The organism is Larkinella harenae, from assembly GCF_054780515.1.
Map to the genome: position 1 here is coordinate 2,189,980 of NZ_BAAGWE010000001.1, position 175,933 is coordinate 2,365,912.

The window sequence follows — 175,933 nt, forward strand, 5'->3', positions numbered from 1 at the left end:
GCCATTGCCGCTTACGAACGGACGCTGGTGGCCAATCAAACCCGGTTTGATCTGTACATGCGGGGCGATAGCAATGCCCTTTCGTACAGCGAAAAAGATGGTCTGAATCTGTTTTTGCGCACCGGCTGCGCCAAATGCCATAACGGACCGATGCTGTCTGATTACAAATTGCACGCGTTGGGGGTACCGGATACCCAAAACCGCAACGAATCCGACGCGGGAATCAACAACGATTACGCATTCCGGACGCCTTCACTGCGCAACCTGCGGTATACAGCGCCTTACATGCACAGCGGGAAATTCAAAACTTTGGATCAGGTGCTGATGTTTTACGAAGACATCGCGGGTGGGAAAATCGAGAATCCGCACGTTACCGCCAGTCAGATTGATCCACTGGTAACGGATCTGAGGCTGAAATTCAAGGACATATCCGGAATTGTTGAATTCCTGAACACCCTCAACGACGACTCCTTCGACAAAACCGTTCCGACCCGCGTTCCCAGCGGTTTGAAGGTAAAAGGGAATATGGATTAATGCCAGTTCCCTTTTTATCCCTTCGCTTTTCAACCCTGTTTCTCCGCCGTTACAACGTTTCTTTCAACCAGCCAAAAAACTCCCGCTGCCATACCAGGGCATTCTGGGCACTCAGGACCCAATGGTTTTCGTCGGGCAGATACAGCAATTTGCTTTTGATGCCCCGCAACTGGGCCGCCTGAAAAGCCTGCAAGCCCTGCTCAATCGGGACGCGGTAATCTTTGCCGCCTTGAATAATAAAAATGGGTGTATCCCACTGATCGACCAGGTTGCTCGGTGATTTATCGTACGTACGCTGTGCATCCTTATTCTTCTTGTCCCAGTAGGGGCCGCCAAAATCCCAGTTGACGAAAAATAACTCTTCCGTCGTGCCGTACATGCTGCGGAAATCAAAAACACCGTCGTGCGAAATAAACGTTTTAAAGCGTTTTTCGTGAATACCGGCCAGCGCATACACCGAATATCCACCGAAGCTGGGTCCAACGCAGCCCAGGCGATTTTTATCGACATACGGTTCTTTGGCCACCTCGTCGATGGCGCTCAGGTAATCCTTCAGAACCTGTCCGCCCCAATCTTTACTGACCTGTTCGTTCCATTCGGTGCCGTGGCCGGGCATACCCCGTCGGTTGGGAGCCACAACGATATAGCCCTGTGACGCCATCAGCTGGAAGTTCCAGCGGTAGGAATACATCTGAGTCAGCGCCGATTGCGGACCTCCCTGGCAGTAAAGCAGCGTCGGGTATTTTTTAGACGAATCGAAGCCCGGCGGATAAATTACCCAGACGAGCATTTGCTTGTTGTCGGTTGTTTTTACAAATCGACGCTCGGTTTTGCAGATACCGGTATTTTTCAAAACCGCATCATTGACGTGGGTCAGTTGGGTCAGCGAACCGTTCATCAACTCAACACCATACAATTCTGTAGGGTGGTTCATATCGGTTCGCGAAACGATCAGCGTGTTGCCGGATTGCCCCACGATGCCGGTGATATCGAAATCGCCCTTGGTGATCTGCGTAATGATGGGCATCATCTTGGTCAGGCCCGGATACGTCACCCGGAACAACTGAATGGTGCCGTTGACCGCCGAGGTGAAGAAAAGCGAAGCGCCGTCTTCGCTCCATTTAAAACCGTTGACGTGGATATCGTCGCGTTGTTGGGTCAGGTTTAGTTTGGTGACGCCGTTCGAGACTACAATGTCCTGCTTGTCGGCTTCGTAGCCGTCGCGCTTCATTTGCAGCCACGCCAGTTGTCCTTTGGCGTTGAACTCGGGGTTAACGTCGTAGCCTTTGTTCTCTTCCGTGAGGTTTTTGGTGGTGCCGGTGGCCAGGTCATATTCAAACAAATCGGTGTTGGTGCTGACGGCGTAGTCGGTTCCGTGCTTTTTCTTGGTGACGTACAGGATGCGTTTGCCGTCGGGGTGCCAGATGAAGTCCTCGTCGCCCCCAAACGGTTTTTGCGGACAGTCGAACTTCTCACCCGGCATAATATCCTTGGCTGCACCGGCTTTTCCGTTGGTCAGCGGAGCCACAAACACGTGATCGTATTTGCCATCTTCCCAGGTATCCCAATGGCGGTAGTTCAACGAGGTATAGATGTAAGCGTCTGATTTTTTCAGGTCAGGATATTTGTCGGCACTGGTAATGGATTCCAGCTTCACCGCTTCGCTGCTGATGATGTGTTTGCCGTCCGACGAAATACGGGAGTTGGGCAGTAAACCGTCCGTAGTCGCAATTTCTTCCGCCGATCCACCCTTCAGTGGTATTTTATACAGTTTGCGGGCACTCTTGTTGTCCTCCGCATTGGGTGTGCTGACGGCGTAGACGACAAATTTTTTGTCTTTCGACAGGCCCAGATCCGACACCCGGCCCCATTTCCAGAGTTGTTCGGGCGTAAGCGGATTCTGAGCCTGCGTTACCAGCGCTATCGCCAGCAGGCTACCAATCAATCCTAATTTTTTCATATGAATTGGGTAATGAGAAGAAGTGTTTCTGAACCAAACTTACGGATAATCCAGGATTATTAGGGTGCTTAATGCGTTCCGCCAATGGCCCGGGAAAGAAGGATGGGGTTCGTGCCGGAGCTGATTCCTCACCCGATGGCTGGCTGCCCGGTTTTATTCGTTGTCCGATTGGAGACAGTGAAGGGTGGGTACGGTATTTGTTATTTTTTGTGCACGCAACGGTGAATTTGCGGCCAGATTATACTGGGACAAGCGGGCTGAATGTTGTATTTTTGACATTGGAATTTGGTTTGGAAGGCCCCACAAATCAGATTCTGCGTTCTCTGTAACCGGAATGAAGCGGTTTTTTATAGCGATTTTTCTCGTCCTGACGAGGGTGAGTGGAGCCTGGGCACAAGGGTATCAACAAATGGAAGGACGCGTGCTCGATGAAGCAACGGGCCAGCCGGTCGAATTTGCGTATGTCAGTATTGCGGGTAAAGCCTGGGGAACGCTGGCAAATGCGGAAGGGTATTTCTTATTAAAATACCCCAAAATTGATGCGCAGAAAAAGTTGACGATCTCGGCAGTTGGGTACCGAAATGGCGAGCGGAATTTGACGGATTTGTCATCAACCGATACGGTTCAGATACGGCTGAAAACTGCGACGAAGACGCTGGTGAGCACGTCGTTGCGTGAGCCGGAGAAGGCGCGTTCGCTGGTTCTGTCGGCCTGGCAGTCGATTTCGGCAAACTTTCAGACCACGCCTACGGTGCTGAACGGTTTTTACCGGGAAATGCTTTCAGTCGATACAACTTGCTGGCAGGTTCGGGAAGCGGTTCTGAAGGTGGAAAAACTGCCCAATGCCAAAACTGAATGGCCGGAAAAAGTGAAGCTGATCAGAGGGCGCCAGCGCGCGCACCAGCCGTTGCCGAAGATGCTGGATGGGTACGCGTTTCCGAACGGAGCCGCCCTGGTGACCCGGAGCATGGAATTGGGCCCACCGGATTACCTGAGTGGTCAGCATCTGAACGATTATGAATTCAGGCTGGATTCCCTCCTGACCGAATTCGACAATCGACCCGCGTATCGGATGCAATTTGTTCCGGTAGCGGGTCGGCGGGTGCGGGCCGCCCGAACGGGCGAAATCCTGATTGATACGGCCAGCCGGGCCGTGGTGCGGCTGGCGTACGAGTTTACGCCCGAAGCCGCCGGAGAGGTATTGAAAACCAGTTTGAAATCGGTGTTCGATAACCTGACCGGGCGGTCAAAAAAAGAAGTAAAACGGGTAGCGAGCCACAGCCAGTACCGCCAGCTCAACGGCAAATGGTTTTTGCAGGATTCGCGCCTGGTGCTGGAAACGCAGTTTGTACAGGCTGCCAGTCAATCGGCACTGGCCTCGATTCAACTGCATTTTGTTACCACGGAATACGGTCGATCCAATGGACAGGCCGTTCGGGAAACCGAGCTGCTGACAACGACTGAAAACCTGCCCCGGCAACCGGGAACGTACGACGAACGGTTTTGGGGGCATTTCAATACGGTGTTCCCGACAAAAGCGGAACAGTTAAATTTGAAGAACTAGAAACAACGATAATGAACGAAACAGAGACGATGCAACCCGTTGATTTTCTGAAGCAATACTACGGCTACGACCGGTTTCGACCCATGCAGGAGTCGATCATCCGGACGTTGCTGGCCGGGCGTGATTCGTTGGTGCTCATGCCAACGGGGGGAGGAAAATCGGTTTGCTTTCAGATCCCGGCGCTGATGAAAGCGGGGGTCTGCGTGGTCATTTCACCCTTGATAGCCTTGATGAAAGATCAGGTTGAAGCGCTGTTGCAGAACGGTATTCCGGCGGCTTACCTGAACAGTACACAAGGCAATCGCGAGCAGCGGGAGATTGAACAGGATTGCCAGGCGGGTCGCTTAAAACTGCTCTACGTATCGCCCGAAAAAATGCTGTCGGAAGCATTTTTTGTTTTCCTGAATACCTTGCAAATCAACTTCTTTGCGGTCGATGAAGCCCACTGTATTTCGTCCTGGGGGCACGATTTTCGACCGGAATACACGCAACTGAATTTACTGAAGAATCACTTTCCGAATGTGCCTGTGGTGGCGTTGACGGCTACGGCTGACAAGTTGACCCGGCAGGACATCGTAAATCAGTTGAACCTGAGCGATCCGGCGGTTTTTGTGGCCTCTTTTAACCGGCCCAACCTGAGTTTGAAAGTACTGCCGGGGCTAAAACGAATCCAGCAGATTGAGCGGTTTTTGGCGCAACAGCCCGATCAGGCCGGCATCGTCTACTGTCAGAGCCGCAAATCAACGGAAAGTCTGGCGGCCAAATTGCAGGAAAAAGGCTACCGGGCTGGTTTTTACCACGCGGGCATGAGCGCCGAAAGCCGCGCGCAGGCGCAGGAAGAATTTGTGCGGGATGATGTCCGCATCATTTGCGCAACGATTGCCTTTGGAATGGGCATCGATAAATCCAACGTGCGCTGGGTGATTCACTACAACATGCCTAAAAACCTGGAAAGCTTTTATCAGGAAATCGGGCGGGCCGGGCGCGACGGGCTGGCGGCCGAAACGTTGTTGTTTTATAGCTTCGCCGACGTGGCCAACTGGAAGGAAATGCTGGCCGAAAACGCTCCCGCCAACCTGGGCTTGCAGATGGCCAAACTGGAGCGGATGCAGCAATACGCTGAGGCCCACTCGTGTCGGCGGCAGATTTTGCTGAGTTATTTTTCGGAAGACCTGGGCGAACCCTGCGGAAACTGTGATGTTTGCCAGAGCCCGCGGGTGATGTTCGACGGAACGGTATTGGCCCAGAAGGCGCTCTCGGCCCTGATTCGGCTGAAAGAGCAGGTACCCATGAACACGTTGATCGACGTGCTGCGGGGGTCGCGCAACCAGACGGTTTTACAAAACAACTACCACCTGATCAAAACCTACGGCGCCGGAAGCGATCTGAAGTTTGACGAATGGCGGAGTTACCTGCACCAGCTCATTAACGTTGGCGTGATCGAAATCGCTTACGACGATCACTATTGCCTGCGTCGGGGTATTCTGGCCAGTGCCGTGCTGTATGAAGGCCGGAAAATTGAACTGATCAAACCGGAAGAAGCCGCCCAGCTCAAAACCGAACAGAAGCCCAAAACCAAAACCGAAGCGGCACGCGACGGCCTGTTCGAGCGGTTACGGAGTTTGCGGAAACAGCTCGCCGATGAGCAGAATGTACCGCCGTACGTGATTTTCACGGATTCGACCCTGGAGGAGATGAGCCGCCTTCGCCCCACCACGCCCGACGCGTTCCGGAACGTCAGTGGGGTGGGAGAGCGGAAGCTCCAGGTATTCGGAAAGCCGTTTATGCAGGAAATTGCCGCCTTTCTGACCGGGCAGGCCCGCGAGGGAACTACCTTAAAGGGAGCGACACATTTGCTGACCTACGATCTTTATCAACAGGGCATGGCCATCAACGAAATTGCCGACGAACGGAAGCTCTCCGCATCCACCATCGGGATGCACCTGGTCTATCTGGCAAATAACGGTTATGACGTCGACCTGGCTGCGCTGGTAACTACGGCCGAACGCCTTGATATTGAGCGGGCAATTGAACGGGTTGGTATTGATAATAACGTTTTAAAACCCGTTTTTGAAGCGCTTCAGGGGCGCTATGATTACACCAAAATTCGAATCGTTGCGGCACTTTCAGGACGAATTCTCTGAGTGGTCTATGGCGTTAGTAGGTTGGCCGTTTAGTAATTTTAGAAGAACCAATAATTGGTAAAGTGCAGATAATCAACTATCTTCGTAGAATCGACTTTTTATTAAACCGTGACCGTCGTGTTGACGTAAACAACAAATAAGTCTGTTTTGATAAAAGAAGCTAGTGTATTTCTGCTGCTGTCGGCTCTCAAACCAATCGGTTTTGCGACAGCGAAGGACGTCCATTCAAGAGAGTTCACGTCCCACACCAATGGCACCGTCAGTGTAAGGCTGCCAGGAACCGCAACCATTCAAAGTTTACAGCCGGTCCAATTTTGCGGGGAGTATGTTCCCCTTAAACAATCTAAAGTTACCAGACGATGGGTAACGGTCTTATTACAACAATCCCGGCACCGGGATTATTTGCTTCGGCTCCGGAAACGGGCGGTAGTTTACTTCCCGGTTATTGAGCCTATTTTGGCTAAGTACAAGATTCCCAAGGATTTTAAGTATTTGCCGTTGGTGGAAAGTGATTTGTCCGGAACCAGTACCTCCCCTAAAGGAGCGGGTGGCTACTGGCAACTAATGCCCCAAACCGCCCGGAATTACGGCCTGATTGTTCGATCAGGACGTGATGAGCGCCGGGATCTGCAAAAATCGACCGTGGCTGCCTGCCGCTACCTGCGCGAGTTGCATCAGGAACTGGGTTCCTGGACGTTGGTGGCTGCGGCTTACAACAGTGGTGTAACCCACGTACAGCGTCGCATCGATCAGCAGGGTATCCGGAGCTATTACAACCTGCGGCTTTATCGGGAAACCAGCACGTACCTGTACCGGGTGCTGGCGTACAAAGAACTGCTGACGCGCCCGCGGATGTACAGCGATATGCTGAAACCCGCCGTGCTGGCTGATTTGACAAAACCGCTGCCAGGTGAGCATTTCCGACCTGATGTACTGCCCTTCGTACAGCCAAGTTCGGAGCCGGGGGTAGAACCCGAACCAACCTGGGGGCCGCGCAGCCGCAACTTGCTGGAGGAAACCCTGGCACAGATTGTGGGCGAAGCCGAGGGGCATGCCGATCCGGCTGATGGCGGTTCTGCGTCCATGACGGCATCGGCTACGCAGGCACCAATGGCCATGACGGCCCTGTTGGGCATCCGCGTGCTGCGATTCCGCCGTACGCGTTTGTATCAGGTTTTTCTGAAGGCCAAGCGTAAGATTCAGCCCCTGTTTGATTGGGACTGGGTATAGAACTGATTCGTCAGGAAAACAAAAAAGGGACGCTTGCGTCCCTTTTTTGTTTGGTAATCCGGCACTCCGCTAACACGCCAATTGATACTGGTTATAGTCGCGTGAGTCAAACCCGCACCAACTCCGCTACACCCACGCAATAATCCGCAGCCCCGTAGTAGACCAGAATCCGGCCATCGGGCAGCTGCACCCAGCCATTCGAAAAAACCACATTCGGGAAGAAACCCACCCGTTCCCAGTCGAGATCGGGCGTCAGCAGCGGGGCAGTCGAACGATCGAGTACCTTGGTCGGGTCATCACGGTCGAGCAGGGCCAGGGCCAGTGAATATTCGTGATTGATGCTCGCCCCGTGGTAACAAACCAGCCAGCCTTTGTCGGTCAGGATCGGCTCTGGACCGGCTCCAATTTTCAGGTGTTCCCAGGGTGTTCCGGCGGCTCCGAACAAAAACCGATTGTCGCCCCAGTGGATGCCATCCGGTGAACGGGCCAGCCAGACCGACGGTTTGCCGATATCCGAAACCATGGGGCGATGGAGCATGTAGTAAAAACCGTTTATTTTTTGCGGAAACAGGCAGGCATCCTTATTGGGTGGGGGCAGTACCATACCTTTTCGTTCGAAGGAAACGAAATCTTTGGTGACAATCAGGCCAACGCCGGGGCCATTTTCCGAAACGGCCGTGTACGTAATCCAGTATTGACCGTCCAGAAACGTAATCCGGGCGTCTTCCACCCCGAACGATTCGTCGGCCCGTTCCGGAAAAATGAACGGCTTTTCATCGACTGTGAAGTGAATGCCATCCTGGCTACGAGCCAGTCGCAGGTGACTCAGCGAAGTCAGGTAGGCCTGATCGCCGATCTGCACCACGCGTGGATCGTAGTCACCTTCTGGCTCAGGGAAGGTTTTGATAACCAGTTGGAACTGGCCACCGAGTTCCTGAACGATGGGTACCTGGATTGTTCCCGGGCGCGGTTCAACGGCTTCGGCCACACGCAGCAACAGCAGAGTTTCGTTCCCAAAACGGCAGGCTGCCGGGTTGAAGGCACCCAGAACCTGAAAGTGCGGATGCGACGGTTTGACATCGGCAGCGGATAAAATCGGTTGGTCGGACAAACGGCGGAGTTGGTGGTTTTTCATGGTCAATGGGCGGAAGTCATGTACTCTTTGGGCGAGGACTGGACCGGTTTATTGGAACGGGCGTAGGTATTGAGAATATTTACGATAATCTGGGTCATATATTCCCGCTTATTGAACACAATATCGTGACGGTTTTCGGGCAACAGAAACTCCTTGGATTCGGCATTGACGAGATGCGAACGGCCAAACGCCACATTGGTGGGGTATACCAGCTCGTCGCGCTGACCGTGCAGGAAGGTGACACCCGCTTTGATTTTCGACCAGTCGGGCAGAATTTCGGTCAGAGCCTGGCGGTGCGCCAGTTTTTCATCGTTGGCGAGCAGCAGCAGGGGCGGGATCAACCAGCGCAGGGGCGGCTTATCGATGAAGTAACTGATGGGATAGGTGCGCTCCAGTCCGGGTCCTAAAGCCGAGGACACAAAAACTACGTGGTCTACTTCATTCGGATTGTTCATCGCCAACCGGGCCGAAACTGAGCCGCCGTACGACGAACCGACAATCATTAGAAATGGCGCCTTGCGGTAGCGATCCATTAGGGGTTGAAGTAGCCTGGCCTGGTTGACAATCGAGGTTTCGACACGCCCAAAATCGGAATAGCCGTAACCCGGCCGATCCACGGCTACCAGATGAGCGCGATTGAGCAGGGTGGTGTCCCTGAAAAACTTCGAGAAAAAGGACGACGAACTGGGAGCGCCGTGTACGAACAAAACCACCGGTAGGGAGTCCTGGCCAGCTTCCTCGGTTTCCATGTACCGGATGGTGCGGTCATTAACCGTATAGCGATGAACGACCGGGTGAACGGGACCATCCCGAAACTTTTCGACAATCTCCTCATCGCTGTCGCGGGATTCTATCCAATGAGCTGCCGTCAGCAACCCGGCAAAAACAACAATAATGACAATGAAAGTCCATTGAAGGACGCGCAAAAATAACTTCATACTCCTTATAACGACCGATTCCGTGCTGAGGTTTGGATAACGATGGGTGGATGGTGCGTTGGACCGAAACCGTTCCGTAACCTTATCCATTTGGTATATAAACATAAAAACGGGGCAAACATTCCGGAAATGCCTCGGTTATTGAGTAAACACACCCTATACTACGTATGGAAAGCCGCCCGGAAAAAATTGATGAATCTGGACACGAAGACGCGATCGGACTGGAAACCAGACCGGAGTTGATGAATCCGCCCGATGCACCGCAGGAAGATACAAACGATACGCTTGAACCCGACGAAGGCACCGATGGGAATGATACCGAACCGGGAACCGGCGTATCCATCGGTTCTGCCGGTTCGCAGTCGGTGCCTGTGTAACCACCGTCACATTCTGACAAAAGGATTGGTTTTCTTCTCCCGCCCAATGGTGGTTGGATCCATGTGCCCGGCGTAAACCGTAAAGTCGTCGGGTAGGGTGTACAGCTGTGTTCGGATGCTGCGCAGCAGGGTTTCATGATCCGATAGTGGAAAATCGGTCCGGCCGATGCTACCCCGAAACAACACATCTCCTCCCACGACAAACCGGTCGGCATGGTTGACAAAAGCGACATGTCCCGGCGCGTGGCCCGGTACAAACCGAACTTCGAGTTCCGCATTCCCGAATGCAACCGTTTGGCCTGCTTTCAGAAAATGATCAACTTCGGTTTCTTCGTAGCCCGCTAAACCGTAGTGCGGAGCCAGAATTTTGGCCGACCGCAGAACAGGCAGGTCATCCTCGTGCAGGTACAGCTCAAGACTGTATTTTTGTTTGACAAACGCGTTGCCCAACACGTGGTCGATATGCGCGTGGGTGTTGAGAAGTTTGACGGGCTTAAGGCCGTTTTGCTCAATAAAACCCGCCAATTCATCTCTCTCGTATTGCTCGTAACAACCGGGATCGATGATGACGGCTTCGCGGGTTTCGTCGTATAGAATGTAGGTATTTTCGGCAAGTGGGCTGAAAACAAAGGATTTTACCTGGACCATAGGGCGGAAGGGAAAGCGTTACAAAAGAAGAAAAAGGCTGGGTTTTTTGTGTAAGTCCGGCGTTTGTGATTTCCATTCACGGATGCTGAGCGTCCGGACCAGTTCGTCGCTGGCGGTCAGGTTGCAGGCCACACACAACCGGGTTTCTGGATGACAGGTAGCCAAAATGTCGGCCAGCAACTGGTTGTTACGGTACGGCGTTTCCATAAAGATCTGGGTTTGCTGCCGCTTGCGGGCGTCTTGTTCCAACTGCCGGATTTGCTGAATCCGAGCCGGTTTTTCAACGGGTAAATAACCGTGAAAAGCGAATGATTGGCCACTCATGCCGGAGGCCATCAAGGCCAGTAGAATGGAAGACGGTCCGACCAGCGGGCGTACCTGCCAGCCCGATTGGTGAGCCAGCCGAACGGCTACCGCCCCCGGATCGGCCACACCGGGGCATCCCGCTTCGGACAAAATACCGGCGTCCTGGTGGTTTTGTTGCAGGAGTTGCAGTTGCTGCCGGGTATCGGTTTCGGGGGTGTCTTTGTGGAGATCGTAAAACGTCAGTTCGTCAATGACCACGCCCGTTTTCAGGCTGCTGATAAATCGCCGGGCCGTACGAACGTTTTCAACAAAAAACACCTTCGTGTGCCCGATCACCTCCCGAATTTGGGGGGATAAAACCTGGTCGACGGTATTTTCGGCCAAAACCGTTGGAATAAGATAAAGCGTAGGCATTTTCTTCGAGTTGTCACTGTGTGGACTGCAAACCTAAACAAGATGACGCATATAATTGAAATGGTGTTCAATCATTGGGTAGCTTTGCAGTATAATTATTCATCTCGTTCGTGAAGTACCATGCAAACTCCTTTTGAAACAATCAACGAAATTATTCGTACCCGTCGCAGCATTTTTCCGCCTGAATATAGTGACAAGCAAGTCCCCCGGGAAGTGGTGGAGGCCGTTGTCGCCAATGCCAATTTTGCGCCGACTCACCGGCTGACGCAACCCTGGCGGTTTACCATTTTTCGGGAAAAAGGCCTGCAAAAACTGGCTGATTTCATGGGCGATCTGTACCGCTCACAAACCCCACCCGCGTCTTTTTCGGAAGGAAAATATGAGGGTACTCGTTCCAAATTTCTGCGGTCTTCCTGCGTGATCGCGGTGAACATGCAACTGCATTCCGACAAAGTTCCGGAATGGGAGGAGCTGGCGGCTGTGGCCTGCGCCGTGCAAAACATGTGGTTGACGGCCACGGCGCTGAACGTGGGCGCTTACTGGAGCACACCGGGTAACCTGGACCTGCTGGGTGAATTTCTGAACCTGAGTCCATCGCAGAAGTGCGTTGGGTTGTTTTTCATGGGTTATCATGATGGCAAAGAAAAACCGGCTGTTCGGAAGCCCATCGAAGAAAAACTGACCTGGATTGAAGAGTAGTGAATTAGGAATGATCAACGGTGCGTTATGAATTAAAAATCAGAAAGCTGGTAGGTAATTCATAACGCACCGTTGATCATTCATGGCTATTTTCCCAGAAACCGCATCAAAACATCTACGAATTCATCCGGTTTTTCGGCCTGTACCCAGTGGCCGGCGTCTTCAATGGTTTCGAGGGTGCTATTGGGGAAAATCCGTTTGATTTCCGCTTCATCTTCATCCTTGATATACCGCGATTTAGCGCCCCGAATAAACAGCGTCGGTTCGGTCACCGAGCGGACGTGTTGCAGCTCATCACCAATCCCTTGTAATTCCTGCTCAATGACGGGCAGGTTCAGCCGCCAGTCGAATTGACCTTCTTCGGTCCGGTAGAGGTTTTTGAGCAGGAATTGACGCACATAGACCAGGGGCTCGTACTGACTCAGGATTTCGTCGGCTTCGTTCCGACTTTTCAGCGTGCTCAAATCAATGGCTTTTAAACCCCTGATCAGTTCAGCGTGGTGAATGGGGTAGGACTTGGGTGCAATATCGACCACCACCAGCCGACTGAATTGTCCGGGATAATTCATGGCAAACTGCATAACGGTTTTGCCGCCCATGGAATGACCGATAACGATCGGGTTTTCCAGCTGATGGTCGTTGATGAACTCCATTAAGTCAGCGGCCATGGCGCTGTAGTCAAATATTTCACTGCGCGGAGAGCGACCGTGGTTGCGCTGATCGACCAGAAAAACGCGGTGATTGTGCTCAGCGATGGTTTTCGAAATGGTCAGCCAGTTGTCGGACGAGCCGAAAACGCCGTGCAAAATGATAATAGGTGTCCCGGACTCGCCGGTCTGTCGATAATAAAGTTTCATGCCACGTACCCCCGGACCGTAGCCCGGGATTTATAGTTAAAACCCGGCGGAAACGGGTTCCGCTGCTTCGCAAAATAAGGCTTTTATTCGGGGAAACGTAGGAATGTTAGGCTGCGCACCATTTCCCACGTGTGATTTGTCGTACTTCTGACGGTATTTTCCGGCTTTGAAGTTGGAAGTAGTACGCTGCAACTTTTGCTGTCTCGGGTATCACTTTCCTTATATAGTCGACCGGGCAACCCTACTGACTCGTTTGTATATTTCCGTTTAGTAAAATACATTGGATAAGAAAAATAACCGCTAACTAATTTTCTCTTTTCTATTTTTTGGAGCTGAAAGGAATGGCTCTGGTCAATAAGAATTATCAGGTGCTGTGCCGGCGTAAGATCTAAATAAGTGGTTGATTAAAAGTGTGTTGTGTGTAGTTATTACAAAAAAGAGAAGGCATTGGATGATTTCTTAATAAAAAATTAACAGACCGAAATTGAACGATAAAAACAGATTTATGGAGTTTTTGGAGATTCCCGGTTTGAGTGCATAGGATTATAGTACTTTACTAAGAACGAAGGCTTGGGCCGCAAAAAAAAATATTGTTTCTTTGTAATGAGTTGGCTCCAGGCAACTGAGGGCTTTTCAGATCAGTTTAACCAAATTAACAGAAATTATGTGTAAAAGACTACTGTGGTTTCAGATGGTAGTGGTGGCTTTTGTGCTGATTTTCAGTGTGTTTGATAGTCACAAAGCATTAGCACAGGTTACAAATTCTTCAATCAACGGATTAATTACCGACGATAAAGGCGAGGGATTGCCCGGTGCGACGGTAAAAGCAACACACGTTCCTTCAGGAACGGTTTATGGTACAACTACCCAGAATACGGGCCGTTTTACCATCCCAGGGATGCGGACGGGCGGACCGTACACCGTAGAAATTACGTTTGTGGGTTTCGAACCCAAGGTCGTGCAAAACATTACGCTCGTATTGGGTGAACCGTATGTATTAAATCAGAAATTGGGCGAAAGCTCGCAACAACTGGCCGAAATTCAGGTCGTTGCCAGCAACTCGATTCTGAACAACGAACGGACGGGGGCTTCGACCAACATCAACGCCCGTCAATTGACGTCGCTGCCGACCATCAGCCGGAGCTTGACGGATTTTACGCGGCTGACTCCTCAGGCCAACGGAACGGGTTTTGCCGGTCGCGACCCGCGTCTGAACAACGTTCGGATTGACGGAGCGACGTTCTCCAACGGTTTTGGTCTGAGCAACGATCTGCTGCCGGGTGGTGATGCGCAACCTATTTCACTGGATGCTATCGAAGAGGTTCAGGTGAACGTTGCGCCGTATGACGTACGTCAGAGCAACTTTACGGGGGCTGGTATCAACGCCATTACCCGGAGCGGAACCAACCAGTTGACCGGTTCGGCCTACGGTTTTTACCGGGATCAGAGCTTCAACGGCACCAAAGTGGCCGGTGTAGCGCTGCCCGAGCAGTCGAAATCGTCCAACAAAGTGTATGGCGCCCGGCTGGGTGGAGCGTTGATCAAGAACAAGCTCTTCTTTTTCGCCAACTTTGAGCGCGAAAATTACGTCTTCCCGGGTAACGTATGGGTTGCCAACCGGGGTGATAACGCGGGTCGTCCCGGTGTTGCCCGGACTACGGTAGCTGACCTGGAAGCGGTGAGTGCTCACCTGAAAAGCAAATACGGTTACGATCCGGGTGCTTACGAAAATTACGCCAATCAATACGCCAACCTGAGCACCAAATTCCTGGGTCGTCTGGACTGGAACATCAGCAACAAGCATAAACTGACGCTGCGTTACAACCAGGTCGTGGGAACGAGCGATGCCGGTACGAACAACAACTCGGGACCTAACCCACGGTCGAGTGCCAACCGGATCAGCTCTGAGTCGATCTCGTTCGAAAATGCCAACTACGCGCTCAAAAACGTGGTTCGTTCGGTAACGGCCGAGTTGAACAGCAACTTTTCGTCGAAACTGTCAAACCAGTTCCTGGCCACGTACAGCTACATTGAGTCGACGCGCTCAACGCCCGGTTCGCTGTTCCCGTTTGTGGATATCTGGGAAGATGGCCGGAACTACATGTCGTTCGGAACGGAATTGTTCTCGTATAACAACGGACTGAAGAACAGTAACTTCTCGTTCATCGATAACCTGACCTACCAGGCTGGCAAACACACCATCACGGCGGGGGCCAGCTTCGAGATCATGAACTTCGACAATAGCTACGTACGGATGGGGACCTCATATTACCGGTTTAATTCGGTACAGGACTTCCTGAACGACCGCGCTCCTTCGGTATATGGGGTTACGTATCCATTCCAGAGCGATACGTGGGCAAAAGTTAAGTTCGGTCTGGCCGGGTTGTATGCGCAGGATCGGATTGCGATCAATGAGCGCCTGAATACGACCATCGGTTTGCGGGTAGACATGCCGCTGTTCCTGGATAAACCGTTGAACAACCCGGCTATTGACGCCCTGCGGTTGCTCGATCAGAACGGCAATGAGACAACCTTTAACACAACGAGATGGCCGAAATCGCGGCCCCTGTTCTCTCCACGCGTTGGGGTTAACTACGACGTGTTTGGGGATCGGACCCTGCAAGTGCGCGGAGGAACCGGTATTTTCACGGGTTTGATTCCGTTTGTATGGTTTACGAACATGCCAACCAACTCCGGCGTGTTGCAAAATACCTTCGAACCGGTGAACGCGGCTACGCTGGCCGAAATCACCAGTCTGAATGCTGATCCGTACTACTGGGTGAACCGCCTGCCCAACCGTTTCCCGAAAACCCCGGGTGCCAATGCCCCCGGAACGGTTGCTCTGGTTGATCCCGAGTTTCGGATGCCGCAGGTTTTCAGAACCAATATCGGTGCCGATTACAAAATCCCCGGTACTCCGCTCGTCGCCAGCTTCGACCTGATCTACACGAAAGATATCAACGCCACGTACCAGTACAATGCCAACCGGAAACGGGCTACGCAGACGCTGAATTACTCGGGTGACAATCGGGACTTCTGGAATGGTACGGCCAACGCAACCTACAATCCGGCTACCGGGCCAATCGTGCCAGTTCTGTCGAACACCAGCAAAGGACATTCTGTCGCTGCTACGTTGGGCGTATCGCTGCCCGCGCGGAGAGGTCTGTATGGTTCGTTCTTCTACAACTATACGGCAGCTAAAGATGTAACGGGTAACCCGGGATCGGCGGCTAACTCAGCCTGGTCGAACAACTACTCCATCAACGATCCCAACGAATTGCTGCTCGGTCAGTCGCAATACGCCCTGCCGCACCGTCTGGTGGGTAACCTGTCGTACCGTTTCGAGTACATCAAGCACCTGGCTACAACGGTTTCATTGTTCTATCAGGGAACCAGCGCGGGTCGATTTGCTTACACGTACAACGGCGATATCAACCGGGATGGGGTGAGCCTCGACCTGCTGTATGTGCCAAACAGCTCTTCTGAACTGAACTTTGTGGATATCGTGAGTGGCGGAACGGTTCGCTTCACGGCCCAGCAACAGCGCGAAGCCTACGACCGGTTCGTTGAGAATGTTCCGGCGCTGAAAGCCGCCAAAGGTGGTTATGTAGAGCGTAACTCCGGTATCCTGCCCTGGTTCCACCGCTTCGACTTCCGGTTGTTGCAGGATGTCTTCACCAACGTAGGTCCGAGACGCCATAGCCTGCAATTCAGTGTTGATATCACGAATGCGGGTAACCTGCTGAACTCCAACTGGGGGATTCGTCAGGAGCTGAACAGTGGTTCGCTTTACAACTACGCGCTGCTGAACGTAGCGGGTGTAACGGCGGCTGGTGTGCCAAGCTTCAACATGATCACAATCAATCAGAACAACCAGACCATTCTGCCAACTACTCCATATCGTAACTATTTCGATATTGCCAATACGTGGCGGATGCAGCTGGGCTTGCGGTACAACTTTTAAGCTCCGCTCAGAATAAATCAAGTACTCCCGGGTCCTGCAAAGGACCCGGTTTTTTTGTGGCCAACCGTTCAAAAAACATCCACGAATACATGATGCATTCAACGTATATTTCCAGTAATTAGGGGCGAAATCAAGCAACGCCCTGTTTCACTTCAATTATGAGAAATTCGATTACTGGTCGATTTACGATGCTGTTAAGCAACAGTATCCAATCGGTATTTCATGAAGAACGATGACCTATATAATTGAACAAGCCAGGCCAAATGACGCTCTGCCCTGGAACCTACTGTTGCTGGCAGATGAAAATCCGGACCTGATTCGGGCGTATTTGCCAACCAGTCTGATTTACCTGTTGAAACGCAAGGAGGAAGAGCCGGTGCTGGGAGTCTGTTTGTTGCAGATCGAAGACGATGCCGGTGAAATTGTGAACATTGCCGTAGAGCCAGCGTTTCAGGGAAAGGGCCTGGGTAAGGCGTTGCTGACGTATGCCACCGAAGCCGCCCGGCAGCAGGGATTATCACGGCTGATTATCAAAACCGGTAATTCCGGAATTAGTCAGATTGCGCTGTATCAGCAGCACGGTTTTGATTTAATCGACGTCAACTACAACCACTTTTTGCGGGCTTACCCTGCCCCGATCTGGGAAAACCGGATTCAGTGCAAACATCAACTAATTTTTGAGTTAATCCTTTGATCGCAGTCTAACTCGATCCGTAGGCTCCTAAAATTAAGTATATTTAGCACTTAAGGGCTTCCTTTCGTTAAAAGACGTTAACAAGGCTTTTCGCTAACGAAGCTGGGTATATCTTGCTTTTCAATCATTCAACAGTAAGACGATGAAACACTATTTGCTAGTGGCCGGACTTTTGTTGCCCTTGATTAGCCAAGCACAGGCGACTACGCAACCCGATTTAGCGCAGGGGCAGGTACAGGTTGGCCTGGGAGTTGGAGCGGGTTGGGGCAATTCGGTTGGCGGTTATTTGCGGGCTACGCCGTATGCGCAGTATTTTCTAAAAGAAGGCTGGGCTTTGCGCCTGGAAGGTCGGTATAATTACAACGGATCCGATGGTGATAACTATTTGGGGGCGGGTTTGATGACCCAGTACCATTTTCTGCGGACAAACCGTTTCTCCCTTTATGGCCAGGCGGGGTATTTCTACGGTCGAACGAATTACGGTTTGTATCGCTTCGTTGAAGAATCGCCCACCATTTCCCGCCTGGAGCGGTATCGCGCAGAACTCAATTACGGCATGGTGAATGTTGGGCTGGGGGGACAGTATCAATTAAGCCGACGCTGGTCGATTAATGCCCTGGCTGAGAAGCATTTTGGTCAGCAGGTAAACCGGTTTCCGGCCGACGGGTATAGCGTCAACCTGGGTGTTGGCTTCCGAATCAAGTAAAAGACAGTTTTAGGATAAAACCACGCTGGCATTGGCGTGGTTTTGTCATTTTTAACGGTTTTAATGAGGGTGAAAGTGGAGTATGAATACGGTATTTAGACTTTGCGTTCTACACCGGCGGCTCGCAGCACTTCCGTCGCATTTTGGTAGCCCTGGACAATGAGCCGCCCGATATCATCGGATGAAAACCGCATCAGATTAAGGTAAAGCGGTTCCTGCGGACGAATGACGGTCAGCTCCATATCGCGACCGTGCAGCTTTTCACGTTCAACACAACGTTCGGCCCAGGCAATGTCGTTATTAACAATCTGATTAACGGTAATGTCTTTGACCCGTTCTACCAGATTAAGCAGGCTGCGGTAGTTGAATTTTTCCGTGAAAATCCGCTTTGCGTGACAGGCCACGCAAATCAGTTCGGTCGCACCGTCGTCGATGGCTTCCCGCAGGGGAGCAACTTCTCGCAAACCGCCATCCAGAAACATCTTCTGCTGGTCACCGCCGATGCATACGGCGGGCATCAGAAACGGCAGTGAACTGCTGGCGATCACATAATCCAGAATGGCGTCGTCATTGTTACTGGCATACACCATATCGCCCTTGATGATATCGACGGCCCCCACTTTCAGTTTAACGGGACTATTGATTAAGGTGGGGAGTTTGATCGCCGTTCGGATCAGATTTTGAAGCGGAGCGTTGTCCAGCAAACCGTCAAAACGGCTCATTAGGGTGTTGTACCCCATCATCAGGCGCGAACGGATTTCGGCCACATCTTCGGGCTTTGTAATGTTTCGAATCCAGAACTCAATCAGCCGTCGGCCAGCCAGGGGCCAGTTGATGACTCCGTGTTCGGCAAATTGCTTACCCGCTTCGTGCGTCAGAAAAACCGCATTGAGGCTACCAACCGAAATACCGTAAATGGCTTCGGGCTCAAAACCGGTTTCCAAAATGGCCTGAATGGCACCGGCCTGAAAGGCGCCCTTGAGCGAACCGCCACCTAATACAAGTGCACGCATGAAGAGAATAATGAAGTATGGATGATGAATGCAAAGCTCAATTAACGGTTTTCTGGCCATCGTTCATACTTCATCATTCATAAATTTTTAAAGTTTTGCCCCGAAGTTCGCATTTCAGTGGTATACTTGCGGCCTGAATACGGTTCATCCAACCCGATGGACTGATTGCACTGATGCCACTATCGATCCGGGACATACAAGCGCCGATTGCTGCTGAAATGGAAACATTTGAGCTCAAATTTCGGCAATTTATGAAGAGCGAAGTCATGCTGCTGGATCAGATCATGAACTACATTGTACGCCGGAAAGGCAAGCAACTGCGGCCCATGTTTGTGTTTCTGATGGCGGGCGTCTGTGGTAAGATCAACGAATCGACCTACCGGGGAGCTGCCCTGATCGAGCTGATTCATACGGCAACCCTGGTGCACGACGACGTGGTAGACGACTCCAACTACCGCCGGGGTTTCTTTTCAGTCAATGCTTTGTGGAAAAATAAAATTGCGGTGCTGGTGGGCGATTACCTGCTTTCCCGCAGTCTTTTTCTGGCGGTTGATCACGAAGACTTTGAGTTTCTGCGATTGATCAACCGGGCCGTCAAGGAAATATCGGAGGGCGAGCTGTTGCAAATCGAAAAAGCCCGGCGGCTGGATATTACCGAAGCGATTTATTTTGACATCATCCGTCAGAAAACCGCCACCCTCATTGCCGCTTGCTGCGCCGTGGGGGCTCGCTCGGTGGGTGCTACGGCTGAAATCATCGAAAACGCCCGGCTTTTTGGGGAGAAAGTAGGCATTGCGTTTCAGATCAAAGATGATTTGTTTGACTACGGCGATGTTGAAGTGGGCAAGCCACTCGGGATCGACATCAAGGAGAAGAAAATGACCCTGCCGTTGATTTACGCCCTGAATCAAGCTAGCTGGAGCGTAAAACGCCGGATCATCAACATCGTTAAAAACGAAAGCGAAAACCCGAAAAAGGTGGCAGAAGTCATCGATTTTGTGAAGCAGTCGGGCGGCATTCAATACGCCACCGAAGTCATGACGCGTTACGTCGAAGAAGCCAAAAACCTGCTCTTCACGTTGCCCGATTCATCCTACCGCAATTCCCTCGAACAACTCGTTCAATACACCATCGAACGGAGCAAATAGAGTTAAATGTAAGAGCTTCGTCGGAGCACGCACAGAATGCGTCAGCCTTTTAATGCTTACTTTTTAACTCCAGCTCCCGCGCTTCCGGGAGTTTCCACCAGGGGAGGTACGGCCAGGTGTGGTGCTCGGCGTGGTAACCGAAAAAATAACAACTCAGAAAAGCCGCCACGTGGTTGGGTTGCTGGCTGCGGGCGTTGTGGGGCGGATTATGGTGCTCCCCACGGTGGGGCATGTAGGTTCCGAAATAGAAAAGCTGGAACGTGCTCAGAATGGCTGGCACCATCCAGAAAACAATCAGATTCTCGACCGGAAACCAGATTTGCAGGATGTTGTACGTAATGCCCATCAGGACAATCTGAACAACGGAAATATATTCCTTTAAAAAGCTGTAATACCACGCCACCAGGTTCGGATTGCCGTCGTGAAAATCAGGGTCGTTGCCGGTGGCTGCGTGCTGGTGGTGCAGGTGGTGCTTACGGCTGAGCCGGTTGTAGTTGTTAAACGCAAACAGCGTTGTGCACAGAAAACCGATCCAGTAATTCAACCGCTTGTTGTGGGGGGCAACCACGCCGTGGATGGCGTCGTGAGCCGTAATGAATACGCCGGTATACAAGTGCGTCTGGATCAGGACAAACAGATAAACCAGCGGGTTTTTCCAGTCAATCGGCAAGTTCAGCAGAAAAGCGAGCATACCAAACCAGCTCAGCAGAATGGCTGCGGCAGCATAAATTCCCCGATTCCCGATGTGTGCGGGTTTAAATGCAATAACTGACGCCATCTTTCATCTTCATTTCACCCTCTAACGGCACGTGTACCAGAAATGTTCACTACTTTTGGGGTGGTAACCCGACCTAACTTTAAACAGTTTTTAAATTTAGTATGAAATTACTACGTTTTGCGGCATTTCTGATCGCACCTTCCCTGGTATTTGCTCAAACTACCCCTAAAAAAGTCGCCGGTGCGCCAACGACGCTGAGTCGCCCGAAATTGGTGGTTGGCATTATCGTTGACCAGATGCGCTACGATTATCTGTATCGTTATTACAACAAATACAGTGAAGGAGGATTCAAGCGAATGATGCGCGACGGCTTCAATGCCCGCAACAATCATTATCATTACGCGGCCACGATTACGGCCCCGGGTCATACCCACGTATATACGGGTTCGGCCCCGGCTATTTCTGGTATGGTGGGCAATGACTGGTACGACCGGCGATTGGATCGCGACGTGTATTGCGTCGAAGATTCTACCGTTTCAGGTGTATCGGCCAGCGGAACAGCTACGTCGTCCGGAAAGATGTCACCGCGCAATTTGCTGGTTTCGACGGTTACGGATCAACTGAAAATTGCGACGCAGGGCCGTTCCAAAGTGATCGGAATTGCAATGAAAGACCGGGGTGCCATTCTGCCTGCCGGACATGCCGCCAATGCTGCGTACTGGTTCGATTCGAAAGATGGGAGCTGGATTTCGAGCACCTTTTACATGAAAGAGCAACCACAGTGGGCCAAGGACTTTAACGCCCGCAAGCTGGCCGACAAGTATTTGACGCAGGCTTGGGAAACGGTTTTGCCGATTGATCAGTACATTGAAAGCACCGTGGATGATACGCCGTTTGAAAACCCGCTGGCGGGCGAACAGAAATCCGTATTTCCGCACCAGGCCGTGGCATCGCTGGGGAGCAAGTACGAAGCACTCCGCACCAGCCCGTTTGGCGACGTATTAACGAAAGAAGTAGCCCTGGCCGCGTTAAAAGGGGAAAACATGGGAAAGGGCACAGAAACCGATTTCCTTTGCGTCAGTTTTTCATCGCCCGATGCCATTGGCCACCGGTTCAGCCCGTCATCCATCGAAATCGAGGATGAATACCTGCGATTGGATAAAATCATGGCCGAGCTGTTGACGGCGCTGGATGCTCAGGTTGGGAAAGGAAATTATTTCACGTTTTTGTCGGCCGACCACGGTGTTGTGGACAATCCGCTGTATTCGCAGAGCATGAACCTGCCGGGCGATTTTGTGGAGGGAAAACAGATCTCGGCCGCAACAACCAAGGCGCTGGTGGATGCTTTTGGACCCGGTAAATGGTTTGTCGGCAATTCGAACGGCCAGATTTACATGAATCATGACCTGATGCGCGAGAAGAAGGTGAAAATGGCGGAAGTGACCGAAGTGCTCCGGCTGGCGCTGCTGAAAGAACAGGGTATCCAGAACGTGGTCAACCTGCACGATGTGTCGTCCAATTCGGTGCCAACCTACTGGCTGCCGTTGCTGCGTAACGTTTACAACCCCAAGCGGAGCGGAGACGTGTTGCTGGTAACGGAGCCGGGCTGGCTGCAAGGTGCCCGTCGCGGTGGAACAACCCACGGAACCCTGTACAACTACGATACGCACGTGCCGCTGGTGTTTTATGGCTGGGGCATCAAACCCGGCGAAACCATGCGCCGGACGCATATATCGGATATTGCATCGACGGTTTCGGCGCTTCTGCACATTCTGGAACCCACCGGAAACATTGGTGATCCGGTGTTTGAAGCCATCAAATAAACCGTCTGGTACGGGCTTAAAGAAAGGCCAAAACCGTAGCACTACGGTTTTGGCCTTTTTGTTTGACTCTTTTTACAGTGTGCCTGCTTAAAAGAGTGCCGTACAATCGGTTTTCGGGCTTTTTTGCCTATTCAGGGTGTTACAGAAGTAGCAGTGGCGACGTGCCATCTGAACTATTCTACTAACAATTGGCCTACAAACGGTATGCAGAAGGGTTCGAACGACCATCTTTGGTGGCAGAAGGGAGTCATTTACCAGATTTATCCCCGGTCGTATCAGGATAGCAACGGCGATGGCATCGGTGATCTGCCGGGCATTCTTACTCGGCTGGATCACCTCCAGTGGCTGGGGGTTACGGCAGTCTGGCTTTCGCCCATTTATCCGTCTCCGATGGCCGATTTTGGCTACGATATCTCCGACTACCGGGGCATCCACCCTTTGTTTGGCACGCAGGACGATTTTGATACGCTGCTTCGGGAGGTTCACCAACGGGGTATGAAGCTGATTCTGGATCTGGTGCCGAATCATACATCCGATCAGCACCCCTGGTTTCTGGAGTCCCGCTCGTCCCGCGATAACCCGAAGCGCGACTGGTACATCTGGCACGATGCGCTCCCGGACGGTTCGGCCCCCAATAACTGGCTCAGCGTTTTTGGCGGTAGCGGTTGGGAGTGGGACGAAACCACCGGTCAGTTCTACTACCACGCTTTTCTGAAAGAACAACCCGACCTGAACTGGCGGAACCCGGAGGTTCAAAAAGCCATGTTTGATGTCATGCGGTTCTGGCTGAATAAAGGCGTCGACGGTTTTCGGGTGGATGTAATGTGGCACATGATCAAAGACGATCAGTTTCGCGACAATCCCGTAAATCCGGATTACCAGCCGCACATGGCTACTTATGAACAACGGCTGCCGGTTTATTCAACCGATCAGCCGGAAGTTCATGCGCTTGTGCTGGCGATGCGAAACGTGTTGGATGAGTACGACGAACGGCTCATGATCGGCGAGATTTACCTGCCGGTTCATCAGTTGGTAACCTACTACGGTATTGACGGAAAAGGTGCGCATCTTCCCTTTAATTTTCAACTGCTACTACTGCCCTGGGAGGCTCCTCAGATTGCCGCTGCCATTGATCAGTACGAAGGCGTTTTGCCCACGGGTGGCTGGCCTAACTGGGTACTTGGTAACCACGACCAACCCCGGATTACCAGCCGTGTCGGGCGTGAGCAGGCTCGGGTAGCGGCCATGTTGCTGCTGACGCTTCGTGGTACACCCACCATTTATTACGGCGAGGAAATTGGGATGCGGGATGTGCCCATACCGGTTGAAGAAGTGCAGGACCCACAGGGCTTGAACATGCCGGATAAGAATCTGAGCCGCGATCCGGCCCGAACGCCCATGCAGTGGGATGCCACTACAAATGCTGGTTTCACCACCGGCAAACCGTGGCTTCGGTTGGCCGGAAATTTTGCCCGCGAAAATGTAAATAGCCAAAAAGATGACCCCTATTCCATGCTTTCGCTGTATCGTCGGCTGCTTTTGCTGCGTCAGAAAGAGCCTTCATTGATGGTGGGCGATTATAAACCGGTGTACGCCGACACGCAGCTGATTGCCTACATTCGTCAGGCGGCCCACGCTGACCGGTTTCTGATTATCTTAAATTTAAGTCACCGGCCGGTGTACTTTAAAGCAAAAGATGCTTCGCTCAGCGGGGTGGTTGAGGTGGCAACGTATCCGGAACTGGAAGGGCAAACCGTTGGCGAAACCATCAATTTGGGCGGAGATGAAGGAATTATTGTTCGATTGAATAAGTAACACGAATGAAAACGATTGGTGCGAATTACATCGGCGAGGGCCGGTGTGTCTTTACGGTCTGGGCGCCGAAAAAAGAAACGATGAGCTTACACCTTCTGCAACCGAAGGAGCAGCAAATTCCGATGAAGCGAGCCGGGCAAGGCTATTTTCAGGTTGAAGTTGACCACGTAGAGCCGGGAACGCAGTATTATTTCAAGCCGAATGGAGGGCGCGAGTACCCCGATCCAGCGTCGCATTTTCAGCCCGAAGGGGTACACGGTCCGTCGGCCGTGGTTGATCATGCGGCCTATCAATGGCAGGACCAGACCTGGCGGGGGCTGCCGTTCCGGGATATGATTTTGTACGAGCTGCACGTCGGTACGTTCACGCCTGAAGGCACGTTTGAGGCCATTATTCCGCGGCTGGATGCGTTGGCCGAAACCGGTATTAATGCCCTGGAACTGCTGCCACTGGCCCAGTTTCCCGGCAACCGCAACTGGGGCTACGATGGCGTGTATCCGTATTCGGTGCAGAATAATTACGGTGGTCCTGAAGGACTGAAAAAACTGGTTGATGCCTGCCATGCGCGCGGCATAGCGGTTTTTCTGGATGTCGTCTATAACCACCTGGGACCGGAAGGCAATTACTTCGCTCTGTTTGGCCCATATTTTACGGATAAATACCACACGCCCTGGGGCAACGCCATCAACTTCGACGGTCCCTACGCCGACGGCGTTCGGGATTATTTCTCCAACAATGCCCTATTCTGGTTTGAACACTACCACATCGACGGGCTGCGGTTTGATGCTATTCATGAGGTGTTTGATATGGGGGCGGTTCCTATCTGGGAACTGATCCATTCACAGGTAAAATACCTGGAACATCAGCTGGGCCGCACGCTGCACCTGGTGGCCGAATCGGACTCAAACAACCCACGGGTGGTCAAAAAGCCGGATACGGGTGGGTACGGTTTCGATGCGCAATGGCTCGATGATTTTCACCATGCCCTGTATGTGTTACTGGACCAAGATGGCAGAAAACGCTACCCGGACTTCGGGCGGATGGAGCAGCTGGCCAAGGCTTATACCGACGGTTTTGTAATGAGTGGCGAATATGCATCTTTCCGGCAGCGGAAATTTGGCGCGTCAACGGCGGGTATACCGGGCGACCGCTTTGTGGTGTTTAACATCAATCACGATCAGGTCGGCAATCGGATTGGTGGAGAGCGACTTTCGCAACTGGTTGATTTTGAGCGCCAGAAGCTGGGAGCTGCGGCTGTCTTTTTATCACCCTATGTGCCAATGCTCTTTATGGGAGAAGAGTACGCCGATGAGACGCCGTTTTTCTATTTTGTCGACCATTCGGAAGAGTCCCTGATTCAGGCGGTAAAAGACGGGCGAAAGAAAGAGTTTGCGGCCTTCAATGCGGATGACGATCACCTGGACCCGTTCGACGAAAAATCGTTTACGGATTCGATCATTCAGTGGGAAAAGCGCACCGAAGGCAAACACCGCATCATGCAGGAGTGGCACAAAAAACTCATTCACCTGCGCCGATCCGAAATAGCCCTTAAAAATATCTCCAAAAATGACATTCGGGTGACGGTTTTGGATCAGGACGGTTTCGTACTACACCGGCAAAGTACCAGCGGTTCGAATCACGTGTATTGCCTGTTTAACCTCTCAGACAACGCCATTTCTTACACCCTGCCGACTTGGTTGTCAGGATGGAACAAGCTACTGGACTCGAAAGAAGCTCAGTGGTTTGAACGGGGCGTTGGAAGCCCGATGCCCCAGCAACCTGAGTCAGGTGAGCAACTAACGCTGGCACCTTGTAGCGTAACGGTTTATGGCAGTCGGTAAGCAAATGGGTGCCGGTTAACAAATTGCCTGCACCCATTTTTTTTGGCCACAGTTTGTACACGTTGCGTCGTCTTTGGCACCGGTAGTCTGTTGATTTCCGCAATGGTAACAGACTTTGTAATCCGGTACCGAAGGCTGTTGCGCGATAAAATCACTGTCCCATTCCGGCAGAATTGAAAGACCCGGCTGGGGTTCGGGATGCTTGATGAGGGTAAAAGCGCCGTTGGCTTCCATATACAGGCGTTTGACAGACCCCAAATTAGTCAACCCTTCGGAGCGAAGCTGGGCAAACAGCAACTCCCGGGAAATGCGGGAACCCTGCATATTGGTCAGCTGCATGACGGAATTTTCGACCAGCGTACTGGCAATATCCTGCGAAATACCTTCAAAGTCTTCGTTTCGCGCAGCCCAGTAAGAGATCATCCGCTGTACAAAAACAACGACCATCGCAATGATGACGGCGGGTAAAATGCCCCGGCTGGGATCCAGAATCGGTACCCCGATGGCGGCTGCCAGTGAAATCATGGCGGCCATTTCGTTGCGGCTGACCTGAGAGGCCATCCGGTGGCCCATGAGCCGCATGGAAACGACCAGAATCAGGTAAATGGCGGCCGCCCGAATAAGAATCTCTACGTAAAAAGTAACCGGCACTTCGCCCACCAGAATCCGGTACCAATCGGCCAGATGAATCGCTTCTTTATCCATGATTATATTATAAAACGGCTTTAACCCATTTATTGGCCTGGCAGCTCGGGCAAACATCCGGCGCTCCATCAGCTTCGACCGTATACCCACAATTTGTACAGGCCCGGGCGGGTTGCTGGGGGAATCGGTGAATCGAATGGATTTCGTCGTCGTCCGGCGGCAGAACCGATAATCCTGGCCGGTCATCTTTCTCCGAATAAATGGTAAACAACCCGTAGGCCTCGAGATACAACCGTTTCACCTTGCTCACGTTGTAGATATTTTCTTTCCGTAAGGCTGCATACACCTGCTGGTGTGAAAGCCGATTTTCGGCCATAACATCCAATTGAATAACGCCGTCTTTAATCAAAAGTGCTTCGGTTCCCTGAATGATTTGCTCTGCTTTACGGCTTTTGAAACCTATTAAATTCGTAGCGCGAAGAAAGAAAAGGGCGCATAATAGGGCCAAAACGCCCGAAAGGATTCCCCGGTCGGGGAGTTGCATGGCGGGCGACACAATGGCCCCTAATGTAAGCATGACGGCCATTTCCAGATTGGTCAATTGTCCGTTCATCCGCTTGCCCAAAAAACGGAGAATCACGATTAGGATAAGGTAAATTACTGTGGTGCGAATGAATACTTCCAGTAAAAATTCAGTAGGTGAATTACCAATCAGAATGCGGTGCAAATCGGCCAGGTGAATGTCTTCTTTTTTCATAACGGCTAAACCGCCTGTCTGACCGATTTGATTTGGAGTACCGCCTAAAAAATAGGATTAGTGAGCCAAAGATGCGTTTTAGACCGGTGAATCGGGAAATCGGAAAAAAGAAGAACCAAGTGCTTCAAAGCAGTTATTCAAAAATAGGCTGCTGTTTGAAAAAATGATCATCCGATTTATGAGGAAAACTATCCTTCTCTTCGCCATTGCGCTGATGACGGCGTGTCAGAGCAATCAACTGGAAACCAAAGAAAACAATACCCCACCGGCTCCGATCCCGACCGATTTTATTCAGGAATTATGGTACAAAAATAGCCTTGTTTATAACGTGGAAGTTGGCGTCTTCCAAGATTCTGATGGCGACGGTATTGGTGATTTCAAAGGTTTGACCCAGCAACTCGATTATTTGAAAGCCCTCGGGGTGGATGCCATTTGGCTGGCACCGTTCCAACCTTCCCCCAAAGGGGACGACGGGTATGATGTCAGCGATTATTACAGTGTTGACGCGCGGGTGGGCACCGAAGCCGATTTTGCGGCATTCATGCAGCAGGCCAATCAGCGGGGTATTCGGGTCATGATGGATCTGGTAATAAACCACACCTCCGATCAGCATCCGTGGTTTCAGGAGGCTTTGAAAAGCAAGTCGTCCCCATATCGTTCCTGGTACGTCTGGTCGGAGGAGCGGCCCAAAAAAGCGAATAGAGGAATGGTGTTCCCAGGGGTTCAAAAAGAAGTCTGGACGTTCAACAAACAGGCTGGCGAATATTATTACCACCGGTTTTACGATTTTCAACCGGATCTGAACGCCCAGAACCCGGCCGTGCAGCGGGAAATGCGCAAGATCATCAAACACTGGCTTGACCGTGGCATTGTCGGTTTTCGGCTCGATGCCGTCCCGTTTCTAATCGAAATTGCCAACCCCGACTTTGATCCGGAATCGCCCGAATACCAGTTCGATATGATTGCGCAGCTGCATCAATTTGTTCAATGGCATAAGAGCGACGCAATTCTGCTGGGCGAAGCCAACGTAGACCCGAAAGATCAGGAACCGTATTTTGGCAAAGATGGACAGGGAATGCAAACCATGTTCAATTTTTTTGCGAACCAACATCTATTTTATGCGTTGGCGACTGGCGAAACCCAACCGTTGGTGAAAGCCCTGAATGACACCAAAGACATTCCATCAACGGCTCAGTGGGCGCATTTTCTGCGCAACCACGACGAGATTGATCTGGGACGACTCAGCGATGCAGAACGTGACAAAGTGTACGCTAAAATGGGCCCCGACACCACCATGCAACTTTACGACCGGGGCATTCGGCGACGGCTGGCGCCGATGCTGGGCGACCGCCGGTTGATTGATCTGGCGTATAGCCTGTTGTTTTCATTGCCGGGAATGCCGGTTCTTCGGTACGGCGAAGAAATCGGTATGGGCGATGATTTGAGCTTAAAAGAGCGGGAGTCGGTCCGGACGCCCATGCAGTGGTCGGATGCGCCGAATGCCGGTTTCTCAACGGCGGCCAAAACCGTGCGTCCCGTTATTAGCCAGGGGCCTTACGGGTTTCCGCAGGTGAACGTCAAAAAACAACTCGCTGATTCAACCTCGCTGCTGACTACCATAAAATCCTTTGCCCGGCTGCGGAAATCTCACCCCGAAATTGGCTGGGGAGAATGGGAAGTGCTGGAGACGGGGTCGGCCAATCTGCTGGCGATCCGGTACGACTGGGAGGGAAGGTCCCTGTTGATGATCCACAATTTCAGTCCGGACCCGAAGCAGTTCAAACTGAACCCGAAAGCCAAAAAGGGCCGTACGCTGCTGAGTCTGATGGATCGTAGCAAAAACCGGGCAGAAAACGATGGCACGCATTCGGTTCAATTGCCCGGTTATGGCTATAATTGGTACGAGATCACGAACTAAACGTCCGACCCTTCGTGATCACTGTGCCGACCAGCCGCCGTCGATGGGCAGTGACGCACCGGTAAGCGTAGCCGCCTGCTCGGAAGCTAGAAATAAGCAGAGAGCTGCGACGGATTCCGCCGGAATAAATTGCTTGATGGACTGTTTGGCCAGCATTATTTTTTCGGCTACCTCGCGTTCGGAGAGCCGATGAGCCCGGGCCTGATCGCTAAGCTGTTGATCAACCAGGGGCGTGCGGACGTAGCCGGGGCAGATGGCGTTGGCCGTAATGCCGTGAGGTGCACCTTCCAGCGCAACGGTTTTGGTAAAACCAATGAGTCCGTGTTTGGCCGCTACGTAAGCACTTTTGAATTCGGAAGCCACTAAACCGTGGGCCGACGCTATATTGATGATGCGGCCAAACCGTTGCTTTTTCATGGCGGGCCAGACGGCTTTTGTCAGGTGAAAAGCCGAGGTGAGATTGATGCCGATAATGGCATCCCATTTGTCTTCCGGAAAATCTTCGATGGGGGCAACGTGTTGGATACCAGCATTGTTGATCAGGATGTCAATCTGGCCGAACCGTTGCTCAGCGCGAAGAACCAGCGTTCGCAAGGCTTCGGGATGCAGCATATTGGCCGGATCGAACAGGTAATCAATCTGGTAGTCGGCGGCCAACGCGGCTGCTGTTTGACCACCGTCCAGTTCCAATCCGTTAAAAATCAGATTGTGCCCCTGTTGGGCAAAGGCTTTGGCAATGGCCAGACCGATACCGCTGGTGCTGCCGGTGATCAGGACGGTTTTCTTATTCATGGAAACAGGAAGGAAAGGTTGTTTTGGTTACTGTGATTATAGTAACCAAAACAACGAAGCAATCAAGAACTACTTTTCCTACCAACGGTTGTAGAGGGTCGCCCACTCCCGGAGCTGACGTTCGGCGGTTTCGGTGAGCTGATCGGACAGCAGGCGCCAGAGCCAGTTTTTTTCCGTGGCCGCCGGGGTATTGACCCGGGCGGTTTCGTCCAGTCCCAGTACGTCCTGCACGGGCAGAATTACGGTTTGGGCCACCGAAGCGTAGATCAGTTGGCCCAATACCTGATGGACATTCTGCTCAGATACGGGTTTTTGGGCATATTGCCGAAGCTTCTTGCGATCACTTTCTGACAAATTTTGCCGGTACCAACCCCGCGTGGTGTTGTTATCATGCGTGCCGGTATAGGCAATGAAATTAGGCGTGTAATTATGCGGGCTGTGTGGAGAAACGGCCAGCTTCTCGTTGAAAGCAAATTGAATGACTTTCATTCCGGGCAACTGAAAGGCATCCCGAAGCTCGTAAACATCCTCGGTGATATCGCCCAGATCTTCCGCGATCAAGGCAAGGTTTCCCAGGGATTTTTGGAGGGCCTGAAAAAAAGCAACCCCGGGTCCGGGTCGCCAGTGACCCGGAATGGCCGTCGTTTCGTTCGCCGGAACCTCCCAATATGCCGACAGGGCGCGAAAGTGGTCAATGCGCACCAGGTCGAATAGTTCCGCATTTTTGTGGATGCGCTGAATCCACCAATCGTAGCCGCGCTCCTTCAGGCGGTCCCAGCGAAAAACCGGCATACCCCACAATTGCCCGTTGGCGTTGAAATAATCCGGCGGTACACCCGCCACCGTCACCAGGTTCCCCTCTTCGTCGATGCTAAAAATGTCGGGATGCGCCCATACATCGGCGGAATCGTAGCTGACGTAAAAAGGCAAGTCACCCAGCAACTGAATGTCACGGTCGTGGCAATACGTCTTGAGGTCCTGCCACTGCCGGTCAAACAGAAACTGCTCCCACCGTACTTTTTGGATAAGATCGGCCTGCCGTTCGGAGAACGCTTGCAGTGCTTCCGAATCGCGTAACTTGTACTTTGTGGGCCACTGGTACCAGGCCTGGCCGTTATGCGTTTGCTTTAGTGCCAGGTAGAGCGCAAAATCATCCAGCCAATACTGCTGTTTTTGACAAAACTGCTGAAAATGAGTGTGTAATTCCATTTCCTGCTTTTGGATGAACGCCTGATACGCCTTGTCGAAAAGCACGCGCCGGATGCGCTTAGCCTCGTCGTAATCGACCTGGTTCGTCGCGGGTAGTTGGTGATTGGCTATTTCTTCCGGTTCCAGCAAACCGTCCTGTACCAGCAATTCCGGACTGAGCAGGAGCGTATTTCCGGCCATACTCGAATAGGTGCTATACGGAGAATGACCGGCACCTGCTTCGGTAGGGTTGAGGGGCAGAATTTGCCAGTATTTTTGCCGGCTTCGATTCAGAAAATCAGCAAATTTCCGGGCTTCCGGTCCCAGATCGCCAATGCCAAATGCCGAGGGGAGCGATGAAACAGGCAGGAGCAATCCGGCGCTTCGGCTGGTGATCGGTTGCGCTAATCGCAAAACCGCTACTGGCAGATGGCTGAAAATATCGTTTACCAAAAGCTCCCCTTCGCCTTGCCCATCTGTTTTCAGGAAGATGTGTTGCCATTCGTCCGGTGCCTCAGCGGGCAGGATAATGCGGGTGTCTTTCCAGTCCAGCGCCGTTACGTTGCGTTTTTGCTGTTGACTCAGGGTAGCCAGGTGCAGAGGAACAGCAACAACCAGCCAGGTGCGTTTATACCGGCGCGCAAACGCCAGCACGTGGTCTTTGTAGCGGCCTTCCACCACCAGCGGGATATAGTGACCCCTGGCAAAAAGCTCGGGTTGTTGTCGGCGCTCGTTCAGCAGACTGTGCGTCAGCCAGAGCTTGATTCGGGCGTCGTACCGGTTCTGCCAGAGGTCGTCCAGTAGCGCATCGGATTGTGCCGGATCAGCCTCCAGGAGTTCGTCCAGCCACCGTTGCCGTTGGTCGTAGTCAACGGGTCGGCGGTTGTCGGGGTCAACCAGGCTCAGATCCCACAGTTCGCTGCCCTGGTACACATCCGGTACGCCGGGGCAGGTGCTTTTCAGCACGAGTTGCGCCAGGGAGTTGATAATGCCGAAATCCGCGATTTCCCGGTGGAATTTTTGAAAATGTTTCCAGAAAGATCGCTTTTTGTTCAGCAAGCCAACGGCAAAGGACTTGGCAGCGGCTTCGTACTCGGTATCCGGCGAACTCCAGTTGGAGTGCTGCTTGGCTTCCCGCAGGGCTTTCTCCAGGTATTCCTGAATACGGTTTTCAAAATCGTCCTCGTCCTGACCGGGCATGGGATAAGCGCCGATCAGCGTCTGGTAAATAAAGTATTCATCGTTTGCGTCGGGTGCGCCGTTTTGCTTCAGATCGGCATTCAATTGCTGCCATTCCTGCACGGTTTCCAGCCACCGATCGGGCCAGTCTGTCAGCACATTCAGCCGGGCGCGCACATCTTCGCCCCGTTTGGTGTCGTGCGTTGAGGTGGCATTAAGGGCCAGCGACCAGTGTTCCTGACGGTCCTGCATGATCTGATGGAAATCGGCAGGCGAAATTCCGAATGCTTCCGGCGCATCGCCCACTTCGTTGTGACCAATAAACCGGTTGTAGGTATACATCAGGGTGTCTTCCACGCCTTTTGCCATGAGTGGCCCCGTTACCTGCATGCACCGTTTGTAAAACCGGGCGACCCGTTGGTTATAGTCTTCGTCACCCTTCCGGGGAGCGTTTAGCAGTATTTCTTCGAGCAGATCGATGGCGGTTTTCAGTTTCGGTTGATCCTGGCGGATTTGTTCCAGAATATCCTGAATAGCCGAGGCTTCTTCCGATTCCAACGGAAAAACCGTACCGTAGTACCGGTAAACGGGGCAATAAATCAAAAAGGCACCGATGGCTTCCTGCAAAGTTTCGGGCGGGAGAGTCGGCAATGTGGTTTCGTCCGCCAGACTCAATTCGAGAAAGAGCTGGTATAGGTTTGTTAGCTCGCCCCGCATGTGTTCGTAAAGAATATACGCTTTCTTGTCGAGGATTTGCCGGGAAACCGGGGTGTTGTCGCCAACCAGCTGGCGGTAAAACGTGGTAAAGGGTTTTTCGCTGGCTTGTTGCGTAAACAGGTTGTTGACCAATGCCAGGTATTCATAACCCGACGCCCCCTGGATGGGCCAGCTTTTCGGCAGGGGTTCGCCAGCTTCCAGAATTTTTTCCACGATAATGGGCACTGAATCGCCCACCAGAGTTCGGAGTTGTTCCAGGTAGCGGCTGGGGTCATATAAACCATCGATGTGATCAATTCGCAAACCGCTGAAAACGCCATCGTCGAGCAGGGTTTTGATAAACTGATGGAAATGCTCAAACACCTGCTCATTCTGCATGTTCAGGCCAATCAGGCTCGTCACCGTAAAAAAGCGCCGGAAATTGATCCGCTGATCGGTTTCGGCGTAAAAGCTCAGTCGATACACCTGTTCGTCGCTGAGCTGGCGGATTCGGTCGGGCTGCTGGTTGATGGTTTTCAGGCAGGCATTGAGGTAAGCTTTGGTAGCCGGGTTTTTTCGTAAAGCCGTCAGTTGCTGTCGTAATTCGTTCATACCCAAGGCGTACGCTTCGGGTTCTTCGACTAGCTGAAGCGCCCGGAGCTGGTCCAGAAATCCCTGTAGTGAATCCGGCATGGGCTGATCTGAAGCCTGTAAAACCGTTGGGTAGGAACGGAGCCGGAGCGGATAGGCCGAATCATAGTACTTCAGCACCAGCCGACCATCCTCGAAGGCTACTTTGAGTTCCCGGTTTTCGATCACCTCGTCCAGCGGTGCTCCCAGGAACGGGACCGATAAACGTCCGTGAAAAAGCTGGCTGCTCCAAACGGTATCGAAGAAGGCGACGTACCGCGACAACGGCCCTTTTTCCAGCACATCCATCAACCAGGGATTGTTGGGGTGAAAGGCCATATGGTTCGGAACAATATCCTGTACCCAGCCAATATTTTGCTTTCGCAGGGCTTTGCTAAGCTTTCTCAGTTGTTGCTCGGTACCGATTTCGGGGTTGATCTGCAGGGGGTTAGTACCGTCGTAGCCATGCTGGCTACCCGGCACGGACTCAAAAATTGGGGAAGCGTACACTGCCCCGATACCCAGCTTTTGCAGATAGGGGAGAGCTTTCTCGAAATCGCTGAACGTAAATTGTTTATGAAACTGGATACGGTAAGTCGTAATGGGGTTATTCATAAAAATGGTAGAATGCCTTAAGGACAATGACGCCAAAAACAAATCAGGTCGGCGGTGAAGCTGTACAAATTTGTCAGTGCCAGCCGACATACACTAAGCACCGTTGAACCAGAAAAGTTTTGAGAAAACGGAAGGAGTGATTGAATGGCCTATAATCGGGGGCTAACTTCCTGATTCTGGTGATTCAGGGAGGGACTTTTGGGTTGGTTTACATGCCAAAAACCTGACAGGTCTTCAAGACCTGTCAGGTTTAAGCCGTCTCCGGTCAGCGTTAGACGGTTTTGAAGCGGTAGAAGAAAATTATTTATTGCTGGAAGCTTTTCACAGGTGGTTGCTCCACCACGGCGCGGCTGCCGTCCATCCGGCGGATAATGACCGATTGCCCGGCGATGATCGAGGCTGCGTTTTTCGAAACGGCTGCCCATTCCGTGCCCCGGTAAAAAATCCGGCCTTCGCCGTGGACGGGAATGGTTTCGATGACCGTTGCCTGATCGCCTACCGATTCGACGTATTCCTGCTTTTTGGTCCGTGCCTCAAACCAGCGACGCAGCGGTTTTCGGCCCGTAACTAGTGTTAGGATTGTGACGACGGCAAAACAGAATAGCTGCAGGCTCAGGTCGGGTGTTAGGCCCAAAACCGTCAGCAGGGCCGTTGTCAGTGCACCCACGCTTAAAAACGCAAAGACGAATGAAATGCTGAGTAATTCGGCAATCAGGAAAAGAAGGCCAAGAAGTACCCAAAGTTGGGGCCAGGTGATCAGTTCCATAGCTTACGATTTTTTGTCCTGTTGTTTGACAACCGTCATGGCGGTTGAAATGATGGAGGCCATGTCACCAAAGTTGGCGGGCAGAATCAGCGTGTTGTTGGTACGGGCCAGGTTCCCAAACTGATCCACCAGTTGCTCGGCCACGCGCAGTTGAACGGCGTTCATTCCTCCTTCCTCGTTGATGGCGCTGGCCACTTTCCGAAGGCTTTCGGCGGTGGCATCCGCGATGGATTTGATGGCCTCGGCTTCTCCGGCGGCTTCGTTGATCTGCCGCAGGCGTACCCCTTCCGATTCCAGCACCACTTTTTGTTTCTGGCCTTCGGCAATGTTGATGGCCGATTGCTTTTCTCCTTCCGACTGCAGAATCATGGCCCGTTTTTCGCGCTCAGCCTGCATTTGTTTTTCCATTGCATTCAGGACCGACTGCGGGGGTGTAATGTTTTTAATTTCGTAGCGAAGTACTTTCACTCCCCAGCCGATGGCGGCTTCGTCGATGGCCCGAACCACGGCCTGGTTGAGCGTTGTCCGTTCTTCAAACGTTTTATCCAGCTCGATTTTTCCCATTTCGCTCCGCATGGTGGTCTGCGACAGCTGAATAACCGAAAACCGGTAATCGGCAATTCCGTAGGACGCTTTTTGCGGATCGACGATCTGGATAAAAATGACGCCATCGACGCGAACCTGAACGTTGTCGCGTGTGATGCAGATTTGTTCGGGAATGTCCAGGGCGGTTTCTTTCAGGCTGTGTTTGTACGCAACCCGATCAAAAAAAGGAATAATGAAGGTGATACCCGGTTGAAGCACGGTCAGGAATTTGCCCAGCCGTTCCACGACGTAGGCGGTTTGCTGAGGAACAACCTTCACCGTCATGAAAACGATCATCAGGGCGAGAACAACAAAAGTCAGAAATACATATTGCATAGGAAGTACCAGGTTAAGATTGAATAAGATACGATAAATCTCGGATAATTGCCCCTACAACAACAAGATTTGTAGGGATGGGCAGAAAAAACTAACTATGAAAGGTTGACAGGGTGGATGAAGAATCGCACCGAAAGCTATTATTTTGCGGAAAAACCGGGCTTTGGGCGGAAAACCGTTGGAAGCCAGGCCGAAAACTACGGTTTAAACATGCTCCGTGTGTCGTACCCTGACAAAGCGGCCCGTCTGATTGGCGTTCCGGTTTGGTCCCTTTTGTTCCGCTTAATCGGTGATCCGGCTCCGTTGGGGGTGCTGTTTCAGAATGCATCGTTTTACCTCGATTTGGCAGTGGTGATGGGCGTTACTGTGTTGCTCTGGGAGTTGAACCGGTGGCTGATCCGGCGAATGGACGTCCGGTACTCCTGGGCTGCGCAGCCGCTTCAGCGGCTTTTGATTCAGAGTGGGTTGGCCTTTTCCCTGACAGCCACCATCATTGCATTTTTCAGTCTGATCTACAACAATCTGGTGTTGCACCGCCCGGCACCGTTCGACTTGTCGATTACGATTTCGAACGACGTACCGATTGGGCTGCTGTTTATTCTGATTCTGCACATGGGCTATACGATGTACTGGATGATTGTATACCACCGGCAAGCCGTAGCCGCCCTTCGCCAGCAACTTACCGACCTGCAAACCAGCGCGGGGTCGAACCGGGCGGAAACCGCAGAAAACCGCAATTCCACGCTGAAAACCCTGTTGGTCAATCAGGGGAAAGGCTTGGTTCCACTTTCGATGGAACAGATCGCCTATATTTTTATTGCGGGCGAAATCAGCCTTGTCAAAACCGTCGACAATCAGTCGTTTTCGGTGGATGCCACACTGGAGCAGCTCGGCGACCGGTTACCGGCCGAGGCTTTTTTTCGGCTCAACCGGCAGTTTATTGCCCATCGGCACGCCGTTCGTAAGGTCGAAAGCGACGGAACCGGGCGGTTGGTGCTCCATCTTCAGCCGGTCCACAGTGATGAAGTAACGGTCAGCCGCCGACGGGTCGCCGAATTTCGGCAATGGATGGGCGCCTGGCACCAGACTTGAATGCTGCCGGTTTGCCATTCAGCGTTTTGATTCAGCCACCCAGGCCGAATTCATGACCAGTGGGCGGTAAAAACCGCATCAGTGCCGTTTTTAGGGCCATTTTTGCAGCAACAACAAATGCTGAATCGCCCATGAAAATATTACTATCTTGTGTAGTTACCCTGCTGTTTCCGGTTGTTTCGACAAAGGCCCAAAAACCGCCTGCGATCCCAGCGGGCGTTCCCATCACCCTGAGCGTATTCTCGGAGTCCATTAGTCTGCCGACACTGAAGCGAATTCAGGCGGGTGGTCTGGGCATTAAAGTCGGAACGGAATTCTATTACCGAAACCGCCCCGGATCACAGCTGATCCAAACCCTTCACATTGGCTATTACCACCACCCTCGGGTGCAGTCGGGCTTGTTTGCTACCACAGAATTTGGTTTTCGAAAATACGCCGGGCCATTCTGGATCGATGCCTTGGTGGGCGGTGGGGCCTTGCTGATTCGTCCGGCCATGCCATTCTACGAGCGTAACGAAGGCACGGGCGAATACCGCAAAGCCGCTACTTTCCAACTCAAATTCATGCCAACGGTGAATCTGGGAATTGGTTATCAGCTTCCCAACCGCACAACCCTGTTTACACGGTACGAAGTTTTTGGTGAAGTGCCGTTTCGCGCATTGATTTTGCCCCATCAGGCCCTCCATCTGGGAACCCGTTTTTTGCTCAAGTAAAGCCCAACAACAAATACCATGAGAAACAAACTGCTTTGTAGTGCGCTGGTCGTGCTGCTGGCGGCCTGTGCAACCGAGTCCATACCGTTGCCATCAGTTCCGTCGAATTCACCCACGAACTACACCACACATCCCAATCAGGCGTTTTACCAACAGCAATTAGTGGAGTTCAGCCGGGCCTGGAATCGCCCCGGTGCAATCATGCTGCTGAAACGCACCGACGCACCGGTTTGGATCGGGGCGGTTGGAAAATCCAATCTGGAACACCAGACCGATCTTCGGATCAACGATGTATTTCGTACTGGCAGCATCACCAAAACGTTTGTGGCCACGATCGTGATGAAGTTAAAGGAAAGTAACCAGTTACGGCTGGACGACAACCTGGCAACGTTGCTGCCGGACGTAGATGGTCGTATTCCGGATGCGCAGACTATTACAGTGCGGCAGTTGCTGTCGCACACCAGCGGTATTTTTGATCCGACCAACAACGATCTTCAATACCAACTGGATATACTGAACAACCCCCAGCGACGGCTTCAGCAATCCACCGACGAGTTGTTGCAGCGGTACGTCTACGGTCGGGCTTTGGTTTTTCCGCCGGGCGATCGGTTTGGGTATTCCAATACCAACTATTGGCTATTGGGGAAAATTATCGAGAAAGTTCGGGGGCAAAATCTTCAGCTCGTGCTGGAAGAGTTGATTACCAAACCCCTGGGCCTTACCCAAACCTACCTGGAACGGCGTGATGATCGGAATGTGGTTCGGGGGTACACTGATTTTTATGCCAACGGAAAACTAATGGACGTGACGTTGCTGGATCGGGCCGATAGTGAAGGGCAAGCCAATGGCGGACTGATTTCGTCAGCGGAAGATTTACTGAAATTTAGCGAAGCCTTCTTTAGCGGTAAAATCGTCAGTCTGGCATCGGTCCGCGAAATGATGACGGTGCAACCCGTTCGGAACGGCACCAACGAATACGGTTTGGGGCTGGATTCGTACAACTCTCCAAAGCTAGGCATCGGCTGGGGACACAACGGTACGTTATTGGGCGTGGATGCCAACTGGTTTTACTTTCCGGATAAAAAAGCGGTTTATATCTTGTTTGGGAACAATGGCGTTGGGGCTGATAAGTCGTTCGTTGATAAGCTACTGGAGTAAGGAACTTTAATCTTATTTTAAATCCAGATTAACAGGGTTTTAATGCAGAGGTTTGACCTTTCTGACCGTAAACAGAATGAGGGTTGGAAAACGTTAAAACTGGTTCAGATGATGAAAACGTTCATGCTTGCTGCTGTATGCCTGGCCATAATGGCAGCACCTGCTGCTCTTGCGCAGGACAAACCGGCTAAATCCACGGCCACCCCGACCGCCGTAAAAGGTGAGAAAATGAATGGAAAGCAGGTAAAACACCATGCGGTGGTCAAAAAAACGGAAACGAAGAAAGTAGAGAAAAAGCGTGTTAATTGAGTAGCAGTAATCGGTTTAATAGCTTAGATTAATTGTAGGAAAGCAGAAAAGCGGGCAAAATTGCCCGCTTTTCCTTTTAAGAAAGCAGTAAGCGTGAAATAACCAATCGTTGAATTTCGCTGGTTCCTTCCCCGATGGTGCAAAGCTTGGCGTCGCGGTAAAATTTTTCAACCGGAAAATCTTTGGTGTATCCGTAGCCTCCAAAGATCTGCACGGCTTCATCAGCGGTTTTAACGGCCACTTCCGATGCGTATAACTTTGCCATCGCCGATTCTTTGGTCACAGGTTTGCGGGCATCTTTCAGGTCGGCGGCCTGGTAGGTCAGGAGCCGGGCAGCTTCGATGTTGGTGGCCAGATCAGCCAGTTTGAAACCGATAGCCTGAAACCGTCCGATGGGTTGGCCAAACTGTTGCCGTTCCTGCGCGTATTGCAGGGCGTGTTCGTAAGCGCCCACGGCAATGCCCAGGCTCAGGGCGGCAATGGAAATCCGGCCACCATCCAGAATTTTGAGTGCCTGCACAAAACCGTCGCCGATTTCGCCCAGTCGCTGGGAATCCGGAATCCGGCAATCCTGAAACAACATCTCGGCGGTTTCCGACGCCCGCATGCCTAATTTGTCTTCCTTCCGCCCACCCGAAAATCCGGCCGTGCCGCGCTCGATCACAAACGCGGTGGCATTGTGGGAGGTATTGGGTTCTCCGGTGCGGGCAATGACCACGGCCACGTGGCCGCTCTTCCCGTGCGTAATGAAGTTTTTGGAACCGTTGAGCACCCAGTCATCGCCATCCCGAACGGCTACGGTTCGCATATTGCCAGCGTCGGAACCGGTATTGGGCTCGGTTAATCCCCAGGCACCAATCCACTCGCCGGAGGCTAATTTGGGTAAATAGTGTTGTTTTTGCTCGGCAGTGCCGAATGCTAAAATATGGTTGGTGCACAGGGAATTATGGGCCGCTACAGACAGCGCAATGGCCCCGTCGACCCGGGCTAACTCGACAAGGACATTGACGTAAGTGCGATAGCCTAATCCGGCTCCGCCAAATTCTTCCGGAACCAGAACGCCCAGCAAACCCAGTTCGCCCAACTGACGCATGGTTTCCACCGGAAAATGCTGCGTTTCGTCCCAGTCCCGAACGTGGGGCAGAATTTGCCGGGCGGCAAAATCACGGACGGTTTGCGTAATCAGGCTTGAAAGCTCCTGTGCTTGGTTTTCTACAATTTCTGACGTCATAACAGTGTGGGGTTTGGACCGCGTTTTACGGCACTCGTAGCAATAATATACAACTTTAAATCGACAGACTCAAGCGAATGCCTTAATCGGGTTCGGTTGGCGCGAATAAATTTTCGTTCCGGGCAATACCGTCTTTCAATAGCGGTTTAACCAACGACCGCTCAAGAAGTTTACAGCCTGTAAATCACAAATTCCGCAACAGGCAACCAGAATTAAGTAAAAAAATCTATTTTTGTGACCTGCAAGTGAGGTATATAAAAAGTCCAAAATCAGTTGCCTTCCAACCATCTACTTAACATTTAAGCTACAAACACACCTATGAAATTAGCAGTTGTGGGAACCGGATATGTCGGGCTTGTGACGGGTACGTGCTTTGCCGAAACCGGCAATCAGGTCGTCTGCGTTGACATCGACGAACGGAAAGTCGAAAAGCTGAACAACGGTATCATCCCGATCTACGAGCCGGGTCTTGACGTGCTATTTAACCGGAACACCGCCGAGGGTCGTTTGAAATTTACGACCAATCTGGCCGAAGGGATTGAAGGGGCCGAAGTTATTTTCCTGGCGCTGCCTACCCCTCCGGGCGAAGATGGCTCCGCGGATTTGAAATACATTCTGAAAGTGGCCGATGACCTGGGGCCGCTGCTGAAACAATACGCGGTGGTGGTCGATAAAAGCACCGTTCCGGTGGGAACGGCCGAGAAGGTTTGGCTGCATATTTCCCGGGGGGCTAAAATTGATTTCGACGTCGTATCCAACCCGGAATTTCTGCGGGAAGGGGTGGCGGTTGACGATTTCATGAAGCCCGACCGCGTGGTGATTGGAACGAAATCCGAAAAAGCCAAGGCGGTTTTGAACAAGCTGTATGCTCCGCTCGTACGCCAGGGTAACCCCGTGATTTTTATGGACGAACGCTCGGCCGAGATGACCAAATACGCGGCTAACGCCTTCCTGGCTGTCAAAATCTCGTTCATGAACGAAATCGCGAACTTGTGCGAAAAAGCGGGTGCGAACGTTGACGACATCCGGCGGGGAATCGGCACGGACAGCCGGATTGGTAAGCGGTTTTTGTTTGCCGGAATTGGTTACGGCGGAAGCTGCTTCCCGAAAGATGTGCAGGCGCTGGCTAAAACCGCGCAGGAATACGAATACGATTTCAAGATTCTGAAGTCGGTGATGGACGTAAACGCCAAGCAGAAAAGCAAGCTGCTGCCGGTCATCAAAAACCATTTCGACGGCAACCTGAAAGGAAAAATCATTGCGATCTGGGGCCTGGCCTTCAAGCCATATACCGACGATATCCGGGAGGCACCGGCGCTGGAAAATATCAAGGAATTGCTGCAGGAAGGCGCGAAAGTGACGGTTTACGATCCCGAAGCGATGGACAATGTGCGGAATGTCCTGGGCAACCAGATTACCTACGCCCATACGTCGTACGCAGCCCTGGACGATGCCGACGCGCTGGTGATCATGACCGAATGGCCGCTGTTCCGGACTCCGGATTTTGGCAAGATGAACCTGTTGCTGAAAAATAAACTGATTTTCGACGGTCGGAATGTTTACGAACTCGATCAAATGCGGGAAGTTGGATACACCTACTACAGCATCGGACGGGAAACGGTGACGCCGGAAGTTCCCCAAAACGCCTAATTTCAACCTAATACCTATTTAAATTCAGTTTATGGTTTTAAGTTTATGGTTGATGAAACCGGTATTCTGTTAACTGTAAACTACGAACAAAACTGATCAACTGTTATATGAAACGCGTACTAATTACGGGCGGAGCCGGTTTTCTGGGGTCACACCTCTGCGATCGCTTTATTAAGGAAGGGCATCATGTCATTGCGATGGACAACCTTATTACGGGTGATATTCGCAACATCGAACACCTTTTCCACCTGCCCAACTTTGAGTTTTATCACCACGACGTATCGAAATTTATTCACGTTCCCGGCGAACTGGATTACATCCTTCATTTTGCGTCGCCGGCCAGCCCGATCGATTACCTGAAAATTCCGATTCAGACGTTGAAGGTCGGTTCGCTGGGCATTCATAATTGCCTGGGATTGGCGCGGGTCAAAAAGGCACGGGTGTTGATCGCTTCGACCTCTGAAGTGTACGGTGATCCGACGGTTCATCCGCAGAACGAAGATTATTGGGGAAATGTCAATCCGGTTGGTCCACGCGGGGTGTATGACGAAGCCAAGCGCTTTCAGGAAGCAATGACGATGGCGTATCACACCTATCACGGTGTGGAAACCCGGATCGTGCGGATCTTTAATACGTATGGCCCCCGGATGCGGCTCAACGATGGCCGGGTGCTGCCCGCGTTCATCGGTCAGGCGCTGCGGGGTGAGGATCTGACGGTTTTTGGGGATGGAAGTCAGACGCGCTCGTTCTGTTACGTCGATGACTTAATTGAGGGCATTTACCGCCTGTTGCTGAGCGATTACCCGTACCCGGTCAATATTGGTAATCCCGGCGAAATTACGATCAAGGAATTCGGCGAAGAAATCATCAAACTGACGGGTACTACGCAGAAGCTGGTTCTGAAGCCGTTGCCAACGGACGACCCGAAACAACGCCGTCCGGATATTACCCGGGCTCAGGAAATTTTGGGCTGGGAGCCGAAAGTATCCCGGGAGGAAGGGCTACGCATTACGTATGATTATTTCAAGAGCCTGCCACAAGAAGAATTGTACAAAGCCGCTTACCACCGCGAGTTTGCGAAAAAATAAGCAGACATAGGCCGGGCGTGGGTTTTCGGACCTGCTCAACCCTGCATTAGATTTTAGAATCGAAAAATTACGATTTCAAGTACGTGGATATGAATAGCCTGCGTGATCTTTCTGATTGCGCAGGTTTTTTTATGTTCGATTGGTATTATTCTTGATACAGAAGGGTTAGCAGACTTTAGATTGCCGATTCTAACCCACTCCAGGTATGATACGTCCACCGCTCATTCGGTGTTTCTCAACGTTACGAACAACGTCCAAAAAAACTTTCATCGCTTCCTGTTTTCTCGTTTCAACAACCTACCTATCCGCCCGGCCTGCCTTTCCAAGTCGGACCGATGATTCACTGGCCATTCGCAACGGACGATTGAGGGTTGCGCAGCACGTTAGTGCCACCGATACGGTTTCCAATACCAATCTTCAGCGGATTGTTACTGGCAACGTATTGCAGGCATTGCAAGGGCAGGTGGCTGGTTTGCTGGTTCGGTCCAATTCCGGTGAACCGGGCGGGGCCGCCACGCTGCAACTTCACGGGCCCGGACGGTTTGGAGACAGCACCCCCCTGGTGGTAGTGGATGGAATGATTGTCGGACAGTCGGATAATGTAAACTGGCTGAGTCCGGGTGATATCGAAACCGTAGAAGTGTTGAAAGATGCCAGTGCTACTGCCTTGTACGGTATGCGGGGGAGCAACGGGGTGCTGCTCATTACCACCCGAAAAGGAGTGACTGGCCGGCCCCGCGTAACCGCCGGTTTTTATACCGGTGTTCAACAGACAACCCAACGCCCCCAGCTACTCAACAACCGCCAATACATCAGTTTTATCAATGACAGCCGCTCGAACGGCGGATTGATTCCGGCGTTTAAGCTGACCAATCAGTCATCGCTCGATACGTTGCTGAAAACCAGTACCGACTGGCTCGGAGCCTTGCTGCGTCCGGCGCCGGTTCGGAACGCGTACGTTTCGGTTGCGGGCGGAAACGAGGCTGCGCGGTATTTGATCGGCGCCAATTATTTTAAACAGGATGGCGTCATTCTGGGCTCCGATTTTGAGCGGTTATCGGTCCGGCTCAACACTGATTTTGATCTGTCAGATAACCTGAAAATTGGCCAGAACCTCAGCGTGGGCCAGGCCGTGCAGCACGCAAACGATGGCGTGGGGGGGCGTTCACCCATCGAGCAGGCAATGAAAAGCGCGCCATACCTGTCGATTACCAACCCCAGGCTGTTGGGTGGCTACAACGGAACGACCTACCTCGATGCTGGCAACGACGCCTTGAACCCCATTGGTATGTCGAGACTGGCCAACGACCGGCATACCACCCTGAATTTGACGGGGGATCTGTTTGGGGAATGGACCATCATCGAGGGCTTGAAATACCGCGCGGGCTTCGGGTTCGATTTGCAGAATTTCGACCGGCTTTATTCGATGCCTGCGTTCAACATGGGCGAGTTCAACATTAATCCCACGGCTTCGCTGGCCCGGGGCAAGCAGTCGGTTTATAATACGTTACTTCACCACCAGCTGAGTTACCACTACACGCAGGATGTTCATACCCTAACGGTTTTAGCCGCCGGGAACCGCCAGACCTACCGGATTGATGATATTACGGCTTTTGCCGACGGGTTGCCCGGAAACGACATTCGCTCCCTGACCGCCGGGCAATCATCACCCAACCGCACAGTAGGCGGCACCTACGGTTTTTACCGGATTGTCAGCCTGCTGGGGCAGCTTTCGTATGACTTTGACAAAAAGTACTGGCTAACGGCAACGGTTCGGCGCGATGGTTCTTCACGGTTTGGACCGGGCCACCGTTTCGGTACCTTTCCGGCGGTGGGCGTGGCCTGGTATCTCAGCAAAGAGCAATTTTTTGAATCAGTACCGTATCTCAATACCGTTAAACTGCGGGCAAGCTGGGGAAGATCCGGCAACGATAATGTCGGTGATTTTCAGTACGCTTCGTTGATCGCGCAGAATTATAATTATCCTTTTGGGCCCACCAATTCGTATTTGGGCGTGGGGGCTTATCCCAACATCCTGCCCAATCCGGGGGTGCGCTGGGAAACCACGACGACGAGTACGGTTGGCCTGGATATCAGTGCGCTGGAAGAGGTTGTGAAAGTGCGGGCCGACTACTTCCGTCGGCGGACCACGGACCTGCTGGTGGAAGTGCCGTTACCGGCATCGGTAGGGGCGGCTGCCCCGCTTACCAACGCGGGGACTGTCGACAATTCGGGAATAGACCTGAGTCTAACGGCCGAGCAGCGCACGGGCTGGCTCACGTACCGGGTTGGCGGATTTGCCAGCTGGCAGAACAACAAGGTGGTGTCGCTGGGCGACCGGCCCGGCCCGGTTTTCGATGGCAAAGTGCAGGACGAAACCGTAACGGCTACGGCGGTTGGCCAGCCGGTGGGTAGTTACTACGGTTTTTTGCGGGAAGGTATTTTTCAGAACCGGAACGAGATTATTGGAAAGCCGCATTTGACGGGCACCGAGCCCGGCGATATTCGCTACCGCGACCTGAATAACGATGGTAAAATTACGGATGAGGATAAGGCCTTCCTGGGCAGCCCGATACCCACATTTTATTACGGTTTTTCGGCTTCTGTGAGTGCCGTGGGCTTTGATCTGTCGGTGCTGTTGCAGGGCGAGTCGGGGCGGCAGCTTTACAATGGTACGTCTTACTGGCTTTACGGGTATCAGGGGAAATACAACGCCGGAACCCAGGTGCTGTCTCGCTGGACCCGCGAAAAACCGTCGGCCACTGAACCCCGTGTCGATGCGTCCGGAACCCGTAACTTCCGCCCGTCGGACCGTTTCGTGGAAGAGGGCAGCTACTTCCGAATCAAATCGCTCCAACTGGGTTACACCTTACCCGAAACCTTGCTTTCCCGTTTTGGGGCCAGTACGCTGCGGGTCTACGTCGGAGCCCAGAACCTGTTTACGAAAACAAACTACTCCGGTTTCGATCCGGAATTTGCAAGCAACCAGGCCGTATCTGAAGGAATTGACCGGGGGCTGCAACCTCAGTCACGGATGTTTCTGGGGGGAATTCAAATCGGTTTTTAATGGGCGAATGAGCGATCAAAATCAGACGTACTTTCTCATTCCCACATACTCAATAAACGCATGAAAAAAATAAGTTTGCTGTTGCTGGTGGCCGGGCTGATGGTTGGATGCAGTGATAAAGACCTGGATTTTCAGAACGTCAACGTGCTGACTTCGGATAACTACTACAAAACCGAAGAAGATGCCCTGAAAGCCGTTAATGCAACGTACGCAACGCTGGCGTCGCCGGATTTGTATTCGCAGATGATGCACCTGACGCAGGAATTGATGTCGGACGAAACCGATGCAACAGTTTCGACCAGCCCGAGTCTGGTGACAATGCGGGAGGCCGAAGCCGATGCCTCAAACGGTGTTTATAGCGCCATTTGGTCGGGCTGTTATCAGGGTATCTATCGGGCGAATCTGGCACTTACGCGCATTCCGGGCATTCCTATGAATGAGGCTAAGAAAAGCCGTTTGCTGGGCGAAGCGCATTTTCTGCGGGCGATGTATTATTTCATTCTGGTAACGAATTTTGGGGATGTTCCACTGATTCTGAAAGTCGTGGATGTGAGCAATCCAGCCGAAAAACAGCCGACCCGAATTGCCGTTGCCAATGTGTACGAAGCCATTTTGAAAGACTTTGAAGAGGCCGAAAAACGGTTGCCGGTTTCGTACGAGGGCGACGAGATTGGGCGGGTTACGCGCGGAGCGGCCAAAGGGTTTCGGGCAAAAGCGTTTCTGTACCGCGCCAACCTGACGAACAATCAAGCGGATTACACGGCAGCGGCTCGCTTGTTTAAGGAAATTATCGACTCAAAGGTCTATGATCTGGTGCCCAATTACCGCGACAACCACACCAATACCAACGAAAACAACAAAGAATCGCTTTTTGAAGTGCAGTTTTCGACCACGGTTAATCCGGGTGCCGCCTGCGATGAGTGTGGAACGGGAGGTTTACGTCCTCTGGAAATGGGCGTTCGGGGCCGCGCCAACAACAATGTCATTCCATCGGAGTGGTATGTCAAACAGTTCGAAATTGGCGATACCCGTCTATTGGCGTCGGTTTTTGGGCCGCAAGGCAGTAAATTCGACGGGCTCGATTATTACAAAGTGCTGGAATACCGGGCCTGGTCGGATATTTTGCCGATTGACTTCGCCGTACGGAAATACCAGAAAGATGCTGGTAATGAGTTTGACTGGAATACGGGATCGGATGTCAACATTCGGTTGTTACGGTTTGCCGATGTGTTGCTGATGTATGCCGAAGCCGTCAATTCTTCGCAGGGACCCACCGCCGATGCTTATGCCGCCGTGGATCGGGTTCGCGCCCGGGCGGGGCTGGATCCGCTGGAACCGGGTATGTCGAAGACTGAATTTATGAACTGGCTGATGCATGAGCGGGTGGTTGAACTGGGGCTGGAAGGGCACCGCTGGCGTGATCTGGTTCGCTGGAAACGAGCCTATCTGGAGCTGACTTCCAAAGGGCGTCCGTTCGATGAGAAAAAGCATTACTTGTTTCCGATTCCCGCCAAAGAGCGCCAGCTGAACCCCAATCTGACGCAAAATCCGGGTTGGTAAGAGCCGCGTAAATGACATGAACCCCTTATTTTAGTACACCCACCAGGTCGGTTTTCGGGCGGTTCGAATGGCACTTTCGAGGCACTGATCGCAGGAAGCGGGTTGCGGGAGTGGGGGAGGAGACGGAACCAGGTCAGGATAAGACGGGGCTTTACTGCGATCAATATACAAGGGGCGAACGGTCATGGAGGAAGCGCCAAAATAGCCCAAGACCAGTTCGTTCGGATCACCGATTCGGTTTATATTCCCGATTAAGGTGGCTGGAGCGGCATCAAAAAGGCCGCCGGTATTTTGCACAATATCTTTGAGCGTGGACAGGTATTCATACGCTTCTTTTGTCAGTGATTGCTGCTCAATTTCTACGTAGTATGTTTGGTAACTGGTAAAAGGCGCGCGTAGAATGGGCCGCCGACTGATGCGGTTTCCGTTGATGGCCTGATCGCTGGAAATGTTAATTATATTCTGGTAGCGGACAATATCCCAACAGGGGCCGCAGCAGCTCATGCCAAATTCGAGATTGTCCTGGCACGATCCGCAGGCAGGAATTTTAACGGTTTTGCAAAAAGACGGTATTTCGTAATGCACCCAGCTCCAGCGGTAATAATCACCCGGCGTGGCCGGATCTTTCAAATCAAGGTAAACGTCAAAGCCTTTGTCGTAGGCATCAGTACCAAATTTTAGTTTTTGGGAATATTCGACGTACATCGAGTCAATGGAGGCAACGGGCCGTAATACTTCCGGTTTAGAAGCATACTCCCGCCCGTCGGCCAGCCGGACGTGTAGGGTGTAACTGCGGTTGGCAATGCCTCGCCAGCTTGTATCAGGTTGGTAATAGCCGGGCGAAACTTCACCAAAAACCGTTCGCTGCCCCGTGTTGTCGGCTACAAAAACCGTCGCTTGCTGAACCTGGTAATTGAGCGAGTTGGCGGTATATTCCGCCGTCAGACTCAGAAAGATTCGGCTTCGCCGGGGCTGGTCGGCCACTAATCCATCAACGACTAATGAAGGCGAGAGCGTCTGGACATCAGGGTTGATCGGCGTAATGCACTGGCAAAGGGATACCGCCAGCAGGAAAAAAAGAAGGATAGAGAAAGGCTTCATTCCGAACATCGTTACAGCTTGAAGTTATAGGTGAGTGACGGAATGGCCGCGCCAAAAATTGACAGTTTGTTGGCATCGCCCGCTGAATAACTGCTGAATCGGTAGAAGACCGAATAGGCATTTTTTCGGGCGTATAGATTATAAACCGAGAAGGTCCAGCTGTACCAATAACGGGTTTTTCGGGCCGGATTTTTCTCCCAGGTGAGCGAAATGTCCAGCCGGTGATAATCCGGAATCCGCTGCTGGTTGCGGTCGAGGTAAACCGGGAGCGTAATCAGGTTATTTACCCGGGCTTTGGCGTACGGAACCGTCAGCGGGCGCCCGGTACTGTAGGTGTAGTTGGCCGAAAACGTAAACGTGAGCGACGGGCGGTAGATGGCTAACGCGTTGACGGAATGCGGTTTGTCGAAGTTCGCCGGATACCATTTTCCGTTGTTGATGCGATCGCCGGCGTAGGGGCTATTGACCAGAAGATGGGTTCGGGTGAAGGCATAACTGGCCCAGCCAGTCAGAAAGCCGCGCTTTTTTTTCAGCATGAGCTCCAGGCCATACGCCCGCCCCCGGCCCTGAACCAGATCGGTTTCGGGAGTGGGGTTAAGCAGCAGTTTCGCCCCATCGCGGTAATCAATGGCGTTTTGGCTCTGTCGGTAGTACACTTCCGCCGAGGCTTCGTAACGATCATCCTCAAAATTTCGGAAATACCCCGCCGAAAGCTGATCGGCAATCTGGGGCCTGATGTGGTTGTCGCTCATTTTCCAGCGCGAAGTAGGCAGAGCGGCCGTGGTGTTGGTGATCAATTGCAGGTATTGCCGCGTTCGGGTATACGACACTTTGAGCGAGCGATCCGTTCCGAGCGCCCACCGAAAGGCCAGCCGCGGCTCCAGCCCGCCGTATTGCTGCGCCACCGATCCCTGGCCAACGGTTTCCTGCCGGGCAAGGGTTTCGGGACGGAGCGGACCGTCGGGGGCATACGTTCGGATTTCGGTTGGTCCCAGAAACAGAAAGTGGGAGTACCGTAACCCGGCAATGAGCGACAGGTTTTTGTTCAATTCGATTTCATCTTCGGCGTATAAAGCCGCTTCCAGTCCCTGTTCGGCCGGAATGTTGATCGGCAAGGTGTTGGAAACCGGTCCGGGCGTTAGGGTATTGGGTAACAGTTTGTAATGGGTGGCCTGAAGGCCAAATGCCCAGTGGTGCTGCCCAGTCTGATAATTAGCTTCTACCTTGCCAATTTTAGTCAGTAATTCTGATTGTAGCCGGAACTGATTACTGCTATCAGGAACGCTCGTGGCCGAACGATACCGGGAAATGATAGCAGACGCCGTCAGGTTCAACCGTTCACTGAACGTATGGATCCATTTTAGCGAACCATTGGCGGTCTGGTAGTCAATGCCCGTTTGAGATGCTGATACATCCACCGCCAACAGCGAATCAGAGGGTAGCACCATCCGGTCGTCGCTGAGGTAACCCGACACGTAAACCGTATTCCGTTCGTTGGGCAAAAATTTTAGTTTGGTGGTTACATCGTAAAAGTTTGCTTTTACATCCCGGATGGTAGCTGGTCCCAATTTAAATAAAAAGTCGTTGAGGGCCAGCCGGGCGTCGGCCAGAAACGTCAGTTTGCGTCCGGCAATCGGTCCTTCAACACCCAGCCGGTTTGATATCACGCCAACGCCACCACTGAGCCGTATTTTTTCGGGATCGGGTTCTTTCGTTCGGACATCAAGCACGGCGGAGGTCCGTCCTCCGTAGCGGGCGGGCATGCTACCTTTTTGCAGGGTAACATCGCGCACGGCATCGGGGTTGAATACCGAGAAAAAACCCATCAAATGCGATGAATTGTAGATCGGGGCATCATCGAGCAAAACCAGGTTCTGATCCACACTGCCGCCCCGGACATTGATACCGGTAGCGCCTTCGCCCACGGTTGTCACCCCCGGAAGCAACAGCAGACTGCGAACCACATCCACTTCCCCCATCAGAGCGGGCATTTTAATGATGCTTTGAATGGGCAACTGCGTCACGCCTAATTCCACTTTCTTGACATTACGGTCTGCCGATTCGGTCTTAACTGTTACTTCTTCGAGCAGTTGGGTGTCGGGTGCCAGGGAAATGTTGTTCAGGTTTCGACTGGGCGGAACGGTTACTTTTTGCTCAAGCCGCAGATAGCCAATGTGGGAAATCAGTAGGGTGTAAGTGCCGTCGGATACGGTCAGGTTATAAAAACCGTCGCGGTCCGTGGTGGTTCCCCGGCGGGTTTCCTGAATGAAGACAGACACTCCACTGATCGGTTTGTTGCTGCCCGTTTCGCGCACGTAGCCGGAAATGACGCGTGACGGCAGGGATTGGGCGTAAACGCTAACCCCACTGGCAATAAAATACAACCCGACCAGCACCCAGCGGTACAGGGAGAGTAAAACATTCACAGGTTAGTAGTGGTTTAGATCATGCGACAAGATACCAATTAATGATCAATTATCATTATTGTGAGATTATTTTGATTTATGTCGCTAATCATTGGACGTTACCAAGTTTCGTAATTTTCCAATATCTTTGCAGGAGCAAACCTATGAAGGTACTTCGTCAGCTTCCTTTACTGAACCGGATGTTCTGTTTGTTGATGGCCATTAACGTCATCAACTTCAGTATTGATGCGCCGGATCAACTCACCCAACCGCTTGTCAAAAATGTGGGTGCGGAAGATCTTTCCGTCAACAAAATGGAAAGCATTGGTGAGGTATTGCTGGAAAAAGTGCTTAAAATTCCGGACGCGGTTCCCGAACAAGATGATCCGGATCATCCGTTTGCCGTAAAGATCGTTAAATCGATTTGTGACTGGGCTACCCCGGCTAGTGCGGCCGCTCTGCAAAAAATAACCATCAGTTTTCCGTTGGTGCCCGAAAAGAAACAATTCTTCTACGCAGCTTATTATACGTCTCACTTCCCCGAGATTGACTCCCCTCCACCTCGACGGGGCTAGCTCCTGCTTTTTGCCGTGAAGTAACGATGCCCTTCTGCATTCGGCGGTTGGCTTGTTTCTTCTCTTTTCCCGTATTCGCTGTTCAGGCTGACAAATCGTTTTCTCCGGTCTCTTTACGGCTGGAGTAAGTCACGGTGCGCGGATTCTGCCCGGCTCGATACGCCATATCGTACCTGTCACTTTTCAAAAACTTATGATCAGATCGTTGACCTTGACGATCCTGCTACTCAGCGGGATGGTGAAGGCACAGGACACGCTGTCCATCCAGCTCCGGCAGGCAGATAGCCTGTTTGTAGGCCGAAATTTGCTCGCACTGGCCGGGCGTTACCAGATTGATGCCGCCCAGGCGCAGGTACTCCAGGCCGGTTTATTTGACAATCCTACCGTAACCGTTGAACTAAACGCGTTCAATCCCGGCCGTCGTCGCGTATTGGATGTTGGACGCGAAGGACAGAAATTCGTTTCCATTGAGCAATTGCTCTATACCGCCGGAAAGCGTAACAAACGGGTCGAACTGGCTAAAGAATCCGCCCGGTTGACCGAACTGGAGTTTCGTGATTTGCTGCGGGCGCTGCGTTTTGAGTTGCATAGCCGCTTTTACGAACTTTATTTCCAGCAAAATACCCTGGCGCGGTATGATCAGCAACTGGATGTGTTGCAGAATACCGTCAATGCATTTGAAGAGCAATTCCGGCGCAACAACGTTTCCCTCCGCGAACTACTTCGTTTAAAATCACTACTGTTTCAACTGGGCAAAGACCGCACGGAAATACTAGCCCAACTGGCGGATCAGCAGCAGTATCTACAAACGCTGCTTTCGACTGGTCAACCCATCCGGGCGTTGGTGAATGAAACGGCTTTGTCCCGCTTACGGCCATCGGCACAGTCACTGGACTCACTTCGCAGCCTGGCTCTGCAAAACCGTCCGGATGTTCAGATCAGCGAATCCCTAACCCGGCAAGCCCAGTTGAATTTCAACCTGCAGAAAGCACTGGCGAAACCGGATGTTCGGATTGGTGGTATTTACGATCAGGCTTCCAATTACATTCAGCATTACGTGGGCGTGTCGGCAGCGGTCGACCTGCCGCTGTTCAACCGCAATCAGGGCGCCATCCGGGCCGCCCGGAGTCAGATCGATTACCAGAAAGGGCTCCAGCAGCAAAAGACCATTCAGGTTGAAAATGAAGTAACAGCCGTGTGGCAGAAAGTCCGCAACGCCGAGCAGATGATCCGGTCGGTTGAAGGCCGATTTGAAGAACAATTTGAAGAACTGAACCAAGGCGTGGTACAAAACTTTCTGAAACGCAATATCTCCCTGCTGGAGTTTGTCGACCTCTTTGAAACCTACACTGAAAACATCCGGGATCTGAACCGTCTGAAGGCCGACCGCATGGCGGCTTACGAAGAATTTAACTACGTCGTTGGTACCGATTTATCGAATTAAATCATGAGCAAAATCATCATCCTATTTTTCTTTTTAACGACGGCGTTCGGGATACTGAGTTGTGATACCCCGAAAGAACAGGAAGAGGCTCAAGCCTTTATGCTGTCGGATACCATGCTGAAACGCATTCGGCTGGATTCAGTCGTGACGCAACCAGTTCGCAATGAGCTGACGCTCGTCGGGCGGGTTATGGCCGACGAAAACAAAGTAATTAAAGTTTTTCCGCTGGTGGGGGGCAATGTAGAAACCGTATCGGTCGAATTGGGCGATTACGTTCGAAAAGGACAGACGCTGGCCCTGATTCGTTCTGGCGAAGTGGCGGATCTGGAGCGGCAGATGATTCAGGCACAGTCGGCCCTGCTCGTGGCCCAAAAAAACCTGCGGGTGGCGCAAGACCTCAATGAAAGCAAACTGAATGCCCAGCGCGACGTAGTTCAGGCCCAGAATGAGGTTGATCAGGCGCAGGCCGAAGTAAACCGATTGCGGGAGGTTTTCCAGATTTACGGCTTGGGTAATTCTACCAATTACACGGTCAAAGCGCCCATTTCGGGCTTTATCATCGAGAAAAACGTAAATCCGGGTTTACAGCTCCGTTCTGATAACGCCGATAATCTTTTCACCATCGGCGAGATCAACGATGTCTGGGTCATGGCCAATGTCAATGAAAGCGACATTGCGCGGGTCCGCACGGGCATGGATGCCCAGATCGAGACGTTAAGTTACCCCGATGAAGTGTTTCGGGGGAAAGTGGATAAAATTTATAACGTCCTCGATCCGAACACCAAAGCGATGAGCGTGCGCATCCGGCTGGCGAACACAGACTATAAGCTGAAGCCGCAGATGCATGCCACGATCCGGCTGAGTCTGTCGACCGGGCAGCAACTGGCAACGGTTCCTACGGACGCTGTCATTTTCGATCGATCCAAAAACTATGTCGTTGTGTACCGCAATCGGAGTGATCTGGAAGTACGGGAAGTCGCCGTGCACAAAACGATGCGAACCACCACCTACCTCGATTCGGGGGTCAAACCCGGTGAAAAGGTCATATCCAAAAATCAGATTCTGGTCTACAACGCATTGAACGATTAATCGATGAACAAGTTTATCCAAAATATTGTCGGTTTTTCGCTCAAAAATCGATTCTTCATTTTTTTCATGACGGCGGCCCTGGTCATCGCCGGCGTGTTCAGCTACCTGAATACCCCTCTGGAGGCCTTCCCGGACGTCACCAACACGCAGATTATTGTCGTTACGGAATGGAACGGCCGGAGCGCCGAAGAAATTGAACGGTTTGTAACCGTACCGATTGAAGTCGCCATGAATTCGGTGCAGCGGAAAACCAACGTCCGATCTGTAACGATGTTCGGGCTGTCGGTGATCAAAATCATTTTTGAAGACGATGTCGAAGACTTTTTTGCCCGTCAGCAGGTCAATAATCAGCTTCGAAATGTTCCGTTACCTGAGGGGGTCGAACCCGATGTGCAGCCCCCTTACGGCCCAACGGGCGAGATCTACCGCTTTACGTTAAAAAGTGATAAACGGGATAGTCGGGAGCTGTTGACCATTCATAACTGGGTCATTGATAGGCAGTTGCGTAGCGTGCCGGGTGTCGCTGATGTGGTGGCGTTTGGGGGCCGGGAGAAAATTTATGAGTTGCGGGTTAATCCGACTCAACTGGCCAAATACGATCTGACACCGCTGGAAATTTACCAGGCCGTTACCCGCAGTAATATCAATGTTGGGGGCGATGTTATTGAACGAAGCGGACAGGCTTACGTGGTGCGCGGAATTGGCTTGTTAACCTCCATTCAGGATATCGAAAATATCATTATCGAGGAGCTGAACGGAAATCCCATTCTGGTTAAAAATGTCGCGGAAGTGGCTGAATCACAGCTGCCGAGGGTTGGCCAGGTTGGCTTGAATGAAAACGATGATGTGGTGGAAGGCATCGTTGTGATGCGGAAAGCCGAAAATCCCAGTGAAGTGCTGGAGCGTGTAAAGGCCAAGATTGAGCAATTGAACACCCGGGTATTGCCGGCCGACGTGAAAATGGTAACTTTTTACGACCGCGACAACCTGATCGAATATTGCACACGAACCGTTCTGCACAACCTGACCGAAGGAATTATTCTGGTAACGGTCATGGTATTCCTGTTCATGGCCGACTGGCGCACCACGCTCATCGTGTCCATTATCATTCCGTTGGCGCTGTTATTTGCTTTTATGTGCCTCAAAATGAGGGGGATGTCGGCGAATCTGCTGTCAATGGGGGCTGTTGATTTCGGGATTATTATCGACGGGGCCGTCGTCATGGTCGAGGGCATATTTGTCGCGCTCGACCATCGGGCGCATAAAGTTGGGATGGAACGGTTTAACAAACTGGCCAAACTGGGGTTAATTAAAAAGACGGGGGGTGAGCTGGGGAAAGCAGTCTTCTTTTCTAAGCTGATCATTATTACGGCTTTACTGCCAATTTTCTCTTTTCAGAAAGTAGAGGGAAAGATGTTTTCTCCGCTGGCCTGGACGTTGGGGTTTGCACTGCTGGGGGCCTTGTTGTTTACGTTGACACTGGTACCGGTAATGTGTTCCATTTTATTGAAAAAGAACGTTCGGGAGAAAAATAACCCCGTCGTCAACTTCTTCAATCGCATTGTCATGGCGGGTTTTGCGTGGTGTTACGCCCGCAAAAGGCTTAGTGTACTGGTTGCGTTTCTTTTTATGGGAGGGACATTTTTTTCGGCCCGTTTTCTGGGTACGGAGTTTTTACCCCAACTGAATGAAGGAGCGCTTTGGGTAACTGCCGAACTACCAATGAGTTTGTCGTTGCCCGAAAGCGTGGAGATGGCCGGGCAGATCCGGAGGGATCTCCAAACGTTTCCGGAAGTCAAACAGGTGCTTTCGCAGGTAGGTCGCTCCAACGATGGTACGGACCCGAACGGCTTTTATTTCTGTCAGTTTCAGGTGGATTTGCTGCCGAAAGAAGAGTGGAAACGCAAAATTTCGGTGGAAGCGTTGACCGACGAGATGGATAAAAAACTGCGGGACTATCCCGGAATCCTGTACAACTACTCGCAGCCGATTATCGACAACGTGGCTGAAGCCGTGGCTGGTTATAAAGCCAGCAACGGGGTGAAAATTTTTGGGCCGGACATTTACGAGCTGGAAAAATATGCCGATCAGGTCATGAAAGCGATGAAAGATGTGGAGGGGGTTCGTGATCTGGGTATCATCCGGAATGTGGGGCAACCGGAGGTAAGTGTGCTGTTTCACGATCATAAAATGGCCCTGTATGGGGTAACAACGGCCGATGCCCAGGCAGTAATTGAAATGGCGATTGGGGGGAAAACCGCTTCGGTACTCTACGAAGGCGAACGGCGATTTGACATTCGGGTACGGTATCAGGAGGAGTATCGGCAAACGGAAGAAGACATTATGCGGTTGATGGTGCCAACCCTGAAAGGTGGCCTGATTCCGTTGCGGGAAATTGCGACGGTTCGGAAGCAAACGGGTCCGGCTTTCATCTACCGTGATATTAACCAGCGGTTTATCGGGGTGAAGTTTTCGGTCAGGGGGCGCGATCTGGGCAGCACGATTGCCGAGGCTCAGCAAAAAGTAAATGCCGCCCTCAAGCCCGGCAAGGATTACTCCGTGGAATGGGTTGGCGAGTTCGAAAACCAGGTGCGGGCCACCGAACGGCTGACGCAGGTTGTGCCAATTAGCCTGGCGGCCATTTTTGTCATCCTTTTTATCACGTTCGGTAACACCAAGGATGCCGGTCTGGTGCTGCTGAATGTGCCTTTTGCCCTGATTGGTGGTATTCTGGCTTTGCACGTCACCAACATGAATTTTGGCATTTCGGCTGGAGTTGGATTTATCGCGCTTTTCGGCATCTGCGTACAAAACGGGGTGATTCTGATTTCGGTTTTTAATAAAAATCTACTGGCCAGAATGTCACTGGATGACGCCGTTCGTGACGGTGTTCAGTCGCGCATTCGGCCCGTAGTCATGACGGCGTTGATGGCAGCCATCGGTTTGTTTCCGGCGGCCATTTCAACCGGGATTGGTTCAGAAACGCAAAAACCGCTGGCGATTGTCGTCATCGGGGGGTTGGTTACGGCCACCATCCTGACGTTGCTGATCTTCCCGATTATTTATCGCTTCTTTTATCGGCACCGGGTTTACCGCCTTCGGGATCTGGATGAGTAAACCGGGCCTTCAAAGCAAGCGATTGGAGTCAATTAGTTCAATTCTTTTCTTTTCATTAACATCTCTAAACACATCGAATCATGAAAAAAAATCGAGTTAGTAACCAGTTGCGGACATGGATGGGTATTCTGGTTTTGAGCGTATTAGCATGGAGTTGTCAGGATAAGGCGGGGGCCGATTTTATTTACGAAGCTTCCAGCAGTCAGGTGGCGGTGGGTGCCTATGGCGGTTTCAAAACGGCCTTCCCGAATGTACAGACTGTGGAGTGGTCTAATTTTGAAGAACGTATCTGGGAGGCTCGCTTTACCCAGGATTCCGTCGATATGGCAGCATTGATTACGCCTACTGGCGTGGTTCTTGATCAGGGCGTACTGGTGGACCGGGCTACCATGCCCGAAAAGACCGAGGATTACATCAGCAAGCAGTACGCCGGTTACCGGGTTCATTCAGTGCTGACTGGCGCCAACGGCACCGACAATAGCCCGTATCGGGTCATTTTGGTGAATCCGTCGGCATCGCAGGCTTTGCGACTGCAGTTCAGTGCCGACGGTCAGTTTTTGTCGGCTACAGAACTCTATTCAATCAATATCCGAAAGGATGCATAAACAATACAGACAACAAAACGAGCGCAGCCAAAAGGCTGCGCTCGTTTTGTTATCTGGCAGTTGAATTTACACTACCATGATATCCTGTTCTTTCGCCACAAAAATCGTATCGATCCGGGCTATAAAACCATCGGTTAGCTTCTGAACGCGTTCTTCTCCTTTTTTTACATCGTCTTCCGAAACCCCTTCTTTGGTCAGTTTACGAATTCCGTCGTTGGTTTCTTTCCGGATGTTGCGCACGTTCACTTTGGCCACTTCAATTTCCTGCTTTACCTTTTTGACCAAATCCCGGCGACGTTCCTCGGTCAGAGGAGGAATGTTCAGACGAATATTTTCACCATCGTTGGTCGGCGACAGGCCCAGGTTGCTGTTGCGGATCGCTTTCTCAATCTCCCCAATCATTTTCTTTTCGAAGGGTTTGATGGCGATGGTCCGGGCATCGGGCGTTGTAATCGAAGCCACGTTGTTGATCGGCGAGTTCATGCCGTAATATTCCACCTGCAAGCCGTCCAACATGGCGGTCGACGCTTTCCCGGCCCGAATTTTAGCCAGTTCGATGTTGAGGTGTTTTAACGCCTTTTCCATGGTATCCCGGGCGTCTTCGAGATATAGCTCGATCTCTTCCATTGTTTTTAACTAATGATGCCTTACGAAGGATGGGCGATGAGTAACTGACGCAATAATTCACGGTTGATCATCGCACCGGTAACCCGTTCATAATTCATCGTCCATAATTCATCATTTTTAAAAATTAGCCCGTGATCAGCGTTCCGATGTCTTCACCTTCTACCAGACGAATCAGGTTGGTAGGGCGGTTCATATCGAAAACGATGATGGGGAGGTTATTTTCTTTGCACAACGTAAAGGCGGTGAGGTCCATTACGTTCAGTTTCTTTTCGTAAACGTCCTGAAACGAAATCGTGGTATACCGGGTCGCCGTTTTGTCCTTGAACGGGTCAGCGGTATATACACCGTCTACTTTGGTACCTTTCAGTACAACGTCGGCTTCGACTTCGATGGCCCGCAGACTGGCCGTGGTATCAGTAGTGAAATACGGGTTGCCCGTTCCGGCACCGAAGATCACGACGCGGCCTTTTTCGAGGTGACGAACGGCCCGGCGACGAACGTAGGGTTCGCAAACCTGCTCCATTTTGATGGCCGACATTACCCGCGTGTACAAACCGTGTTGTTCGAGCGAACTCTGAATGGCCATGGCGTTGATCACTGTCGCCAGCATACCCATATAATCGCCCTGAACCCGGTCCATACCGCTGCGTTCTCCCTGAATGCCCCGGAAAATGTTACCTCCACCGATGACGATGGCGATCTGAACACCCATTTCCGCAACCTGCTTGATTTCCAGGCTATACTGTTCCAGAATGGCCGGATCAATGCCGTACCCTTTGTCTCCGCTTAGAGCTTCTCCGCTAAGCTTAAGCAGAATGCGTTTATATTTTAGTTGAGCCATGAAGGAAAGTTTGGCGACAAATATAAAAGAAAAAGGAGAAGTGCGGCAGGGAAGGCGCGGAGAAAAGGGAATAATCAGATTTTCTTTTCTTCATCTGTTCCCGCTACGTTGCCGCTTTCCTAGTGAAATTCCACCAGAACCTGGTTTTTTTCGACGGTTTGCCCGCGGGTTACCCGAACGGTTTTAACGCTGCCGTCGGCGGGGGCTTTGATGACATTTTCCATCTTCATGGCCTCCAGAATCAACACCGTATCGCCTTTACTCACTGTATCGCCGGGCTGCACATTCAGGCTCAGAATCAGGCCGGGCATCGGGGCTTTAATGTCATTGATTTTGGTCTGACTAACCGAACTCATACCCATTTGCTCAAGCAGGAGATCAAAACGATCTTTCAGATTTACCTGATACGTGGCCTCGTTGATTTTCAGGGTTACGGTTTTGGCCGTACGGTCGAGGTGCAGGATTTCGGCAGTATACGAGCGGTTTTGGTGCAAAAGATGAACCATGCGATCATTCAGGCGTACCAGATCCCACTGGATCGGCTGGCCATTCAGAACCGGCTGATCACCGGAAAAATCGATTTCAAAAGATGGCTGATCGTTAACGGTAGCGCGAAACATGCAGGATAAGGGTTGAGTGGATCACTTTTTATTGATCAAATATACGCCCAACAAGCAAATTCCCATACCGGCCACCTGCGGCCAATGAAGCGGCTCGCCGTCCAGTAATCCCCAGAGAACGGCCACCACGGGGATCAGGTAGGTTACGGTAGAAGCAAAAACGGCCGAGGTTAGCTGAATCACCCGGTTAAAAAGAATGGTGGCAAAACCGGAGCCAATCATGCCCAGGGTCAGGAGCATCAGCAGGGCGGAGGTAGAACCGGGAGCGGCTACCCGCGTTGGAAAATCCGTGGTAGACAGGCCCAGCAGTGCAATCGGGCCAACCAGCCCAAACGTGAAAGCGGTCGATAACAGGGCGGGTAAATCCGACAGGTACCGCGAAACAATGTTGATGTTAAAACCGTAGCAGAGTGTCGCCAGCACAATTAGCAGCGCGTAGGCATTGTAGGAGAACGAACCCGTAGCACTGAAGAAGACGAGAAAAACCGATCCGGCAAAACCGAGTAAAATGCCGCCAATCTGCAGGACGCGCGCCCGCCGACCAAACAAGATAACCCCAATCAGAAAGGTAAACAGTGGACTGAGGGCATTCAGGGTGCCGGCCAGCGAGCTGTTCAGGTGGGCACCGGCGGTAGCAAATAGCATGGCCGGAATCAGGTATCCAAGCAAACCCGAACCCAGCAAGGGCAGCCAGCGGTCGCGGGGGAAGTGGCTCCAGCGCACGATCAGGTAGGGCAGAAAAAAGACCAGCGCCAGAAAAATACGGCCCGTGCCAACCTGAACCGCCGAAAAAACCGTTAGGCTGTACTTGATCAAGATGAAGGACGTTCCCCAAATGAGGGCAACCAGCATGAGCAGTAACCAGGCCTGAAGCTGGCGCTTCGATGGCGACGTAACAGCCGGTTCGGGGGCTGGTAAGGGGTGATTGGTAAATGGTTTCGTCATACGCAGACAACCTTCATTTCAGGCAGTTTGGTTCTTTGGCTGGCTAAAAAGTTGTTCTGGCAACTACTTGTTGCCGACGGTCTTGCCTGCTAGTAGGTCAGCGGTATTGGGCAGATTGGTCCGATGTAGACGGATGCTGGGTTTGTTTTCCGATATTTGCCCCGCCCTGCCATTCGGTGTCGGCCTTTACGTGGGTATGAACGTATCAATCATTATTCTGAATTATAATTCCAGTGGGTATACACTGGAGTGTGTAGCTTCCATCCGAAAACAGACAACGCTTTCCGACTATGAAATCATCGTGGTCGATAATGGCTCTCAACCGGCTGATGGTGAGCAGTTACGCGGTTTGGCGGGCGAGCCTTCTTTGAAACTGGTCCGCAGTCGGATCAATCTTGGGTTTTCGGGCGGACATATGCTGGGCCTGCAGTTTGTGGACCCTTCGTCAACGTATTTTTTCTTCCTGAATAACGATTGCCAACTGCTCGATGATGTGTGCGGGCGGCTGTACGCCTTCATGGAAGAGCAGTCTACGGTGGGTAGCTGCACGGCGCAGACCGTGGACCGGTCGGATGCCCATGAACCTTCTTTTAACTACTATCCGACATTGAGTGAGAAGTTGCTGGGGCACGGCATCATGCGCTGGTTCAATCCTACGGCGTATCCATCCCGGCGCAAAACGTACCAACAACCTGTGTCGGTACCGGTTGTGACGGGCAGCGCCATGTTTGTGCGGGCCACGGCGTTCTGGCAGGCTGGCGGTTTTGATCCGGCTTATTTTCTCTATTGCGAAGAGGAAGACTTGTGCCGACGCCTTCAGGCCGCCGGATGGGAAACGATGCTCGTTCCAGACGTACGGTTTCGGCACGTGAGTGGTGGGAGTACCAAACGGAACCTGTTGATCGACAAAGAATACTATATTTCGTTGTTCTACTATTTCCGCAAGTACGAGAGCCTGCCCAAGCAATTGTTGCTGCAACTTCTCTACCTCATTAAGGTCGGTCGGAAGTCGTTCAAAAGCCGCCATTTTGCCCACTTAGCCTGGTTTATTCTGCGGGGTGCTCCCGGCCGCGAGAGCCTGCGATACCGCCAGGGCGAACCGAAACCGTAAGCCATTGAACGCGCAGGCCGGGAGGCTGAAAGGCGGTTTTAATGACTTACGCGAGTATCGCCAGTTCGTAGGTATCCGTAATTTCGTTCAGAATTTCGGTGATTTCCGCGAACGTATCGGCCAGAACGAGCCGCATCCGGAACGGTTTGAAATTGTCCAGCCCTTTGAAATAGTTGGTATAATGCCGACGCATCTCAAAGATGCCGGTTTTTTCTCCTTTCCAGCGGATGGAAAATTCCAGATGCTGTTTGCAAACCGCCACCCGATCGGCAATGGTTGGGGCGGGTAAATGGGTCCCTGTGCGGAGATAATGCTTAATTTCGTTGAAAATCCAGGGGTAACCAATGCTGGCCCGGCCAATCATGATTCCATCGACCCCGTAACGGTTTTTGTACGCCAGCGCTTTTTCAGGACTATCGATATCGCCATTGCCAAAAATGGGAATGGTGGTGCGGGGGTTCTCCTTGATGCGGCCAATCAACGTCCAGTCGGCTTCGCCCTTGTACATCTGAACCCGCGTCCGGCCGTGCACTGTTAAAGCCTGAATCCCGATATCTTGTAGCCGCTCGGCCACTTCGAGAATGTTTTTTGTTGTATCATCCCAGCCCAGACGGGTTTTGACGGTAACGGGCAGGTGCGTGGCTTTCACCACGGCTTCGGTCATTTTGACCATTTTCGGAATGTCCTGCAATAAAGCCGCTCCGGCACCACGACAGGCCACATTTTTGACCGGACAACCGTAGTTGATATCGATCAGGTCCGGATTGACACGCGTTGCAATTTCAGTACACGACCGCATGGTTTCGATATCCGACCCGAAAAGTTGAATGCCAATTGGCCGTTCGTATTCAAAAATATCCAGTTTCTGAACGCTTTTGGCCGCGTCTCGAATCAGTCCTTCCGACGAAATAAACTCCGTATACATCAAATCAGCCCCGTTGGCCTTGCAAACCGCTCGAAACGGCGGATCGCTTACATCTTCCATCGGTGCCAGTAACAACGGAAACGTACCCAGTTCGATTGTTCCAATTTTAACCATATACCGCTAACAACACAGTTTTTAAAGACGTTCGGGATGCGTTGGTCAGGATGATCAAAATTTGGATAAAAATCCGGCCAACGTTCAGAAAAGTGGTCACTTTGACCGTAAATTTACATCAATTATGGAAGACTTCCGCGTTACTTCTCCGCCATCCAATCCGTTGCATCCGTTTCGTGGCCTGCTGGTTCTGCTGGGGTTTGTGCTATTGGGCATGTCGCTGGGTGGGTTGCTGGCGGGATTTGTTCTGGCGGGATGGGCGGCCAGTAGTGGAAGCCAGCGCATCAGCGACATAACTGATCTCCTGACAAATCCGGCGGATTACCCGGGCAGCTGGCATTTGCTGATGATGATTCAGGCCATCAGCCACGTCTGTACGTTTTTGTTACCGGGGCTGTTATACCTGCGCTGGATCGAGCACCGGGGTTGGTCTGACTTCAACAGCCGTCCGCTGTCGGCAGTGCAGTCGGTGGGGTTGGTGGCGTTGCTGACCATTGCGTTTATGCCATTCAACGGCTTGATTATTGAGTGGAATCAGCAACTGGAATTGCCGGAAGCACTGCGGGGGCTGGAGGAGTGGATGCGGCAGAAGGAAGATCAAATGTCCGAGCTGACAATGTTCCTGACGAATTTTACGTCTCCGCTGGATCTGGCCATCGCCATTGTGGTAATTGCCATCCTTCCGGGAATTGGGGAGGAAGTGTTGTTTCGGGGGCTTTTGCAGCGGAAGCTGGCGCAGTGGACGGGAAACGCTCACGTAGCGATCTGGCTGGCCGCCCTGATCTTCAGCGCTATTCACGTTCAGTTTTATGGATTTGTGCCGAGAGCCTTGCTGGGCGCCCTCTTTGGCTACCTCTATGCCTGGTCCGGTAATCTATGGGTTCCCATTCTGGCTCATGCCGTGAACAACGGTTTTACAGTGCTGATGGCGTGGTTGTACCACCGCAAGATGATTTCAATCGACATTGAAAATACGGAATCGGTTCCTTTGACCGGTGCGGTAATTTCATTACTTTTAACGATTGGTTTTTTAGTTTTTTTTCGAAAATCGAATCAATCGCCGTCCCAGCCGTATGTCTGATCAGTGGGAGAAAGTACTGGTGACACCTGCCATTCACCGCGCCGAACTGGCCAAAGTGCTGTTAGCCGAACACGCTATCAATGCTGTTGTTGTCAATAAGAAAGATAGTAATTATCTCTTGGGAAATTGTGAGGTCTATGTGCAGGCTGAGGATGCCGACCTGGCCCGCATTCATCTAATTTCAGCCGATCTGGAGTACTGATGCGGACTTTACGCGGAGTGCCGAACCTGTCCTTATTTTTCCGAGTTATTCTTCTTCGCGTACGAAATCACCGTATAAATGCCGTCTTTGGGTTTGCCCGACATTTCCAGGGTGATGACTGTGCGTTCGGTTTCCCAAACACTCGACCGACTCAGGTGACTCAGCAGAACCGCATCACCGTAACGTTCAGGACGGTCTTTGTACAACGGATAATTCCAGGACCAGTAATCACCAGACGGTGTTCCGTAGCGTTCGGATAAAATTCTGACCACGGCCTGGTAGTCATCCCAATGTTGTTGGGCGCGAACGTGGCGATTGGTAAAAATATACAGCACGCCCGCCAGCTGATCTTTCACAAAGGCAAATTTCACGGAAGCCGGGAAATCGTAGAACCAGCGCTGGCGGTATTGAAGCGTCGAATCAGTGGTCCGGTAAGGAGTCGATTGTTCAATGGTCTGGACCTGCTTGCGGGTCATGCCCCAGCGGAGCGCACGCAGATCGTTTTCCGATTGTTGACTGGTTCCGGTGAACTGAAGAAGCAGGCCAAGCAATACTAGAATCATACAAGATAGAGAGCGGTGAGTAGAATGCTATCAAATAGAACTCTACTAATTACGATCTGTAAATAAAGTTAAAAATCGACGGAAAGAGAAACCAATTTATGAATGTGCTGTTCGTAATTTGTTATTTTCGCCGGAACAACTACCCTGAATTGTCGTAACCGTTTTGCATGAAAGAACGTTTAAATCAGATGACGAACCTGCAGCAGCGTGTCATTACTGCTACGTTTGGTGTCATCATTATCTTATTTGGTATTTGGTACAGTGACTGGACGTTTGCCTTGTTATTCTGTATAATCAGCGCTCTGACGCAACTGGAGTTTTATAAACTGCTCGGTTTGGACGGCAATCAGCCGCTTACCTACTATGGTACTGCCGTCGGGTGTTTAATTTGCCTTCTGACTTACTTAGTTGAAAAACAGGTGGTTAATTACGAAGGTTATTTTTTGATCTGTCCGGCGGCTTCGATGATTTTTCTGATCAAGCTGTATAAAAAGCAGGATCTAAAACCCTTTACCAACATCGGGTTCACGTTCCTGGGACTGGTTTATGTGGCTGTGCCGTTTGCATTGCTGAATGTGCTGGCGTTGCGGGGTGGTACCTACCATCCGGGCCTGATGCTGGGGTGTCTGGTTATGCTGTGGGCGAGTGACATCGGTGCTTATTTTGCCGGTACTAAATTCGGCCGTCGAAAGCTCTTCGAACGGGTATCACCCAAAAAATCCTGGGAGGGTGCTGTCGGTGGGGCGATGGCTGCGGCTGTTATTGCTTTTATTCTGACTATTTTTGTCGATGATTTACGGCCGTGGGAGTGGTATTGCGTGGGCGCAATCATTGTCGTGACCGGAACCTACGGCGATCTGGTCGAGTCGTTATTCAAGCGTAGCATTGCTATCAAAGATTCCGGCTCGATGATTCCGGGGCATGGCGGTTTTCTGGATCGTTTCGACGGTTTATTGCTGGCAGCTCCGTTTATAATTACATTTTTGAAACTATTTGCGTAGGGCCGGAAGACGGATTTGCTCCTGACAAAATGGCGGATAAGCAGCAACAAGTCAGCGCAATACGTTTTTCAGACGAACGTTTTAAGAAGAGAGTCATGAAGCATTCAATCATAAAGATCATAACCGTGTTGGCGATGGCGTCCGGAATGGCGCTGGCATTTGCCCAGACGGCATCGGCACAAGGGCAGGAGAAGCTGATCATGTTTACCGGTATTATTACGGCAGGCAAAACGTCGGAACCACTGCCGGAAGCCTACATTTCGATTCCGAGAGCTGGCCGGGGAGTGTTGTCCAACACAGTAGGTTACTTTGCCATTCCGGTTCTGCCCGGCGATAGTGTGGTGTTCAGCTACGTCGGTTTCAAGAAACAATACCACATCATCCCGCGCCGACTGACCGAAGCATCGTATTCGGCGGTGGTAGCCATGCAGGAAGATGTACAGATGCTGACGGAAGTAAAAGTCTATCCGTATCCGACAGAAGAGTTATTCAAACAGGCTTTTGTGAACTTAAAGCTGCCGGACGAAAAAGAGCGCGAAAACCTGGCCCGAAATACCAGTGCCGAGGCCATGCAGCGATTGGCCGCTATGACGCCAATGAGTGCGGCTGCCAATTACCGGTATTATCTCAATCAGCAGTGGTTTGGGCGAGAGTCAATGACGGCGCGCAGCCAGATGACGACCATTCCATTCCTGAACCCGTTTGCCTGGGCCAACTTCATTAAATCCGTTAAAAACGGTGAGTTGAAAAAGAAGGAGTTTCGGCAGGAGCTTAATGCTACGCCACCGGAAGGGCTGTCCCGGCAGGATATTCTCAAAAATAATTAACGGATTTCGCCCCCCGGCAGCTGAATTCCGTTCCTGCCTGACAAGGTACCGATGGCTTGTTGAGTTTCGCGCTCGCAAAAGGAACGCGCCAGCAACTGTGCCTCGTCACTGTACGTCCATAAAGCTTATTTTCCTTCGAAGGTTAGCAACTGCGTCGTTTGTCCGTCAAACCGGGCGTAGGTATTATAATTAATCCATTCGCCGAGGTTAATATAGCGGCTGTTTGGGGCTACGTTCAGTTCCAGTGGCAGGTGTCGGTGGCCGAAGATGTAATAATCATGGTGCTGACGGGCTTCGACTTCTTTGCAATAATGCAGGATCCACTCCTGATCATCTCCCCTGAATTCTTCCATTTTGTGCCGGTTGGAAATCTTCCGATTATGTGACCAGGTATTTCCAAACCAGACGCCTATGTCGGGATGAAGCCAGCGAAACATCCGGCGAGCCAGCTTGTTCTCGAACAGCATTTTGAGCCGTTTGTAGCTGTGATCGCCAGGGCCCAAACCGTCGCCGTGGCCAACCAAAAACCGTTTGCTACCAATTTCGTAGGTGCGGGGTTTTCGGTAAACCGGAATTCCCATTTCTTCCGTAAAATAATCGGCCATCCACATATCGTGATTTCCCGAGAAGAGAATAATTTTTAATCCGCTGTCGGCCAACTCTGCCATTTTCCCTTGCAGCCGGCTGAAACCTTTGGGAATAACGTGGCTATATTCAAACCAGAAATCAAAAATGTCGCCCACCAGAAAAATGGCGTCGGCATCGGCTCGCACGGTTTCGAGCCAGCGAATAATCCGGTGTTCCCGTTCGCGGCTGGCCGTGGGAGTAGGAGATCCCAGATGAAAATCAGAAGCAAAATAAATGGCTCGGTTAGGAGAAAGTGTTAGCTGATCAATAGGAAGCATGAATCTTTTTTCAAGAATACAAAGGTAATATATTGCTTCTTTACCTCCGAAACTCGGATATTGCATTCTTAAAGGAAGAAAGGGTAATTCAATAACTTGTACGCAGAGATGGTATGAAAAAACGGTTTATTGCCTTGGTGGGTTTGTTAGGATTTTTTGGGTTGTCGGAACGAGGTGGGCAGCCGGTGTGGGCGCAGACAGAGCTGGCGATGGTCACAAAAAAACGGCCGGAAGCCGTTGAAAAGTTGGTTTTTGACCGGGTGCTGGTATACGAACAAACGGATTACAATGGTTCGGTGGTGCGTTATCAGATACTTTTAAACTCCAGAACCGGTCAATTTGGCTTTGACCGTAAGTTGGCTAATTTGAGTTTTCCGGGGGTAGTTGGGGGGTATACGTTTGTCACCGGTCAGCCCGATGGAAGTTATCGGGTCTACGTAGCTGATAAATACGAAGGCAAAGTTATCATGCGGTATAATGTGGGTAAATCCTACTACACCGCAAACCGGGCCGATGTATGCCAAAATCGATTTCGTCAGCGGTACCGTCCCACGGGTCGGGAGGGTAGCCAGTATGGTTTGACTGCTACAGAGTACAGGGCGAGCCTGGGGCGCAGCGATACCGAGTGGCTTTGGGTAGCCGAGGTACCTTTCAATTCGTACCCGCTGTATCTTTTCAACGAAATCGCGCTGGAAGCCAAATTGCCGGATGCGCACAGCATTAACTTCTCCTCCTCACTGGGGCCGAACGAATTGCTGGTTCAATCCAAAAAGGAGTACTATTCGGAGAAAGTAAACGGTAAACCAGCCACCAGCACCTTGAAACTGGTTTATTTTGGTCCTACCAATCACTCATTCGACGTGACAGGCTATCGGTTCCGTTAACGGGCAAAACTAGAAGTACAACAAAAAAGCCGACTTAATGTCGGCTTTTTTGTATAGAACAAGTTGCGAAAATCAGGACAACGCTGGCAGATCCGGCGTTGGCAGCGGCTTGGTTTGTTCCGGTTTACTTTCCGTTCCAATCTCTTCGCCAACCACTTCACCACTGTTTTTATAAGCCTGATAAGTCGTTTCTTTCAAAAAAGGACGTTTGCCCAGAATCCGAACCAGGTCTTTCTGGAACAGAATTTCTTTTTCGAGCAATTCTTTGGCTACCGCTTCCAGACCCGCCCGGTTCTGCTCCAGCAGGTCTCTCGTACGTTTGTAAGCTTCTTCAATGATCTTACGAACTTCTTCATCAATGGCTTCTGCCGTAGCTTCAGAATATGGTTTGTTAAACTGGTATTCCGTCTGTTTTGAATCGTAAAACGAGACATTACCAATTTTATCGTTCATCCCGTACATGGTTACCATGCTGTAGGCCAACTTCGTAATCCGTTCCAGATCACTCAAGGCACCGGTTGAGATTTTACCGAACACATTTTCTTCAGCGGCCCGGCCACCCAGTGTCATGCACATTTCGTCGAACAGTTGTTCTGTACGGTACAGATACTGCTCACGCGGCAGATATTGGGCATAGCCCAGAGCGGCTACACCCCGCGGTACAATGGTTACTTTGACGAGCGGATCAGCGTGTTCGAGGAACCACCCAGTAACGGCGTGACCTGCTTCGTGGTAAGCCACAATCTCTTTTTCTTCCGGAGAAATGAGCTTGTTTTTCTTTTCCAAACCGCCAATTACCCGGTCCATAGCGTACTGGAAATCCTGCATATCCACCGATTCTTTGTTGCGACGCGCGGCAATAAGAGCCGCTTCGTTACAAACGTTGGCGATATCGGCACCGGCAAAGCCCGGAGTTTGGGTCGCTAATTCTTTCGGATCAACATCGGTATCCAGCTTGATGGGTTTCAGGTGCACCCGGAAGATAGCTTCCCGACCAACGATATCCGGTTTGTCGATGCTGATCTGGCGGTCGAAACGGCCAGGACGCAGCAGGGCAGAATCCAGAACATCGGGGCGGTTGGTGGCCGCCAGGATGATGATACCCGAGTCGGTCGCAAAACCGTCCATTTCAACCAGCAGCGAGTTCAGCGTATTTTCCCGTTCGTCGTTGGCACCAGGCATAGATCCCCGACCGCGCGAGCGACCCACGGCATCGATCTCATCAATAAAGATGATACAGGGTGCCTTTTCTTTCGCTTGTTTGAATAAGTCGCGAACCCGGGCTGCACCAACACCGACGAACATTTCAACGAAATCAGAACCCGACAGCGAAAAGAATGGAACGCCCGCTTCGCCTGCTACTGCTTTGGCCAACAACGTTTTACCCGTACCTGGAGGGCCTACGAGGAGCGCACCTTTCGGGATTTTGGCTCCAAGCTTGGTAAACTTGGTCGGGTTTTTCAGGTAATCGACAATCTCTTTGATTTCTTCCTTGGCTTCGTCCAGACCAGCGACGTCGTTAAACGTAATCTTAACCCGGTTTTCAGCGTCAAAAAGAGCGGCTTTCGATTTTCCAATGTTGAAGATCTGTCCGCCCGGACCAGCACCACCCGACATGCGGCCGAGCAGAAAATACATGGCCAGAATCATAATGATAAAAAAGCCCCAAGTCGACAGAAAACCGCTCCAATCGCTTCGTTGTTCGATCTTATAATCGATCTTTTCATTATCAGGTATTCCTTCCTGAATGCGGTCGAGGTCTTTTTTAAACGATTCGGCCGACGACACCCGGAAACTGAAATGGGGGCCGGATTCAGAGTTGAAATACGATTTATCCTGAAATTGAGTCCGGTATTTTTGTTGCAGTGCCTGTTGAGTCAGGGTTACTTCTACAACTTCATTGTTTACAATGACAACCTTCTCAACTTCCTTGTTCTTAACCATTTTTTCAAAACCGCGGATGGTCGTCTCACGAACGGCACTGCTGCGGTTGAAAAAAGTTATCCCGAGGATCGCTGCAATCAGGATCGCTACAATCCAGCCCTGGAAGTTGGGCCGACGGGGAGTTCTGGGTGAAAGTGGATTTCTATTGTTATCAGGCATTTTTGCAACAGAATTACGGCTTAATAGACAAAAAAGGAAACACCAATTATGAATGGATTGTTTCTATTGGTTTTGAGATTCGATAAACGGAGAGTTACCGGGGTAGGTGGTTGTAGGAGCGGATAAACACTCGTTCAAAGGCCAGCGTCCGGGTCAGAAGGCTACTTAGGCCCGTTTCCGTTTTGATAATCAGGCAAACGTTTCCTCCACGACGTGGATTTCGGCATCCCCCCAAAGTTGCTCAAGGTCGTAAAAAACCCGGCGGTCTTTCTTAAAAATATGAACGACAACATCCACATAATCAAGCAGGATCCACTCCCGATTCATTTTACCCTCTTCGTGCCAGGGATTGCTCTCGCTGGCTTTATACACTTCTTCTTCCACCGAATCGGCGATGGCGTCGATTTGCGTATCGGAGTTCCCGGAGCAAATGACAAAGTAATCAGAAATGGCGTTTTTGACGTTGCGAAGATCCATGACCACGATGTCAACGGCCTTCTTTTCCTGCATTCCCTTAACAACGAGTTTGCACAATTCTTCGGATGATAATTCTTTCGTTTTATTTATTCTCATGCTACTGGTTTAAATTGCAAAGTCTGACATCAGCGGGTACCAACTAAAACTATATTTCGTACCATAATATCGACATTCATCCAACTAAAAGTATTAAAAATTTGTACAAGTTTCGACCCAAAACGCTTTTTCTTGGCCAAAAAATTAATTATCTGCCAACTTGTCAGTCAACTAACGATGTTGCCGCTGAATTAATTGCGACCGATACGGCACTGGATGGGACCGTCGTCATTACCGGCAACCAAACGGCGGGTCGGGGCCAACGCGGCAATCAGTGGGAAGCCCAGCCGGGGCAGAACATGACCTTTTCGGTTATCCTGCAACCTTCTTTCCTGCAAGCCAGCGAACAGTTCTGGCTCAATATTGCCATTTCGCTAGGCATCACAGATTGGCTCGAATCCTACATTGGTGATCGGCTCAAAATCAAATGGCCGAACGACCTTTATGTTCAGGAACGTAAGATTGGTGGGATCCTGATAGAAAATACGCTTTACGGATATACCATCGCCTGGTCGATTGTTGGGATTGGATTGAATGTTAACCAAATTCGTTTTCAAATCCCCACTGCTACCTCCCTTATCAATGAAACACCAAATGACCAGGATTTTGTTCTCTCTGATCTTTTTCCTGCCTTATTTGAATTTCTGGAACGCCGTTATCTGGCCCTCAGAACCGGACAACGTGACACATTGAAAACGAATTACTTGCAGCGTTTATTCCGCTATCAGGAAGAAAGCGAATTTGTAGCGGATGGACAGCGGTTTCGGGGTACCATCGTTGGCGTTGAGGAGAATGGTCGTTTGGCTGTTCAGGTTGGTGATAAATTAAGAAGTTTTGCTTTCAAGGAAGTTGAGTTTGTGATCAATTCCTGAAAAAACTCAGGTGGTTTTGCGCGATCCTTTGATCAGGGCGGCAATGCCCAGGATGATGACAGCTCCCACAAAAGCCGTCAAGATGCGGTCGAGCAGGCCACCCGCGCCCGTGGCAAAGGTATTTCCAAAAAGCCAGCCGCCAACGAAGGCACCGGCAATACCCAGCAGAATCTCCACAAAGAGGGAGAACGAGAAGCGTTTGAAAACAATGTCGGCCAGCCAACCAGCAATAGCTCCTACCAAAATCGTCATTAAGAGTTCCATGACTTCGTTTTTTAGGAGTAAAACCCAGTAGGATGGGATTTGTTTGGGTTCTGATAAATAGACTATTAAGGCGTTATTTGTCTCGGCGAAAACCGATCAAGGCCAGCATGCGGCCCGTATTGCCATGCTCAGCTCGGTAAGAGAAGTAATCGCGATTGTGCAAAACCGTTGAGTAAGGTGACATTTCGGTCTGATTGGCCGGAATTCCCGCAGTTTCCAGTTGAGCCATATTGGCAGCTTTTAAGTCAATGCAATACTTCTTCGAATCGGCGTTCCACTGTTTAAAGGGAACGTCGAACTGTTCGGCTACCTCGGTGCCCACTTCAAAAGAGCACTGGTCAATGCAGGTTCCTACGTAAGCAAAACAGGCCGATGGCTGGCTGCCAAATTGTTCGCGCATAGCCTGAACGGTTTTTTCAACGATTCGGGCGACCGTGCCGCGCCAGCCCGCGTGAATCGCGGCAACGGCTTTTTGGTGAGCATCGTAAATCAGAATGGGCGTACAGTCGGCTACGGTAACTGTTAGAAACTGGTTGGGCTGGTTGGTCATTAGCGCGTCGTATCCTTCAAAGTGCCCCGGTTGAGTAACAGCCAGAATACGATCACCGTGCACCTGATACGCAGACGTAACCTCATCGGGATGGATGCCCAGGCTGGAGAAAAACCGTTGGCGGTTTTTCTGAACGTTTTCGGGTTGATCAGTGGTGTTGATGCCTACATTGAGCGAAGCGAAAGGCTGGGGACTTACCCCGCCGTGGCGCGTGCTTTCGGTGGCAATGAGTTCGGGGAAAGCGGTAAAAACCGTTGGTGTGCGGTACGATACTTCTGTTAAAATCATTGCAAAATTTTATTTGGTAAATTCCAGTTTCGTCGGTCTATAATTTCGGGTTCTTTGCCAGGGATAGAAAATAGTTCAACAAAAACGGCGATAGTATAAAATTTGAATTAAGGAAAGGTGCTGATAATCTGTTGTTTATGATCTATTGGATGCTGTTTGCCGTTTAATTACTCATCCGGGCTACAAGCCGTTCGGATACAGGCTACAACCGCTGGCGTACTATGTTTCGAACGGTATTGGCAAAGACCTCTATATTTGAATCGTCAATCTGACCAACACACAACAACAAATCAGAACACAGTAAACACACACCATGAACACATTCATTTCGTCCGTACTGGTAGCATTGGCGGTAAGCACGTCAACGCCCACATTTGCTAATACCGATAACGAAAAAAAGGCGGATTCGTATCAGGTTGGGCTGTATCCTTCGCTGGAAGAAGCCAAAGTAAATGTAATGATTAGTAAAGAAAAAGGAGCTGCGCTTGATGTTCTGCTGCTGGATAGCAAAGGCTTAATTCTGGCTACTCACCGACTGAACAAGAGTGAAACGGTTACCCGCACGCGCTTCGATATGAGCGAGTTGCAAGACGGAACGTACAAGATTGTAGTCAGTGACGGTTCTTCCAAAATTGAGAAAGAAGTCAATCTGCAAACCAAGAAACCGGTTCAGGCTGAGCGTACCGTAAGAGTGCGCTGATAATCCGGCATTTCCACACCAGAAAAAAAGAACCCCAATCCTGCGATTGGGGTTCTTTTGCATTAGCGAATCTTGCTGTAAGCGCTTCGGAAGTATTTTACGCTTTCGGCAATTTCGGGGCCGTTGTTTTCCCAGTGGTGTTCGTATTCGACCGAAATGGGACCTTTGAATTTTTGCCGTTTGAGTTCGGCAATGACCGCGTCAACTTTGCAGTCACCGGTTCCCCAGATCACATCGTGGTATTTGCCATCGGGCGAGTCTTTCTTTACATCTTTGAAGTGCATACCCACAATGTGTCCCTGAAGTTTTTTCAGGCAATCGACCGGGTCCAGGCCGGAGCGTACCCAGTGGCCGATGTCGGCGCAGGCCCCCAGGTATTTACTGGTGCCAATTACCGACAGCACTGAGTCCGGGTGCCAGTAGTGCGACGGTTTCGGGTGATTATGCAAGGCTACATTGATTTTGTATTCGTCGGCTAGCCGGGCGATGTACGGGATTTGCTCTACTTTGGGTTCTGTATTGATGTTGGTGATGCCCATATCTTTGGCGAATTCCATCATGGCTTTCCACTCGGCCTCAGTCGCCACATTGGTAACGCCAAACGCAACCAGCGTCAATCCTTTGTCTTTCACCATTTTTTTGACGGCCTGGCGGGTTGCTGCATCCATTTTATAATCCATTTTACCTTCCAGACCGCCACCGAGTGTTTGACCCGGGAAAGCCTCCACGTATTTCAGCCCGCAGCTATCAATTTTACGAAGGGCCTCGGCGAAGGTAAACAAGCGAAAGGAGTAGGATTGGGCACCCAGTTTCCATCCAGCTTTGTCTTCTGGATTTTTTTGGGCCAGGGATACAACGGTGCTGAAAGCCAGGAAACCGACCGCCAGCAAAAGATTTTTCATGCGTTTCATTGAAAAGAATTTAAAGAGATACGGGCAAATGTAAAAAACTCGGCGGAAATTATACAAATGCAGGGATGTAATGGGATTTTATTTGCCCCATTACATCAAAACGCCCTGAAAAACTTCGTCGAGCTTGCTCACGGGGCGGATTTTGATTTTGAAATTGCTGGTATCCAGGCCTTTCATGTTGTATTTGGAAATAAAGATTTGCTTGAAACCGAGCTTTTCGGCTTCCGAAATCCGCGATTCGATCCGGTTAACAGCTCTGACCTCACCACCCAACCCCACCTCAGCCGCGAAGGCCACGGAAGTCGGAATGGCAATATCTTCGTAACTGGAAACAACAGCCGCGCAGACGGATAGGTCAATGGCTGGATCCTCCACTTTCAGCCCCCCGGCAACGTTTAGAAAAACGTCCTGCTGACCCAGTCGAAAACCACCGCGTTTCTCGAGCACGGCGAGCAGCATTTGTAGGCGTTTGGCGTCAAAACCAGTACTGCTGCGTTGGGGAGTTCCGTAATTAGTTACGCTCACTAGTGCCTGAATCTCAATTAATAGTGGCCGATTCCCCTCCATCATAGAGCCAATGGCAACACCGCTCAGGGCTTCTTCGCGCTGCGAAATCAGGATCTCCGACGGGTTGTTAACCTGCCGTAAACCGGTGCCCTGCATCTCGTAAATTCCCAACTCGGAGGTGCTGCCGAAACGGTTCTTGGTGGTGCGCAGAATCCGGTAGGTCGTGTGCCGGTCGCCCTCGAACGTCAAAACCGTATCCACCATGTGTTCCAGAACTTTGGGACCGGCCAGCGATCCTTCTTTGGTGATGTGGCCAACGAGAAAAACCGGAACACCGCTCTCCTTGGCGTATTTCATGAACTCCGCCGTACATTCACGAACCTGTGAGACACTCCCCGCACCCGATTCGACCAGTGATGAGTGCATCGTCTGAATGGAATCGATAATCAGAATTTCGGGCTCAAAATGCTCGACGGTCCGGAAAATATTCTGCGTGGATGTTTCAGTCATGATGTAGCAGTCGCTCACGGGCGTCGGAAGCCGCTCGGCTCGCATTTTAATCTGCTGTTCACTCTCCTCACCCGATACATACAGCACCCGTGTGTCGTTCAGCCCGAGGGCAATTTGCAGAAGCAGGGTAGACTTGCCGATGCCCGGTTCTCCGCCGATCAATACCAGTGACCCTGGAACAATCCCACCGCCCAGCACCCGGTTGAGTTCGGCATCGGGTGTCAGGACACGCTCCTGTTCTTCGTAATTAATAGCGTGGATCGCTTTGGGCTTTGGGGCAGTTTTCGTCGATGTCGCAGGTCGCCAGTTACCAGGTGTCGGTTCTTCTTTGGTAAGAACCTCTTCTACGAAGGTATTCCACTCGCCACAACCTGGGCATCGTCCCAGCCATTTGGGTGCCTGCGTACCACAATTCTGACAGAAAAAAGTTGTTTTTGTTTTAGCCATTAAACCTTTGGTTACATGTATGCTTCTAAGCAGGGTGCTGTGACAAATAGGGGAAAACGGTTCGTTGCGTGTCATCCTCAAAATGCGCTTCTGCAAAGAACGCGATGCGCTCGTAAAGTAACAATATACTAAAAAAAACGGGTATGGCATAGCACATTTGCCATCATTCTCGTTATTCACTCAAACATCTCTTCAAATGAAAAAAATCCTGTTTTTGGGTATGGTTATGATCCTGCCATCCCTAACGTTTGCCCAATTCAGCATCGGTATCAAAGGAGGGGTGAACCTTTCGAAATTTTCCATGGGTGATTTTGTAACCACCCGATTGAACGCCAATGGAACTCCTCAGGTAAATGTCAGCGGCCAGGTTGTTCGGGATAACCTGAAAGAAAGTTTTGACAGCAAAACGGGTTGGGCCTACGGTATCTATACGCGTTTCGGGAAAAACATCTACATCCAGCCCGAATTGCTGGTGTCGTCGAAGGGCGGATCATTTGAGATTGTTCGGGATATAAACGGACAGCCTACCTCAGAGACGGTTTCGATCCGGACGACCAATTTTGATGTACCCATTCTGCTGGGATTAAAAGGTGGACCAATTCGGGTGGTGGCCGGTCCTATTGTTTCGTTTCGCATCAGCGACGATCAGAACCTGCGCGAAGCCCTGCAGGATTACACTTCTGGTAGCTTGAACAACGCTCTGGCGCAGGCCACCTATGGGTATCAGCTCGGGGTGGGGCTGGACCTGGGTCGTTTTGGTATCGATGTCCGCCGGGAGGGTGGGTTGTCAGATATCTCGGCGGTTAATCTTGGAACTGATTCCGGGTCGGAGCGATTCAGTCAGCGCCTAAAATCATGGCAGGTAACGCTGGCCATGCGTTTGTTTTAGAAGAGTCTCTAGGAATTATACCATTTCAAGCTCCGGTTTTCAAAGAATGAAAGCTGGAGCTTTTTTTATGAAGCCGTTGCGCAGGTGGTATTTATTCGCGATCAACCAGAAACTGGACGTTTCCAGGAGCTTGAATACGGTAACGGCAGTAAGAACGCAGAAAGCCCTATACCTTATAATTGACCACATCCGGGCAGCGTATGCAGACAGGCGGCCAAAAAACCGAGAGGTGGTAAAAAAACATGCCGTTGTCATGTCCCGGTGGGAGCCGACAACGGCTGTTCTGCTCAACTAACCCAAAATAAACCGTATAAGTAGTAATAATTTAGTTGAAAAGCGACTGCATGAAGAAATTTAGCCGTTGGCTGATTTCTTTCATTCGGCGCCGTGAGATTGTTACCTCCTGACCGTCAGTCAAGCGAACGATGCGCTCTGTCGCAAAAACATTGAATTGAACGTAAGCCAGGTTGATAATGGTCGATTTGTGAATCCGAAGGAACATCGACTGATCCAGCATATGTTCAAACGCTTTCAGGGTTTTCGAAACCAGATAGCGTTTTTTATCGCGTGTCGTGATGAACGTGTAGTTTCCTTCTCCGTGCAGACTAACCACGTCATCAACCGAGATCATGATGTTGCGGTTCAGGTAAGGCAAGGCAATGCGGTTTGCGTTACGCTGGTGCGTCCGGGGAAACAGTGGTTGTAAGGTTGAAGTAGAAGGATATGCTAGCGTTTCCATAGCGATTATGCGATTAGAGTTTTAATGGAATGTTGTTGTTGTTACTGACATGACAAAACTACTCCAATTCGCCGTTCGCTAAGAAAGAAGGCTTGACATATAGTGGTCTAACGTGTTCGTTAAACGGCTATATATCAAGCCTTTATGGTGATTTTGCAAAAATACTTTCCGTATATCTCCTTGACCGATTACGTATTTCTACGTATTGAAAGCTCACGTAAACTTCACGTCAACTACGGAATAAAAACAGTTACTGTTGGGGAGTGAAATTTCGAATACGGTCGACAAAGTTTTGGGCCCGCCGACGCGAGATTTTTACTTGTTGACCATCATTCAATTCCAATTCGCCTTCTTTCTTCACATAAAACCGACGCACGTATCCCAAATTAACGATGCAGGATTTGTGGACGCGCACAAATGCTTCGCCTTCCAACAATTCTTCGTATTCTTTCAAGGTACGCGATACTAACATGCGGGTGCCATCTTTCAGGAAAAAATTCGTGTAATTACCGGAGCCTTCTAACCGAACAATTTCTTCCAAAGAGATGGTACGTTTCCGGTCATAAAAGGGAATGAGTAACTTCTGGGCAATTGAGGAGGTGGACTTTTTTTCCACACTTTTGGGGAATTTTGTGGACACTTGGTCGAAAATGTTTTCCTTCAGGATGGATTCCATAGTAGATTGAGTAAGAGAGTGTAACAATGGACACGATTGATTATGAACAGGTTATCTTCGATCTGGCGTTTTTTTTAGCCGATTCCCCAAGTCACCTGTTGTCAATACCGTGCCCAACAACCGTACCGGGAGATTGTGGAAGTAGGTTTACAACAGCTTTAACGAGGCACAGAATTTTGGTTATCTTTGCATCAATTGGATACAACACGTATGCTGGATAAAGTCAAAGAGATACATCAGGAGATTGAACAAAGCCAGATTCAATCGAAAGATCAGTTGGAGCAGTTTCGGCTTCGGTATATTGGCCGAAAAGGAGTCATCACCGAACTGTTCGAGCAACTGAAACAAGTGCCGCAGGAAAACCGCCGGGCGGTGGGGCAGGAGCTAAATCAGTTGAAAGATTTTGCCCAGCAGCGGTTTAAAGAGTCCAGTGTATCGCTGGAAAATAGCGTGGCCGAGGCTGTGGAAGCGCCCGTCGACCTGACATTGCCCGTGGTGCCCGCCCAATACGGCACGCTGCACCCGCTCAATATTGTCCGCCAACAGATTATCCGGGTTTTTGAACGGATTGGGTTTAGCGTGGCCGATGGTCCCGAGATCGAATCCGATTGGTATAACTTTGGAGCGCTCAATTTCCCGGCCAACCATCCGGCGCGCGATATGCAGGATACGTTCTTCGTTGCTAAACAAAGCGAAGGCGCCCCCGCCGATCAGCTCCTGCGGACGCATACATCGAATGTGCAAATCCGTTTGATGGAACATCAGCGCAACAATACGGAATTTCGGCCGATCCGGGCGATTATGCCGGGGCGTGTTTACCGCAATGAAGCTATTTCGGCCCGTGCTCACTGCATGTTCCACCAGGTTGAGGGGTTGTACGTGGATAAAAACGTCGGGTTTAAAGATTTGAAGGATACGCTTTATCATTTCGTGAAAGAGATGTTTGCCAAAGACGTAAAAATCCGCTTTCGGCCGTCTTATTTCCCGTTTACCGAACCCAGTGCCGAAATTGATATTTCCTGCCAGATTTGTCATGGCAAGGGGTGTAATATCTGTAAATACAGCGGATGGGTTGAAATCGCCGGTTCGGGCATGGTTGATCCTAACGTCTTACTCAATTGCGGAGTCGATCCGGAGAAATACACCGGTTATGCATTCGGGATGGGCGTCGAACGGATCACGCAGCTGCGCTATGGGGTGAATGATTTACGGCTTTATACCGAAAACGACGTTCGGTTTCTCCGGCAGTTTCAGGGAGCGTAATATAATAGGAGTGAGTGAAAAGCAATCGGCGAAAGAAAACGTCGATTGTTGACGGCAACCAATTTCTTTCCTCAATTTGTTGCTCTTCGCTCACTTCTTTCCTTTTCTCTTCTTTTATTTGTCTAAAATTTTAGCCTGATTTAGACTTCTCACGTCTTACTTCCTTTTTTTGTCTAACTTTATCATTCATATTGTATTCGTCAGCTTCGTGTTTGCGGATGTGGTTTACGTGTTGATGTTTAGTTCCATGCAATAGTGTGTTTATGAATTTATTAGTCGAACTGAAAGAGAGCTTAACCGATGTAGTGGTTTCACGCGCGGCCTATTATGTGGACGAAAGTCCGGAGAAAACCCGGATTGCCCTCGAAGGGCTTGTTCATACGGTAGTGGCCGGTTTGATGAAACGGACGACCACGGAAATCGGGGTGAATCAACTATATAGTTCAGTTCAGAAGGGGAAGTTTGATGGTAATTTGGTGGCGTCGTTTCCGGAACTGCTCCGCGATTCTGAGCAAACGAATCGGCTGGCTGAAATGGGAAGCAACAGCATCAGTCATTTGCTTCCTGCCATGAAAAGCGCCATCGGGCTGGCCATATCCGGGTATGCCAATATCAAAAACTCGGCAGCCATTACGTTGCTGGGGTTGGTAACACCCTTGGTGTTGGGAACATTGAACCGCTTGGTCGGCGAAAAAAAACTGGATGCCGATAGCCTGGCCACTATGCTGGCTGAACAGCGTGATCATCTCGTTGAACTGACTCCCGAGCGGTTGCTGGACCGCATTGCCGAAGGATTAAACATTCAGCAGTTATTGGCAGTGGGCGTTACACCCGCCAAGCGAACGGGTTTTGCCGAACGTGCCCCTGTGCCGGAACGGCATCAACGGTTTGCTACAGAACCAGAAGACGAGGGCAATGGCTCGCTGGTCAAATGGGGGATTGGAACGTTGGTAGTGGTCGCATTGGCTGGCGCGGGTTATTACATCTGGAACAACACCCAATCGTATTCATCGGCGAACGAAGAACAAGTGTTGTCGACCGAGTTTGTGGATTCAACGGCCGTATCTTCTTCTGATTCAGCCAGGCGGCAATTAGCCACGGTTTCCCGAACGGATTCGGCAGGAAAAGCCGCTCTGCCCGGCACTACGGGAGTGGTATCAACCACAGCCTTAGCCGCCTACTTAACCAATGCGCAGGCTCCGGCGGGAAAGAGTTTCAGAATACCGTCGCTGGATTTCGAGCCGGGTACGGATCGGCTTAAACCAGCTGGAACCGCTACGGTGGAGGAATTGGTGACTTTGATGAAGAATAACCCCACTACCCAAATTCGGCTGGTTGGATACGCGAATGACGCTGTGCCTCCAATGGGCAATAGGGCGCTGTCCATCAACCGGGTAGTGGCCATAAAAAATCACCTTATCAAATCGGGAATTAACTACATTCGTGTTGATGCCATCGGTCTCGGTACTGGTATTAAACCCGGAGATTCGACCGCCGTTGGCAAGCCGCGATTGAAACAGATCGACGTTAAGGTCGTTGTAAAGTAAGCCGATACGAATGAACGCAGCGCGTTGAGAATGATAAGGCCGCCTTATCATTCTCAACGCGCTGCGTTGTTAGGCCACAAAGAAATTTTTTCCAACATCTCCCATTTCCGGTTGTTAGCAGACAAGCAGGGCTTTTACCTGTCATTTCAACGACTAACTAACAAAGACGGCATGGAAGCACAAACGGAAAAGACGGCTTTGGTTACCGGAGCAACAAGCGGCATTGGTCGCGAGCTGGCAAATTTGTTTGCAAAAGATGGGTATAATCTAGTGCTGGTAGCGCGTAACAGCGACAGCCTTGCTCAAATTGCCGAAGAGTATGAGCAGCAATTTGGCATTAAAGCAACCGCCATCGCCAAAGATCTCATTGATCCGAAAGCACCGACAGAAATCTACGATGAAACCAGACGCCAAGGGATTCGGGTTGATGTACTGGTCAACAACGCCGGGATGGGCGAATACGGCCTGTTTGCCAACGAATCTGATCTGCAAAAAGAACTGACCATCATCCAGGTCAACGCCACGGCTCTGGTACACCTGACCAAACTTTTCCTGAAAGACATGGTAGAGCGCAATGAAGGTAAAATCCTGATGCTAGCGTCTATTGCATCGGTTATGCCCAATCCGCTCATGGCTGTTTACGGCGCTACCAAAGCATTTATTCTGTCATTCACCGAAGCAGTGCAAAATGAACTGAAAAACACCAATGTAACGGTGACAGCCTTATTGCCCGGCGCTACCAAAACCGACTTTTTTACCAAGGCCGGTGCGGAAGGTACGCGGGCGCACCAAATGGCCCAACAAACCGATCCGGCCAAAGTGGCCCGGGATGGCTACGATGCGCTCATGAGGGGGAAGGAAAAAGTGGTTTCCGGTTTCATGAACAAAGCCCAAGTGGCCGTGTCCAATTTAGTGCCGGACGATTTCCTGGCCGGAACAATGCGAAAACAGATGGAGCGGCCCGCATCGCCCAACTCAGAACAAGAATCGCCCGAGCCAGCCCTACTGGTCACCGCCATCGCCGTCGGAGTTGTGGCCGCAACCACCCTGTTGTGGGCATTGGGCGGCCTGAACCGAAATGGAAACAGAACCACAACCTCACTTCGTCACCAGGCAAAATCCGCCGGAAACTCCCTGCTGGATTCGTTATCCCTGAATTAATACTTGCGAATAAAAAGCCGCCTTCGGGCGGCTTTTCGTATCTTTCATGAAATCAGTCAGATCATTATGAAGAATTCATTGTTTTGGCGTATTGGTACGGCCGTGCTGGTGGTGGGGAGCATTATTTATACATCAACGGCCACCGCCCGGTCGGATAAAATGCCGAACAAAAGAAAGCGGGAAGAGGACGAAATCGAAAGAGATAATGTCCTGCCCGAATACCGTCGTGTTTTTGACGAAAATCCCCTTGTACCGGCGGGTTGGACATTTGCCTCTGTTTGGTCAACCATTTACACGGGAACCACAGCGTATGCCATTCACCAGGCGTTGCCTGCGCAGGTGAGCAATCCACGATACCGGCGAGCTATGCCCTGGCTGGCGCTCAGCTACGTGCTAAATGCCGCATTCGGACGGTTTTTTGCCGATAGCCGGATGGAAAGCATGATTGGTTCTGACCTGGTAACCAAAGCAAGTTTGCCGGTGGCTTTGATGATTCATCGGGAGTTAGAGATTGGTAAAACAAGGGTTCGGGCTCCGGAAAAGTACCTGCGGATTCCGTTCAGCCTGTATGCGGGCTGGCTCACGACCGCATCGGTGGTTGGAACGCCAAATCTACTGTTCAATCTGAGGCTCTGGCAACCGAATCCACAACGTGACACCCCGGTTTTTGTTGGTGTTTTGGGCGCAACGGCCGGAGCGGCCTATGTCGTGGCCCGACGGCTGAATGATCCGTATTATTTGCTGCCGTTCGTAGCCGGTTTTGCCGGAATTGCGACCAAGCAGCAGGGCAAAAACGACGCCATTGCACTCACGGCTGCCCTTTGCTCGGCTACGATTGCGGGGGTGCTCGTGAAATGGCTGCCCCGTGGAAAATTCCGATCTCTGACGCTTGACATGGAGGAGATTCAGCCTGATGATGAAACGAATGAGAGCTGGTGGGAAGACGAAAGCCCCAACCAGGAAACGGAGTCGTATTCGTATACATCCATCTAATGGAAGCCGCTGAAGGCAAGGATTGTTCCAGCCTTTAGCGGCAGATATACTTAAATAACTTTTGCTTGTTTGTAACACCCGGGTTGCCCGTGCGCTGTAGAAGCAGCGACGCTTCCGTGGGCAACTCGTTCGTGTATCGGTAAACCGCCGTGAAGCTGTAACCCGCATCCTTGTATTGAATCGGATTATTGACGCTTAAATAATGACTCTTGTCCGTCAGGGAAGAGATAAGTGGAATGAGCTGAAAAGCGAGTTGATTGGCGAATGGTGAATTTTGGGAGTCGTATTTGTACTCCGCCAGTAATCTTTCCGCCTGGTTATTGGCCATGTAATACACTTTTGATACATTGCTCGCACCGTCATATTCCATGCGTTTGACGTAATTACGCACTCCTCTTGGGTCAGTGACCGTTACCTTAACAAGACGGTTCTGATCATCAAAATCAGGTGTAGCGGTGACGATTTGTCCAGTAGCACCGGCCTGGATACGTACCAATCGCCCTCTCTCATCGTATGTGACGGTATGTTCTTCGGCACCCAGGTTTTCAGCTTGTGAAGTTCCCGCCGAGAACTTCGTGATTTTACCGGTTGCATCGTAGGTGAACGAAAACAGGCTAAAGGAAGACATGGTGATGGCCGAGACCCGGTTCTCAGTATTATACTGGACCGTTGCCGAACCGGAATCATAATAAAAATCAGGAACCTCGCTAATCAGACAAATATCAGCTTCGGGGTCCGGTTTATTGTTTTCGTTGTCGCCACAGCCCGGTAACAGCAAAACCGCCAGCCAAAAAGGAAACCTTGTTCGATCTTTCATGAGCAGAACAGAGTGGATTGAACTTGAAAATGGCACATTGGATGGTTTATTCATAACTAAAATTGGCTCACTTCGTTTGAGACGGAATTAAAATGAGCCGCAATAGCTTGAAAGTAGCCTTTGCAGCGAGCCGAAGACACAAATTATCGGTCAAAATGGCAATGGGTTAGCGGCAATTTTAGCGAAATACGGCCATTATGACCGGAAAATACAACTGGTCTGTCGTTTGTGGATAAGCAAGAGTCGAACAACAAGAAACATTAAAATAGATACAGAATAACCCACAACCATGAACTTAAATTCATACACCATTAAAGCGCAGGAGGTCATTCAACAGGCCGCCCAAATAGCGCAGGGCAATCAGCAGCAAACCGTCGAAACCGGGCACGTGCTGAAAGCCATTCTGGACGGTGACCCGAACACAATGGGTTTTTTGTCCAAAAAGACGGGGGTTAACTCGAGCCGACTGACGATGGCTTTGGATGCAATTGTAAATACGTATCCCAAAGTGTCGGGCGGAACGCAGGGAACTGCTAATATTTACCTCGGAAATGATCTGAACGCGGCTTTGCAGCGGGCCACAGGTATGCTGAAAGAGTTTGGCGATGAATACATTAGTATTGAGCTGATTCTTTTAGGTTTAGCTGGTGGTAAAGACTCGGTTGCCAACCTGCTAAAAGATGTCGGTTTTACCGAAAAGGTTTTGAAAGAAGCCATCAAAGAATTGCGTGGAAACAATAACCCCGTGAAAGATCAAAATGCGGAAGCGAAATACCGTTCGCTCGAGCGGTATAGCAAAAACCTGAACGAACTGGCTGAGAAAGGGAAAATTGATCCCGTGATTGGCCGGGATGAAGAAATCCGCCGGGTACTGCAAATCCTGAGTCGTCGGACCAAAAACAACCCGATGCTGATTGGCGAACCGGGGGTCGGAAAAACGGCTATTGTGGAAGGGCTGGCCCAGCGAATCGTACAGGGTGACGTCCCCGAAAACCTGAAATCCAAAACTATCGTATCGCTCGATATGGGGTTGCTCATAGCGGGTGCCAAATACAAAGGTGAGTTTGAAGAACGCCTGAAAGCAGTGATCAAGGAAGTGACGGACTCCGAAGGAGAAATCGTGCTCTTCATTGATGAAATTCACACCTTGATTGGTGCGGGGGCTGGCGGGGGGGATAGCGCTATGGATGCTGCCAACCTGCTGAAACCGGCATTGGCCCGTGGCGAACTCCATGCCATCGGCGCAACAACGCTGAATGAATACCAGAAGTACATTGAAAAAGATAAGGCACTTGAACGCCGTTTCCAGACGGTACTGGTGGATGAACCGGATGTAAAAGATGCCATTTCAATTCTTCGCGGAATTAAAGAAAAATACGAGCTGCACCACGGCGTTCGGATCAAGGACGATGCGGTCATTGCCGCTGTTGAACTGTCCAATCGGTACATCTCCGACCGGTTTTTGCCCGATAAAGCCATTGACCTGATGGACGAAGCTGCGGCCAAAATGCGGCTTGAAATTGATTCGGTGCCCGAAGAGCTGGATGAGCTGAACCGTCGGATCATGCAGTTGGAGATTGAACGGGAAGCCATTCGACGCGAGGCTGATCGCGACAAGGAGAGTGCCCTGAACCGCCAGATTGAAGACCTGAACGAACAGCGGAACAGCCTGAAGGCGCGTTGGGAAGTTGAGAAAGAATCGGTCAATGAGGTCCGGACGCTGAAAGAACAACTAGACCAGCTGAAATCGGAAGCCGAACAGGCCGAACGTGCCGGAGAATATGGCAAAGTAGCCGAAATTCGTTACGGACGTTTGCCCGAGATGCAGCAGCGGCTGGACGAACTGGTGAAGAACGAAGGCGATGGACAATCGTTGTTGCAGGAAGAAGTAACCGCCGACGATATTGCCGAAGTTGTGGCCAAATGGACGGGCATCCCGGTCAGCCGGATGATGGAATCGGAGCGCGAGAAACTGCTGCATCTGGAAGACGAACTGGCCAAACGTGTGGCGGGGCAGGAGGAAGCCATTCAGGTGGTGGCCGACGCCGTGCGCCGGAGCCGCGCCGGTATGCAGGACCCTAAGAGACCTATTGGATCGTTCATTTTCCTGGGTACAACGGGCGTGGGTAAAACCGAGCTGGCGAAGGCCCTGGCCGATTATTTATTCAATGATGAGAACTCGCTGGTCCGGATCGATATGTCGGAGTTTCAGGAGCGTCACGCCGTGAGCCGTTTGATTGGAGCTCCTCCGGGCTATGTCGGTTACGATGAAGGCGGTCAGTTGACGGAGGCCGTGCGTCGGAAACCGTACAGCGTGGTTCTGCTGGATGAGATTGAAAAGGCTCACCCCGACGTGTTTAACATTCTGTTGCAGGTGCTGGACGACGGGCGGTTGACGGATAGCAAAGGCCGGGTGGCAAACTTCAAGAATACAATCGTTATCATGACCTCGAACATCGGTAGCCATATCATTCGGGAACGGTTTGCGAAGATGGAGGATTGGAACCGGGAGCAGGTCATCGACGATACCAAAGATGAGGTATTCGAATTGTTGAAACAGACGCTGCGCCCCGAATTTCTGAACCGAATCGATGAACTGGTGATGTTCCAGCCGCTGACCAAACGTGAAATTCGCAAGATTGTCAGCCTGCAGTTCAAACACATTCAGGATCGGTTGTCGGAGCAGGGAATCACCATTGAAGCGGATCAGGAAGTGCTCGATAAGCTGGCCGGGGAAGGTTTCGATCCGCAGTTTGGAGCTCGTCCGCTGAAACGCTTGATGCAACGGCGGATTCTGAACACGCTGTCGAAAGAGATCCTATCGGGTCGGGTGCAGAAAAATGCCATCATCGGCATGATGCTGAACGAAACCGAGGATGGAAAAGAGGATATCATCTTCTACAACCTCGATAAAGTGATTCCGGAACTGGACTAAAATGAATATCAACGAAGAAAGCCGGGTTACTCCTCAGAAGTGACCTGGCTTTTTTATGGTTATGCCTTACCCGCTTTGATGATGTCGTCGCCTTCCAGCACGTTGGTAGGGTAGCTATTTTTCGTGACGTAAAGCATGGCCCGGGCCAATTCCTCCATTCGACAAAACCCTTTGGAATACAGCGCCCGACCCAGCGGAAAAAGCCAGGCGATGAAAGTATAATAGCGGTGGGCGTTTTTCAGCCCGTCGAAAGGTTTGATAAAACCGGGCCGAAGAGCGTATACCTGCCGGAAAGGAAGTTTCATCAGGTCGTTTTCTGTTTTGCCTTTTACGCGCGCCCAGGCCAAACGTCCTTTCTCGGAGCTGTCGGTGCCGCCCCCGGAAACATAGCAGAACGTCATGTCTGGATTCAGACGACTGAGTGTTTGGGCTACGTGCATCGTTAAGGTATAAGTCAGCCGGTAATAGTCTTGCTGTGACATACCAACCGATGAAACACCCAGACAGAAATAGCAGGCGTTATAGCCGCTTAACTGGTTTTCGATGGGCGAAAGATTGAAGAAATCGCTGTGAATGATTTCTTTCAGCTTGGGGTGAGCAACTCCGCAGGGTTTGCGGTTGATGACCAATACGGTTTCGACATCGGGGCGGTTTAGGCATATCTGCATAACCCCTTCGCCCACCATGCCGGTGGCACCAGTAATAATGACTCGCAATGCCGGTTCATTCATCGGGTTTCGGGATTTGCCAGCATAGTCCAGACTAAATCAAAAGCCTGCTGGATCAATGCCTGCTGTTCGGATTCCGTTGATTTATGGGTCAGGATGTAATGATACGTTCCGGTGATATGGCTATTCCATAACGTTCCAATCAGTTCAGCTGGCAATGGTTTGAGCCAATTTTGCTGAAGGCTTTCTTCCAGGAGCTGCCGGTGCAGGTGATCCTGTCGTTCGCGGTTTTCGGAAGAAACCAGGTTCAGGTGGGGTGAGAAATGAAACTGCTGGATAAAATAATATTCATCCGGATGCTTCACCGCCCAGCGAACCGATTCGACAAACAGGGTTTGTAGTCTTCCTTGTGCCCCGTTGGCTTGGCCAAGTTGGGTGGACAAATCAGTGTTCTGCTCTTCTTTTATCCGGTTGTACAACGCAACCACCAGCTCATCTTTCGTTTTGAAGTAATGAAAAAGCGTTCCATTCGACACCCCGGCTTCGGCTGCAATGCGGCTGGTGGGTGTTCCGTGGAAACCGTAGGTCACAAAAAGGGATAGGGCTGTCGCTAAAATTCGGTCCGATTTTTCCACATCAAGATTGACTAATCACGCTGTGAATGTAAAGGTATACGCAGGACCAATATGATCAAACCCGTCGGATCACCAGCTTGTAGGCAACATACAAAGCGGTTTTCCGACGGGTCAAAACGGTTTTATCCGTTAGGCCGTTGCTTCGGCAATGGTTTCTTTGGCTTTTGCCACGACCTCTTTAGCGGTTGAAATGGCATCTTTAACACTATTCAGACCACCTACGAGCGCATCTTTTACATCTTCGTAGACGTCATCTGCGTTGGATTTCAGCCTGTTGGCACGATACCGGTATCGTGCTTTCGTAAAATCATTGCTGTTGTTGTAAGCAAGTGCCAGAGCGGCTCCGGCCAGCACAACCGTAGCGAGTCCCAGGCCCCAGGCCCAGGCTGCTTTGTTGTTTTTTTCTTCGGTCGTGGCCTGATCTTTGGGCTCCATGTTTTTTCGCATCATACCCGCCACGGCTTCCTGGGGCGCTACGTACGCCAGTACTTCATAGGCTTTATTACCCAAACCGCCCGGCACCACCTTGGACGCTCCTTTCATCAGGGCATTGTACGCATCTTTCGCAACCACCGCCGGATCGTCGAGGTTTTCGGTGACTTTGGTGTGGGTTGCCCCCGCTTTATTGAAGAAATCGGTGTCCGTGGCATTTGGCAACAAAGCCGTCACGCTGACATTCGTATCCTTCAACTCATTGATCAGCGATTGCGTAAGGTTATAAATATAAGCTTTGGTAGCCGCATAAACGGCCATCAGCGGCATAGGCGTAATGGAAACCAGCGAAGCAAGGTTCAGGATTTTTCCCTCGTTCCGCTCCACCATATCCTTCAGAAAAAGCTTCGTCATGAGCGTGGTAGTCAGGACGTTCAGGTGAATGAGGGCCTTCTCTTTTTCCCAGTCGGTATCGGTTGCAAAATTCCCGTACAGACCAACACCGGCATCGTTGACGAGCACATCAATAGAAATATTTTTATCGTTTACCTGCTGATAAACATCTCGGGCCGCATCCTCTTCAGACAAATCTTTGGTAATCACGGTCGTTTCGACACCAAAATCATCCCAGAAACGGCCACCGAGTTCGTTGAGTTTGTCGGTGCTCCGGGCAACCAGAACGAGATTATAACCGTCTTTAGCAAATAGTTTGGCTAGTTCCTGACCAATTCCACTGGAAGCGCCCGTGATAAGTGCTGTTTTGCTTTTCTGTGTGTTCATAATATATGCCTTGGTTGATTGCTTAAAATCTAACTGCTTAGCGGGTTAGATGGTTAGAAAAATTACTGCTTATCGCAAAAAATCTCCTAATGCCTTCAGAAAGGCCTGTGGCTCCTGAATGTGCGGAATATGTCCAATACCAGCCAATTCGACTAGTTTTCCGGAGGGAATCTTTTGGACGGTTTTCTTTCCTAGTTCGGGATACTGGCCATGTTGGGCTTGTTGAGCTTTGGGCAGCAGTGCTTTGCCAACTACCGTACGGTCTTCCTGTCCGATAATGAGCAATGTAGGCGGTTTCAGGTTGCCAAATTCGTAACAAACCGGTTGCTCATAAATCATGAGGTAGGTTACGGCATTGGCCCAGGCAATGGCATTGAAGTCGGATGAATTCAGGTCGCTGGCCTGCACACGAACAAGCTCTTCGTAGGCCGGTTTCCAAACCGGGTAGTAGCTCTTCTGGTAGTGGCGGTACGATTCGAGTGTGGCCGATTTTTCTTTCTGGAATTGCTGCTCGATGGTCTGGTAAGGCACAAATGTTTTATAATCCTCCAGACCAATCGGATTTTCCAGGATCAGTTTTTCGACGGTTTCCGGATACATCAGGGCGAACCGGGTGCCCAGCATACCGCCCATCGAATGCGCTAAAACCGTCACTTTCTGAATACCCAGTGTATCCAGCAGCTTCTGGGTATTGGCTGCCAGCCGGTGAAAACTATAGTGAATGTCGGGATGTGACGATTGGCCCCAGCCGATCTGGTCGGGGATAATGGCCCGGTAGCCGTTTTGGGTGAGCCACTGGATGACGCTTTTCCAGTAAAATCCGTTGAAATTTTTGCCGTGTAATAACAAAACTGTTTTGCCATTCGGTTGGGCCGGTTTTACGTCCATATAGGCCATCTGCACAGATTTCGATTCAATCGTAAGCGGCAGAAAGTGCACCGGATAAGGGTAAGCAATAGCTGTAGATTGAGCAGCTGTGGGGGAAAGGGTCAGGCTGAAAAAGAGACCAACGAGAAGACACGGAACGATTCGCATGGTTCGGGAAATTTCTTTACCCAGAGCAACCCGCCAGCGGGGCGGTTGTTCAGGAGGAAAGCACTTTTTCGACGGTATTGCCCAGTGATTATTGCTGGTTGGGATTGGCCTTCAGGAAAACCTTGGTTTCCGTGTAGCAGTTATTAAGAAAGGATCGAACCAATCAGCTTATGAAAACGGCCACGGAACAACCCGAGAAAATACAGGATCTTTTTACGCCTGAAGAGCTTTTTTATCAGCTCCCGCCGGAAGAACTCATCCAGCAGACGCTGGATCTGGGACAGGGCGAACTGGCGGATACCGGAGCGCTGGTGGTGAAAACGGGCGAATTTACCGGGCGGGCACCGGATGATAAATTCATTGTGAAAGACAGCCTGACCGAAAAAAGCGTTGACTGGAACAACGTGAATCACCCTATTGAAGAGAAATATTTTGATCTTCTTTTTGAAAAAGTCTGCGATTATTTCGAAGGCAAAAAAGTGTGGGTGCGGGATTGCCTGGCCTGTGCCGATGAGGAATACGCGATGACTATCCGCACCATTACGGAAACGCCCTGGGCGAGCCTGTTTTGCTATAATCTTTTTATTCGGCCGGAAGCTGAATTTTCGATGGATAAAAAAACAGACTGGCTAATCTTGCAGGCCTCTGGTTTTGAGGCTGATCCGGAAATCGATGGCACCCGCCAGGGCAACTTTTCAATTGTCAATTTCTCAAAACGCATTATCCTGATTGGAGGATCGGCCTACACCGGCGAGATCAAGAAAGGAATTTTCTCGGTGCTGAACTACCTGCTTCCTCACGAGGAAAACGTGTTGAGTATGCACTGCTCAGCTAATATCGGAGCGAAAGGGGATACCGCGATCTTTTTTGGGCTCAGCGGAACGGGCAAAACCACGCTCAGTACGGATCCGGACCGCAAACTAATTGGCGACGATGAGCACGGCTGGTCGGAGCGGGGTATTTTCAATATCGAAGGCGGTTGTTATGCCAAATGTATTGATCTGGACCCCGAAAACGAACCGGGCATTTACAAAGCCATCAAGAAGGGCGCGTTGGTTGAAAATGCGGTATTTTTTCCTAATACCAAAACCATCAATTACGAAGACCGCTCGATTACCGAAAACACCCGGGTGTCGTACCCCATTTTTTTTATTGATCATTATGCCGATCCGTCGGTGGGGCCGACGCCTGCTAACCTCTTTTTTCTCACCTTCGATGCCTACGGAATTCTGCCGCCTATCTCGAAGTTAACGTCGGAACAGGCCATGTACTATTTTATTTCGGGTTATACTGCCCGGATTGCTGGTACGGAGGAAGGGGTTGAAGAACCACAAAGCACGTTCAGTGCCTGCTTTGGAGCTCCCTTCATGCCGCTGCATCCGCTGGCGTATGCTCAGTTGCTGCGTGAAAAAATTGAGCAGTCCAATGTAAACGTCTGGATGATCAACACGGGCTGGACGGGAGGCCCGTATGGAATTGGCGAGCGAATCAAGCTGCCTTATACGCGAGCCATGATCAATGCGGCCCTGTCTGGAAAGCTGGGTGACAATGAATTTGAAACACTCCCAGTTTTTGACTTGCAGATTCCAACGGCGTGTGAAGGCGTTCCGGCCGAAATCCTGAATCCGGTTTGGGAAGACCGTGACCAATACATGGCCAGGGCCAAGGCGCTTCAGAAAGAATTTGAAGACAACTACAAGCAGTACAACGATTTTTCTAAAGCTGCTTAATGAAATACCGGGCCGGTCGATAGCCTCGTCTAGACTATTGACCATTCAGCCCGGTATTTTTACCGCTAAAGTACTATGTATAGCAAGGTACCTTATGTTTTTGATAACTTTGAGTCATCAATCCGCCGAAAAGGCAGTAAACGACAAAACAGAACAATCCTTAAACAACAAATCTCATGAAAACGCTACTTGCTTCCGCTTTGCTTGCTTTTACGTTAACGACTTCAGTTGCATTTGCCACCGACAACAACGAAAAGAAGGAAGCCAAATCCACCTTTCAATCGGCAGTGTACCCCATGATTAACAGCATGAAAGTAGGGGTCAATGTCAGTAAAGCGAAAGACAGCAAAGTCGATATTCGGTTGGTTAACAGTGACGGTTATACGCTGGCAACCAAAAAAGTAGGGAAAGGCAGCGAAACCGTCAGCCTCCGATTCGATATGAACCAACTGGAAGATGGGGTTTATAAAGTCGAAATATCAGACGGCGGATACACGGAAGTGAAAACCGTGACCCTGCAAACCAAGGCTCCCGTTGTAGCGGCCACTCGCCTGGTGAGTATGAACTGACAACAGGAAAATTTATTAGGTAGAAATCCAGCTTTTCAGGCTGGATTTTTGTTTTTTAGCGGCATAATTGTTGCTATAATTTATTAATAATTTCGTTATTTCGACAGTCGAGTTGATACCATCTCTCAGCGTTGCTAGATAAATATTACTGAACTTCTTCTAAGTGATAGGAGGATTGGTGGCATATGCATTGTGAATTGTCAGATTTTCGATGTTTCCAACGTGTAAATAATGGCAAATTAGAGTTCAGTTAATTTTTGTCAACCTAGTTATGTCTTCAATTGAAAACCTCGAACGCCAACTCGCCCTTGAACAGGCAGCACGTCGGCAGGTTGAGGCTATACTGGAAGAGAAATCCAGACAACTTACTGAGGCTAATGAGCAACTGCATCTTCTGCACGAGCAGATGGAAGAGCAGATTGAAGAGTTGCAGAAAAGCGAGAAGCAGTACCGTCACGTCGTTGAATCCGTACAGGACATTATTTTCAAAACGTCTATTGACGGTTTTTTCACGTTTGTCAATCCCGTTGTCGAACAGAGCCTTGGGTATACCGAGGAAGACATTATTGGGCTGAATTTCATCAATTTGATTTTACCAGCCTGGCGGTCTACGCTCATCGAGTTTTATCAAACGATGATCCAAACCCGGAAACCGAGTACCTACATCGAATTCCCGGTCAAGGCCAAAAATGGGCATACCGTTTGGATTGGGCAAACCGTGCGATTGATCGAGGGAGACGGAACCGGGCCGGAGCTGGTGGCAGTGGCCCGTGACATTACGCAACGGGTCATTGATCAGGATGCGTTTCGGTCCACTCAGGCCCGCCTGACATCGCTCATTTCCAATCTGCAAGCGGGCGTACTGGTTGAAGATGAAAACCGTAAGGTTATAATAGCCAATCAGTTGTATTGCGATCTGTTCAACGTGCCTTTCTCGCCCGAAGAATTGATCGGCATGGATTACGTACAGCTCACCAGGCCTCCGAAAGATTTATTTGTCAATCCCCAGCAGTTCATCAATACACTGGACGAAGAACGTCGTCGGCAGTATGCCGTTACGAGTGAGGTTGTTAAGCTGGTAGACGGTCGGACGCTGGAGCGAACTGCCATTCCTATCTTTCTGGAAGGCCAGTACCGGGGGCACCTTTGGCAGTATACGGACATAACCGAAAAATTTGAGGCTGAAGAGCTGATTCGGAAAAGTGAAGAGAAATACCGGGGTATCATGAACCGGATGGAACTTGGTCTGATCGAAGTTGATAATAATCAGGTTATTAAGCGCGCTTACGACCGGTTTTGCCAGATGGTCGGATACCGCGAAGATGAACTCATCGGGCAGCGGGCGGATAAATTGCTGGTGCCGGAAGAGTTCAATGAGTTTTTGAAGAAACAGCAGCATTTCAGGCGTGAAGGAGGGGCAAGTTCTTACGAATTGCGACTGAAACGGAAAGATGGATCACCCCTTTGGGTCATTATCAGCGGAGCCCCTATTGTCGATGAAGACGGCAATGTTAGCGGGTCGATGGGTATTCATTACGACATTACTGAGCGCAAACAACTTGAACAGGAGCTGGCCCAGGCCAAGCAGGTGGCCGAAGATGCCCGCCATACGGAAAAGCAGTTTCTGGCCAATATGAGCCATGAAATCCGGACTCCGCTCAATGCCATCCTGGGCTTCTCGAACCTGCTCGATTCGACGGCGCTTAGTTCGGAGCAAAAAGAATTTGTGGATTATATCCGGACGGCGGGCAAAAATCTGTTAACGATCGTCAACGATATTCTTGACATCTCAAAAATTGAGGCAGGGATGCTTCCGCTGGAAAGTATCCCATTCAGTATTACGTCGTTGGTCGATTCGATCCGGACGATGCTTGACTCGACAGCCTCCGATAAAAGCCTCTACCTTACGGTCGTCACCGACCCCGATTTGCCACCTGTGGTGCTGGGTGATCCCACTCGACTCACGCAGATTCTGCTAAATTTGCTCAGTAATGCCATCAAGTTTACGAAGCAGGGGGGCGTGACGGTGCTCATTGAAAACCGCGAACAGGGGGATGAATTCGCCCAAATTCGGTTCACAGTTGAGGATACGGGAATCGGAATGGAGAAAGAAATTCTACCCCATATTTTTGAACGTTTCCGGCAGGCCAGTGATTTTACTACCCGTTATTACGGCGGTACCGGGCTGGGGTTGAATATCGTTAAATCCCTGGCCGAAATGCAGGGGGGCTGGGTAAACGTTGAAAGTAATTTGGGGGAAGGGTCAACCTTCACACTCGAAATACCGTATAAACTGGCACCGCATCAGGCCGATCATGAGATTGAGCTGGAGGTCGATAAGTCTACTGCCGAAGCGCGGGAAGTGAGCATTCTGGTGGTAGAAGACAACGTGATGAATCAAAAGCTGGCGCTTCAGGTGTTAAGTCGCCTGGGCTACACGGCGCAGGTGGCTGAAAACGGCCAGAAAGCCCTGGATCTGCTCCAAAAGGAGTCGGTGGATTTGATTCTGATGGATATTCAAATGCCCGTCATGGATGGCTACACAACGACATACCATATCCGAAACACGCTCAAAAATGCCGTGCCCGTTATTGCAATGACCGCCCACGCCCTGGCGAATGAACGGGAACAATGTTTGCAGGCCGGAATGAACGATTTCATTCCTAAGCCGTTTCAGATTGATGAATTACAGCGCATCATGCGCAAATATTTACCGACAGTGCCGACCAAACTACCGACTCAAAAACCGTATATGTTACCAAAGCCTAGTTTCACTGTTGAACCGCTTCTCGATGCCGTAGGAAATGATATGACTTTTGCGGGCGAAATGATGACACTTTTTCTGCACCAGACGCCGAGCGAAATTCAGCAGTTGCGCCAATGTCTGGAGGAAGGTGATTTGGCCGCCATCAAACGCCTGATCCATACTCAGAAAGCCGTTATTCAGACCTTTGGACTGAACGAAGCCGCTCGACTCATTATGAACACAGAAGCGCTGATTGCGGAGAAAAAACCGATGTCTGAAATCGTCCCCCTGGTTGAACAATATATTCTGGTACTGGAATCGGAGCTGCCGGCTATTCGGGCGGTTCTGGAGGCCAACCCGGACCGATGACGGCCGGTCTTTATCGGGTTTTCGTCAGCCAACTAGCGGCTGGTTAAGCTTTTGTGGGGCTTGACCAGCCGTTTTAAATGTCGCTGGGTCTGTACAGACTCAATTGGTTTTTCAGTTGCTTAATCTCATCCTGGAGCGATTCAATTTTGTACAACAGGTGATGAATTGCATCAATGCCGTCCAGGTTGATGTTTAAATCGTAATAAAGAGTGGCAAACTTCTCGATGGACTGTAGCTGGTGAATTGGAATACACCGCTGCTCTTCTACCACACTAAGTTCGATCAAACCGTATTCCTCCAGCGAATGAACGAAGGTTTCTTCAATAGTATATTTCAGACAATAGTCTTCTACAAGGATCATATCTTCCGGTACCATAATGCTGCGATTTATAAGTGCGACAACTCCTGGAATAACTCTTTCTGTTTTTCGGTTAAGCCGGTGGGAATCCTGACGGAGTAGGTGACGTACAAGTCTCCGAATTTGCCGTCCTGTTTGTAAACCGGAAATCCTTTGCCTTTTAACCGGACTTTGGTGTTATTCTGGGTTTCCGGACTGACTTTTAGTTTAACTTTTCCGCTTAGTGTATCAATCGTAAGCTCTCCGCCCAGCACCGCCGTGTATAAATCCAGATCAACGGTCAGGTAAAGATCATCATTTAACCGCTTGAAAACCGGGTCATCCGCCACGACAAACGTGATGAATAGATCACCCGGAGGGCCGCCATTGGCGCCCGGCCCACCCTGGCCACGGAGCTTAATAACCTGCCCATTCGCAATACCCGCCGGAACAGTGATGCGGATGTTTTTGCCGTTCACATTCAGCGTGTGCTGGTGCGTTTGGTAAGCTTCTTGCAGGGTTATGTGCAGTTCTGAGGTGTAGTCCTGCCCGCGAAACTGCGCTTGTCGACCTCCCCGGCCCCGGGCCGATTCACCAAAAAACGACTCGAAAAAATCGGAGAAATCCGTACCTGAATAAGCATCGCCCGAATAGGATTGCCCGCCCTGCTGGGTTGATGGCCCGGATCGACGGGCCTGTTCAAACTGATCCGCATGTTGCCAATGCTCGCCGTACTGATCGTATTTCTGACGCTTTTCTGGATCACTCAATACTTCATTGGCTTCGTTAATCTGCTGGAATTTGGCATTGGCTTCCTTGTCGTTAGGGTTTAAATCCGGATGATACTTCCGGGCCAGTTTCCGATACGCTTTTTTAATATCCTCGGTAGAAGCACCCTTGTCGATGCCGAGCGTTTGGTAATAATCAATAAATGCCATGACAGTGTACGGTATAAGATGCTGAAGAGAGCGGCATTGACTTTAACCTACTGGAACTTCCCTCTCGCCGATTTGTTTAAGCGGTTTTCGGCTTTTACGGGCCAAGCTCGCCTTCCTAAAATTACAAATTATCCACTTTGCACAACCGTTACTTTCCGGTTTTCGATCGTCTAAACAGGCAGATTCTGAAAAACCGTCCGGCGTGTGTTTTACCCGTCGGCTAACGTATGAAGAAAGTTCTGTCGGTTGTTCGTGATTATTTTGGCGCTTCCCAGCAAGAGGCCCGGGGGCTGCTCGCCCTGTTGTTCGTATCGGTTTTTTTGCTGGTCCTGCCCTTACTGTACCGGCTGTGGGTTCCTGATGCCGTTCCTGATACGACCCAAACGGATCAACGTCAGTTGGATAGCCTGGTTGCGCTGCTGGAAGCCGACCCGCGTGAACCGAAAGCGTATGAGCAACGTCCGGGGCGTTATCAAAATGAAGTTGAACCGAAAAAGGTGGAGCGGTTTTCGTTTGATCCCAATACGATCGATTCCGAAAGCTGGCAGCGTTTGGGAGCACCCCGCTGGCTGGCCGACCGCATTGTGCGCTACCGATCCAAAGGAGGACGGTTTCGGAAGAAAGAGGATCTGCTGAAGATTTATGATTTTTCGCCCGACTTATACGCTGATCTGGAGCCGTTTATCCAGCTGAATGAAACCAGTCGTCCTTCTCAATGGGAGGGTAGTCAACGGGAGCGAACGGTTCACCGGCCCTTTCCGGTTGACCAACCCGCAACCACCCACGAACGTTCTTTGCCGGATCGGTCGTACAAAACCGTGTTGAAACCGTTTGATATCAATACCGCCGACACGACGGAACTGAAAAAACTGCGCGGCATTGGATCAAAGCTGGCGCTCCGGATCGTGAAATTTCGGGATGCCCTCGGCGGGTTTGTTTCCGTTGATCAATACCGGGAGGTTTTTGGCCTTGATTCGCTGGCGCTCTCGGAACTAACAGCTTATGGGAAATTGGTGTCACCGGCCAAAAAAATAGCGGTAAATACCGCTACTGTGGAAGGACTTGATCAACACGTTTATTTATCCAGAAAGCAGGCCCAGGTTATTGTCAACTATCGAACCCAGCACGGGGCTTATACGTCACCCGAATCGTTACGCAATATTCGGGTTCTGGATGCGTCAACCCTGGAAAAGTTGACACCTTACCTGGAATTTTGAGCCTGGTCAGAAGTTCGGCTTAAGCATATATTTTGAATAAAAATCATCGATTGCCTTCACGGCTTCATCGGGGGTGTCAACCACCGAAAATAGTTTCATATCGCCGGGACTGATGTTTTTTTCCTGCTCCAGCATCACGTCTTCAATCCAACTGACCAGCCCCTGCCAGAATGACTTGCCAACCAGCACAATCGGGAAACGAGCAATTTTTTTGGTCTGAATCAACGTGAGTGATTCAAACAATTCATCCAGCGTACCGAAACCGCCCGGTAAGGCAATAAAGCCCTGCGCGTATTTAACGAACATAACTTTCCGGACGAAGAAGAAATCAAAATTGATGTTTTTATCCGGGTCGATGTAAATGTTACTTTCCTGCTCAAATGGAAGGTGAATGTTCAATCCAACTGATTTTCCGCCCTGTTCAAAAGCGCCTTTGTTTCCGGCCTCCATAATGCCGGGCCCACCGCCAGTGATGACGCCGTAGCCGTTTTTGACCAGCTTAGCGGCAATTTCTTCGGCCATCTGGTAATACGGGTGATCGGGTTTGGTGCGGGCCGATCCAAAAATCGACACACAAGGCCCAATTTTAGCGAGTTTATCAAATCCTTCGACAAACTCAGCCATCACTTTAAAAATGACCCAGGAATCGGCAATTTTTATTTCGTTCCAGTTTCGGTCTTGAAAAGCTTCTTTGATGCGCTGTTCGTCCGGTGTCAGCAGCAATTCGTCCCGTTTGGGAAGATCTTTTTGAATTTGGGAAACGTCCTGAGTTTCTGATCGTTGTACTGTTTTTTCTGCGTCCATATAGTAACTGTTCTGTGCGGGAGCTGGGGAGACTGCTCACTTGAAAATTGGCCCTGAAACGGCTGCTCACGTCTGAATTTTCAAATTCGCCAATGCTCCGAATTCCCTGATGGTGGGGTATTTTTATGAGTTTGTTCGTGGCAGTAAGCTGGTAATTTCGAACGGCTTTTGCAAAATTTAGAGTATGAATTGCGTTGATGCTGCTTGTTTGAGTGTTTACTTTGTTTCGAATTTGTCATTCAGCTGTCGAATTCAGCTCTTTCAACGAACTGGTAAGCCGCTGTTGGCAGAACCGGAAAATAATAACGCATAATCTAATTTTTAGTTTCAATTCTCAATAAAAATCCCATGAAACCCTCCATTGCCGTTGGTGCCGATCATGCCGGCTTTGCGTACAAACAGGAAATTGTTGCCTGGTTGGAAAAAGAAGGTTATCCAACGAAAGATTTTGGCACGTATACCGAATCCTCCGCTGACTACCCGGATTTCGCGCATCCTGTGGCGATGGCCGTTGAAGCCAAACAGTTTGACTGGGGTATTCTGGTTTGTGGCAGCGGGAATGGCGTAGCCATTACGGCGAACAAACACCAGGGTATTCGGGCCGCACTTTGCTGGCTACCCGAACTGGCCGAACTGGCCCGGCAGCACAACAATGCCAACATTCTTTGCCTTCCGGAGCGCTATATTTCGGCGGAAGAAGCGCTGGAATGTGTGAAACGGTTTCTGGCGACGGAATTTGAAGGAGGACGTCACCAGACGCGGGTGGGCAAAATCAGTTGCTGATAGACTCCTCTTTTCGGCGGTAGACTCCCTCCAGTTCAGTTTTTTCGTACAGAGAGGCTAGCGAGGGAGCCCGTTGGAAAAGCTTTTTGATAACGTTTTCTTTATCAATGATAAACTGGGGCGGGTCTTTGCGAAAATGATCGTAAATGCTAATGATGCTTTCGTAATTGTCGAGATTTCGAAGGTCGTATTTAGCCAGATCCCAGTTGAGGTACGGCGTGGCAGCCTGGTTGTTTCGGTAAGCACTGATATCTTCGCCAATCACCAGGATTTTCTGGTTTTGAATGTGCCGATCCACGGGAGAAGACTTTACCTGTAAGGCACTCAACCGGCCAACTTCCCAATTGCGAACCAGCGGCAAGGCACCTTGATACAGAATCAATAGGATAAAGACGAAGACGCCCATAAAGATGATTTCCGCAATCCATTCCCGCCGGATTCCCTGAAAATAATAGCTGGCAAAAAAGGCCAGGGCGGGCACAAAGCTGATGAATAGCATGGGAGCCAGAAACGGCATCAGTCCGACCGAAATAAGCGCGGTTAAGGTCCAGATCATCATAATTTGCTGACACCGTTGCTGAAAGTTGACATACCGGGCGGTTTGGCGGAACAAACTCAGTAAACCGAGCGTCCCCATCGCAAAGGGCAGAAACAGGGACGCCAGTAGGGTTTGAAAATCGGTCAGGTCATACTGACGAACCCGAAAAACCGACGACAGCAAATTGCGGTTGAAATCGTCCAGGCTGTCGGCCAGGTAATAGTACAGAACCGTCAACAGAATGGGAAAGGCAAATCCGAACACGAGCAGCGAATGTTGCCGGAAACTCGCCCCGGTAAAAAGCAATAGAGCCATCAGTGCCCAGATGATGAACAGGGCTGACGGCAAATAAAAAAGGGCTGCAAGGCTGATGTAAAAACCGATCTCAAAAACTTCGTCGGTGGCACCCCGCCGGTCCATCTGCTTAACAAGCGTTCCGAAGGCCAGCAACAGAAAGGTAGTCGACAGTAAAACCGGCGACAACGTACTGCAATCGAACGACATGTTCAGAAACAGAGCATAAACCAGCCCTGGAATCCAGTTGCGATCCGGGTAAATATCGCGCACGTTCATCATCCAGTTGAAGTAAAACACCTGAAAAGCCGCTACCGCCGTGCCCGCCAGGTGGTAAGCCAGATGCGACCGGCCGACGGTTAGGTCAATCAGCCAGTAGACCAGGGCCGACAACGGACTGATGCTGTCCCAGATATCGCGGTACAGCAAATTTCCGTTCCGCATCTGTTCTCCCACCAGCATCCAGTTTAATTCCGGAATCAGCAGGGGAGGTGGCGAGAGCAACAACGGCAAACGGATCAGAAGCAGCAAAAGCAGCAGACCGACGATTTGGAGCGTAGAATTAACCCGAAAAAAACTTAACAATTGATTACTTGTTTTACCGTATGTACCCGGGAATGGAGCGACGAAATTAACGCTTTAGGTGAAAGAAGTCGAATAAAAGGCGGATATTTGCGGGAGTAAACAAGGAATAATGGACAACAAATCATGGACGATCCGCACGGTTTTGCTGGCTGTGATTCGTGTTGCTGTTCATCATTCACTGTTAATGGATTATTATTTTTTCAGAGTATGGAATCGAAACGACAGCAGAAAGTAGCGAGGTTGGTACAGAAAGATCTGAGCGAAATCTTTCAGCGTGATAGTCGGCACCTGTTCAATGGGGCCTTTATTACCGTCACCAACGTGCGGGTATCGCCCGACCTGAGCATTGCGCGGGTATACCTGAGCTTTCTGGCTACCCCGAATAAAGAATCGCTGCTGGAGTTGATTAAAGAACGAGGCAAGTCCATTCGTCAGCAACTGGGCGACCGCGTGCGTCATCAGCTTCGGATTATTCCGGAACTGCACTTTTTTATCGACGATACCGCCGAGTACGCGGCCAAAATGGATGCGCTGTTCGCCAATCTGGAAATTCCACCGGCACCGGAAGGTGAGGAGGAGGATTGACGGTTTTTCGGGTGAGCCCTCATTGGGTTTGTTAGGCAGAAGACATCCGGAACGGTGTAACAAGCGCGATAAAACCGAATACCTTAGATTGCTATTTTGGCTTACTGATCATGAATCTTCCCCTCTGGATTGCCCGACGGTATTTTTTCTCGAAGCGCAAACGTAGTTTCATCAATCTGATTTCATTGGTGTCAATGCTGGGCGTGGGGGTAGGAACGATGGCGCTGGTGGTGGTGCTATCGGTTTTTAACGGAATGGGGGAGTTGAATCGAATGATTTTCAAGACCTTTGAAGCCGACCTGACCATTGCCCCGGCCCAGGGGAAACGCCTGACGGTTTCGCCCGCGTTGCTGCAAAAAATCCGGAAAAGTGGAGAGGTGAACCTGATTACCCAGGTGATTGAAGATAACGCCCTGGCGCGTTACCGCGATGGCCAGACGGTGGTCAAACTGAAAGGAATCGACAATTCGTACCTGCAACGGCGGCAGTTGGATACGGCTTTGGTAGAGGGGCGGTTGCGTTTGCAGGAAGACGGGGTGAACTACGCATTGGTTGCCGAAGGTGTGCGTAACGCGCTGCTGATCTCGCCCGAAGACCCACTGACGCTGTTGGAGCTCTGGTACCCACAAAACCGCAAATCCTATACGGTTTTGTCGGCCGACGCCTTTAACCGGGCCGATTTCGCGGTGTCCGGTGTTTTTTTTATCGAGGATAATTTCAACGATTACGTGCTGGCTCCGTTAAGCGTGGTGCGCGATTTGGTTGGCTATCAACAAAATCAGTTATCTTCGTTGGAGCTGCAAGTCAAACCGGAGGCCGATATTGCGTTGCTGAAAGAGTCCCTGCAAAAACAGCTGGGCAAGTCGGTCGTGATCATGGACCGGGATGACCTGAATCCGGATTTGTTTCGGGCCATTCGGGTTGAAAAACTATTTGTAACCGTAACGCTGGGCTTTCTGGTGCTGGTGGCGTCGATCAACATCTTTTTTTCGTTGTCGATGCTGGCGATTGAAAAAAAGGATGATGTGGCTATTCTGTACGCGATGGGAGCATCGCCTTCGCTGGTTCGGCGTATTTTTATTTTTGAAGGGTCAATTGTGGCCTTCATTGGCGCCATCGTCGGCTTGATTCTTGGCATTGGGTTGTGTCTGGTGCAGCAACGGTTTGGGTTGGTATCGATGGGCATTGAAAGCTCACTGATTGACGCTTATCCGGTCAAACTCCAGGCCAATGACCTGATTGTTACTACCCTGATCGTAATCGTGGTAACCATTGTTGTTTCGTGGTTCCCGGCCCAAAAAGCGGCTGCCGTTTCGAAAGCCGTTGATAGTGTGCAGTAACGGATTGGGACGTGACGGACTAAAAAACGAATTGCGTCGTTTTGAACAAGGCAAAGTAACTAACAGTATGTTTAAAATTTTCCGAGATAGTATTCTCCTTCTTCTTCTTTTGGTCAGTAGTGACTGGGCGTTGGGGCAAACAAACCGCGCTGTCGATACTGAAAAAAAAGCAACTTCGCTATCCGTCAACGGTCCTTACAACCCGAGCCGAACCCGTCATCATGATTTGCTGCACACGCGGCTTGATCTGAATTTCGACTGGATCCGGCAGTGGGTGCACGGGGTGGCCCGATTGCGGTTTAAACCGCATTTTTACCCGCAAAATACGCTGGATGTTGACGCCAAGGGCTTTGATATCAAAGGCGTGTTTCTGCTCGATACGCTGAAATCCGGAGAGACGGTTTTCGACACGTTGAATTATACTTACAACGACCGGCAGAAAATCCATATTCTGCTGCCGCGGACTTACACCCGCGCGGATACCTTCGACATTCAGATTGTGTATACGGCCAAACCGAACGAACGTCCGCTGGGGGGGAGTGCGGCTATTTCGCAGGATAAGGGATTGTATTTTATCAACCACGACGGGGCCGAGCCGAATAAACCGCAGCAAATCTGGACGCAGGGCGAAACGGAGGCCAATTCGTGCTGGTTTCCGACCATCGATTCCCCGAACGAAAAAATGACGCAGGAAATTTACCTGACCGTCAACAACAAATTTCGGACGCTTTCCAACGGAACACTGATAGCATCTACCCTGAATCAGGACAGTACCCGCACCGATCACTGGCGGCAGTCGCTGCCCCATGCGCCGTACCTGGCGATGGTCGCAGTGGGCGATTTTGCGTATGTAAAGGACTCCCTCCCCGCTACCGACCAGCGGGGAGCGTTGGAGGTCAGTTATTTCGTTGAACCCGCTTACGAACCGTCGGCCCGGGCTATTTTTGGCCGTACCCCCGCAATGGTCGAGTTTTTTGAGAAAAAATTTGGCGTTCCGTATGTTTGGGAGAAATACAGCCAGATTGCTGTGCGCGATTTTGTGACCGGAGCTATGGAAAATACCTCCGCCACGGTTCACGGCGAAACCGTGCAGATGGATGAGCGCCAACTGGTAGATGGCAATTCCGATGATGTGATTGCCCACGAATTGTCGCACCACTGGTTTGGCAATCTGGTAACGGCGGAATCGTGGGCCAACCTGCCGCTAAATGAAGCCTTTGCGACTTACGCAGAATACCTCTGGCGGGAGCATAAGGAAGGGGTCTATTCCGCTGATATGCACGGGTTGGACGATCTGAACCAGTACATTGCCGAGTCGGAAACCAAGCAGGAACCACTGATCCGGTATCATTATACCGATCGGGAGCAGATGTTTGACAGTCATTCTTACGCCAAAGGGGGGCGGGTGCTACACCAGCTTCGCCGGATCGTGGGCGACGATGCCTTTTTTGAATCGCTCTCCGTTTACCTGAAACGGAACCGTTTTAAAACCGCTGAATTAAGTGATTTGCGTGAAGCTTTTGAAGAAGTGACCGGGGAAGATCTAAACTGGTTCTTCAATCAATGGTTTTTGAAGCCGGGCCATGCCGTGATCAAGGTCGAGAAAGAATTTCGCCCGGGTGGTGTTCAGCTAACGGTTTTGCAGCAGCAGGATTCAACCCGAACGCCGATCTACCGCTTACCGGTGAAGGTTGATGTGTGGGTGAAAGGCCAGAAAAAAAGTTACGATGTCGTGATCGATAAAGCCAAGCAAGTGCTGAACTTTTCGGTGGAACAACGGCCGGATTTAATTGTGTTTGATGCCGACCACCGGATCGTCGGAACGGTGGAGCAGGACAAAAACAAACCGGAACTGGTTTTTCAGTATTACCACACGGATAATTATGCGGACAAATACGAATCGATTACCCGCCTGGAGGATAAGAGCAATTTGCTTGATTCGACGGTTCGGCACATGATGATGGCCGCGATGAATGATAAGTTTTGGAAGATTCGTCAGGTGGCAGTCGGAAACTTCGCGGAATATGATGGATACGAATTTTCGGAAGTCGAGCGGATCGTACAAAGCAAAGCCCGCAACGATGCCAAATCATTGGTGCGGCAGGAAGCGATCAACACCCTGGCGTCGTATGCCGACAATGTAAACGATCCTTTGTTCCGGGAAGCGCTGAACGACTCGTCGTACGCTGTCGTATCGTCTGCCCTGGATTCGTATTTGTTAGGAAAACCGGGGGACGCCAGCGAGATTGCCGCCCGGTTTGAAAATGTGCCGAATGGAGAGATTGTCACGGCGGTAGCCAATTACTACGCCAGTTCAAACGACACCAGCCGCTACTCTTGGTTCATTGGCAAAATGGCGACGATGAAATCCCAGGATTTGTACAACTTCCTGCAGGTTTTTGGGAAATTTCTTATCCGTTCCGGGGGGGATCTACAGCGACAGGCTATTCCGATGCTGGAGGTGATGGCCCGCACCAGCCCAGCGTATTTCGTGCGGTTTGGCGCGTATCAGGTGCTGGGCTTGTTGCAGGACATTGAAGGTGTCAAATCCATGCGCAAAGACATTCGTCTGAGCGAACGCGATCCGAAGCTAAAGGAAATGTACGAGCAATTCAAAGATTTTTAACCCATTCGTAAAACCAAATCCAGTTAACAACCCTATGATGAAATCTGTTTTTAGTGCACTCTTTTTTGCCATTTTTAGCCTGACTATGGCGTTGGCGGGTCCGATCGACGGAAAGTGGGCGGGAACACTCGCCGACAATTACAACCTGGTGCTGGATCTGAAAGCGGAAGGCGACAAGCTAACGGGTACGATCGGCAATGCAAACAATTCTATGCCAATTAGCGATGGAAAAGTAGACGGTAATGCCTTTTCGTTTAAAACCGAATACCAAGGCAATACACTGCCCGTTAAAGGCCGGATAGAAGGTGAAAAAATGTACCTGTCAGTTGACTATAACGGTACGGAAGTAACGGGAACCTTTACGAAGCAGGGTGGTTCTGCCAGTACCAGCACAGCCGACCGGAAAATGAAACCCGAAGATACCGAAGTTTGGAGTCCCGTGCCGAAAGTCATTACGCCGGGCAAAACGCCATCCGATGCTCCTTCCGATGCAGTCGTTTTGTTTGATGGAAAAAACCTGGACCAATGGGTGTCGGTGAAAGACAAATCGCCGGCCCAATGGACGGTAAAAAACGGGGTGTTAACCGTGAACAAAGCCGTCGGAAACATCGAAACCAAACGTTCATTCAAAAATTATCAGCTTCATATCGAGTGGAAGATTCCGGAAAAAATCACGCTGAACGGACAGAGTCGAGGAAACAGCGGTATTTTTCTGGCATCGACCGGGCCGGGTGATGCAGGGTACGAATTGCAGGTACTGGATTCGTACGAAAACAAAACTTATTCGAACGGACAGGCCGGCAGTATTTATAAGCAGGCTATTCCGTTGGCAAATGCCAGCAAAAAACCGGGTGAATGGCAGGTGTACGACATTATTTGGACCGCTCCGACGTTTAACGCCGACGGTTCGGTGCAAACACCGGCCCACGTAACGGTTATCCACAACGGTGCGGTAGTTCAGAACAACTTCGAATTGAAAGGTGAGACGACTTACATCGGCCAGCCCCAGTACAAAAAATACGAGTCGGCACCGATCAAATTGCAGGCCCACGGCGATCCGAGCGAACCCATCAGCTTCCGGAACATCTGGGTGCGGGAATTGTGACACCGCAAAAGTCATCATGCAGTCCGAAAATCGACAAAAAAACGCCCGGCTCGCCGGGCGTTTTTTTGCGAAAACCAACCCCGATCAGAAACCAGAAACCGCACGAAGGTTGTTATCCAGTTGTACAATTGCCGGGATTTGTGTTTCTTGACGGTATAGTCCGTTATTCTTCTCTCAATGACAAAACCACAAAAGAAGCTCTTTTTGCTGGATGCGATGGCGTTGATTTACCGCGCCCATTTTGCATTCAGCAAAGCCCCCCGCATTACCTCGCGGGGGCTGAATACCAGTTGCGTTTTTGGTTTCACCAATGCGCTGCTGGAAATTCTTCAGAAGGAAAAACCGACCCATATCGGGGTTGCGTTCGATAGCAGTAAAAAAACGTTCCGGCACGAAACCTTTGTGGAGTACAAAGCCAACCGCCAGGCAATGCCGGAAGACATCAGCATTGCCATTCCGTACGTGAAAAGGTTGGTGGAAGCCATGAATATTCCGATTCTGATTCTGGACGGTTATGAAGCCGACGACATTATCGGAACCTTGGCCAAACGGGCGGCCAGGGCTGATTTTGAGGTGTTCATGATGACGCCGGATAAGGATTACGGCCAGTTGGTTGAAGAACATATCTACGTGTATCGTCCGGCCTTTATGGGAAAAGGTGCCGAAAAATTGGGCGTGAAAGAAGTGCTCGAGCGTTGGCAGATCAAGGAAATCAGTCAGGTTACCGATATGCTGGGCCTGATGGGCGATTCGGTCGATAACATTCCGGGTATTCCGGGGGTAGGTGAAAAAACCGCTCAGAAGTTGATTGCCGAATTCGGAACCGTTGAAAATCTGATTGCCAACGCAGGCCAGTTGAAAGGTAAGCTGAAGGAGAACGTAGTGCAGTTTGCCCAGCAGGGGCTACTCTCAAAGCAGCTGGCAACGATTCACCTGGATGTTCCGCTTGATTTTAACGAAAACGCCCTTTTACATACTGAGCCTGACAAGCCCAAATTGTCCGTATTACTCGACGAACTGGAATTCCGGCAATTGCGCCGTCGGCTGGTAGGTGATGACGAAGCGGAGCCTAATCCGTTCCCGGCTTCAGCCCGACCGGCTGCGAAGGGCCAGATGGATTTATTTGGGGATACCGTTTTGGCGCCGGCGGCTTTGCCCGGCGCCGAAAAACCGTCGGGAACGGCTGAACTGCCGTTTATCGATGACGCTCAATCAACGCGTAACGCGGCCATTTCAGCTTTTGAAAGTGGGGCAAGGCCAGCGGTTTTGCCAAATACGGCCGATATGCAGCCGGATTGGACCGAAACGGAAGCCGATGAGCGGGAGCACGAACCCCGCCGGACGATCCATTCCGTTGTGCATGATTACCGCTTGGTTGATACCGTCGAATTACGGAAAAGCCTGATTTTTTACCTGAACAAGCAGGAGACGATTTGCTTCGATTCCGAAACAACTTCGACGGATCCGGTAGAGGCTGATCTGGTCGGGTTGTCATTTGCGTACCGAAAGGGCGAAGCTTTTTACGTTCCCGTTCCGGCTGAGCGGGAAGCTGCGCAGGCGATTGTGGAAGAATTTCGCAGCGTATTTGAGAATCCCGCCATTATTAAAGTGGGCCAGAATCTCAAGTATGATATGCTGATGTTGAAAAAATACGGGGTCGAAGTGCAGGGTAAACTCTTCGATACGATGGTGGCGCATTACCTGATTGAGCCGGAGCAGCGGCACAATATGGACATCATGGCGATGACGCACCTGAATTATGAGCCCGTGCCCATCGAATCATTAATTGGTAAAAAGGGGCCAAAGCAGTTGTCGATGCGCGATGTGGAAGTCCAGAAAGTGGTGGAATATGCAGGTGAAGATGCCGACATTACCCTGCAGCTGAAAGAGAAGTTCGGGCCCGTTTTGGAGCAAAATGGCCATAATAAGCTATTCGACGAGGTAGAAATGCCCCTGGTGCGCGTGTTGAGCGAAATGGAACTGGGCGGGGTGAAGGTTGATATAAATGCCTTAAAGGAACTGTCGGCTACGCTGGAAACCGATATCCGACAGGTGCAAAGTGAAGTGTACGAATTGGCGGGTGGACCGTTCAATATTGGCTCCCCCAAGCAGTTGGGGGAAGTGCTGTTTGATAAATTAAAACTCGACAATAAGGCTAAAAAGACCAAAACCGGTCAGTATGCAACGGGCGAGGAGGTATTGACTGAACTGGAAGCGGACCACGAAATTGCCCGGAAAATTTTGGATTACCGTGAACTGGTAAAGCTGAAAAATACTTACGTCGATGCGCTTCCGTTGCTGATCAGCCCGCGCGACGGTCGGATTCACACCTCATTCAATCAGGCGGTGGCTGCCACGGGGCGACTAAGTTCGACGAATCCGAATTTGCAGAACATTCCAATCCGAACCCCCCGTGGGCGCGAGATTCGGAAGGCGTTTGTGCCACACAGTGATGAATTTCTGATTATGTCGGCCGATTATTCGCAGATCGAATTGCGGATCATGGCCGCTTTCAGCGGAGATCAGACCATGCTGGATGCCTTTAACAACGGCATCGATATTCATACCCAGACCGCCAGCAAGGTGTTTAAAGTGCCACTGGACGAGGTTGATTCAGATATGCGCCGGAAGGCCAAAATGGTGAACTTTGGGATAATCTACGGTATTTCGGCGTTTGGGTTATCCCGGCGTCTGCGGATTCCGCGCAAGGAAGCGGCTGAGATTATTCAGGAATATTTTGCTGGTTTTCCCGCCATCAAACAATACATGGATCAGGCTATCGAGAAAGCCAAGGAATGTGAATATGCCGAAACCATTCTGGGTCGGCGCCGGTATCTGCGAGACATCAACTCCCGGAACATGACCGACCGAAGCTTTGCAGAACGCAACGCCATCAATGCCCCCATTCAGGGTTCAGCAGCTGATATGATCAAGATCGCGATGATCAAAATCGACGAGTTTATTCGGGAGAATCGATTGAAATCACGAATGATCCTGACGGTTCATGACGAATTGGTGTTCGATGCGCACAAAGACGAGCTGGATGTGCTGAAAGAGAATGTGGCCCGACTGATGGCCAACGCGATTCCGCTGGCAGTCAAGATGGAAACGGGCATTGGCGTGGGCAACAACTGGCTGGATGCTCACTAAACCGTACGCTTGATCACAAAGAATTAACACGCTTTTTGGGAAGAAAAGCGTGTTTTTTTGTTAATATAGAATCACTAATCCCTCAAACAATGAAAAATATTCTGGTCCCTACCGATTTTACAGGCACTTCGGAGCTGGCCCTTGCCTGGGCAAAATTCCTGGCCAAGCAATACATTCAAGAAGGTTCGGAAACCACACTCGTGCTGGCGCACGTAACCCAGCCTTATATTCCGGATACGACTTTGCCCACGGGCGAAGTGGGCGCTGGCATTCTGGCTGCACAGGAAATGGAGGATGTGGGTGAACTGAATTTGCAGGAAATTGCCGATCAATTGGAGCGTGAAGGATTTAAAACCCGGATCGAAAGCCGTTTCGGATCCATCGACGGTGAAATTGTTGAGGTGGCCGAGGAACTGAAACCCGATCTGATCGTGATGGGCCGGAGCAATATTGATTCGTTTTTTGATTGGCTGGCCGGTAGTTCGGCGGCTGATGTCGCCATGACGGCCAGCTGCCCGGTATTAGTGGTACCGACGTTGGAGCATGGCCAAAGCCATCCGGTTCGGTTGGCAACAATCGCTTATGCTACCCAACTTGAATTTGATGAGAACCACATTTTGCGTCCAGTGGTAGAATTGGCGCGGAAATTTCAGGCGGCCCTGCGGCTCGTCAAAATCAAAGCCATGAACCAGCCGAATGTTTACGACGACCGGCAGTTTCTGGATCAGATAGAATTGGAATTTGGCCGGAATCGGTTTACGGAAGACGTTGTTAGCGCGGATAACGTAGCTGAAGGACTAACCAAATACATGCAGTCCAATCAGGTTGATTTGCTGGTAATGGCCACCCGTGAGCGGGATTTTCTGAGTAAGTTGCTGAATCCCAGTCTGACCAAGCGCATGGTCCTCAGTTCCGATATTCCGGTTCTGGTTTACCACGCGAAGGAAAATTACTGAGGCAGCCATCGGCGGTCCGTTTAGGTAAAATACTACTTATTTATTGATGAATGGGTTAACTTAGTCCGTATTACGAATTAATACGGACTAAATTCCGTGGTAGGTACGATGGCGAAACGCCGGTATAAGCATTCAGAAAAAAAAGTCGGCGCATCGCCAGGGTCTCTGATCTACGTGGGTCAGGAGATTGAATACAAAACCACCATTCGTCGGATCGACTACAACGAAGCCAGTTATACCGTCGAAACCATCAAACGGTTGGCTAATTGCCGAAAGCCCGAAGAAGAATCTAACCTGGTTTCCTGGCTGGACGTAGACGGGATTCACGAGCCTGCGGTGGTGGAGCGAATCGGGCAGCAGTACCAGTTGCATCCGCTGTTGCTCGAGGATGTTATGAATTCGCAGCAAAAACCGAAGGTAGAAGAATACGATGGCTCCTATCTGTTCGCTACGCTCAAAATGCTGTATTTTAAGCCGGAAATTCAGGAGCTGGAAGCGGAACACCTGAGTTTTGTGCTCGGTAAAAATTACTTGGTTTCGTTTCAGGAAGAACGAAAAGCCGATTTGTTTCAGCCAGTGCTGGACCGCATTCAGGCCTCGGCCGGAAAAACCCGGCGCAACGGACCGGACTACCTGCTGTATGCCCTGATGGATTTGGTGGTCGATCACTATTTTGTGGTACTGGACAATATTGGCGAAAAACTCGAAATTCTCGAAAATAGTATCATTCAGCAGGTTGCGGGGCAGCAAACGCTCACCCGTTTGTATACGTTAAAGCGCGAACTGACGCTGATGCGTAAGTCGGTCTGGCCCGTTCGGGAGATGATTAATCGCCTGTTGCTGGAAGAAAGCGACCTGATTCGTCCTTCGACTATCCCTTTTTTACGCGATCTGTACGATCACGTTATACAGGTTCTTGACAGCCTTGATTCCTACCGTGAACTCGCCACGGGCCTGCTGGACGTCTATCTTTCGACCCTCAGCAACCGGATGAACGCGGTTATGAAAACGCTGACCATTTTTTCCGCTATTTTTATGCCGCTAACGTTCATCGTCGGCGTTTACGGAATGAACTTCGACAACATGCCGGAGCTACATACCCAAAACGGTTATTATGCCGTTTGGGGTGTTATGGCCGTTCTGACGGTTTTGATGATTATTTATTTTCGGCGCCGAAGGTGGTTTTAAGGGAACGGTTTTAGCTCCAGTGAACTTCACGCTCACACGCTGAAAACCGTGCACCATTTTTTCTTATCTATGACAATTCAGGGTTTTGATATCAATACCACGGATGTATATCCGCTGACGGACAGCCGGCAGGTGGGTGTAGCAACGCAGGCCGGACCGGCGCAAGCTGTTTTTTTTGCCATCCAGGGCGAGCACCATGACGGCCACCAATTTATCTCCGAAGTGTACCGTAAAAATGTGCGTCAGTTTGTGGTTGAAACCGCTGCCCTGACGCCCGCGCTCCAGCATGAGCTGGCCCAATTGCCCGACGCCCGAATCTGGGAAGTACGGAGCAGCTTACGGACGTTGCAGGAGTGGGCCGCCGAACACCGCAACCAGTTTGATATCCCCGTTGTTGGGATTACCGGCAGCAATGGCAAAACCATCATAAAGGAATGGCTGGCGCAGGTGCTGGCTCCCGATTTTCGAATTCAGAAAAGCCCCAAAAGCTATAATTCACAGTTGGGGGTTCCGTTGTCGGTCTGGCCGCTGAACGAGCAACACACACTGGGTATTTTTGAGGCTGGGGTGTCGAAACCAGATGAAATGCAGGCGTTGCAGTCGATTATCCGGCCAACGGTCGGGATTTTTACCAATATTGGCTCGGCGCATGATGAAGGTTTTAGGAGCAAGAAGCAGAAAGTGGCGGAGAAATTACGATTATTTCGGCAGGCTCAAACGCTGATTTACCGAAAGTCGTACACCGAAATTGATGAGGAAATCCATTTATTGCTAAAAGCCGTCAATCCGGCCATCCGGCTGATTGGATGGGACGTTGATCGGCCCGCCGATGTAGTGGTTTCTTATTTTCAACGGTCTGGTGGGACGCAAATCGAGGTAGAGTGGCAAGGAAAGCCATACAAGGTTACCCTGCCGTTTTCTGACTTGGCCTCCCTCGAAAATGCGACGCACGTTTTGCTGGCTTCACTAGTGCTGGGCGTGACGGACGAAACCGTTCTGCAGGATCGTTTTGCGCGTTTAAGACCCGTATCCATGCGTCTGGAATTGAAAGAAGGTGTTCAGCGCAACCTGCTGATCGACGATTCGTATAATAACGACCTGGCTGGGTTGTCGATAGCGCTTGATTTTCTGAATCAGCAGGATGCATCGCGGCAAAAAGTGCTGGTGCTGTCAGACCTGCTCGAAACGGGTATGAAACCGGATGAGTTATACCCAATCATTGCCCGGCTGATTGCCGAGAAGGGAGTAGGGCAGTTGATTGGCGTTGGACCGGAAATAGGCCGTTATCAGGCTGGTTTTACGGTAAACAGCCGTTTTTTTTCCGATACAAGTGCCCTGCTGGAATCCGGTTGCTTAAACCAATTCGTGGATTCGGTAATTCTGGTAAAAGGGGCCCGGCGGTTTTCGTTTGAAACCATCATCAATCGTTTCATTCAGAAATCGCACCGCACGGTGTTGGAAATCAACCTGGATGCGATTACTAATAACCTGAATTTTTATCGGAATAAAGTCGGTTCGCAAACCAAAATCATGGCGATGGTCAAGGCGTTTGCGTACGGGAGCGGCAGCGCCGAAGTGGCTGCTTTGTTGCAATTTCACCGGGTCGATTACCTGGCCGTGGCGTATGCCGATGAAGGGGTTTCGCTGCGGGAAAATGGAATTCGACTGCCCATTATGGTCATGAATTCTACGCCACAGGCCTTTCAGCAATTAGTTGATCATCAGCTGGAACCAGAGATTTACAGTTTCCGGATTCTGGATGAATGGGTACAGTTTCTGGGCATGCAGAAAACGGTTTCGAGCCTTCCATCCATTCACCTGAAGCTCGATACTGGCATGCATCGGCTCGGCTTTTTGCCATCGGAAATACCGGCACTGACAGAAGCCCTAAAGGCCAATCCGCAGCTGCGGGTTGCCTCGGTTTTTAGTCACCTGGTCGGTTCCGACGAAGCGGAGCACACACCTTTTTCGCACGAACAATACCGGCGGTTTATGACGGGGGCCGCCCAGTTGGAGCAGCAGTTGGGGTATCGACCGTTGCGGCATCTCTTAAATTCGGCAGGCATCGTACGATTACCCGAATTCAAACTGGACATGGTTCGGCTCGGCATTGGGCTCTATGGGGTGGAATCAAGCAAGCTGGAAACCCAGCATGTGCAAACCGTCGGTACGTTGAAAACGGTAATTAGTCAAATCAAAGACCTCAAAGCGGGCGAAACCGTCGGGTATAGTCGCCGGGGCATTTTGACGCATGACGCACGAATTGCTACGCTCGCTATCGGTTACGCAGACGGATACGATCGGCGGCTGGGAAACGGTGTTGGACAGGTGTGGGTGAACGGGATGCTGTGCCCAACCGTTGGCAGTGTCTGTATGGATATGACGATGGTTGATGTGACGAAAACCTCGGCGCGGGAAGGGGACGAAGTAGAGTTGTTTGGCGCTCAGATTCCGATTGTCGAGCTGGCGGCCCGGATGGGTACCATTCCGTACGAAATTCTGACCGGCGTTAGCGAACGGGTCAAGCGGGTGTTTTTCCGGGAATGACAAAAGAAAGCCCGCCAACCGGAATCCGACTGACGGGCCTCATCTGTCCCCACAAACCGCTCTCACAGGGTTCTTCCGAGTAGGCAGCCCCCAGGGCTTACCCAACTCATTCTCAAGATTTAAGGGGTTAGACAACAGATCGATGATGTTTCGTCCTGTTTGAAAAATGTGGGCTTTTTTCGCGATCTGATCCCTTCCTTCTCAACGTACTTATTTTGGTAACTTGGCTCTGGCTGCTTCCAGGGCCAGTTTTTTAGTTTCAAAATCTTTCACCGAACTTTCCTGATCGGATTTGTTCGTTTCGGTGTCACGCTGTAACTGCTCCAGTTCACGGGTGTTATCGTCCATTTTCTTGAGCAGCGTATCTTTCTCTTTTTTGTTGCGCTCAATGTCGCGGACCAGCTTGTCGCCCTGTTTTACCAGCTTATCCTGTTTCTTCTGCGCTTCGTTGAATGCATCCTCGGCCTGTTTAATATCGTAATTGAGCCGGGTCCGCTCCGCAAAGTCTTTCAGCAAGGTTTCTACCTGCCCGTACATGGCGCTGCCGGGTTTGACGTAGTCGGCATTTCCTTTGTCAACGGCCAGAAAAATAGTGGCCTTATTCCGATCAGTAGAAACTTTGCTGGCTACGTTCACCGGGTCTGACGACAGAGCGGGAATATTAGCTGCCGGAACCTTGTAAACCCCGTTACGTCCCACGGCTACTTTTCCGTAGGATTTGGCGAGCGCTTCCCATTCTTTCTCAACAAATTTCCCTTCGATGGGAATGTTCACAGAAAGGCCAACGAGCGAAATCTGATCAACTTTTTCCGTTGCTGACGAGATCGTTTGGGCCCGCAGGGGCGAAACCGTTGCTAGGATACCGACCAGGCAGGAGCTGTACAATACTTGTAAGAACGAGCGAAATACTTGCGTTTTCATTAGTGTAACGATGGATGAAATGGTTTTCGTGTAATTAAAATACGTTTCTTCTTGTCCAAAAGTGTGGTGGCGAATAAATACAGATCGCCACCTTCTCTGATTCCCAGCTTTTTACGCAGTGTTTCGGCGGTTTCCGGAAAATTTCGAACGCTTAGGTTGGCTTTGGCTTCCGGCAAAAAAGCGTGCACTTCTTTTCGATCCGGTTTGCAATGGCCAAGTACCTCAAAAGATCGCCCGGGAAAATCCGGTATGAGCTGATCACTGGTGTATAAATGGCTGTTCGGGGCCAGTTTGAATACCTGAAACCGGTCGGCCACGATCCGAAAGGCCCCTGCTTTCAATAAAGACGTATTCGGTTCATACAAGTAACGCAGCGGATCGCTAAAATCGATATGAACGGTTTTTTCGTCGGATCGCCGGAACGAAACCATTTCAGTTGGTGCCGTAGACCGGAGGTTAACCGTCGTAACGGCGATATCCGGAGTATCGCCTGGCCTCAAAACAAACAAGACCTCCTTGCACTCGTTATCCACCGACACCACGTGTACGGCCGCTACATCAGGTAATTGCCGGATGACGTTTTCCGTATCAATCAGCGGAGACGTTTTCAAAAGAATCGACACGGTTTTTTGCCGAAAACCGTTCGTACCCGGTGCGTGGTACCAATCAATGATATTGGGTTCGCAATCGTCCAGCCGCACCACTTTGCCTCCCTGCTGGTCGCGCCGGGCCGGATCGAGGTATAGCCAATCGGCAGTTCCATCGAACTGAGCCAGAAAGTGGCTGGCCTCCGTGATAGCACCGTACCGACTTGGAAATTCGATGTTGGTGCCGCCTAGCCTGGGTAAATTGGTAGCGGCTAATTCGGCCAGGTTCGGTTGTCGTTCGACGTAAATAACCCGTTCCGCCTGTCGCGCGAACGCCAGCGCATCGATGCCCATGCCCCCAGTAAGGTCAATGACAAGGGTCGGTTTTTGGGTCTCATTCGCTAGAATAGAGGCCTTGTAGGCCGCCGTTCGTTCAGAAGATGCCTGCTCAACCGACAGCGCGGGCGGAAAAACGACTTCCCAGTTGGCATACCAGCTGGGGAGTTTAAGCCGTGCCTTCTGACGGGCAAGCAATTGAGCTACTACCAATTTTATACGTAACGTTTTCGAATCCGCGTGCTGCAACAGCAATGTATGGGGATCATCGGTTAGGTGATCTTGCATAAATGCTATTTCATCAGCGTTAAATAATATCATTGTTTTTATAAATTATATGAATTATTCGATTATTAAAAACAGATTAAAATTTAATTAGCGATTTTGCATTAAGAACATGTAGTTCCCATTCTATCACACAAAGCTTAATTAATTTAATTAATCATGGAAATCTTTAGACCTCTAAAGACCTTATCTTCGTATTCCCTCGCCACCTTTAGGTCGGATCTGCCAGCGGGGTTGTCGGTGTTCTTGGTTGCCTTACCTCTTTGTTTAGGAATTGCTCTAGCCTCTGGTGCTCCTTTATTTTCTGGCCTGGTGGCCGGAATGATTGGCGGGTTAGTGATCGGTTTTCTATCCGGGTCCGATGTCAGTGTAAGTGGCCCGGCTGCGGGTCTGGCGGTTATTGTTGCTGATAGCATCAAGAACCTGGGCGCCTTCGAAGTTTTTTTGACAGCGGTGGTCATTGCCGGTGTTATCCAGTTTATTCTGGGGCTGCTCCGGGCCGGTAAATTTAGCGGTTATTTTCCCGACAGCGTAATTCGCGGTTTGCTCGTCGCTATTGGGTTGGTTATTATTCTGAAACAGATCCCGCACGCGCTGGGCCGCGACAACGATTTCGAAGGGGAATTTGAATTTCAGCAACTAGCCGACGGCGAAAATACGATTTCCGAAATTTATCGGGCCATTGTTACAGCCAGTACGGGAGCCGTCATTATTAGCCTGGCGTCGTTCTTTCTGCTGTTTTTCTGGGAAAAAGCGGCCAAAAAAGGCATCGGATTTTTCAAAAACTTCCCGGGTGCGCTGGTTGTCGTTATTCTGGGAATCAGCTTGAACGAGATTTTTCGAGTAGCGAAACCCGACTGGTATCTGGGAACGTCGGCCCACCAGCACATGGTGCAGATTCCGAGTATCGAACCGGAAAAAGGCATTTTTTCCATTTTTTACCTGCCGGATTTTGGGGCACTGACAAACCCGAAAGTGTACGTTACGGCGATCACGATTGCGATTGTGGCCAGTCTGGAAACCTTGTTGAATCTGGAAGCCGCCGACAAACTTGATCCCGAAAAGCGGGTTTCGTCACCGGATCAGGAGATGGTGGCGCAGGGAATCGGTAACATGCTTTCCGGATTGATTGGCGGTTTGCCGGTAACGTCCGTCATTGTGCGTACATCGGCCAACGTATATGGGGGGAGTAAAACCCGGGTTTCTTCCATTATGCACGGGGTTTTCCTGCTGCTGGCGGTTTTTCTGGCTGCTCCACTGTTGAACCTGATCCCGTTGTCGTGCTTGGCGGCCTTGCTGATCACAGTGGGGTACAAGCTGGCAAACCCTCAGATTTTCCGAAAAACGTATCAGGAAGGAATCTATCAATTCATTCCGTTTATTGTGACGGTCCTCGGCATTGTTTTTACCGATTTGTTAATTGGGATCGGGATTGGCCTGGTGGTCGGTATTTTGTTTGTCTTGTTTACCAATTTTCAGGCGGCTTACCGGGTCGTTCGGGATGGCAACAAGGTATTGATTAAAATCCAGAAGGATTTGTATTTCCTGGTCAAACCGCAGTTGAAGCAAACGTTGCGCGAGCTGCAGCCGGGCGACCAGGTGCTGGTGGATGGCACTTACGCGTCCTTTATTGACCACGACATCTACAACATCCTGCAGGATTTTCAGGAAACGGCTCAGACGCAGAATATCAAATACGAGCTGAAGAATGTTTCACCCAAAAAACGCAGTTTACGCAGCCATGCACGCACACGAGAAGTTACTGTTAGCGAATAAAGCCTGGGCGCTTGACAAGCTGGAACTGGACGAGCACTATTTTGATACATTATCGGCCGACCAGAAACCGCATTTTCTGTGGATCGGCTGCTCCGACAGCCGGGTGTCGGCGGAGGAAATCACGGGAACCATCCCGGGCGAGATGTTCGTGCATCGCAACATTGCCAATCAGGTCATTTCGTCGGATCTGAATTTGCTGAGCGTTCTACAATACGCTGTTGAGGTGCTGAAAGTGCGTCACATTATTGTCTGTGGACACTACGAGTGCGGAGGGGTGAAAGCTGCCCTGCTCGACAAACGCTATGGTTTGATCGATAACTGGTTGCAGAACATTCAGATTGTGAAACGAAAGTATGCCGACGAACTCAACGGTATTGCCGACGATCATAACCGTTTCGACCGGTTGGTGGAGCTGAGCACGCGGGAACAGGTTTATAACCTGGGCCATACATCGGTTATTCAAGACGCCTGGAACCGTAAGCAGGAATTATGGCTGCATGGCTGGGTATTTGATCTGCGAAACGGCCGCCTAAAAGAGATCGTCGATTTGTCATCCGAAGATCAGTCGGCGACAGACATTGTCCGGGAGCTGGGCGCGGAAGGCGGTTTGGCCAAAGCCCTGACCACCGATATCCGGTTATTACCGGAGCAATGAGTTGATTGTTAAGAGTTAAGAGTGATGAATGAAGAGTTAGTAAGGCATCAGCCAGCTCATAATTCATCACTCTTCATTCTTAACTCCGTAAAGGTTTAGGAAAAAAGCGGTTTATGTTGCTTTTTTATGGCGTATTCCAAAAACCCTACATAAGTACATGCGCATCAAACAAGCTGCCACCGCCGAAACCAGCGGAATCTGGCAGGTCATTACTGCTTCCTCGGTTGGTACCCTCATCGAGTGGTACGACTTCTACATCTTCGGTAGCCTGGCTACGATTCTTTCTGCCCAATTTTTTCCCAAAGACAATCCAACGGCTGGTTTTCTGTCTACGCTGGCCACCTTTGCGGCTGGTTTCATCGTGCGACCGTTTGGGGCACTGGTTTTTGGCCGGTTGGGCGATCTGGTGGGCCGAAAATATACCTTTCTGCTGACGCTCGTGCTGATGGGCGGTTCTACCTTTCTAATTGGCTGTGTGCCGGGCTACGAATCCATTGGCATGCTGGCCCCGGCGCTGGTGTTGCTGCTTCGGCTTGTGCAGGGGCTGGCCCTGGGCGGTGAATATGGGGGAGCCGCTACGTACGTTGCCGAACATTCGCCCGATGGAAAAAGGGGATATTTTACGAGCTTTATTCAGACCACCGCTACGCTGGGTTTGTTTGTGTCGCTGGGCGTCATTCTGCTGACCCGGCAGCTGATGGGCACCGATGCCTTCAGCACCTGGGGCTGGCGGGTGCCGTTCCTGCTGTCGGCGTTTCTGGTGGGGGTTTCGATTTACATCCGGTTGCGGATGTCGGAATCGCCGGTTTTTCAGAAGATTAAGAAGGAAGGTAAAATCTCATCCAACCCACTCAAAGAGAGTTTTGGCAAGAAAGACAACCTGAAAATGGTGCTGCTGGCCTTATTTGGTGCTACGGCCGGGCAGGGCGTGATCTGGTACACGGGTCAATTTTATGCTTTGTCGTTTATCCAGAAAATCTGCAACGTCGAGTTTGCGCAATCCAACTACATCATTGCCCTGGCCTTGCTGGTCGCAACGCCTTTTTTTGTGATTTTTGGCGGACTTTCCGACCGGATTGGCCGTCGGAATATCATGTTGGCTGGTATGTTATTGGGGGTTCTGACGTACCGTCCTATTTACAAAGCCATGTACAGTCTGGCGGATGTAAACCAGAAATTTGAGGAAACATTCCGCCGGAGCCTTGAGACCAAACAGGAGCGAATCGGCGACTCGAAAGAATTCCGGGTTACCAATGCCACGGTTTATTACTACGATGATGGCACGGTTTACCGGGAAATAAAGCCCCAGCCCGGGTCGGGTTCTACCACCGTGACGAAAGAAGTTACCCTGGGTGATGAAGCATTCTGGCTCATGACAGTGCTGGTGCTGGTGCAGGTGTTGTACGTGACGATGGTATACGGCCCCATTGCGGCCTTTCTCGTTGAGCTGTTTCCGACCCGAATTCGGTACACGTCGATGTCGCTGCCCTATCACATTGGCAATGGCGTTTTTGGCGGTTTGACGCCCTTTATTGCCACCAGTCTGGTGGAAACGGCCAAAAAGACTGATTCGCCGGATGCCTATCTGCACGGGCTGTGGTACCCCATCGGTATTGCGTTGATTTGCTTCGTCATCGGCGTTTTATACATCGACAGAAAGCAGTACAAAACCGTTGAAGATTAAAAACCCCTACCAAAAATGAATTCGCTAAAAAAAGTGCTGGGGCTGGTTTGGCTGCTGGCTGGAGTGGCCCTGATCATCGGGTTGCCGTACCTCACTATTCAGAAACTTTCGTCTGAAACGGCCAACACGGAAGACTACGTTTTCTGGCTTGTGATCGTCGTTATTTTTTTGCCCATTACCGCCGGACTGGCCTTATTCGGACGGTATGCGTGGCAGGGAGAATACGATAAAAGTGAATAATAACCTTGATTTTTTGACCTAATTATAGCCCCATTGTGACGCTATAAAGCAAATAATCGTAGTTTAGCAGCCTGAACTATGGCATTTAGAATATTATGAATTTGCGAATCCGAACCTTTGACGAATACCAGGAAGCATATCGCTACAGTGTAGAAGATCCCGAAGGTTTTTGGGCCGAAATTGCCCAGAATTTTCAATGGCGCAAACCGTGGAAAAAAGCACTTCAGTGGAATTTTGAGGAGCCTACCATAGAATGGTTTGTCGGTGGAAAACTGAATATTACGGAAAATTGCCTGGATCGGCATCTGGCTGAGCGGGGCGATCAACCAGCGATTATCTGGGAACCCAACGATCCGCACGAAGCAGGCGTTACGCTGACGTATCGGATGTTGCACGATCAGGTTTGCCGGATGGCGAATGTTCTGAAACGCAACGGCGTTGGCAAAGGTGACCGCGTGTGTATCTACCTACCCATGGTGCCGGAACTGGCGATTGCCGTTCTGGCCTGCGCCCGCATCGGGGCGATTCACTCCGTGGTTTTTGGCGGTTTTTCGGCGCGTTCCATTGCCGACCGGATCAATGATGCGCAGTGCCGCCTGGTTATTACATCGGACGGAGCTTTCCGGGGAGGCAAGGAAATACCGATGAAAGAAACCGTTGACGATGCACTGGTTCAGTGCCCCAGTGTACAGAAAGTGGTGGTTCTGACCCGTACCCGCACTCCAGTTTCCATGATCAAAGGTCGGGATGTGTGGATGGAGCAGGAACTCAAGCAGGTGACTGCCGATTGCCCCGCCGAGGAAATGGATGCGGAAGATATGCTATTCATTCTGTATACATCCGGCTCAACGGGCAAACCGAAAGGTGTTGTCCATACCTGCGGGGGGTACATGGTGTATGCCGCCTATACGTTCCAGAATGTGTTCCAGTACGAGCCGGGGCAGGTGCATTTCTGTACCGCCGACATTGGCTGGATCACCGGGCATAGCTACATCGTCTACGGCCCACTGGCCTGCGGAGCAACGTCGCTGTTGTTCGAAGGCGTGCCGACCTATCCAGACCACGGACGGTTCTGGGATATTGTTGATAAACACAAAGTTGATATTCTATACACGGCTCCGACCGCCATTCGGTCGTTGATGGGTTTTGGCCTCGAAAAAGTGCAAAGCCACGACCTGAGCTCACTCAAAGTGCTGGGCTCGGTGGGCGAACCGATTAACGAAGAAGCCTGGCACTGGTACGACGATAACATCGGTAAAAACCGTTGCCCCATTGTCGATACGTGGTGGCAGACCGAAACCGGCGGAATTCTGATTTCGCCCATTGCCGGAGTGACTAAAACCAAACCGACGTACGCAACCCTTCCGCTGCCGGGCATCCAGCCGCTGCTGGTGGACGAAAACGGCCAGGAGATTGAAGGCAACGGGGTGAGTGGCAATTTGTGCATGAAGTTTCCGTGGCCGGGCATTTTGCGAACTACCTACGGAGACCACGAGCGGTGCCGTCAGACGTACTTCAGTACCTACAAAGGATTGTACTTCACGGGAGATGGCTGTCTGCGCGACGAAGATGGTTATTACCGCATCACGGGCCGGGTCGATGACGTATTGAACGTGTCAGGACACCGCATCGGTACCGCCGAAGTTGAAAACGCCATCAACATGCACACGGGCGTGGTTGAAAGCGCCGTAGTGGGCTATCCGCACGACATCAAAGGGCAGGGTATCTACGCCTACGTCATTGCCGAAAGTACGGTATCGCACGAAGATGGCGATCTGATGAAACGGGATATCCTGGCGACTGTCAGCCGGATCATTGGCCCCATTGCCAAACCCGATAAAATTCAGTTTGTCAGCGGCTTGCCCAAAACGCGGTCCGGCAAGATCATGCGCCGGATTCTGCGTAAAATCGCCGAAGGAGAAACGGCTAACTTAGGCGACACTTCGACCTTGCTCGATCCGGCCGTGGTTGACGAAATCAAAGCCGGGGCGCTGATTAGCGTGAAAGGATAAATAATTCCGTTCAAAGCCGGTATTTTTGGGTTAGTGCTCAGGCGCTTACTTGAAAGTGCCGGCTTTTCTTTTGGACTTCCTGCTACTGGTGCGTATATACGGCAAACCGGCCGTCGTAAAAAAGAAGACGATAAAAGGGCAAACGAGTGGCTCCGGGTTGGGGGAAGCAATCTTCGGGACTGAGCAGGTAGTCCATCACCATAAATTTAAGCCCGTTTTGATGAGCCCACTGGGCCATCCCATCCGGTGAGATCTCGGTTTCGTGGGCGGTAAACTTATAGGCATCATAGCTGGCCAGGTAGGGATACCGTTCGTATTCATTGAAAAAGAAGGTGAGCGGCACCAATCCTGATTGGTGGGCGGGGATCACGGAGCGCAGCTTCTGATAGGAGACGGGTAGGTAATCCGTTTTGAAATTTTTGACGATAAGTTGAACGGTTCCGAACAGTCCAATACCAAAATACAGCCCTAGTACAACTTTAAGTCCCCGGTTAACGAAGGACTTGAGTCGATATAATTCGTAAGCCAAGGCAATCATGAAGGGCATAAATAGCACACAATATAAGCCAGAGTTTTTCTTGGTAATGATCCAAAAAGAGAGTACTAAAAAAAGAGAATAGACTTTTAACCTTGTCGGTAAATTCTTGATTAACGCGCGTTGATTCCAGAGGAGGAACAGCACGAGCAACGATAAGGCAATCTCTTCGGGTGAGTAGAAAAACATTCGGGGGAAAGTGAGCATAACCATCAGTTTGGAGGACCAGCCGAAGGCATTCTGGGTAGCTGGATCATGCCGAAACTGGTAGTACCAGGTTTCGAAACCGTGCTCGGTCTGGATCACGTCTGCAAAATAGAGTAGGGCAGTAAAGCTGCCCGTGAGCGCAAATATAACGGCTGTTTTGTGTTGGCGTATATAAAGTAGCGTTCCAAATCCTGCTAGTAAGTAAATGACGCCATTCAGGTGAGCCAGAAGCGCAGAACCCGCTAAAAAACCCGCTAGAGCAGCTTTGGAGACAGTTTGCGTTCGTGCGTTGAGGGCCAGAAATGAGCCGAAGCCCAGAGCCGCCAGCATGATTTCCGGTCGGTTCTCGAAACTCATCTTGATCAAAAGTCGATTCGAAAAGAGCAGTATTAAGACGGCCAGTAAAGACCAGGAAAATGAATCGTCATGCTGTTGCTTAAGGTAATAAATCAAGCCGCCGACTAAGAAACAGAAAGAAACAAAACCGACAAGCTGAACCACCGGAAGCTGCGGACCAAACAGTTTTATCAATCCAGCACCAACCAGAAGAAACAGCTTATGGCTCACCAATAAATGAGTATCCCAACCCAGCACGCCTTTGAAAAAGTTGGAACGGATAATTCCCGTTTTTTGTAGCCAGTACGATTGCTCGGCAAACCAGGCATCATCGCCGGTTGGATTGCGGTGGTAATACGTCAGGAGTGTTGTTGTCATCAGGAAAAATAAAAAAATACCTGCTTGCTTTTTTGAAACACTCATTACGGTAATCAGTTAGTTACAGAAAGGTTTCCAGCTTCTCACTAGTAGAATGAAAAGGCGGAGTGGCGCATTGGGTGAAATGAGCGGATAAAAGTATGAAAATTTGTAACCGAAATTGCTCACTGGCTTCCAACGAATTACCAAGGAATAGAGTCATTACTCCAAAAGCGATGATGTATGATACGACTGTTACTGATGGGATTGCTCGGCTGGGCATGGTTAGGACTGACGCAGACGGCTCAGGCTTGTAGTTGCTCCGACGGCGGGGCGTTTTTTGCCATCGCCGAGCGAGCCGCCTGGACACCCGGCGTATTGATAGTTCGGGCGGAAGTGCAGGGGCACGAAGCGCACGGCATGGATGTCAAAATTCTGGAAACCCTGAACGGCAGCGAAGAAAAGTCAACGATTCGAGTTTGGGGCGATCCCGGTTTTTTATGCCGTCTGTACACCAACGGTTTCAAAAAAGGCGAGAAACTAGTGCTGATCCTCAATCGGATTACATCGCCTTATTACGAGAAAGAAAAGACTGGTGATTACGTATTAGGCGTTTGTGGAACATACGTATTGCGCGAAGACGGACGAATCACGGGCCGAATCACCAATTCGGACAATGAAATGGCGCGCAACCGGTTCTACAGTGAGTTGGAGTCCCTTTTGGGAAAATACCGTCCGGATATGGCCCGCATCTACCCGAACCCGGTAGTGGGGCAGCTGCTGACGGTGAACGTGCCGGAACTTCGCCAGCCGACTATCTCGGCCCTGATCGTGAATAAAGCGGGGCAACTGCTGCAAAACCGTCAGCTGGAGATCGGGCAGAAGCACGAAATCGATGTGTCGACACTGGCCAGCGGAATCTATATCATTCTGTTTCGGACCGAACATCAGGTATATACCCGCCGGTTTGTTAAGTTGTAAAACCGCAAGAAACGGGTTTTGTGGCTGCTTTTCGGGGGGTACCTTTGTGGCTGGTAAACGATATTGATCATGAACACGGCAGAAGTGAACCCCTCGTACCGGCAAATCGCGCGCTCCATTGAATATGTAACCGCTAATTTCCGCCAGCAGCCGACGCTGGCCGAAGTAGCTGAGCACGCCAACCTGAGCGACTACCATTTTCAGCGGTTGTTTTCGGACTGGGCGGGCGTCAGTCCCAAAAAATTTCTACAATACATCACCCTGGATTTTGCCAAGGAACGACTGCGTGGAGGAATAACGCTGGCTGAAGCTGCCGACGAAACCGGCCTCTCCGGTACGGGTCGGTTACACGATCTGTTTGTGGGCTTGGAAGGGGTGACTCCCGGCCAGTTTAAACAGGCGGGTGAGGGCCTCACTGTGCGCTACGGTATTTTCGAAAGTCCGTTTGGACCCTACCTGCTGGGCGCAATTGGAGATAAAATTACGAAGCTGGAGTTTCTGGACGAAACCGAACCAACCGACGAAATACAGCTGGCGAGTCGGTTTGCAACGGACTGGCCCGAAGCGAAGCTGATCCATGACACGGCGGACCTTCGTTTGCTGGCCGACCGTATTTTCGTCAATAGTGAACGAAAACCGTTGCGGGTACTGGTTAAGGCATCGCCTTTCCAGTTGAAAGTGTGGGAGGCCCTGCTCCGGATTCCGGAAGGGCAGGTGGTTAGTTACGATCAAATTGCCGCAGCAATTGGGATGCCGTTGGCTTCGCGGGCGGTCGGAACGGCCATTGGGTCCAATCCGGTGGGCTACCTGATTCCCTGCCACCGGGTAATCCGAAAAACGGGTTTGTTTGGTAACTACCGCTGGGGGGCAATCCGGAAAACCGCCTTGCTCGGCTGGGAAGCAGCTCAGGCGAGCGCCATCGGAAACGACAGTATGGCCGATCTAATTACTCTTTGACAAAAACTCAGCGGAGACTACTATGAAACACGCCAAGCCTGGCTGATTATCACCGTTTTAAAGTTGGTACTTTGCTGGGTCTTTGCTAGTTTTAGTGCACTTCATAAGGTACTTTTTCCGTTTCATTGAGTACTGGCAAGGAATTGCGTCGGAGGCTTTATAGTTTGGAGTATTCTTTTTAACAACAATACTATTCATGAACAAGCCTCGAATTCTTTTTGCCACGCTACCGCTGGACGGTCACTTTAATCCATTGACGGGCCTGGCGGTACACCTTGCCAACTTGGGGTATGACGTTCGCTGGTATGTGGGCGGACGGTACGGAAACAAAGTCAAACAGCTTGGGTTGCCGCATTATGATTTTGTAAGCGCGCAGGTGGTCAATCAGGAAAACCTGGAAGAGCTATTCCCGGAGCGGAAAAAGATCAAAGGAACCATTGCCCGGCTACGGTTTGATATCAATCAGGTATTTTTATTGCGTATTCCCGAGTTTATCAGGGATTTAAGCGAGATTCGGCAGGAGTGGCCATTTGAGCTGATGGTCAGCGATGTCGCTTTTTTTGCTGCCCCGTTTGTTCAGGAGTTATGGGGAGTGAAAACCATTACCGGTGGGATCGCTCCGCTGGGTGAATCGGATGCCAACCTGCCACCGGCCGGGATGGGAATGGAGCCTTCCGACGGTTTCTGGGGGCTTCGCAAGCAGGACTTTCTCCGATTTCTAACGCAGAAGATCCTTTTCAAACCCTGCAACGATCTTTATAATCGACTGCGGCTTCAGCACGGATTGCAACCAACGAAAGAGTTTGTTTTTGATAATATTATACACTCAGCGGATTTGTATCTTCAAAGTGGCGTACCCGGTTTTGAATACCAACGTCGGAAAGTAAGCCCTACTATTCGGTTTGTGGGTCCTATGTTACCTCATCCGTCAGGGCATAAGCATGATTTTGTGCACCGGGAACGCTTAAAGCAGTACTCAAAGGTTATTCTGGCAACGCAGGGAACCGTGGAGCGTGATCCGGAAAAACTGCTGGTTCCTACGCTGGAAGCGTTTAAAGAGAGTGACTATCTGGTTGTGGTAACAACGGGTGGCTCACAAACCGCCGAGCTTCGTGCCCGGTATCCGCACCCTAATATCATTATCGAAGATTTCATTGATTTTGACCAGATCATGCCCCAGGCGGATGTTTACGTGACCAACGCGGGCTACGGGGGTGTCATGCTGAGCATCAGCAACGGTTTGCCTATGGTAGTGGCTGGGGTTCACGAAGGGAAGAGCGAAATTGCCGCCCGCGTCGGCTACTTTAAGCTGGGTGTTAATCTCAAAACCGAAACACCGACCACCGAACAGATTCGGCAAAGTGTTGAAAATGTACTGGCTAATTCAAGCTATAAACGCAATGTGGAACGGTTGGGGGAGGAGTTTGGTCAGTACAATGCGAACCAATTAGCGGCTCAGTACGTCCATCAATTGTTGGTTGAAGGCAAGGTACGTACAAAAGACCCCGTCTTGATGGCGTCGGCTTCGCCATCCATGTCGTAACAAAGGGCCGGGGCAGTCTGGTCTGACGGCATGCGTAACCCATTCATTCGATTCGTATCGCAAATCAAAATGCCACTGGCTCATCTTTCCAAAGACCCCGTCCTGAAGCAGATTATAGAATCGACTCCGGCGCCAAAAATTGCTTTTAACTACGACGATGACCCGGCTAAAAACCGGGTCTATCTGGCTTTGCTGGAAAGCGTCGTCTCGCAGCAGATTTCGGTGAAAGCCGCTAATTCGATCTTTGCGCGGTTTCTGACGTTGTTTGCCGACGGTTATCCGCATCCGGAACAGCTGATTGCCAAGTCGGCGGAAGAATTACGCAGCGCCGGACTGTCCGGCCAAAAATCGCTCTATCTGCGAAGCGTGGCCACGTTTGCGTTGCAAAACCCGATGGATAATGCCTTCTTCAGCCTCCTGACGGATGAAGAAATTGTGCAGTACCTGCTGCCCATCAAAGGAGTAGGCCGCTGGACGGTCGAGATGCTACTGATGTTTGTGCTGGACCGGCCGGATGTTTTCCCAATTGATGACCTGGTTATCCGTCAGAAAATGGTGAAGGCCTACGGTTTAACCGAAACGGGCCGGCCGCTTTACAAACGATTGCACGAAATTGCCGAATCCTGGCGTCCCCACCGTACCCTGGCATCGAAATACCTCTGGCGCTGGCAACCGGAAGGAGTAATGAGGCAAGAACCATGAGGGAGCGTTTTCACTCTTTAGTCTTAACGCATCACGCTTAATACTTTGTCACATCCGGGTGTACTTCCAGAATTTCCGATGTGAGGGCTCCGGCAGGGTCAACTTTCCAGCGTTCGGCAATGACGGTTTGGTTGGTCTGGTCGATGTATTGGATGTCGATGGCCGGCCCCTGAAGTGATAACAGGGCAAAACCGTTGTACCCCACTTCGCGCCGGCGAATGCGTTCCCGAATCCGTTGGTCGTAAAAAAGGAGCTGACCCAGATGCCCCCGGTTGGGCGGATTGGTTTCAACGGGCATACCGCCGTGGCCCACACACCGCCCCCAGGCTCGAATCCCATTGTCAAAACCGTATAAGTTATAAAACGAAAGCCGGTGTTCGTGGCCCCAGAACCACAAAACCGGGCGCTCCGCGGCTCCAAACACGTCTTTTAGCTGCCGCCCTACCACCGGATGGTCATCGCGAAAGGACGAAAAATACGGATGGTGACTCAGAAAAATAATGCCGCGTTTGTCATTCGGATCGTTCAGCTTAACGGTTTCGGTCAACCATTTTATCTGCTCATCGCGCAGGTTGCAATCGGGTTTGAACAACACCTCGAGCAACGGGCGATTGGTCGAATTGTACCCCGTGTCGATGCCAATGATGCGCCAGTGCTCGTTTTCCAGGCAGAAAAAACCGGCCTGCTGGGTGGCCACCTGAGCGCCTTTGCGAATCTTCATGGCGGGCAACAGCTTCTTGAAATAAGCGGTTCCGTTGGAATACATTTCATGATTGCCCGACAACGCCAGGCTGCCGTGTTTTCCGAAATGCCAGGACGCATCGGGGTCGGTGAAATTGGTTGCCACTTCTTCGGGCGTACCTACAAAATAAATATCGCCGAGATGAATGGTATAGTCGGGGTCATGGTCGCGGATGAGGCTTCCTATCAGATCAGACTCTGGAGTGTCCGTAGCCCAGTCGGAAACCAGGGCAATAGTTACGGTTTCGGTATACGTGTGTAGGGGATAAATACCGTCGTCGCCGTTGCGCGGGTAAAACTGGTATTCGGCTTTGGGCCCAAACCGGCTTTTGAGGTAGTGATAGGCAAACCCAAACAGGTTGGTCGCAAAAAACGCGGCTACTTTGTTGGCGGCAGTACCATCTTTCAACCGCTTCTCGTACAGCGCCACCTGCGTTTTGAGGTGGTTTTCCAGTTCGGTATGACCTAAATCGACGTATTGTTCCGGCTCTCTTTTTTCTGATTTCATGGAAACGACAAGGCAAATTAATGAATGACCGAATGAACAACGTGCATTCGGTTCAGGACGGTTTGGGTGAATAGAACGGTTTACAAATGTACCACTTCCAGAACCATCGCTGCGTCGGTATGAAGCAACAGGTGCAACCCGTCGGGTCGAATTGCGATGGCTCTGGGGCTTAACTGAAATTTGGGAATAGCAATTCGGGCTTTCTGGCCGGCTTTTCCCCGGGCAAAAGCCGTTTCAATTTTATCGGGCAGCAGCGTTAAATGCTCCTGCAACGGTATTTTCAGGGCCGACTGCAGCGTATCTTTCAGGGTATCGTGCAGCAGCCAGTCGGCCGCCTTCGCCAGTGATTGCTCCGTATGAATGTCGTAATCCATATTAAGGACCACCAGCTCCTGACGAACGGTATCGAAGGCAGGCCGACCCCGGAAGTACAGTGTTCCGCCGATGGCACCCTTGATGTCGGTCTGGACAATGAGCGCGTGTTCGCCCCCGTATACTTTCACGTTTTCAATGTCGACCAGGTGATTGATAATATCCAGTTTTTTACCGGTGACGTAAGCGTCCAGCACGGCGGTCATCTGGCTGTACGGAATCCGGGTTAGCAGATTGATGCGCGACAGCATGGGGAGCGATTCTACTTTTTGCAGCCGGGGTAGTTTTGTATTTACCTGGTAAATGGGTTTGGGCCCAAACTCCGAATCAACGGCCAGGTTGAGCCGGAGGGGAACCATGATGGCGTTTGGATTGCCCCGGATCGGGCCTACCAGTATGGCAAACGGACGGGGGAGAAGCCAGACTTTCTCGTACGCTTTATTGATCAGAATGGGCTTTTGAATATCCTGCCAGATCGTTGCCAGTTCACGGTCCAGCCGAAGTTCGTTGAATACCGCTTTGTCGATGGCGGATTCAATGCCGTTCTCGCGTTTTTCGAGAATCCGATCGGCAAGTTTGGTCACGGGAATGTTGATGCCAAGGATGCGGATTTGGGGTTCGGTGAGCCAGCGGTAATTTTCCAGCTCAACCTTGGTTTCTACCCGCCAGTCGTCGCGAACCGTCAATGGGCTACGAAACCGTACCTGTAGCGCACTATAAACCCGATCAGATGTGTCTTTTGCGTTTCGGGCGAGCCGCAACGGATTGCTGATCCAGATTTTCAGGGAAGCGCCAAACGTCAGCCGGTTGCCGTCGAAAGCCAGTTTAATGGGGCCGTTCCGTTCAATGCGCAGGTTTAGCGGGCGGGAAAAACCGTTCTTAATTTCGGCGTTTTCGACCAGTACAACGCCCAGCGCTTTGTTGATCTTGGCTTCCAGGTCGCTCACCTCAAACAGAATCGGAGCGCTGACGTAGGAACTATCGACCGTCAGGGAATCATCGAAATTACGCGCGGCCGGTGGGTCGGGTTTTACACGTTTGCAGGAAAAACCCCCGGCCAACAACAAGGCCAGGAAAACCGTACGGAAAAGTAATGAAGGAAGAGGGTTTGAATCAACAGCATCAATTGTCATGGTCGACCAGGAATGCGTATTACCAGTTTATTTAACTGATAACTGCCCTGATTTGTTAGAGACCGTTTTGGGCGAATCCGTACTACAACCGCAGCCTTTTGAGCATCCGGATGTTTTTCGGAAAAAGCTTTTCCAGGCCCTCCAGCCCAGATACGACAGGGCCGCGAGAAAAATGACACCAATGACAAGTTCCTGAACCATGATGCTTCGTAAAGAGTGAAGAGTTTTGAATGAAGAGTTAAACGAAAGCTTGCTTCAGCCAACTCATCCTTTATAACTCCTCACTCTACCCATTGGTTCCGGCGGGCGAGCTGGTAGATATGCTGATAGTGGTGTTCGCAGTGCCAGGCGTAATTGGCAAGCACTTCCGAGAGCGTAAAGTCTTTTTTGCTTTCGGGATGGAAATACGTTCGGCGAAGCTGCTCCTCGGTCAGGCTGTCCAAAACCGTCACCCAGCGCTGGTGAACGTTGCTCAGGATAACCAGTGATGGTGCAACGGGGAGACTGGAATCGGGTAGTTTGGCCCAAGCACCTTCGTCATAAGGCTTGATGGTTGGAACATCTTCGGTCAGGGCCAGTTTCGTCCGGACGTACGCATTGATATGGCTGTCGGCAACGTGGTGGACCAACTGGCGAACGGTCCAGCCCTCGGGGCGATACGGGGTATCGAGCCGGGAGTCGCCCCATTTACCGACCAGTTCGGTCAGGTTGTGCGGAAACACCGCAATGGCAGCAATGTTTTCCTTCGACTGCTCAAACGTATAAGGTTTGGCGTCTATAAACGGGCCAATCGGATAGCGGAGGTCGTTAAGGCTGTTCATGTTTACTGACGAGGATGCGTTTGATCCCATTTTTTAGTTGGTGCAACGGTTTTAAAAAGGGTGAAAACCGGAAGGTTGCTTCCTGCCCGAGCCGGTGTAACCGCAAATCGGTTCCCTGGTAATACTGGTGCATGCGTTGCTTGCTCAGGCCCTGGAAATGCAGGGAGTTAAAGATACATTTTTCTTTTAAAAGCCGATTCGTACCTACATAATAGGGCGGAGTCCACTGTATTTTCTTACCACCCCACTTATCTTCTTCAAACTCTTGATCGGCCAAATTGATCGGTGAGTTGATGTTGTTATCAAAAACCGAGGAAAAAGGCAGGCCGGCTTCCCGAACCGGCTGCAACAGATTGATCACCCGCCCCGGATGATCGACAGCGTAGAGGTACAGCAGGGCCATGTCGGAAATGCCACCTACGGGGTCAAACTTCTGGTGGTACTGCCATTTTTCGTCCAGTCGGAGCTGGCGTTCGCTGCTACTATAGGTATGCAGCAGGTATTGGCAAAATTCCGCGATAGCTGTTCGGGTCCAGAACGAACAATGGGCCGACGCCAGGTAGCTGTACGTCCCGGCGGTTTGATAGTCGGGAATGCAGTAAGCCGCCAGCTGGCCGTTGTGACGGTTTTTCCAGGGGTGGTAGTGGCTGAGGTTCTTAAACAGCATCACATCCGAATCCATCACGAATACCTCGTCGAGCTGCTGCTTTTCCAGGAAAGCGAGCGTGTAAAACCACCGCAGAAAGCAGAGAAGTTCATACCAGTACGGATTGGTGGACCGATGGACGTACAACTGCGCAAACAGGGCTGATTTATCCGGATTCAGGCCCGAAAGGGGGTCGTGTGTTACGAACGGGAAACGGCTCTTATTGGCATCGTCGCCCAGCAGAAATACCGTTGATTCCGGATTGGCCAGACGAGCCTGACGCAGGCTGTATTCCAGGTATGGATGATACCCCGAATGAATGAAAACAATAGGGATCATAGGAAGCAGAAAAACCGTACGGCACTACTACCGGACCGGTGGAGGAATCGGTAGCGTTCCTTCGTTGTTCCAGTACTCCTCAATCACGGCCAGTAATTCGGGTTGCATGGCACAGCCCGCCAGAATATCGCCCCGGAACAGAAATTCGTCCCCGCCGTTGAAATCGGTCACAATACCCCCCGCTTCGCGCACGAGCAGTACTCCGGCCGCCATGTCCCAGCAGTTCAGGTTGAATTCGTAATAAGCTTCAAACCGTCCGCAGGCAACAAACGCCAGATCAATGGCGGCCGAACCCATCCGGCGCAACCCGTGGGTGCGTAGCATCAACGATGCCAGAATGGCCAGATACCGTTCGATGCGGTCCATGCTGGCGTACGGAAAACCGGTTGCCACCATGCTTTCGTGCAGGCGGGTTGCGGGCGAAACGTGAAGGCGTTCATCATTTCCGCCGGTTTGTCCACACCACGCGCCACCGCCCTGGCTGGCGTGGTAGCATTCGTCGCGGTTGATATCGTACACCACCCCCGCGAGGGGCGTTTTTCCTTCGGCCAGACCGATACTGACCGAAAAAACCGGGAGCTTATGAATAAAATTGGCAGTTCCGTCGAGTGGGTCAATGATCCAGTTGAGACCGGAGCGGTCGGCATGCTGGCCCGTGGTGCCTTCTTCCGTAATGAAGCCCGCTTCGGGCAGCAGCTTTTGCAGGGCCTCAACAATTTGTTTTTCGGCTTCTTTGTCGACGTACGATACTAAGTTGTTAAAGTCTTTGTATTCAATTTTTTCGCGGGAAAAAGAGCGGCTTTCCTGCCGGATAAAATCGCCGGCTTTTCGGGCAATTGCCGCCACTTGCTGACTTAAACCTGTCAATTGAAGATCACGACCTGGCATACGTTGGCTGTTCGGTTTGGGTGGATGCGAAGCGGTATTGATACAACGCGCGGTAGAATAAGGTTACTAGAAAGAAATTAAACCCGTAGAGGTAGTCCTGAACAAAGGCGTATAAAAAGAAAGCGATCAACCCCAGCATGGTTAACAGGAAATAGGGGCGGATGGTTTGCGGATTTGTCTGGCGGGTTATCCAAAAAATCAGGGGCATGTGCAAGGGCATCAAAAACAGAATAGCCGGATTCCAGGTCGTGACACCGTGGTCGGTAAAGAACCACAAAAAGACCAGAAGCCAGCCCCAGACGCCGGAAAAAACAAACAGCCAGCGGTCGAGCCAGAAGCCCCGCTTTTTGCGTCGCTGCTGCTGACGGGTGATCAGAAACACGACTACCAGGAGTAATCCGAACAGAAAATCCGGTGACAACAGAAACATCAGGAAGGCGTTGCTTTCTTCCGCTGTGACGGCCCGGAACATAAATAAACTATTGGATACCAGTGGGGTGGGCCGACCTTCGGGCGTTTTGAGCTGGGCGTGCTGGACTTCTTCAAACACGTTGTCGGGCAGGTACATGGCCTCCCAGGACGAAGCGATTTTGTCTGCTGGATACCCGATTCCGAGGTTCATCCCCATTCGGGCCCAAGGCTGGGTGGTCAGGTAGTCGTTCATCCAGTCGCGGTACGAGCGGGTAGAATCGACCACATTAGCAAACCGCAGGCTGTCGCCACAGGCTTTAACGAGCATATCGCGCGGGCGGGTGGCGCAGTTGTCGTAGTAAAATTTATAACGGTATTCTCGGTTTTCGGGCAGCGCGTTCACCTCCAGCATGGAATAAAGCCGCTGTTTCTGCGATTCCGACAGGTTCAGGACCTGTTCTTTTACGCTGCGGTTTTCGACCTGCGAAGCATAAAGCTGATTGGGCATCGGGTAAACCGACACATAATAAGGCAAGGTGCCCTGCAGAAATTTTAGATAATAATTATCGGTATAGGAAGCAAACGTACCATAATTATACACCTTATCAATGCCGTACATCGGATCGCTGACCCAGAAGGCCGTATGGCCGAATGAGGTATACACTTCGTCGCCCGGAGCGATGGTGATCAGACTGATTTTAGCCTGCGGGGAGAGCGTCTGAGCGTGGGAGGAAGGCAGAAAGGGGCGGAGAAAAGAAAGGAAAAGGAGCAGCACAACGGCCGTTACCAAACCGGATCGTTTTCTGCCGTCTTTTATTCTTTCTCGTTTTTTATTTCCCCTGAACAACAATGACAATTTCACCTTTGATCGTTTTTTCGGCAAAATACGCAATTATTTCCTGGATTGAACCGCGAACGGTTTCTTCAAACAATTTGGTGAGTTCGCGGGAGACGCTAGCGGGCCGATCGGCGCCAAAAACCTCACCAAACTGCGTCAGGGTTTTCAGCAGTCGGTGGGGCGATTCGTAGAAAATCATCGTACGTTCTTCCTCAGCCAGTTGGGTCAATCGGGTTTGGCGGCCTTTTTTGTGCGGCAGAAAGCCTTCAAAAGTAAAACGGTCGGCGGGCAGGCCGGAATTGACCAGGGCGGGCACAAAAGCCGTTGCACCAGGCAGGCATTCTACCGGAATCTCGTTTTTCAGACATTCCCGAACGAGCAGAAAACCCGGGTCCGAAATGGCGGGGGTGCCGGCATCCGACACCAGTGCGAGGGTTTTGCCCGCTTTCAGTTGCGCAATGATGCGCTGGACGGTCTGGTGCTCATTGAAAATATGGTAGCTATGCAACGGTTTGCTGATTTCGAGGTGTTTCAGCAGAATGCCCGATGTTCGGGTGTCTTCCGCCAGAATACCGTCGACAGATTTCAGCACATTCACAGCCCGTAAGGTAATGTCTTCTAAGTTACCAATGGGGGTGGGTACGAGGTAAAGCTTCATAATGAAGGTATGAGTAACGAATTATGAAGTGCGAATGATGGTGGCTCTATAAGTAGAACAGGACGAATAATTCATATCTTCTAATTCAGAATTGCATCAATCGCTTCCGCGAGTTTGCGGTCTTTGTCTGTCACGGTATTTCCCGCATCGTGGGTGCAGAGCCGGAACGAGACTTTATTGTACGTGTTGGTCCACTCGGGATGGTGGTCCATTTTTTCCGCGACCAGGGCCACGCGGGTCATAAAGGCAAATGCTTCGCTGAAGTCCTGAAACTCGAAAGTTCGGGTGAGCTGATTATTTTCTTCTTTCCACATACGTTACTAACGGGCCAGTGCTGGCTTTGTTTGGGTTGGGGCAAGTTAGAAGATTGTGATGAAATTTTACGGATATTTTGAAAGAGTATTGACAAAATAGAAAAACCGTCTTACTTTTGCACCCACAATAAGTGACCAATAGAGGGATGGCGGAGTGGTCGATCGCGGCAGTCTTGAAAACTGTTGACTGTAACAGGTCCGGGGGTTCGAATCCCTCTCCCTCTGCAAAAAGCCTCAAAACACACTGTTTTGAGGCTTTTTTGTTCCACGATATCGGTTTCGTACCTAATTTTTAGGACCGAAAGTGCGTAGGGAAACCTAAACCCTGATTTGGAAACATTCACCGCAAGCCATAGGTGATTGGGGGCAACCGTTCGTTGGATAAATCTGTTAAAGAGGCTCGATGGGCCGTGGAGTAACTTCCTTAAAACCGCAGCGATTTTTTTACTTCTTCTTTTTTATTCCTGGAAATGGGTACTTCGGAGCGGTCGGTCAGCAACAGAAAATCGCCAAACTCTTTTTTCCAGCTTTTGATAAAGGTTTTATTAACCAGGTGTGATTGGTGGCAGCGGATGAAGCCGTATGCCTTCAACAGATCATCGTACGCATAAATCGGTTTGCAGACGAGCAGGGCTTCACCATCGGTCAGGTGAAACATCGTGTAATTGTTCGATGATTCGCAGCGGATAATCTCGCCGGTTTTGACAAAACGCGTCTCCTTCGCCGTTGCCAGGGCAATTCGCGGCTCTTCCTGCTGATGGTCCGTCCTTAAGAAATGCATTAAATTTTGAAGAAGTCGGTTTTGCTCTTTCTGCTGACAGTGCCGGTACGCTCGTTCAACAGCTGCTTGCAACTCATCAATCGCCAACGGTTTTAAGAGATAATCGATGGCCGAAAAGCGTAATGCCTGGATGGCGTACTGGTCGTAGGCGGTTACAAATATTACCTCAAAATGATACGCTGGCAGGCTCCGCAACAGATCAAAACCGTTTTGCTGGGGCATCTGAATGTCCAGGAAAAGTAAATCAGGCTGGTGAGTATACAACAGGCTTTTGGCCGCTTCAGCGTTCAGGGCTGTTGCGCATACCTCTACTTGCGGACAATAAGCCTGGAGCAGTGCCTGCATATTATCCAGATTTGGCTGTTCGTCGTCAACCAGCAGCGCTTTCATTTTCATCAAACCAGTGTTTAAAGATGACCGAAACGCTTGTCCCGGATGGGAGAGCGGTACTGACGGCCAGCGTAATGTCCCAGTCGGTATGCAGTTGATTCAACAAGGTAATGCGGTCGCGCGTTAGCTTTAAACCTAAACCTGAAGTAGGTTGTTCACGAAAGCCGGGTCCATTATCGGTTATGGTAACGATCATGCTGTTGGTCGAACGGGCGAAGTTAACGGAAATAATACCCTTTTCCTGGAGTGAGGCCACCCCGTGTTTCACCGCATTTTCAACCAGCGGTTGTAAAAGCAGCACAGGAATATTCGTTTCATATGTATTCAATGTCGAATCGACCCGGATCGTGTATTGAAAGCCAAACCGCAGTTGCTCCAGTTTTAGATATGTGTCTAAAACCTGGATTTCTTCCTGGAGAGACAGTTCGTCTTTATAGCTATGCTGTAGAGATTCCCGCATAAGCTGGGCAAAATCAGACAGATAATTGTTGGCCCCTCTGATATCTCCTTTGTTGATAAGCCCCTGAATTGAACTGAGCGCGTTGAAGACAAAATGAGGATTCAACTGCGCGTAAATGGCTTTTAATTCGAGCTGCAACTTGGTTTTATTCGCTTGTTCGAGCTGCGTTTTTCGGCGTTGTCGGACAAACAGGAGCAGAAAGAGGCAGGCCCCCAATAGAGCAGCGATAAAAACCCCGATCAAAATGCGGAACCCATTAGTTTGATGCCAGGCCGGCGCTACGTCAAAACGGTATTGGGTAATGTGCTGCGGCTGAACCGAATAGCGGATGCGGATCGTGTACTCACCGGGGGGCATATCTTTAATCCAGACAAAGCTGTTGGCGTACTCATTGTTGCGCCAAGGTACATAAACGCGGCCATTTCGGGTTAGTTCGTATTGAATCTGCTTTTTGTCAAATACCCCATCTTCCAGGGCAAAAATCAAGTTGGTGTTTGTCGAAGGAACGGTAAAAACGGGCGTAAAACGGCCGGTGGACTGGTCGTCGGGCACCCAGGGTGATTGCAGCCGCTGCATGAACTTGTCCATCGTTTCGGACGTGTAAATACTTGTAATAACCGGTTTGATCGACTCCCAGGCAACCAGCGAAGTGGCTATGATCTGGCCACTTTGGGCTTTTCTGACGTCTACCATCAGCATTTTGCCCAACCCTGTGCGGTATTTTCCCAGGTAAGCCATTGCAGGTATTCCGGAATGGCGGAGCAGAGTGGAATCCGGAAATCGGTTGACGCCCTGCCAGGGTACGATCACCCGATTGCCGGGGTACTCCATGACCCGAAACTGAAACAAGGGAGCATTTTGTGGACCAACACCGCGCAAAAAGAAATGGGCCCGCGCCGTATCAAAAGTAGTGCGCGCTATCGGTTTGCTGGGCCGAATCCGTCGAAAAACCGGATCGTTCTCCAGCGCATCAAAATGCTTGCTCTTTCCCCGTAGTTTCCAGAACGAGTTGTTCTCTTTGCGGATGGCAAGAATTAAGCCGACCGCTGAAGGGTTGTCCTGCATTTTGTCTGAAAAGCTGTGGGAGTAATCGCCCCAGTTGATTTGAGCGAGTACAGGAGACCCCATGAGGAGGCCTGCAATACCTAGTATAACTGCCTTTTTCATTCTATCGAAATTATGACATCAAAAAAAGGGCGTTTTTGAATGACAATTTAGGGCAATGTGAATTCGGTCAATTTTACTGTGAATTGGTATTTATTCAAGGATACGTGCCCGTCTTTTGGGTTGGGTTAGCTGTCATTAAAAGGTTGTTCAGACACTAGTAGCAGCCTCGTCATTGCGCTGGTTGTACGCTGTTTTTAAGGGTATTAACCGGCGCGGAAGAGTCCGGCTAGACCGCAGACTAGAAAGTCATATGATAATTTAGGTTCTTTATTAATAATTTAGCTATTATGTCTTTTGAAGCGCAATTGGTGTCTGGTAATATGGCTCAGTTGGAAGCCTTCGTAGGTAACACAACCAAACCTAAGCGAATGACAAGAGGAAAAAAGTCTTCCGTTGAACAAAATTTTGACAAAGACTTTCTGATGATGATGGCCAATAGCCAGTTGGAGTGCTGGGCTTCGTTGATTGTTACGGGGCAAAAAGTAAAGGTGCTTTTGTTTAATAGTGGCTGGCTTTCCAGTGTGCTCCGCGATTTTCGGCGAGATGGTTGGATTGTCCATGTAGCGCATAAACCCATTGAGCCGCCACCACGCACGTACTATTATTTTAGTCATCCGGGGTTTAAAGATAAGTTAAGGATTGCGCCCAATTAAGCGCTCTTCAATGTAGTTCCGACAACTATCCTTAGCTCTCTTGCCGGGCCGTGAAGGCACGGTGTCAGAAACACCTATGACGGCGTATGCCGGTTGCGTACCAAGCTGCTTAGCTATAATCACTGATGCGGGTGAATTTTCCGTTTTTCATTTCGAATATGCTGACGCCCCGCAATTGCAACGAATCGCCGGCTTTTAAACCATTGGGGAGGTCGCGGGCCAGCGTGGCCTGGTAATCAATTTCAATCGCGGCCGATTCGGCACCCAACACCACAAAACGAATCAGTTGCCGACGTTCGCTAAAAAAATGGAGCGACTGGTGGGCCAGTTGTTCAAATTCCTGTCTGGTGTTTGTCTGAAGAATCCCCGAGCTATTGGACACATTCTCAAACCGAACAGCTTCATCCAGCAAATGGAGCATAGCCGGAATGTCTTTGGCGTTGTAAGCCTCAATGTACTGCAAAATGGCCTCTTCCATAGAAGTAGTGGGATGATGATAGGCTTTCACCGGGTGGCAGCAAGCAACGGGAACAGAATCCCAGCCAGTGTAGCTGGCTGTCACGCTAAAAAGAGACCAGAAGATAAAGAAGAAAGCCAGACAACCGAAGTCACCTGGCTTTTTTGTTCGCTTAATAAACGGTTATTTTTGCAATCGGATACTTTTCAGGGTATCCCCGGTTATCAGCGAATACATAGACATAACTCAGCCCTTAGATTAATTGTTTAAAAAAAGTAAAAAAAGTTAATCTCACCGAAGACTCTCAGAGAACTTTACGATCAGCCTTTCCAGCCTCCGAAGGTTGGCATAAAACTAAGAAAGGGACAACATGTCCCTTTTTAAATGCCCGCTTCGGCTACGAAAATGTCGTTTTTATACCTCCTCGTCCGGATCAATTTCCGTCGTCAGATCGTCGATGTCGCCTTCGTAGGCGAGGGAATTGGAACGGTTTTCGGCTGTATTGATCGCCGTATGCGTGTCCGTATAAAGTAGGGTGTCGGTTGCTTCGTCACCACCTTTGTTGTACGGATCCTCCTCGCCTAATCCCAAATCGGTATACATCGGAGCCGTATCGGCATCGGAAAGCGGGGGAAGCGAGTCCGGGTCTTCTGGGGTTGAGGTCTGACGGTTTTGGGCGGTTTTCGGGAAATCGGAATCCTGATTCCCCTTTTGCTGATTTTCCATAATACCTGCTATTTCTGATTATGGAGATATAACAACAATGGCCACCGATTGTTAGGCCAACACCCGTAGTGAACGCTGTTTACAAATACCGCAGGATGTTTTTTCCGGAGAAGGCATTAGCCAACTGGCTAAGATACAGGCCCTTCCGACGGGGCTTGTCAATCGCCTGAACCCGCGCCCGCATTTTCAGAAAAACCCCGATGGCCATGTACAGGAAAAACATTCCAATCAGAATAAAGAGCGAAACCGTATTGGAAATATCGCGGTGGAACAGGAAAAACAAAACCGTATTGACCAGTGAAACGGCGCACAGAACGCCCGTGGCGGCTGCGTGCGACAGTCCGTTATCAATCATGATGTGGTGCATGTGGTTCCGGTCTGCCGAGAAGGGCGAGCGACCGGCCATGATCCGCACCAGGAAAACCCGCAGCGTGTCAAAAATGGGTACGATCAGCACCACAATGGCGATGATGGGCGCATTGAAAAAGGACGTAGGATCGAACCGGAACGAGTTGTTCAGGTTGATGAATCGTACGGCGAAGAACGAAAGCAAAAAGCCCAGAATGAGTGAGCCGGTATTGCCCATGAAAATCTTGCTGGTGTGCGAAAAGTTGAACCGCAAAAAACCGATCAGCGCGCCGGACAACGTGAAAGCCAGACAGGCCATGGCGAAGTGATTGGTGAGCAGAAACCAGCTCCCAAACGTCAGACTGGCGAGGGTAGAAATGGCACCCGCCAGGCCATCGATTCCGTCGATCAGGTTGATGGCGTTAATGATGGTAATAAAGATCAGGCAGGTAATCAGGACCGAAAACACATCGTTGATGTGATACATCCCGAAGATCCCGTACAGATAATCGATCCGGAGTTTGCCAAAAAAGATCAGAATCAGCGATGGCAACACCTGGAAAAAGATTTTCTTGTTCGGGTCAATGCCCACCATGTCGTCCTTGATGCCGATAAAAAACAGAATCGACATGCCTACGATGGATAAGTTTGTGCGATAAATGTCGGTCTGATCGATGGCAGGCCAGAGAAAATAACTAATCAGAATCGCGGCAAAAATGGCGATCCCGCCGAAGGTTGGTGTGGCAGTTTTGTGAGAACTCCGGTGGCCGGGTTTCTCCATGAGCATTTTCAGTTCCGAAATTTTGATAACAACTGGAATGGAGACAACTGCCACAAAACAAGCGACCAGAAATGACAATAGACACTGGTAAAGGCCCAGTTGAAAAAGGTCGTCGGTTAGCTTATTTTGGATATAAGAAAGAACCAGTTCGAGATTCATAATGATGGTGTGATAATACGTTACGTTATAAAATCACGTAGACAGAGTATAAATGTTACCGTTTTGTGACTTTTGTGCAATAATATTTGACTAAATGGTCGCTATTTTTATTGTACGGTGCAAAAAAACGGTTATTATTTAGAACTTTGGCAATAGTTGATTTAATTTTCTCAACGGTTTTAAAAAAAGTGTAAAAAAGTAAGGACGTAAGCCGTTGATGCGCCAAGCCTGTCGGTCTTCCCGATTGGCCCGTATCCGGTGCTTAAAGGTCGCATTACTGATTCCCCCTGACCGCATAGCCACCAGAACCTCTGGGAGGTAACTGATTTTAATTTTGTGTTTATGAATAAACCGCAGCAGCAGTTCATAATCCGATGAGCTTTTGAGTTGAAGCGTATAACCGCCCAATTGCTCATAAACCGACCGTTTGATAAAGCACGTTAGGTGGGGAGGCATCCAGCCCCACAGAAAAGCTCCTTCCTTGTATTCGCCCACTTTCCAGTAGCGGTCAATTTTCTCCGTATTGACCGGGTCAACGTAAATCTCGTCGCCATAAACTGCATCACAGTTTGTCTGATTAAACAGTGCTACGACTTTCTCGACAACCTGATGATGCTTGTAAAAATCATCGGAGTTGATGAACCCGATTACGTCGCCTGTGGCCAGCCGCAGGCCCTTGTTCATGGCGTCGTATAAGCCTTTGTCGGGTTCTGAAACGAAACGGGTGATCCGGGAGCCGTAAGTACGAACAATCTCGGCGGTATTATCTTTTGACTTCCCGTCGATAACGATGTATTCGATATTCGGATACGTCTGGTTCAGTACGGATTCGATGCTGTCGCGAATCGTAGCGGCCCCGTTGTAAACGACGGTTATGATGGTAACTTTCATTGTATTTCACGGTTTTTGACCCAAACAGCCGGATTTCCCTGATAGATTCCGTAAGGTTCGAGCGAGCGCGTAGCTACCGAACCCATGGCCAGAATGGAGTGCGAATGGCACGTAACGCCGGGACTGACGATTGATTTGGCCCCCAGCCAGACCCCGTTTTCGATGTGGATTGGTTTGATGAACAGGTCGAAAGTCCGGCTACGGTAGTTATGATTGCCGGTTTCCATCATCACACCCTGGGAAATGCAGGCGTGGTTGCCGATGGTGACCGGAGCCAGGTTATCAATCCATACTTCTTCACCCATCCAGACGTAATCGCCGATCGTGAGCAGCCAGGGAAACTTGATATTCACTTTCGGTTTTATTGCAAAACCAACACCAATTTTGGCCCCAAAAAGCGTCAGAATCCACTTCTTGAGGCTCATGGGGAGGGGCAAATACGAGTTGATGGTCACCGAACTGACCAAAAACCAGAGCACAATTTTCCATTTTGGTCCGGGCTTCCACCAGCTGTTGTCGTACACCGACAGATCAGTGCTGGCTTGGCCGCTCGGCCAGGAGGTCTTTTCCATATTCTGTTCGGAAAAAATCAATAATTGCTTGTTTATCAGTACCTACGCGGTGGTATACTTCGTAGAGTTTGGCGTCGACCAGAAAGCGGTACCAGAGTCCCTGCAAAAAATGCCACATTAGCCCCGGCCTTCCGTCGATAATGCCCAGCCGGACAAAATACCGGTAGAAAAAATACAGAAACGGTCGTGTAAAAAGTGGAAGCGACGCATACCGTAGTTTCAAATACCGTTTGCGCTGTTCCTGCGTTCCAAACAACTTCGGTTCAACCCGAATGGATTGGTCGAAGTTATACCGCATGTTCAAAATGTCGATCACCTCCCGGATGGCGTACAGGTTATGCTTCTGCGTCCACCACGTCAGGTTGTTGAGGTTGTGGTCTACCAGATCGTGTTCGAACTGGATGGACCGACCGGTCGACAGCTTGATGTGTTCATCCATCCAGGTTTCTTCGCAAATGCCTTGTCCACTGCGCCACAACCGTAACAGCCAGATGGGGTAGTAAGCCCCGTGACGCATCCAGCGGTTCATGAACATCACCCGGCGTTTGACGTAAACTCCGCTAACATCATTGGGCAGGGTGGACAAGCGGTTCTGGATTTCCGCAGCCAGCTCGGGCAGCACGTATTCGTCGGCATCCATCCGCATCAGCCAGGTCGTTTTGAAAGGCGTGTGCTGAATACCGTAATTAAACTGCGTGGCGTAATTCACCCAGGGGTTCTGCACCACCTCGGCCCCCATCGATCGGGCAATTGTAACGGTTTGGTCGGTTGAAAACGAATCGACAATAAAAATCTGCTTCGTAAACGGCAGCAGGCTGGCGATACATCGACCGATATGTTTCTCTTCGTTATGCGTCAGAATAATGACTGAAATACTGCTCATACCCGTTGGGGAACAAGTTGATAATAAGCATCAAGCACCTGATTGGCCACTACGTTGATATCGCAAACCTCGGCGATCATCCGTCGGCCGTTGCGGGCCAGCCGGGCGGCCTCTTCGGGATGATCAAGCAGATACGCCAATCCGTTACGAACCGATTCTACGGTGGTATCGCTGATGTAGGCGGCATCGTACGAGCGCAGGTAATCACCAAAACCGACGTTATCGGTCAACAGCGATGGAATTCCGCACGTCAGGGCTTCGGTGGCGGCAATGGAAAACCCTTCGGAATAAGAGGGTAAAGCAAATACATCGGCGTCGGCAAAAGCCGCCAGTTTGTCATTTTTGATAAGCATTCCCGGCAGCAAAATGCAGTCCTGAAGCCCGTTTGCTTGAATAAATTGCTGCACTTCGGGTAGATAGCCGTCGTCAGGTCCGGCCAATACCAACACGGCATTGGGATGGGTTTTCCGGAGTTCCCGAAAAGCGGGCAGCAGAATGTCTAGTCCCTTTTTGATGTGAATCCGGCTCAGAAACAGAATCATCTGCTGGTTCGGGCTGATGTTGTGCTGCTTTCGGAAGGTCCCTTTGGCGGGCAGATGCTGGTATTCTGAAATCGGCAAACCGTTCGGAATGATCCGGACGTTCGGGTGTTGGTAACCCAGGTACCGCCGGACATCTTCCTCCTCCCGCGTGTTGTTAATCAAAATCAGGGGTGTTTCCTTCAACAGCCGCTTTTGCAGCAGAAATGACATAATTTTCTTTTTCAGAAGTCCCTGACGGAGTGTCCAGCGGTCGAGTAGGCCGTGAATCGTCACTACTTTAGCACCCCGGATTGAAGCAAAATACGGCGCAACTGCGCCGAAATGCCAGATGCCGTGAATATGAATGATGTCGTATTCGTTGCCGTGGTCGCGCAGGTACTGGTATAAACCGGGAGCAAACTCGGGAAAGAAACGGGCAAACCAGTGCCGTTTTACTTCAACAACCTTCACACCTGGAGCAACCGGGTAAAGCACTTCCCCCTCTGACATGGGGGTCAAAATCGTGATATTTTCGCCCTGAGCAGCTTGGACGCTGGTATAATCGTAGATGATTCGGGGCGGTCCGCCAATGTTCCAGGAATAGGCGCAGATGTGGAGAATGTTCATACGGAAGCTTGAAGTAACGACCCTTGGCTCACTTTTACAAATCCTTCCATCATTTTCTGACCAACGGCCCGCGGATCAAAATGGGCGACAATTTGTTCGGAACGCCGACCCATTGCCGGTCGATCAGCCTGACCACTGGTGAATTGGAGCAGACAATGGGTTAACTCATCCTGCCGGAGTGGATCGAACGTATAACCGTTCTGGCCGGGTTGTACCAAATCCATCGCACAGCCGCAACGGCTTGAAACAACCACCGGCATTCCGCAGGCCATGGCTTCGTTGACGACCAGCCCCCAGGGCTCCGACAGGCTCGGCAACACCAGCACGTCGGCCAGTGCCAGCGTTTCGGGTACGCGGTACCAGGGCTGGTTGGGCAGAATTTTAATGGAGTCCTGTAGACCAAGCCGCTCAATCTGGGCCTGAAGCGCGGCTTTCTGCGGACCGTCGCCCAGCAGCAGCAATCCCCAGTCGGCGGAGGAACGGGGCTGTAGCAAGGCCTGATGGAAAGCATCGAGCAAAACCTTCAGATTCTTTTCAGCGGCCAGTCGCCCGACGTAAATAAAATTGATCGGTTTTAGCCCCAACGCCTGCTGCCGAGCCGAGTGGTCAGGACGGGCCTGGTCGTAGGTTTGGCGCAACTTTTGGTTATCGACCACCGCGTTGTTCTGGACCAGAATCCGTTCGGGGCGCACACCGAGCTGTTTCAGGTAATTGGCCTGAGGGGTTCCAAAGCAGAAAAAACCGTCGGCCATCGCCAGGATCCGCTTTTTCACCCATTCCTTGTAGGACGTGCGCACGTGGTCAACGGGGCTCGACTCGTTCTGAATGATCACTTTAACGCCGGTGAGTTTTGCCAGCAGCAGCAGAACCTGTTGAGCGGGGTCGTAATAGCCCGTTAGCAGAATTACGTCGGGTTTGAAGGCGCGCATCCGGCTCACAAGCGCTTTTGTTTTAGCCTGTATGCCAACGCGTTCGATGTACGTGTCGAATAGCAGGTCGTAGCTGTATTGATCCGGCAACTGATCCGGTTTGCCCAGCAACGCCCGTGATTGCTCGCTTTGGGCAATCTGCAATACGTGCACCTGGCTGTTGAAAGCGGGTGCCAGACGGTTCAGTTCACTAAAAACCGTTGCCTTATAATGTGCCCACAGGATGTTGTGAACAATCAGAATTTTCATAGAGACGGCGGGATGTCATCCTTACGCGGCCGGTGCCAGCGTGGGGTGATTTCGCAGATTGGGAGCATAGAGGTGACTAATTCCCATAAACCGGATCATCAGACAGAAAGGATGCCAGAAGGAAATTTCGTACGGTCGGCCATTCGTGAACAACTGTACAAACAGCATGATATAGAAGTACGCCAGAAACGTCGACAGGGAATCCGGATTTTCGCGGATGGCTTTCAGGCTGTAAAAAAGCGCCGAAAAGGTAAAGGCCGCAAATGTAACAAAACCGGGTATGCCGTGGTTGATAAGCGCTTCCATGAGCGGGATGTCCAGGTACGTAGATTTGTATCCCTGACCAAACAGAAGTCGCTCAAGGTGCCCTTCGAGCATGTTCCGGAAGTAACCAAAACTGGTGGCCCGGTTACCCGCTGATGCATCAAAGGTGGCCGTAAACTGGTTCTGAACCTTGATTCCAAATAGCGCGTAGACGTTCTCCATATTACGCTCGATGAACGCAACGGCGTACCCGTAGAGAATAGCGATCAGGTCGGCGTTTCTGCGCATGAACACGGAGATTCCGATGAAAACGATGGCAATCAGAACGATCGATGCAGGCCGAAACAGGCCACGAACGGCGGTTTTGATTTGGGCGGGCCGGATGTTGAACAGGAAGAACAAACCGATGATCACGATCAGGGCCACAATACTCGAACGGGTTTGCGTCATGACCAGAATACCCATGCTGAAGATACAGGCGAAGAGCGTCAGAATCCGGGGAATAAAGGTAGTTTGGGGCCGGAAGGCCCAAATTCCGCAAGCCACTACACTCATCAGGGCGTTTCGGGAGAAAACGTGCGGGTTACCAGTCCGATACTCGCCTTCGCCAAACTGAATAGCCGCCCGTTGACCAATATTCCAGGTCGGGTCGGTTAGCAGGGCATACACCAGGGCCAGGTTGGATACGACCGTAAAGGCAATGGTGATGGGGATAAACACCTCAATGATGTCGTTCGGAATGTTAATCAGCAGAAAGAGAAACAGCGCTACGTAGAGGTAGTAAATCGTGTCGATGGTTCCATCCTTAAACCACTGGTCGCGGTAAAACGCCATATAAAATATAATAACCGCAAAAAACAGAAGGGCCTGTTTGAGAAGGGTGGAATTAAGGCGGTAAAGTTTATGCAAAAAGTGAAACGGGATCATGAGCAGAAAGCCCAATCCCAGAAAAGCTGCCGTAAAAGCCGTACTGCCCGGCGCGAGCCGGAGGGTTTCTTTGAAAAAGAAAATCAGGGGGTACCCGTCAATCACGATCATAATCCCGACGACATAGCGCATCAGGTGCAGCTTTCGCCAGGTGAACAAATCGGATACATTCGATAAGGACAGCATACGATACGGGATTTAAGCAATGTCAACCGTATTTCAGATCCGGTTTAAGCGCTTTATCAATTGTATTTTTTTAATACCAGTACAAATATAGCGAAAAGATGAGAATACTCGGGAAAGAACCCGGAGCGGGGAATCTCAAATTGCAACGCCCAACGCGCAGTACGGTTTAATTCATATTACGCGGTACATCTACCGTATCAATAAACTGCACGGTTTGCCGGAGCGTTTCGACGGCATCCTTGCGCCAGCCCCGCAATGGCATTTTGAACGGTTGTTGGCCGTAAGCCGGGGCGATGGCCGACAATGGGGTGGACAGTCCCGCCCGGTCAAAATAATTCACCCGGTTCTGGTAGTCGCGCAGCAGTTTTTTCACGATCGGATAAGCCGACAGCCGAACCCGCGTTTGCGCCTGAAAAAAACCTTCCTGATCGGCCAGACCTTTGTAATTCAGGAACGCAAAACCACCTTTTTCGGCGATGGGCCGCTCGTGCAGATTCCAAACGCCAAGGTGCCAGTCGGTTTTTTTGACAATGGTGACACCTTCAAACAAACCGGGCGTTAGCACCAGCCAGATCTGATCGGTGTACATGCCTTCACACGGGCGGGCAAAAGCGCGCTCCGGTACCCGGTTGCTCCACCAGTCCAGAAAGCGCGTTGTTTCGGGTGCCTGTTTCAGGCCCAGAAAACCGGAGCTGTACAGACCCACGTTTTGCAGGTATTTCTCGTCCGGAAAAGCACTGTCGGTCACCGGCTTAAGCAGATGCGGAGTCAGCACTAAAGTTGCGTTGGGAAACAAACCGTTCAAATTGCCCAGCGATTCGTAAAGGTAAACCGCTGGATCAAGGTAAATGATCCAGTCATTCTGGGAGCGGTTTTGGTAAAGGTGCTTAATGAACAACGGCTTGCAGGCCGCTACAAATTCGGCGGGGGTATATTGCTGCGAAAGTTGTTCCCGATCCGGAACGGTTACCTCTCGGAACGAAATCAGCGGATACGGAATCTGAATACCCGCCGGAAGCTGTGAACTATCGTCGCACAAACCAATGACAAATTCATCACCGGCCTGATGACGTTGCAGACTTTCGCCCAGCGCGAGAGCCTGAGGAAGTTGCCGGATGGTGCAAACAGTCAGAAATGTAATCATATCGTATTACTCTGCTAAATCGCCTAAAGCCGCCAGATAAGGTGCGTAATGGTTAGCCTCCTGATCGGCATAGCGGTGATAATTGCCCTTCAGCAACTCGCCCAGCACGGGAAGAAGTCGGAAAAACCGTCCGTCGGGCATTGTACTTCGCCGATTGTAATGAGCCAATCGGCGTTCAAACTGGCGGATTCCCGGTGTTTTGTCCGGAACACGGTCTACAAGGAGTTGGTATAATTGACGCGCTTCCTGGTATTTAAGAATCAACGGGTCAAGCTTTTCGCTATGCGGTCGCGAAAACCGCTCTTTGAAACTGACCGCACGCCCGGCAGCGGGCGGACGCGTACCGACTTGCTGTTTTTCGTGCGTCCGGTACCGGACCAGCGGTTTTTCGTAGAAATCAACGGTACCTTTGGCGGCAGCAATCAACGCCATCCAGCCGTCGTAAATGTAGTTCGACAGGTTAGGAATGGGTAAAAATGACGCCAACAGACGCCGACGCAGCGCGCAGGTACAACCCATCACCCGATTGCCGTCCAGCAGCACTTCCATCGCTTCGCCCCGGCGCCACTTGTCGCGAATAGGCGCTGTAAACCGCACGGTATCCCAGAAAAATCGGCCGGTATCGTTCAGATTAGCGTCGGCAATGGTGGCATTGGTAAAAACCAGGTCGGTTGCTGGATGCTGCTCCAGGTAGTCCGCCAGCGTCTCGATTTTTTCGGGCAGCCAGTAATCGTCCTGATCGCAGATGAAAAGCAGTTCTCCCTGGCATAGGAAGAGCGCTTTCTCAAAGTTTTTGTTGGAACCCAGCCGGGGGGTATTGCGTACGATGTGGACCGGAAATGGCGCCCTGTCGGCAAACTTTTGCAGAATCACCGGTGTCTGATCGGTCGAGTCGTCGTCGCAGATGATGAGTTCGTCGGGCAAACGGCTCTGGTGCAGAATGCTTTGCAACTGCGTCTCCAGGTAGGCTTCGCCATTATACGTACAAAGCGCCACCGAAATGCCCGGACGAATAGAATCAGATGGTGTAGCCATAGGTTGCAAAAATGGGTCGCCAGTAATCGGTTCCGTGAATATCCCAGGCATGACAACCAAAAGGGAGCTGACCGTTGTTATACGTTGCAATGGCGCGTTCGGGATAAAATTCCACGGCAAACCGCATGGCCGTTCGGAAATCCGGTACGTTGATCAGGGGCAAATACCGGTTAACCTCAATGCCCCAGAAGATATCTTCGTTGTACTGGTGGGCGTGAATTTTTTCGTAATTGGCAATCTTTTTCCGGAAAAACCGGATCCAGCGCAGCAACGACGATACGTTTCGCAGTGAGAAACCACCGTTCCCGACTCCGTTGAGGGAGGTAATTTCGCGCGGTGTCACGCCATCTTCTTTTTTCAGGTCCAGTAACAGCGCAATTTTTTTCTTGATGTTAAAAACCGTTTCATCCTTCCAGCCGGTAAAGTCGCGGTCACGAAGCCAGGGCGCACCGATGTAGTCGTATCTCCGCTGGCACCAGTCCGTCAACTCGTCCTGAAAAACAAAGGCATCCAGCTGGTGAATCAGCATGTACTGAAAATCCGTAAAGGCCTGGTAAAACTCCTCCGAGAGCATGAGCCGGTTGTACGCCTGAATATTTTTGAAGTACGCAGCATCGAAGGTCCGAACCTGTAATTGCGGGTAGGGCGTAGTCAGGTACGAAACATCCAGCGTTTGGGGAGCAACCAGAATGATCGGGTATTTGACCAAAACGCGCAGACACTGGGTCAGCGCAATCTGCTCATAATCTGTCAGCGACGACTGGTAAACCGGAATGACGACACAGACCAGCTGCGGATTTTTACGGAGGTTATTCATGGTTTGGTTGCGGTTTACAGAATACGGTTGGTGGTACTTTCGTCCGACACCGTAAGCCGTAAATCAGACACTACTTACCGGTTTTCCAGCGTCGAAATAATAGCGTTAAGCGGAGATTTCAGCGCTCTCCGAACTTTCTGGTAATACAGGATTTTGGGCGGCTTGATGTAAAAGCAAGCGTAATTTCGATACGTTTCGTTTTGGTTATCAAGTAGTTGCTGGTGGTAGTGTTTGAATAGCCCTACAATGTCTGGGCGTTGCTCAAACGTAAACCGATTCTGGTATTTGGAAATTTCCTGTGGTTTATGAACCCCGTAACCGCTGTAGTGAAAAAATTGCAGCTCCGCCGTTTCGTTGACGTACCAGGTGCCGTTTTGCTCCGAAAAAGACCGTTCATGCAGGTTCCAGTAAGCGGCATTGTAACCGGGATGTTTTTCAATACAGACCCGGTCGTAATGGATGGGTGCAAAATTCACCCAGTGCTGATCGACAAATAAACCGTTGCACAGGTCGATGCGGCATTCGTTCACCAGTCGCTTTTTCCACCACTGCACAAACCGGTTCGACTCTTCAGTTTTTTGCAAACCAATAAAGCCCAGGTTAAACGTTCCGGTATTCAGGTGGTTCAACTCATTGGGAATCAGCCAGTCGTTGATTGGTTGACAGATATGGGGCGTCAAAACCATGTTGTACGTACCCAAATGGTTTTTCAGGCGGGTAAGTGGCTGAAAAACAATAATATCCGGGTCGAAGTAGATGACTTCGGTCGCGTCGGGATAATGCTTGAAAAAGTAATCGATGTAAAACGGTTTGACAGCCGTGTTCAACTCTGTAATGTCGTAGCGGTCGCACATGCCCGCAAAATCTTCAATTTCAATCCGATCGACCTCCAGCATGGGGTAATCGGGCAGGAGCGAAGCGGGCAGGTTGGCACGATCCAGCTTATCGACCAAACCGATTACGTACTGCCAATCGGGATTGGTTTGCCGCAGCGAGTCGCCCAGTGTGCGAGCCTGCGCCAGGTAGTTGATGGAGCATATCGTGAAAGCCAGCGTCATCGGTAATATTTCTGCAAAAGGTATTGTAAATAGCGTTCGGGCTGAAGATCAGCTAGTTTATGCCGTAAGGCAGCCGCACTTTGGGCGGTATCAATGTCGAAGGGGCGACCTTTATCGACCAGCTCGTAATTGGCTTTCAATCCCAGATGGTTTTCAATTGCCCGGACAATTTCCAGCGGTTTGACACTAAACGGATTGGCCACGTTGATCGTCTGATTCCATTCACTCGGTTGGCGTCGGATGTAGTCAGTTACAACCAGATAAACATCGTCCACGTCGATCAGGTTGCGGCAGGCATGCTGCCAAACCTGAAATGGTTCGCCTGATTGAATGCGGTTGACGAAAAAATTGAATACAGTATGGGGGTTCTCGGTTTGGCCGACCACATTGGAAGCCCGGATCAGCAGATAATGGGGGCAGTGTTGCCGGATGTGATTTTCCAATGCCAGCTTGTGCTGCGTATACAACGATCCCTGCTCGGTGGGATCGGCGACGCTGCACGTGCTGAAATACACAAAAAGCCGGTCGGGTGATTGCGCAATGGTTGTTTCAACCAGATTTTTCTCGCGCTCAAATGCAGCCGGACGGTTTTCCTTGGAATTGGAAACCCCGGAGGCAAAAATAAGCACATCGTCCCGGTCGCTGTAGGCAGAAAAACGCCGGGCAATCATTCCGTTCCCAACGACCATATTAAGCGTTGTGTTCATTCAAGGTAGTTTCAAGCAAGGACAGCAGACGCGGAACCAGGACACCAACGTCGTGGTTCATAGCACGCTGGAAAAAAACGGATCCCAGCCGACGGCGTTCGTCCGGTGCATCGGCTAGCCGCCGGATCAGGTCGGCGAGGGCGCCCACGTCGGAATAATCGACCAGGCAGCCCGTATCTTCGCCCACAAAATCCGGACTACCACCCGACTCCCGGAAACAACTGACGGGAATCCGGTTCAGCCCGGCTTCGAGAATCACCAGCGGATACGGATCTTCGCGTGAAGTGAGCGTAAAAATGTCAAAACACGCAAAATAATTCAGGTAATCGCCCCCCGGTTCGATCAGGTGAACACGGTTAGTAAGCCGCATCCGCTCCAGATCGTACGTCAGGCGACGGTATTCTTCACTCTGTTTCGGCACGCCAATCCAAACAAAATACGCGTCTGGATGGGTTTTCAAAACCTGCTGGGCCATCAGGACAAACAAATCGACGCCCTTGCGCCACTCGGCATTGCCGCAACCTCCCACCACCACAGCATTTGCCGGAATGCCCAGACGGTTTCGAATCGCAACCTGATCAACGGCCTGTAACGTGTTCAACAGCGACTCCGTCCGGATGATCGAGTTCAGCACGGTCGTTTTCCCGGGGGCCAGTTTATGATTCTGAACCAGATTGCGCCGAACAGCGTCCGACCCGCACACGAACAAGGTGGCATGGTCGAGCTGGTACCGCAAATCCTCGGGTTTGGTATAAATCTGAATTGATGTTTCCAGTTCGTGCACATACGACACAAACGGCAGCTCCAGCGGTTGAAGCCGACGCAGCAGCCCGCCATTGGCGATGGTATTGGAAAAAATCAGGTCGAATGACTGGGCGCGTAAAACTGGCAGTAGTTCCGCAAAAAGTTTGGAGCGTGGATCGGCTTCGGGTTGAGCAGCGCCCATTCCCAACCGGTTGGCTACCTTGGTAATCAAGCCGTTTGTGCGGGGGGGAGCGGGGGGGACATAACCCGCATAAACCGTCGTCACCCGCTCATAATCGGGGAGCAGCGGTCCGCCATCGCCCAGCAACAGCGCTGTTTCCACGCCCGACTGACGCAGAAACGTCAGCAGGTGAAGCAATAAATATTGTGCGCCGGCCCGGTTGGCATCGTGGCCGATAAACAGAATCTTTTTCAATACACTTTATGGCTCGGTACCGGTTTCTTTTCGGCGGGATTGCCCATGTAGACACCCCAGGGTTCAGTGGATTTGATGACCGCTGCGGCCATTCCCACGAGCGTTCCTTCGGCAATGTGCAGGTAATCGCGAATGGTGGCGTTGACCCCGAAAAAACAGTAAGAATCAACCACGCAATGGCCCGACAGCACAATATGGGATGTGAAGAAAACGTGGTCCTTGATCTGGCCGTGGTGGCCGATGTGATTCCCGCTCCACAACACGACGTTGTTACCAATCGTTGTGAACGGCTGAATCGTATTATCCTCCAGAATAAAACAGTTCTCGCCGATTTGGTTGTTGAACAGCGTGGCTTTGGAGCTGATGTAAGAAATAAATTCGTACCCTTTGGCTTTGGCGTCGAGGTAGACTTTTTCGCGGTTTTTATTCATTTTCCGGCCCGTCATGGGAGCGAAAAACTTGAACTCCTGCGGGGGGTAAATGGTTTCTACGGTTTCGAAAGCAACCACCGGAAGCCCTTTGAACTCGATTTCTTTCAGGTATTCCTGATTGACCGTAAAGGCCACTACCTCGTGCTCCGAGTCGTGCGTCAGGTAAAAGTGCGCCAGTTCGGCCGTATCCAAAACACCAAAAATTACAACCTTTGCCATGTGGGTGATTAATTTTGAATGAGCGAATGAGCGAATGAGTGAATAGCTCCAAGGAAGCACCAATTGCCGAAGCTATTTACTCATTCGCTCATTATAAAATCAGACCAACTCAAATTCGTTCAGCATTTGCTTCACCGTTGGAACGTCGTTGAACATCAACACATCGACGATGGAAAGCCAGGGAACAAACTCATTCTGAAACTGGGGGTATTCAACCCGCTTCGACTGAATGAAAAACAATTCGATTCCGGCGTCGGCAAACAAGGGCCGGTCGTACAATTCCATTCCACCAATGGGATTGATGTACCGATCGGCTTTTTCCTGCCGACAAATATCCAGAATCCGTTCCTGCGCTTTCAAATGATCGTTCTGGTAACGCTCCGACGACGGGACGATCTCCGTCTGAATGCCGAGGTAATCGTTCAGCAAAACAAAACTCTCGCGCACCAGATCCGCAATGGTACGAGCCTCCAAGTTTACGATTTTTTCCAGTATGGGGTAAACCGTTGCGTAAAAAGGCGCTTTCCGATAACTCTGCCCAACCGTTTGCAGCAGTTTGGAGCGCCATTTTGGATCATCGCTCAGGCCGATATCACCAATTCGCTTGTTCTGACTGGCATCCTTGAGCGGAACCGTGATCAGGTGATCTTTGCCGTTGACCAGAATCCGGTTCCGGTTTACCCAGCCCCGGTTGATGAACGCAACATCATCGTAAAAGATAAACTTATCAACGGTATTCATCAGTTGCAGGTAGCCGATGTAGGGCAGGAAATAAGGCTGCATGATGGCAATAGTCATATCCGTTGGTGTGTTTACTTAAGCTTACGTAAATAATAATCTTCACCGGGCACAATCAGGTGTGTCATGGTGGTATCGGTACCCAGTCTAAGGTCTCCCGGCTGGGGCTTGATGACGTTTTTCGAGAAAAACAGGTAATCCGCTTCTTTCGGAATGGGCTGAACACCCTTCTCGAACGGATTGATCGGAATCAGCTTACGGGTTAGCTCTTTGCCATATAGCGGATACTCAAAATCATCGTTGATGGTACCCAGCGCCACCGTGGCGTTTTCCGGAACCAGCTCGTCGAACCGCTTGTAAGGAACGTAGCTATCAGGCCGGAACATCATCTGCAAATACATCCGCTCGGCCTGAAATGCCGATGGACGACCGTAGGCCGAAAGCGGCAGACAACGTTCGTTCAGGAAAACCGTTAGTAGGGCCGACAGGCAGCCGATCAGGATGACCACACCCACGTACGATTTAAGCAGCACCCGACCTGGTTGCTGGATACTCAGCCAGCGATTCGTAAAAAGCAGCGGCAGAAATAGCGAACCCAGCAAGCCAGTTTCGATAAAATACCGTCCTTTGAATGGGTCGTAAGGCGCGGAATAGGAGAGAGCTAGGAAATGCAGGGCAAAAGCAAGCGCTAAAAAAAAGTGGGCTTTGGAGCGCATCAAACCGAGCAAAGAGACCAGTACCAAAGGCAGAATCAGGCCAAAGCCGATGATGCCCCAGTAGGGATTGGCGTTGTAAAACTCGAAGCGTCGGCTGAAAACAAAGGGGAAAATGGTGAAATCAGTTTCTTCATCCAGCCGCATTTTCATCACTTCCTCCAGCTTGACCAACGGTTTTCGCATGTTTACATTCAGGTCGAGACCCCACTGGGTGTTACGCAACCCGTCCAGGTTCACGTGGTCGTACCCGTAGCGCACCACATTCCGGCTGCCTTGTTCCAACAAGTTGCTCAGAGTTCGCGCCCGTTCGACCGATTGGTGTCGCAGGGAAGTGGGCGGACCAATGGGGTGGCCAAATACTTCGATGTTTTTCAGGTATCCCGTGGGCAGCATCCACAAACACACGCCCACCACAAAGGCGGGGATGGCGTATTTCAGCCGATCCACAAAAATGGAAACCGTGGGTGCCCAGAAAACCGTATACACCATGATGACAAATAAAGAAGGCATCAGCAGGGTAAACGTAATTTTATGGCCGTACGCAATGCCGTAGGCCATTCCGGCCAGGTACAAAAATCGCACATCGCGTGATGCGGGTGTTCCGGATTCGCGGAAGGAAAACAGGAAGTAAATGAAGCTTCCCATGTAAGCCGTCAGAACAATATCGGTTTCGGTGGTCACGGCCTGCATCAGAAAATCGGGCAGCAGTGCGTAACACAGGGCCGCAAAAAAGCTGGCCGAGAGGTTACGGCCAATGCGTTGCGAAATACCAAAAACCGCTACAATCGCCATCCAGTAGGATAAATGATGCACCAGTTTGAACGCATTCTCAAAACGTCCTGTAATCAGAAACGAATAAATCTGGATGGTGCAGACGCTTTTTGGGTACGTGTCGATATTCCAGTTGGTACCGCCGAAATGCCGCATGGTGCCGCGCTGGATGTACTGCATAACCCGGTTGAGGTGACCGGTCATACTGTCCCACTCGTTGGGGGGCGTCCATAAAACGAGCAACAGATTGGTAACAGCAATAATGACCAATGTTGCCAGTAGCGCAGCAAACAGGATTTTCAGGTAAGACGACAGCGAGCCGTACCAGTCGGTAAACGTTTCCCGTCGTTCCTGAAACAGCCGCCGGACCGACCAGCGTTTCTGTTTGACCAGCAGGCCGAAGATGATTCGTAAAACCGTAGTGGTCAGAAAGACCGAAATGGCCCAAACGGGCGTTGAGGCTGTCAGGTATAAGGCCGACAGGCAAAAGCCCGTCAGAATAATGCTTCCGGTAAACAGGATAAAAGAAACCAGCAGCCACTCGGTCAGCGACCGTCGGCTGATACCGGCTGCGGTGTTGCCAATGTAAACAACGAACAGGGCAAACGTAAGCAGGTAAATCAGTGTCAAGACTTAAAGGAGTTGGTTAATAATCGTACAAACCTGATCAATCACCGCTTCTTCCAGGTCCGGGTACATCGGCAGGCACAGGGCCCGGAGCGCAATGTCTTCGGAAATGGGACAGGGCTGGGTGCTTTTCAGGAACGGTAGGGTGTTCAGGGACGGGTAAAAATACCGGCGGGGATTGATCTTCACCTGTTCCAGCGCAGCTTTTACTTCCAGCAGTTTTGCCTCCGACTCCAACACAATTGGGTAGTAGGCATAATTGTACTCCGTTCCGGGCTGGATCACGGGACGCTGCAAACGGGAAAAGTTCAGTTGGGCGTCGTACCGCGCAAACCGTTCTTTACGGGCTTCGATCAGGTCCGCCACGCGGGGCAGTGTACACAGTCCCATCGCGGCATGGAATTCTGAATTTTTACCGTTGATACCGACGTCATAATAATCGTCGAATCGGTGGCCGAAACTGCGATACAGGTTGAGCTTTTCGGTTACTTCGGGATCGTGGGAAACCACCAGCCCGCCTTCGACGGTATGAAACACCTTCGTGGCGTGGAAGCTACAAGTGCTGATGTCGCCGTACGCCAGGGCCGATTTTCCCTTATACGTAACGCCGAACGAATGAGCCGCGTCGTAAATAACTTTCAGATTGTGCTTTTTCGCCACGGCTTCAATAGCATCGATCTGGCAGAGATTACCGTAGACATGGGTGGCCAGAATGGCTTCCGTGTTTTCTGTAATAAGGGCCTCGATCTTCAGCGGATCAATCGTGTAGTCTTCCGCGCGAACGTCGGCAAACACCGGGGTACAGTTTTCCCACACAATTGCGTTCGTACTGGCACAGTACGAAAAGGGCGTCGTGATGATCTCTTTCGTAATGCCCAGCGCCTTGATGGCCATTTGAAGGACGATGGTACCATTGCTGCAAAAATGCAGTTGATCGATGCCAAGGTAGCTTTTCAGCTCCTCTTCCAGTTGTCGAACAAGCGGACCATTATTGGTCAGGTGGACACGTTCCCAGATACCCTCGAGGTGTTTGACGTATTCTTCGAGGGGCGGCAGGTATGATTTGGTGATGTTAATCATTCAGAATATTTTCTTCCATCATTTCGGCGTGGAACTTCAATTGGGGCCGGACGAAACCAGGCCATTTGCCATACCAGGCCACGCCGTCGCGGTAGTCAGCAACGTCAAAGATAAGTCCTTCTTCCATATTGTAGAGGGGAGTGGCCGTATCTTTAACAATCATCATGGAAACGTTATACGTTCCATCGTTTAAAAAATGACCCGGAATCACGCACTCGCTGGTGATTAATCCTTTTCCGAACGGTTGCGACTGCGTACCGACGTTAAAAATACATTCGCCGGTCATGGAATACAGGTGCAGGCTCAAGTTCAGGTTAGCCCGGTCCATGAGGTTCCAGTACTCAAACCGAATGCGGAAAGGAGTTCGAACGTCGATAAAAGTTTGATTGTCGACGTATTCCGGTACAATTTCGATTTTTTTAACCCGCACCAGGTCGTTACCAGGGGCTTCTTCCGGCGTACTCCATTCGCGAATAAGCCGGGTTTTGGTAATCTTGCTCAGGTATGAAGCCACCACCTGATTGGTTTCGCCCTGCTCAATCAGCCGACCCCGTTCGAAGAACAGCGACCGGTTGCAGAGCGCCTGAACGGCGGTCATGTTGTGGCTAACGAACAGAATGGTTCGGCCCGTAGAGGCTACATCCCGCATTTTGCCGAGGCTTTTCTTCTGAAATTCGGCGTCACCTACGGCCAAAACTTCGTCAATGATCAGAATTTCAGGATTTAAGTGGGCGGCAATGGCGAAGCCCAGCCGGACGTACATGCCCGACGAGTACCGTTTTACGGGCGTATCCAGGAATTTTTCAATACCACCAAAATCGACGATTTCGTCAAATTGACGGCGAATTTCATCCCGGCTCATCCCGAGAATCGCTCCATTGAGGAAGATGTTTTCACGGCCGGTTAGCTCGGGGTGAAAACCGGTGCCTACTTCGAGCAGACTGGCCACACGGCCCCGGATGTTGATGCGGCCGGTAGTAGGTTCGGTAATCCGGCTGAGAATTTTCAGCAGGGTTGATTTTCCGGCCCCGTTATGACCCACAATGCCAATCCGATCACCCTGTTCGATGGAAAAATCGATGTCTTTCAGCGCCCAGAAGTCTTCGTGCTCAATGTGCTCGTGTTCCGGGTTACTCTTCCCGCCGAAAAGTTTGTTGATCTGTTCGGTCAGGGCATCTTTAATGCTCGAACTTCCTTTCCCCTTTTTATGGTCGATGATGTAACGTTTGCCGATATTTTCTGCTGTGATGACCGCCATAGTTGACTAAGTTGCAAGTTGCTTTTCTTCAATACGTTGGTTTAGGAGTAGACGGAGTTGGGTCCTGCCAAAACCGGAAACAAACAACTTAATGTTAGATTTCGTCCACAAACGTATTTTCCCGCTTGCGGAAAAAATAGATCGCGACAATGAGAAAAACGCCGATGATCAGTACAGAATTGATCACACTGGTCGGATTGAAAAAAGCGTTTTCGCCCAGTAAAGACCATTTAAAACCGTCGATGATCCCTACCATCGGGTTGAGGTAATAAATAGGATGCCACCACTCACCGGCATTGGCTTCTACCAGCCGGCTGCTGTAAGCAATCGGGCAAGCGTAAAAACCGATCTGGACAATAAACGGAATCAATTGGCCAATATCCCGGAAGCGAACGTTCAATACCGCAAAGATAAGGCCAAACGCAAACGATCCCAGCAGTGCCAGCAGGATAAAGAAAGGCAGAAACAGAATATGCCAGTCGGGCCAGAACTGATACCAGATGGCCAGGATAACGAACAGCGCCAGGGAGACCAGAAAATCGATAAAGCTGACAAAAGAGGAACTGAGCGGCATAATAAGCCGCGGAAAGTAGACTTTGGTGACCAAATTAGCATTGGTGGTGATACTGGTGCTGATCTGGGTAAAGGCGTTCGAAAAGAAGGTCCAGATGGTCAGACCTGCCAGAATCATGAGAGGATACGGAATGCCAGGATCACCCTTCAGTTTGGCCACTTTGCTGAATACAAAAAACATAATCAGCATCGTAATCAAGGGACGGATCAGACTCCAGGAGGTGCCAAGGATGGTTTGTTTGTAGCGGACAGAGAGATCCCGCATGGATAATATATAGAGCAACTCCCGATTCCGCCACAAATCACGCCAGTAATTTTTTTCGGACCGGCCTGATTCGATAACCACTTCATGTGTTTTCACAAACTTTTCTTCAAATGTATGGTGAGTGATAAATTGGTACTGGATTGAGGCCCCAAGATAAGCAAGAACGGTGAATTCATTGATTCACCGTTCTGTTTTGTTATTCACCGCAATCAGCTTTGCATGATGCTGTGGTAAGTCTGTCGGAGGAAAATAAAGATTAATCCCAGCATGAGCCCCAGCACCAACCCGGCCTGCATGGCGTACGGTTCGTGCGCTTCCTTATACAACGGCAAAGAAACCGGTTCGACAATGGTAAACAACGGCGCTTCCTTGATCAGGCTGAGTCGCAGGTTGTCGGCACTGGTGACGGCCGAATAATACAATTGTTGCAGGAACGTGGAGTTACGGGTCAGTTTGGTTTGTTGTAACTGACCTTCGGCAACAACAACCTGCTGGTTCTGGTCGATATAGCGGGCCAGCCGGGAGTCGTTCTGCCCCAATACCGCCCCCAGTGAATCCACCCGGTGCTCCATCAGGTCCAGCATCTCCTTGGTTTTTTTGGTTTGTTTTTCCGTGTAATCGGCCTGGACAATGTCCAGCAGGATATTGGCCCAGGTGGCGGCCAGGTATTCCGAGTGCATCCCCGTCCGCAGTGTCAGGAAGGACGATTTCCGATCGAGCTGCGCAATGGTGGTTTCACCTTTGATCCGCGTGACCACACCGTCCAGTGCTTTTCGCTCTAGCCGGGTGAAGTCTTTTACTAATTTACCCCGTGGAAACTGGAAGTTCCGCAGCGTGTCATCATCTTCCCATTCATCGTCCTTGATGCCACTCTTCCGAATGTAGTAGTTGATCATGAGGTCCTTTTGCCCTTTGATCGACGAGGTATCAATTTCCATCATCAGGGAACGGGTCAGGATGGGTTTCGAAACCACATAGTACATGAAGTTTTCGCCCGTAAAGATGTTGGCGTCGGGTGCTCCGGCTGATAGCCCGAACATGCTCGCAATGCCCCCCAGTTCGCCCAGACCGCCCTGGCCGGAACCTCCACCCAGGTTGAAGGTAATGGCGGCTGTGTAGGTTGGCCGTTTGTCCAGGTTCAGATCAACGATAAAACCGATGATCCCGCAGACGAGCATAAAGCCCACCAGCAACTTCCAGCTGCGGGCCAACTGGTTCTTGAACAGGATAAACCGATTCACCACTTCCTTTGGAGAAATCTGGTCGGGTGGAAGCTGGTTTTGGTTCGTGTTTCTTGAATCGATGGTTTCCATATGACTAAATAACCGTGATTATTGGGTTAATGCTCTGAAGGCCAAAATGGTCGTGACAAGTCCCATTACTGAACCGATGATACCGGTGGTGCTTTGGAGAACCTGTAGCGGAGTCAGCTCACCCTTCGTCGATTGTGGAACGATGATTTCTGAGCCTGGTTCAACGCGCGGATACACATTGAAAAACGCAAACCGACGGGTACGGTCGGCCGAACCGTTGGCATACACTACATAAGCACGCTTGCGCGCCGAACGACTGGTAAACCCACCGGCCTGCGAAATGTAATCCTGAAACGACTGACCCCGACGGAATTTGGCCGTTGTAGGCAGCAATACTTCGCCACCGACCCGAACCGTTTCCAGTTGCTTCGGAATGCGCAGAATGTCGCCTTGCTGCAAAATCATGTCTTCTGCCGAGCCGGGGGCGTTCAGAATTTTCCGAAGGCTAATCCCGATGTTTTGCTGGGTGTCAACAACAGCTGCTTCGGGACGCACCACGGCTCTTGGGCTGTCATCAGCCAATTCCGTAATGGTTTGCTGGCGCAGTTCGCGTTCAGCTTCGCTCAGTTGAATGCTCCGGACCAGCGTGGCACCTTCTACGTAGGCAAATGGAGACAGACCACCGGCCATTTTTACCAGATCCGAGATGCGCTGGTCCTTGGTAATCAGCGGATAATCGCCAGGCATTACCACCTCGCCATCAACCTGCACGAAGGTTTGTTCCTGGTAGTTGGGCGACCGGCGTACAATCACCTGATCGTAGGGGAACAGGGGAAATTTGCTGTCGGTTGATTTGATGCTCAGGTCGCGATCTACATTAAACCGGAAGATTTCCGAAATCTGGGCTGATTTTGACGTGATGTCCACATCTTTTTTCCGGCGTACCACCTCAATCTGAGCCGCTGCTGCTGATTCACGTAAGCCGCCGGCGCGCAGAATCAGGTCTTCGAGGGTCATATTAGCCACGTAAGGCGTCGATGGGATCGGGGTGATTACTTCGCCCGTAATGCTGATCTCGGCGAATTCGGCCATCTCAAACCGCGACGGAATAATGATCTGATCTTCCCGTCTCAGCTCAACATCCGGCTCCGTACCGTTCAGAATATTCGTCAGGTTGAGCGAAATGTTTTCAATCGCCATGTCGTCGCGGGTCCGTACAATCTGAACCCGGCCCGTAAAGGCTTCTCCCTTCAGTCCTTCGGCACTTTTGATCAGCTGGGTCAGGGTTTTATTTTGATCCAGTGAGAAAATACCGGGCCGGAAAACCGCTCCCTGAATCCCCACCTGGTTTTCGTACCGGACCAGAACGGTTTCAACCGTTACCTGGTCACCATCGGCCATGACAAAGTTTGGAAATTCGGACTCGACTACATCAATCACTTTCAGCTCGCGGTTGGTAAAGCGCGTTACTTTGATCCGGGCTTTGTAGGCGTTGCTGGAAAAACCACCCGACAGCTCCAGGAGACGGGACATGGGCTCGCCCGGCAACAGTTCGAAAATATTGTTACGCCGGGTTGCACCGTTGATTTCAACGTGGGATTTGAAGGTGGCAAACCGGATGTTGTCATTATCCTGCAGACGGACATCGTTGCGTTGGATACCTGTAATCAGCAGGTCGTACAGGTCCAGTGTTGCAATAACCCGATTATTCCGAATCACCTGCACGTTCCGGAAGGATCCGATTTCGTTAGGACCACCGGCCTGATAAATCACGTTCAGGGCGGTTGAGAGAGACGAAACCGTGTAGGTTCCCGGGCGAATCGCTTCACCCGTTACGGATACCCGGATGCTGCGGATATCGCCGAGCGTCACCACCATATAGGTGTTGGCCGGGCCGTAAGGGCCGCTTTTCAAGCCCACATAAATTTTTGATAACCGGTCGAGAATTCGGCCCCGGGCCTGCTCAATGGTCAGGCCGGAAACGTGAATCGGACCCACGCGCTGCACGTAGATAAATCCGTCGGGATTCACCGTGGTTGGATAAGTAGCTTCCGAAAAACCGTAGATATTGATGTTCAACTGGTCATTGGGCCCTATCACATATCCTTTAGGGGTGGCAATGTTCAAGTTCGGTTGAAAAAGGCTCTGGTTGGCCGGATCATTGAAGAGCTGGTAACCAAACAGTTTCCGCCGTTGGGCCGCCAGTTCGCGTTCGCGCAGCAACTCCAGATCGGTTTTTAACGCATCCTCATTCTGATCAGGGTTGGCTTCATTGGTGGCGTTGGCACCGTTATTGACGCCGTCGAGCGTACCTTGCTGATTCGCACCCTGCTGGTTGGTACCCTGCCCGTTTTGGCCTTGTGTACCCTGGCCGGTAGTACCCGTTGACAGACCACGGCCGGTTTGTTGGGTTCCCTGGCCTTGTTGCGTTGCCCCGGTCGATTGGCCGCGGGTTCCCTGCTGATTGGCGCCGGGGACGGCACCGCCTTGTCCGCGGGTATTGGTACCGGTTTGACCTGGTAATGTGGTTCCGGCGGGAAGCTGGCCCTGACCGGGGCGAGGAACACCGGCGGGAAGTGTGGAGGGGGCCGACGTCGGAGCCGACGGCGCCTGAATGACCTGGGCTGCCGCGTCTAAACCGGTGCAAGCCAGTAAGACACCCAGAATGGTTTTGCGGAAAAATTGCATCGAAGAGTAGGCGAAAAATTTTGAGCTAATACAGTGGAAATGTGGTTTTTTTTGCATATTTTTAAGAAAGTATACGGCCGCATTTCGGCGCTCAATCTTATTGGCTGTTGGTTGCTGCTTGTACTAAAACGTCTATTGCCTTAATTTAACGCACTTTGCGCTACAAAGTAAACGAACTTTTGCTACTTTTTAAACATTTTCTTTTTAAACAGCAAAATTTCATATTTTGCGAACACGCACTCAATGCGATACCCCGTTTTCCGTCTTTATATACGGCTTTTTGGCGGTAAAAAGTTTTAATCAGTTTTTTAAATCACCGAATGGAGAGTAAGCAACAATACACGGAAGACAGTATCCGGTCGCTCGACTGGCGTGAACACATCCGGCTGCGGCCCGGTATGTACATTGGTAAACTGGGCGACGGCTCGGCAGCCGACGACGGTATTTACGTGTTGATCAAAGAAGTGATCGACAACTGTATCGACGAGCACGTCATGGGCAACGGAAAGCTCATTGATATCAAGGTAACGGATCACCGTGTGGAGGTTCGGGATTATGGCCGGGGCATTCCGCTGGGTAAAGTGGTGGATGTGGTGTCTAAAATCAATACCGGGGGCAAATACGATTCCGGCGCTTTTCAGAAGTCAGTTGGCCTGAACGGCGTTGGTACCAAAGCCGTCAATGCGCTGGCCACCTTTTTTCGGGTGCAGTCGTACCGGGAAGGCAAAACCGTCTGGGCTGAATTTGAGCGGGGCGTATTGATTCGCCAGGGCGAAGATACCACCAATCAACGCAACGGTACATTGGTGGTTTTTGAACCGGACAATACGGTTTTCAAGAACTTCCACTACATTCCTCAGTTCCTGGAAAACATGATCTGGAATTACTGTTACCTGAACGCCGGGTTAACGATCAATTTCAACGGTCAGAAGTTTGTTTCCCAGAACGGGTTGCTCGATTTGCTGCGCAACAAAACCGACGAGGAGGCCCTGCGGTATCCGATTATTCACCTGAAAGGCGGTGACATCGAAATTGCTATGACGCACGGTAATCAGTACGGTGAAGAATACTATTCGTTTGTTAACGGGCAATACACCACCCAGGGCGGAACCCACCTGGCGGCTTTGCGGGAAGGCGTTGTGAAAGCCATTCGGGAGTATTACAAGAAAGAATACGATGCATCGGATATTCGGGCGTCGATCATTGCCGCCATCAGCATTCGGGTACAGGAGCCGGTTTTCGAATCGCAAACCAAAACCAAACTGGGGTCTATCAACATGGCTCCGGACGAAAATAGCCCGACGGTGCGTTCGTTTGTGGTGGATTTCGTGAAGAATCACCTGGACAACTTCCTGCATATGAATTCTGAGACGCAGGATGCCCTCAAAAAACGGATCGAACAGTCGGAACGCGAACGGAAAGAGCTGGCCGGAATCAAGAAACTGGCCAACGATCGGGCGAAAAAAGCCAACCTGCACAACAAGAAACTGCGCGATTGCCGCAGCCACCTGCCCGATTTGAAAGCCGACGACCGGTATAACACGACCTTATTTATTACGGAAGGCGACTCGGCCAGTGGTTCCATTACCAAATCGCGGAACGTGTCGACGCAGGCGGTTTTCAGTCTGCGCGGAAAACCGTTGAACTGTTTCGGGCTGACGAAGAAAGTGGTGTATGAAAACGAGGAATTCAACCTGCTGCAACACGCACTGGATATTGAAGACGGGCTGGAAGGCTTGCGTTACAACCGTATTGTGATTGCGACGGATGCCGACGTGGACGGGATGCACATCCGGTTGCTGATGATGACCTTCTTTTTGCAATTCTTCCCGGACCTGGTTCGGAATGGTCACCTTTATATTCTGGAAACACCGCTGTTCCGGGTGCGGAATCCGAAAAACCACAAGGAGACGGTTTATTGCTATTCGGAGGAGGAAAAACAGGTGGCCATCAACAAACTGACGAAAGGCGGCAAAAAAGTCGAGATTACCCGGTTTAAGGGACTCGGCGAAATCTCACCGGACGAATTTGGACTGTTTATTGGCGATAACATGCGGCTGGAACCGGTGATCATGGAAAAAGAAACTTCCATTCCCAAACTGCTCAGCTATTACATGGGCAAAAACACCCCCGATCGACAGCGGTTTATCATCGACAACCTGCGGATTGAGAAGGACTTGGAGGAAGTGGCCCTGGTACTGAATTAAAAAGGAAGAGTGATGAGGTAAGAAGTAGTGTTGATTGCTTCAAATGCGGTAATCAACCGCCGGGCGGATATTTCTTACCTCATCACTCTTTACTTTTAACTCTTCTTCCAAACCCGTTCACTCAGGATCTCCTTCAACACCTGATCGTGGCGATTGCGGCTGCTAGGCAATGTGAAGGGTTGAGTTTTACCGCAGATGATTTTTTAGACTGAAATAGAGTCCAGATTGACCTGCACCCCGGTTTTTTCCATCCCGAAAATGAGTTATACCCGATCGTTGGGAGTGGGTTCGTCGAAAACTCCGCGCGGGAGTACTCACAGCGCGCAGAATGAACGGGATCGGATTCGGAAAAATTAAATCGGTAGTCTTATTTTTTGGGTACTTTTGTGCACTGAAGCTGTTCGTGAGCCGATAATTCGCCAAACCCGCGTTTTTCCGGTTGCCGCAGCCTTTTACCCAAAACGTTTTTGCCAGTGACGCTCGAATCCCTCCGTAACCAGATCGATAGTATCGACGACCAATTGCTGCAATTGCTGAACCAACGCATGGAAGTGGTGAAGCTGGTTGGCGAACTAAAAAAATCCAGCCAAACCGTTATCTACCGGCCCGAACGCGAGAAACAGATTCTCGACCGGTTGCATCAGTCGAGCAAGGGCCTACTGACCCCCTCAGCCATTGATGCGATTTACCTAGAAATCTTTGCGGTATCGCGCAATCTGGAAATGCCGGAGCGGGTGTCTTATCTGGGGCCGGAGGGCAGTTTTACCCATCAGGCCGCCGAGAGCCGGTTTGGGGCCATGAGCGAATACGTTGCGCTGCCCACGATCCGCTCGGTTTTTGAAAGCGTCGAGACGGGCCGGGCACGGTTTGGCGTTGTGCCGATTGAAAACAACCAGGAAGGTGTTGTAAACGAAACCATCGACCTGCTTTTTGAAAAGGATCTGGTGATTGCCGCCGAAGCGCAGATACCGGTGCATTTTACCTTCGCTACGCAAACCGATGTGCTGAGTGAAATCACGCACATTTATTCCAAAGACATTGCGTTTGGGCAGTGCAGCAAGTTTTTGCGGGATTACTTTGAGGGGTTGCCCGCCGTTATTACCCCGGTCGAATCGACTTCTAAAGCCGCCAAGCTGGCGGCCCAGCACCCGAAAGCCGCTGCCATTTGCTCCAACATTGCGTCCAAACTGTTCGGAGTGCCGGTATTATTTGACAATATTGAAGACACCGACCTGAACCGGACGCGGTTTCTGGTGCTGGCCAAAGATTTCGTGAATCAGAAAAGCGGTCACGACAAAACCACCATCGTGGCCCGGCTACCGAACACCAACAAACCGGGGGTGTTGGCGCAGTTTCTGCAGGAGTTTGACGCCCGCCATATCAACCTGACCAAAATCGAAAGCCGTCCGCTGCGCGAAGGAGCGACTTTCCGGTACTGGTTCCTGATTGAGTTTGAAGGCCACCTAAACGATCCTGGTGTTCAGGAAATTCTGCAACACCATTCCGCCGATGTGAAATGGCTGGGCAGCTACGTGAGGTCGCTGGGCTAATTTTGGGCTAACTTCGGACAATTAGCTGGTGCGGAATGATGACCTCTTCGCGGACGAAGTTTTTGGGATCGTTGATGGCTGAAAGCAGCAACTGAATAGCCTTTGTGCCCATTTCGTGCGGAAATTGCTCGATGGAGGCAATCGGTGGTTGCTCGAGGTACGAACAGAAAGGCAGATTGGAAAAGCTGACAAAATAAATATCCTGATTGATCACCAGACCTCGCTGGCGGCAAACCTGCATGGCATCCAGCGCCACGTAATCGTTAAAGGCCAGGATGGCCTGCGGAGGATCTGGAAGGTCAAGAAGTTCGTTCATTTTTCGGGCTGTATCTTCCCGCGTAAGGTTAACGCTGCGGACATACGCCCGGTTGATGGGTATGTGGTGCCGATTCATCACCGTCACATAGCCTTTGAGCCGCTCATCAGTAGCTTGCAGGGTGCCCGGCCCGTTGAGCAGCGCAATGCGGGATAAATTAAGCGAAACCAGGTATTCGACCGCTTCAATGGCGCCCGCCGTCAGGTCCACGTACACGCAGCTATTAGGCAGGTTTTTGGCCACCCGATCGAAGAAGACGATGGGAATGCCGTGTTTGTTGACTTCCAGAAAGTGGCTGTTATTCTGTGTTTCCGAAGAGAGGGAGACAATAATTCCGTCGATGCCGTGTTTGATCAGGTTACTGATGGCCAGCCGCTCCCGTTCGTAGTCGTTGCGGGATTGCATCACCACCACGCTGTACCCTTCGCGCATGGCCACATCTTCAATGGCCGAAATGGCCACTGAAAAAAACTGCTCCGTCAGAAACGGCAGAACCACGCCAATGTTGTGAGTGCGTCGGCGCTTCAAATTGATGGCGGTCGGATTCGGGACGTAATCCAGCCGCTTGGCCAATTCGTGCACACGCTCCCGGGTGCGGAGCCCGATACTGGGGTGATTCTGCAAGGCCCGGGATACCGTTGACACGGTAACGCCCAGTTGCCTGGCAATTTCTTTCATGGTGGTTGGAGTAACCATACGTTCCTGGTTTGTGGATCAACTCTTAAAAGTACAGAATTGGGTCAATTGTTCGGAAAACACGCAACCGATTGTGTAGCGTTAGACAATCGATTGTTTAACTACGTTATGGTTTTGTGGGGCAGTATAAAATTTTGAAAGTTGTGCATTAATTATAGTTTTGTTTCGATAGAAAACGATTGCGCAGCAGATAAGGCTTCTGCAACCTATTCCCGCGATTCATGAAATGGTTAAAAGGTGTACACAAGAACGCAACGAACATACTGATCGGTTGTATGGTACTGGTGACGGTTTCGGTTGTTGGGCAGGGTGTCGAAAACCTGCGGTTGATGGATTACCGTCCGCAGTCGATTTACCGAATCCCGAAAACGACCATTACCAAAGCAAAATTCCCGGTTATTGATGTGCATTCCCACGACTTTCTGGCCCGTTCCGGGGCCGACCTCAATCAATGGGTCAAGTTGATGGATCAGTGCGGAATCAAAAAGACCATCGTGCTCACGATGTCGACGGGTGCCCGGTTTGATTCGCTGGTGGCAAAATACAAAGCGCATCCCGATCGGTTTGATCTCTGGTGCGGTTTTGATTTTACGGGCTATAACAACGATCCTAAATGGACCGATCACGCCATCAAAGAGTTGGAACGGTGCCAGAAAATGGGGGCGAAAGGCATCGGGGAGGTGGGCGACAAGGGTCTGGGCCTCTTTTACGACCGACCCACGAAAGCCTACGGAATGCACATCGACGATCCGCGCATGAAACCGTTGCTGAAACGTTGCGGAGAGCTGGGTATGCCCATCAACATTCACGTGGCGGAGTCGTACTGGATGTATCAGAAAGTGGATTCGACCAACGACGGGCTGATCAATGCCGCCAAGTGGCACGTTTACCTGAACCAGCCCGATATTCTGAACCACGAGCAGATGATCAAAACGCTTGAAAACGCCGTGCGTGACAATCCCGGCACCACGTTTATTGCCTGCCATTTGGCAAATTGTGACTACGATTTGTCGATCCTGGGTAAGATGTTCGACCGGTATCCGAATCTGTATGCCGACATCTCGGCCCGTTACGGCGAAACGGCTACGATTCCGCGCTACATGAAGAAATTCTACGAACGGTATCAGGATCGGCTGCTTTACGGCACCGACATGGGCATCGACGACCACATGTACCAGACCACGTTCCGAATCCTGGAATCCGCCGATGAGCATTTTTATGAGGTTGAGCATTACAATTATCACTGGCCCCTGCACGGTTTCGACCTGAGCGATGAGGTACTGAAAAAATTATATTCCGAAAACGCGGAGAAGCTTCTGTACCGCAAAAAACGATGAACGGTTTTTTACGGTTTTCTGCCCCGAACCGGCGTATTATTCAATTCCATTAACTCGACAATCGCATGATTGCCATTACTGAACCCATCGTGCGCGCTAAACAAGCGGAATGCTATCTGGCCCATTGTCAAGCGAATCTGGACTCCGGCCTGGACCCTGTTCAGCAGTGGGCTGGTTTTTCTGGTGCTGGCATTTTTCATTTGGCTGGTCGAAATCCGCGGCTGGCGCCAGAGAACGGTTTGGCTGGTGGCCGTTGGAGCCAATTCGATGGGCGCTTACCTGACACACTGGACCATTCACGGCTGGATGCCGGATAATCTGCAAACTAATCTCGGTTGGTTGATCAGCGGTTTTGACGATGGTATGCAGCACCTGATTAGCGGCCCGCTGGCTTTTGCGCTGGCCTGGTACGTCCTCGTCTGGCTGTACGAGCGTGAGCTTTTTGTCCGGCTTTAGCAAGTCCTTTCGTCCTGGTCGGCTGGTTTCTCTTTTCAATAATGCCCCCGCAGAAATGTGATAGTTTCTGCGCAGAAGCGTATTTTTTAAATTTTAGTACATATCCATCAAACCAACTACGTATGAGAATGTCTTCCTGGTCGGCTTTTCTGCTGATCTCCATGCCACTGGCATTGCAATTAACCTCGTGCTGGAAACTGGCCGATCATCAGATTGAGCCAGACGGACCCGCCCGTAAATTTGTCATACCGGCCGCTAACGTCAGTACGCCCGCAGCCGTCGACGGCGTAAACATTAAGGATAATGTGGTCGATGGAAGTTTGTCCACTCGCTGGTCGGGTGAAGGTAATCCGCAGTTCATTACGTTGAATCTGGGTCAGAAAGGGCACATCGATTACATCCAGATGGGTTTTCATACGGGAGGGAACGCCACCCGGGTTTCGACATTCGACGTCGCGGTTTCGCTGGATAGCCTGAACTGGACCACCGTGTTGTCCAGCCAGAAAAGCGCCCCTGGCAATACCGATCTGCAAAAATTTGATTTTTCCAATCTGGAAGCAAAATACGTTCGGATTACCGGGTACGGCAATAGCCAGAGCGCCTGGAATAGTTACACCGAAATTGAAGTCTGGGGCTGGGGGCCAACAACGGAAGCGCCGGACGAAACCGGTGGGACGGGGGAGCCGCCTTACGTGGCTGGTACGATCGATGTGCTGGGCAACTGGGATACCGGCGACGCCAGCCAGTGGGACGGTATTACGGCGCACAAGGTAGCCGAACAGTTTTCGGTAGTTACCTCGCCGGTGCGACAGGGAACGCACGCAGCCCGGTTTATGGTTCGGCCCGGCGACAAAGTCCAGAAAGCCGACGGAACATTTACCAGCGGGGAGCGGGCCGAAGCGACGCTCTGGAATTACCAGCGCGAAACGCTCAACGACGAATATTATTATGGCTGGTCGACCTACTTCCCGGCAGACTGGACGGAGCCGAAGCAGTGGGGTATTTTCATGCAGTGGCACGCCCACACATCGATTGCTCCGCCGGTGGCGCTGAGTGCGCGGGCAAATAGTGTGCGCGTGGATGTCAGTTCAGGCAACATCGTGAATGCGTATCCGACGGAGTTTGAAAAGTCCTACACCATCCTGAACAACCTGAACAAAGGGCAATGGAATGATTTTATTGTCCGGATTAAATTCCGGCCCGATGCCACCGGGATTCTGGAAGTCTGGCATAAACTGAAATCGGAGAGTACGTTTAAACGGGTTTTATCACTAAAAAATATTCCGACGCTGCAATGGACTTCGAACGAGCGACAGTTGGAGTCATTGTATAAAATACCGTTTAAATTGAACGGAGTGGACGGGTTTACCACGGGATGTTATGTGCAACACGGTTTGTACCGGCAGGACACGCCCGCGGTGGATCAGGGCGGCAATATCAACGTGTTGTACCAGGACAACTGGAGTCGCGGGACGTCGTTCAGCGCCGTGAAAGCTACTTTTAATTAACTTGATCATAGTTTTAAATCCATACTCATGAACAGGGCGAGGAGAGAAGTTCGTTTCAAGACGGTTTTGCTGGCGGCAGCGGGTCTGCTTGGTGTTTGTGCCACAACGCAATCCGAATTCGCTGACGGTTTTTATTCGCGGAATGACTTTCAGAAAGTGCGCAAAATTGACGCGCATATTCACCTAAGTTCGGCAGATACGACGTTTATCGGGCAGGCGGCACGCGACAATTTTAGCCTGTTCACGGTCAATGTCGATGGCAAAACTTACCTCGACCAACGAAACCTCGCCCTGGCTCATGTCAAACAGTATCCGAAGCGGGTGGCTTTTGCAACGACGTTTACCGTCGGCAACTGGAACGATCCCGACTGGCAGCAGAAAACCATTGCCGATCTGACAGACTCGTTTGCGAAAGGAGCACTGGCGGTGAAAGTCTGGAAGGGCATCGGTATGGAGTTGCGGGATTCGGACGGTTCTTTCGTGATGATTGACGATCCGCGTTTCGATCCGATTTTTGACTTCATGGCAAAACACAAAATTCCGCTGATCAGTCACCAGGGCGAACCGAAAAACTGCTGGCTGCCGGTTTCGGACATGACCGTGGGATCGGCCAAACAGTATTTTACCCGCAATCCGCAGCATCACATGTATCTGCATCCAGCGTATCCGTCGTACGAAAAGCACATGGCCGCCCGGGATCACATGGTTGAAAAGCATCCCGACCTGGTCGTAATTGGCGCACACCTGGCCAGTCTGGAATGGAGCGTGGACGAGCTGGCCAAACGGCTGGACAAATACCCGAATCTGGCGGTCGACCTGGCGTCGCGGATGATGTACCTTCAGCACCAGGCCACCACCGACTGGCGGAAAGTTCGCGATTTTCTGATCAAGTACCAGGATCGAATCCTGTATGCCACCGACCGGGGAAATTGGGAAGGCGTTTACGACAGCAACGAAGCCCTGAACCGCGAACTGCACGATACGTGGGTGAGTGACTGGCAATTTTTAACCACGGATGAAATCATGACACACCGGCACGTAGTGGGCGAGTTCAAGGGAATGAAATTACCGCGCTCGGTTGTCGACAAACTTTACCGCAAGAATGCCGAACGTTGGATTCCGGGATTAGCAAAACTTCAGTGAGATGAAGTGCGTATATTGATATACGTTATTTATATTTTAACTATTTCCGTCTTTGTAAGCCTGACAGATGGCCCAGACGGGGTCGCCTAGACGGGGTCGCCTAGACGGGGTCGCCTAGACGGGGTCGCCTAGACGGGGTCGCCTAGACGGGGTCGCCTAGACGGGGTCGCCTAGACGGGGTCGCCTAGACGGGGTCGCCTAGACGGGGTCGCCTACGGG

At 50.9% G+C, this 175,933-nt stretch carries 148 protein-coding genes and 1 tRNA gene (1 of these 149 cut by a window edge); 71 read left to right on the forward strand and 78 right to left on the reverse strand.

Annotated features, from left to right (window positions below):
• A protein-coding gene (locus ACYVH9_RS08995) for a cytochrome-c peroxidase (protein WP_460635970.1) crosses the window boundary here: on the forward strand, positions 1-534 show its 3' end. 660 nt of this gene lie to the left of the window's left edge; only the last 534 of its 1,194 coding nucleotides appear in the window; its start codon lies off the left edge, out of view; it ends in the stop codon at positions 532-534.
• Between the two features lie 49 nt (positions 535-583).
• On the opposite strand, the gene ACYVH9_RS09000 is transcribed toward ACYVH9_RS08995, so the two are convergent.
• On the reverse strand, positions 584-2,494 hold the full coding sequence (locus tag ACYVH9_RS09000; RefSeq protein ID WP_460635971.1) for a S9 family peptidase: 1,911 nt from the start codon (positions 2,492-2,494) through the stop codon (positions 584-586).
• 334 nt (positions 2,495-2,828) lie between these two features.
• On the opposite strand from ACYVH9_RS09000, the gene ACYVH9_RS09005 reads away from it, so the two are divergent.
• From ACYVH9_RS09005 to ACYVH9_RS09015, 3 genes are all read left to right on the forward strand, one after another.
• Positions 2,829-4,058: a carboxypeptidase-like regulatory domain-containing protein gene (locus ACYVH9_RS09005; RefSeq protein WP_460635972.1), complete on the forward strand. Its 1,230-nt coding sequence runs from the start codon at positions 2,829-2,831 to the stop codon at positions 4,056-4,058.
• Positions 4,059-4,069: 11 nt separating this feature from the next.
• Positions 4,070-6,202 (forward strand): DNA helicase RecQ, encoded by a 2,133-nt coding sequence (gene recQ, locus ACYVH9_RS09010; RefSeq protein ID WP_460635973.1) that lies wholly within the window; start codon positions 4,070-4,072, stop codon positions 6,200-6,202.
• A 456-nt stretch (positions 6,203-6,658) separates the two neighbouring features.
• Complete coding sequence (locus tag ACYVH9_RS09015; protein ID WP_460635974.1) at positions 6,659-7,432, forward strand: lytic transglycosylase domain-containing protein; 774 nt, start codon at positions 6,659-6,661, stop codon at positions 7,430-7,432.
• A 106-nt stretch (positions 7,433-7,538) separates the two neighbouring features.
• Here ACYVH9_RS09015 and ACYVH9_RS09020 read toward each other — a convergent pair whose 3' ends face one another.
• Together ACYVH9_RS09020 and ACYVH9_RS09025 are read right to left on the reverse strand one after the other, a co-directional pair.
• Positions 7,539-8,567, reverse strand: coding sequence for a glycoside hydrolase family 130 protein (locus ACYVH9_RS09020; protein WP_460635975.1), 1,029 nt, complete (start codon positions 8,565-8,567; stop codon positions 7,539-7,541).
• Between the two features lie 2 nt (positions 8,568-8,569).
• Positions 8,570-9,505, reverse strand: coding sequence for an alpha/beta fold hydrolase (locus ACYVH9_RS09025; protein ID WP_460635976.1), 936 nt, complete (start codon positions 9,503-9,505; stop codon positions 8,570-8,572).
• A gap of 167 nt (positions 9,506-9,672) precedes the next feature.
• Between ACYVH9_RS09025 and ACYVH9_RS09030 the strand changes: the two genes are divergently transcribed.
• Entirely contained in the window at positions 9,673-9,882 is a 210-nt protein-coding gene (locus ACYVH9_RS09030; RefSeq protein WP_460635977.1) for a hypothetical protein, read from the forward strand.
• Positions 9,883-9,888: 6 nt separating this feature from the next.
• Here ACYVH9_RS09030 and ACYVH9_RS09035 read toward each other — a convergent pair whose 3' ends face one another.
• Together ACYVH9_RS09035 and ACYVH9_RS09040 are read right to left on the reverse strand one after the other, a co-directional pair.
• On the reverse strand, positions 9,889-10,530 hold the full coding sequence (locus ACYVH9_RS09035) for an MBL fold metallo-hydrolase (protein ID WP_460635978.1): 642 nt from the start codon (positions 10,528-10,530) through the stop codon (positions 9,889-9,891).
• An 18-nt stretch (positions 10,531-10,548) separates the two neighbouring features.
• On the reverse strand, positions 10,549-11,250 hold the full coding sequence (locus tag ACYVH9_RS09040; RefSeq protein ID WP_460635979.1) for an SAM-dependent methyltransferase: 702 nt from the start codon (positions 11,248-11,250) through the stop codon (positions 10,549-10,551).
• A 120-nt stretch (positions 11,251-11,370) separates the two neighbouring features.
• Between ACYVH9_RS09040 and ACYVH9_RS09045 the strand changes: the two genes are divergently transcribed.
• A complete protein-coding gene (locus ACYVH9_RS09045) occupies positions 11,371-11,949 on the forward strand; it encodes a nitroreductase family protein (protein WP_460635980.1) in 579 nt (192 codons plus the stop codon).
• 86 nt (positions 11,950-12,035) lie between these two features.
• Here the strand turns inward: ACYVH9_RS09045 and ACYVH9_RS09050 are convergent, their stop codons facing one another.
• Positions 12,036-12,806 carry an alpha/beta fold hydrolase gene (locus ACYVH9_RS09050; protein WP_460635981.1) on the reverse strand — a complete coding sequence of 257 codons (771 nt, stop codon included), beginning with the start codon at positions 12,804-12,806 and terminating at the stop codon, positions 12,036-12,038.
• Between the two features lie 664 nt (positions 12,807-13,470).
• On the opposite strand from ACYVH9_RS09050, the gene ACYVH9_RS09055 reads away from it, so the two are divergent.
• The 3 genes from ACYVH9_RS09055 (at position 13,471) to ACYVH9_RS09065 (ending at position 18,170) form a co-directional block, all read left to right on the forward strand.
• Complete coding sequence (locus tag ACYVH9_RS09055) at positions 13,471-16,770, forward strand: TonB-dependent receptor (RefSeq protein WP_460635982.1); 3,300 nt, start codon at positions 13,471-13,473, stop codon at positions 16,768-16,770.
• Between the two features lie 232 nt (positions 16,771-17,002).
• Positions 17,003-17,464, forward strand: a complete 462-nt coding sequence (locus tag ACYVH9_RS09060; RefSeq protein ID WP_460635983.1) for a GNAT family N-acetyltransferase — start codon at positions 17,003-17,005, stop codon at positions 17,462-17,464.
• A 142-nt stretch (positions 17,465-17,606) separates the two neighbouring features.
• Complete coding sequence (locus tag ACYVH9_RS09065) at positions 17,607-18,170, forward strand: hypothetical protein (RefSeq protein ID WP_460635984.1); 564 nt, start codon at positions 17,607-17,609, stop codon at positions 18,168-18,170.
• A 95-nt stretch (positions 18,171-18,265) separates the two neighbouring features.
• Here ACYVH9_RS09065 and ACYVH9_RS09070 read toward each other — a convergent pair whose 3' ends face one another.
• The gene (locus ACYVH9_RS09070; RefSeq protein ID WP_460635985.1) at positions 18,266-19,183 is read right to left on the reverse strand and encodes a patatin-like phospholipase family protein; all 918 of its coding nucleotides are present in this window, start codon (positions 19,181-19,183) and stop codon (positions 18,266-18,268) included.
• A gap of 173 nt (positions 19,184-19,356) precedes the next feature.
• On the opposite strand from ACYVH9_RS09070, the gene ACYVH9_RS09075 reads away from it, so the two are divergent.
• Positions 19,357-20,331 (forward strand): polyprenyl synthetase family protein, encoded by a 975-nt coding sequence (locus tag ACYVH9_RS09075; RefSeq protein WP_460635986.1) that lies wholly within the window; start codon positions 19,357-19,359, stop codon positions 20,329-20,331.
• 49 nt (positions 20,332-20,380) lie between these two features.
• Here the strand turns inward: ACYVH9_RS09075 and ACYVH9_RS09080 are convergent, their stop codons facing one another.
• The gene (locus tag ACYVH9_RS09080) at positions 20,381-21,109 is read right to left on the reverse strand and encodes a fatty acid desaturase (RefSeq protein ID WP_460635987.1); all 729 of its coding nucleotides are present in this window, start codon (positions 21,107-21,109) and stop codon (positions 20,381-20,383) included.
• A gap of 101 nt (positions 21,110-21,210) precedes the next feature.
• Between ACYVH9_RS09080 and pafA the strand changes: the two genes are divergently transcribed.
• The 3 genes from pafA (at position 21,211) to treZ (ending at position 26,528) form a co-directional block, all read left to right on the forward strand.
• A complete protein-coding gene (gene pafA / locus ACYVH9_RS09085) occupies positions 21,211-22,872 on the forward strand; it encodes an alkaline phosphatase PafA (RefSeq protein ID WP_460635988.1) in 1,662 nt (553 codons plus the stop codon).
• 204 nt (positions 22,873-23,076) lie between these two features.
• Positions 23,077-24,687, forward strand: a complete 1,611-nt coding sequence (locus ACYVH9_RS09090) for an alpha-amylase family glycosyl hydrolase (protein ID WP_460635989.1) — start codon at positions 23,077-23,079, stop codon at positions 24,685-24,687.
• 5 nt (positions 24,688-24,692) lie between these two features.
• The gene (treZ, locus tag ACYVH9_RS09095) at positions 24,693-26,528 is read left to right on the forward strand and encodes a malto-oligosyltrehalose trehalohydrolase (protein ID WP_460635990.1); all 1,836 of its coding nucleotides are present in this window, start codon (positions 24,693-24,695) and stop codon (positions 26,526-26,528) included.
• Positions 26,529-26,543: 15 nt separating this feature from the next.
• Here treZ and ACYVH9_RS09100 read toward each other — a convergent pair whose 3' ends face one another.
• Together ACYVH9_RS09100 and ACYVH9_RS09105 are read right to left on the reverse strand one after the other, a co-directional pair.
• The gene (locus ACYVH9_RS09100; protein WP_460635991.1) at positions 26,544-27,233 is read right to left on the reverse strand and encodes a DUF421 domain-containing protein; all 690 of its coding nucleotides are present in this window, start codon (positions 27,231-27,233) and stop codon (positions 26,544-26,546) included.
• Between the two features lie 7 nt (positions 27,234-27,240).
• A complete protein-coding gene (locus ACYVH9_RS09105) occupies positions 27,241-27,930 on the reverse strand; it encodes a YetF domain-containing protein (protein WP_460635992.1) in 690 nt (229 codons plus the stop codon).
• A 178-nt stretch (positions 27,931-28,108) separates the two neighbouring features.
• On the opposite strand from ACYVH9_RS09105, the gene ACYVH9_RS09110 reads away from it, so the two are divergent.
• Positions 28,109-29,848: an alpha-amylase family protein gene (locus ACYVH9_RS09110; RefSeq protein ID WP_460635993.1), complete on the forward strand. Its 1,740-nt coding sequence runs from the start codon at positions 28,109-28,111 to the stop codon at positions 29,846-29,848.
• A gap of 18 nt (positions 29,849-29,866) precedes the next feature.
• On the opposite strand, the gene ACYVH9_RS09115 is transcribed toward ACYVH9_RS09110, so the two are convergent.
• The 4 genes from ACYVH9_RS09115 to ACYVH9_RS09130 form a co-directional block, all read right to left on the reverse strand.
• The gene (locus ACYVH9_RS09115; protein WP_460635994.1) at positions 29,867-30,640 is read right to left on the reverse strand and encodes a 3-hydroxybutyrate dehydrogenase; all 774 of its coding nucleotides are present in this window, start codon (positions 30,638-30,640) and stop codon (positions 29,867-29,869) included.
• A 78-nt stretch (positions 30,641-30,718) separates the two neighbouring features.
• Positions 30,719-34,948 (reverse strand): malto-oligosyltrehalose synthase, encoded by a 4,230-nt coding sequence (gene treY, locus ACYVH9_RS09120; RefSeq protein WP_460635995.1) that lies wholly within the window; start codon positions 34,946-34,948, stop codon positions 30,719-30,721.
• A 304-nt stretch (positions 34,949-35,252) separates the two neighbouring features.
• Positions 35,253-35,714, reverse strand: coding sequence for an NfeD family protein (locus tag ACYVH9_RS09125; protein WP_460635996.1), 462 nt, complete (start codon positions 35,712-35,714; stop codon positions 35,253-35,255).
• 3 nt (positions 35,715-35,717) lie between these two features.
• Positions 35,718-36,635 (reverse strand): SPFH domain-containing protein, encoded by a 918-nt coding sequence (locus ACYVH9_RS09130; RefSeq protein ID WP_460635997.1) that lies wholly within the window; start codon positions 36,633-36,635, stop codon positions 35,718-35,720.
• Positions 36,636-36,752: 117 nt separating this feature from the next.
• Between ACYVH9_RS09130 and ACYVH9_RS09135 the strand changes: the two genes are divergently transcribed.
• The 4 genes from ACYVH9_RS09135 (at position 36,753) to ACYVH9_RS09150 (ending at position 39,907) form a co-directional block, all read left to right on the forward strand.
• Positions 36,753-37,727 (forward strand): LytR/AlgR family response regulator transcription factor, encoded by a 975-nt coding sequence (locus ACYVH9_RS09135; RefSeq protein ID WP_460635998.1) that lies wholly within the window; start codon positions 36,753-36,755, stop codon positions 37,725-37,727.
• Positions 37,728-37,858: 131 nt separating this feature from the next.
• Positions 37,859-38,440: a hypothetical protein gene (locus ACYVH9_RS09140; RefSeq protein ID WP_460635999.1), complete on the forward strand. Its 582-nt coding sequence runs from the start codon at positions 37,859-37,861 to the stop codon at positions 38,438-38,440.
• Between the two features lie 18 nt (positions 38,441-38,458).
• A complete protein-coding gene (locus ACYVH9_RS09145; RefSeq protein WP_460636000.1) occupies positions 38,459-39,598 on the forward strand; it encodes a serine hydrolase domain-containing protein in 1,140 nt (379 codons plus the stop codon).
• A 111-nt stretch (positions 39,599-39,709) separates the two neighbouring features.
• The gene (locus tag ACYVH9_RS09150; protein ID WP_460636001.1) at positions 39,710-39,907 is read left to right on the forward strand and encodes a hypothetical protein; all 198 of its coding nucleotides are present in this window, start codon (positions 39,710-39,712) and stop codon (positions 39,905-39,907) included.
• A 76-nt stretch (positions 39,908-39,983) separates the two neighbouring features.
• Here ACYVH9_RS09150 and ACYVH9_RS09155 read toward each other — a convergent pair whose 3' ends face one another.
• Positions 39,984-41,138 carry an acyl-CoA dehydrogenase family protein gene (locus tag ACYVH9_RS09155; RefSeq protein WP_460636002.1) on the reverse strand — a complete coding sequence of 385 codons (1,155 nt, stop codon included), beginning with the start codon at positions 41,136-41,138 and terminating at the stop codon, positions 39,984-39,986.
• 318 nt (positions 41,139-41,456) lie between these two features.
• Between ACYVH9_RS09155 and ACYVH9_RS09160 the strand changes: the two genes are divergently transcribed.
• The 4 genes from ACYVH9_RS09160 to ACYVH9_RS09175 all read left to right on the forward strand — a co-directional run bounded on the left by ACYVH9_RS09160 (position 41,457) and on the right by ACYVH9_RS09175 (position 48,503).
• Positions 41,457-42,788 carry a UDP-glucose dehydrogenase family protein gene (locus ACYVH9_RS09160; protein WP_460636003.1) on the forward strand — a complete coding sequence of 444 codons (1,332 nt, stop codon included), beginning with the start codon at positions 41,457-41,459 and terminating at the stop codon, positions 42,786-42,788.
• 107 nt (positions 42,789-42,895) lie between these two features.
• A complete protein-coding gene (locus tag ACYVH9_RS09165) occupies positions 42,896-43,876 on the forward strand; it encodes a UDP-glucuronic acid decarboxylase family protein (RefSeq protein WP_460636004.1) in 981 nt (326 codons plus the stop codon).
• 205 nt (positions 43,877-44,081) lie between these two features.
• A complete protein-coding gene (locus ACYVH9_RS09170; protein WP_460636005.1) occupies positions 44,082-46,943 on the forward strand; it encodes a SusC/RagA family TonB-linked outer membrane protein in 2,862 nt (953 codons plus the stop codon).
• A 60-nt stretch (positions 46,944-47,003) separates the two neighbouring features.
• Positions 47,004-48,503 carry a RagB/SusD family nutrient uptake outer membrane protein gene (locus ACYVH9_RS09175; protein WP_460636006.1) on the forward strand — a complete coding sequence of 500 codons (1,500 nt, stop codon included), beginning with the start codon at positions 47,004-47,006 and terminating at the stop codon, positions 48,501-48,503.
• A 30-nt stretch (positions 48,504-48,533) separates the two neighbouring features.
• Here ACYVH9_RS09175 and ACYVH9_RS09180 read toward each other — a convergent pair whose 3' ends face one another.
• Together ACYVH9_RS09180 and ACYVH9_RS09185 are read right to left on the reverse strand one after the other, a co-directional pair.
• A complete protein-coding gene (locus ACYVH9_RS09180; protein WP_460636007.1) occupies positions 48,534-49,604 on the reverse strand; it encodes a DUF4249 domain-containing protein in 1,071 nt (356 codons plus the stop codon).
• A gap of 11 nt (positions 49,605-49,615) precedes the next feature.
• The gene (locus ACYVH9_RS09185) at positions 49,616-52,030 is read right to left on the reverse strand and encodes a TonB-dependent receptor (protein WP_460636008.1); all 2,415 of its coding nucleotides are present in this window, start codon (positions 52,028-52,030) and stop codon (positions 49,616-49,618) included.
• Between the two features lie 143 nt (positions 52,031-52,173).
• On the opposite strand from ACYVH9_RS09185, the gene ACYVH9_RS09190 reads away from it, so the two are divergent.
• The 5 genes from ACYVH9_RS09190 to ACYVH9_RS09210 all read left to right on the forward strand — a co-directional run bounded on the left by ACYVH9_RS09190 (position 52,174) and on the right by ACYVH9_RS09210 (position 58,839).
• Complete coding sequence (locus ACYVH9_RS09190) at positions 52,174-52,584, forward strand: hypothetical protein (protein WP_460636009.1); 411 nt, start codon at positions 52,174-52,176, stop codon at positions 52,582-52,584.
• Positions 52,585-52,777: 193 nt separating this feature from the next.
• Complete coding sequence (locus ACYVH9_RS09195) at positions 52,778-54,028, forward strand: TolC family protein (RefSeq protein WP_460636010.1); 1,251 nt, start codon at positions 52,778-52,780, stop codon at positions 54,026-54,028.
• A 3-nt stretch (positions 54,029-54,031) separates the two neighbouring features.
• Positions 54,032-55,117 carry an efflux RND transporter periplasmic adaptor subunit gene (locus ACYVH9_RS09200; RefSeq protein ID WP_460636011.1) on the forward strand — a complete coding sequence of 362 codons (1,086 nt, stop codon included), beginning with the start codon at positions 54,032-54,034 and terminating at the stop codon, positions 55,115-55,117.
• 3 nt (positions 55,118-55,120) lie between these two features.
• Positions 55,121-58,234: an efflux RND transporter permease subunit gene (locus ACYVH9_RS09205; RefSeq protein ID WP_460636012.1), complete on the forward strand. Its 3,114-nt coding sequence runs from the start codon at positions 55,121-55,123 to the stop codon at positions 58,232-58,234.
• A gap of 80 nt (positions 58,235-58,314) precedes the next feature.
• A complete protein-coding gene (locus ACYVH9_RS09210) occupies positions 58,315-58,839 on the forward strand; it encodes a hypothetical protein (RefSeq protein WP_460636013.1) in 525 nt (174 codons plus the stop codon).
• 66 nt (positions 58,840-58,905) lie between these two features.
• On the opposite strand, the gene frr is transcribed toward ACYVH9_RS09210, so the two are convergent.
• The 4 genes from frr to ACYVH9_RS09230 all read right to left on the reverse strand — a co-directional run bounded on the left by frr (position 58,906) and on the right by ACYVH9_RS09230 (position 61,872).
• Positions 58,906-59,466 (reverse strand): ribosome recycling factor, encoded by a 561-nt coding sequence (gene frr, locus ACYVH9_RS09215; RefSeq protein ID WP_460636014.1) that lies wholly within the window; start codon positions 59,464-59,466, stop codon positions 58,906-58,908.
• 124 nt (positions 59,467-59,590) lie between these two features.
• Positions 59,591-60,307: a UMP kinase gene (pyrH, locus tag ACYVH9_RS09220; protein ID WP_460636015.1), complete on the reverse strand. Its 717-nt coding sequence runs from the start codon at positions 60,305-60,307 to the stop codon at positions 59,591-59,593.
• A gap of 119 nt (positions 60,308-60,426) precedes the next feature.
• The gene (locus tag ACYVH9_RS09225) at positions 60,427-60,927 is read right to left on the reverse strand and encodes an acyl-CoA carboxylase biotin carboxyl carrier protein subunit (protein WP_460636016.1); all 501 of its coding nucleotides are present in this window, start codon (positions 60,925-60,927) and stop codon (positions 60,427-60,429) included.
• 21 nt (positions 60,928-60,948) lie between these two features.
• Complete coding sequence (locus ACYVH9_RS09230) at positions 60,949-61,872, reverse strand: DMT family transporter (protein ID WP_460636017.1); 924 nt, start codon at positions 61,870-61,872, stop codon at positions 60,949-60,951.
• Positions 61,873-62,068: 196 nt separating this feature from the next.
• Here ACYVH9_RS09230 and ACYVH9_RS09235 point away from each other — a divergent pair, with 196 nt between their 5' ends.
• On the forward strand, positions 62,069-62,983 hold the full coding sequence (locus tag ACYVH9_RS09235; protein ID WP_460636018.1) for a glycosyltransferase family 2 protein: 915 nt from the start codon (positions 62,069-62,071) through the stop codon (positions 62,981-62,983).
• Between the two features lie 46 nt (positions 62,984-63,029).
• Here ACYVH9_RS09235 and dusB read toward each other — a convergent pair whose 3' ends face one another.
• Entirely contained in the window at positions 63,030-64,022 is a 993-nt protein-coding gene (gene dusB, locus ACYVH9_RS09240; protein WP_460636019.1) for a tRNA dihydrouridine synthase DusB, read from the reverse strand.
• Positions 64,023-64,146: 124 nt separating this feature from the next.
• Between dusB and ACYVH9_RS09245 the strand changes: the two genes are divergently transcribed.
• Together ACYVH9_RS09245 and ACYVH9_RS09250 are read left to right on the forward strand one after the other, a co-directional pair.
• On the forward strand, positions 64,147-65,103 hold the full coding sequence (locus ACYVH9_RS09245; RefSeq protein WP_460636020.1) for a lysostaphin resistance A-like protein: 957 nt from the start codon (positions 64,147-64,149) through the stop codon (positions 65,101-65,103).
• Positions 65,096-65,305 (forward strand): DUF2007 domain-containing protein, encoded by a 210-nt coding sequence (locus ACYVH9_RS09250; protein ID WP_460636021.1) that lies wholly within the window; start codon positions 65,096-65,098, stop codon positions 65,303-65,305. The genes ACYVH9_RS09245 and ACYVH9_RS09250 overlap by 8 nt, the downstream gene beginning before the upstream one ends.
• A 32-nt stretch (positions 65,306-65,337) precedes the next feature.
• On the opposite strand, the gene ACYVH9_RS09255 is transcribed toward ACYVH9_RS09250, so the two are convergent.
• Positions 65,338-65,868, reverse strand: a complete 531-nt coding sequence (locus ACYVH9_RS09255) for a hypothetical protein (protein WP_460636022.1) — start codon at positions 65,866-65,868, stop codon at positions 65,338-65,340.
• A gap of 167 nt (positions 65,869-66,035) precedes the next feature.
• Here ACYVH9_RS09255 and ACYVH9_RS09260 point away from each other — a divergent pair, with 167 nt between their 5' ends.
• Both ACYVH9_RS09260 and ACYVH9_RS09265 read left to right on the forward strand, forming a co-directional pair.
• A complete protein-coding gene (locus ACYVH9_RS09260) occupies positions 66,036-66,869 on the forward strand; it encodes a phosphatidate cytidylyltransferase (protein WP_460636023.1) in 834 nt (277 codons plus the stop codon).
• A gap of 95 nt (positions 66,870-66,964) precedes the next feature.
• Positions 66,965-67,696 carry a carboxypeptidase-like regulatory domain-containing protein gene (locus ACYVH9_RS09265; RefSeq protein ID WP_460636024.1) on the forward strand — a complete coding sequence of 244 codons (732 nt, stop codon included), beginning with the start codon at positions 66,965-66,967 and terminating at the stop codon, positions 67,694-67,696.
• 125 nt (positions 67,697-67,821) lie between these two features.
• Here ACYVH9_RS09265 and ACYVH9_RS09270 read toward each other — a convergent pair whose 3' ends face one another.
• Positions 67,822-68,601 carry a UDP-2,3-diacylglucosamine diphosphatase gene (locus tag ACYVH9_RS09270; RefSeq protein ID WP_460636025.1) on the reverse strand — a complete coding sequence of 260 codons (780 nt, stop codon included), beginning with the start codon at positions 68,599-68,601 and terminating at the stop codon, positions 67,822-67,824.
• A gap of 113 nt (positions 68,602-68,714) precedes the next feature.
• On the opposite strand from ACYVH9_RS09270, the gene ACYVH9_RS09275 reads away from it, so the two are divergent.
• Entirely contained in the window at positions 68,715-69,485 is a 771-nt protein-coding gene (locus tag ACYVH9_RS09275; protein ID WP_460636026.1) for a hypothetical protein, read from the forward strand.
• Between the two features lie 72 nt (positions 69,486-69,557).
• Here ACYVH9_RS09275 and ftsH read toward each other — a convergent pair whose 3' ends face one another.
• Together ftsH and rsfS are read right to left on the reverse strand one after the other, a co-directional pair.
• Positions 69,558-71,588 carry an ATP-dependent zinc metalloprotease FtsH gene (gene ftsH, locus ACYVH9_RS09280; RefSeq protein ID WP_460636027.1) on the reverse strand — a complete coding sequence of 677 codons (2,031 nt, stop codon included), beginning with the start codon at positions 71,586-71,588 and terminating at the stop codon, positions 69,558-69,560.
• A 189-nt stretch (positions 71,589-71,777) separates the two neighbouring features.
• Entirely contained in the window at positions 71,778-72,161 is a 384-nt protein-coding gene (gene rsfS, locus ACYVH9_RS09285; protein WP_460636028.1) for a ribosome silencing factor, read from the reverse strand.
• Positions 72,162-72,262: 101 nt separating this feature from the next.
• Between rsfS and ACYVH9_RS09290 the strand changes: the two genes are divergently transcribed.
• Complete coding sequence (locus ACYVH9_RS09290) at positions 72,263-73,033, forward strand: biotin--[acetyl-CoA-carboxylase] ligase (RefSeq protein WP_460636029.1); 771 nt, start codon at positions 72,263-72,265, stop codon at positions 73,031-73,033.
• Positions 73,034-73,039: 6 nt separating this feature from the next.
• On the opposite strand, the gene ACYVH9_RS09295 is transcribed toward ACYVH9_RS09290, so the two are convergent.
• Positions 73,040-73,297 carry a GlsB/YeaQ/YmgE family stress response membrane protein gene (locus ACYVH9_RS09295; protein ID WP_460636030.1) on the reverse strand — a complete coding sequence of 86 codons (258 nt, stop codon included), beginning with the start codon at positions 73,295-73,297 and terminating at the stop codon, positions 73,040-73,042.
• A gap of 73 nt (positions 73,298-73,370) precedes the next feature.
• Complete coding sequence (gene pgeF, locus ACYVH9_RS09300; RefSeq protein ID WP_460636031.1) at positions 73,371-74,135, reverse strand: peptidoglycan editing factor PgeF; 765 nt, start codon at positions 74,133-74,135, stop codon at positions 73,371-73,373.
• 313 nt (positions 74,136-74,448) lie between these two features.
• On the opposite strand from pgeF, the gene ACYVH9_RS09305 reads away from it, so the two are divergent.
• Positions 74,449-74,835, forward strand: a complete 387-nt coding sequence (locus ACYVH9_RS09305; RefSeq protein WP_460636032.1) for a hypothetical protein — start codon at positions 74,449-74,451, stop codon at positions 74,833-74,835.
• A gap of 62 nt (positions 74,836-74,897) precedes the next feature.
• Here the strand turns inward: ACYVH9_RS09305 and ACYVH9_RS09310 are convergent, their stop codons facing one another.
• Together ACYVH9_RS09310 and radA are read right to left on the reverse strand one after the other, a co-directional pair.
• Positions 74,898-75,737 carry a sugar phosphate isomerase/epimerase family protein gene (locus tag ACYVH9_RS09310; RefSeq protein WP_460636033.1) on the reverse strand — a complete coding sequence of 280 codons (840 nt, stop codon included), beginning with the start codon at positions 75,735-75,737 and terminating at the stop codon, positions 74,898-74,900.
• Positions 75,738-75,836: 99 nt separating this feature from the next.
• A complete protein-coding gene (gene radA, locus ACYVH9_RS09315; RefSeq protein WP_460636034.1) occupies positions 75,837-77,210 on the reverse strand; it encodes a DNA repair protein RadA in 1,374 nt (457 codons plus the stop codon).
• Positions 77,211-77,406: 196 nt separating this feature from the next.
• Here radA and ACYVH9_RS09320 point away from each other — a divergent pair, with 196 nt between their 5' ends.
• Complete coding sequence (locus ACYVH9_RS09320; protein ID WP_460636035.1) at positions 77,407-78,099, forward strand: porin family protein; 693 nt, start codon at positions 77,407-77,409, stop codon at positions 78,097-78,099.
• A 325-nt stretch (positions 78,100-78,424) separates the two neighbouring features.
• On the opposite strand, the gene ACYVH9_RS09325 is transcribed toward ACYVH9_RS09320, so the two are convergent.
• Positions 78,425-78,838 (reverse strand): LytR/AlgR family response regulator transcription factor, encoded by a 414-nt coding sequence (locus ACYVH9_RS09325; RefSeq protein ID WP_460636036.1) that lies wholly within the window; start codon positions 78,836-78,838, stop codon positions 78,425-78,427.
• A gap of 250 nt (positions 78,839-79,088) precedes the next feature.
• Positions 79,089-79,514 carry a LytR/AlgR family response regulator transcription factor gene (locus ACYVH9_RS09330; protein ID WP_460636037.1) on the reverse strand — a complete coding sequence of 142 codons (426 nt, stop codon included), beginning with the start codon at positions 79,512-79,514 and terminating at the stop codon, positions 79,089-79,091.
• Positions 79,515-79,724: 210 nt separating this feature from the next.
• On the opposite strand from ACYVH9_RS09330, the gene pheS reads away from it, so the two are divergent.
• The 4 genes from pheS (at position 79,725) to ACYVH9_RS09350 (ending at position 84,478) form a co-directional block, all read left to right on the forward strand.
• Positions 79,725-80,777 (forward strand): phenylalanine--tRNA ligase subunit alpha, encoded by a 1,053-nt coding sequence (gene pheS / locus ACYVH9_RS09335; protein ID WP_460636038.1) that lies wholly within the window; start codon positions 79,725-79,727, stop codon positions 80,775-80,777.
• 263 nt (positions 80,778-81,040) lie between these two features.
• Complete coding sequence (locus ACYVH9_RS09340) at positions 81,041-82,324, forward strand: DUF937 domain-containing protein (RefSeq protein ID WP_460636039.1); 1,284 nt, start codon at positions 81,041-81,043, stop codon at positions 82,322-82,324.
• Between the two features lie 171 nt (positions 82,325-82,495).
• Positions 82,496-83,485, forward strand: coding sequence for an SDR family NAD(P)-dependent oxidoreductase (locus ACYVH9_RS09345; RefSeq protein WP_460636040.1), 990 nt, complete (start codon positions 82,496-82,498; stop codon positions 83,483-83,485).
• 66 nt (positions 83,486-83,551) lie between these two features.
• Positions 83,552-84,478 carry a tryptophan-rich sensory protein gene (locus ACYVH9_RS09350; protein WP_460636041.1) on the forward strand — a complete coding sequence of 309 codons (927 nt, stop codon included), beginning with the start codon at positions 83,552-83,554 and terminating at the stop codon, positions 84,476-84,478.
• 34 nt (positions 84,479-84,512) lie between these two features.
• Here the strand turns inward: ACYVH9_RS09350 and ACYVH9_RS09355 are convergent, their stop codons facing one another.
• Complete coding sequence (locus ACYVH9_RS09355) at positions 84,513-85,295, reverse strand: hypothetical protein (RefSeq protein WP_460636042.1); 783 nt, start codon at positions 85,293-85,295, stop codon at positions 84,513-84,515.
• Between the two features lie 289 nt (positions 85,296-85,584).
• On the opposite strand from ACYVH9_RS09355, the gene clpB reads away from it, so the two are divergent.
• Positions 85,585-88,230, forward strand: coding sequence for an ATP-dependent chaperone ClpB (gene clpB / locus ACYVH9_RS09360; protein WP_460636043.1), 2,646 nt, complete (start codon positions 85,585-85,587; stop codon positions 88,228-88,230).
• Between the two features lie 59 nt (positions 88,231-88,289).
• Here the strand turns inward: clpB and ACYVH9_RS09365 are convergent, their stop codons facing one another.
• From ACYVH9_RS09365 to ACYVH9_RS09380, 4 genes are all read right to left on the reverse strand, one after another.
• Complete coding sequence (locus ACYVH9_RS09365) at positions 88,290-88,961, reverse strand: NAD-dependent epimerase/dehydratase family protein (RefSeq protein ID WP_460636044.1); 672 nt, start codon at positions 88,959-88,961, stop codon at positions 88,290-88,292.
• Positions 88,958-89,533, reverse strand: coding sequence for a TetR/AcrR family transcriptional regulator (locus ACYVH9_RS09370; protein WP_460636045.1), 576 nt, complete (start codon positions 89,531-89,533; stop codon positions 88,958-88,960). The genes ACYVH9_RS09365 and ACYVH9_RS09370 overlap by 4 nt, the downstream gene beginning before the upstream one ends.
• 129 nt (positions 89,534-89,662) lie before the next feature.
• Positions 89,663-90,745, reverse strand: coding sequence for an SDR family NAD(P)-dependent oxidoreductase (locus tag ACYVH9_RS09375; protein WP_460636046.1), 1,083 nt, complete (start codon positions 90,743-90,745; stop codon positions 89,663-89,665).
• 69 nt (positions 90,746-90,814) lie between these two features.
• The gene (locus ACYVH9_RS09380; RefSeq protein WP_460636047.1) at positions 90,815-91,780 is read right to left on the reverse strand and encodes an alpha/beta fold hydrolase; all 966 of its coding nucleotides are present in this window, start codon (positions 91,778-91,780) and stop codon (positions 90,815-90,817) included.
• A 170-nt stretch (positions 91,781-91,950) separates the two neighbouring features.
• Between ACYVH9_RS09380 and pckA the strand changes: the two genes are divergently transcribed.
• The 3 genes from pckA (at position 91,951) to ACYVH9_RS09395 (ending at position 97,194) form a co-directional block, all read left to right on the forward strand.
• Positions 91,951-93,510 carry a phosphoenolpyruvate carboxykinase (ATP) gene (gene pckA, locus ACYVH9_RS09385; RefSeq protein ID WP_460636048.1) on the forward strand — a complete coding sequence of 520 codons (1,560 nt, stop codon included), beginning with the start codon at positions 91,951-91,953 and terminating at the stop codon, positions 93,508-93,510.
• Positions 93,511-93,686: 176 nt separating this feature from the next.
• Positions 93,687-94,079 carry a hypothetical protein gene (locus ACYVH9_RS09390; protein ID WP_460636049.1) on the forward strand — a complete coding sequence of 131 codons (393 nt, stop codon included), beginning with the start codon at positions 93,687-93,689 and terminating at the stop codon, positions 94,077-94,079.
• A 271-nt stretch (positions 94,080-94,350) separates the two neighbouring features.
• Positions 94,351-97,194, forward strand: a complete 2,844-nt coding sequence (locus ACYVH9_RS09395; RefSeq protein ID WP_460636050.1) for a PAS domain S-box protein — start codon at positions 94,351-94,353, stop codon at positions 97,192-97,194.
• A 73-nt stretch (positions 97,195-97,267) separates the two neighbouring features.
• Here ACYVH9_RS09395 and ACYVH9_RS09400 read toward each other — a convergent pair whose 3' ends face one another.
• A complete protein-coding gene (locus ACYVH9_RS09400; protein ID WP_460636051.1) occupies positions 97,268-97,555 on the reverse strand; it encodes a chaperone modulator CbpM in 288 nt (95 codons plus the stop codon).
• A gap of 26 nt (positions 97,556-97,581) precedes the next feature.
• Positions 97,582-98,469 carry a DnaJ C-terminal domain-containing protein gene (locus tag ACYVH9_RS09405; RefSeq protein ID WP_460636052.1) on the reverse strand — a complete coding sequence of 296 codons (888 nt, stop codon included), beginning with the start codon at positions 98,467-98,469 and terminating at the stop codon, positions 97,582-97,584.
• A 227-nt stretch (positions 98,470-98,696) separates the two neighbouring features.
• Between ACYVH9_RS09405 and ACYVH9_RS09410 the strand changes: the two genes are divergently transcribed.
• Positions 98,697-99,686, forward strand: a complete 990-nt coding sequence (locus ACYVH9_RS09410; protein ID WP_460636053.1) for a helix-hairpin-helix domain-containing protein — start codon at positions 98,697-98,699, stop codon at positions 99,684-99,686.
• A 6-nt stretch (positions 99,687-99,692) separates the two neighbouring features.
• Here the strand turns inward: ACYVH9_RS09410 and ACYVH9_RS09415 are convergent, their stop codons facing one another.
• The gene (locus ACYVH9_RS09415; RefSeq protein WP_460636054.1) at positions 99,693-100,490 is read right to left on the reverse strand and encodes an LOG family protein; all 798 of its coding nucleotides are present in this window, start codon (positions 100,488-100,490) and stop codon (positions 99,693-99,695) included.
• A gap of 348 nt (positions 100,491-100,838) precedes the next feature.
• Here ACYVH9_RS09415 and rpiB point away from each other — a divergent pair, with 348 nt between their 5' ends.
• Positions 100,839-101,273 (forward strand): ribose 5-phosphate isomerase B, encoded by a 435-nt coding sequence (gene rpiB / locus ACYVH9_RS09420; RefSeq protein ID WP_460636055.1) that lies wholly within the window; start codon positions 100,839-100,841, stop codon positions 101,271-101,273.
• Here the strand turns inward: rpiB and ACYVH9_RS09425 are convergent.
• Positions 101,263-102,690 (reverse strand): hypothetical protein, encoded by a 1,428-nt coding sequence (locus ACYVH9_RS09425; RefSeq protein WP_460636056.1) that lies wholly within the window; start codon positions 102,688-102,690, stop codon positions 101,263-101,265. The genes rpiB and ACYVH9_RS09425 overlap by 11 nt on opposite strands.
• Before the next feature lie 207 nt (positions 102,691-102,897).
• Between ACYVH9_RS09425 and rbfA the strand changes: the two genes are divergently transcribed.
• The 8 genes from rbfA (at position 102,898) to ACYVH9_RS09465 (ending at position 116,187) form a co-directional block, all read left to right on the forward strand.
• Positions 102,898-103,275 carry a 30S ribosome-binding factor RbfA gene (rbfA, locus tag ACYVH9_RS09430; RefSeq protein WP_460636057.1) on the forward strand — a complete coding sequence of 126 codons (378 nt, stop codon included), beginning with the start codon at positions 102,898-102,900 and terminating at the stop codon, positions 103,273-103,275.
• Between the two features lie 110 nt (positions 103,276-103,385).
• Positions 103,386-104,615: an ABC transporter permease gene (locus ACYVH9_RS09435; protein WP_460636058.1), complete on the forward strand. Its 1,230-nt coding sequence runs from the start codon at positions 103,386-103,388 to the stop codon at positions 104,613-104,615.
• Positions 104,616-104,682: 67 nt separating this feature from the next.
• Positions 104,683-107,241 carry a M1 family metallopeptidase gene (locus ACYVH9_RS09440; RefSeq protein WP_460636059.1) on the forward strand — a complete coding sequence of 853 codons (2,559 nt, stop codon included), beginning with the start codon at positions 104,683-104,685 and terminating at the stop codon, positions 107,239-107,241.
• Between the two features lie 37 nt (positions 107,242-107,278).
• A complete protein-coding gene (locus tag ACYVH9_RS09445; protein WP_460636060.1) occupies positions 107,279-108,346 on the forward strand; it encodes a 3-keto-disaccharide hydrolase in 1,068 nt (355 codons plus the stop codon).
• 177 nt (positions 108,347-108,523) lie between these two features.
• Positions 108,524-111,496 (forward strand): DNA polymerase I, encoded by a 2,973-nt coding sequence (polA, locus tag ACYVH9_RS09450; RefSeq protein WP_460636061.1) that lies wholly within the window; start codon positions 108,524-108,526, stop codon positions 111,494-111,496.
• Positions 111,497-111,585: 89 nt separating this feature from the next.
• Complete coding sequence (locus ACYVH9_RS09455) at positions 111,586-112,452, forward strand: universal stress protein (protein WP_460636062.1); 867 nt, start codon at positions 111,586-111,588, stop codon at positions 112,450-112,452.
• Positions 112,453-112,560: 108 nt separating this feature from the next.
• Complete coding sequence (gene corA / locus ACYVH9_RS09460; RefSeq protein ID WP_460636063.1) at positions 112,561-113,640, forward strand: magnesium/cobalt transporter CorA; 1,080 nt, start codon at positions 112,561-112,563, stop codon at positions 113,638-113,640.
• Positions 113,641-113,709: 69 nt separating this feature from the next.
• Positions 113,710-116,187 carry a bifunctional UDP-N-acetylmuramoyl-tripeptide:D-alanyl-D-alanine ligase/alanine racemase gene (locus ACYVH9_RS09465; RefSeq protein ID WP_460636064.1) on the forward strand — a complete coding sequence of 826 codons (2,478 nt, stop codon included), beginning with the start codon at positions 113,710-113,712 and terminating at the stop codon, positions 116,185-116,187.
• Between the two features lie 210 nt (positions 116,188-116,397).
• Here the strand turns inward: ACYVH9_RS09465 and ACYVH9_RS09470 are convergent, their stop codons facing one another.
• Positions 116,398-117,108: a zinc ribbon domain-containing protein gene (locus tag ACYVH9_RS09470; protein WP_460636065.1), complete on the reverse strand. Its 711-nt coding sequence runs from the start codon at positions 117,106-117,108 to the stop codon at positions 116,398-116,400.
• Positions 117,108-118,319, reverse strand: coding sequence for a THUMP-like domain-containing protein (locus tag ACYVH9_RS09475; protein WP_460636066.1), 1,212 nt, complete (start codon positions 118,317-118,319; stop codon positions 117,108-117,110). The genes ACYVH9_RS09470 and ACYVH9_RS09475 overlap by 1 nt, the downstream gene beginning before the upstream one ends.
• A gap of 156 nt (positions 118,320-118,475) precedes the next feature.
• On the opposite strand from ACYVH9_RS09475, the gene ACYVH9_RS09480 reads away from it, so the two are divergent.
• From ACYVH9_RS09480 to acs, 5 genes are all read left to right on the forward strand, one after another.
• Positions 118,476-120,092 (forward strand): SulP family inorganic anion transporter, encoded by a 1,617-nt coding sequence (locus ACYVH9_RS09480; protein WP_460636067.1) that lies wholly within the window; start codon positions 118,476-118,478, stop codon positions 120,090-120,092.
• Positions 120,058-120,747, forward strand: coding sequence for a carbonic anhydrase (locus ACYVH9_RS09485; protein WP_460636068.1), 690 nt, complete (start codon positions 120,058-120,060; stop codon positions 120,745-120,747). Before ACYVH9_RS09480 ends, ACYVH9_RS09485 begins: the two co-directional genes overlap by 35 nt.
• 157 nt (positions 120,748-120,904) lie before the next feature.
• Positions 120,905-122,431, forward strand: a complete 1,527-nt coding sequence (locus ACYVH9_RS09490) for an MFS transporter (protein WP_460636069.1) — start codon at positions 120,905-120,907, stop codon at positions 122,429-122,431.
• 15 nt (positions 122,432-122,446) lie between these two features.
• Positions 122,447-122,671, forward strand: a complete 225-nt coding sequence (locus tag ACYVH9_RS09495) for a DUF6814 family protein (protein WP_460636070.1) — start codon at positions 122,447-122,449, stop codon at positions 122,669-122,671.
• Between the two features lie 101 nt (positions 122,672-122,772).
• Complete coding sequence (gene acs, locus ACYVH9_RS09500) at positions 122,773-124,683, forward strand: acetate--CoA ligase (RefSeq protein ID WP_460636463.1); 1,911 nt, start codon at positions 122,773-122,775, stop codon at positions 124,681-124,683.
• An 82-nt stretch (positions 124,684-124,765) separates the two neighbouring features.
• Here acs and ACYVH9_RS09505 read toward each other — a convergent pair whose 3' ends face one another.
• A complete protein-coding gene (locus ACYVH9_RS09505; RefSeq protein WP_460636071.1) occupies positions 124,766-126,139 on the reverse strand; it encodes a hypothetical protein in 1,374 nt (457 codons plus the stop codon).
• Positions 126,140-126,361: 222 nt separating this feature from the next.
• On the opposite strand from ACYVH9_RS09505, the gene ACYVH9_RS09510 reads away from it, so the two are divergent.
• From ACYVH9_RS09510 to ACYVH9_RS09525, 4 genes are all read left to right on the forward strand, one after another.
• Complete coding sequence (locus ACYVH9_RS09510) at positions 126,362-127,099, forward strand: T9SS type A sorting domain-containing protein (RefSeq protein ID WP_460636072.1); 738 nt, start codon at positions 126,362-126,364, stop codon at positions 127,097-127,099.
• Between the two features lie 69 nt (positions 127,100-127,168).
• Positions 127,169-128,056, forward strand: a complete 888-nt coding sequence (locus ACYVH9_RS09515; RefSeq protein WP_460636073.1) for a methylated-DNA--[protein]-cysteine S-methyltransferase — start codon at positions 127,169-127,171, stop codon at positions 128,054-128,056.
• Between the two features lie 196 nt (positions 128,057-128,252).
• A complete protein-coding gene (locus ACYVH9_RS09520; RefSeq protein ID WP_460636074.1) occupies positions 128,253-129,599 on the forward strand; it encodes a glycosyltransferase in 1,347 nt (448 codons plus the stop codon).
• Between the two features lie 30 nt (positions 129,600-129,629).
• Positions 129,630-130,301 (forward strand): DNA-3-methyladenine glycosylase family protein, encoded by a 672-nt coding sequence (locus tag ACYVH9_RS09525; protein WP_460636075.1) that lies wholly within the window; start codon positions 129,630-129,632, stop codon positions 130,299-130,301.
• Positions 130,302-130,338: 37 nt separating this feature from the next.
• On the opposite strand, the gene ACYVH9_RS09530 is transcribed toward ACYVH9_RS09525, so the two are convergent.
• The 8 genes from ACYVH9_RS09530 to ACYVH9_RS09565 all read right to left on the reverse strand — a co-directional run bounded on the left by ACYVH9_RS09530 (position 130,339) and on the right by ACYVH9_RS09565 (position 137,970).
• Positions 130,339-131,550 carry a metallophosphoesterase family protein gene (locus tag ACYVH9_RS09530; protein ID WP_460636076.1) on the reverse strand — a complete coding sequence of 404 codons (1,212 nt, stop codon included), beginning with the start codon at positions 131,548-131,550 and terminating at the stop codon, positions 130,339-130,341.
• Positions 131,551-131,630: 80 nt separating this feature from the next.
• The gene (locus ACYVH9_RS09535; protein ID WP_460636077.1) at positions 131,631-133,055 is read right to left on the reverse strand and encodes a DUF4403 family protein; all 1,425 of its coding nucleotides are present in this window, start codon (positions 133,053-133,055) and stop codon (positions 131,631-131,633) included.
• Between the two features lie 281 nt (positions 133,056-133,336).
• The gene (locus ACYVH9_RS09540) at positions 133,337-133,876 is read right to left on the reverse strand and encodes a YfiT family bacillithiol transferase (RefSeq protein ID WP_460636078.1); all 540 of its coding nucleotides are present in this window, start codon (positions 133,874-133,876) and stop codon (positions 133,337-133,339) included.
• Complete coding sequence (locus ACYVH9_RS09545; RefSeq protein ID WP_460636079.1) at positions 133,863-134,861, reverse strand: hypothetical protein; 999 nt, start codon at positions 134,859-134,861, stop codon at positions 133,863-133,865. The genes ACYVH9_RS09540 and ACYVH9_RS09545 overlap by 14 nt, the downstream gene beginning before the upstream one ends.
• 27 nt (positions 134,862-134,888) lie before the next feature.
• Entirely contained in the window at positions 134,889-135,749 is an 861-nt protein-coding gene (locus ACYVH9_RS09550) for an inositol monophosphatase family protein (RefSeq protein WP_460636080.1), read from the reverse strand.
• Positions 135,736-136,935, reverse strand: coding sequence for a lipoprotein N-acyltransferase Lnb domain-containing protein (locus ACYVH9_RS09555; RefSeq protein WP_460636081.1), 1,200 nt, complete (start codon positions 136,933-136,935; stop codon positions 135,736-135,738). The genes ACYVH9_RS09550 and ACYVH9_RS09555 overlap by 14 nt, the downstream gene beginning before the upstream one ends.
• 55 nt (positions 136,936-136,990) lie before the next feature.
• Positions 136,991-137,656 carry a 16S rRNA (cytidine(1402)-2'-O)-methyltransferase gene (gene rsmI, locus ACYVH9_RS09560; RefSeq protein WP_460636082.1) on the reverse strand — a complete coding sequence of 222 codons (666 nt, stop codon included), beginning with the start codon at positions 137,654-137,656 and terminating at the stop codon, positions 136,991-136,993.
• An 80-nt stretch (positions 137,657-137,736) separates the two neighbouring features.
• The gene (locus tag ACYVH9_RS09565; RefSeq protein ID WP_460636083.1) at positions 137,737-137,970 is read right to left on the reverse strand and encodes a 4a-hydroxytetrahydrobiopterin dehydratase; all 234 of its coding nucleotides are present in this window, start codon (positions 137,968-137,970) and stop codon (positions 137,737-137,739) included.
• 140 nt (positions 137,971-138,110) lie between these two features.
• On the opposite strand from ACYVH9_RS09565, the gene ACYVH9_RS09570 reads away from it, so the two are divergent.
• Positions 138,111-138,195, forward strand: a tRNA-Ser gene (locus tag ACYVH9_RS09570).
• A gap of 199 nt (positions 138,196-138,394) precedes the next feature.
• Here the strand turns inward: ACYVH9_RS09570 and ACYVH9_RS09575 are convergent.
• Both ACYVH9_RS09575 and ACYVH9_RS09580 read right to left on the reverse strand, forming a co-directional pair.
• Positions 138,395-139,147: a LytR/AlgR family response regulator transcription factor gene (locus ACYVH9_RS09575; protein ID WP_460636084.1), complete on the reverse strand. Its 753-nt coding sequence runs from the start codon at positions 139,145-139,147 to the stop codon at positions 138,395-138,397.
• On the reverse strand, positions 139,122-140,768 hold the full coding sequence (locus ACYVH9_RS09580; protein WP_460636085.1) for a sensor histidine kinase: 1,647 nt from the start codon (positions 140,766-140,768) through the stop codon (positions 139,122-139,124). The genes ACYVH9_RS09575 and ACYVH9_RS09580 overlap by 26 nt, the downstream gene beginning before the upstream one ends.
• Before the next feature lie 287 nt (positions 140,769-141,055).
• On the opposite strand from ACYVH9_RS09580, the gene ACYVH9_RS09585 reads away from it, so the two are divergent.
• Positions 141,056-141,421 (forward strand): hypothetical protein, encoded by a 366-nt coding sequence (locus ACYVH9_RS09585; RefSeq protein WP_460636086.1) that lies wholly within the window; start codon positions 141,056-141,058, stop codon positions 141,419-141,421.
• Between the two features lie 109 nt (positions 141,422-141,530).
• On the opposite strand, the gene ACYVH9_RS09590 is transcribed toward ACYVH9_RS09585, so the two are convergent.
• From ACYVH9_RS09590 to ACYVH9_RS09700, 23 genes are all read right to left on the reverse strand, one after another.
• Positions 141,531-141,899 (reverse strand): nuclear transport factor 2 family protein, encoded by a 369-nt coding sequence (locus tag ACYVH9_RS09590; RefSeq protein ID WP_460636087.1) that lies wholly within the window; start codon positions 141,897-141,899, stop codon positions 141,531-141,533.
• Positions 141,900-142,292: 393 nt separating this feature from the next.
• Positions 142,293-142,604, reverse strand: coding sequence for a hypothetical protein (locus ACYVH9_RS09595; RefSeq protein WP_460636088.1), 312 nt, complete (start codon positions 142,602-142,604; stop codon positions 142,293-142,295).
• Positions 142,605-142,683: 79 nt separating this feature from the next.
• A complete protein-coding gene (locus ACYVH9_RS09600; RefSeq protein ID WP_460636089.1) occupies positions 142,684-143,892 on the reverse strand; it encodes a glycosyltransferase family 4 protein in 1,209 nt (402 codons plus the stop codon).
• A gap of 138 nt (positions 143,893-144,030) precedes the next feature.
• Entirely contained in the window at positions 144,031-144,783 is a 753-nt protein-coding gene (locus tag ACYVH9_RS09605) for a glycosyltransferase family 2 protein (protein ID WP_460636090.1), read from the reverse strand.
• Complete coding sequence (locus tag ACYVH9_RS09610) at positions 144,780-145,355, reverse strand: WcaF family extracellular polysaccharide biosynthesis acetyltransferase (RefSeq protein ID WP_460636091.1); 576 nt, start codon at positions 145,353-145,355, stop codon at positions 144,780-144,782. Before ACYVH9_RS09610 ends, ACYVH9_RS09605 begins: the two co-directional genes overlap by 4 nt.
• Entirely contained in the window at positions 145,315-146,238 is a 924-nt protein-coding gene (locus ACYVH9_RS09615) for a glycosyltransferase family 2 protein (protein ID WP_460636092.1), read from the reverse strand. The genes ACYVH9_RS09610 and ACYVH9_RS09615 overlap by 41 nt, the downstream gene beginning before the upstream one ends.
• Complete coding sequence (locus ACYVH9_RS09620) at positions 146,235-147,386, reverse strand: glycosyltransferase (RefSeq protein ID WP_460636093.1); 1,152 nt, start codon at positions 147,384-147,386, stop codon at positions 146,235-146,237. Before ACYVH9_RS09620 ends, ACYVH9_RS09615 begins: the two co-directional genes overlap by 4 nt.
• Positions 147,383-148,564, reverse strand: coding sequence for a glycosyltransferase family 4 protein (locus ACYVH9_RS09625; protein ID WP_460636094.1), 1,182 nt, complete (start codon positions 148,562-148,564; stop codon positions 147,383-147,385). The genes ACYVH9_RS09620 and ACYVH9_RS09625 overlap by 4 nt, the downstream gene beginning before the upstream one ends.
• A 21-nt stretch (positions 148,565-148,585) precedes the next feature.
• The gene (locus ACYVH9_RS09630) at positions 148,586-149,941 is read right to left on the reverse strand and encodes an O-antigen ligase family protein (RefSeq protein ID WP_460636095.1); all 1,356 of its coding nucleotides are present in this window, start codon (positions 149,939-149,941) and stop codon (positions 148,586-148,588) included.
• Between the two features lie 166 nt (positions 149,942-150,107).
• Positions 150,108-151,085 carry a hypothetical protein gene (locus ACYVH9_RS09635; protein WP_460636096.1) on the reverse strand — a complete coding sequence of 326 codons (978 nt, stop codon included), beginning with the start codon at positions 151,083-151,085 and terminating at the stop codon, positions 150,108-150,110.
• Positions 151,086-151,091: 6 nt separating this feature from the next.
• Positions 151,092-152,120: a glycosyltransferase family 2 protein gene (locus ACYVH9_RS09640; RefSeq protein ID WP_460636097.1), complete on the reverse strand. Its 1,029-nt coding sequence runs from the start codon at positions 152,118-152,120 to the stop codon at positions 151,092-151,094.
• Positions 152,104-152,937 carry a DUF5672 family protein gene (locus ACYVH9_RS09645; protein WP_460636098.1) on the reverse strand — a complete coding sequence of 278 codons (834 nt, stop codon included), beginning with the start codon at positions 152,935-152,937 and terminating at the stop codon, positions 152,104-152,106. Before ACYVH9_RS09645 ends, ACYVH9_RS09640 begins: the two co-directional genes overlap by 17 nt.
• Before the next feature lie 74 nt (positions 152,938-153,011).
• Positions 153,012-153,995 (reverse strand): glycosyltransferase family protein, encoded by a 984-nt coding sequence (locus tag ACYVH9_RS09650; protein WP_460636099.1) that lies wholly within the window; start codon positions 153,993-153,995, stop codon positions 153,012-153,014.
• Positions 153,992-154,702, reverse strand: a complete 711-nt coding sequence (locus ACYVH9_RS09655; protein WP_460636100.1) for an NAD-dependent epimerase/dehydratase family protein — start codon at positions 154,700-154,702, stop codon at positions 153,992-153,994. The genes ACYVH9_RS09650 and ACYVH9_RS09655 overlap by 4 nt, the downstream gene beginning before the upstream one ends.
• Positions 154,686-155,882, reverse strand: a complete 1,197-nt coding sequence (locus ACYVH9_RS09660; protein WP_460636101.1) for a glycosyltransferase family 4 protein — start codon at positions 155,880-155,882, stop codon at positions 154,686-154,688. The genes ACYVH9_RS09655 and ACYVH9_RS09660 overlap by 17 nt, the downstream gene beginning before the upstream one ends.
• Entirely contained in the window at positions 155,879-156,532 is a 654-nt protein-coding gene (locus tag ACYVH9_RS09665; protein WP_460636102.1) for an acetyltransferase, read from the reverse strand. Before ACYVH9_RS09665 ends, ACYVH9_RS09660 begins: the two co-directional genes overlap by 4 nt.
• A gap of 99 nt (positions 156,533-156,631) precedes the next feature.
• Positions 156,632-157,330: a WbqC family protein gene (locus tag ACYVH9_RS09670; protein WP_460636103.1), complete on the reverse strand. Its 699-nt coding sequence runs from the start codon at positions 157,328-157,330 to the stop codon at positions 156,632-156,634.
• Between the two features lie 14 nt (positions 157,331-157,344).
• A complete protein-coding gene (locus tag ACYVH9_RS09675) occupies positions 157,345-159,387 on the reverse strand; it encodes an ArnT family glycosyltransferase (RefSeq protein WP_460636104.1) in 2,043 nt (680 codons plus the stop codon).
• Positions 159,388-159,390: 3 nt separating this feature from the next.
• Positions 159,391-160,464, reverse strand: a complete 1,074-nt coding sequence (locus ACYVH9_RS09680; RefSeq protein ID WP_460636105.1) for a DegT/DnrJ/EryC1/StrS family aminotransferase — start codon at positions 160,462-160,464, stop codon at positions 159,391-159,393.
• Entirely contained in the window at positions 160,457-161,722 is a 1,266-nt protein-coding gene (locus tag ACYVH9_RS09685; RefSeq protein WP_460636106.1) for an ABC transporter ATP-binding protein, read from the reverse strand. Before ACYVH9_RS09685 ends, ACYVH9_RS09680 begins: the two co-directional genes overlap by 8 nt.
• A 94-nt stretch (positions 161,723-161,816) precedes the next feature.
• A complete protein-coding gene (locus ACYVH9_RS09690; protein ID WP_460636107.1) occupies positions 161,817-162,656 on the reverse strand; it encodes an ABC transporter permease in 840 nt (279 codons plus the stop codon).
• A 113-nt stretch (positions 162,657-162,769) separates the two neighbouring features.
• Positions 162,770-163,873, reverse strand: coding sequence for a hypothetical protein (locus tag ACYVH9_RS09695; protein ID WP_460636108.1), 1,104 nt, complete (start codon positions 163,871-163,873; stop codon positions 162,770-162,772).
• Between the two features lie 18 nt (positions 163,874-163,891).
• Complete coding sequence (locus ACYVH9_RS09700) at positions 163,892-166,501, reverse strand: polysaccharide biosynthesis/export family protein (protein ID WP_460636109.1); 2,610 nt, start codon at positions 166,499-166,501, stop codon at positions 163,892-163,894.
• Positions 166,502-166,821: 320 nt separating this feature from the next.
• Between ACYVH9_RS09700 and ACYVH9_RS09705 the strand changes: the two genes are divergently transcribed.
• Together ACYVH9_RS09705 and pheA are read left to right on the forward strand one after the other, a co-directional pair.
• Entirely contained in the window at positions 166,822-168,708 is a 1,887-nt protein-coding gene (locus tag ACYVH9_RS09705) for a DNA topoisomerase IV subunit B (RefSeq protein WP_460636110.1), read from the forward strand.
• Between the two features lie 473 nt (positions 168,709-169,181).
• Positions 169,182-170,258, forward strand: coding sequence for a prephenate dehydratase (pheA, locus tag ACYVH9_RS09710; RefSeq protein WP_460636111.1), 1,077 nt, complete (start codon positions 169,182-169,184; stop codon positions 170,256-170,258).
• 7 nt (positions 170,259-170,265) lie between these two features.
• Here pheA and ACYVH9_RS09715 read toward each other — a convergent pair whose 3' ends face one another.
• Positions 170,266-171,270, reverse strand: coding sequence for a LacI family DNA-binding transcriptional regulator (locus ACYVH9_RS09715; RefSeq protein ID WP_460636112.1), 1,005 nt, complete (start codon positions 171,268-171,270; stop codon positions 170,266-170,268).
• A 221-nt stretch (positions 171,271-171,491) separates the two neighbouring features.
• Here ACYVH9_RS09715 and ACYVH9_RS09720 point away from each other — a divergent pair, with 221 nt between their 5' ends.
• The 4 genes from ACYVH9_RS09720 (at position 171,492) to ACYVH9_RS09735 (ending at position 175,714) form a co-directional block, all read left to right on the forward strand.
• Positions 171,492-172,607 (forward strand): amidohydrolase family protein, encoded by a 1,116-nt coding sequence (locus ACYVH9_RS09720; protein ID WP_460636113.1) that lies wholly within the window; start codon positions 171,492-171,494, stop codon positions 172,605-172,607.
• A 69-nt stretch (positions 172,608-172,676) separates the two neighbouring features.
• A complete protein-coding gene (locus ACYVH9_RS09725; RefSeq protein WP_460636114.1) occupies positions 172,677-173,063 on the forward strand; it encodes a hypothetical protein in 387 nt (128 codons plus the stop codon).
• A gap of 122 nt (positions 173,064-173,185) precedes the next feature.
• A complete protein-coding gene (locus tag ACYVH9_RS09730) occupies positions 173,186-174,571 on the forward strand; it encodes a heparin lyase I family protein (RefSeq protein ID WP_460636115.1) in 1,386 nt (461 codons plus the stop codon).
• A 27-nt stretch (positions 174,572-174,598) separates the two neighbouring features.
• Positions 174,599-175,714 (forward strand): amidohydrolase family protein, encoded by a 1,116-nt coding sequence (locus ACYVH9_RS09735; RefSeq protein WP_460636116.1) that lies wholly within the window; start codon positions 174,599-174,601, stop codon positions 175,712-175,714.
• Positions 175,715-175,933: the final 219 nt, after the last annotated feature.

Excerpts from the sequence above, each read along its gene's own strand:
- ACYVH9_RS09000 (WP_460635971.1), bottom strand. The coding sequence starts at position 2,494 with ATGAAAAAATTAGGATTGATTGGTAGCCTGCTGGCGATAGCGCTGGTA.
- ACYVH9_RS09005 (WP_460635972.1), top strand. The coding sequence starts at position 2,829 with ATGAAGCGGTTTTTTATAGCGATTTTTCTCGTCCTGACGAGGGTGAGT.
- recQ (WP_460635973.1), top strand. The coding sequence starts at position 4,070 with ATGAACGAAACAGAGACGATGCAACCCGTTGATTTTCTGAAGCAATAC.
- ACYVH9_RS09020 (WP_460635975.1), bottom strand. The coding sequence starts at position 8,567 with ATGAAAAACCACCAACTCCGCCGTTTGTCCGACCAACCGATTTTATCC.
- ACYVH9_RS09025 (WP_460635976.1), bottom strand. The coding sequence starts at position 9,505 with ATGAAGTTATTTTTGCGCGTCCTTCAATGGACTTTCATTGTCATTATT.
- ACYVH9_RS09030 (WP_460635977.1), top strand. The coding sequence starts at position 9,673 with ATGGAAAGCCGCCCGGAAAAAATTGATGAATCTGGACACGAAGACGCG.
- ACYVH9_RS09035 (WP_460635978.1), bottom strand. The coding sequence starts at position 10,530 with ATGGTCCAGGTAAAATCCTTTGTTTTCAGCCCACTTGCCGAAAATACC.
- ACYVH9_RS09040 (WP_460635979.1), bottom strand. The coding sequence starts at position 11,250 with ATGCCTACGCTTTATCTTATTCCAACGGTTTTGGCCGAAAATACCGTC.
- ACYVH9_RS09045 (WP_460635980.1), top strand. The coding sequence starts at position 11,371 with ATGCAAACTCCTTTTGAAACAATCAACGAAATTATTCGTACCCGTCGC.
- ACYVH9_RS09050 (WP_460635981.1), bottom strand. The coding sequence starts at position 12,806 with ATGAAACTTTATTATCGACAGACCGGCGAGTCCGGGACACCTATTATC.
- ACYVH9_RS09055 (WP_460635982.1), top strand. The coding sequence starts at position 13,471 with ATGTGTAAAAGACTACTGTGGTTTCAGATGGTAGTGGTGGCTTTTGTG.
- ACYVH9_RS09060 (WP_460635983.1), top strand. The coding sequence starts at position 17,003 with ATGACCTATATAATTGAACAAGCCAGGCCAAATGACGCTCTGCCCTGG.
- ACYVH9_RS09065 (WP_460635984.1), top strand. The coding sequence starts at position 17,607 with ATGAAACACTATTTGCTAGTGGCCGGACTTTTGTTGCCCTTGATTAGC.
- ACYVH9_RS09070 (WP_460635985.1), bottom strand. The coding sequence starts at position 19,183 with ATGCGTGCACTTGTATTAGGTGGCGGTTCGCTCAAGGGCGCCTTTCAG.
- ACYVH9_RS09075 (WP_460635986.1), top strand. The coding sequence starts at position 19,357 with ATGCCACTATCGATCCGGGACATACAAGCGCCGATTGCTGCTGAAATG.
- ACYVH9_RS09080 (WP_460635987.1), bottom strand. The coding sequence starts at position 21,109 with ATGGCGTCAGTTATTGCATTTAAACCCGCACACATCGGGAATCGGGGA.
- pafA (WP_460635988.1), top strand. The coding sequence starts at position 21,211 with ATGAAATTACTACGTTTTGCGGCATTTCTGATCGCACCTTCCCTGGTA.
- ACYVH9_RS09090 (WP_460635989.1), top strand. The coding sequence starts at position 23,077 with ATGCAGAAGGGTTCGAACGACCATCTTTGGTGGCAGAAGGGAGTCATT.
- treZ (WP_460635990.1), top strand. The coding sequence starts at position 24,693 with ATGAAAACGATTGGTGCGAATTACATCGGCGAGGGCCGGTGTGTCTTT.
- ACYVH9_RS09100 (WP_460635991.1), bottom strand. The coding sequence starts at position 27,233 with ATGGATAAAGAAGCGATTCATCTGGCCGATTGGTACCGGATTCTGGTG.
- ACYVH9_RS09105 (WP_460635992.1), bottom strand. The coding sequence starts at position 27,930 with ATGAAAAAAGAAGACATTCACCTGGCCGATTTGCACCGCATTCTGATT.
- ACYVH9_RS09110 (WP_460635993.1), top strand. The coding sequence starts at position 28,109 with ATGAGGAAAACTATCCTTCTCTTCGCCATTGCGCTGATGACGGCGTGT.
- ACYVH9_RS09115 (WP_460635994.1), bottom strand. The coding sequence starts at position 30,640 with ATGAATAAGAAAACCGTCCTGATCACCGGCAGCACCAGCGGTATCGGT.
- treY (WP_460635995.1), bottom strand. The coding sequence starts at position 34,948 with ATGAATAACCCCATTACGACTTACCGTATCCAGTTTCATAAACAATTT.
- ACYVH9_RS09125 (WP_460635996.1), bottom strand. The coding sequence starts at position 35,714 with ATGGAACTGATCACCTGGCCCCAACTTTGGGTACTTCTTGGCCTTCTT.
- ACYVH9_RS09130 (WP_460635997.1), bottom strand. The coding sequence starts at position 36,635 with ATGCAATATGTATTTCTGACTTTTGTTGTTCTCGCCCTGATGATCGTT.
- ACYVH9_RS09135 (WP_460635998.1), top strand. The coding sequence starts at position 36,753 with ATGAAGAATCGCACCGAAAGCTATTATTTTGCGGAAAAACCGGGCTTT.
- ACYVH9_RS09140 (WP_460635999.1), top strand. The coding sequence starts at position 37,859 with ATGAAAATATTACTATCTTGTGTAGTTACCCTGCTGTTTCCGGTTGTT.
- ACYVH9_RS09145 (WP_460636000.1), top strand. The coding sequence starts at position 38,459 with ATGAGAAACAAACTGCTTTGTAGTGCGCTGGTCGTGCTGCTGGCGGCC.
- ACYVH9_RS09150 (WP_460636001.1), top strand. The coding sequence starts at position 39,710 with ATGAAAACGTTCATGCTTGCTGCTGTATGCCTGGCCATAATGGCAGCA.
- ACYVH9_RS09155 (WP_460636002.1), bottom strand. The coding sequence starts at position 41,138 with ATGACGTCAGAAATTGTAGAAAACCAAGCACAGGAGCTTTCAAGCCTG.
- ACYVH9_RS09160 (WP_460636003.1), top strand. The coding sequence starts at position 41,457 with ATGAAATTAGCAGTTGTGGGAACCGGATATGTCGGGCTTGTGACGGGT.
- ACYVH9_RS09165 (WP_460636004.1), top strand. The coding sequence starts at position 42,896 with ATGAAACGCGTACTAATTACGGGCGGAGCCGGTTTTCTGGGGTCACAC.
- ACYVH9_RS09170 (WP_460636005.1), top strand. The coding sequence starts at position 44,082 with ATGATACGTCCACCGCTCATTCGGTGTTTCTCAACGTTACGAACAACG.
- ACYVH9_RS09175 (WP_460636006.1), top strand. The coding sequence starts at position 47,004 with ATGAAAAAAATAAGTTTGCTGTTGCTGGTGGCCGGGCTGATGGTTGGA.
- ACYVH9_RS09180 (WP_460636007.1), bottom strand. The coding sequence starts at position 49,604 with ATGAAGCCTTTCTCTATCCTTCTTTTTTTCCTGCTGGCGGTATCCCTT.
- ACYVH9_RS09190 (WP_460636009.1), top strand. The coding sequence starts at position 52,174 with ATGAAGGTACTTCGTCAGCTTCCTTTACTGAACCGGATGTTCTGTTTG.
- ACYVH9_RS09195 (WP_460636010.1), top strand. The coding sequence starts at position 52,778 with ATGATCAGATCGTTGACCTTGACGATCCTGCTACTCAGCGGGATGGTG.
- ACYVH9_RS09200 (WP_460636011.1), top strand. The coding sequence starts at position 54,032 with ATGAGCAAAATCATCATCCTATTTTTCTTTTTAACGACGGCGTTCGGG.
- ACYVH9_RS09205 (WP_460636012.1), top strand. The coding sequence starts at position 55,121 with ATGAACAAGTTTATCCAAAATATTGTCGGTTTTTCGCTCAAAAATCGA.
- ACYVH9_RS09210 (WP_460636013.1), top strand. The coding sequence starts at position 58,315 with ATGAAAAAAAATCGAGTTAGTAACCAGTTGCGGACATGGATGGGTATT.
- frr (WP_460636014.1), bottom strand. The coding sequence starts at position 59,466 with ATGGAAGAGATCGAGCTATATCTCGAAGACGCCCGGGATACCATGGAA.
- pyrH (WP_460636015.1), bottom strand. The coding sequence starts at position 60,307 with ATGGCTCAACTAAAATATAAACGCATTCTGCTTAAGCTTAGCGGAGAA.
- ACYVH9_RS09225 (WP_460636016.1), bottom strand. The coding sequence starts at position 60,927 with ATGTTTCGCGCTACCGTTAACGATCAGCCATCTTTTGAAATCGATTTT.
- ACYVH9_RS09230 (WP_460636017.1), bottom strand. The coding sequence starts at position 61,872 with ATGACGAAACCATTTACCAATCACCCCTTACCAGCCCCCGAACCGGCT.
- ACYVH9_RS09235 (WP_460636018.1), top strand. The coding sequence starts at position 62,069 with ATGAACGTATCAATCATTATTCTGAATTATAATTCCAGTGGGTATACA.
- dusB (WP_460636019.1), bottom strand. The coding sequence starts at position 64,022 with ATGGTTAAAATTGGAACAATCGAACTGGGTACGTTTCCGTTGTTACTG.
- ACYVH9_RS09245 (WP_460636020.1), top strand. The coding sequence starts at position 64,147 with ATGGAAGACTTCCGCGTTACTTCTCCGCCATCCAATCCGTTGCATCCG.
- ACYVH9_RS09250 (WP_460636021.1), top strand. The coding sequence starts at position 65,096 with ATGTCTGATCAGTGGGAGAAAGTACTGGTGACACCTGCCATTCACCGC.
- ACYVH9_RS09255 (WP_460636022.1), bottom strand. The coding sequence starts at position 65,868 with ATGATTCTAGTATTGCTTGGCCTGCTTCTTCAGTTCACCGGAACCAGT.
- ACYVH9_RS09260 (WP_460636023.1), top strand. The coding sequence starts at position 66,036 with ATGAAAGAACGTTTAAATCAGATGACGAACCTGCAGCAGCGTGTCATT.
- ACYVH9_RS09265 (WP_460636024.1), top strand. The coding sequence starts at position 66,965 with ATGAAGCATTCAATCATAAAGATCATAACCGTGTTGGCGATGGCGTCC.
- ACYVH9_RS09270 (WP_460636025.1), bottom strand. The coding sequence starts at position 68,601 with ATGCTTCCTATTGATCAGCTAACACTTTCTCCTAACCGAGCCATTTAT.
- ACYVH9_RS09275 (WP_460636026.1), top strand. The coding sequence starts at position 68,715 with ATGAAAAAACGGTTTATTGCCTTGGTGGGTTTGTTAGGATTTTTTGGG.
- ftsH (WP_460636027.1), bottom strand. The coding sequence starts at position 71,588 with ATGCCTGATAACAATAGAAATCCACTTTCACCCAGAACTCCCCGTCGG.
- rsfS (WP_460636028.1), bottom strand. The coding sequence starts at position 72,161 with ATGAGAATAAATAAAACGAAAGAATTATCATCCGAAGAATTGTGCAAA.
- ACYVH9_RS09295 (WP_460636030.1), bottom strand. The coding sequence starts at position 73,297 with ATGGAACTCTTAATGACGATTTTGGTAGGAGCTATTGCTGGTTGGCTG.
- pgeF (WP_460636031.1), bottom strand. The coding sequence starts at position 74,135 with ATGATTTTAACAGAAGTATCGTACCGCACACCAACGGTTTTTACCGCT.
- ACYVH9_RS09305 (WP_460636032.1), top strand. The coding sequence starts at position 74,449 with ATGAACACATTCATTTCGTCCGTACTGGTAGCATTGGCGGTAAGCACG.
- ACYVH9_RS09310 (WP_460636033.1), bottom strand. The coding sequence starts at position 75,737 with ATGAAAAATCTTTTGCTGGCGGTCGGTTTCCTGGCTTTCAGCACCGTT.
- radA (WP_460636034.1), bottom strand. The coding sequence starts at position 77,210 with ATGGCTAAAACAAAAACAACTTTTTTCTGTCAGAATTGTGGTACGCAG.
- ACYVH9_RS09320 (WP_460636035.1), top strand. The coding sequence starts at position 77,407 with ATGAAAAAAATCCTGTTTTTGGGTATGGTTATGATCCTGCCATCCCTA.
- ACYVH9_RS09325 (WP_460636036.1), bottom strand. The coding sequence starts at position 78,838 with ATGGAAACGCTAGCATATCCTTCTACTTCAACCTTACAACCACTGTTT.
- ACYVH9_RS09330 (WP_460636037.1), bottom strand. The coding sequence starts at position 79,514 with ATGGAATCCATCCTGAAGGAAAACATTTTCGACCAAGTGTCCACAAAA.
- pheS (WP_460636038.1), top strand. The coding sequence starts at position 79,725 with ATGCTGGATAAAGTCAAAGAGATACATCAGGAGATTGAACAAAGCCAG.
- ACYVH9_RS09340 (WP_460636039.1), top strand. The coding sequence starts at position 81,041 with ATGAATTTATTAGTCGAACTGAAAGAGAGCTTAACCGATGTAGTGGTT.
- ACYVH9_RS09345 (WP_460636040.1), top strand. The coding sequence starts at position 82,496 with ATGGAAGCACAAACGGAAAAGACGGCTTTGGTTACCGGAGCAACAAGC.
- ACYVH9_RS09350 (WP_460636041.1), top strand. The coding sequence starts at position 83,552 with ATGAAGAATTCATTGTTTTGGCGTATTGGTACGGCCGTGCTGGTGGTG.
- ACYVH9_RS09355 (WP_460636042.1), bottom strand. The coding sequence starts at position 85,295 with ATGAAAGATCGAACAAGGTTTCCTTTTTGGCTGGCGGTTTTGCTGTTA.
- clpB (WP_460636043.1), top strand. The coding sequence starts at position 85,585 with ATGAACTTAAATTCATACACCATTAAAGCGCAGGAGGTCATTCAACAG.
- ACYVH9_RS09365 (WP_460636044.1), bottom strand. The coding sequence starts at position 88,961 with ATGAATGAACCGGCATTGCGAGTCATTATTACTGGTGCCACCGGCATG.
- ACYVH9_RS09375 (WP_460636046.1), bottom strand. The coding sequence starts at position 90,745 with ATGAACACACAGAAAAGCAAAACAGCACTTATCACGGGCGCTTCCAGT.
- ACYVH9_RS09380 (WP_460636047.1), bottom strand. The coding sequence starts at position 91,780 with ATGCGAATCGTTCCGTGTCTTCTCGTTGGTCTCTTTTTCAGCCTGACC.
- pckA (WP_460636048.1), top strand. The coding sequence starts at position 91,951 with ATGAAAACGGCCACGGAACAACCCGAGAAAATACAGGATCTTTTTACG.
- ACYVH9_RS09390 (WP_460636049.1), top strand. The coding sequence starts at position 93,687 with ATGAAAACGCTACTTGCTTCCGCTTTGCTTGCTTTTACGTTAACGACT.
- ACYVH9_RS09395 (WP_460636050.1), top strand. The coding sequence starts at position 94,351 with ATGTCTTCAATTGAAAACCTCGAACGCCAACTCGCCCTTGAACAGGCA.
- ACYVH9_RS09400 (WP_460636051.1), bottom strand. The coding sequence starts at position 97,555 with ATGATCCTTGTAGAAGACTATTGTCTGAAATATACTATTGAAGAAACC.
- ACYVH9_RS09405 (WP_460636052.1), bottom strand. The coding sequence starts at position 98,469 with ATGGCATTTATTGATTATTACCAAACGCTCGGCATCGACAAGGGTGCT.
- ACYVH9_RS09410 (WP_460636053.1), top strand. The coding sequence starts at position 98,697 with ATGAAGAAAGTTCTGTCGGTTGTTCGTGATTATTTTGGCGCTTCCCAG.
- ACYVH9_RS09415 (WP_460636054.1), bottom strand. The coding sequence starts at position 100,490 with ATGGACGCAGAAAAAACAGTACAACGATCAGAAACTCAGGACGTTTCC.
- rpiB (WP_460636055.1), top strand. The coding sequence starts at position 100,839 with ATGAAACCCTCCATTGCCGTTGGTGCCGATCATGCCGGCTTTGCGTAC.
- rbfA (WP_460636057.1), top strand. The coding sequence starts at position 102,898 with ATGGAATCGAAACGACAGCAGAAAGTAGCGAGGTTGGTACAGAAAGAT.
- ACYVH9_RS09435 (WP_460636058.1), top strand. The coding sequence starts at position 103,386 with ATGAATCTTCCCCTCTGGATTGCCCGACGGTATTTTTTCTCGAAGCGC.
- ACYVH9_RS09440 (WP_460636059.1), top strand. The coding sequence starts at position 104,683 with ATGTTTAAAATTTTCCGAGATAGTATTCTCCTTCTTCTTCTTTTGGTC.
- ACYVH9_RS09445 (WP_460636060.1), top strand. The coding sequence starts at position 107,279 with ATGAAATCTGTTTTTAGTGCACTCTTTTTTGCCATTTTTAGCCTGACT.
- polA (WP_460636061.1), top strand. The coding sequence starts at position 108,524 with ATGACAAAACCACAAAAGAAGCTCTTTTTGCTGGATGCGATGGCGTTG.
- ACYVH9_RS09455 (WP_460636062.1), top strand. The coding sequence starts at position 111,586 with ATGAAAAATATTCTGGTCCCTACCGATTTTACAGGCACTTCGGAGCTG.
- corA (WP_460636063.1), top strand. The coding sequence starts at position 112,561 with ATGGCGAAACGCCGGTATAAGCATTCAGAAAAAAAAGTCGGCGCATCG.
- ACYVH9_RS09465 (WP_460636064.1), top strand. The coding sequence starts at position 113,710 with ATGACAATTCAGGGTTTTGATATCAATACCACGGATGTATATCCGCTG.
- ACYVH9_RS09470 (WP_460636065.1), bottom strand. The coding sequence starts at position 117,108 with ATGAAAACGCAAGTATTTCGCTCGTTCTTACAAGTATTGTACAGCTCC.
- ACYVH9_RS09475 (WP_460636066.1), bottom strand. The coding sequence starts at position 118,319 with ATGCAAGATCACCTAACCGATGATCCCCATACATTGCTGTTGCAGCAC.
- ACYVH9_RS09480 (WP_460636067.1), top strand. The coding sequence starts at position 118,476 with ATGGAAATCTTTAGACCTCTAAAGACCTTATCTTCGTATTCCCTCGCC.
- ACYVH9_RS09485 (WP_460636068.1), top strand. The coding sequence starts at position 120,058 with ATGCACGCACACGAGAAGTTACTGTTAGCGAATAAAGCCTGGGCGCTT.
- ACYVH9_RS09490 (WP_460636069.1), top strand. The coding sequence starts at position 120,905 with ATGCGCATCAAACAAGCTGCCACCGCCGAAACCAGCGGAATCTGGCAG.
- ACYVH9_RS09495 (WP_460636070.1), top strand. The coding sequence starts at position 122,447 with ATGAATTCGCTAAAAAAAGTGCTGGGGCTGGTTTGGCTGCTGGCTGGA.
- ACYVH9_RS09505 (WP_460636071.1), bottom strand. The coding sequence starts at position 126,139 with ATGACAACAACACTCCTGACGTATTACCACCGCAATCCAACCGGCGAT.
- ACYVH9_RS09510 (WP_460636072.1), top strand. The coding sequence starts at position 126,362 with ATGATACGACTGTTACTGATGGGATTGCTCGGCTGGGCATGGTTAGGA.
- ACYVH9_RS09515 (WP_460636073.1), top strand. The coding sequence starts at position 127,169 with ATGAACACGGCAGAAGTGAACCCCTCGTACCGGCAAATCGCGCGCTCC.
- ACYVH9_RS09520 (WP_460636074.1), top strand. The coding sequence starts at position 128,253 with ATGAACAAGCCTCGAATTCTTTTTGCCACGCTACCGCTGGACGGTCAC.
- ACYVH9_RS09525 (WP_460636075.1), top strand. The coding sequence starts at position 129,630 with ATGCGTAACCCATTCATTCGATTCGTATCGCAAATCAAAATGCCACTG.
- ACYVH9_RS09530 (WP_460636076.1), bottom strand. The coding sequence starts at position 131,550 with ATGAAATCAGAAAAAAGAGAGCCGGAACAATACGTCGATTTAGGTCAT.
- ACYVH9_RS09535 (WP_460636077.1), bottom strand. The coding sequence starts at position 133,055 with ATGACAATTGATGCTGTTGATTCAAACCCTCTTCCTTCATTACTTTTC.
- ACYVH9_RS09540 (WP_460636078.1), bottom strand. The coding sequence starts at position 133,876 with ATGAACAGCCTTAACGACCTCCGCTATCCGATTGGCCCGTTTATAGAC.
- ACYVH9_RS09545 (WP_460636079.1), bottom strand. The coding sequence starts at position 134,861 with ATGATCCCTATTGTTTTCATTCATTCGGGGTATCATCCATACCTGGAA.
- ACYVH9_RS09550 (WP_460636080.1), bottom strand. The coding sequence starts at position 135,749 with ATGCCAGGTCGTGATCTTCAATTGACAGGTTTAAGTCAGCAAGTGGCG.
- rsmI (WP_460636082.1), bottom strand. The coding sequence starts at position 137,656 with ATGAAGCTTTACCTCGTACCCACCCCCATTGGTAACTTAGAAGACATT.
- ACYVH9_RS09565 (WP_460636083.1), bottom strand. The coding sequence starts at position 137,970 with ATGTGGAAAGAAGAAAATAATCAGCTCACCCGAACTTTCGAGTTTCAG.
- ACYVH9_RS09575 (WP_460636084.1), bottom strand. The coding sequence starts at position 139,147 with ATGAAAATGAAAGCGCTGCTGGTTGACGACGAACAGCCAAATCTGGAT.
- ACYVH9_RS09580 (WP_460636085.1), bottom strand. The coding sequence starts at position 140,768 with ATGAAAAAGGCAGTTATACTAGGTATTGCAGGCCTCCTCATGGGGTCT.
- ACYVH9_RS09585 (WP_460636086.1), top strand. The coding sequence starts at position 141,056 with ATGTCTTTTGAAGCGCAATTGGTGTCTGGTAATATGGCTCAGTTGGAA.
- ACYVH9_RS09590 (WP_460636087.1), bottom strand. The coding sequence starts at position 141,899 with ATGGAAGAGGCCATTTTGCAGTACATTGAGGCTTACAACGCCAAAGAC.
- ACYVH9_RS09595 (WP_460636088.1), bottom strand. The coding sequence starts at position 142,604 with ATGGAAAATCAGCAAAAGGGGAATCAGGATTCCGATTTCCCGAAAACC.
- ACYVH9_RS09600 (WP_460636089.1), bottom strand. The coding sequence starts at position 143,892 with ATGAATCTCGAACTGGTTCTTTCTTATATCCAAAATAAGCTAACCGAC.
- ACYVH9_RS09605 (WP_460636090.1), bottom strand. The coding sequence starts at position 144,783 with ATGAAAGTTACCATCATAACCGTCGTTTACAACGGGGCCGCTACGATT.
- ACYVH9_RS09610 (WP_460636091.1), bottom strand. The coding sequence starts at position 145,355 with ATGGAAAAGACCTCCTGGCCGAGCGGCCAAGCCAGCACTGATCTGTCG.
- ACYVH9_RS09615 (WP_460636092.1), bottom strand. The coding sequence starts at position 146,238 with ATGAGCAGTATTTCAGTCATTATTCTGACGCATAACGAAGAGAAACAT.
- ACYVH9_RS09620 (WP_460636093.1), bottom strand. The coding sequence starts at position 147,386 with ATGAACATTCTCCACATCTGCGCCTATTCCTGGAACATTGGCGGACCG.
- ACYVH9_RS09625 (WP_460636094.1), bottom strand. The coding sequence starts at position 148,564 with ATGAAAATTCTGATTGTTCACAACATCCTGTGGGCACATTATAAGGCA.
- ACYVH9_RS09630 (WP_460636095.1), bottom strand. The coding sequence starts at position 149,941 with ATGCTGTCCTTATCGAATGTATCCGATTTGTTCACCTGGCGAAAGCTG.
- ACYVH9_RS09635 (WP_460636096.1), bottom strand. The coding sequence starts at position 151,085 with ATGATTACATTTCTGACTGTTTGCACCATCCGGCAACTTCCTCAGGCT.
- ACYVH9_RS09640 (WP_460636097.1), bottom strand. The coding sequence starts at position 152,120 with ATGGCTACACCATCTGATTCTATTCGTCCGGGCATTTCGGTGGCGCTT.
- ACYVH9_RS09645 (WP_460636098.1), bottom strand. The coding sequence starts at position 152,937 with ATGAATAACCTCCGTAAAAATCCGCAGCTGGTCTGTGTCGTCATTCCG.
- ACYVH9_RS09650 (WP_460636099.1), bottom strand. The coding sequence starts at position 153,995 with ATGACGCTGGCTTTCACGATATGCTCCATCAACTACCTGGCGCAGGCT.
- ACYVH9_RS09655 (WP_460636100.1), bottom strand. The coding sequence starts at position 154,702 with ATGAACACAACGCTTAATATGGTCGTTGGGAACGGAATGATTGCCCGG.
- ACYVH9_RS09665 (WP_460636102.1), bottom strand. The coding sequence starts at position 156,532 with ATGGCAAAGGTTGTAATTTTTGGTGTTTTGGATACGGCCGAACTGGCG.
- ACYVH9_RS09670 (WP_460636103.1), bottom strand. The coding sequence starts at position 157,330 with ATGACTATTGCCATCATGCAGCCTTATTTCCTGCCCTACATCGGCTAC.
- ACYVH9_RS09680 (WP_460636105.1), bottom strand. The coding sequence starts at position 160,464 with ATGATTAACATCACCAAATCATACCTGCCGCCCCTCGAAGAATACGTC.
- ACYVH9_RS09685 (WP_460636106.1), bottom strand. The coding sequence starts at position 161,722 with ATGGCGGTCATCACAGCAGAAAATATCGGCAAACGTTACATCATCGAC.
- ACYVH9_RS09695 (WP_460636108.1), bottom strand. The coding sequence starts at position 163,873 with ATGGAAACCATCGATTCAAGAAACACGAACCAAAACCAGCTTCCACCC.
- ACYVH9_RS09700 (WP_460636109.1), bottom strand. The coding sequence starts at position 166,501 with ATGCAATTTTTCCGCAAAACCATTCTGGGTGTCTTACTGGCTTGCACC.
- ACYVH9_RS09705 (WP_460636110.1), top strand. The coding sequence starts at position 166,822 with ATGGAGAGTAAGCAACAATACACGGAAGACAGTATCCGGTCGCTCGAC.
- ACYVH9_RS09715 (WP_460636112.1), bottom strand. The coding sequence starts at position 171,270 with ATGGTTACTCCAACCACCATGAAAGAAATTGCCAGGCAACTGGGCGTT.
- ACYVH9_RS09720 (WP_460636113.1), top strand. The coding sequence starts at position 171,492 with ATGAAATGGTTAAAAGGTGTACACAAGAACGCAACGAACATACTGATC.
- ACYVH9_RS09730 (WP_460636115.1), top strand. The coding sequence starts at position 173,186 with ATGAGAATGTCTTCCTGGTCGGCTTTTCTGCTGATCTCCATGCCACTG.
- ACYVH9_RS09735 (WP_460636116.1), top strand. The coding sequence starts at position 174,599 with ATGAACAGGGCGAGGAGAGAAGTTCGTTTCAAGACGGTTTTGCTGGCG.